Here is a 230,686-nt window from a genome sequence, read left to right on the forward strand (position 1 = left end):
CATATAACTCGTACAATTTGTATTGTGAGTTTCTATCGCCAAGCTTGCTTTTTTCAACAAGCTCTTTGTGTGTATTTTGGACTATAGTTTCCAATTAAGTAATTACGCTTCTTTGGTGGTTGTTTTCTTAAATTTTAGTTACGTTCTTATTACAAAGACAATTGTAAAAGTAAAAGGTTGCATCAAATTAAAATTAATTTTTATTATTTATATTTTTTTTTAAAATAGTTGCGAAACAAATAGTTAAGTTTTCTTAAAAGCTATTTTATAATTTGTTTATGTGTTATTTTTATAGGATGAGATTACAAACAAGAAAAGGATTTCGTTTTTCAAACTATGAAGCTCCAAATCAAACCCCTTTTGAAAAGTTGTTTGATATTTTTCAGGAACTTATAACGCATACCTCTGGTGATTTTGATGAGGCTATAGATTGGTTGCGAGAATTAGATAAAGAATACCAACTTACAGATGAAGACTATACCATTGATGATTTTATTGAAGACTTAAAACAAAAAGGGTACATACGCGAGGAATTTGAAGATGGAGGAGGAAAACCAAATGATGATGGGGAAGGTACAGAAGATCCTAAAGGAACAGTTTCTATTACTGCTAAAATGGAACGTATTATTAGAAAACGTGCGTTAGACCAAATTTTTGGTAAATTAAAACGTAGTGGTTCTGGGAATCATAAAACTGGAAAGTCCGGAAGTGGAGATGAGCATACTGGAAATTTAAGAGCATATAAATATGGAGATGGTTTAGATAATATCTCTATGACCGAGAGTATTAAAAATGCGCAAGTAAATAATGGCATTGGAAACTTTACTTTAAATGAAGAAGATTTAGTTGTAGAGGATACAGAGCATAAAGCGCAAATGAGTACAGTGCTTATGATAGATATAAGCCATAGTATGATTTTGTATGGAGAAGATAGAATAACACCTGCTAAAAAAGTAGCCATGGCACTTGCAGAACTTATTACGACAAGATATCCAAAAGACACTTTAGATATTCTTGTATTTGGTAATGATGCTTGGCCAATTCCTATTAAAGATTTACCTTATTTAAAAGTTGGGCCTTACCATACCAATACAGTAGCTGGTTTAAAATTAGCCATGGATATGCTTCGAAGAAAGCGGAATACCAATAAGCAAATTTTTATGATTACAGATGGTAAACCAAGTTGTTTACGTATGCCAGACGGCACGTATTATAAAAATAGTGTTGGTCTTGATGAGTATATTGTAGAGAAATGTTATAATATGGCTAGCCAAGCTAGAAAATTGCATATTCCAATTACCACTTTTATGATAGCCCAAGACCCTTATTTAATGAAGTTTATTAGACTGTTTACAGCAGCTAATAAAGGGAAAGCATTTTTTACGGGTTTAAAAGGTTTGGGGGAAATGATTTTTGAAGATTATGAAACTAATAGAAGAAAGAGGTTAAAATAGATTACTTCGGCTGCGCTTATTCCTCATAAATTTTGAGATTTAGTAAAGTAGAAATCGGTTTAAAATAATAAAAAAAAGATAGAAATAAGTAAGTTGAGGCTTGTTGTTTGCTAGTGAATAAATACATATTCTAGAAAATGAGTCATAAACAAGCATCAACCAAGAACAAAAAAATATATGAAATTGAATTATAAAGAAATATCCACATTAGCAGAATTAAAAAAAGCAGGATATAAAAGTAAAAGTATAAAGGACGAGCTTAGAGATAATCTAAGAAATAAAATAAAAAATGGAGAGACTACTTTTGAAGGAGTTTGGGGGTATGAGAATACGGTTATTCCAGAATTAGAGAGAGCTATTTTATCTAGACACAATATAAATTTACTAGGACTTCGTGGACAAGCAAAAACCCGTTTAGCAAGGTTAATGATAACTTTGTTAGATGAATGGATTCCTGTTGTAGAAGGTTCCGAAATAAATGATGATCCTTTGCAACCAATGTCTCGTTATGCTATAGAATTATTAAAAGAAAAAGGAGATAAAACGCCAATTTCATGGATGCATAGAGACGACCGTTTTTATGAAAAATTAGCAACGCCAGATGTTACTGTTGCAGATTTAATAGGAGATGTAGATCCAATAAAAGCTGCAAATCTTAAATTGTCTTATGCAGATGAGCGTGTTTTACATTTTGGAATGATTCCACGCGCTAATCGATGTATTTTTGTTATTAATGAATTGCCAGATTTACAAGCAAGAATACAGGTGTCTTTATTTAATATTTTACAAGAAGGGGATATTCAAATAAGAGGTTTTAAACTTCGTTTACCTTTGGATCTTCAGTTTATATTTACTGCAAATCCAGAAGATTATACCAATAGGGGTAGTATTGTAACTCCTTTAAAAGATAGAATTGGCTCACAAATACTGACACACTATCCTGAAAATATAGAAACAGCACGTAAGATTACGGAACAAGAATCTAACTTAGATTCTAGACAAGAAGATGTTGTTTACGTTCCTAGTATAGCTAAAGATATTCTAGAACAAATTAGTTTTGAAGCTCGCAAGAGTGAGTATGTAGATGTTAAAAGTGGCGTAAGTGCACGTACTAGTATTACTGCTTTTGAAAATTTATTAAGTACAGCCGAAAGAAGAACATTATTAAGTGGGGCAGAAGCAACAACTATAAGGTTAAGTGATTTTGTTGGTGTTATTCCTGCAATTACAGGAAAAATAGAATTAGTTTATGAGGGAGAACAAGAAGGTGCAGATGGTGTTGCTAGTTTGTTGTTAGACGAAGCTGTTAAAACTATTTTTACGACCTATTTCCCTGTAATAAATAAATTAGAACGCAAAGGAGAAGAAACCCCTTACGATGAATTAATACAATGGTTTTATGACGGAGAAGGAGTTGATTTGGATGATGATTTTACAGAGGAAGAATACGTAAGAGCATTAAATAATATACCTCCATTAACTCAATTAATTAAGGAGTACCAACCAGATTTTGAAGAGAAAGACAAAAACTTTTTAAAAGAAGTACTTCTTTGGGGGTTAGTAGCTCATAAAAAATTAAGTAAGCATCGTTTTTCTGAAGGCTACCAGTTTAATGATTTGTATGGAAACTATATAAGTGGTTTATAACTATTAAAAAGCTCCTTAACGTAAGTATTAAGGAGCTTTTCTTTTACATAGCAATTTTTATTGTATTTGATAGGCTGGTAAGTTAAATACAAAAGAACTTCCTTCTTTAGGTTTGCTTAAAACAGTAATGGTAGTATCATGTAAGTCCATAATCTTTTTTACAATTGCAAGCCCTAAACCATAGCCTTGTTTTTTAGCACTTTCATTTACTTGCTTGTATCTATCAAAAATAAAAGGCTGTTCATTTAATGGTATCCCAGCACCATTATCTGTAAGGATAATTTCAATATTATTTCCTATTTTGTTTAAGGATAACGTTACCAAACCGTGAGGGTTTGTGTATTTTATAGCATTTTCTATTAGGTTTTGCAAAGCCCTTTCTACAAGGCTAACATCTGCAAATACCATACAATTTTCCTTAGGATTTTCTAATTGTAATTTTATTTCTTTTTTCTGAGCCAGTACATTAAATTTCGCTATTAAATCATGCGATAATTCAGTTATGGAAAAAGGTTCTTTAATAGGAGTAACTTGTTCTGCTTCTAGTTTAGAATATTCAAATAATTGGTTAATTAAATTAGATAATTTATCTACATTATCATGTGTAATTTGTAAATATTCATCTGTTTCAACCTTAGAAAGAGTATCTTTTTTAATTTGTAGTGTTTCTATATACCCTTTTAATATGGCTAAAGGTGTTCTTAAATCATGAGAAACGTTGGCTATAAGCTCTCTACGCAATAAATCTACAGATTTCATTTTCTCCATATTATCTACAATAGTATCTGCCATTTCATTAAAAGAATGTGCAAAAACTTCTATATCAGAATCTTCAGGGTTTTCTATTCTAGCTTCTAAATCTCCTTCTTGAAACCTTCTGACTGTGCCAGTTATTAGACGTAAATTTTTAGTTAAAAACCAAATACTTAAAAGGCCAATAATTACTGTAAAAAGCATCGTTAATAATGTAGCGCCAACTCCTAATTGTCTAAAATAAGAACCTAGTAGACTATTACTTATATGCTGAAATTCTGCGCCAGCCAGTATTACATAGACATATCCTTTTCTTGAGTCTACTTCATAAGGAGCTGCAGAAAATATTTTTTGTTCTCCAGGGTTTCTTGGGTCATCTCCTTCAATATAAGAACTTCCTTTATTTTCTATGAATTTTTTTATGGGTTCTAAAGTAACAGACTTTGCAGGTGCATTATCACTATGGTCTAAAACTACTGAATATAAAATTTTGCCAACATCATTTAATAAGTACACTTCTATACTTCGATTTACAGCCATCATATCGTGCATTAAATCGCCAAATAATGGTTTGTTCACAGTGCCGTCTTCTAGAAAAGGGGATGCATTTGCAAATTTCTCTTGTATTACATGATTTGCAACATTTGCATTTACTTGTTGTATGGTTGCTTGGTTATATTTATTGGCGTAGTAGCCAGTTATAAAAATATATGAGGTACCCATTAATAAAATTAATAGTATAAATGCAAGCCATAATTTTTTGACTAATTTGGGAGTAAGTGCTTTATCTTTTTGATCCATTATAGTATTTCTTCATTAAACTTATAACCAACACCCCAAGTAGTTAATATATAAGTAGGGTTAGTCATATCCGATTCAATTTTAGCTCTTAATCTATTTATATGAGAATTTACAGTATGCTCATAACCTTCAAAATTGTATCCCCAAATTAAATTTAGCAATTCGGTTCTAGAATAATTTCTACCAGGATTAGAGGCCATTAAAACCAATAATTCAAACTCTTTAGGAGATAATTCAATTTTTTTATCTTCAATTAACACTTTTCTTTTATCAATATCAATTTGCATTGTATTTGCTGCAATTATTGAAGAATCTTCTTTTAAGTTTTCTGTAGTAGAAATAACGGTTCTTCTCATTACAGCTTTAACTCTTGCAAGGAGTTCTCTAATACTAAAAGGTTTTGTTATATAATCATCTGCACCAATTTCTAAACCAAGTACTCTATCTATTTCTTCAGATTTTGCGGTTAGCATAATTACTGGAGTATTTTTAACTGCTCTAAGTTTTTTACAAATTTCTATGCCATCCATACTAGGTAGTGTAAGGTCTAGTAGAATTAAATCATAATCGTTCTCCAACGCCATTTGTAAACCTATTGAGCCATCTGTAGCTTTAGAGGTTTCATAAATTAAATCTGTAAGATGAATTTCTAGTAACTTTACTATTTCTAAATCATCTTCTATAAGTAATATTTTCTTCATAATTGGTTGTTACGAAATAAACAAAAAAGTATCACATGAGTATCACAGTGTCTAAAAACTCCTATTATACACTCTATTTCTACTGTAACACTGCTTTATAAGGCTATTAACACAGTTTTAAGCCGAAAGATATTTGTAAAACTTACAAAATATCACCAAAAGTTTATACTTCTGTGATATCTCTGTTATGTTGTCTCAGTTAATTTGTCCTGTAATCATAAAACAATTAAAAAAATGAAAAATTTTAAATTAACTAATGTAATACTACTTGCTTTAGTAGTATTTGTATCCTCATGTAGTAGTGATGATTTAGATGATAGTCCTAAATCTACTGCTTTAACTTTAGATATTAATGGTTTAGATAACCTAGGTTCAGATTATTTGTATGAAGGGTGGATTATTGTAAATGGTGCTCCTGTATCTACAGGTACTTTTTCTGTGGATGATAATCATAATTTATCACAGTCTAGCTTTACTTTAGATGCTGAAGTACTCGCCAGTGCAACAAAATTTGTATTATCTGTTGAGCCAAATCCAGACCCATCTCCTGCACCTGCAGACACAAAGATATTTGTTGGAGATTTTAGTGGTAATTCTGCTAGCTTAACTACAGGTACTGTTGCACCTTCTTTTGATGCTATTGACGGAAAATTTATTATTGCTGCTCCTACAGGTACTGGTGCAGAGGAAGAAAAATATAGTGGTGTTTGGTTTTTAGATAATAGTTCTGGAAGCGCTGTAGCAGGATTAGAATTACCAACATTAGAAGCTGGATGGAAATATGAAGGATGGGTAGTTATAGATGGTGTGCCATTATCTACAGGTACTTTTACTTCTGTAATCGGTGCAGACGAAGGTAGTCCGTTTAGTGGAGCAAATCCAGGCCCTCCATTTCCAGGAGAAGATTTTTTAGTAAATGCTCCTGATGGCCTAACTTTCCCTACGGATGTTAGAGGCAAAGTAGCTGTAATAAGTATAGAACCTTATCCAGATAATAGTCCTGCTCCATTTACTCTTAAACCATTATTTGGTATGATCCCTTCTGATGCTATGGGAGTACAACAAATTGGAGATTATGTTACAGAAAGTTTCCCTACTGGTACGGTTACTAGGTAAGTAATATTTTAGAAAAAAAGAGAGCCCTTAAGATAAAACTATCTCAAGGGCTTTTTGCCATAACGTAGAATATTTTAATTTATTCCCAAGAATCTATTTGTTCATTTAGTATATCCACATTATATGGGCCAACATGTTTCTTACGATACAAAAAGCTTAAAAAAGTTAGTCCAACTAAAACTACATATAGTAAAATAATTAGTATTCCCATTGGGAAAAAGGTACTTGGTATTTGATGATTATCAAACTCAGTGTAGGTGGATAAAGTGTATATAGTGTCAAATAATTTAAAAATATAAACAACTAATACAATGTAGAGTGCATATTCTACATTCCGCATTGGGGAATCACTTATTTCCCCTTCTTTTATTTTAAACCACAATACATAAAGGAAAATAAAGTGGATAATAGAAAAAATTGGTAGTATATAATTATCATATTTAAAAAAGTAAAACTTATTTGTATATAAGCCATAAAAACTTAAGATAATTAATATGGAAAGTATAATCGTAGTAATAATAACACTTCTCTTCCAAGGAAGAAACTTAGATAGTAATTGCATATTGGAAAATAATTTTGAGTCTTTGGGGAACTCGTATTAAAATTTTAAAACGGAACTCATTTTTGTTTATTTTAAAAAATCGATGAACAACATCTAATGTTGAGAAACACTAAAAAATTGTTGTGAAAATTTAGTTAATAATCCTGTTTTTATAATTTAGACGCTTTCTTTGAGGTTATTATGCAATCCATTTTCTGTCTAAAGATTTTCTGGCAAAGAAAACCAAAGCTATGGCTATTATAATCACCATAATTGGCATTATCATGGCACCAGGTCCATATACTTCAAAAGAATTTGTCATAAAAAAAGAATGTCCCATTTGTGCAAGTACACCAATTAAAGAAATTAATAAAATTGGTTTTGCCCATTTTTTTCTCAATAAAAGTGCAATACAGCCTAATGTTCCTCCCCAAACTGCAATTGCAAATGCTGCTGTAACCCATGATGGTTGTGATTCATACAATAACCTTTCTGCCTGAGATAATTTTTCTAAATCTTCTATACTCATATACGCGTGTTGCAAATATGCCCCAACACCTGCAAGATTCCATAATAATGCAAGCCCACTAACCATCCAGAACCATACTGGTGCTTTTTCTTTAATTGTTGTCATAATATTATTTTAGTTGGTTAAAGTTCTTCTTAAATTACAAAAAAATTATAAGTTTAAATTTTATGATTTTAAATTAATGCAAAAAAAGAAATATTATTATTTGGTAAGATTGCAATATTTGGGCTTTAGATTTAGTGGTTGGCAAAAACAACCTGGCCAAAAAACTATTGAAGGAATGCTCACTAAAACTTTAAAATATATTTTACCAGAAACCACTTTTAAGATACTAGGAGCCGGGAGGACAGATGCAAAAGTATCAGCTCTTGATGCTGCTTTTGAATTGTTTTTAACAGATAAATCAATAGAAGATTTAAATATTTTTATTACACTTTTTAATAAAAACTTGCCATCTGATATTCGAGTACTAGATATAGAAGAAACTACCAAAGAGTTTAATATAATACAGCATAGTAAATTAAAAGAATATGTTTATTTATTTTCTTTTGGAGAAAAAAACCATCCTTTTTGTGCTCCTTATTTAACAAACATACAAGAAAAATTAGATTTAGATGTAATGAAAGAAGCTGCATCCTGCTTTGTAGGAGAGCATGATTTTTCAAGTTTTACTGCTAGATTACAAGAGAATACAAAAGTCAAAAGAGAAGTTGTCTCTTCTTATATTACAGAAAACACCTTATTATCAGCAAATTTTTTTCCTAAAAAATCTTATGCCTTTCATGTTAAAGGAAAGGGGTTTATTAGATATCAAATTAGAATGATGATGGGAGCATTACTACAAGTAGGAAAAAGGGAGTTTTCTATAGAACAACTTAAGGCTAGTTTAACTTCTGAAGATACCACACTATTAAAACATGTTGCTCCTGGTTCTGGTTTATTATTAAATAATTTGACATTCAATTAAAATATATATGAAAAGATTAAAAAAAATACTACTTATTATTGGTGTATTATACATTGCAATTACTGCCTTAGCTTATTATAACCAGGATAAACTTGTTTTTATGCCTTCTAAAATGCCAATGAATCATGTTTATGATTTTTGCCAACCTTTTCAAGAGTTTTGGTTAAATGCGGATGATGGAGGGAAAATAAACGGTATACATATAAAAAATAATTCTACTAAAGGGGTTGTTCTTTATTTTCATGGGAATTCTGGAAATTTATCTCATTTATCCCATGTTGCAAATATGATTTCTAAAAAGGAGTATGATATTATTATGATAGATTACAGAACTTTTGGAAAAAGTAGTGGTGCTTTAACAGAAAAAGCAATTTACACAGACTCTGATATGGTTTATAAGTATGCATTAGAAAGGTATTCTGAAGATAAAATTATTCTATATGGTAGGTCTTTTGGTACTGGAGTAGCTTCTGCATTAGCATCCAAAAATAAACCTTGTAAACTAATCTTAGAATCTCCTTTTTACAGTGCTGTTAGTTTAGGGCAACATAGATTTCCTTTTTTACCAATAAATTGGTTATCTAATTTTAGATTTCCATCTAATGAATATATTAAAGAGAGTTCTTGCCCTATTTTTATTTTCCATGGAAAAGATGATCGTGTTATTCCTTTTTCTTCCAGTAAAAAATTATTTGATGAAATTAAAGGGAATAACAAAAAGTTTTATGCCATAGAAAATGCAGGTCATAATTATTTGCAAGATTATGAAACCTTTAAAATGGGATTAGCAGAAGCTTTACCATAAAATTATCCAAATATATCTGAAGATAAATACCTGTCTCCACGATCACAAACAATAGATACAATTACACCTTTTTCTAAAGTAGTTGCTAATTGTATTGCCGCATATGCAGCACCGCCACTACTAACACCAGAAAAAATACCTTCTTCTTTTGCTAGCTTAATTGTGGTTTGTGTAGCTTGTTCTTGATTAACTTCCATAACCTTATCTACTTTGGAAGCATCAAATATTTTTGGTAAATATTCTTTTGGCCATTTACGTATTCCAGGAATTTTGGCTCCGTCCATAGGTTGCACTCCTACTATTTGTACGTTTGGATTTTGTTCTTTTAAATAAGTAGAAGTTCCCATAATGGTTCCTGTTGTACCCATAGCAGAAACAAAATGTGTTATTTCTCCCTTAGTATCTCGCCAAATTTCTGGGCCTGTAGTTTTATAGTGTGCTTTCCAGTTATCATTATTTGCAAATTGGTTTAGCATTACATACCCATCATTTGCAACTTTGGCATCTGCATAATCTCTTGCTCCTTCAATACCAACATCTGCACTAGTTAGTGTAACCTTTGCTCCATATGCACGCATGGTTTGTACTCTTTCTTTAGTAGAGTTTTCTGGCATTACTAATTCCATATCTAAACCATAAATACCAGCGATCATAGCTAACGCTATTCCGGTATTTCCGCTTGTAGCTTCAATTAATTTATCTTCCTTTTTTATAGCACCAGTATCTAACCCATTTTTTATCATATTATAAGCAGCACGGTCTTTTACACTACCTCCAGGGTTATGGCCTTCTAGCTTAAAAAATAATTTAACATTAGGATTTTGATTAAGAACTCTAGCTTCTACTAATGGTGTATTACCAATTAAATCAAGTATCGTTTTAGACATTTGGAAGTGTTTTAATTTTAATTTCTGGGGTATGATAAACGGTTGAATTTTCTGGGACAGTTTCGGTTATCCATGCGTTACCACCAATTATACTATTCTTTCCAATAGTAGTATTACCACCTAAAATAGTTGCATTGGCATAAATAGTCACATTATCTTCAATAGTAGGGTGTCTTTTTGTTTTTTGTAAATTCTTTGCTACATACAACCCACCCAAAGTTACCCCTTGGTAAATTTTAACATGATTCTTAATTATCGCGGTTTCTCCAATAACAATTCCTGTTCCATGATCTATATGAAAAGCGTCTCCAATAATTGCACCTGGGTTTATATCTACGCCAGTTTGTCTATGCGCATACTCTGTCATTAACCTTGGTACTAAAGGAAAGCCATCATTATATAATTCATGTGCTAATCTGTAAATAGCTATGGCATAAAATCCTGGATATGCCATATACACCTCTTCTATAGAAAGAGATGCGGGATCGCATTCTACTGTAGCTTCGGCATCAATATTTAATTTTTCTAAAATTTTGGGTAATTTTTCTACATAATTTTCCCATACTTTTTTACATGGTTTTTTTACTTCCCAACAAGCAAGATTTACTAAAACATCAAAATCTTCTTCTAGCTTTTTCAAATTTTCTTCTACCGGAGTATCAATATCAAAAAGAGTATAAAAAAGTCTATTTGTGAATTCTTCTACTTTTTCTTTTAATTGATATCTTAAGTTAGGTTGTTTCTTATGTTGAATTATTTTATTAATTACGGACTCTAGTTTCATAAACATAGGATTAATACATCAAAATTAACCAAATATTAAAAAGTATAATATTCTAAATGGTTAACTTTAGCATAAAATAACAACACATAAGTCGAATGTTAGATTCTAGGATTATAAAACCGGTTTTTAATTTTTTAAAAGAGTTAGAAGAAAACAATAATAGAGAGTGGTTTACAGAAAATAAAGAGGTTTTTAAAAAGCACCAAACAACTATAAAGAATTTGGCTGCTGTAGTTATGGAAAACCTAAATAAACATGACGAAATTGAAAAATTAAAAGTTTTTAGAATCTATAGAGATGTACGGTTTTCTAAAGACAAAACACCTTATAAATCTCATTTTTCTATTTCTTTTGCTAGGTCTGGTGCCAAATTAAGAGGTGGTTACTATTTGCAAATAAAACCTGGAGATTCATTTGTTGCTACTGGTTTTTGGGACCCTAATCCAGCAGATTTACTACGTATAAGAAAAGAGTTTGCGTTAGATGCCACAGAAGTTAGAGAAATTATTGAAGCGCCTTCTTTTAAAGAAGTATGGGGAGATATTGTAGGTGATCAAGTGAAAACATCTCCAAAGGGTTTTGATAAAACACACCCAAACATTGATTTAATTAAAAGAAAGCAATACATTTTTATCAAGAAATTTTCTGATAAAGAAGTTCTATCAAAAGATTTTAGTATCATTATAGACAATTCTTTTAAATCTATAAGACCCTTTTTTAATTTAATGAGTAGCATATTAACTACAAACTTAAATGGCGAATCTTTAGTGGATTAACACCTTTTCCTCAAATACTTGTATTTGATCTTGTAGTCTTTTAATAACCAAATTCATCATGCGTTTATTTAATGCAGAAGAATCTTGTATATAAATAGTATATTCTTCTTCTGTAAAAGCACCTATAATTATCCCCTTAAGAGAGTTTCTAAATTTTATGTCTTTTTGTATTGCATTTTCTATATATAGCAATCTTTTTTCTATAGAAAGTTCATGAAATTTATTTTTATGTTTAGTTATGTAGTTTTTAAATACAGCTATAAGTAAACCATTCTGAAACTTTAACACAGGCCGTAATGTTTCATTTTGGAATCTTTCATTAAGACCCATGGTTTCATTTATTGCTGTTGTTGGTATATCTGGACGAATCTTTAAAAGGTATTGGGACCTATCTAACATAATAATCTTATGGTTTTTATAAAGGTAAAAGAAACCTTATCTTAAAAATCTTAAAATAAAATTAGTTTTTAACGTGGTTATGAACAAAACCACTATTTTTTTATTTTTATTATTTTAAAATATATTTTTAACATTATACTTTGTTATTCTTATGAAATTTGGAAAAGTAGAACAACCCGAACTTATAGATTTTACATTACCAAAAGACCATTCTGGCACTAATCTTGTACTTTCAAAATCCGAAAAAAAAGTGCCAACTTCTATTTATGTAGGTTGTGCTAAATGGAATAAACAAGACTTAAAAAACTTTTACCCAAGAGGAACAAAAGAGGAGTTGGCCTATTATGCGTCTCAATTTAATAGTATAGAATTAAATGCTACATTTTACAGGATATTCCCTGCAGAACAGTATAAAAAATGGTATGATAAGACCCCAGAAAATTTTAAGTTTTTTCCTAAAATAGTTCAAAATGTAAGTCATTTAAGAAGGCTTAATGATCAGGCTTATCCAATATTAGAAGAATATCTTAATGTAACTTCAAATTTAAAAGATAAGTTAGGAACTATGTTTTTACAATTGCATACTAACTTTGGGCCTAAAAATTGGGATAGAGTAGTGCGTTTTATAGAATACTGGCCAAAAGAATTTCCTTTATCTATAGAATTTAGACACACAGATTGGTTTAATGATGCAGCAGTAGCTAATGAATTATATTCTTTATTAGAAGAGAATAACATAAGTAATACACTAGTAGATACTGCAGGAAGAAGAGATTTAATGCACATGAGACTTACAAAAGATGAGGCTTTTATAAGATATGTTGGTGCTAATCATAAAAGTGATTATACCAGATTAGATGAATGGATAACAAGATTAATAAAGTGGAAAGAGCAAGGATTAAATAACATTCATTTTTTTATTCATCAAAATTTAGAATTAGAGTCTCCGTTATTATCAGCCTATTTTATTACAGAATTAAATAAAAGAATGGGAAGTAATTTAATTATTCCAAAAACTATGAATATTTCTATTCCAAAGTTATTTTAGCATTTTATTCTTTTTTAATTTTATATAAAAAACATCTTTTAACTATGAGGTTTCATACTAGAAAATGGGTAAAACCCGGAGATTTAAATGCTAATTCTACTTTATTTGGGGGTACAGTTTTAGCTTGGATAGATGAAGAATGTGCTTTATATGCAATTATTCAATTAGAAAATAAAAGAGTAGTAACAAAATATATGTCCGAAATTAATTTTATGAGTACTGCTGTTAAAGGTGATGTCATAGAAATTGGTATTGAAGTGGTAAAATTTGGAAAATCTTCACTTACTTTAAATTGTGAGGTTCGTAATAAAATGACCCATGAAACTATTGTTACCGTAGATAATATTATAATGGTAAATCTTGGTGAAAATGGAAAACCAAAACCACACGGAAAAACAAAAATAGAATATGTGAAAGATAGGTTAGCAGTAGAATAATTATAGCTAAAATATTCTTTTAAAAATTTAATTCTTCACTTTATAAAGGCATATCTAATTATGCCTTTATTTTTTTAAATAAGTACCTTTTTTATATTTTTTGAGAAACTAGAAATATCTATGAAATACCAAAAACATAGACAAAATACACAGTTTCAAAGGTTTTTTGACCAACAAATACTGCATTTTTACAACACTTTTTGGGTAGTAGGGAACATTTTATTGCGAACTAAGCATTATTAGTAGAGTTTTAAGGATGTTAAGTTCTTTAAATATGTCTTTTAAAAAAATGGCATTGTGCAAATTAGAGAATGTTTATTTAAATATTAAACCCATTTTATTGAAAACACAAGACCTACTTAATCAAATGTTACGTTTAGAAACTACTTTAAACGAATTTTCATTTGAAGAATTAAATACGAAAGAGGCTACAAAGCTTAAAAAATCTTTTTTATCCTTTAAAAATAGCTTAGAATCTAAAATTTTTGGACCACTTGTTTCAACGCATATAGAGGATCAATTTTTTGAAGAATTAGAGGAAACTCCAAAAGGTTCTAATACTACGAATACAGATGCTAATAAATTAATAGCAAATGTTAGTCATGAAATTAGAACTCCCTTAAATGGCATTATTGGTTTTGCAGATTTATTAAAAGAAAGCAAATTAAAAGGAGAACAGTTAGAGCAAGTAAACGCAATACAATCTGCCTCTTATTCTTTAATGGAAATAATTAATGAACTTTTAGAATATTCTAAACTGTCTGCAGGTCTCGAAGAATTTGAAAGTGTAGATTTTGATTTTCATGATTTAGTAAAAGATGTAGTTTATTTATGCCAAACACTAAGTGCTAGTAAAAATATAACTATACATACTAAAATTGATGAAGCAATACCTGAAACATTAATAGGAGACCCTTCTAAATTATCTCAAATTTTATTAAACCTCGTAGGAAATGCGATAAAGTTTGTAGAAAATGGAGAAATAAATGTTACCATAAATCTAAAAGAGTTAAAAGACAAGAAAAGTTTTATATTAGAATTTAATGTTCAAGATACTGGTATTGGTATGACTAAAGAGCAACTAAATCATATTTTTGATTCTTTTAAACAAGCAGAATATGATACGTTTACTAAGTATGGAGGTACTGGACTTGGATTAAGTATTGTAAAGCAAATTATAGAGAAACTTGGCGGAACCATCCATGTTACCAGTAAAGTAAATGTGGGTACCACTTTTAGTTTTATACTCCCATATAAAGAAGGAAATGATTCTAAAGTTCCAAAGAAAAATAAAAACACCATAAACTTACAAAAAGGAAGACAGCTAGTAAATGGTACTCGCGTTTTAGTTTTTGAAGACAACCTGTTAAACCAACGTTTAATTGAGCAACGTTTAACAACTTGGGGCTGTAAAGTGTATATAACAGATAGTGCTACTTATGGTATAAATATTCTGAAAAATAAAAAAATTGATATTGTTCTTATGGATTTAAGAATGCCAAATATGAATGGCTTTCAAATTACAGAGCTCATAAGAAGTAATAAAAAGAAATATATAAAAGAGGTTCCAATTATTGCTTTATCGGCAGATTTTAGTATTCGGGACCAAGAACAATGTTCGGAATATGGAATTAATGATTTTATCTTAAAACCATATGCCCCAGATGATTTATTAATAAAACTTGTAAAAAACAAAACCAAAATGATTACTGTAGCAAAAGAGCCAAAAGAATTTATAGAAGTTAAAAAAGAGCTAGTTTCTAAAAAAGAAATAGATCTAACTCCTATTTGGCAAGAGTGTATGGGACAAACAGAGTTGTTAGAAGAACTTTTATCCTTATATAAAAAAAATGCACAAGAATTTATTACTGTTGTAAAAACACAATTAAAAAATAATGCTTTTGAAGAAGTTGGCTTAGCAGCTCATAAAATTAAAGCTGGTTTAGCAATGTTACAAACAGAAGGTTTGTTAGAAATTATTGTGCAAATACAAAACGGTTGTAAAGACAATGTAGACAAAAAACACCTAGAATTTTTATACGGTAGATTTTTAATAGAATACCCAATAGTAGAAAAAGAATTAGATGTTGCTTTTAATAAAATTAAAAGCAATCAAGAATAAGGTATGAAAAAAAAAATATTACTTGCAGATGATGATGAACTTTTAATTTCTTTACTACAATTTAGACTTAAAAAAGAAGGGCATGAGGTAACTTTTGTGTCTAACGGTAAAGAGGTAAAAGAATATCTTAATAACACCATTCCAGATGTTATTGTTAGTGATATTATGATGCCTTATTTCTCTGGAATTGAGCTGGTTGATTTTGTAAGAAATGAACTAAGATTAACTATACCAATAATAATAATTTCTTCTGCCGGAAATGAAGAAAATGTATTAAGCGCTTTTGAGTTAGGAGCAAACGATTTTTTATCAAAACCATTTAGTCCAACAGAATTATTATTAAGAATAACCAAAGAATTAAATAAGTAAAACAACCCCCAATTGTTAAGTATTAATACGCATAACCCCCGAGCGTTAATTACTGCGCCTAAAATTCACACAGATTTACTCTGGGATTTATCCCTTTTGTTTGTGGGGTTAGCTTTGCTGTATTTTCTATTTATCTTTTACTTTAGAAATAAACTATCTGCAAAAACTAAAAAAGTTGCACAAAAAAAGAAAGACCTTTCTCCAATTATTAGTGAATTTCTTTTTTTTGAAGAGGAGAGTTCTAAAGATGAAAAAACAAATTACATTCAATTAAAAATTGAAATAAGACAATTCTTAAAAGATGTTTTTAATAGAAGAATATTATCAGAAGTACTATTAGATTTAAGTATTGATGTTTCTGGTAGCACACAAAAATCTCTTTTTAAATTATATAAAGAATTAGACTTACATAAAGATGCGTACGCAAAATTAGAAAGTTGGCGGTGGGAAATTGTCTCTAAAGGAATTTTAGAGTTAACACAAATGCAGGTTTCAGAATCTTATGGTTTTATTATAAAACGTATAAATGATAAAAGAGGAACCATACGTAAACAGGCAGAAATTGCAACAGTAACTTTAAAACATGAAGGTATTTCTTATTTTTTAGATACTACCAGATATAAAATATCAGAATGGCAGCAATTAAAAATTTTAGAAGTATTACGTAATAAAAAAGATTTTAACCCGCCTAAATTTAAGCAGTGGTTAACTTCTAATAATAAATATGTTGTTCTTTTTTCATTACGATTAATTAAGCATTATAACCAGAATGACGCAGAACTTTCTATCATAGAATTAGTAAAGCATAAGAATACACAAATAAAGCAAGAAGCTATTCTTTGTATTAAAGAATTTGGCTTTATGAGCGCTACAGATACTTTAAAATTAATATTCTGGAACTCCTCTACCGATATTAAAATTACAATACTAAGCGCCTTATCAGAAATTGGAACAGAAGATGATTTACCTTTTTTACATCAAATAGAAAATAAGGAACGTAATTTTTATGTAAAAAGTAAAGCACTGAGTACTATAAACAGTATTGCTCCAGAGACTATTATGCCAACTAAAGAAATTGAAAAAAATATAGTACATAATACTCCAAAAGATATTGTAATTCCAGAGGAAGAAAAATTAATAATTGTAGAAAAACCTGAAGAAAATACTATTGAAAATACAGAAGACTCTCAGGAGAGTATAGAAAAAGTTGAAGATTTAAAAATAAACGACTCTATTCATGAATTAAGACAAGAAGAATTAGCTATAGCAATAAATGCAACGGATAAAGAATTTTTAGAAACCGATATTTCAGATAGTCTAGGATTTCTTCCTATTGTAACAAGCAAGGAAAAAGAGAATACGATTACTAAAGACAGTAAACCAGAAATAAAACCAGAAGATATTATTGTTAATTTCCAGAAAGTTGTTCCTACTAATAGCGCAAATATACAAGTAGAGTATACAATTGTAGAGCTAAACAATAAAAATGAAATTTTGGCTTTAAATTTAGATTTCCTTCCCATTGTTACTACTAATGTTATACCGGAAAAACCTGAAGAAATTAACCCTTTAGATTTACAAGTAATAGGAGAAGAAATAAGTGTTGAAAAGAAAGAAACTTTAAATATAGATTTCTTACCTGTTATTTATGACATAATTAATGCTACAGAAGAGCCAGAATCTACTGTAGATGTTCCTAATTCAAAAATTGAAAACATTACTACAATATTTGAAGAGATTAGTGTTAATAATGAAGCAATTACGGAAGAAGAAAATACAATACTAAACATTGATAAATTACTAAGTAATGAAAATGAGACGACTACAAATATTAATGTGGAGGAAGAGTTTTATATTCCTAAAGCCGTATTCTGTGATAAAAGAGAATTAGAAATGTTATCTCTTTTAGAAGATTTAAATGAGTTAGGTGATGTTAGAGAAATTCCACTTTTAGAAGAGTATTTATTAAAAGAAAAAGATGGAATTATAAAAGATCGTATTATAGAGCTTTTAGAAAAATTTTATAAAGAATTACCAACTACTAAAAAAGAAATAAATATGGATGATGTTACAACAGAAACTTCTATACTAGAAGAACTTTTTACAAATGCTGATACAGAATCTAAACTTATTTTGTTAAATGAAATAGTTGCTGTTAGCGATAAAAAAGAATTAAAATTATTAATGAACTTAGTAGAAGATGAAGATGAAAGAGTTAGAGAAAAAGCAAAAAAATGCTTGGAACAATTAAAAGCTCAAATAGAATCTAAAAATACTAAACCTGATGATTCTTTTGAACCAATTCCGTTAGAGTATGCTTTTCTTGAAGATTATAAAGCAGAGTTACAAAAAAATAATATCAATCCTTCAAAAATAAATAATTTAGATATAGAAGAAGTTTCTACTATTAATAAAGAACCTTCTTTCTTAGAACAGTTTTATTCTTTCTCCAGTAAACTCTTTGACAAATTTTAATGGATAGCGGTTTCTTCAATATCATTTTAGAATATATAAACATTGTTTTTTTCTTGTTTACAGTTATTCTATTTTCTTTTTTTACCGCAATGGGGTATTTATCCACCCGAAATACAATACACTACAAGAACAAAAATAGTTTTGGAGACATGTCTAAATTAATGGCTTCTCCTTTAGCGCCAAGTATAACTATAATTGCTCCTGCCTATAATGAGGGGATGACAATTGTTGAAAATATTAGGTCTTTAATGTCTTTAAAATATGTTAACTACGAAGTTATGGTGGTTAATGATGGAAGTAAAGATGATACGCTTCAAAAAATGATTGAGGCCTATGACTTGGTAAAAATAGACCAAGAAATAGACCCAAATTGGAAATCTAAACCCATTAGAGGTATTTATAAATCGCCTCAAAGAGCATTTTCTAAACTTACAGTAATAGATAAAGAAAATGGTGGTAAGTCTGATGCTTTAAATACAGGCATGGCATTATCTAAAAACAAATATGTTGGTTGTATAGATGTTGATTGTCTTTTATTACCAGATGCATTATTACATGTTGTAAAATCTTTTTACCAACGCTCCGAAAAACGTGTTATTGCAGTTGGTGGGGTAATACGTGTAGCTAATTCTTGTGTTATACAGGGCGGACAATTAGAAGAAATTAAATTACCAACAAATTGGTTGGCAAGGTTTCAATTACTAGAATATACGCGTTCTTTTATTTTAGGAAGAATGGCGTGGGGAAGAATAGATAGTTTATTAATTATTTCAGGAGCATTTGGTTTCTTTGATAGAGAAATAGCATTAGCGGTAGATGGTTATGATACCAATACCGTAGGAGAAGACATGGAAATTGTTTTTAAGATGCGTAAGTATATGCACGAACGTAAAATACCATATACTGTAGAATATATACCAGACCCTTTGTGCTGGACTGAAGTTCCTGAAGATTTAAAAATACTTGTAAACCAAAGAGATAGATGGGCTAGAGGTAATTTAGAAACACTTTTTAAGCATAAAGAAATGTTTTTTAACCCCAAATATGGAAAACTTGGTATGCTTAGTTATCCGTATTGGTTTTTTTACGAATGGTTAGCTCCAATGCTAGAGTTTTTTGGAATGTTTACCATTATCCTTTTTTACTATTTAGGAATACTAAACTGGGATTTCTTTATCGCAATCACAACAACTGTGTATGTTTTTTCTATCATGTTTTCTTTTTATGCTATTCTTTGGGATGTATATGCATATAATGAGTATAAGAAAACAAAGGACATATTAATTCTAATGTTTTGTGCAATTATAGAACCTATTACTTTTCATCCAATAGTAGTATGGGCAGCAATACGTGGAAATTATAAAAAATTATTTAAAATTAAATCTGGCTGGGGATCTCAAGTTCGTAAAGGATTTGCAAAAGCTTCGTAATAATGCAAGTAGAAAATAACATACCAAAAAATGGTACACCAAAAAAGTTAAAGGATTTTATTCCTTTGCTATTAACTTTTTTTGTGGCTCTTTTTATACTTTCTATGTATCAAAATCTTAGTTTGTATTTAAGTGGTGTTATCGATAGCATTTTTAATAAAAGTTTTTTTCATTTGCTTCTTAACCATACTGGTTATGTAGCAATTACAGCGCTAATCTTATCTTTCTTATTTAATTACTTAGAAAATAAAAAAGCAGGTTTAGGGTATAAAACAACTAGAATAATACTAATACTTCTTATTTGTATAGAAGCATTATTAATACAATACTATATTCAAAATTATGAAATATTAGGAACAGGTATTCTTGGCATTTATAAATCGGATACTGTAATTTTTTCTTTACTACCAGTTATTGGTCTTTTACTTATTTGTTTTGCTCTATGTTATTATATACAAAAATTTACAGCAAAAACATATACAGTTATTAGTAGAATGTATCCCGTAACTTTAATTCTATTTAGCTTGTTTTTAGCTACTTTATATGCGGATAAAAAACCAATTAATGAAAATAAAACACATCATTTAATTTCTAGTTTAAAGGATTATGCTCTTGAAAATGACACCTATGAAGGCACAGCGGAGTATCCACTTTTAAAAGACTATACAAAGGAAGATGTTTTATCTACTTATTTTAATATAAAAGAAGAAAAACCAAATATTATATTTTTAGTTGTAGAAGGTTTAGGATTCGACTTTATTGGTGATAAACCAGACTACAAAGGCTTTACACCATATTTGCAAGAGTTAACTACAAAGAGTCTTTTTTGGGAAAACCATTTAAGTAATAGTGGAGAAAGTTTTGCTGCTATACCAAATATACTTGGGTCTTTGCCTTTTGGAGAAGAAGGGTTTACCAATTTAAATAATTATACTAATAGAAATACTTTATATAGTATTCTTAAGAAAAATGGCTATGCAACTTCTTTTAATTATGGTGGTAATAGTGCTCTTAATTATATTGATAAATTTTTAGATGAAGAGCGTGTAGACCGTATTATAGACAAAAAAGTATTTAATCAAAATTATAGTTTACAAGAAGAAGATGCTGCCGGAATTTCTTTAGGATACCCAGATGCAGAATTATTTAAAAAATTTAATGCATCATTTTTTAGTACTAAAAAGCCTAGGTTAGATTTTTTTGTAACACTTAGTACTAAAAATCCGTATGCTATTCCCAATGCAGAGAAGTATTTGCAATTAGTAGAAAAACAATTAACGAATAAAAAAAAATATACAAAAAGAGCTAGAAAAATAATTTCTAACAATAAAGAACTTTTTGCAAGCCTGTTGTATACAGATAGTGCTGTAAAATCGTTTATAGAAAATTATAAAACAAAACCAGAATATAAGAATACAATATTCATTATTACGGGCACACACAATAGTACTGATTTACCACAAGCCACTAATTTACAGAAGTATAAAGTACCGTTGCTATTGTTTAGCCCGCTTTTAAAAACACCTAAAAAATTAAAATCGCTTACTTCACATGCAGATATTACCCCTTCTTTAATTTCTTTTTTAGATGCTAATTACACTATAAAAGTACCTACTAAAAATGCTTGGTTAGGGAGTAGTTTAATACATGAAAATACATTTAAAATGGATAAAGAAATTCCTTTATTTAAACGGAGAAAAGCCATAGTAGATTACATAAGTGGTTCTAATTTTATTAGTAAGGGTAACGTATATAAGTTATATAAAGATTTAGACCTTTTAGAAGAAGAAGAATCTAGTAATAAAGATGCTATAAAAGAGAGGTTTCGTTATTTTAAATCGGTAAATAAATATGTTACTGCTACCAATAAAATAATCCCAGAAGATTTATCTATCTATGTCACTAAAACAAAAGAGTTTTCTAAACAAGACCAAATTTGGGTAGAAAGTGTTTTTAATGATAAAGACTTTGATAATGCTTATGAAACTGCTCGTGATCTAGCTTTTAATAAAGAATGGGACAGGTCTTTACTACTTTGCAACTACATATTATCTAAAATACCAAGGCATGCAGATACTGAAATTCTTGTTGGTAGAGTATATGCTTGGAAAAAAGAATACATCAATTCTATACAAGTGTTAGAAGAAGTTATTCGTAAATATCCAACCTATGAAGATGGTTATGCTGCTTTGTTAGACGTGTATTATTGGTCTAATAATAATGATAGAGTACCAGAGATTCAAGAAATAATTCAAGAAAACAATATTAGCTCTAAAGAAATAGCAGTTAAACTTTTAAGAGCAAATACCATACTATCTAAAAATAAAGAAATAGCAGAAATCAATTTTTAATGCAAGTACTAAAAACATACATTCTTATTCTTTTATGCTTTTGCAGTTTGCTTATATCTGCGCAAGAGAAGGTTACATATTCTGGAGACCCAGACTCGTCTTTCTTTACGGCTAGGGAATTAGCTTTTGCAGGGAATAGAGTAGCTGCTAGAGATACGCTTACTACAATATTAAGTGTATACCCAGAATATACAGATGTTCGCGTTCTATTAGCTAAAACACATACCTGGGATAAAGAATATGATAGTGCAAGAAAACATTTTAATATTATAATCTCTAAAGAAAAGGAAATTAAAGAAGTTTGGGTTGCAGCTATTAATAATGAACTGTATTCCGAAAATTATGCCACAGCTTTAGGCTTAGCAAATAAGGCCTTAAAATATATTCCAAATGATGAAGATGTAGCGAAACAAAAACAATACGCTATAAATGGTATAACTGGCGTTACTGAAGAAGGGCAGGAGTCTAAAATAGATACAACCACAACAACGCTTAAAAACCAATTTGGATTAACCAATAGCTTTGAGATTTTTGATGTTGTCTATGACCCTATGTTTTATTCTAGCATAGAGTATAAAAGAGAAACTCTTTCTGGTCCCATTATTCCAAGAATAAATTATAGTAATAGGTTTGGTACACACGGTTTACAATATGAACTAGATTTTTACCCAAAACTTTCTAAAAAAATTTATGGGTATTTAAATTATGGTTTTTCTAACGCTCCTACTTTTCCTAAACATAGAGCAGGAGTAGAGGTATATGCCAATTATCCAAAAAACATGGAGCTTTCCTTAGGAGTTCGTTATTTAGATTTTAAATCTATTAAAGCAACTATTGCCACTGCAAGCGTTGGTTTATACTCTGGAAACTATTTCTTTTCTGCTAGACCCTATGTAACTGCTATAAGTAACAATAACAATCTAGGATTCTCCGGAACTGTATTGGCCAGAAAATATTTAAGAGATAAGGATAACTATTTAGGAATTATAGCAGGGGTTGGGTATGCATCAGAATTAAAACAATTACGAAATGCGCAAGATGCTTTATTGGCAGAAACCGTATTGTATGTAGAATCGCAACAAGTGCTTTTTGAATATCAATTTACAGGAAAAAAGAATCCTAATATTTATAAAACCAATTTAGGAGTAACAAGGCAAGAGCTTATTTTTGAGCCAGGAAAATTCTTTTGGTCTGTATCTGCAGGGATAACCTACCAGGTGAAATTCTAACAAATGCCAAAATATTCGATGAACTGCATAGTGCTATAACGACCATATACAAAGGGATTACGGCCATTTTTTACTTTTACAACAAGAGAAGTGTAGTTATACAACAAAAATTGGATAGTACACCACAATTAATTGTTCTTATTTCTCGTTATATATATGTTTACAATGAAATTATAACCAAGTCCTAGTATTAATTAAACCTACATTAATATGCTTTATGATACCTACGGAGAAGAGTATTTAGCTTTCCTTCAAGATTTAAATGAAATATTAAGTATTAACGAATTGGTAGAATTAGACTTTATGTAGTCTTTATAAAACCAAAATGTATCACTAAAACCCCAACAAGTTATGGCAAACAAGAATCAAGACAACACATCTTATTTAAATTTTATTCAGAATTTAAATGAAATTCTAGTAGATTATAATATTAATAAACTTACCTACTCTTAATAAAGGGTTTAAAAAAATATACAAAAAGACCGCTATTCTTAGCGGTCTTTTTTGTTTTGTAAATATTAACCTAAATAGGTTTTTAATAGCTTGCTTCTAGAGTTATGGCGTAGTTTACGAATTGCTTTTTCTCGTATTTGGCGAACACGCTCTCTAGTTAAATCAAAAGTTTGTCCTATCTCTGCGAGTGTCATAGAGTGTTGGTCTCCTATACCATAGTATAATTTAACAACATCTGCTTCTCTTGGAGAAAGCGTATCTAAAGCTCTATTAATTTCGGTATTTAAAGATTGTTGTAATAATATTGTATCGGGTCTTGGAGACTCTCCAGCACGTAAAACATCATACAAATTAGAATCTTCTCCTTCACGTAATGGAGCATCCATAGAAACATGTCTGCCAGAATTTTTCATAGATTGTTTAACTTCAGAAACCGTCATTTCTAACTCGTTCGCAATTTCTTCAGGAGAAGGAGGGCGTTCATGCGATTGTTCTAAATAAGAAAAGGCCTTTTTAATTTTATTAATAGACCCAATTTTATTTAAAGGTAAACGTACTACTCTGGATTGTTCTGCTAATGCTTGTAAAATAGACTGCCTAATCCACCATACGGCATAGGAAATAAATTTAAAACCTCTAGTTTCATCAAAACGTTTTGCAGCTTTTACAAGTCCTACATTTCCTTCGTTTATTAAATCGGGCAACTTTAATCCTTGGTTTTGGTACTGTTTTGCTACAGAAACAACAAACCTTAAGTTAGCATTGGTTAATTTTTCTAATGCTGCTTGATCTCCTGTACGTATTAATTGGGCTAATTCTACTTCTTCACTTGCACTTATTAAATCAATCTTACTAATATCTTGCAAGTATTTATCTAATGATTTGGATTCACGATTGGTTACCTGCTTGATAATTTTTAGTTGCCTCATATATTCGTGTGTTTTTAGTTCTTGTACAAGAACTCATAATACATTTTTATTATCTCTTTTCCAAACAGATAGATACATAGTTATACAGATTTTATTACAAATCTTGTAAATCTATGTAAGAATTCTAATAAATTAACAGAGTTGTTCTATTTTTGAAATTATTATAGAAAAATGAGTAAAAGAGCCTTAACAGCCTATTTAAAGGATTTAAAAAAGAAAGAATTAGAAGAACAACTCGTAGACTTATACCAGCGGTTTCCTTTAGTGAAAGAATATTATGATTTTGTATTTAATCCTAAAGAAGACAAACTAGTACAAGAAGCAAAAACTAAAATTGCAAATGAGTATTTTCCTGTAAAAAGAAAAAGACCCAAAGCACGTAGGTCTGTAGCTCAAAAATATATTAAGCATTTTATAAAATTAGGTGTAGCTCCTTCTTTAATTGTAGATGTAATGCTTTTTAATTTAGAAATAGCGCAATCTTTTTCCATAGAAAAAAATGTGCCCGATTCTTTTTATAAAAGTATGCTAAACTCTTTTAAAGAAGCATTGCAGTATGCCGCTTTACATGGTTTTGTTACCGAAAATAAAGACCGTATTGTAAAAATTTATACCCTTACGCAAGAAAATAATTGGACATTTGCTGAGGATTTTTCTAAAGCTTTAGACCTTGTAGACTAGTATTTCTTTTTTATCAATTTATAACACAAATAAAAAAAATCTTCATTTTACGGCTATTATTTCTTTTACCTACAAAAAACTTATAGTTTTGTAAGATTGGCATTTTACATTAGCAAACAAAACTACTAGCATACCTTTGGAGTATAAAAAGCATACAAAAGAGAAAAATCTCTACGATTATCAAATTGAAGATTTAAATACCATATTTGAGCATTTAAAGAATTCTAAGGATAACGAAAACTTGCTTTACCAATTACCTACGGGAGGCGGTAAAACCGTCGTGTTTTCAGAAATTACCAAAAGGTACATTAATGAGATTAAGAAGAAAGTTGTGGTGCTTACCCATAGGATAGAACTTAGTGTACAAACTTCTTCTATGTTAGATGGTTTTGGGGTTAAGAACAAAATTATTAATAGCGAGGTTAAAGAGGTCATAGACCAGGACAATATAAATTGTTATGTTGCCATGGTAGAAACCTTAAATAATCGCTTACAAGAAGAAAAGGTAAAAATTAGTAATATTGGCTTGGTTATTATAGATGAGGCCCACTACAATTCTTTCCGTAAATTATTTAAGTATTTTGATGATGCTATAATATTAGGAGTTACTGCTACGCCTTTAAGTTCTAATATAAAGTTACCAATGAAAGATAACTACAGTAAACTTATTGTAGGTGAATCTATATCTTCTTTAATTTCTAAAAACTTTTTAGCAAAGGCTAATGTTTATAATTATGATGTAAGTCTACAAAACTTAAAACTTGGTATTAATGGCGATTATACTGTAAAATCTTCGGATGAGTTATATGGGAATCAAAGCATGCTTACCAAGCTTTTAAATGGCTATACAGAAGTTGCTAAAGGCACTAAAACGCTTATTTTTAATAATGGTATAAATACCTCTATATATGTATATGAAACCTTTAAAAAGGCAGGATACAATATTAGGCACTTAGATAATAAGAATAATGCTACGGAACGTAAAGAAATATTAGAATGGTTTTCTAAAACGCCAGACGCCATTTTAACATCAGTAAGTATATTAACCACTGGTTTTGATGAACCTACGGTAGAAACTATTATGCTAAATAGAGCAACTAGATCGCTAACCTTATATTTTCAGATGATAGGGCGTGGTTCTCGTGTATTGCCAAATAAAAAGGAATTTACAGTCATAGATTTTGGAAATAACGTTGCCCGTTTTGGTATGTGGAGTGCTCCCATAGATTGGCAAGAAATTTTTCACTTCCCAGATTTTTTCCTAGAAAATATTAAGAATGATGAGGATATAGAAAGAGAGTTTGTCTACGAAATGCCAAAATCTTTAAGAGCAATGTTCTCTAAATCTAAAAATATAGAGTTTGATATTAAAGAAGAATACAAAAAAGTATTTGCACAAGGCCTTAAATCTAAGTTAGTATTAGAAAAAAGTATAGAACAACACGCTACCATTTGTGTAGAAAATTCCGAAGATGTTTTTGACGCTAGAATACTAGCAAAACAACTGAAAGAAGAAATTAGTTTTAGAGTAAAACAATATTCTTATTGTATTATGAACAATACAAAAAACTACAAAGAATGGCTAGAAGAAGATTATGAACGCAAACTACGTTCTAATATCTCTAAGAAGTTTGCCGCAAAAATGTAAGCCATTATGAGGGCATTAAAAGTTCTAATTATTGGGTTTGTATGGCCAGAGCCTACGACTACTGCAGCGGGCCAAAGAATGTTAGAGTTAATACACTTTTTTTTACAACAAGATTGTAGCATTACTTTTGCTAGTACTGCAAAAAAAAATAGATTTTCTTATCCATTAGAATCTTTAGGGGTTACTCAAAAAGAGATTTCACTTAACGATTCAAGTTTTGACACTTATTTATTTGATAATAAAAAAGATATAGTAATTTTTGACCGTTTTTTAACCGAAGAACAATTTGGTTGGCGTGTGGCAGAAAACAACCCCAAAGCACTTCGCATTTTAGATACCGAAGATGTGCATTCTTTACGAAATACAAGAGAAAATGCCTTTAAAAAAGGAATCCCTTTTACGTTAGAAGATTGGAAAAAAAATCCCATTACAAAAAGAGAAATTGCAAGCATATATAGGTCCGATGTTTCTTTAATTATTTCTTCCTTTGAAATGCAATTACTAACAAAGGAGCTATATATAAATCATAGTTTACTGCATCATTTGCCTTTTTTAATTGACACTAAACATATCTTGGAAATTCCTTTTGAGAAACGAGAAGGATTTATTTGCATAGGTAATGGCAATCATGCGCCAAATAAAGACGCGATTATTTGGTTAAAAAAAGAAATTTGGCCACTTATTCGTAAGCAGTTACCAAAAGCCACACTTTCTATCTATGGCGGACATTTACCAGAACAAATTCTGCAAATGCACAATCCAAAACAAGGTTTTTTAGTAAAAGGTTGGGCAACCAATGCTATAGAAGTTATGGGTAAAGCAAAAGTGAATCTAGCACCATTACGTTTTGGTGCAGGTTTAAAAGGCAAACTTATAACTGCATTACAAGCAAATACACCAAGTGTAACCACTGCAATAGGAGCAGAGGGTATTAATACATACTATTTAGACTTAAACGATACAATTGCAGAAACTGCGCAAACCATTGCCACAGTTGCAGTAAAATTATATTCCTCTAAAGAAGCATGGAATAATGCACAAGAAAAGGGAGAAAAGCTCTTAAAACAGGTATCTAACAAAGAAAAGAATGAAAAAGTATTTGTCCAAAAAATAGAAGATACTATACAGCACTTACAAGAACACAGAAGCTCTAATTTTATAGGAGCAATGCTGCAACAGCACACTATGGCAAGTACTAAATATATGTCTAAGTGGATAGAAGCTAAAAATAATAAAATAGAGTAGTATCTTTAGTTCTTAATTTGTTACTCTAAAAACTAAAGAATATGAATAATCCTGTACAATGGTTAGAAATTGCCGCAACTGATTTAGAAAGAGCAAAAGATTTTTACGCTAGTGTTTTTAAGTTAGAATTTCAATTTATAGATATGCCAGATAGCAAAATGTATATGTTTGGTGACCCAACTAAAGTAGGTTCTTCTGGTTGTTTGGTACAATCTAAAGAGAATACGCCAAGTGTAAATGGTACTATTATTTATTTTTCTTGCAATGACGTTGCTACAGAGGCTGCTCTAGTAGAAAAAGCTGGAGGCAAACTAATTGTTCCTAAAACCGATATTGGAGAATTTGGTTTTTTTGCACAGTGTATAGACACTGAGGGTAATAGAATAGGATTACACTCTAATAATTAAGAAAATAAGCATATAATTTAAGATATAAAATTACCCATGAATACACCAGATTGGAAAGTTGCCAAAGAATTTGAAGACATTACCTATAAAAAAAGTAATGGCGTAGCACGTATAGCCTTTAACAGGCCAAATGTTCGTAATGCTTTTAGACCCAAAACAACCAGTGAACTTTTAGAAGCATTTCATGATGCACAGGAAGATACTTCAATAGGAGCAGTACTATTATCTGCTGAAGGACCTTCTACAAAAGACGGCGTGTATTCATTTTGTAGCGGAGGTGATCAAAAGGCTAGGGGACACCAAGGCTATGTTGGGCAAGACGGATATCATAGATTAAACATCTTAGATGTACAACGTTTAATACGTTTTATGCCAAAAGTAGTTATAGCAGTAGTACCTGGCTGGGCTGTTGGCGGTGGTCATAGTTTGCATGTGGTTTGCGATATGACGTTGGCAAGTAAAGAACATGCTATTTTTAAACAGACCGATGCCGATGTTACTAGTTTTGATGGTGGTTATGGTTCTGCATACCTAGCAAAAATGGTAGGACAAAAAAGAGCAAGAGAAATTTTCTTTTTAGGAAGAAACTATTCTGCACAAGAAGCCTACGAAATGGGCATGGTAAATGCCGTTGTACCTCATGAAGAACTAGAAGCTACAGCATACCAATGGGCGCAAGAAGTATTAGAAAAATCTCCTACCTCAATTAAAATGCTAAAGTTTGCTATGAATTTAACAGATGATGGTATGGTTGGGCAACAAGTATTTGCAGGAGAAGCAACCCGTTTAGCTTATATGACCGAGGAAGCCAAAGAAGGCCGTAATGCATTTTTAGAAAAGCGAAAGCCTAATTTTGAAAAAAAATGGTTGCCATAAACCATTAATAATAGAATTTTATAGGTTGTAAAAACATATTAAGTTATCAAACAAACTACATTAATGAGCAAAACTTTTGATATTATTGGAGCGGGAATAGGTGGATTAACTACTGCAATTGCATTAGAAAGAAAAGGAATTAAGACAAGAATATTTGAACAAGCAGGAGAAATAAAACAGGTAGGAGCAGGTATTATTTTAGCTAATAATGCGATGCAGGTTTATGATAAATTGGGTTTACGAAATATAATTGAAAAAAATGGAAACCCTATTTCTTCTATGAGCATAACAAAGAAAAATTTAAAACCTCTTTCTAGAATTGATTTGTCCGACTTTGAGCAAAAATACAACACCAAAAATATTGCAATACATAGAGGAACTTTACAACAAATATTGATTAAGGAATTAAAAACCACCAAAATATATTTAAATCATAAACTAACTAAAATAGAAAAAAACGAAAATGATTATGATTTAAAGTTTTCAAATGGAGGAAAAATAAAATCTGTCTACGTTATAGGAGCAGACGGATTAAATTCCATGGTACGGGAAACTATATTCCCTACTACTAGTATAAGAAAAGCAAATCAAATATGCTGGAGGGGAATTACAGATTATAAATTGCCAAAAAAATATGGCAATGAATTAAATGAGGCTTGGGGAAAAACAGAACGTTTTGGCTTTGTACAAATAGCAGAAAATAAAGTGTATTGGTATGCTTTAAAAGCTTTTAAAGAAGATAATAATGAATTTTCTGTAAAAGATTTAAACGCTTATTTTAAGGACTATAATACTATTATTAAGGATTTAGTAAAAGCAACGAATAAAGAAAAGATACATACTGCAGAGATTTCAGATTTAAAACCAACCAACATTTGGTATAAAGAAAATGTATGTTTAATAGGAGACTCTGCACATGCTACAACTCCAAATATGGGACAGGGAGCTTGCCAAGCTATCGAAGATGCTTATGTACTTACGGAATGTTTAGAAAAATATGATGTAGATAAAGCATTCTTAGAATATCAAAAAATAAGGTTACCCAAAGCACACCAAATAGTTAAATCCAGTTGGATGGTTGGAAAAATGGCTCATTTTTCAAATCCAATATTGATTGGTTTACGTAATTTAATGTTACAAGTAACCCCTGCATCTGTAAATAAAAGACAAAATGAACAAATTTTTCAATTGGCTGTAATATAAGTACAAACAAAACCCTCTAAGATTAATCTTAGAGGATTTTGTTTTATATATAAGTTTTGTAATTAATTATTTACCCCCATCTAAAATCTCCTGTAATTGCTTTAATTCCTCCCATTTGCCATCTTTAGCTAGTTTAGCTTGTTGTGGCCAAGTTCCAGGTTTGTGCATTCTAAATCTAGGGCCTGCTTCTTTTATAATTCCCTCAAGAACAGAAATAGATGTGTTACTTAATTTTTCAAAAGTATCTATACCGTTTTCTATTAAAATTGAAGATAGTTTAGGACCTACACCTTCAATCTTTTTTAAATCGTCCTTTTGAACTTCTTTTGCAACCTTCTTTTTAGTAGGTATAGCACTTAAATCTACCACACCATTTTCTATTCCTTCAAACGGAGAAGCGGTGTATGCATCTGCTTCACTATCATTAAACCAGCCATTATCTTCACTTAAATAACGAAATTCATAACGTTTCCCATTTTCAAGTTTTATATTTTTTACAAAGGTATTCCCTTCTTTTTTCATTTGGCTAGCACTGCTATTCGTTTGCCAATTATTAAAATCTCCTAATAGTAAAATAGAAGAAGTACTTGGTGCTTCTTGTTCCTCAATTGTAAATTTTACTGTAGTATGTGAACTGTTTTTTTTAATTTCTTTAACTAATGCCATTTTTTGTACTATTTATTTTTATTATAAAAGTAGTATAGAAATTATTGGTTTTTAAAAGTTTATGTTATTAAATTGTTGTCTTTACTTAAATTATTTTAAGTATTGCATTATAAAGTTGCTATATATTATTGAAAGTAATTTAAGGAGACTTGCTAAATACATGTACAAAAAAAGAAACTATAAAAAGCTAAATCATGACAACAACACCAGAACATGATGCTCGCATTGCTACAATGACTTTTTCTTCGGTTTATCCTCACTATATTACAAAAGTGGAGAAGAAAGGAAGAACAAAAGAAGAATTACATCAAGTAATTAGATGGTTAACAGGTTTTAATGAAAGTAAACTTCAAGATCTAATTACTAAAAAAGCAACATTTAAAGTATTTTTTGAAGAAGCTAAACTTAATGCTAATGTAGAAAAGATTAAAGGTGTAATTTGTGGTTATAGAATAGAAAATATTGAAACTCCTTTAACAAAACAAGTAAGGTATTTAGATAAATTAGTAGATGAATTAGCGAAAGGACGAAAGATGGAAAAAATCTTGAGAACATAAGTACAACTTGGTGATTGAGAGTACTTATTTATTATAGTAGAATTTATTAGGCAGTATAATTATTTATTTTCTAAGTATCTAAAATGAAAAATGAAATTCCAAAAGTATCTTTTGATGAAGAACATAAACTTCGTATTGAGGTTATGGATTTTAAACAGCTTTTGGTAAAATTAAAAAATAGCCAAATTAACCATAACCCATTTGAGCCTCATAAAATCGAATTCTATATAATATTAATAGTAACCAAAAATACATACACCCACTTTGTAGATTTCACCTCCTATACTTTAAAAGAAGGTAGTGCATTATTTATAACTAAAAGTCAAGTACAATACTTTACAAATAATTTAAAAAATGCAGAAGGTATTTGTATCATTTTTGATAGTTTTTTTGAAGACAAATCATACTATCTTTCTAAAAACTTAAAATTAAACAGGTTATTTAATTACCATATTGAAACCCCTGTATTGCACCAAAAAGAAATGGGAAAGGATAGTCTTGTAAATATTGCCCAGCAAATGTACGTAGAGTACCATTTTTTTAATACGTTCGCAAAGTCAGAAATGTTAAATGCAATGCTACAAGTACTACTACTAAAAGCAGAAAGGGCTAAAGAATATCGTTCTATAAGTGGTATTAAAAATCAGTGGTTAGAGACCTTTAGCTCCTTTAAAAATTTATTAGAAAAAAATTATGTAAATACAAGAAATTCAAAAGAATACGCTTCTAGTTTATTTATTTCTTATAAATTTCTAAATGATATTGTAAAACGTCTTACTGGAAAAACCGCTAAAACTTTTATAGATGATTTTGTAACTATGGAAATTAAGCGCTATTTAATATCTACCTCATTATCAGTAAAAGAAATTAGCTATAAAACTGGTTTTGAAGAACCAGCCAATATGGTTAAGTTTTTCAAGAAAAACACCAATTCCACACCTCTTAAATTTAGACAAGCAGAATAACGTTTAGTTACACTTTTACCATTTTTGCTATCATTTTGATAATGTATTTACTTAAGAATTGCGAGAACTTTGCAGTGTTAAACAACTAAATACTTTATAAAATGGAATATGTAAAACCTAAATTTTTAATTCTAGCAATAGCTACATTAATTTTAACTAGCTGTACTAGCGAAGCAAAGAATAATGAAAGAGTATTAGAAGTAACTACTTTTAATTTAAAAACTACTGCCATCGCATTAGAGTTTAATGCACTTGATGCCGAAATTGAAAACACTTTTACAAGCAAACAACCTGGTTATATAAGACGCCAAAGTGGTGTAGATGCGCAGGGAAAATATGTAGTTCTTGTGTATTGGAAAACGATAGCAGATGCTAAAGCTTCTATGGATAAGTTTATGAAAGATGCATCAGTTACAAACTATGTTTCTATGATTGAAAGTGAGAGTATGAAAATGTCACGTTATACTATTAAGGATACATTTACAGCACCTACCAGTAACTTTACAGAGTTAATGACTTTTAAGACTAAAGAAGGTATTAATCTTGCAGATTTTAATAAAACAAATAAAAAAGTAGAGACCAATTTTACGGTAAAACAAAAAGGATTTCTACAAAGAATTATTGGCTCTAATGAAAAAGGAGAACAAGTTGTTTTAGTGTATTGGGATACAAAAGAAAACTCAAATGCTGTAATTAATGATTTTATGAGTGCACCAATAGCTAAAGAATTTATGGGAATGATGGATCAACCAACAATAAACATGGTGCGTTATGAATCTATTACATCATTAAAAAATGTTACGCTTTCCAATAAAGATAAAGTAGTTGCTTTATTAAACAGTTTTAATACAGGAGATTATACCCCAGTAAGTTACATTAATCCAAAGAAATATATACAGCATAATTTAGGAGTTGCAGATGGTCTAGAAGGATTTGGAGCGTTAATGCAACATGCACCATAAGGAGGTTTTAAAGCAGAGGTTATTAGAGCTTTTCAAGATGGAGATTATGTATTTACACATACAAAGTATGATTTCTTTGGCCCAAAAGCTGGTTTTGATATTTTCCGTTTTCAAGATGGTTTAATAGTAGAACACTGGGATAATTTGTTAGAGGTTCAAAAGCCAAATCCAAGTGGAAGAACCCAATTTGATGGTACAACTGCAATTTCTAATTTAGACAAAACAGAGGCAAATAAAGCTATAGCCAAAGGTTTTATAGAAAAAGTACTTTTACATGGTGAAATGGGCAAGGTTACTTCATTTATAAACGCAGAAAAATATATACAACACAATCCGGCTGTAGCAGATGGCTTAAAAGGTTTTGGAGAAGCAATGAAATATTTTGCAGAAAATGGTTTAGTTATGAAATATGATAAACTTCATATGGTATTAGGACAAGGTAATTTTGTATTAACTGTGAGTGAAGGGAAGTTTGGCAAAGGAGAACACACCGCTTATTATGATTTGTTTAGAATAGAAGATGGTTTAATTGTAGAACATTGGGATATTATAGCTCCTATACCACCAAAATCTGAATGGAAAAATACTAATGGTAAGTTTTAATTTAAGTGTAAGATAAAACAAAGGAGGTAAAGGAAAACTCTTTTACCTCTTTGTTTTTAAGATTAAGAAGTATAAAATCATATTTTTTAGTATTACACAAAATATAAATATTGATGCATATTATACAAGAAAAAAATATAAATCAGGTTTTAATTGAATTGTTCAAGGATGCAAAAAATGATCGTATAAGAATGATGAAAAGTTTTGCTAAAAATCCTTTTAGAACTATGCAACCTATAGATTTTAAAGAGGTATACCTTTCTATATCTAAAAACCAAGGTGAAGAATTAGTTTCTTTAATAAAGAAAAATAATTTAAAAAATATTGTGGAATTTGGTACTTCTTTTGGTATTTCTACACTCTTTTTAGCAGAAGGAGCTATACAAACTCAAGGAAATATTATTACCACAGAATTAATAGAATCTAAAGCTGAAAAAGCGAAAGAAAACTTTAAAAAGGCTGGGGTAGATAATTTAATTGAAGTTAGACAAGGTAATGCTTTAGAAACATTAAAAAACCACAACAAACCCATAGATTTATTATTGTTAGATGGGTGGAAAGATTTGTATTTACCTTTATTTCAAATGTTAGAAACCAATTTTCATGAAAATACAATAATCTATGTGGATAATGCAGATATGCCAGATTCACAAGATTTTTTAAAAGCAATACGCAAAAAAAACAACTTCCAATTACAATCCAAATTTGATGGAAAAGTGGTATTTATTTACACAAAAAAAGAAAAAATATGAGTCAAATAGAATCATGCCCAACTTGCGGAGGTAAATCTAAAATAAAAGAAAATGAAGGAGTAACTACCTATGAAGCACTCCAAGACAAAGAAGTTATAAAAAAGGTAGGGCAACTTAAAAAAGCAATGCAAAAATTTAAAGAAAAAGCAGAAGCTCTAGAAAAAGAGCTACAAGAATTAAAAGGAACAAAATAGAATGGCATTTATTAAAAGAAATTATGGGTGGATTTTAGTAACTATTTTAGCTAGCTTTCCTGTATTCATTTTATTAAATATGGTTAATATTAGCATTTCTAACGGTTTAACTATCCTTTTAGTAGAAAGCACAACTGGAGAGGGAAGAACCACTCTAGAAATGTTATATCATGTATCTGGAGAATTTGCTATTAGATGGATGACAGCAGTACTAACCTGTACACCTTTTTTTATTCTTTTTGGAGTAACTAATTTATTTGTTAGACAAGCAATGGGTATTGCAACAGCAGTATGGAGTTTACTTCATTTTATAATTTTTATTTGGGCAGAAGGTTTTTTAGAAACATTTACCCAAGTAAACTATGTTGCAGGTTTTATAGCTGTATTAATTTTAATTCCATTATTGCTCACTTCAAATAGAAAATCAATGAAATGGCTAAAAGTTACATGGAAAAAATTGCAAAGTTTGGCCTATGTTGCTATTTTCTTGAGTCTATTACATGTGGCTATTTTAGAAAAAACATGGATTATATACACCATAATTGTAGGTGTTGGTTTTATAATAAGAATCCCTATAGTGAAAGAAAAAATAATAACATTTCGTAAAAAAAGAAATGTAGAAAAATAATAATACAAAGAACATGAAAATAGCAGTTACATCGGCAAGCGGAAAATTAGGAGCATCTGTAGTAAAACATTTAATTACAGAAATTGGTAAAGAAAATGTTATTGGTATTGCAAGAAACGTAGAAAAAGCAAAGCATTTAGGTGTTGAAATTAGAAAAGGAGATTATAATCGTAGAGAAGATTTTAATATTGCTTTAAAAGGTGTTGATACCGTTTTACTTGTTTCTGGAATGGATGAACCCCAAAAAAGAATTGAACAACATAGAAATGTTATTGAAGCTGCAAAAAGCAATGGTGTAAAAAAAATAGTATACACTAGTATCGTTGGTGATGAAAATGAAAATGCTTTTAGTCCCGTTGTGCAAAGCAACAGACAAACAGAAAAAGATGTGCAAAACTCTGGACTAAACTGGATTATTGGCAGAAACGGAATTTATATTGAGCCAGACATTGAGTACCTTGAATCTTATATAAAAGAAGAAGAAATTAGAAACTGTGCGGCAGATGGTAAATGTACATACACTAGCAGAGCAGAACTAGGATTTGCCTATAGCAAAATGCTACTAAATAAAAATTTAAATGGACAAGTGTATAATCTTGTTGGGGAACCAATTACGCAAAGCCAACTAGCGGAATACATAAACAAAGTTTTTGATACAGACCTTGTTTTTAATTCTATTTCTGTAGAAGCATATGCTAAAGAAAGGAAAGAAGCATTAGGAGAATTTATAGGATCTGTTATTGCAGGTATTTATGAAGGAATAAAGAATGGCGCAAATAACCTTCCGTCCGATTTTGAGAAAGTTACAGGACGAAAACATAAAAAGCCATTAGAAATGATAAAAGAGATAAAAAAAGCTTACTAAATATTAGTAGAATTTAAAGAAAACAATAGAGAAAGTATATATCAATAAGAATATATATAAACTAAAAAGAGCCTTGTCTTATTTGACAAGGCTCTTTTACGAGAACACTATATGAAAATGAAAAAATTTACTCTTTGTTTTTAATAACACTGTAAATATATTTCCCTTTTAGATGTTCTAAAAAGTTATGTTGCCACACAAGAGAAACTTGTGGTTATCTTCTTAAAAATTGTTGTTTGCAACTTACGAATTAGGTAAGATTTTATTGTAGGAATCTTAATCTATACTTTTTGTTATTCCACTTAAAAAAGTATTAAGGTCAAAAATAGGCTCTTGAACTAATCCCGTACGTACTACAACCAAATCTTTAGAAGGTATTATAAAAACGTATTGTCCTTGAAAACCATTTGCAGAGTACATGTCTTTTGGAACATCAGGGAATTTACCACCAGCATTTAGCCAAAAATGTGCGCCATATACTCCGTCAGAATTTTTTGTTGGTTTTGTTATATAACTAACCCAATCTTTAGAGAATACTTGTTCCCCATTCCAGTTTCCATTATTTAAATATAGCGTTCCAAACTTACCCCAATCTCTGGTTGTAGCCCAACCATAGGAAGAGCCTACATAATTACCTTCCATATCTGCTTCTAAAAGCATCGAATTCATTCCAATTTTATCTATTAAAGCTTTATAGGGATAGTCTAAATATTCTTGCCTTGTAGAAAATTGGTCTCTAAGAATACCAGAAAGTAGGTTGCTAGTTCCTGAAGAGTAATTCCATATTTCTGAAGGTTTTGCTATTGCTTTTTTATCTCTTTGGGGTTTTGTCATATCTGCATCTAGGTACAGCATTTTAGTAACATCAGATATTTTAGTATAATCTTCTTCCCATTCTAAACCACTTTGCATACGTAGTAAATGGTTAATAGTAATGTCTTTACGTTCATCATTTTGCCATTCAGGAATAGAAGTAATAGAGTTTATATTAATCTTACCTTCATGTTCTAAGATACCGTATAATGTAGAAATAATACTTTTAGTCATAGACCAACCTAATATAGGTGTTTCTTTAGAAAAACCATCTGCATATTTTTCTGCAATAATTCTGTTTTTATGAATAACAAGAACGGTTCTTGTTTTATTTATCTCGGGTGCACTAAAAGCAAAATCTACAGCTTTAAGTAACTGTTTATAATCTACAGAGGAAAAAATGGTGTCTAAAGCTTTGTTATTCCCAAAAGGATAGGGTAGCGTGTCTATCACTTTATTTCTTCTAGGTTTTAATGTCATTTTAGAAGCATCAAAACTATCATTTACTAAAACACAACCTAAGCCTTCTCTATATACGGTTTTACGCTCCATTAGTCCAAAAACAGTAGCAGAGCCAATTTTCTCTTTTTCATTAAAAGCAACATCTGCCAATTTTATTAAAGGCATATTGTTATCATTGGCAGTTATAGAAGCTACAGAGCGTTTTGAAATAAGAGCATTAGATGTTAAATTTTTAGAAGCATACCCAGAAATTATATTCAGTTTTGGGTAATTTAAGTATATAGCTATTCCAAGGATGATAATTAAGGCGAGGAAAATTCTCTTTATTATTTTCAAAAGTGTAGTTTTAGTTATTATCGTAAATTTAAAAAAAGAAATGATACTAATACACCTCTTGTAATATGTCTTTTTATACTAAAATAGCAGGTTTAAGTATTTTCATCTTCCTTATTTTTGGATGTAAAAAAGAACCTAAAGAAGAAGATTATATTTGGAAACCAATTATGGTTACTGCAACCGCATATAATTCTTTAGCATCGCAAACCTCTAGCACGCCTAATATTACTGCATGGGGAGATACTTTAGTACCAGGTATGAAATGTGTTGCGGTTTCTAGAAACTTAATTTCACTAGGCATTACGCATAACACACAAATTAAAATAGAAGGTTTAGAAGGCATTTATACTGTAAATGACAAAATGAATAAAAAATGGCGTAATAGAATTGATATTTATATGGGAATAGATGTTGCAAAAGCTAAAGAGTGGGGGAGAAAGAAAAAGAAAATATACTATCGTGTTAAAAAGGACTCATTAAATACTAATTTAAAATAGTAATGAGCAGAATTCTTTTTATTTATTGTTTTTTATTTTTTTCTTGTACATCTAATATTAAAATAATAGACAAACCAATAGTTTTTGATGTAGAAAGAAAACAACTGACTTTAGAGTATTTGGAAAATAGATATGGGCTACGACAAAAAGAACCTACAATTATTCCCAAAATTATAGTTTTGCATTGGACGGTGTTTTCTACTTTAGAAGCATCTTTTAATGCCTTTAATTCTTCTAAACTACCAAATTGGAGACCAGATATTAAAAATGTAAGTGGTCTTAATGTTTCTTCACAGTTTATGGTAGATCGCAACGGAACTATTTATAGACTTATGCCGGAAACAACCATGGCAAGGCATGTAATAGGATTAAACCATTGTGCAATTGGTATTGAAAATGTTGGTGGCGGTAAGGAACTTCCATTAACTAAGGAGCAGTTACAAGCAAATATAGATTTGATTTATTATTTAAAAGAAAAGTACTCAGACATAGATTTTCTTATAGGTCATTATGAATATACTAGATTTGAAGGAACTCCGCTATGGTTAGAAAAAGATGTTAAATACCGAACTATAAAAACAGATCCAGATACACTTTTTATGAAAAAAATACATGAGGCTACCCAAAATCTAGAGTTTAAAGAAATCCCTAATTTTTAATTTATATGAAAAAACACGTATTACTACTGCTTTTAAGCTTGCTATCTTCTATAGCTTTTAGCCAAGAAAATGATATAACAACAGCATTATATACCACTTATGAAACCTATAAAGAAACAGCAATAGCAAAGCGAAGAATAAAACATGAAGATTTACAACCATTACTAACACATTATAAAAGCGTTTCTGGTTTTACTGTAGCCAAAGTAGGTACATCTATAGCAGGTAGAGATTTATCTTTAGTAAGTATTGGTACAGGAAAAACACAAGTATTTTTATGGTCCCAAATGCATGGCGATGAGCCAACAGCAACACAAGCAATTTTTGATATTTTAAAATTTTTGGAAAGCCCTGATTTTAAAAAGGAAAAAGATGCTATCCTAACTAATTTAACACTACATTTTCTTCCCATGTTAAATCCAGACGGAGCGGCATTATACCAACGTAGAAATTTATTGGGCATAGATATTAATAGAGATGCTTTACGATTACAATCTCCAGAAGGAAAAACTTTAAAACGTGTTAGAGATAGCCTTACTGCTAATTTTGGATTTAATTTACATGACCAAAGTATTTATTACAATGCAGAAAGAACCAGTAAGCCAGCAACAATTTCATATTTAGCACCAGCATATAACTATGAAAAAGATGTAAATGAAGTCCGTGCAAATGCTATGAAGGTTATTGTATTTATGAATAACATAATTCAAAAATATGCTTCAGGACAAGTAGCCAAATATAAGGACGATTTTGAACCTAGAGCTTTTGGCGATAATATGCAGAAGTGGGGAACCAGTACTATTTTAATAGAATCTGGCGGTTATAAGAATGACATAGAAAAGCAAGAAATAAGAAAACTTAATTATGTATCCATCCTTGCTGCTATATACAGTATAGCAACTCAGAATTTTAAAGATATAGACATTGCAGAATATGAAAAAATACCAGAAAACGATAAAAAATTATTCGATTTAAAAATTGAAGGAGCAAAGTACCTTTTAAATAACAAAGCTTATAAAATAGATGTTGGTATAAATCGCTTAGAAGTTAATAAAGAGAACTACTCCAATTTTTGGTATAGCAGCAGAATATTAGACCAGGGAGATTTATCTACCTATTTTGGGTATGAAACTTTTAATGCATCAGGGTATACTATAAAACAAGGAAAAGTGTATCCAAAACAAATAGCTACAATTAATGAGGCATCTAGCCTAGATTTTATTTCTCTTTTAAAAGAAGGATATACCCATCTTAGAATTTCTAAAATACCATACAAACAACTTTCTTCTCCATTCCCTTTACATATTATAGGGGCTAAATTTATAATTCCAGAAAAGTTACTATTACAACCAGGTATAAATCCTACGTTTCTCTTAGAGAAAAATGGTGTCAATAAATATGCTGTAATTAATGGTTTTTTAATTAATCTAGAAAATGGGGAAGGAACTTTTAAAAATGCAATGATTTATAGGTAATAAATAGTTAGTAACTAAATCGTATTGGACTATCAATTCCGTAAATTAAAAGCGCTGTATACATACCAAAAATAAGTAGCAATACTACTGTAAATAATAATAGTATAATACTTCGCACTACATTAGGGAAAAGACTTAATGCTGTTTTTTCAAAAATATCGTTTAGTACATCCATAATCTTTCTTTTTAGTATTTTTCATTTCGTTTTTAGGATGTAGGTAGTTGTTCTTTGGGTTCTCTATACTATAACAATTTATAAGATAAAAACCCTACCAGAATTTATAAAAAAATAAAGGGAAAGCATTTGCTTCCCCTTTAAAATAAAGTATGTGATACTTTTTATAGATTATTCTCCGCATCTAATAAAGCAAAGAATTTGTCTAAATTAGGAAGAATAACAATTTTTGTTCTTCTGTTTTTAGCTCTATTATCTCTAGTATCATTTTCTACTAAAGGTAAATAAGAACTTCTACCAGATGCAATTAATTTTGCAGGATCTACATTATATTTGTTTTGAAGTATACGAACAACAGAAGTTGCTCTTTTTACACTTAAATCCCAGTTATCTTTAAACATAGCTGTATTAATGCTTCTAGAATCTGTATGGCCTTCTACCATAACTTCCATGCTAGATTCCGAATTAATCACTTCTGCTAATTTAGCTAAAACTGTATTTGCTTTACTACTTACTCTGTAACTACCACTGTTAAAAAGTAATTTATCAGAAATATTAATCATAACTACTGTTTTATCAATATTTACATCAACATCCCCATCTTCATCAGAAATAGATTTTTTTAAATTGTAAGAAATTGCAAGGTTCATAGAATCTTGTAAAGTCTTAGCACCTGCCAATTTAGCTGGGTCTACATTTTTTAATGTAGCTCTCATTTTCTTTTTAGTGTTGTTGCTCATAACTGCAATACCATCAACACTTGTCATTTGGCTATCGTTTATTTCTTTTAAAGAGCTAATTTTATTGTTATACTCTGTAACTCTAGCTTCAATTTTAGCCATTTTAGACTCTAATTCTTCTTTTTCCACTTGTGTTTTAGATAAAACACTTTTAGTGCTAGATAAATCGTTCTCTAAAGCAACATATTTCTTTTTAGAAACACATGAAGCTAATAATGCAACAGATAACGTACTTGTAATTAATAATTTTTTCATCTTCTTTTAAAAAATAGGTTTCAATATCTACGGTAAATTTTATAATAAAGATGTTTTTAATCGATATTTATATCTAACTTCTACCATAAACAACTGTTAAACAGTATTTTATTTTTAATTTTTTTGAGATATTTTTCAATAAAAAAAATGAAAAAAGGCTCTAAAAAGAGCCTTTAGTATATAAAATAAATGGTATTTTCTTAATTACAACCTCCTTTAAAGCCAGATGCATTAAATTTAGTTTGCACAGCTCCTTGCTTACTACCGTTCCTTACTTGTATGGCTAAATTGTTTTCTCCACTACCATCTCTCTTAGGACTACAATATTCAAATAGATAAAAACTATTTGCATGTTCCGAAACTTTAAAAGAAATATCATTAAAAGTATTTTCTAACTCTTCTTTATTACTAGCAAAAACACTAGAAGTTTTTCCTATTTCTGTTAATACATCCGTATCAATCTCAGCACCTAAACCTATAGAGAAAAAAGAAATATTTGCATTAGCTTCGGTTACCTTTTTAAGAGCAGCATCTTTTGTATATCTAGATGCTTGGTCTGTACCATCGGTAAATAAGACAACAGATGAGGCTCCTATAGTTTCATTCTTTGTACTTTGCTTTAGTACTTCTTCTGCTATGTTTGTTGCTTTTATTACTGCTCCATATAAATCTGTAGAAGGGTCATTACTTATATCCTCTGTAATTTCATCTACCGAAGACATTAATTCTTGTCTGTCTGATGTAAGTTCATTAAGTAAATGCAATGTATCTTCCCCATCAAACCAATAAATTGCCATTTTAAAAGATTCTTGCGTAGTTGCTGGCATTACATTGTCTATAAAACTAGTAGTTGCAGATTTTAATTCTTCTAAACTGCTACTTAATACGCTATTACTTAAATCTAACACTAAAATAGTATTGTTATTAAATATTTGTGAGTTAGGTGAAATTCTTGCAAAAGACTCTGATGTAGATATGGTATTAAAACACGCATCGTTTCTACCTTGTTCGTAAATCGTAAATTGGTCTGCAGTTAAACCTGGTACTGGTTTACCTTCGGTATCGGATACTTTAAAGAATATAGAAACTTTACCTGGTAGGGTCGTAAATTCATCCTGTATAGATAATACCAAATCGCTCTCATCTAAACCTAAACAATCATCTACAGGTTTTCCTTTTCCTAAACCATCTCCAAGGTTCAAGTTTAAATTTACATCATCATCTGCATTTCCACATGAAATAGCTATAAATATTAGAAATAATACGCTTACAGCTTTAACAATATTTTTCATTTTCAATAATTTTGAGTTCAACTAGCAGAACGATGGTTTTAAACATTAAGTATAGTTGTACTTAAATTATATGTTAAAGATTGTTAAAGAAACTCCAATTAGTTTATTTTACTTTTATAAAGGTTTATTTTGTTTGCTAGTATGATACATGAGTTTAAGAAAATAGTAGAGAGTAGTAACCAAGCCAAGAAAAAAGGATACAAAACGGTATTAGCTACTGTGGTTGCATTAGACGGTTCCTCGTATAGAAGACCTGGAGTACGTATGCTTATATGGGAAAACGGGAAATTCACAGGCGCTGTAAGTGGTGGTTGTGTAGAAAAAGAAATTGAAAGGCAAGCTACAACCGTTTTTGCAACTGGAATACCAAAAATTATGACCTATGATGGTAGGTTTAGACTTGGCTGTGAAGGTATTCTTTATATTTTAATTGAGTTGTTTAACCCCAACAAAGAGTTCTTGGATTTATTTGCAGAAACATTAAAAAAAAGAAAAGGGTTTTCGCTTAGTTCTTATTACCTCAAAGAGGATTCTAAAAACCAGGATTATGGTACTTTGTGTTTTTTAGAGGATAAAACTTTTTCTATACAAGGGAAAGAAATTAATACCAGTTCATTTTTGAAGTTTACTCAAGATATGGCTCCTAATAATAAGTTGTTACTAATAGGAGCAGAGCATGATGCGGTACAATTATGTTCTTTTGCTACTGCTCTAGGTTGGGATGTAACTGTTATTACTACCCCTTTAGAAGAAAAGGATATTTTTGACTTTCCTGGTGCAAAGGAGCTAATTCCTGTAGAACCAGAATTACTTAGTACGGAAAATATTGATGCCCACACTGCTGTAGTACTAATGACACATAGTTATGCAAAAGATTTAAAGTACTTACTGGCTATAAGTAATACCTCTCCTATGTATTTAGGGACTTTGGGACCTGCAAAAAGAAGAGAAAAATTGTTACATGAATTTATGGAACATAAACCAGATATAGATCTAGAATTCATAGAAAATATTCATGGGCCTGCTGGTTTGGATATAGGAGCAGAAACTCCGCAAGAAATTGCCATTTCTATTATGGCTGAAGTTTTGGCTGTAGTTAGGAATAAAAAACCAATAATGCTTAAAGATAAAGTAAACGGAATTCACCAATGAGTTTAGAACCTTCTACTGCTATTATTATTCTTGCTGCAGGTGCATCTACCAGAATGAAAAATAAAATAAAGCAGCTACTGCCATGGAAAGAGAGTACCTTTCTAGGAAATACTATAAAAGTTTCTAAAGAATCTTTAGGGAAAGAAATTCTAGTAGTTTTAGGAGCTTATGCAGATAAAGTACGTCTAGAATGTATAAAACAAGACGTAAATTATATTATAAACCCTAATTGGAAAAATGGTTTAGGCTCTAGTATTGCGTCTGGTGTAAAACAAATACAAACATTAGAAAACAAATTCCAAAACATTTTAATTTTATTAGCAGACCAACCTTATATTACTACAGAATATATAAATGCTATGATAAAAGATGCTACAAATTCTAAGATTGTGGCTACTACGTATGCGCATGGTTTTGGTGTTCCTGCTTTATTTAATGCCAAATACTATGCTACTTTAGAAAATTTGAATAAAGATTTTGGAGCAAAAAAGCTTTTAGAACAGGAGAAGCAAGAAATTAAAAAATGTGGGTGTACTTTAAATATTTTAGATATTGATACTTTTGAAAGCTATTTGCAATTAGTTGCACAAAAAACACCAAAATAATTCTCCTACTTGCATTTTATTACCATCTGTATATCAATCAATTACATGTTAAAAAACGGAAACCTCTATTTTTGTGAGGTTATAAGTTTGCACAATTATCTTAATACGCATACCTTTAGTAAGAATTATAATACGTTGTAGTTCGTCGAAAGCTGATGCTTTGGTACAATTTTTTTAGTACTGCTATTGTTATTTAAGGGTTACAAACCCCTAAAAACAATATTATGATTACTAAAAAGCTTTATTTTTTGGCAGCATGTTTTTGTCTTGTTGCATTAAATTATTCTTGTACAGAAGAATCAACAGCGGAGACTGATGATACTTACAGCGTGTATAAAGATGAAATAAGTGACGAAAGAGATACTTAAAGAACTTTTAAAAGCGGTGGCAATCATTGTATTGTCATCGCTACCTTATATTCATGATGTTATTACTATCCGTGGAGGTACTTTCCCTACTTGGGTTCCAGATTTAGGCATTCAAGAATTTTTAACCAATTCTGAAGGTTATGTTGTAGGTTTTTCTAGTTACCGCGTATTTATTTATACTTTATTAATTCATGTATTTGCTCATTTAGGTTATTTAGGATGGTTTTTTGAAGCCAGGGATAAACTTTATAGACCATTTTTATTAGTTCCTGTTGCTTTAAGTTTATATCAGATATTTGTAATTATGTTTGATATAAGAGGAACGGAATTAAATACGCCGAATACAAAAATTATATTAACTATAGTTATTAGTTCCCTATTGGCGATAAATTTCTTTTTTAATAATAAAAAAATACTATCAGACCATTTTCTAAAGCATAAAGGTTCCCTCGAAACTAAAAAACCATTACAAACCGCAGAAGAAGAACACATATAGTACCCACAAACCATGTATAACAACGGAACACAATTTAATTTTGTAAAAGGCGCAGTAGGCGTTATAAACACAAAGCTAGGAGAAACTTTAAAAAGACTTAATCAAATATTATACGGCGTTGTAGAAGCAAAGCCATATACGTTTGATTGGGATTATATAATAAAAGAATATGAAGCTACCTGTGCAGGTGGCGATATAGACGAATTTTGCTCTAGTTTTGTTCACGGCTACGCCATGATGAATAACTTTTTAAGCGATCACGCTATAAAAGAGGCTATGTATGTAGAACTGAGAGCAAATTTAATTGCTAAAAGAGTAAGTGGAGAAATAGCATAAATATATTTATGCTTTTTAAACACCATGCAATTAAAACATAATACAGAACTGTTATTAGCTAACTAGTTCTTCATTTGTATTATCTTCTGTAATTTCATAGTCTTGAAAAATTCCACAAGAAATGTTTTTCTTAACTAAAGATTTTTCAGATTTTTTCTTGCTATTTAAAATAGCTTCTATTTCAGGAGAAAGATATTTCATAATGCTTCCAATTTAAATTTCTATAAAAACGTAGTAATAGTTACTTTGTTGTGTAATTCTTACATTTTTTTACTTACAAAGTATTAATTACAGTACAATAGTACTTTCTTTTGTTGTTTTTATCTAACAATTTACAAATACTTTGTGATTAATTAACGGAAATTTATAATAAAGACATTAAAACACACATTTTTTTAGTTGAAAGTAACTAGTTCGTTGGTAAGCTGCTTTTATTCTACACCCAGCTGTTTTAATATATAATTTAATATCAACATCCAATTCATCTTCAATAACAAAGATGCTGTTGGTATATTGTCATCTTCAATTGCTGCTATAATAGCCTCATGCTGATTGTCTGTTCTATTATAAAAAAAATCGTTTTTCATGAAGGCATTTTCATAAAAAAAAATTCTTGTTTTTAAATCCGATAAAACTTGTAGTGCTGTATCGTTGGTATAATATTTAGTCAGTAAGTTATGAAACTCAAAATCGGCATTAATCCTAGAAATAGCATCTGGTGCATTTTCAAAAACTATTTGTTGTTCTTTTAATTTTTCTATAGCTGTAGCTGAGAAATCACTATTCTCTATTGCTAAAACTTCTAAATTGGCCACTAATTCATACAAATCACTCGCTTCTTTAGCATTTAATGCAGCTATAACAAAGCCTCTATTAGGCACCGCCTTAATAATATTTGCTTGTTGTAATTGTGTTAGTGCTTCTCTAATAGGAGTAACACTAACGTTTAATTTCCTTGCTAATGCAGCTAAATTAATTGTATTTCCTATTTGTAAATTACCAAGCACCATTTGTTGAAGCAAATGTTCCCTGACCTGGTCTCTTAATACTAGTTTTTTTGCCATTATATCAAAGATAACGTATCGTATACGATTTTATGATAGTAAAGTCGTCGAAAGTGAATACTTTAAAATACTATGAACCACAAAAATACGTTTGTCTCTCGTAACCTAAATATATTTTAAAATGAAAAAAATATTAAGAAATATAAAAATTATAACTGCTCTTACTCTAATAGTTTCTATGTTTAATAGCTGTAGTGATGATTCAGATAATGGTAATGACAATTCTATTAACAAAGAAGAGATTACTTCTGTATTAGCTGCTGAAGGGGTTTCTAATGTAGTGGACACTATTATCACCGATTTATTTGCCGAAAATGGTACTTCTGGAAAACAGGGTGCTACAAACAAGACATCAGAATGTCATTCTATTGTTTTTAATGAAAATGGCTATACTGCAACTTTTAATAACTGTGTATTAAACGGAACAGATAATGTAAACGGTAGTGTAGATATTACTTTTAGTATTGAAAATGAAATAATTACGTATACGGCAACTTACGACGCTTTTTATGTTGGAGAGATTAAAATAGATGGAACTAAAAGCTTTACTGTAACTACTGCAACTATGCAGTCCGAGGTTTCTTTCACAGTACTAAATGCTATTACAATAAGTATGGCAGATGGTTCGGTTGTTTCTGAAAAAGGAACAAAAACAATACGTTTAACTACTGGAGCAACAGATGCAACAAGTACTTTTACCGTAGAAGGAGATTGGACACTAAAAGTAGATGAAACTACTTATGTTATAGCAGTACAAAATATTCTAGAAGGAAACTTGGCTTGCGAACACTTTACTGCAGGAGTAATGAGTTTAAGTAAAAATGGATTACTTGTAAAAGTTAATTTTGGAGATGGCACATGTGATGCTAATGCTACAGTTATATATCCAAACGGTATTACGGAAGCTATTTTACTAGAGGAATAAAAAAGAAATATCACTAAAAAAGGCTTCGTAGTTACGAAGCCTTTTTTGCTTCTACAAAGTTTTTAAATACTCTAGTACAGCTTTACGCTCTTCTTCGGTGAATTTATCTCCAAATCGGTGTCCGCCATTACCATACCCTTTTAAAGTGGTATCATAGGTGTTTTTATCTGTTTGACTACTCTCTACAGTATAATTCCACCCTAATTTTATATAGTTATAATCGTTAGTATTAAAAGTCCTTTTCCAAAACTTAGGTCTTTCTTTACTATTTAGCATATCTTCTAAAGTTGGGACAGATGCATTATGTAAATACGGTGCTGTAGCCCAAATACCATCTAACGGCGGAGCTATGTAACCACCTTCAGGAGTTAATATTAAAGGGTCTGTAGCACTACCAAACCAACCGGTATTAAACCAATTAAAGAAATAAGTACTTTCATCTGTTATAGTAGTGTAGTGGTTAGATAATTCTGGGTCTGTCTCTACGCTCTCTAAAGCTACTAATAGGTTTGGATAAGAACTATTTTCTCCATATGTTCCATGACAAGTAGCGCAAGTACCATTGAATAATTCTTTTCCGGTTGCAGCTAATGCTTCGTTAATATTCTCTGGATATTTTGGTGCTTCTAAAGTTTCTATATACGCTAAAACATCTACCATATTTTCGTCTAGTTCCTGTGCTTTTGTAACATCTGTAAGCGTTAACATACTAGCCCCAATCATAGACTTACAAAAATCTAATCTTCCCATGGCATTATAAAAAATTGCATTTTTCTTTTTTAGTAACCACCAAGCAGGAACATCGGTTGGTATAACTTCATCTGGCAATTCTATATAAGGTTCGTTAGACCATGCAAGCGTATTTTTATCTCTATGAGAAACCAAAACTTCTGCAATTTTATTTGCAGTATTTACACCTCTACTTTTAGTAATTGTTTTAGGAGCTATGGCTTCAATACTTTTTCTAAATTGGTCATATGCTTCCCATTCGTCGCTATCCGCTCCATAAACAAAAGGAATAGCTACATTTAAAGTTTGTGTTTGAATTGCTCGGTTAACTGTAAAATCAGAATCATGGCTACCTAAACCAATAATATATTCATTATTTATCCTAGAAGAATGACAATTTAAACAATTAGGTGCTACAACACGGACTCCATTACTTGCTGTTACTGCAGTATAATCATAAGGAATTACAGCATTATCACCAGTTCTATTAAGAACATTACTTGTATTTTCTCCATTCCCTTGTACAAAAGCATTAAAAGGAACTCCAGAACTCATATAATTACCATATAACAAATACTCCTTACCAGCTTCTGCATTGCCATCTCGTTGCGCAAAAAACGGTATTGGACGTGTTTTTATAACCACCGTTTCTTCTTCTGGTTCTTTATCTATTATTTCTTCGGAAACACTATCACTAGAACAAGACAATAAACATAGTTTTACAGAAAAAATAATTGCTAGTAAAAATAAATTGTTTCTACATTTAAAAAAATCTAAAATCTTCATTGAATAATTTTAAAACTAATCCTTAAAAATACGCCATAATTAAAGGAGTCTATTTTTCAATAGACGTTATGTTACTATTTATCGATTAAAAACATTTTAAAGTTCATTTAGGTTAAGTTTTTAGTATATAAAAATAACATTTCGCATCCTTCTTAACGAGTTAAATAGTTGCTAATGTAAAAACCCCAATGATATATTGTAAAATTATGTTTTTCAATCACTTACAACAAATAAGAAAGCGCATTTTATTTTCATATACTAAATTAAAAATTTGATTTACGTATTTAAAATTTAATATTTGTATGTTGCATTACTATTTTTTTACACGCAATTCTTTTAAAAATTTATTAGAAATACTATCTTTACAGCAGGTTTAATGCAATATACACACCAGTAGATTACATTTATTAGGGTTAATTTTTTTCAAATTAAATTTTTTAGCACTCTTCAAGTAATTATTTTATTTCACATTAAGCCATAAAACTAATTCCCTAACTTAATAAGTAATAATGGCAAAGTCGCAACAAACGTTTAATAAAAGTGAAAAAGAAAAAAAGCGTTTAAAAAAACGTGAAGAGAAACGTAAAAAAATGCTTGCTCGTAAAGAAGAAGCAAAAGAAAATGGAAAAACAGGTATTCCAATGGCCTATGTAGATTTTAATGGAAATCTTGTAGATACTCCGCCTGACCCATCAATGAAAGTAGAAATCGAAGCAGAAGATATTGTTTTAGGTATTCCTAAAAAAGTAGAAGGAGAAGAAGAGGAGTTTGATCCAGTACGTAATGGTAAAGTATCTTTCTTTGATACCTCTAAAGGATTTGGTTTTATCATAGATTCTGATAATCAAGAAAAATATTTTTGTCATGTTAGCGGCTTAATAGATGAAATTGCCGAAAATGATAAAGTTTCCTATGAATTAGAAAAGGGAATGAAAGGGATGAATGCTGTGCGAGTAAAGAAAATTTAATTACATATAAGTAACAAACTTAACATTGTTACATAAATAATAAACTAAAGGTGGTAATATTATATTACTACCTTTTTTGTTTTATAATATAACTGAATTGTAAATTCACGTTTTTAAAAATTATACTATTCATGAAAAAATTAGTTCCAATTGTTGTAACCTTATTAATTGCGATATCTTCTTATGCTCAAAAAGAAGTAACAACTAACCTCCAGCGAGAAATAGATTTTAATTTTGATTGGAAATTTAAATTACAAAAAGATACCACCAAACTTAAGAAAACTCCTTTAAATGATGAAGATTGGCGAGACATTAGATTACCACATGATTGGAGTGTAGAAATGTCTTTTAGTGAATCTCTAGAAGGAGCAACAGGATATTTACCTGGAGGAGTAGGTGTGTACCAAAAACATTTTAAAACCTCTGCTAAGAAATCAGAAAAGAATACCTATATCCTTTTTGATGGAGTGTATAATAATGCTACATTTTGGTTAAACGGTATATTACTTGGTGAAAACCCTTATGGATATTCTCCTGTATATTTTGATATAACAGATGCTTTAAATGAGGAAGAACAAGAAAATGTTCTAACAGTTCATGTAGACCATTCTCGTTATGTAGATAGCCGTTGGTATACTGGTAGTGGTATTTATAGGAACGTAAAATTAGTAACTCTTAATAAATTGCATATTCCTATTTGGGGAACCTATCTTACTACACCAGAAATCAGTAAAGAAGAAGCTAAAGTTTCTATTGCTGTTACCGTTGAAAATAAGGAAAAAAACAATCATAAATTTACACTATCTACTAAAATTTTTGATAAAAAAGGAAATCAAGTAGCCATACAAAGTGATAGTAAATTAAAACTTAAAACAGGTTCTAAAAGCACTTTTAATCAAGAAATAATAGTTTCAAATCCAGAATTATGGGATACTAAAAGCCCTAATATGTATAAGGCTGTTACTTCTATTATTAAAAATGGAGAAATAGTAGATGAGTATACTACTCCCTTTGGTATAAGAAGTTTACACTTTGATGTAAAATCTGGTTTTTATTTAAATGGAGTAAATACAGATGTAAAAGGAATTTGCATACATCATGATGGCGGTTTGGTTGGTGCGGCTGTTCCTGAAGGGGTTTGGAGACGTAGATTTGAAATTTTAAAAGCTGCTGGAGTAAATGCAATAAGAACATCTCACAACCCATTTTCTGAAGAATTTTTGAATTTATGTGATGAAATGGGGATATTAATTCAGAATGAAGTTTTTGATGAATTAGATTACCCAAAAGATAAGAGACAAAACTATCATGACAGACATGATGATTATATTTCTCGTGGCTATACAGAACATTTTCAAAAATGGGGTAAAAGCGATTTAACTCGTACGCTTTTAAGAGACAGAAACCACCCAAGTGTTTTTCAATGGAGTGTAGGTAATGAAATTGAGTGGACCTATTTACATTATAGATATGTTACTGGATTTTGGAAAGACCCTAACGACCCTCAAAAATCTGGTAAATACTGGGGAAGTGCCCCTATGTTTAGTCCTGAAGAAATGAAAAAAAGATATGATGCTTCTGAAAAGGGAGAGTATATTTTAGCAGAAACAGCAAAAAAAGTAAATGGTTGGATTAAAGAATTAGACCCTAGTAGAGTAACTACGGCAAATTTAGTTGTGCCACAAACAAGTCTTGTTAGTGGTTATGCCGATGCTGTAGATATAGCTGGATTTAGTTACCGAAATAAAGATATTCCTTGGGCACTAGAACATTTTCCTAATAAACAAATTACAATAAATGAAAACCCAGGTACATGGGATGATTGGAAACAAGTAATTGAAAACCCAGGAATATATAGCATTTTTATGTGGACTGGTATAGATTATATGGGAGAACGTGATGGAGATTGGCCTGCCAAAAGTGGATGGGGAGATATGTTAGATTTAGCTGGATTTAAACTCCAAGGATGGAATTACTTTAAAAGTATTTGGGTAAACAAACCACACATATCTATTGGAACTTTGCCTTTAGCAAAATCTGGTTTTAAAGAAAATGGCTTCTCTGCACAGCAATTACCAGAAAATGCTGCAGCATATAAATGGAGAGATACCAATATGCACTGGAATTATGAAGAAGGAGAAACTGTAGTGGTAGAAGTATGTTCTAACTATTCAATTGTAGAATTATTTATTAACGGTCGTTCTCTTGGAAGACGCAGCATGTCTGAAAGCCCAGACCGTTTATTTAGATGGACTATGCCTTATGAAGCTGGTACTCTAACCGCAAAAGCAGGTTTTGATGGAAGCGAAATTACGGCAGAAATACAAACAACCACTAAACCAGTTGCCATTACTTTAACCGCAGATAAAACTACCCTTAAATCTGATGCCTATGATGTTTCTCATTTAATTGTTGCATTGGTTGATGAAAAAGGTAGAGAAGTAAAGACTGAAAATACAAAAATTGAATTTGAAATTCAAGGGCCTGCTACATTACTAGGTGTAGATAATGGTGCAAGAGAAAATATTCAAGATTTTCAATCTAATACAATAGTTACAGCAAAAGGACATGGTCTTGCAATTATACAGTCTACAAAAGAATCTGGTAAAATTAAAGTCATTGCCAAATCTGAACTTTATGGAAATCAAGAAATTATCATTAATTCAAACTAATTATACCACTTAATACAAAAAAAGGTTTTCAGATATAGTTACCTAAAAATTACAGAGAAGGAAACTACCAATAGTCTTAATTTTTAGACATTTAAACAAAAAGGTAGAGACTTTTTAACGAAAAATTGCGCAAAACCCTATAAAAGGCCGTAGTTTTGCAGTCCCGAGAAATGAAAGGTATGGCAAACTTATCACACGAAGTACAAGAAAAAAAGACAGATAAAGAACTTTATAGCTATCAGAAAGGAGCAATTGAACAAGTTTTTGAAAAATTTGATAGTGCTCCCGATGATTATCATCTTCTTTACCAACTACCAACAGGTGGAGGGAAAACAGTAATATTTTCAGAACTGGTTAGGCAATACTTAAAAAACCACAATAAGAAGGTTTTAGTAATGACACACCGTGTAGAACTTTGTAACCAAACTTCTAAAATGCTTACAAGCTTTGGGGTAGTAAACAAAGTGGTTAATAGTACTGCAAACCTTGATGATCAAGATGAATACGTTTGTTTTGTGGCAATGGTAGAAACTTTAAACAACAGATTAAATGATGATATGTTAGACATATCGGACGTTGGATTAGTTATTATTGATGAAGCACACTACAACTCTTTTAATAAATTATTTAAGTTCTTTAATAATTCTTTTATACTTGGTGTAACAGCAACACCGCTAAGTTCTAACAAGAACTTACCAATGAAAGATAATTATGATGAACTAATTGCAGGAGAGAGTATTGGTTCACTTATAGAAAATGAGTTTTTAGCGAAAGCAGAGGTTTTTCAGTATGATATGGGACTTACTTCTTTGGAAGTTGGTTCTAATGGAGATTACACCGTTAAATCTTCCGAAGATTTATATTCTAGCCCAGCTATGTTAGAAAAGCTTTTAGATGCATATAAGAAGCACTCTAAAGGTAAAAAAACACTTATTTTTAATAATGGTATTAATACCTCTATACATGTATATCACACTTTTGATGCTGCAGGTATAGCGGTAAGACATTTAGATAATACTGCTACAAAAAAACAACGAAAAGAAATTCTTAATTGGTTTAAAGAAACACCAGATGCCGTATTAACATCGGTTAGTATTTTAACTACTGGTTTTGATGAGCCTACAATAGATACTATTATATTAAATAGAGCAACAAAATCTCTTACCCTATATTACCAAATGATTGGGCGTGGTTCTCGTATCTTAAATAACAAATCTTCTTTTAAGGTTATTGATTTAGGAAACAATTATTACAGATTTGGGCCATGGGGAGCAGATTTAGATTGGCAAACTATATTTAACAATCCTAATTTCTACATGGATAGATTGCAGGATGATGAGGATATAGAAGCCAACTTTAGGCATGAAATGTCTGAAGAGGTTAGAGCAGAATTCTCTAAGTCTGAAGAGGTTTATTTTGATGTAAAAGCAACTTATATTAGTGCAACTTCTAATGGAGAGTCCTCTAAAGTTGTTTTAGAGCGGTCTATTGCCCAACACGCATATATTTGTATAGAAAACAGTGAAGATGTTTATGATGCCTTAGGTTTAGCTAAATTACTTACGGAAGATATAAACAATAGAATACAAACCTATGCTAAATGCATAAGTAGAAGTACTTTTAATTTTTTACATTGGTTAAAAGACGATTACAAAAAGAAATTAAATGCTTATTTAAGAGCAAACTTTGATACTGTCTTTGAAGAGATTCATGGCTATCCACCAGAAGATTAATTTTTCTGTAGAAAACATAAAAGCTCCTTTAAATCTTTTTAAAGGAGCTTTTATATTTTTAGTCACTTTTCTAACATCTTTTTTAAATAAATGACATTTTAGGATATTTTTTACGTAATTTTCATGTTTTCAGTTAAAAAATAACCAATAACTACCATATGCATGCATTCAGTATTCAAGAGATAAATACTATTTTATCTGGTGAATTAATAGGAGATACTTTAAAAAAAATTACAGGTCTAAATCAATTAAAAAACGCTACTCCAAATCAAATAACTTTTATTGGGAGTAAAAAACACACAGCACTTTGGAAAGACTCTAAAGCTTGTGCTGCCATAGTTAGTGAAAACATCCATGTAGCTCCTAAAGATAATCAAGCGGTTATTAAAGTAAAGTGTGCAGATTTAGCAATGGCTAAACTATTAGGTGTTTTTAGCCCAGAGCCACCTGTTTTTGAAAGTGAAATACACCCTACAGCTGTTATTCATAAAACAGCTACTATTAGTAAAGGCGCACAAATTGGAGCAAATAGTTATATTGGAAAAAATGTTACAATTGCAGAAGGCGTAATAGTATATCCTAATGTTAGTATTTTTGACGATTCTGAAATTGGTGCAAATACTACAATTTGGTCTGGAACCGTAATTAGAGAACGTTCTATAATTGGTGCGCATTGTATTTTTCATAACAATGTAAGTATTGGAGCAGATGGTTTTGGTTACAGACCAAGTGAAGACGGCAAAGGCTTAGTGAAGATTCCACATATTGGTAATGTTGTAATTGGTAATTATGTAGAAGTTGGTGCTAATTCTTGTATAGACAGAGGCAAATTTAGCTCTACTATTCTTGGAGATGGTTGTAAAATAGATAATCTAGTACAAATAGGCCATAATTGTGTTTTAGGACGTTGTTGCATCATGGCCGGAAGTAGCGGACTTGCGGGTTCTGTAACTTTAGGAGATGGTGTAATTATAGGAGGTAGTGCCTCTATAAATGACCATACCACCATACACGCTGGCGCAAAAGTAGGTGCTGGTTCTGGTGTCGTTAGCGATGTTCCTGCTGGGAAAACCGTTTTAGGGTATCCCGCTTGTGATTCTAGAGATATGCTTAAACAATGGGTAGCGCTTAGAAGATTAGTAAATAAGTAAACTTAAAGGGTTTAAAATCAGGTACTATTATATCTTTTTATTTATGTAAACTTGCACTATAATGTAGCTATCTTTGCAAAAATTTAGTGTATGCAATCTTTTAACGATTTTAAAATAGGAACACCATTACGCAATGCTATTGCAGACATGGGGTTTACCCAACCAACACCAATACAATCTAAAGCTTTTCCAGTAATTATGTCTGGTAAAGATATGATTGGTATTGCGCAAACTGGAACAGGAAAAACCTTTGCATATATGCTTCCTGTGCTAAATACATTGCCGTATTCAGAAGATATTCATCCTAAAGTTTTAGTCATAGTTCCTACTAGAGAACTTGTCTTGCAAGTAGTAGAAGAGATTGAAAAATTTACCAAATATAAGAATGTAAGAATCCTTGCTATGTATGGTGGCACAAATATAAATACCCAAAAAATGGCAGTAATGCAGGGAACAGATATTATTGTAGCTACACCTGGCCGTTTATATGATTTGGTTCTAAGTAGAGCTTTACAGCTTAAAATGATTAAAAAATTGGTGATAGATGAAGTAGATGTAATGCTAGATTTAGGTTTCCGTTTTCAGCTAACAAATATTATGGATTTGCTTCCTAAGAAAAGGCAAAACATTATGTTCTCGGCAACAATGACCGATGAAATTGAAAACCTAATAACCAATTTTTTTAAAGATACTCAGAAAGTGTCTGTTGCATTAAGCGGAACGCCATTAGAAAACATTTCACAAAATTGTTATGAAGTTCCTAACTTTTATACCAAAGCCAATCTTTTAGTAGATCTTCTTCAAGATGCTAAAGTTTTTCATAAAGTGTTAGTATTTGTTTCTAATAAGAAAAGTGCAGACCGTTTGTTTGCTGTTTTAGAAGATATATATAGTGAAGAAATATGTTTAATTCACTCTAACAAAACACAAAATTATAGAATACGTTCTATTCGCCAGTTTGATGAGGGTAAAAACCGAATATTGGTAACTACAGATGTTATGGCTCGTGGTTTAGATTTAGATGAAATATCTCATGTCATAAATTTTGACACCCCATCTTTTCCTGAAAATTATATTCATAGAATTGGTAGAACAGGTAGGGCAGAGAAAAAAGGAAATGCTTTATTGTTTTACACTCCAAAAGAAGCAGAAGATAAAGAGGCAATAGAGAGTCTTATGGATTTTTCTATTCCAAACATTCCCTTTCCAGAACATATAGAAATTTCTGAAAAGAAAATTCCAGAGGAAAAGCCTAAAGTAATGGAGCCTAACAATCCTATTAAAATAAGGGATGAAGATGCTCCAGGTCCAAGTTTTCATGAGAAATCAGAAAAAAACAAGAAAACTAACCAAGGAGGGTCTTACAAAAGAATCATAGAAAATAAGTACAAAAAGAGAAAAACAAAAGGAGATAAAAACTATAACAAAAGAAACAAACGTAAATAAGTTTCTAATTTTAAATAGTTTTATTGGATATATTTTATGAGTGATAAAAAAGATATAGAAAACCCTAATAGTATTAGTGAGTCCGAAATAGATAAATGCATTTCTGTCCTAGAACATTTAATTAATAATACCAATGAGATTTTCGAAATTTCTAAGGAAAAAAGAACTGCTTTATTAAAAGCCTCGGGTAAATTATCTAGGCCTAATAGAGAAGAGTTTTCTAGAAGAAAAAAAGATGCCAAAAAAGCACAAAAAAGGAAACAGGCTGCAAGAGATAAAAATGCTCGTAAAGTAACCGGAATCCGTAGTGCTAGAGAATCCGTAGTTTTTGTAGCTCCTAAGCTATTACCAGAAGCAGAACTCAAAGAAAAAGACTTGCAGGAATTAGAGTCACCTAGAAACTGCTATGTATGCAAAACACTTTTTACACAATTACATCATTTTTATGATACTATGTGTACCGAATGTGGCGATTTTAATTATGCAAAACGTTTTCAAACCACAGATTTAGCAGGGCAAGTAGCTGTTATTACCGGTTCTAGACTAAAAATTGGCTATCATATTACCCTAATGCTTTTACGTGCGGGAGCAACCGTTGTAGCAACCACACGTTTCCCTGTAGATTCTGCCTTACGTTTTTCTAAAGAAGAAGACTTTACGCAATGGGGACATCGATTAAAAATACATGGATTAGATTTAAGGCATATTCCAAGTGTAGAAATCTTCTGTAATTTTATAGAACAAAAATATGAACGTTTAGATATTTTAATAAATAATGCTGCACAAACTGTTCGTAGACCCGCAGGTTTTTATAAACACCTAATGCCTAATGAAGAGTTAGCTATAGAGGAATTACCAAAGTATGCTGCAGATTTATTACAAGATCACACCAATTGTTTAGCAGAATTAAAGCAGTTAAGAACTACCGCTTCTCCTAATCAAAATATGCCCGTAACGTGGCATGGCCCGGAACCAGGTATTGGTATTCGTGCTTCTGCAAAATTATCGCAAATACCCTATAGTTTTGACAATTCTTTGCAGGCACAAGAAGTTTTCCCTGAAGGAGAATTAGATGCCGATTTACAACAGGTAGATTTACGAAAAACAAACAGCTGGAGGCTTAAACTAGGGGAAATAGAAACTACCGAAATGATAGAAGTGCAATTAGTAAATTCCGTAGCTCCTTTTGTACTTTGTAATCGTTTATCTGAAGTAATGAAGAAAGACAATACTGGTAAAAAACATATTATTAATGTTTCTGCTATGGAAGGTAAATTCCATCGTTTTTTTAAGGAAGATAGGCATCCACATACCAATATGGCAAAAGCCGCTTTAAATATGCTTACGCATACTGCTGCTGGTAGTCTTGCTAAAGATGGTATTTATATTAATGCTGTAGATACTGGTTGGGTTACCGATGAAGACCCGGTAGAATTAGCAAAGAAAAAAGAAGAATTACACGATTTTCAGCCTCCTTTAGATATTGTAGATGGGGCAGCTAGAGTAATGGATCCATTAATTGATGGAATAAATACTGGCAAACACTGGTCCGGTAAGTTTTTAAAAGATTACCATCCAATAGATTGGTAAATGAAAAAAATAGTATCTAAATTTTTAAAACGTATGCTTACAGTTATAGGAATAATACTAGTGGTTATATGTATTGGCGTGGCTTTATTTGTGAATTTAAGCCCAGAATTTGGAGGTACTCCTTCCAAAGCTCAAAAAGAAAAATTTACAGCCTCTAGTAATTATAAAAAAGGGACTTTTATAAATTTAGGGGATGTAAAAATGAATATGAGTTTTAGCAATTTTACCAAAATGTTAAAGCTATATTTTAGCCCGCAACCCAACACAATTCCTAAAAAAGATATAACTGTTCAAAAGATAGATTCTGTTGCTATTGCAGAATATAAGGAGCAAACTAGACTAGTTTGGTTTGGGCATTCTACTTTTTTATTGCAAATGAATACTAAAAATATCCTAATAGATCCAATGTTTGGAAAGGTGCCTGCACCACACCCAATGTTAGGAAATAATAGGTTTAGTAAAGAGTTGCCTATAGAAATAGAAAAATTACCAAAGATTGATGCTGTTATTCTTTCTCATGACCATTATGATCATTTAGATTATGGCTCTATTCAAAAACTAAAAGGAAAAGTTGCTCACTTTTATACACCTTTAGGTGTTGGTGCACATTTACAAGCCTGGGGCGTGTCTAAAGAAAATATTACAGAACTAGATTGGTGGCAAGAAAATACTTTAGACGATTTAAAATTAGTTTGTACCCCTGCACAGCATTTTTCTGGTAGAGGTATTAATGACCGTGGAGCTACCTTATGGAGTTCTTGGATAATACAATCTGCAACAGAAAACATATTCTTTAGTGGCGATAGTGGTTATGGCCCTCATTTTAAAGATATTGGAAATAAATATGGTCCTTTTGATATAGGTTTACTTGAATGCGGACAGTATAATGAATTATGGAGTGAAATTCATATGATGCCAGAAGAAACTGCACAAGCTGGTATAGATATTAAAGCAAAAAGCATAATGCCAATACATTGGGGAGCTTTTAAACTTGCTATGCATTCATGGACAGATCCTGTAGAGCGAATTTTAAACAAAGCCAATGAACTAAAAATAAATACGATAGTTCCTAAAATTGGAGAACCTATTTTTTTAGACAAAAATCCTAAGAATTCTCTTTGGTGGAAGAATGAATAGTAAGCAAAGTAGAATTTTTTACTAGAGTAACTTCGCCAGGTTTCATTTGTTCTAAATGCACATCTCCAATTCTAACACGTATTAATCTAAGGGTAGGAAAACCAACAGCTGCTGTCATTTTACGTACTTGTCTAAATTTTCCTTCTGTTATGATGATACGTATCCACGAATTTGGACGGTGCCTCCCTAATCGTATGGCAGAATTTGGTAATGGTAATTCTGGGTTTTCTATTTGTTTTTGAACACTACATGGCTTTGTTGTATATTTTTTGCCAGAAAAACCTATCTCTACACCTTTTGCAAGTTTGGTAATAGCCTCGCCTGTTATTTCGCCATCTAATTGTGCTAAATATTCTTTTTCAATTCCTGATTGGTTAATAGTATCGCTCCATTTACCATTTGTAGTTAACAATAATAAACCTTCCGATTTTTCATCTAACCTTCCTACAGGCATAATTCCATCAGGAAAATCATAAAGCGCTCCTAAAAATTGTTTTTTTCTGCTTTGCTTTTCGTTATTAGACATAAACTGACTAAGAACACCATAAGGCTTGTATAGTTTTAAAATAAAATCTTCTTTATGTACCATAAATTAAAGCAGCAAATTTCAACAATTAAAATAATATAACACGCTTTTAAAAATCTACATTTATATTTTGTGAAGCAATTTTGCCTTACAATTATTAAAATAAATTGGATAAGCAAATACTACTATTTCCTAAAATTACCCTAGTTACTCTCTATAATACCGTAGGAGCACTTATCTCTTTTTCTAATTTTGCAGTATAAAAATAAAACAAAATAGTATGAAAAAAAGTGCATTAATTATAGGAGGAAGTAGTGGAATAGGAAAAGCTACAGCTAAAATATTACTATCACAAGGGGTTCACGTACACGTTGTAGGTACTAATGAAGAAAAACTTAAAAATTTTGCCAATGAAGAAGATGGTTCACTAGAAACGCATAAAGTTGATATTACAAATTCTAACGATGTTAAAGAACTTATTAGTACCATTGACAAACTAGATAATTTAGATTATTTAGTAAATGCATCTGGAGTGTTTGGTCCTAAAGCTTTTTTAGACCATACCGAGGAGGATTACAATCGTTATTTAGACTTAAATCGTGGCTTCTTTTTTATTACACAAGCTGCAGCAAAAAAGATGACAGCAACCAAAGGAGGAGCAATTGTAAACGTTGGCTCTATGTGGGCTAAACAGGCAGTAAAAGCAACTCCTTCTAGCGCATACTCTATGCAAAAAGCTGGTTTACATAGCTTTACCCAACATTTAGCAATGGAACTTGCTGATAGTAATATTAGAGTAAATGCAGTATCTCCTGCAGTGGTGCAAACTCCTGTTTATGAAAGTGTGTTTGGAGGAAAAGAAGAAGCTCATGAAGCTTTACAAGGATTTCATGCTTTTCATCCAATTGGTAGAATAGGAACTTCTGAAGATGTTGCCAATACTATAAATTATTTATTGTCGGACCAAGCTGCTTGGGTAACTGGTGCCATTTGGGATACCGATGGCGGAGTAATGGCTGGTAGAAATTAACATCTTATAAAACTATAAAATACAGGACTATGTACAGCATGAATCATTTAAGTAAACTACCTCGGGGTAATCCCACGAGGTAGTAGATGAAGAATTAGCATTTATTACGACGCAAGCGTCGGAGCATTTAAATCTCGATTATCGAGTAAATTGGGCGATTTAGGAAAAAATGCAGAAATTGCAATGAAAGCTTTTCAGGAGTTTGATAAAGTAGCATTAGAAGATGGTGCTATTCCTAAAAAATTTAAAGAATTAATTGCTATAGCAGTAGCGCTAACTACACAGTGTCCTTATTGTTTAGAAATACACAAAAAGAAGGCTGTAGATACTGGAGCCTCAAAAGAAGAACTTGCTGAAGTCACCTTTATAGCAGAAGCTTTACGGGCAGGTGCAGCAGTAGTTCATGGTACACATATTATGTAAGACTTGCATGAAAAGAGTAAAATTTGTTATTATAGGAAGCGGAGTCTCTGGTTTACTAACAGCTAATAAACTGTTACAAGCTGGAGAGTCTGACTTTCTTATTTTAGAAGGTAGAGATAGAATAGGAGGTAGGGTGTTTACCAATAATGGTATAGACATAGGTGCTACTTGGTTTCAAGGGCATCATGTATATTTATCACAATTGCTTAAAGAACTTAATATTGCTAGTTTTAATCAATACAGTGCTGGTAAAAGTGTGCTAGTATATAATTCCATGGCTCCTGCACATTATTTTAAAACAGATAGTTCTGCTCCGTCTGCACAAAGAATTGTTGGTGGTTCTACCTCTTTAATAAATGTACTAGCGGAAAAAGTAAAAGATAAAATAAATTATAACTGCAAAGTAAAACAGCTAACAGAAAAAGAGGATACTATTGTAGTTAAAACAAATACAAACCATTTTATAGCATCTAAAGTAATTAGTACTATTCCTCCAAAATTGGCCACAGCATTACTTTACGAACCAGAATTGCCAGAGAAGCTTAAAAAAGTAATGGATAGAACACATACATGGATGAGTAATGCTATAAAAGTAGGTATTTCCTTTAAAACTCCTTTTTGGAGAGAGAAAGACTTATCTGGTACTGTTATTGGGCAAATTGGTCCTGTTATAGAATTATATGACCATTCTAATGCAAATAATACGGAATTTAGTTTAATGGGTTTTGTTAATGAAGGTTTAAGAGGTACATCTTCAGAAAAAAGAAAATCGCGTATTCTTTCCTACTTAGAAACCTATTTAGGAGAAGAAATAAGAGAGTATACAAACTATATAGAAAAAGATTGGTCTAAAGATAGATGCACCTCATGCCAACACCTAAACTCTGTATACATGAGCCCTGAATATGGTAATAAAGTGTTTAATACCACCTATTTTAATAACAAATTACTATTTTCGGGTACAGAAACTTCTGCTCATTATGGGGGGTATTTAGAAGGTGCTGTGTATAGCGGTTTACAAGCAGCTAAAATAATAATGAAAGAAACACTCTAATGAAGAATGAGCAAAATAAAGCAATACCACTTACATAAAGAAAATCCTGAAAAATTACAATTTGGGGTATATGATTTAGAAACCTATTTAGAAAATAGTGGTACACATGCTTTAAAGGCTCATTCACATAGTTATTATCAAATTATATGGATACAAAATACAGGAGGCACCCATTATATAGATTTTAATGGCTACCCTGTAAAAGAAAATTCATTGTTTTTTATCAATAAAAATCAAATTCATTATTTTGATGCTGAAGCAAGACATAAAGGTGTTTTAATACATTTTAATGACAGTCTTTTTAGGCCTACCGATTTAGATATTTTTTTAAAATACCAAGTGTTTAATAATTATGAAAGACCATCATATTGTTTAAAAGAAGCCTCTCTTACTTTAATTAATTCCTATATAGATTTAATTAATCTGGAGCTAAATAATGAAAATGCTTTTGGATATCAAGAAGTTATAAGGTCTTTAGTGAAGTCTTTACTAGTTATTTTAGAGCGTGTTCATAATAAAGAAAACACATCAGATGTTGGTTTAAACCATCCATATACAAATCAATACATTCAATTTAAAGAACTTATTGAAGAGTACTATAATCAAAATTATAAGCTTGCAGAATATGCTTCTATTTTAAATATATCTACAAAAACGTTAACTACTATTACCAAAACTATGGCAAATACATCGCCCGCTGCTTTAATAGCCGAGCGAATTATTTTAGAGACAAAACGTTTACTTGCGTTCACATCCTTAAAAGTAAATGAAGTTGGTTATAAACTTGGTTTTGACGATGTGTCGTACTTTGTAAAATATTTTAAAAGACACATGAATCAATCTCCAACAGAATATCGAAATCTTTTAGAAAAAACAACAAATAAATAACCTCGTGAGCTTTTACACGAGGTTATTTATCCTAAAATTCTAGAGGTAATATTTAAGTAATTACGCCTTAATTACCGAATAAAGGTTAATTCTTAAAAAGAATAACTTAATTGTACCATGCTAGCTCTTGGCAATACAGGAACTACAACAAAACTTGCATCTGGATTATCTTGAATAAATTCTTTTGTAACACCATTAGCACTAGCTCCAAAACTATTTGCTCCAAAGAAATTAGCCAAACCTTCAGAATTAAACAAATTAGTAATTAAAAGGTTAGCTGTTAAATTCTTTGTAATAGAATATCCTGCTCCAAAATTAAAAATACTATAAGAATCTAATTGAAAAGCATTGGCTACATTACCTTCTCTTTTACCCATAAATTGCCATTTTAGAAAGGTGTTAAATTTATTAGTAGTATACGCTGTACCTAGGTTAAACATACTTGTTGGGTTAAATGGTAAATCATTACCAGAATAGTCTAGGATTATATCATCATCTGTAGTAACAGAACCTGCTGCATCATAAATTTTCCAATCGGTTGCTTCTGCTTTTTGTATAGTTCCACCAAAAGAGAAATTTAAATGAGTAATAGGAGAATATAAAGCTTCCCATTCTAGACCAATAGTAGTAGAGGTATTAAATTGAACAGGGGTATAGAAAACAGTATTTGTATCTTCATCAAACTCAAAATTAGAAGTGCCTATATCACTTAACTCACTCCAAAAGGTGGTAGTTTGTAATGAAAAATCTTTAGTATTCCATTTAAAACCCAACTCTGCTTGTTTAATTCTTTGTATTTCTCCTTTATTAGGAATTTCTATATTAGAAAAGTTATTAAAGTAATAGTTTAACTCTGGTGCCTTGTTCCCTTTAGAAAACCTAGTAAATAGAGCCATATTATTTGATAAAGAATAATTAACACCTAAAGAATAAGAAAGGTATTCATAATTAAAATCAAAAGTATCTTGTTCCCCTGTTGGAGCATTTACACTATTGTCATAACTAGTTGTAGCATCCCCATCTATTCCACCTGGACTTGTAAAAGGAGCATATCTATCTTTACTACCGTCATGATTTATAGTTTCCCATCGTAAACCTAAATCAAACTCCAATTTATCACTTAAAATAAAACGGTCACTTGCAAAAGCTGCAAACTGACTTACATCTGCTCTGGCATTTACAAAAAACAACCCTCCATAATTACTTAATCCATTAGCATCTGATAAAGCCTCTACAGGAGTATTAGGGTTTTCTAATGTTACTCGTAACATTTTTGGATTAGGTTCATAGGTTACAAAGCCAAATGTTCCTTGTGTAAAGGTTTTTGTTTCTGCCAATCCTAAAGCAACACCAAAGTTAATATCATGTTTGTCAAGTTTTTTTCTAATAGTAAGTTGGTCTATAAACTCTTTAGAAGTATTGTCTTTATACCAGGCAGAAGTACCCATAATAGCATCGTTTGGCAAAGTACCTTCGCCTATATATTGAAAAGGTTCCCCTGCTAAAATACCGCTATTATCTATACGAGCTAGTTCTTGACCAGAGGCTGCTTCTTTAAAAACAACCTGCCCAATAGGGAAAGGAGATCCAGTAATAAAATAAGCTAAAGGATTACTTAAAGAAACAAAAGCATTACTTATACTTGTTTGCCAATTTGCAATTTTATTAGAAAATTTGCCATTATTACGAATAGACCAATTGTTTCCTAATTCATAATTTATATCTACCCCAAAAGAAATATCTTGCACTTTTACACCTTGCGAAGGGTCAAAGCTATTGGTTTTGTTGTCTGAAATAAACCTTCCATCTGGTATACTGCCAGTATAAGCTGGCATTAATAATGCTGTGGAATTAAAGTCTTGCCCAAAGGCTGCTTGTGGGTTTTCCCAATTGGTAGCAGCAACACCAGTATACCTATTAGTCTGATCACTAAGGACTTTTCCATAGAACTTAAAAGAACCATTTTTAGTCTTTTTAATAAGGTTGTATTTTATTTGCCCCCCTTTTCCAAAAGTAAAATCAGTATCTCTAATTCCTTCGTCTCTTCTATAATGTCCGCCAAAATTAAAATACCAATCATTACCAAGTGCTCCGCCAATAGTACCCTCCACTTTATATAAATTATTGTCGCTATCTTGTAAATTACTACCCAATCTAAACTTTCCAGTTATTTTTTCGTGAATCCCTTGGGATATAAAATTATAAATACCTCCAGGTGCATTTAAAGCAGTAATAGCGCTACTACCACCAGTAATGGCTTCTACTCTTTCTGTTGTTATATCTACTCTATGAAATAGGTCTGGACCATAATACGAGTGTTGTACTAAACTAACTGGCAAACCATCTTCTTGTAAAGATGCATAATACCAACCCATATCATCTTCCGCAGAAGCAGAAATTCCTCTAGAATATACTCTTGTAAATACTTCTCCTGCAGAAGCATCTACAAAAGTACCAGGAACTTCACTTAAAAGGTCTGCAGTACCTCTAGGAATACGATTATTAATAGTTTTAGAGGAAACTACAGAAACTGTAGCAGCACTAGACAATAAGGTTTTAGGAGCAAAATTCCCCGTAACAATTACATTATTTAAATACAATAAATCTTCTTCTAGAATAAAATTAAACGTATTATCCCCATCAGTAACTTTAATAGATTGTGATATTGTTTTATACCCTAAATGAGTAACTGTAAGGTTGTAATCTCCCGTTTTTACGTCTGATAAAAGAAACGCACCTTTAGCATCCGAAATTATAGAACTATTCGTTGCTGTTATGCGTATTGTAGCTCCTACTAATGCATTTCCTTTGGTGTCAGAAATAGTACCGGAAATACTTTGCGCAAATGAAAATTGAACAAATAAAAAACTACATAAAATAAGCACTTTTGAAAAATTCATAAAAATAAATATCTATTTGGTTAAAACTAAGAATATAAAATTAATGCTACTCCTAACATAATACCTATTAGGGGAATAAGCTTTTTTCGTTTATTTTTTTCTTTAAAAACAATACCGCCAATTAAAACAGCTATAAGTATTTGACTTCTTTTTATGGCAGACAATAGCATTATTAAAGCTTCTGGGTCTTGCAAGGCTTTAAAATAAAAATAATCTGCTGTTTGTAATAAAACACCAACAACGGGAATAGTCCAACGCCATTTAAATGCTTTTCTTTTTTCTTTATTAGGAAACCACGTAATGGTTAGTATTATTAAAAGAATTAAAACGGTATACCAACAAAACCAAAATTGTAAAGTTTGCGGAGCTAAATCTTGGTATTGAATTAAAAATTTATCGTATAAACCACTAGAAGCACCTAAGAAAGTAGCTCCTATAATTGCAAAAATCCATTTATTATTTTTAAAATTTATACCTTCTTTTTTACCTACTCTAGAATATAGAAGTACAGAAAATATAATTAGAAAAAAACCAATCCATTGTAAAAAATTAGGACTTTCTTGGTATAAGAATATGGCACCTATAAAAGTAAAAAATGGCCCTGCAGAACGTATTGGCGTAACAATGGTTATGGGTAAATGTTTTAGTGCTTGATAAGCCAAAAGCCAAGAAGAAGCCATAATCATAGATTTTATTACTATAAAACCATGTACTTTCCAAGAAATATTGGCAACATAAAAACCTATTTTTTGCATAAATTCTGGAGATGTTACAGAACCAATGTAAAATGGTAACAACAATAAAAAGCCAGCAGTTGTAGTGCCTAAAAGTACTGGAAATACTTCATTCCCTTGTACTGCATGCTTTTTACATAAATTATGTAATCCTAAAAATAAAGCCGATAAAAGGCCTAAATACATCCACATTCGCGCGAAGATACTTTTTTGAAACGTATTTTTTTGTGTATTTAAACCTAAAAAAGCAACTATTCACGAAAACTTTTCATACCATTTAATTACTAATAAAATACAGTTATTCAAAGGGTTTTATAAGATTAAAAATCTATTTTTTTTATAAGAACATCTAACTTGCGTTTTTTTACGTATAAATGTATAATTAAAACCATTATATGAACCATAAAAGGCTTACCAACCCCTTTTTATTTGGCTTAGTAGTAATTTTATTTTTTTCTAGTGCTTTGTCTGGGCAAACGCAACAGTATTCTGGCCCTTTTACTATTGAAAAATACGCTGGTATTGCTGAATATAATTATTATTTAGTTTCTAAGGATACTGTTTTAGAAGGCAATTTTAAAATGTACCGCTCTAATCTAGATTTATTAATAAATAAAGAAGATTCTTCCTTTTTATTTGAAGGTGCTTTTAAAGAAAATTACCCTACTGGAGATTGGATTTTTCAATTTGGCGATTTTAAAACAGATAAAAGTTCGCAACTAGTAAATTACCAATACCGAGTAAATATTAATGGTATTCAAGAAGAAGCAAAAGGTAAAATTAAAGAGGGTAAACCAGACGGTTTATGGGTATACGCAGTAAATCATATCAAGGACTCTGAAATAGAAAAAACTACTTTTAAAAGCTCTATTGCATTTGATAAAGGAATTCCACAAAAAGATTTTAGTATAGAGAATGAGCAAAATACTCTGGTAGGAAGGTTTTTAAGAAATGGATTAGCTCATGACCAATGGTCTTTATTTTCTAGTAATGCCATGGGTACTAATGAAGATTGGAATTTTTCTGATGGTATTCTAAAAACCATTCAAATAAACGATTCTAGAAATAAAAGTATTCCAATTTATACACTTAAAAATAGTAATACAAAAACTATACATTTAGATAAACGCTATTTAAACGCTATTCAATTACAAATAGCATTAAATGGTGAAGATTCTATTTATCATGGAAATATAGAACAGTTATTAAAACAAAATAATGACTACTATAAAAAGATAGATGGGATACTTTCGCGCCTAGGAAAATCTACTTTTTCACCAGAGCTAAAAGTAAAAGTACCTTATTACCCATTAGATTCTGTAGAAGTTGGTTTAGTAAAAACTATTGTAGAAAAGAATAACGCTTCAAAAAAAATAAGTGAATCTTTATTACGTAATACACAATTAAACATTTTAAAGCTCTCAGATTCTGAGTCTTTTTATTATTATAATGTTATAAATGAAATCACTAATACGTTTGTAAATCCTATAACCAATTTTGTTTCTTACAACGAGCAACAAATAGTAGAATTTGTTCCAAGAGAAGCTGTTTTACAGAGTTTATGGAAAGGTAAAATTCCTTTTCCCAAAACAATAACTGTAGCAAATGATGTAAACAAAGAAGAAAGCAAAAAAACATATGAACTTCTTACCGAAAAAGAATATTCTTTTGCTACATCTAGCAGTTTAGAAAAAATTGCTCTAATAGCTTCTAATGTAGAAAAAAGCTTAGTAGATATTCAAGAAATAGTAGTAAATAAGCTAACTAAAGAACAAAGGCAACAAGAACTTATAAGTTTAGAGGAAACATTAATATTGGATAATAACCTATTAGCTAATTACATAGATTCTACAGCTAATACAATCCAAAAAAAATATGTTCCAGCTTTACAAAGTATTAAAGCTAAATCTAAAGAACAACTTAGTATTTATGCTACTGTAAAAGATAACGGACTTAAATTAGAAAAAGCAAAATCTATTCTCGCCTGTAATAAAATCTATTTAGAACTAGCTAAAACTACAGCTAGTATTCCAGTAAAAGTAGACAGTCTTCAAAAAATATATATAGATAAAATTTGGAATCCTTTTACGGCTACTTTAATGGATGAAGTAATAAAAAAGCAAATAACTAATGCTTATGAAAAAGTAGTAATTCCTCATTTTTTAGAGCAAGTAGAAAGTAACTTAGATTGTATACAAGCAAAGGAATTAAATACACAAATTATTGCAACGCACAAAGACGTATTTGCCTTACGTAATAAAGATAGTCATAAACTAGAGCGCAAATTAAAGAAAGAACAAAACCCAAAAACTATAATGGAGTTGTTTCATAATTACGCAAATACCAAAGATCACTAAGTATGAAACAGTTTATGAAAATTTTTACAAGTGTTTTGGTTGTTTTAATTTTAGGCATTACCAATACTACACTAGCACAAGAAACAGAAAAAGTATTACCAAAAGAATCTAAATATAAAGAACCCTCCACAAAGACATGGATAAATACATACGGTAATATTCGTATTTCTAAACGTCTTTTTTGGGTAGCGCAAACGCATTTTAGATTTGCAGAAACAGAAGATACTCCTTTTGTTGGCCAGGTAGCACAAATATATAACCGTCATGCCATTGGGTATTTACACTCTAAAAAGTTTAATGCAAGTTTAGGTGGGGTATTACGCCTTAATTTTAATACAGATGAAAGTTCTACGGATCGTAATTTAGTTCCAGAATGGCGTATATGGCACCAATACCAATTTGCGGTACCATTATCTAGTATGATGATTTACCATAGATTGCGTATAGAACACCGATGGACACAAGGTTTTGAAGAAAATAGTAACTATACATTTAGAAATAGATGGCGTTATATGTTTCGTTTAAAAATTCCGCTAAATAATCATAAACTAAAACCTAAAACTTTTTACGTAGCTCCTGAAACCGAACTAATTATGCAGAGTGGAAAATCTGTTGTAGCTAGCCCCATGGAAGATTTAAGGATTACAACAACCCTAGGTTATATTTTAACTCCAAGATTAACTGTAGCAGCAGGTGCCATGTATTCTCAAGGGCAAAGTTTAAGTAACGGAGGAGAGTATAAACAAAGTTGGGCAATTCGTTGTCACCTTTATTTTTCTCCTGATTTTAGAAAAGTACGTAACAAACTACCAGAAATACATTTGGACGATTAAATCCTATGAAAATGAAAAGCAAACAAACTATTTTATATATACTACTGGCAGCTAGCGTAATAACTTCAATCATTTTTATTACAAAAACAGTAAGCACTCAAAAAAAACTAGAAGAGAGTATTGCAGCACAAAAAGATTTACAAAATAGGGTAGAGGTACAGAATAATATTCTAGAGGCCGATTCGCTACTAGTAAAAGGACAATATAGCCAGGCTTTAAAAGTGTATGATGCACAATTATCTAATAAAGAACAATTTAATAAAGAACTAAAACTTAAAATTGCTTTAACCAATAAACTTCAGGCTTTAGGAGATAATTTACCTGCTAAAACAAAAGAGTTTATTCCTGAAAATATAGATTCTTTACAAAACGCAAATAATGCTAAAACAAAACTATTTACTAGAGAAGTAGATTCTTTAAATTTTGCATTAAAAAAAGCCAAAGTACAAGTAAACCGCATGCGATCGCAACTGCAAGATAATTCTTTAGGAGCATATTTAACTTTTAAGAGTAAAAAAGGAAACTACATTCACTACGTTGGTAAAGTAACTAACCAAAAAGCAAATGGTTATGGAATAGCAATTTTAGATTCTGGTAGCCGCTATGAAGGCCAATGGCAAAATAACCAACGTCATGGCGAAGGTGTTTTTTATTGGAAAGATGGGGAGCACTATAAAGGGTCTTATGAAAATGATGAAAGAAATGGAGAGGGTACTTATTATTGGACAAATGGCGAAAAATATGTGGGCCATTGGAAAGGAGACAAGCGCAATGGACAAGGTGTTTTTTATAACAAGAAAGGAGATATAATTACACAAGGAATTTGGGAAAATGATAAGTTAATAGAACAAAAAAAATAAAAAATATATTCTAGAGACTCCAATAAATACTTTCGTAGTATCTTCTTAATTATTAATTTTTACCTAAATTATGAGACAAACTCAAAATTTAAACTACTTAAAAATTAATATCAATGAGAAAAATAGACCAGCTATTAGAAGAATATGGAGAAAGTCATCAAACAAAATTTAATAGAATAGTACATTATTTTTGCGTTCCTGCTATCTTTTTTAGCCTCATTGGTTTATTAGCATCTATCCCAACAGGAAATTTACTAACCGAAATTATCCCTAGCTCATTATTACCGTATGCGCATATAGGAAGCATTGTAATTATATTTGGATTGCTATACTATTTAAGACTGTCTATTCCTTTATTTATAGGTATGTTACTTTTTTCTGCTTTAGTATTATTTGGTATAAATCAAATACAAATTTTAAATATAGCACCGTTTTGGGTTATAATGCTTGGTATATTTATAATCGCCTGGATTGTACAATTTGTAGGGCATAACCATGAAGGAAAAAAACCATCTTTCTTAAAAGATATTCAGTTTTTAATGATTGGTCCTGCTTGGACAATGAGTCATTTGTTTGAGGCTGTTGGAATAAAATTTTAAATTACTTTATTTTAATCCTCGTTTCATCTTTAAGTTGCCTAATAACAAAAGAACTTTGCAAATTAGATACTATTTTTAGTTGTGATATTTTATCTAGAATAAACTCTTGGTATTCTTTCATATCTCGAAGAACTATTTTTAGTAAATAATCATAAGCACCTGCTATATAGCATACTTCTTGTACTTCTTCTAAAGTGTTAATGTACGTCTCAAATTCTTTAAAATAATCTTCTTGATGTTTTGCTAAGGTAACTTGGCAATACACTACTAAGTTTATATTAATACTTTCTGGATCTATAAGTGCTACATATTTTTTAATAATACCACTAGCTTCAATTCTTTTTATTCTTTCGTGCGTTGGTGTAATAGATAAATTTACTTTTTGCGCAAGTTGTTTTATAGACTGTTTACCATCTTCCTGAAGTTCATTAAGTAGCTTTTTATCAATAGCATCTAAAGTTTGCATAGTAGTTTTTTCTGTTTTACTTTAAAATTCAAATTACAAATAGAATATTTTTTTATTATGAGTTATAAAATTAGAATAATATTTCAATATATAGCATATTACTAATTTTATAATTCTAAAAAGTACCTTTGTATAAGAAAATAATAGTATTATGAATGATAGAATAAAAGGTATCTATGAGAGAATAAGCGCTAATTCCGAAAGCTTCTTGGGATACCCATTAGCCAAAGATTTTTCATACCAAGAATTTGCTCCTTTCTTAGATGTTTGTCTTAATAATATTGGAGATCCAGAATCTCCATCAACACTTGCTATTGACACAAAAGATATAGAAAAAGAATGTGTTGCTTTTTTTGCTGATATATTATCTACAAACGTAAAAGATGCATGGGGTTACATAACTAATGGCGGTACAGAAGGGAACTTATACGGACTCTATTTGGCAAGAGAAACCTTACCAGATGCTGTTGTGTATTATAGTGAAGCTACGCACTATAGCGTAAAAAAGAACCTGCATTTACTCAACATAAAAAATATAGTTGTTAGAAGCCAGCCAAATGGCGAAATGGATTATGATGATTTAGACCAAATTCTAATGCTAAGAAGAGATAAACCAGCAATTTTCTTCTTAAATATTGGAACAACAATGACTGAGGCTATAGATAAATTAGACGAAATAAAACGCATTATTAGAAAATATGCCATAAAAAACTACTACATACATTGTGATGCTGCTTTTTTAGGTTTAATAGCCCCATTTATAGAACCAAAACCTAAATTTGACTTTGCAGAAGGTGTAGATAGTATTTCTATTTCTGGGCATAAATTCATTGGTGGCCCAATACCTTCTGGGGTAGTACTTGTAAAGAGAAACCATAGAAATAGAATAGCAAACTCTATCTCTTACATTGGTGCTATGGATACTACTATTACGGGTTCTAGAAATGCTCTTACCCCATTATTTATATGGTCTTTTATACAAAAGTATGGTAAACAAGGTTTAATAGAAAGAGCAAGAAACTCTCAAAAAGTAGCTGCATATACCGAGAAAAAATTAAAAGAAATAGGAATAAATGCTTGGCGTAATAATGATGCTCTTACAGTGGTATTAGATAAACCATCTGATACTCTATGCCATAAGTACCAACTTGCTAGTGAAGATGGTATTGCACACATTATTTGTGTTCCTGGTATAGAAAAAGTACAAATAGATTTATTTGTGGAAGACTTAAAAAGAGAAAAACAACAGTTAGTAGCGCAAGAGTTGGTATAACACCTGTTCTATATTTTTTTTTGAATTAGCATTAAAAGGAGTGTAATACCCTCATTGTAAATTTTTATAATGAATAATCGTATTGCATTCCTTTTTTTATCTAAACAAACGAAATAATCTATATGTTACAATAACTATTTCTACTTTAGTATTTTAATTAGTCTATTTTAAAAATTGTAATGAAAAAAAAATCTAAGATATTTTTAGTTTTAACCGTACTATTTTTGGGGCTACTTATCTATTTTAATTATTTTGCTGCTGCAGGTGCAGATGGTTTAAGTACTTTTTTTCCTATTATTGGGGCACTAGTTCTTTTTGTTTGCTCCCTAGTCGCTTTTCTATTTAGCTTTTTTACAAATTCTATTAAACTACCAATTTCAATTATTATTCTTGGTGCTTTTGGGTGTCTAGCAACAGTAGTATATTTTAGTTTTGACTATACCTCACAACATAAAGAACAGGTAGAAAATAATAAGAAGTGGTTAAAAACAAAAAACTTTAAAAATTTAGAAAACGGCATTAGTTTTCAATTTGTTTCTGGGAGTATTAATGAATATGTGGGAAATACTCCTATTGTAAATGATATAAATATATCTATAGAAAAGGAGACAATAACTGTTCCTTCGGAATTCTCCTATTCGCCTTCAGATATTATACATAAAGAGGTGAAAAATAGCACCATAACCTTAAAAGAACATTTAAAAAACATATTTAGCTCTAATAACGTTCTTTTAGAATGTGATTTAAAAAATGTAAGCAACTCCTATTTTAAAAATCTTCCTAAAGAAAGTGAAATTTATAAGGTAGAATTTTCTGGAAAAAATGAGCGCTGTAGAAAAGCAATTGTAAATAATTGGCTTCCTACATATGAAAATATTCCACAAGAAATTTTCTTTATATCTAAAAGTAAAAAAGCAAATTCGTATCTTATTATTTTTATAAATGCTCCTATAGCTAGTATATCTGCCAAGGTAGATAAAATGGGGACTTCAGATGTTGAAACTAAAAACAAATGGTATAACACAATTTCTTTCTTATAGATAAAAATTACATAGTTTTATAAAGCATGAACTTTATTACAAAAAGAAAATTAAAAATTGTTAGGGACTATATTATTGGGTGGACACTAGCATTCATTTTCTTATCTATTGTTCGTGGTGTGGGTACTATAGAGGTTAGTTCTGTACAGTTTGAGTTTTGGCACTCTATAACCATATCTATAGTATTTGGTCTTACAATTGGGAGTCTCTCCGGAGTTGCACAATTAATTATTGAAGAAAAATTATATCGAAGAATTTCAATTTTAAAATTAACGCTTCTTCGTTTAATTTCAATTATAATATTGTTGGCATTAATAATTGTTTTTGCTCATTTTATTGTTACTACTTTTTTAGGAGAAACTAAAGGACTAGTAGCATTTGCAGGGGAATCTGGCAGTTTTGCAATCTATTTTTATATTATAGTGGTAGATTTATTTTTGGGCTTTCTAAGGCAAATAAATCTTATGCTTGGAGAACAAAATTTAAAAAAATACTTTCTTGGAAAATTTTATACGCCAAGAGAAGAAGAACGTATTTTTATGTTTTTAGATTTACAATCTTCTACAACTCATGCCGAAAATTTGGGGCATATTAAGTATAGTAAAATGCTGCAAGACTGTTTTATAGATTTAGGAGTAGTAGTAGAAAATGAAGCAGAAATATACCAGTATGTAGGAGACGAAGTAATATTAACTTGGAAATTAAAAGACGGTATTAGAGCTAATAATTGTATAAACGCATTTTATAATTTTAAGCACCAACTATATAAAAAAGAAGCATACTATTTAAAAAACTATGGTGTACTTCCTTTTTTTAAAGCAGGGTTAAACTCTGGTATTGTTACAGTTACCGAGGTTGGAAAGCATAAAAAAGAAATTGCTTATCACGGAGATACTATAAACACTGCAGCACGAATACAAGAAAAATGTAATACCTACAAACAAGAGATGCTTATATCTCAAAGCTTAAAAAATACTTTAAATACCAATTTATATACTTTTAATAAACTTGGAAGTGTTCTTTTAAAAGGAAAAGATAAGGAAGTTCTTATATATTCTATTGCAGAAAACAAATAGGGTAGTAGTGCTCTATATTCTTCATTATAATATCTTTGCTAGATTAAATTATTTGGAAGATGGATTTAAGGAGGGCTATTTATTTTATGATGCTAAGTACCATAGCTTTTGCTTGTATGAATGTGCTAATTAAGTATTTAACAGCCTATGATACTTTTGAGCTTGTTTTCTTTAGATCTTTAGGTACCTTATTTTTCACTTTTGGTATTTTAATTCATAAAAAAATTCCCATTTTAGGGACCCATAAAAAATTACTAGTTCTAAGAGGCGTAGTGGGGGTAACTTCTATGTCTCTCTTCTTTTTAGCAATACATTATATGCCAGTAGGGTCGGCAGTTGGGCTACGGTATATTTCTCCTATTTTTGCGGCCATATTTGCTATTTTTATGCTAAAAGAAAAAATAAAACCTGTACAATGGCTGTTTTTTCTAATGTCTTTTGTTGGCGTTATTGCTTTAAAAGGGTTCGACAAAAATGTTTCTATTCTTGGTTTTGTTTTTGCTATTGCAGCTGCTGCTACAAGCGGATTAGTATATACTATTATAAGAAAAATAGGGGATAGGGAACACCCCGTTGTAATTGTAAATTACTTTATGTGCATTGCTACCGTAGTAGGTGGTGTATTAGCCATTTTTAATTGGAAAACTCCACATGGTATAGATATATTACTGTTATCTAGTCTTGGTATTTTAGGGTATGTAGGACAATTATTTATGACCAAAGCTTTTCAGATTGGAGAAACCAATATTATTGCTCCAATTAAATATATAGAAGTAGTATTTTCTATAGTTGCAGGAATTGGCTTTTTAAATGAAGAATACACTATTTTAAGTATTGTAGGTATGCTACTAATTATAACTGGAGTGTTATTAAATATCTGGTATAAGAGAAAATATAGTACTATACGTACTTAACAATAAAAAGCTACCATATATAAAATATTTTATACCAGTTATACAAAAATTAATGCGCCACTAGTAAATGCGTTCTATATTTAAATACTTAAAATAAAGAATGGTATGGAAACTAATTTTACACTCATTAATCTTTTTTTAATACTTAGCCATACCATAGCATTTTTTAGTATTCTTATCATTAGTTTTTCTATGTACACACAAAGGAAGAAGAACAACATAAAAAAGTAATACTTATATTTTCTATTTTACATAATATAAATTATAGTACATTAATAGTGAATTTGCGGATAGACCTTTTTCGGTCTATTTTACATAGTTGCAGATATCGGCCTTTAGGACTATATCGATAGCAATTATGTAAAAGCCAATTTACGGGTAGATTGTAACAAATTTGAAACCAACTAGCTATATTATATAAAATAGCCCTCAAGCCCTGAGAATCGATTAAAACTTACAACAGGGTCATCAAACTTTTTTAAGCGGTGTCTGCGACGCAAATTTTCATATGTACTGTAATTAGGCGTTATGTACGGAATAATTAAAAAGATTGAGAATCTTTTTAATTATTAGCGAGTTGATGCGGCTGGGCTGCCAATACCGCTTACACGAATATTTATCCAACGCTTAGCCAGCGCCAAAAAAAGCAAAACTTTTAGATTATTTTGAAATACACGATTTATAAGAAACCATTCATCAATAAATTTTTCAGAAACATTTAGTCAGCTTGCCGCAAGAGCTAAAAATTACTCTGCGAGATAATTTCTTAGCCCTTGCTAACCTCTCGTCCTGTTTGAAGTTTTTTTGAATGTGTTTCTAACATTATGTCAAATAGGATTTCAACATCGTAACCATTAAGGATAATGTTTATCTTTTTTTCTTAATACGGCAAAGTATACTTTGAGCGAGATGACGCGGCTGCGAAACAAAAAAATCAAGGCTTACAGATAATTTTAGAAACAATGTACGGCTCAGTCCCTATATTCTAGAAAACATTCTGACTTTTAAGACCGCTTTGAAATACTTGAAACTTTGAACTACTCAATTAACCGTATAGCGAGCCCTCTAGAATATGGCCGCTCCCCTCGCCTATTGTTTAGCTAAAATTCTCTTAGGCCAAAACCTAGCAGTTAATATTATTCTTCATTTTACTTTACAGTTAATGTAGTATTTTACATATATTGTATTTGAATTATAATTTAGAATTTTAATGCTTGACCAATCATTTTCACAAGATACATTCCAAGAAATTTTTGATAGAGAAAATAGAAAAGGCAAAAACATAGAAAGTAAGTTCAAAACTGAATTTCAACCTAGCCTAGACCAACTAAATATAATTCAAACTAAAACTGCTGAAATTATAGCAGAAACAGATGTCGATAGAAAAAAAGTTCTTTTCGAAGAAAGGAAAAGGCTAAAACAAGAAAGGGAAGTCTTAATTAAAAATATACTTAATGAAGCGAGTACCAATTTACCTTCTAAAATTCAAAATCTGAAGGTTGATTTAGGACCTATGATTGGCAAACAGACTTATGTTTTAGAAGAAAAGCTCGAAAATTTTTTCATTTCAAAAAAAACTCAATGGAATATCGCGAGAACTTATAAAGTCAAACAGGCTAATAGATATGCTATTTTAAGTCAGCTTACAAAGCTACTTGAAGACCAATTTCCTAAATATATTATTCGTACTGATATTCAATCATTTTATGAATCTATACCACAAAAGCATTTGCTGTTAAAAATCAATAACGACCATCTATTAAGTGTTCTATCCAAAAGATTTATTAACAAGGTTATCGAAGAATTTAATGTTTTAACAAGCCAAACAGGAGCCTCAAATCCCATAGGTGTACCAAGAGGAATTGGGATTAGCCCCTATTTATCCGAACTATACATGAGAATAGTCGATAATGAAATTAAAGACATGCCTAACCTCATTTATTACTCGAGATATGTAGATGATATTTTGGCAATATTTGTTCCTGAAACTAAAAAAGTTACATCTACTGAATTAGCTAGATATAAAACTAAGTTAATCCAAATTATCAAAAATAAAGGGTTGAATATTAATAGTTCCAAAACTGAAAGTTATAATTTAATTAATGGAATTGATTCGATAAATACAAGAAATATAGAGCTCTTAGATAATATTATCATGTCGAAAAGAAAGAAAACTAACGCTACCACTATTAATTATTTAGGTTATACAATTGGTTCTCTAAAAACCGTTAATAAGTTTTCAGAAAGCTCCAGAAAAGATAAAACAACTAGGACTCTTACTATTGATATTTCTGACAAGAAGATTAGCAAATACAAAGCTAAGATAAAAAGTGCTTTTGATGATTTTCAGAAAAAAAGAACTAATAATGAAAAAAATGCTTTTAAACTACTAAAAGCCAGAATAGAATTTTTGGCATCAAATACCAGGCTACGTAACAATAAAGCAAATGTCTTAATTGGTATTTATTATTCTAATCCATTTATCAATAATAGTTACTCTTTAGAAATTTTAGATAATTATTTTAAATGGCACAGAAATCATGGAAAATTGTCTGCAAAGCAAAAGAGTCAACTGGAAAAACTAAATTTTAAAAATGGATATAAGACAAAAAAATTCGTTCTTTTTCCTTTAAAAAAAGAGCTTTATAGAAATCATAATTCAAAAAAGAATGATGTTGTAAACATTAATAATAAAGGGGTCTTACGATATGGTCTTAGGGAGATAAACTCGATTTGGAAAAAGTTTTAGTATGAGAAAAATAAGACAGAGCATAGGATATAAAAAGGAAAGAGTCGTATTGTCAGATATTTTGCCCTATGAAGTTCCACCATTCTTTTCCAATAGGCATTTTTATGATTTTCTTACGACGCATAATATTGAATTAATAAATAAGTCCAATGGAGCAGAAATAAGATTTAAAAAAAACACATCCAAAACACTAGAAAAAATTATTAAGATTGTTTTCGGAATTAGTTTTGCAAAACAAGTTCAATATGATGATGTTGACAACTATAGATACTTTGCTTTAAAACCTGAAGACTTACAAAAAGTCCCGTATAAGTTTAGAATTTCTCATAAAAATAAGGACTATCGTGAACTAACCGTCATTCATCCGATTAATCAATTATTACTAGTATCCTTTTACGATAGCTATAAAAATACTATGCTTTATTATTGTGATAAAAGCAAGTACTCGTTAAGAAAACCGAGTAAAATTGCCTCACTTAAATATTATAAGGATTCAACATTTAAAAAACATCGGGTAAAAAATCCAGAAATCGAAATTATCGAAACGAGCGATAAGGAATACAAGGGTTTAAAAACATTTTTTTCATATCAAAAGTATAGTAATATTTATAAATTTTATGAATCAAATCAATTTCATAAGGCGGAAAAAGGGTTTAATAAGTTAATAAAATTCGATATCTCCAGATGCTTTGACAGCATCTATACTCATTCTCTTTCTTGGGCTTTAGCGAATAAAAGCATTGTAAAAGACAATTTAGGAACTGACAAGAATACTTTCGGAGGGATATTTGATAAGTTAATGCAGATAATGAATTATAACGAAACCAATGGTATAGTTATTGGCCCCGAATTCTCTAGAATTTTTGCAGAGCTAATTTTACAGGAAGTTGATGAATCTGTTGAAAAAGAGTTGAAATATAAGTATAAAGTTGACTACGATATTTATAGATACGTCGATGATTATTTTGTGTTTTTTAGTGAAGACAAAGTGAAAGATGAAATACTAACATTGTATAAGTTAAAGCTTAAGGAGTATAATTTATTTTTCAATGACTCCAAAACTGAAGAATATGGTAAACCTATAATAACTAAGATAACAATAGCTAAGGAAAACATCAGAGAGCTAATAGACAATACAATAATTTTCAAATTCTTAGAAAATGAAGATTTATCAACCACAGGAATAAAGTACTATGAATCTCGTGATGTAATAACCAATTATAAAAAAATCCTTGCCTCCACTAAGACTTCCTATAAAGATTTACAGAACTATTTCCTTGCGACAATTTTTAATAAGACAAAGCAGCTTATTAAAAAATTTCAATCTGAAGAAAGAACTTTAATAAATCATTTGTTAAAAGAGTCTGAGTTAAATGAAGAACTAGTTATACCTGAGCTTTCAGATGATAAGAGAAATAAAATTTCAGAAGACTTGCTTGCTTTAAATGAAAAGATTGACATAGAGAAAAAACAAATAGGAAAGTATCAAAAACTATTATTTAAAAAGTTCATTGAAATTATAAACCTGACGTTTTTTGTTTATTCCGTTCTTCCAAGAGTTAGCTACTCAATAAAAGTTTGCCACATACTTTTCAGAATAATCGACTTTATTAAGAATCAAGAAAAAATTAGAACATCATTACTACAAAAACCTCAATATGAATTTATACTTGCAAATATAAATATAGGTTTCAGTTTTGATGAAAAACACACAATCTATAAGTCTATTTATGATGGAATAAATATCGTTTTAAATAAGAATAGAATAACAGTACATTCAGAAATTGAAACTCTTTATTTACTTCCAATTTTAAACGAATTAGGTAAGAACTACGAATTGTCTGAGAATACAATAAAAATGCATTTTAAGGAAGAAATTGAGCAGAATATGTCATACTTCTTAATTATTTCGCTACTGCATCATATTCAAAGAAAAAATAAATATGATGGTCTAAGGAATATTTTAAAAGATAAAATAAAAAAGAAATTCACTAAATTTGAAAGTAGAAAAACAGAAGATACTTTACTTCTGATAGACATTCTTACTTGCCCATATGTAGGTAGTAATGACCAAGAAGTTATAGAATTCAGAAAAGAAGTATTGGAATCAATTAAGTTTTTCGAACCATCTTTATCTGACACAGAAAAAGAATCGATTATAGATGATATTTCCTTATTTCAGAATAATTGGTTTGCAAAATGGGAAGGTGCTGATTTAGGAAGGGAATTGAATACAAAACGAGGACATAATGTCTATTAAAATACATGGTGCAATGTTGAACTTGACTGTTTAGCCACTCAAAAACCGTTATTTACTAGTTGAGGAATTAGTACACACAAGCACCCTAAACTTTTTTATAAGGTTTTGAAGGCGGAGGTTGAGTCTCTGCCTTTTTTATTTTCAACACATTAACATCCTATTAATAAAAGTCCAATTGAAGGTTTTTGTAGATTATTTATTCTGGCGGTAATAATGAATCTTGAATGATGTGGTCTACATTCTCTTTTCTTGGCTTATGCGAATTTGGAAACTTGAATGTGCTTAAATAGTCCGAAAAGGAAACCATAGAATCAAAGGACTTATGACTCTTTAGAAATCTATGGTAACTTAAAATGAGTTTGGGTAACTTTCTTAGTCTCGTTTGATGAATAAAAAAATCATCGATATGCATTATTGTTAAAGGTTTCACTTTATACTTTTTTTCAATCGACGATTCTTCAAGCTCTTTCTGAAAATAATAGTTCAATAATTGATTAAAACCTAAAGATGTCAATGTGGAATCCATAACCAATAAAATTGGATAGTAATTCAAGTTTTCTGGCCTTTTAGTTTTATCAAAAAACTGATACTTACCGTTAATTGAACTAATAGTAAAATCAAGTAACTGAAGTATTCCTTTGCTTTTTCTCTTTTGAGTTTTAGTATCGGATGTATAATAAAACTTATCCTGCAATTCTCGCAATAATTTTTCTGTGTTTAGTGCTATTTTATTAGCATTTGATATAAATGAGTTTTTACACTCAAATAGCAATACAGAGTTTCCATTTCTGAAATAATAATCGGGAAGCCCAATATTCTCAATATTCTTACTTCCCTTACTTTTCATTTCATTCTCACTTAATTGGATGTATGAGTTTCCGAACGATGTTTTAAAAGCGTTTTTCAATAATGTACCTTCAACAAATTCCTTAACATAATCTTGCGCAAACTTATTTAACCCTTTCTCTTTACTATAAAACAATAAGTCATGATAAAGGCTACTAAAAAACTTGTTTAATAAAAATTCAAAATCCAATACTGCATAACGTTCCTCATCTAACTTTACTAAAGGACTCTTTCTAAGATATACGAACTCAGTCCACTTAGGATTATTTGAAGTATCAATGATTAGATGTTCCACTAAAGTTTTAAGAACCGGATAGTTTTTGAAGGAAATGATATTGGATTCTATAGCAACGTTACATAACTGAAAAACATCGTTGAAATACTGATACCAATTATCAAGTCCTATACTCTTTACGTAGTCGCTCAATAATTCCGAATACAGAGAATTATTTCTAAACCATTTTTCAAAAAGTAAAAATTTATATACTTCTGGCTGAATAGACCTAACTGAATAGTAATGTTGAAATGGCTGTGTAATGCCTAAGAATAGATGTAGGTATATCTCGTCTAAATTTTCAGGTTGCTTTTTAAAATATTTCTGAAAGACTTTATCCTGCCGATTAGTTATCTCATCACTTACTAAAAGATACAATCTCAATAAATTCTCTCTGCTTTTAGATATGCCAATTTCTCCTTGTTTCTTTTTATCAATATTAGAGGCACATAAGACTTCCATAACACGAAGTGTTGAAAGTCTATTTACTATTACAACAGTCTTCAAATTAGGTTTTAACTGTTTTCCGTCAATATCCTTATCAGAATGTTTTGCATAAGCAGCAACAATTCTATTTCTTATATCTTGGTTTTCTTCTATTAACCATTCCTTAAGTATAAATTGTAATTCCGTATTATCCTTTTCACGTAGCTTGTATTCGTATTTATTAAGTGTTGATAGTACAAATAAAGAATCATTTGTATCAACTTTTTTTTGAAGAGATTCAATTGTACACTTTTGTTTGAATATGTTACTATAAGATAAACGAACTAAAATATCTGTTTTCAAATTTCAAATTATTATTAAACAAAGATAATGTAATACCATTCCACACACATTACACTCCTCTCCTAACGTCGTTGCGTATAATAAGTGTTCCATTACCTTTTAAGAAGAAAGTTTTTAGAAGAAAAATTTATTAGGAAATGAGTAGAAACAACTTTGCTTTCCCCAAGCAAAGTTACATAACGCAGAACATTATAATTCAAAAAAAAGAATTATAATCCGACGTTATATAAAATGCCTTTGTAACATAGAATGCTTTGGTTTTATTGTATTGTGGAGAAAAAAATATAACTATAGATTTTTTTCATAATCCATACTTTGATTTAGAACACGAACAATCAAAATATTAATATCTGTAGCCAAATAAAAAATAGTATGAGATTTATAAGAGAATCGTTTTAATGATAAAATAAATTCGGATGCATCGCGCCCGAGAGTTGTATTATCGGCTATAATTTGAAACAGTGTATGCATTCCTAATAAATATGTCTGTGCTTCTTTTAACCCAAATCTTTCAATGCCATATTCATACATTTTTGCAAGGTCAATTTCAGCTTTTCCAGATACTTTATAAACGCCCATCAGCTCGCATACGGTCTTCAACTTCCTTCATGATATCTGGAACAGATTTATCACTAACACCACTTTCCATTCCCTCCGTTATTGCTGCTTTGAGTGCAGAAAATTTGGCGTTTTTTGCTTGATCACGCCTTACTAAATCTCGAAGATATTCACTATCATTGGTAAATTCTCCAATTGTAATTCGTGATTTTATCCACTTATCTTGTTGTTCTGTAAATGTTATTGTTTTTCTAATTGTAGACATATTTTTATTGTTTAAATAATCATACTATTGATGCAATTTAATATATTTAGTGAGTATTACAAAACTTTAGAGTCTTAATTTTATGTCATTAATAATTATTGCCATTCCACACACATTACACTCCCCTCCTATCGTCGGTCAGTTAATAAGTGTTCCATTACCCTAGTGGAAGAAACTTTTTAGAAGAAAAATTTATAGAAAAGTGAAGTACAAAATACTTTGCTTTTGCTAAGCAAAGTTACATAACACAGAACATTATAGTACATTTAACACATTCCATTAAATTTGACGCTATGTAAAATTGCTTTGGAAGTCGCTATTGGCTTATTATTCCTTACACTAAAACTTGGGTTTGTAATTTACCAATCTATTACTTCAACAAAAAGGTCATTTTTGGTATCACCACGCCTAAACGAAGATCTTTTGAAATAACTTGATATGACCACTAGTTTGCCCTCTGAGTTTTCATAAACATACTGTGGGTAACCGACTGTAGCTATGCGTATGTTTTGGCCATTGCTCCACTTTAAAATATTCAATTCTCTATCAAAAACATCAAAAAAGTCTAATGAGTCATCTCCATTATAATCAGTTCCCAATATATGTTCTCCATCAATACTAATTGAACTGGTATGAACAGGGCTGCTATAGGAACTAATGAAATCGTAGTCATTCGCAGAATAAATTCTTAAGTTACGTTTGTCCAGTAAAATATTGCTCACGCCACTATGTAGAATGGATCTAGAACGATCGGTGAAAGAATAGCCTACCTCGTTAGAACCTACTATGGTACCATCATCATTTATTTCGAACAAAAAGCTCTTATCGTCATATATCATCCCTCCTAGTATTTGATTTTCTCCCAATCTGATTAAATCATACATTCTTTTAAATATTGTGGTTGGCTTAGGGTCCAATACATCAATTGTTTGTAAGTCTCTTCCAAACCTGCGTACGGTGCGTAATTCATCACCGCCATCAGCAATAACCCAAATATCGTCTTTAAAGTGCAGTAAGTCTTCGAAGCCGATATATTCATCATTTAAATCCCGGAATCTGTACTTATAGTCTAGTGATAGAGCATCAAAAACGTGATACTCACTTCCCTTTTGAATAAAGACTTCCTTCCCTTCTGGACTTTCAAAGACTTTAAGTCGAACTTCTGAACTGGTATTAAGATCAAATGAAGATGTTGCCACAACTTCTTTAGTGGTGATATCAACTTTTTTAATTTTCTTATAAGGGTCGGATACATTTTCTCCCCACAGGTAGAGGTACCTGCTATCTGTAGGGTCACTACCTATTAAATGAACCGACATCATATCAACCATTTCTTGCGGGGTATAGATAACTTCTACACTGGGGTCTGTAAAATCCTGTCCAATATTTAAAGAACTTCTTTCACCAAATATGTTGTAGACATGTATATTGAAAAAAGGGTCTTCTATAGATGGTGGTATTTCAAGGGTCAAGGTATTTGATTCCTGATTTTCCACTGTGGCCACAAGAATCTCTTCTGGAGAATTGTCATAATAGGCCTTTTTGGATACCGTAATTTCATACCTTGAGAAATACGGATTGGTAAAGGGCAGCCAATTCAGTTTAATCGTTCCATTTAGGACTTCAGGAGCGAGCATTTCAGTTTTAAAAACATCAATATCCCTTGTATTTATTGAAATCATATCACTTTCAGCCAATTGGCCTTTATTGGTCTGTAAACGGAAAAAGTAACAAAGTTCTTCAACTGGATCTGGATCAAGGTCAATAAATTCATTCTGTGAGAGATCGGTAATTGTAGCTATTTGGATTGCATCCGTCTTGTTGCAACTACCTGAAGACCTGTATATTTCGTATTGCTTAAAGTCATCACCGACATATTCGGACCAGGTAAAGGCAATTAAATTATCATCTTGAAACTTAAAAAAATCTTTTTCGAAAGTTTCTGAGTAGAAGTCCCTGTCTTCAGGTGAATAGATTCGACAGTATAATTTGACTTTATCATTATTTCCGTCACCATCAACATCAAGATGTGTTTCAAAATTGAACTCGGTTTCATCCAATTTTTGAATACGAATTTCAGCCTCTCCTTCTATTTCGTCAAAAAGGGTGATGGTACTGCCGTCCAGTGTGAAGTTCAATCGATTAATTTCTGGAAAGCATGAACTACTTTGATGCAGATACTCAATATATTTACCGCTTTCAAAATACCTAAAGTAGTCTCTGCCGCATTCCCCTTCTTCAGGAACAGCAACCCGGTTACCGTTAACTTCTATTTCATGAATAGCCCACGTTTTGCCATAAAACACCGCTTCTAGATCTACGGTATTTTCTGCATCAACAAATGGTGTATCATCTTTTGAACAACCAAGTATAAAAGTCAAAATAAAAAGAAAAGAAAAGGCGAATTTTTTTGATACTTGATGGGGTGTAATTTTTTGCATAAAAAGTTCTTCTAATACAAATGAACATAATTTCCTGCAAAAAATTGTAATAGACGGCTGATAGTGATAAAATTTTCGTTGAAACCTCATTACACACACATTACACTCCTCTCCTAACGTTCATGTATATAATAAGACACCCTATTTGTGCTATAAAAGAAAACTTTTAAAAAATAGTTTTAAGAAAAAAAATGCAATATAGTTTCCTACAAAGTCGTTTTAGATCTTTAAAAAACCACTAAAACACAACCATAATGCTAACCAAGATTAACTACAAGTTTCTTATTTCTAATTTTTTAATTGCAATTTTTCTTATTGGGTGTACTCCAGAAGCAGTAGTTAATAGGCTTTTAGAGGAAGAGGAAACAGATATTGCTTTATATAAAACTCCAAGTGCAAAGGCGTATGTAACTTACATTTCTCAGAACGCTGTAACGCTTAATGGTTTTATAGATTTAGACAACATAGCTTTTATAGATGGACCAGATAATTATGAAGTTGGGTTTATTTTTAGAAAAGGAAATGAAACTGATTCTAGTAACGACCAAGAGATAATCGTAAAAAATGATGTTCCATATTTTTCTGGTACCTACAATTTTGATTATGAAATAAAAGATTTGGAACCTAATACTACCTATTACTATGCGGCAACCACTAAAAATGGCAATGATGCAATTGAAAATTGGGAATCTTTTACCACATCTGAAACACCTTGTTCTTATGAAAGAGATAATTATTATAGTATTTCTGGTACATGGAAAGAGGCATATGTTGAAATAACAGACCCTAGTTGTTGTGATAAAGGCTCTGTTGGTTTTAGATTTGGTACGTGGCCAAATACTTTTCAAATTAATTTTAATGAGCAAGAGGGCGGCTTTCCTAAAACTGGACAGTATTTTGGTGTTAACCAAAATGGTTTTGACCTTACACATAATAACAGTGAGTTAGTAAAGTCTACCAACCAAGTATTTTTAGAGTATGACTCTACAACAGAAACACAGTTATTTGTAGAAAATGATGGGGAAAGAGTTACTATTATTTTTTGCAATATGTTACTTATGAATGGCGATATTATTAATGGAAAAGTATCTATTAAAATTCCATAAAAAAACATACCGTCTTAAAGCATAAGGCGTTTAAATTTATGAATTAGGAGGCTATACGCTTCCTTTTTTGTATTTGAATAGGGGATTTATTTAAAGCTTAAATTTATAATTATTGGAAGGTGTTTTAACACTTCAAAACACATTGGCCTCCCCTCCTAACGTAAATGCGTATAATAAAGGCTTTATTAAAATTGTAGAAGCTACTTTTAAAAAAATAACGCTCCCCTCTTTTACACTAATGTTACAGCAAAACATTTACTATAAAAATCTCTGCATTTTAAAAACACAGAGATTAAAGAAAGAAGTTTATGTATAGTTTTAGTACGCAAAATAGTAGTAGTCTAGTGTACGACTCCAATAATCTACACTATGTTCTTCATTTATTTACGCATTAAATACATTTTGAAACATAAAAAAATGGTCGGAATTTCTTCCGACCATGACTGGATAATTATCCGCTTTGAATTTTTTGTGTAGAATTTGCCTTTTTATTCAACAGGCATTTTGCCTACTTTTTCAATTTCTTCACGTTGTTTTTTTACCTTATCTTTTCCTTGTTTAATCACAGCTTCTAATTCATTCAATTTCTCTTCCGCTTTTGATATTTTCTCTTCCTTTTGCTTAATAACTTCTTCATCGACATCTTTGTCTTTGCGCTCTTTCGCTACTTTCTCTTTTGCTTCTTTTACCTTTTCACGCCCACGTTTTAGTGTTTCTTCCTTTTCATTTAGTACGGTTTCAGATGCTTCAATTTTTTCTTTTGCCATTGCAGCTCTATGTTTTCCGAATTCTGTACCACTCATATCACCTTTATCGCGACCATATGCATTGCCCTTATTTGATTTTTCCTTTTTTGCCTTTTCAGGTTTTTCTGCACGCTCTTCTTTTGAGTCATTATGAGAATCCTCAGTATCTTCGATACCATCATCATCATTTTTTATCTTATCCTTTTTATCTTTTGCCTTCCCCTTCATTTTGCCTTTGCCTTTCTCCTTCATTGCATCGGCCTTCCCTTTTTGTTCTTCCACAGCATCTTCAACTTCTTCTACCTCTTCGGCTACATCTTCTTTAAACTTCTTAACTTTTTCTTTTTTCGCTTTTCCTTTTCCTTTGTCTTGCGACTTTCCTTGGGCATGCCCAGATGTTGTTGTGACAACAAATGCAAAAAGCATTAAACTTATTATTCTTGCTATATTTTTCATAATTTATTGACTCGATAATCGAGATTTAATATGCTCCGACACTTGTGTCGAAATCAATGTTAATTTTCCTTTTAATCCCTCAAAGGCTTTGCCCGAGGTTATTTACTTTAGCTTTACAAACTATCTAATTCACTAAGAGCAGATGCTACTTCTTCAGCTTTTTGATTTAACTCCTCTGTGGTTTGGTCAATTTCTTGCTCAACCGCCTCTATTTTGTCAAGTTTTACTTCTAATTCTTTCTCTTCTTTCTTTGTATCACCACATGATATTATTGCCATACAAAACATAGGAAGTAGAAACATACTTAATTTTTTCATTACTTTTTTTTTAAATGATTAGTATTTCTTTTAACGTAAAAATGAAGTATAAATTGTATGATTACTATTCTTTAATAAGTGTTTCAGCTCCTTTTTAGAAACAACTTTTTAAGTATAATCCTACTTTTTTACACGAATTTTAGAGCATTTTTACAGCAATATATTTACTATAAAAATCTCTGCATTTTAAAAACACAGAGATTAAAGAACTAAATTTATTTAAGTTTTAGGAAGACTCAAACTAAACCACTACCCCAACAATTCAAAGAAGGCTATTCAACAATAAAATGATCCATTATTTCATATCAATACCAGTGCAATCTGTAAGAATATAGTTAAAGTGTTCTATATCGTCTTTATTAAGTTTTAATATTCCAGTGATTACCACTACATCATCGGTTTTAAAATCTGGTTTAGATTTAAATTGTATTTCTACTGCAGTTTCTGGCCCACCTTTTCCACAAAAAAAGCATGAGGCTAAAGGATTTTTAGACAAAACAAGTAATTCTCCATCTGGAGAAACATCCAAAAAATAACCGGATAATGTAACTTCTTTACCTGCTAGGCTAGCCATTTTTTTACTAAACTCAGGATACAGAAAATTAGAATCATAAGCAATAAAATATTTTTCTGTGTATTCTATATCCGCCAAATCATCCCAAGTTAGGTTTACCTGCCCTAAAGCACTCATAGAAACAAACATTAATAACAGGTAAAAGAATTTACTTTTCATCACTTAAAATTTTAGAGATATTCATTTTTAATATAGGAAAGATGGCTAATAAAATGGATACCATTGATATTATTACTACTATTAAAATGTTATTTAACATGTTTACAGTAGAAAAAGTTAGTATAACCTCTTGTTGAAACTGCGATTTAAACAGGCTTATTATAAAGTACAACCCTATCTGAGAGAACAAAAAACCAAAAATTAAAGCAATAAAGACTATTACAATTCCTTCAAAAGCTACAATTCGGAATAATTGAAAATTACTTGCTCCATAGGTTCGCATGAGGGCTAGATCAAAAGCTCTTTCTCTTACCATTTTATATAGACTAATAAAAATAGTAATACATGAAATTAGGAGAATAATATATGCAATCCATGAAATTGCTTTAACACCAACACCTGTAAAACGGAATAGCCTTTCTAATTCATACTTAGGTAAGGCTGCTTGCATATTAGAATTTGTATTAATATTTCTTGGCATGGTCATTAACCCCATGGGATTTCTAAAAGAGACCAGAATAGAAGTTACTTCTTTATCTTCATTTTTATGGGTGTCATGTAAATGTTCATCATGACTTTCTTCTTCATGCGCTTCATGTACTGCCTCTTCTTCATGTTCTTCATGATGGTGTACATCCCAAATACTACTTAGGTTGGTTACAATAAGTTTATCAATAACGTTATACGTTGGTTTATAAATACCTACAACAGTAAAAGATTGTTCATGTTCTTCTATTGCATTTTTGGTTAAACCGTGCGAACTTAAAAATGTATCTCCTATTTGTAAATTTAATTTTTGTGCTACAGTATTCCCTAAAACTACTTCCATAGAATGTTCTATTTCTTTTCCTTTTAAGAGTTGTGCTTCATAAATTTTTGGGAAACCTGCAGTGGTACCAACAATACGATATCCTTTATAATTATCGCCATAGGATAGCGGAACAGCTGTTCTTACTAACGGATTTTTAACTAATTTTTCTACTTCAGAATACTTAATATTTCCTGTTGGGTTATCCATATGTAAAACAGAAGAAAGCACTAATTGCAATGGGCTTCCTTTTGCTCCTACAACCATTTGTATATTCCCTAAAGTATTGGTAAACTGGTTTTGTATAGAAGAATCTAACTGTTGAATTCCTAATAATAAACCAACACTAATAGATAAAGAAAATATACTAAGAAAGGCATAGAGTGGCTTATGAAGAAGATTTTTTAAACTTATAGTCCAGTTGTTCATAGCGTAATTACATTTTTAAAGGATGATGTAATACGTGCATCATGAGTAATGACTACTAAATTTGCATTGTTTTTTTGCGCCTGTTGCTGCAACAAACGCATTACAATGTTGCAATTTTCATCATCTAGACTAGATGTAGGTTCATCTGCTAGAATAATTTTTGGTTCATGAACTACTGCCATTGCAATACCAAGGCGCTGCAGTTGCCCTTCGCTAAGCTCATTTACCTTACTATTTTTAGTTTCCATTAAATCCAATTGCTCTAATAAAAAATCAATTTCTGAAGGTTTTATGGTCTTGCGACTAAAAAAAAGACGGGCCTTTAAATTATCAACAACACTTAAAGATGTAATGGCATGATTTTTTTGAAATACAAGACCTATATTTTTCCCTCTGAATTTATCTAATTGTGCATGCGATAAGGTATTTAAATCTACTTCATCAATTACTACAGAACCACTTACAGGTTGTAATATGCCTGCTAAAAGATGTAAAAATGTGGTTTTACCTATTCCAGATTTTCCAAGAATAAGTAAATTTTCTTGTTCTTGTATATTTATACTTGGGAAACTAAAAACAGCTTCCTCTTTTTTATATTTAAATGTAAGATTATTGGTTTTTACCATCTTAAATTTTGTAGACTGCAATATACTAATACTCTATGTGCCATTAATCCTGTTTCAGAAATATTTATTTTTCCTATTCTTGAATTTCAGGCGCTTTAGGAACACTTTTTTTATAACAAGTAGACTTTAATAAGATGAACATAATTTTGATAAATTGTGTCCAAAATATCTGGTAAATATAATACCTTTTTTTACATAAACGCAACTAAGTTGCATTAATTAACATTCATTAGAAGCTACGTTTTATAGCTTTTTCTAATACATTTGGTGCACTTCCAGGTCCAATAGTTAAAAGTTTAGTCCCTGTTATAGGAATACCATTGAATGGTCTTACAAAAACTTCACCATCTGGCTTTCTTTCAAAATAAGTATAATTAGACTCCCCTACTATTTTTGCACACCCTTTTATTCTTACTATGCTACTTGGCAATTGGGCACATATTTTATGAATACAATTTACATTCCATAAAACTGGTAAATCTATAGAACTAGAAGACCAATGTGCTTTTTGATGGTCTAACTTTTGTACCAAATTAGTTGATGGCAGTAGCTCTGGTAGTAATGTTACATCTAAAGTTGCCATAGTCAATATTTTGGCCATTGGGTTTAAAGCTTTTATTTCTTTAACAACGGCAGCTTGCCTATCTTCTGTAACTTCATCAAGATGCGTTAGTACTAAAAGTGAAGAAACCTGAATTTGATTAGATTCCAACGCATTATATTCTCCTCTTTTTTGCCAATTTTTAACGTCTACCACAGAAATTTGAATAGGTGGTAAAAATCTATCTTGTAAGCCAACACCCAAGAACTCCATTAAAGAACAAGCGTCCGAAGTTCCGTTTGCTTCAATTAAAGTTATACCATTTTTCCGTGCTGCTATTCTATTTACTGTATTTCTAAGTTCTACAATACCACTACAACAAATACAACTACCGGTAAGGGGTTTAATAGATTTTAAGCTTAATTTTTGAGTTAACTGTTGCGCATCAATACTAGCATTTTCATAATCATTAAGAATTACGAATGGATCCCAACCTTTAGCAATAAAACTATTTATTAAGAATTTTAATAAGGTAGTTTTTCCTGCTCCCAAAAAGCCTACTACGGTTATTATAGCTTCCATTTTGTTATAAAAATACAAACACTATCCTCTATTAGTTTATATTTTTTCTTGTGCTATTATTTTTAAAAATTCATTTCTATTTGCTTCGTTTTCAAAGCTACCGCCATATTCTAAAGTGGTAGTAAAACTACTTTGGTCTTTTATTCCTCTAGAAGAAACACAAAGATGCTTTGCCGTTACAGAAATAATAACATCTTTTGTTCCTAAAACCTCTTGCAAGTCATTAAGAATTTGAAGTACCAACCTTTCTTGGACCTGCGGACGGCGTGCATAATAATCTACTAACCTGTTAATTTTAGATAAGCCTATTACCTTATCCTTTGGGATATAAGCAACATGTGCATGCCCCACTATTGGCAAAAAATGATGTTCACATGCAGAATCAATATTTATATACTGCTCTACCAACATTTTTTTATAACCGTACTTATTATCAAAAACGGATAGCTTTGGTTTATTTGCTGGATTTAAGCCATAAAAAAGCTCTTTTACATACATTTTTGCAACACGGTATGGAGTGCCAGATAAACTATCATCCTTTAAATCTAAACCCAACTCTTCCATTATTTTGGAAAAATGATGTTGAATATTAGCAATCTTTTCATCATCCGTTTTGTCAAAAGCATCTGCACGTAGGGGTGTTTTTATACTTTTTGAAAAATGATTGTCCCCAGTTATTTCTATCTGTTCTTTATTCTTCATTTGCACAACATGTATCAGTACTACATTTACAGTGTTTTCTATTATATAAATGCAGTATTACCAACGCAATAGAAGGAATATATATAATAGCTTCTGGCAAAGAAAATAATTCTAACTTTTCGTTTAAAATTAATGCTAATAATACCCCCCAACTTAACCAAAGCATTGGTTTAATCCACTTAATAGTTGTTGTTTTTGTTGTCCAATAAATAGCAAAAAACGAAATAGCAAGAAAAATGTAATCCATGAACTTCCACCATGTTGGCGGACCACTGGAAAATGTTACCGAACTGGCATGCGCCATAAATAAAAATGGAGTGGCAACACAATGCATAAGACATAAAGAACTTGCAAAAGTTCCTAGAATATCTGACCTCTGTTTTATTAATATCATTTATTTAATTTGTTATTACAACTGAGTTGCAAATGTAAAGATATTATTTGTTAATGCAACACTGTTGCGTTATATTTGTTTTATGGGAGTAATTAGAAAAACAAAAGCTGTTGAAGTTTTACTTAATGAGTTTCACAATAGTTCTGCAGCTATTTCTGCTAAAAAACTTATTGCAAAATTAGACTCTACATTTAACAAAACAACCATTTATCGTGTATTGGATAAGTTAGAAGATGATGGAATTTTACATTCTTTTTTAGGCAAAGAAGGGCTTAAATGGTATGCAAAGTGTAATGGTTGTACCGCGTCTAAACATGAAGATTTGCATCCTCATTTTCAATGCTTAAGTTGTGGAAAAGTAGAATGTTTAACCGTGAGTGTTACGCTTCCCAAAATACCTAATAAAAAAATAGAAACTTCTCAATTATTATTGCAGGGAAAATGTGAAGCATGTTTTGTTTAGATAATTTATAATATCTTATTTTTTAATTTTTTCCACTCTTTTTCAATTTTTTCTTCGGATAGGTTATGTTTTTCAAAGCTAATGCCTTTTTGTATATTTTTAATATCTATATACTCCATATTTTCTATACCTAGTGCCGTTTTAACTACTTTATCAACATGAATATTACCTGTGTCAAAACACGGGATAGATACGTCTTTTTTTCTAATAAGCATTGGTAATTCTGTACATGCCAGTACAACTCCTTCTACTAGTTCATTTTTATGAATGATTTTTAAAATTTGTTGTTTTGATTTATTACTAAACACTCCTTTAAGTAATTCTTCATAGATAATATTGTGTATAGTATTCCTATCCTCCTTATTTGGAATAACTACTTCTAATCCTTTTTCTTTAAAAGTATTTATATAAAAATCTTTTTCCATGATGTATTTTGTTCCTAAAAAAAGAATTCTTTTAAGCCTTTTTTTATGAACAGCATCTGCACTAGCACTAGCAATATGTATAAAAGGTATATTAATAGCTCTAATAATCTCATCACTCACAATATGTATAAGGTTAGTACATAATACTACCATATCTGCCCCTGCTTTCTCTAATTGTTTTGCATTTTTAACAACAATTACGCTAATTGCCTCCCAATCATTTGCAAAAGTTAACTTTTTAATTTCTTCAAAATCTACAGAAATCATTATAATTTTTGCTGAATGAGAACCTCCTAAAATTTTATTTACCTTCTTATTAATACGTTCATAATATAACTTAGAAGACTCCCATCCCATACCTCCTATTAAACCTATTGTTTTCATATTTATTAACCATTTTAGAAAACTAGCTATAAATAATATGCTAGTAATTTTCTTAAAATTATTATATCTATTAATTTAATAATTGAAAGTTGATTGAATAGTTTAACTCTTATCGTTGAAAATATATCAACTACCACAATTATTTATATATACTATCTTTGATTGATGGAATTAAAATACTTTAGGCTAATTAAAACTATTGTTGAAGAAGGTAGTATTGCTAATTCTTCAGAACGTTTATTTTTAACACAATCTGCTTTAAGTCATCAATTGCGAGATTTAGAAGAGCGTCTAGGTTTTAAAGTTTTTTATAGAAGTAGAAATAAATGGAATCTTACCGATGAAGGAAACGAACTCTATAAATTAGCAAACAAATTGTTCTCTTCTATTGATGAGAGTTTTAACTCGATAAGACATATTAAAGAAGGCTCTAAAGGCTCCATAAAATTAAGTGCAGAATGCCAATCTTTTGTCCATTCTATTCCTCAGTTTGTACAACAAATGGGAATTCTTTACCCAGAGATTGATATTGAATTAAACCTATATGCTAGACAACTTACTATTTCAAAATTATTAGCTAATGAAATTGATATAGCAATTGTTACTTTTAAACCTGTTTCTGACGAATTAGAAAATATTAAGGTTTACGAAGACGAAATTTTTGCCATTATGCATAAAGAAAATAAACTAAATGACTTAGATTTTTTAGATTCTAATCATTTTTCTGATATGCATATGCTTATACACTCTTATCCTTTAGATAGTGTCTCTATATATGAACATTATTTAAAATCAAATAATGTAACCCCTAATAAAATATCTGCTATTCCCTACACTGAAGCTTCTTTGTCTATGATTGAATCTAATATGGGAGTTTTATGCGCACCCAAATGGCAATTAAAACCTTTTAAAATGTCAGAAGATATAGTTTTTAAAAGTATTAGTAAAAATGGAATAAAAAGAAATCACTATTTAGTTGTTAAAAAAGTTAATCTAAATAAAAAACACATTCACAATTTCATATCTAATTTTATAGAGTATTTTTTAGAATAATTCTAATATTACTCCTACTTATTTTCCCTAATAAATGTAATTACTTCTTCTGCAAATAAATCTGGTTCTGTTGCCATAGGAGAATGGCCAGATTTTTCAAAAATTACTAATTTCTTATTACTAGCTCCCAAGTTATTATAAGAATCTTGAGCATACCTTATTGGTACAACCATATCATATTTTCCCCATAAAACTAAAGAAGGTACCGTAATTTCTTGAAGTCTGTCTTTAAATGTTATGTTTTGAAATAAATCTTCATCTAAGATGGATTGGGTATTAGCCATGTTCCAGAACAAAGTTAAAATGTTGTATTTTAGTATTGTATTTTCATCACTTTCTACATTTTTATTAATAACATTTGTGTCTGCCAACTTTTCTTCTGCTTTAAAAGCTTCAGAATTGAGTTTACGCATATCCTTCATATTATATTCTGGAGCAACATTATTAGTTAATTCTATAAGACTTTCCCAATATTGAGTTGCATTACCAGCATTAATTTGTTCTGCCGCTACCCTTTTAAAATTAGCAATATATTCCAAATACATGGATTTAGGGTTGTGCGAGCCATCAACATCTATCCACCCTAAAAAATCGGTTTGATCTTTCAATAAAGTTGCAGGTCCTAAAGCACCTCCCCAACTATGCCCCATTAAAAAAAACCTAGAATCATTACCATATTTATGTTTAATAACTTTTACTAACGCTAAAACATCTTCGGCCATAATATCTATGTTTATCCCGTTTTCGGAATAACTACCTTGTGCCATTCCTGAACCTCGTTGGTCAAAATAAACTACAGCACATTCTTTTTCAATAGCATCTTTAATAGAATTAGAACGATAACTTAATCCTATACCACCAGGCCCACCATGTAAAATAATAAGAAATAGTTTTTCGGATCCATCACCATGGATATAAGCTGGCATATCTGCCTTTTTATGCCGTACAAATATAGTATCACTTAACTGAGAAATATCCTCGTCATTAGAACAAGAAAAAACGGTACATAGAACAATTAGTGCCCCTATTTTATTAGCGTATTCTTTTATAAATTTCTGCATTATTTTTTATTTTTAAATTTAAATCGGTATCCGTATTGAAGATTAATAGATGGTACGGTGCCTGCATTAAAAGGGGTTCTTAATAATAAATTTACTTTGAAATACCTACCTGTTAATTTTTTACCTAATCTTTGTTTTCCAATTCCTAAGGATATAGATGGTGCATAATAACTTCTGCCTGGCAAGAAAACCTTAGAAACATCATCGCCTTTTACTTCATAGGTTTCTGGTAATATAGAACGGTAGTAGCCCAAAGGGTTAAAATCTACACTAAACTGTTTTCCTTTTTTATTTGTTCTGCGCCATGTTATACCATAATTGGTATAGAAACCGGTATCTGTCTTAGAGGAGAAATTTGTAGTGAATCCTAAATTACCATTAAATAGAAACTGATGGGTATTTGTTTTTTGTCCTCTTCGCTTATTTTTAACTTTCTTTTTTTCTTCTAAAAGATATTCGGCTCCTAAATTTATTCCATTATTCCAGAATATATTTCCAGAATAACCTGCCGTAAATTCTGTCCGATCAAAAAAAGTGTTGCTAGATAAGTCCGAAACGCTACGTACAACTTTTGGTTCTTGGGAAAAACCTACAGTAATACACAGTAATACTAATAAAGGTAACAGAGATAGTTTTAATGTCATATGCCATTGTTTTTTGATGGATGGCACGAAAATATCTTTATAAACGATGCAGCCATGTTAAAGGTTTAATAATTAATACCTAAAAGATTGATAAAAGCACAGCACTTATGTTAAATAATAAATTGTTCTATTGCATAAATGACAAAATAGAAAAACAAAAACTAAAAAATAGTAAATACTAAATTCTCTTAACTTTAATTTAACAACATTTATTGCTAAATTAATAGTATTACTATTAATTTAGCAATTTTAAATTCAGTTATGGAAAAATTACTATTAAATATTAAAATAGAAATACCTAAAGAAATATATTTAAAAGACCCAGAATCGTCCTCATTAGGTAAAAAAATACTAGAACACAGTATTATACTAATTGAAGAAGGTGGTTTTGAAAATTTTAATTTTAAAAAACTTGGAAAACATATAGGATCCAACGAAAGTTCTATTTATAGGTATTTTGATAGTAAACATAAACTTTTGGTGTACCTTACTTCTTGGTATTGGGGATGGATAGAATACCAGTTAGTATTAGAAACCTATAGTATAACAAATACAAAGGATAAGTTAATGAAGGCTATTAGCATACTTACTAGGACTACAAAGCAGGATAATAAATTTAATCATATAAATGAGGTGTTATTAAACCAGATTATAATTAATGAAAACTCAAAATCTTATTTAACTAAAGATGTAGATACTGAAAATAAAGAAGGTTATTTTATGTCTTATAAACGAGTTACACAACGCTTTTCTGATATAATTACTGCATATAATGGGAAATATAAGTATAGTTTAAGTTTATCAAATACAGTCATTGAAGGAGCCTTACATCAACATTATAACAGAATGCATTTTAAATCTATCACCAATTGCAATTCTAAAATAACACCTTCTGAATTTTTCACCGATTTAGTACTAAAAACAATTTCCGTAAATGAATAATACTATTTTATCTCCTTGGCAACGCTTTTTAGGACTATTAAAATTAGAACGAAAAGATATTTTTCAGGTATTTTACTATGCAATATTTGAGGGTATTGTAGCATTATCTTTACCACTAGGAATACAGGCAATTATAAACTTAATTCAAGGTGCACAAATATCTACTTCTTGGATAGTTTTAGTTGTCTTAGTAACTGCTGGTGTTGCATTTTCTGGGATTCTAAAGTTAATGCAAATGCGTATTATAGAAACAATACAACAACGCATTTTTACAAGAGCTTCTTTAGAATTAAGCTACAGGTTCCCAAAAATTAAAATGAGCGAGTTGCGTAATTATTATTTGCCAGAATTAGCAAATCGTTTTTTTGATACACTAACCATACAAAAAGGATTATCTAAAATTTTAATTGATGTTCCATCGGCCTTTTTACAAATTATATTTGCCTTAATTCTGCTTTCATTTTATCATCCCTTTTTTATCGTTTTTGGGTTACTACTTTTACTTTTAATTTATATGGTATTTAAATATACCGTTAAAAAAGGACTAGATACTAGCTTAAAAGAGTCTAAAATAAAATACCAAGTTGCGTATTGGCTACAAGAAATATCTAGAGTAGTAATTAGTTTTAAATTATCTGGTAAAACAAATTTAGCAATGTCTAAAAATGACAATTTGGTTTCACATTACTTAAAATCCAGAGAAAGTCACTTTAAAATACTAATACTACAGTTTATACAAATGATTGGATTTAAAGTATTAGTTACTGCTGGACTTTTATTAATTGGTGGTTTTTTAGTTCTTGATCAACGTATGAATATAGGGCAATTTGTAGCGGCAGAGATAATTATACTTCTGGTTATTAATTCTGTTGAAAAATTAATATTAGGGTTAGAATCTTTTTATGATGTGCTAACTTCTATAGAAAAACTAGGACAAGTTGTAGACAAACCCATAGAATCTCAAAAAGGAGAAATAATTAATACAAACAAAGACTTAACTATAGAGTTTCAAAATGTTAGCTATGCCGTTAAAGAAAGAAACCAACCCATTTTAGAAAACATTTCTTTTACTATAAACCAAGAGGATAGAATATTAATAGAAGGGGAAAGTGGTTCTGGAAAATCTAGCTTATTTCAACTAATTGCAGGAGTGATACTTCCTACTTCAGGATATATTTATATCAACAATTTATCTATAGAAAGCCTATTTATTAGTAAATATAGAGCCATACTAGGTTTGTCTCTTTCTTCTGAAACCCCTTTTGAAGGAACCATAAGAGAAAATATAACTTTTGGAGACACTACAATTACCGATGAAGAAATTTATGAAGCTTTTGATAATTTAGATTTAACCGTCTTTTTAAAACAACAGCCAATGGGGCTTAACACCATCTTAAAACCAGAAGGAAAACAAATAGCATATACTACCGCAAAAAAAATAGTTTTAGCAAGAGCTATTGTTAAAAAACCAAAATTATTAATTCTAGAAGATCCACTGGATCAATTTCATAAAACAGAGGCAGAAAAAATAATTAATTTTATTACTAAAGATTCACATGCTTGGAGTTTAATTGTGGTTAGTAACAATGAAACTTGGAAAGGTAAATGTAATAAGCACATTACGCTCAAAGAAGGTAATATTATAAAAAATAATAGGTAATGTTAAATATATCTAATAACAAAGTTTCTGAATATATAGATTTAAAGAAATTTGAATCTGGCAAAGAAATATTCACAAAGGAATATCATAAAAGATTTAAAATATTTTTACTAGTATTTTCTATTGCTTTAATAATTGTTTTATTCTTACCATGGACACAAAATATAAGTAGTAACGGTTATGTTACTACTATAAAACCTAACCAACGCCCGCAAACTATACAGTCACAAATACCTGGCCGTATTGAAGAATGGTTTGTTCAGGAAGGGAACATTGTTAAAAAAGGAGATACTATTCTTAGGATTTCTGAGGTAAAAAGCGACTATTTTGATGAAAAATTAGCAGAAAGGACGGATAACCAAATTACAGCAAAAAGTTCTTCTGTTGCGGCATATAAAAGTAAAGTTGGAGCATTAAAAAATCAAATTTCTGCTTTAAAACAAGAGAGAGTACTAAAACTTAAACAAGCAAAAAATAAAATAATACAATCAAGATTAAAAGTAAAAACAGACAGCATAGATTTAGTTGCTGCAAGAATAAAAGCAGATATAGCAAAAACACAATTTAACAGAGCTGTTTTACTACAACAAGAAGGATTAAAAGCTGTTAAAGACGTAGAGGAAAAAAGAGCAAAATTACAAGAAGCAGATGCAAAATTAATTTCACAAGAAAATAAATTTTTAAGTGCAAATAATGATGTAATTATCTCAGAACTTTCCATTTCTACTTTAAATGCAATGTATGCAGACAAACTTGCAAAAGCGCAAAGCAATTTATATACAGCACAATCTAGCGGGTATGATACGCAAGTAGAAGTATCTAAACTAGAAACTAACCTTGCTAACTACCAAAAACGTAGTAGTTTACTATTTATAACCGCACCGCAAGACGGTTTAATAAATAAAACTATAAAATCTGGTGTTGGAGAAACGTTTAAAGAAGGAGAGCATTTAGTAAATATTATGCCAACAAACTATGAGTTAGCTGTAGAAATGTATGTTCGTCCAATAGATTTGCCTTTATTGCATTTAGATGAAAAGGTACGCGTGCAGTTTGATGGTTGGCCTGCAATAGTGTTTAGTGGGTGGCCAAATTTATCTTATGGAACCTATGGGGCAAAAGTAATTGCAATTGAAAACAATAGTAGGAACAATGGTATGTACAGAGTATTATTAGCTCCAGATGAGAACGAGGTAATGTGGCCCGAAGACATACGAGTAGGCTCTGGAGCAAAAACAATTGCCCTTTTAGATGATGTACCTATTTGGTTTGAACTTTGGAGGCAGTTAAACAGCTTCCCTCCCAATTTTTATCAGCCTAACCAGGATAACACTAAAAATATTCAAAATAAGGAATAATGCGAAACATATTTACTTTACTAATATTTCTCAATATATCTTTTGTTTTTTCACAAGAGATAAGCTCAATTTTATCTTTAGAAGAATATTTAGGCTATGTAAAAAAATACCATCCAATTGTGAAGCAATCGCAACTTATTACTACGGATAGTGAAGCAAAATTATTAAAAGCTAGAGGTGCTTTTGACCCAAAAATAGAAGTAGATTATAATAGGAAAAAATTTAAAGAAACAGAATATTATGATAAGCTAAATACAACTTTTAAAATACCAACATGGTATGGCATTGAACTAAAAGCAAATTATGAAAATAATGATGGGGTATTTTTAAACCCAGAATTAAATGTCCCAGAAAATGGTCTATATAGTGCTGGATTTTCTATACCATTAGCCAAAAATTTGCTTACTAATAAGCGAATGGCAACATTAAAACAAGCAAAATTCTACAAAAAGCTGGCGCAAGCAAAACAACAATTGGTTGTTAATGATATTTTATATGAAGCTATTACTGTCTACTTTAATTGGCTAAAAAATTATAATGCAAAATTAATCTATGAAGATTACTTGGCGAATGCCAAAATAAGATTTGAAAATGTAAAAAGTAGCTTTATAGCTGGAGACAAGCCAGCAATAGATACTTTGGAAGCAAATATTAATTACAAAAATAGAATTCTAGATCTTGAGAAATCTAAAATTGGATATATTAAATCTAAGCTAGAACTTTCTAATTACTTATGGCTAGAAAATAATTTACCTGTAGAGTTAGAAACTTCTATAAAGCCAGATATAAATACACTCACTACTATTGATGTTGTACTAAGTAGTTCTGTTTTAAACACACAAAGTGATTTTATAAAAAATCACCCAAAAATACAAGAGCTTAACGCAAAAAGAGATATTTTAATTACAGATAAACGACTAAAAAAGAACAACTTATTACCCACAATTAATTTAGAGTATAATTTCTTAACTACAGAATATAATACAACTAACTCATTAAACACCGCAAACTATAAAAGCGGATTACATATAAATTTTCCGCTTTTTTTAAGAAAAGAACGTGCAGATTTAAAATTAGCAAAATTAAAATTAAAAGATACTGAGTATACTATTACTGCTACAGAAGTTACCCTAAAAAATAAAATTGAAAGTTTAAAAAATGAAATTGAATCCTATAATACACAACATACTATTTTGCAGGAACTTGTAGTGAATAATAAAAAATTAGTTACAAGCGAAGAACGAAAGTTTATATTAGGAGAAGGCTCGCTTTTTCTTGTAAATTATAGAGAGGTAAAATTTATTGAAAGTCAACTAAAAAATATAGATACAGAATACCTTTTACTTAAAACAAAATCAAATCTTTTACGAACACTAGGTAACTTATAAATAATCATAAGGTACTGTATATCTAATGTTTATTTAGCCCGAAAATTCTATTCATTGGAAAAATTATGATGCTAAATTTTACACGATAAAACGTGATTTTAATTCATTTCAATTATTTATGCCAAGCTTTATTATTACATTAATTATTGCTGGCTTTGGAGCAATTAACCTTAGAAAATTATAAACGAATAAACTTTACACCCTAACTTACTCAGACTAAAAGCTATATAAAAGCATCATAAAGATTGTGAATATCTTTCTTATTTTGCTTTTATACGCCTACAACGAAACACTATATTTGGCTGCTTTAAAACAAAAATATATGAGTGCAACTTGGTATGAATGTAAGGTAAAATATAGAAAAATTGATGAGGCATCTGGTGTACAAAAGGTTAAAACAGAACCTTTTTTAGTAGATGCTATTTCTTATACTGAAGCGGAAAGTAGAATAACCGAAGAAATGTCCGTTTACTTAATGGACAATGAAGAAATTAAAATTACGAATATTAAGGTGGCAAATTATGCCGAAATACACCCTTTTGAAAATTCCGATAGATGGTTTAAGTCACGTATATCTCTAATAGCATTTGATGAGGAAAGTGGCAAAGAACGCAAAACAAATTTGTACATGTTAATACAAGGAAATGATGTAAAGGAAGCTTACGAAAACACCTTTAGTGTAATGAAAGATTCTATGGGGGAATTTACAATTCCTGCCGTTTCAGAATCTCCTATTATAGATGTTTTCCCTTATTTTTCTGGGGAAGAAAATGAAGCGGAACGTTTAGAAAAATTTACTGCCCTTAAAAACTCTGTCCCTGTTAATTTAAGTATAAATGAGGATTTAGAAATGGCTGATGTTCTTGCCAGTGAGGAAGAATAATTAGTATTGTATTAAGTATTGGCTTAACTAACCACTAAGCCAATACTTAATTCTTATTTCCACTGTAAAAGAGATACTCCTATACCAAAAGTAGTTTGCTTATGATTATAATCTATAACGCTTTCTCCATAGCCATAAAATAATTGTGCATGCATTTCTAAAAAATCAAAAACCCGAACTGCATAATCTACTTTTGCACTACCCTTATTATTATTTCCGCCGCGTAAAGAATGTCTTAATAATAAACTTACATTATGTCTTCCTTTAGCGTAGGCAGATAAAAGCTCTGCGCGTCCTACATAATCTTCTATATTAGGATTATTATCTTCAGTACTTTTCTCTTGAATACGCCACCAGGGACTAAGAACAAAACTCCAAGAGGGGCTCTCCCACCCTATTTGCAAAACAACTCTATTCCAACTTCTAGATAAAGGATTGGACTTACCGTTACTTTGGTGGTTTATACCAATACCTGTATAAACACTTTTAAATCCAAGAAAAGAATACTTTACAGGTACAACAAAAATTACTTCTGGTTCATAGTTAGTTTCTCTAAAGGGCCTGGAAATATCATTGCTATATAGTTGCCATCTAGAAGATTGCGTGTAACCTGCCCATAAGTCTCCGCCTAATTTATTACCCAATAAATTTTTAGCTACTCTTGCTTTAAAACTCAATTGAAATTTAAATTCTGTATTCAAGTAATCATAAGACTGTGTTGCAGAATTTGTTGGGTTTCCGCTAATAGGCTGGTTATTTATGTTTGATGTATAGTTTGCTGCTAAAAAATAAACAGGTTTGTATGGTACTATCTTAAAAAGTTTAGTGGTATCATCTTGTATTTGCCAACGCTGAGAAAGCTTACCACCAGGATCTTGGATTAAGCCTTGCCCAAATGAACAAACAATACCAAAAAATAATAAGAATAGGGAGCAAAATACTTTCATAAAGTCGTTAACCAGATTTGGAAAAACGCAAAAATAATTAAAGTTTTTTTCAAAATCTGGTTAAAGCCACATTATATAGCTTTCTCTGGATATGTATTCCTTTTATCCTATTCGGGTATGTTTATGTTCCAAGAGTATTCTTCTTTAAGATTTTGCAATTCAACAATTTGCCTATCTAAAATATCAGCAAATTCGTTGAATTTTATTTCTCCGTTTTGTTTAGAATTATTTTCTTGGCCTTTAAAAACGGCATCTAATAATTCTTCCTCATCTGAATATATCGCTTTGTCTAAATGTATTTCTTCTACATAATCTAAACTTAATGGTGTTGTAAGTTTTCATAGAAAAGTAGAGGAAATACCTAAATATTTTAATATTTCTTATTTTGTAATTTCTAAAACTTAAGAAAACATATATATTATTAACCAAACAGTCTACTGCTATTGCTTTCTTTTTCTATGCTGTTATTTTTTAAAGTAAAGCACTTGGTTTTAAAAATTATTTATTGACTGTTCTCTTTTAATAAAAGATTCTAGCACATTATAGTTTTATTAAAACTATTTTTTGAGGCTAACTTTTTCCATTGTAAATGATACTTACAATACCTATTTTTGGACTTCATTATGATATGATTATGGTTCTAGACAGAATAAACAATTGGTTTAACTTATCTAAACAATACTTCTTTACATATAGTAACGGTTTTTTTAATCTATCATACTTATCTAACTCTCCTTCTTTAATAGTAGAGAGTTGCTCTAAAATGCCGTTCATGAAACGAGATAGAGAAAAACAAATGCTTCATGCCGATACCCCATTTGTAAAAGGAGAATTTTATTATGTGGAGTTGGAAGAAGGTTTGTGGATTTTTTTGTCTGATATGTATTATAAAAATAATGTATCCTATAAACCTGTTTACGATTCATTTTTACCTGCAGATTATTATTTTATTTCCATAAATAATATAGAAAACAAGCTTAATGATAACACTTATGAAATTAATAATTTTAAAATTGAAAATAACTCAATTTCTTTTTCTAAACCCGCATCGGATTTTATAAACTGCCATTTTAAAAATTCCACTGAAAATATGTATATACTATATTTTAGCGAGGATTGGGCTAATAAAAATATATTAAAATCGTCTACAACATCTACAGCCTTTAAAAATTTATTAAAAGACAATAAAAAGCAATTTTTGAATTATAGTTATAACAATACTGATTTCAAAACATTAATCAATAGGTTAATTTCTAGCTTTAAAGACGCAGGAAGGCCCGATATTTTTGAACTTAAAAAACTGTCTTACGAATATTTTAGTTTGTTTTTTGATTCTTTAGAGAAAGAGGAGAATTACAATTCAAATGAAATAACTCATAAAAACAGAATAATTATTCAAAAGATTGAACATTATCTAATGAATAATTTATATGCAAAATTCCCTGGTATAGATTTTCTTTCTAAGAAATATAAAATTTCTCCTACTAGATTAAAACAGAACTTTAAACTATTATTCGGAACTCCAATTTTTAAATATTTTCAAAAGCATAAAATGGAATTAGCTCTATTATATGTTAAAAAAGAAGATTTAAAAATTAAAGATATTTCTGCCAAGCTTGGTTATGAAAACGTTAGTAAGTTTTCTAAGGCCTTTGAAAGCTGCCATAATAAGCTTCCTTCAGAATTCCGTAAATAACAAATGTCTTATTGGGCTATTTGTGTCCTATCGGGTTATTTTTTTATTTTTTATCCCCATAATTTTGATTCTATAATGGAATTTCTTCTCTCTATTATAGAATCAAAACTATGAAGGATATTAACCAAAACCAAAAGGTATTATTGACTGGTGCTGAGTGCTTTCTCGGGGGAGCTATTGTTAGGAAACTAGCCGCACAAAATGTACCAGTCAAAGTTTTAACAAGAAATTTAGTTGGAAATCATAAGATTCCTAAGAGCAATGGAATTGTCGTTGAAAAAATGTCGGACCAATCTAATCTTTTAGTGAAACATCTAGAAGGTATTAACACAGTTATTTCTACATTAAGTTTAGTGAGAGAAAAAAGAAGGGTTTTTGATATTTGTTCAGACTATCAAGCAAATATTCAGTTACTCCAAGAAATGAAAAAAGCGGGGATAAGAAAGTTTATTTATGTGGAAGCCCCGTATTCCTATCTACATAAGAACCAAAGAATTATAGAAGAAAAAAACTATTTCCTATTAAAATTAAAAGAATCAAAAATTGACTACACCATTATAAGTACCAACGGTACTTTCTGTAACTTTAATAGTTTCTTAATTATGGCTAATAAAGGTAGAATATATCTTTTTGGAAAAGGAAATGAAAAGTTTAATCCGATTGATATAAAAGATTTAGCAGGAGCTTGTATAGATGCTATTACAATTAAACATAACCATTTATGTATAGGCGGACCCGAGATTTTAACAATAAAAGAAATAGCCAATATTGCTTTTGATGCCTATGGTAAACACCCCAAAATAATACATATTCCTTTTTGTTTAAAAAAAATAATTCTTTGGGTTGTACATAAATTCAATACAAAAAACAATTTGCCTTGTTTAAACTATATGGAAAATCAAGTTTTAGGAATAAAATATGGGAATTTGCGTTTATCCTCATTTTTTAAAGAACAAGCTAAGGTCGTATCACCGTTTTCTACTTGAGATATTACTGCTAATTTAAAGCCTAAATTGTAATCGCGTTGACTGCGCTTCTTCTTTGGGTTCTGTGAATACTTCATAAATAAGTTGAATTTGTGCTAACTTATTTTAGGACAAGACAGGTATAAAATCAAAAAAAAAACCCATCATTGTTGATGGGCTTTTTAAAACTTGGAGTTTATATATCTTAGATAACTTTTACGTTTACTGCATTTAAACCTTTGTTTCCTTCTTTCAATTCAAACTCAACTTGATCGCCTTCACGAATTTCGTCAACTAATCCAGAAATGTGTACAAAGTGGTCTTTTTCAACTCCTTCTTCAGTGATAAATCCAAATCCTTTTGCGTCATTGAAAAATTTTACTGTTCCTTTACTCATTGTAATGTAATTAAATTTATAATACTTATTAATTTGCAAAGATGGTGCCATTTTTTTAACACACCATATTAATTAACTTATTTTCAGCATAATATATACTATTTTCGAAAATAAATAGCCTAAACAGCTTATAATAATACAGTTATGCGAACTTTTTTCTTTTTTAAACGACTATTATTTAATTTTTCTACTAAAGCATCTGCTATAGTATCTGGTACGGCAACAAAAGCACAGTCTTGTTTTAACTCTATTACTCCTAATTGTTCTTTAGTAATATTACCTTGCTTAAAAAATAACCCAGCTATATCTCCTTTAGATATTTTATCTTTTCGTCCTCCAGAAATAAATAAAGTTTGCCAAAAAGGAGCTTCTCTTTTTTCTTGAAAAACAATGTTAGCTTCATCTACATTGCTAATAAAACCAGGCAAACTCTGTTTTTTCCATTGTAAAATATATGCTGTACCTTTCTCATTTACTCTGGCTGTTCTTCCATTTCTATGAGTAAATTCTTCTAAATGTAGAGGAAGTTCATAATGAATAATAAACTTTAGTTCTGGTATATCTATTCCCCTCGCCGCTAAATCTGTAGCAAGTAATATTTGACTTGTACCATTTCTAAATTTTATTAACGCTCTTTCTCTTTCTTTTTGTTCTATTCCACCATAAAAACATGTGTGAGAAATATTATTTTTTTCTAGAAAAGAACTAACACCGGCAATACTATCTTTTAAATTACAAAAAATAATTCCTGGCTTATTCCCTACATGTAGAAGTATGTTTAATAATGCATCTAATTTATCTTTAATTGGTGAAAGAACCTTTTTAATCTGCAACTGCGAATTCTTCTTCTTATCTAAGTAGTTTATAATTTTAGGCTGCTCTAATTTTACAAAATTTGGAATTTTAACTCCCTGTGTAGCAGATGTTAGTATACGTCTATCTAAACTTGGAAGTTTTTCTAAAATAGAGCTCATTTCATCTTCAAATCCTATTTCCAAAGACTTATCAAATTCATCTAAAATTAAAGTTTTTATACTTTCTGTAGAAAAGCGTTCACTATCTATATGATCTAATATTCTGCCCGGTGTTCCTATTAAAATAGCTGGTTTATGCTTTATTTCTAATTTATCTTTAGACATGGGTCTACCACCATACACAGCATTTACTTTAAAACCAGTTCCCATGTTACGAGTTACCTGCTCTATTTGTATTGCTAATTCTCTAGTAGGCACAATAATTAAAGCTTGTATTTCTGTAGTATCTGGATCTAAAACATTAATTAATGGTAATAAAAAAGCTAAAGTTTTCCCTGTTCCTGTAGGAGAAAGTAGTATTGTATTCTTAGTAGATGTTATAGTAATAATAGCGTCTTCTTGCATTGGGTACAACGCCTTAATCTGCAATTTATTAAGAATATCTTGTTGCGCTTTTATTGGGTTTGCCATTAAACTATTATTTTTTATTCTTTATAGGAGTATCTAACTTTGTAACTATACTATTTGTTTGCTCTAAATGATTGGCTAATATTTTTTCTACTAGTTCTTCTTTTGTTAAGTGATGAAAAATAGTTTTAATTTTCTCTTTAAAATCTTCTGAAATCTCTCTATTAGGTTTTGTTTTGAATATTTTCTTTGCCCATAATAAACTATTATTTTCTTCTATACTTTGGGAGTTCGCCTTTTTAGATTTATGAAAACTAATTCCTAATTCTTTTTCAAAATCTGCAATTTCTATTTCCTCTTCTTGTTGTAAAATAGTAAGAGAAAGTCCTTTTGCTCCTGCCCTAGCTGTACGTCCGCTTCTATGCACATAAGCGTCATATGTATCTGGTAAATGATAATTTATAACATAAGCTATTTCTTTAACATCTAATCCACGAGCAGCTAAGTCTGTAGCAACCAAAATATTAATATGTCCTTCTCTAAATTGCCCCATAACACGGTCTCTTATCCCCTGGGTTAAGCTACCATGAAGCGATCCCGAAGAAAATTTGTTAATGGCTAGCTTTTTTGCAAGTTTATTAACCGCAGCTTTAGTTTTGCAAAAAATAATCCCCCTTTGTCCTTCTCTAGAACTTAAAAAATGAAGAAGTACCTCTAATTTTTCTATTGGCTCTACAACTATATATTGGTGGTCTATACCTTGGTGACCAACAGTGTCCATATCTACCTCTACTTGTGTTACGTGTTTAGATAAATAATTCTGTATTAATTGCTTAATAGTACCTGGCATAGTTGCTGTAAACAAAAGTGTTCTTTTTGTTTCAGGAATTTCATGTACAATTGGATCTAGGTCGGTTTTTAAATTACGTACCATTTCATCGGCTTCATCTAAAACTAAATAGTTTACATCTTTTAGATGTATAGATTTTCTATTTATTAAATCTACCAAACGCCCTGGAGTAGCCACTACAATATGTGTAGCGCTTTCTAATCTCTCTATTTGGGGTTTTATTGGTATTCCTCCACAGATAGACGCTATAGAGATAGAAGAATTATTAGATGCATATGAAATAAGGTTAGTATAAATTTGATGTCCCAATTCTCTTGTAGGTGCTAAGATTACCACTTGTATTTGTGGATTTGCAACCTCTACTAATTGTAATAAAGGAACCCCAAATGCTACAGTTTTTCCAGTTCCAGTTTTTGCCAAAGCAACAATATCTTTCTTGGCATTTAATATTAGTGGAATTATCTTTTTCTGTATTTCTGTAGGTTTAGAAATGTTTAATTCTTCTAAACGCTGTTGAAATTCTTCTTTAATTCCTAAATCTGAAAATTGTTTTACCATAACCTTTACTTTTTACAACTACCCTACTAAAGCTCCTTTAGATTTTCTATATGTATATTTTGGATAAATACTACGTCTTGCAAAACGATTAAGATTAGATGCATTCATCATTTTAATGTAAACAGCTTTTGTTACTCCAAAATACTCATAGGTTGTATCATCTGTAAAAGTAATTTCTAACAATAACCCTTTATGCTGATAATCTGCTATTGCTCCTTTTGTAATAGTTTCGGTATATGCTTCTAGATTTTTCTCTTTAGTTTCAGGAGCCATACTAACTAAAAAATGATACCCATCAATAATTCTACGGCTTTGTACTTCAGCTTCTTGTTGCTTAATATCTCCGTCTTGAAATTTATCAGGATGCCACTCTTTTACTAAATTCCGGTAACTTTTTTTTAGTAGTTTAAGATCTATCTCTTTTTCTACACCAAATAATTTTTTATACTCATTTATGCGTTTCATAATAACAGGCTAAATTAAGCCGCGAAACTACCTCTTTTTAATTGATTTACATTTAAAAATTCTAAACTAAAAAAGTAATTAGTTTTTATACGTTATTCTTCCACTTCTTAGAAAATAAACTAATTTAATTGAGGGTCAAAAGCACTAAAATATGTTCCTTAACTAGTACTAAAGAATAATTTTCATATTCTAAATTTGAAAAAATTGTAAGTCCTTTTAAATTATTTAAGACACCCTCGTAAGTATACTTATAAGCGTCGTATCCATTTTTTTAAGCATAATTAACTCTATAGATTTTTTAAACTTAGGAAGAGAAAATAAAAACTAATATTATTTTCATTCTACAAATTTAAATGAATTGATATTAATAGTATAAATCCTCTTATTCATTAGATAACATTACACTTGTAATTTTAATCAATTCTTCAATCTTTGTAATATTGTAAGCATCTTGTTGTGCATTGGCATATCCTCCTTTATCATTATCAAAATAGGAGGCTGTTTTTGCCTTATCTGTCATACTTAACTCATATAATATATCTACACCTTTTTCTGCAGGTGACCAATGCTGCCCATATGCTTCTTTTGCCATTTTAGTATTTAATAAAGAACCTGGATTTACTGCTACAACTAAAATGCTTGGTTCTTCTTCTGCTAAGAAAAAGCTCCACATAGTTAGCGCTAATTTACTTTGCGCATAAGCTTCATTAGCTCCCAAACTATCATTTCCTTGCAAAGCTGTAAGGGATACTGGTGCTTGCGCAGCAGAACTAAGATTTACTATACGTGGAGAATCCGATTTTTTTAATAAGGATAATATAGCATTTGTAAATTGATAGGGGGCTAAATAATTTACTACTAAACGAATATCTACGCCAGAAGTTGTTGTCGTAACTTTGCTATTAAAAATACCTGCGTTATTCACTAAGACATCGATCTTTGGCATTTTACTAATAACTTCTTGAGCCATTAGTGTAACCTCATTTAAATTTGAAAAATCTCCAAGAAAGCCAATAATATTCTCGTTTTTAGATGCTGCCTTTATTTCCTCTAAGGTAGAAGCTAATTTAGTTTCACTTCTACCATGAATTGCTACGGAATGACCTTCTTTTGCCAAACGCAACGCTAATAGCTTTCCAATTCCGTCTGTACTACCTGTAATTAATATGTGTTTCATTTTTTTTAATTTATATATCTTAATTGAAATAATTTTGATTTTTTTCTAATCATTATTAAATATGTAAAATAATGGTTATTAATACGATACTTACATTTGTGTATTTTCGTATTCTGGTAACGGGCCAGGGATTTCGTTAATATCTTCCCCAATCATTTCTCTAATATCTATTTCTATTCCTCTTGAAATTGTTGTAATAGGAACATCATTACCCATACCTTCAAAAGGATTTTCAGAGGTGTCTCCTACCCGCTCCATGGCAAAAAATATCCACATTATAATTATGCAAAAAGGTATAGAAAGCCAAACAAAATTGTCTCCTACAACTTCATACATGAAATTATGATTTCCAGAAGCCAGCAAGGATGCTCCAGTCAAATCGAACTCACGAATGAGTCCAAAAGGTAATATAATAATGAATATCCAAACAAAAAACGAGTTCAAGGTCGCAAACTGCCTTGGATAAGGAAAATTTTTAATACGCTCTGCTTTTCCTTGAAGCGTAAACAATTCGCCAATCACTTTCTGAAACTCCATATGACGGAAATTATCAACCAGCCATTCCGCATTTAATTGCCGAATATGTTTTGATTGTAAATTAAGTACTGCCGTTTGTCTATTTGTTTTTCCTAAAACATAATCTTTTTCATCCTCAGATAAATATCCTACTAGTTCTTCCGTTAAGGAATGTTCAAACTCCATAACCTTAATAGATTTCATATGTTCACGGTCAGAGGAGTTACTTGCTGCTGTTTCCCAGGATTTTTTTTGTCTAAGTGCATGTCTTAAAGATGTCATCCAAGCCACATGTCTTAAAACAATTGCTTTTCTAACTTTAAATAGCTCTTCATCTGGTTTTTCATTAATTGCAAATTCATTGGTGATAAAATCATTTACCATTGTCGCAAAAAGTCTGGATGCATTTACAATACCACCATATATTTTTCTTGCTTCCCACTGTCTGTCGTAAGAAGCATTATTTTTAAAACCAGTAATAAAAGCAAGTGCTGTACCAATAAGACCAATAGGCTGCCAAGGTAACGTTAACCAAGTAAAACCAAGTACTTCGTACAAAACTACTGGAATCAAAGAGATAAAAAAGAACATATAAATATACCTTCTTGTCCATCTAAAAACTATTATAATAGGATATTTTGGTTTCGTATACATAAAGTGATGATTTGTTAACTTCTTAATAAAATATTTAATTATGTCACAAAGTTAAACCTAAAGAGTAGTAATCTTTTGGTAGTAAAAATGGCTTTTTAGGTAATTTTAAAGGTTTAGCAGATTTAAAAAAAATGCCCCAAAAATGGGGCATTTTATAAAACAAAATATATCAATCAACATCTATGAATTAGCCTTCCATATACTTGTATTGTTCTAATTTAGTTCTCAACTACAACTTTTCCAATTGCTGTACCACTTGCTAAGTGGGCATAAGCATCTTCTACTTGTTCTAATGAAAATTGATTTTCATCTACAATTGGAGTTAAATATCCCTTATTAGAAATCTCAGCTAAACGTTTTAAAATTTCTCCATGTTGTTCTCTTTTGTAGTTATGCAACATTGGAATTAACATAAATACCACATGTAAGGATGCGCCTTTAAAATGTAAGGGTGTTAAATCAATTTCTAATAAGGAAACTGTGGTAGAGATGTGTCCATTTAAGGCTACTGCTTCCATAGAATTGGTTAGGTTTGCCCCTCCAACAGTATCAAAAACCACATCAAAACCACCATCAGTGTATTTTGCCGTATAATCTGCTACAGATTCTGTAGTATAATCAATAAAGGTAGCTCCAAACTTTTCTACAATTGCTTTTTGCTTGTCTCCAGTACCCGTAGCAAAAACTTCTGCTCCAAAATATTTTGCCAATTGTACTGCTAAATGACCCACACCACCAGAACCACCATGGATTAATACTTTTTGCCCTGTTTTTACGCCTGCTCTTGTTAATCCTTCATACGCTGTAATACCTACTAATGGTAATGCAGCTGTTTCGCGCATAGTCAACTCTTTTGGTTTGTGACCAATTAAATTACTATCTGCAAGAATAAAATCTGTTAAGGTACCTGGTAATTCCCCAAGTCCGCCTGCACAACCATAAACTTCATCTCCTACTGCAAACCCTACTACGCCTTCTCCCGCAGCTTCCACTGTTCCAGAAAAATCCATACCTAATAAGGCAGGAGCAGCTGGTGATAATGGTAAATCTGCCCCCATGTTTTTAATCATCATGTCAATCGTATTGACGCTAGATGCCGCTATTTTTACTAATACATGATTTGCTTTCACTTCTGGATTAGCTATTTCTGTTACTTCAAAATTTGCATTTTCTCCATACGCTTTAATTATCATTGCTTTCATAAACTTTCTTCGTTTTAACTTTTAAAATTCTTATTTTATATTAATTTACTTCTTGAATGTCCATTACCATTTGCTCCCAATTCTTTTGGTTATTATGATCAAACTGAGCACCATTATCATCTGCAAATTGAAAACGCTTTACTGCAGGAGTTTTACTTGTTGCCTGGAATAGGTGATATGCTTCTTCTTTTAAAGCTTCTTTAATTGGTAAATCTATAGATGCGTACACTGCACGTTTACATGCTGCAATAGAATCTGCTGGGAACTTTGCAATACGTTCTGCCAAGGCATCTACATAAGCACCAATTTTATCTGCATCTAAAGCTTTATTTATAGTCCCAAATTTTTCAGCTTCATCAGCATCCCAATCTCTAGCACCTAAAATAATTTCCAATGCTTTACCTAAACCTGCTTGTCTAGCCATACGTGAAGCTCCTCCGCCGCATGGTAAAATGCCCATACCTACTTCCATCTGCATAAATTTGGCTTTTCCTCTAGCTGCAAAACGCATATCTAATGCCAATGCCATTTCATGGCCGCCACCTCTTGCAAATCCTTCAATTTTTGCAATTGTTGCTTGTGGCACATTGCTTAATCTCTCCAAGACAGACTGCAAGTCTAATAATTGAATTTCGTTTCTTGGAACTGCTTCTGTAGATAAATCTTTTAATAAATCCGTATCGTAATGACACACCCAATATCCAGGATTTGAAGATTCAAAGACAACTACCTTTACACTTCTGTCACGTTCTAATCGCAAGCAAAGACTACTTAAATCTGCTAGCATTTCTTGTCCCTGTACATTTACAGGACCAAAATTGATATCTACTGTTAAAATTGCTCCTTTTTGTTCTGCCGTAAATGTTTGAAAGTTCTTGTAATTCATAATGTATGTTTTAATTGTTTAATTGTTCTGTATTAAATACAATACAAAGGTATTGGGGACATACACTTTGAAATGGGTAAAAAACAAAGGGCTTTTAGTAAAAAAAGAGGTAAATGGTATTTTTTTAGTAGAGATGAAATAAAAAAGTCAGTAAAAACATTGTTGTTTAGTTACCAACGTTAGTACTGACTATAAGTGTTTGTTATTAATTAGTTATACCGATATACTAGCTTTATAAGCCCCAATTGTCATTCCTTTATAACTTTGGAAGGTCTTGTTCAAATGACTAGAATCTGTAAAACCAAGTTCTATTGCAATTTCTGAGAATTGCAAATCGGTATATTTTAATCGGGTTTCTACAAGCTTTAACTTGTAGTTGATAATGTATTTCTTTAACGAAACATCGGTATGTTTTTTAAAATACTCACTAATATAGTTATCCGCCATGTGAAATTCTTTCGCCAAATTCTTAGTATGTAGTAAGTCTGAATTATAAATATTACTATGAATGTAATTTATGATTTGCTGAATTTTAGAAGATTTTATTTCTTTTACTTCAGAAGTGTTTAAGTATTGAATATTACGAGCAATTAAATGCAGTATTACAGATAATGAATTCTGAATGATGAAAATATCATGAGATTGTTTATTTAAATACTCTGTAGCAACCATATTTACTAAAGAAACCAAATGCGACCTGTCTGAAGTGGTTTCAAACTGCATTTCTCGTAACTCGTGACTTTCGCTATTTAAAATTTCTTCAATTTTACGAAACCAATCATTTACCGGTAATTCTTGGTTTTGTGAACTGGTATTTCTAAAAAAACTCTTTAAGAATTTTATGGCAATGGTACTTGTGGCAGTTTCTGCTTCAACAATATAAATATCATCTGGAATAAAGACAAACACACTATTTGGTGTGTAATTAACCGTTTTACCGTTTATTTTAATGCTACCACTACCCGTTTCAAAATATAAAATCTCGAAAAAACGAATGCTTGTGTATTCACAAAACGAAAAAAACGTTTGGTCTTTATACTGCTGAATTACAATATTTTCAAGTATTGTTCTTGCCATAATTCTACTGTTATTTTACGGATTTTGATTGACTTTTAAGAGCTAAAAATTTGTAAATATCACTTACTACAATGGTTCCCTCTCCTACTGCTGATACAATACATTTAACAGAACCAGAATGTACATAACCAACAGTAAAAATGGATACAAACGAATTACATACCATTACTTCACTTTAAATTCTCCGTTACTTCTAATATAAAGAACCGTTTCTTTTTCTGCTGAAATGATTGAAATCGTATTCTCTTCTGCTCCAAAATATGAAGGCGCATCTAATTGATTTTTAGTTCCCTTTTTAGAAAACTGATGTGATATTCCTCCAGAAATAACTACCGCTCTAAAATTAGGACTCAAATTTTTAATTTTTCCTTTAAATCCAGCTGGTAATTTTAAAAGAGTAGCACGCAGTTGATTCCTTTCATGACTTCCCCATAAAAAAGCAGTTTCTACGTTACTTTTTTCTGAAACCCATTCAATGTCATTAGCGTTTAACCACACCAAATTGGTTTTGTCTACATTTACAGGTCGTTCACCATTATCAAACGCTTCCGATGTTGGTTGTACTAAATATGGTCCTTCTTGTATATCTAAAAATGCCATATTATCTTCAGAATCCGCAGCCGTAATATGTGCTTCTCCTGCAGGTTGTTGCCAGTAAGATCCAGCTGGTAACCATTGTCTTTCTGCATTTTTATCGTCATTATGTAACAAACCTTTAATAACAACACCACGATACGTTATGTTATGAATATGTTCTGGCGAAGCAAAACCTTTTTTAAATTTCACTAAAAAACCAGCTGGTTCATTTTTAGTACGATCACCCCATAATTTTCCTGCTGCTGGACTTTTATCGCCGCGCAATGGATTAAGCCAACCCCATTCCACGTTGTCTTGAGTTACTACTTCGTTTACAGATTTTGTAGAATCTGTTGTTGGTGTTTGCGCACTTATAAATGGCGTTATTGCCATTGCTAATGCAATTAATAGTCGTTTTTTCATTTTAATATTTTTTTTGCCAGTCTTTCTGCCGCTAATTTTATATTTGTTATACTTTAAATTTTATGGCACATAAAACCTAGAAACCTTCTAAAACAATTTTTCCTTTTGCTTTACCTGTTTCTAAGAAAGCATGTGCTTTTCTTAGGTTTTCGGCATTAATAATCCCAAAATTTTCTCCTAACGTAGTTCTAATAGTGCCGTTATCAATTAATTCTGAAGCATTATTCAAAATATTGTGTTGTTCAATCATATCTTCGGTCTGAAACATAGAGCGTGTAAACATTAACTCGATATGCGTAGAAACCGCTTTACCTTTAAACGGCATCACATTTAATGATTTTGGGTCATCTATAAATCCAAATTTACCTTGTGGTTTAATCAATTTTGCAATTTCATCTACGTGATGTTCCGTAGCATTTAAACTCACTACATATTCTGGTGCTGCCAAGTCGTATTTTTTAAACTCTTCACTTAATTTATTTCTATGATTAATAACTGTATCTACTCCTAACTCCTTTAACCAAGAAGTAGTTTCTTCTCGAGAAGCAGTGCCTATAATATTTAGTTTTGTTAACTTTTTAGCCAATTGTACTAGTATAGAACCTACTCCGCCAGCTGCACCAATTACTAAAATAGATTTATTGGCATCCTCTTTAGAAACCTCTAATCTATCAAACAACATTTCGTATGCTGTAAGTGTAGTTAAAGGTAATGCAGCAGCCTCAGCAAATGACAAGCTTGAAGGTTTTTTACCAACAATTCGCTCATCTACAATTTGATACTCTGCATAACTGCCCGGTCGTGTAAAATCTCCAGCATACCAAACTTCATCACCAACATTAAAAAGTGAAACATCTTCGCCAACTTCTTTTACAATACCAGTAGCATCCCAACCAATTACTTTCCAATCATCCCCTTCTACCGGCATATTGGCGCGTACTTTATAATCTGCTGGATTTACAGAAATCGCTTTAATTTCAACAAGAATATCTCTTCCCGTTGCTTTTGGCATTTCTAATTCTATGTCTTGTAAAGAATTTACATTATCTATTGGTAAATTCTCTTTGTATCCTATTGCTTTCATCTAATTTAAATGTTTTTGAAATTATATTGCTGTGAAAGTTTCACTTTCTGGTAATCTAGATTTAGGTGTTTTTTCTGTTGAATTGAAATCAGATTCGGCATGATATCCTAAAGAAACAGCAACCAAAGTTGTAAATCCTTTTTCTCTTAATCCGAATTCTTTATCTAAAGCTTTTACATCAATTCCCTCCATTGGTGTAGCATCCAAACCTAAACTAGCAACTCCTAATAAAAAGCTTCCTATGTTAAGATAAACTTGCTTTTCCATCCAGTGTTGTAAGTCTTTTAAATCGTATTTATGAATGTCTGTAAATGTCTTTACAGCACCTAAGAATCCGTTTTTAACATCTTTATTTGGGAATCTTCCATCTTTATCTTCCGTATCTGCAATGTGTTGGTAATATGCATCATCTGCATCTGTTTTTACACAAAATAAAACAACTGCTGAAGCATTGGTTACTTTAGGTGCGTTAAAACTAAAAAAACCTTGTGCTCCTTTAGCAATGCGTGCTTTACCTTCTGTAGTTTCTGCTACTATAAAATGCCATGGTTGTAGGTTTACACTTGAAGGACTCATTCGCAACAAGTTTTTTATTTCAGTCATATCTGCATCAGATATTTTCTTGCTTGTGTCATATTCCTTAGTTGTATATCTCCTGTTTAAAATTTCTTTTAAATTCATCTTTATCTTTTTAATTTGTTGATTGTATTTTGTAACGACAAAGGTAAATGGAGAACAAGGTAAATATAGTGTACAATAAAAGGTGATATTGGTATAAATAAAGGTTTTTAAGAGTTGAAATCTTAAAATAATGCCAAAAAAAGAGATGCAATCAATAAAATTGCTGATTTTTAATGTCTTAATTAAATGCTAAACCTTTAATACTACAAGTTTAATTAGTGAGTTCTGTCATCTTATATGCAGTAACATTTTCTAATTTATCTTTGGAAATAATTCTGTACGCCGCAATGTGAGCACTATGAGAGTGTTTGGTTAAATATTCTTGATCTACCCATTTTTCATGAAATAAGAACAAATTAGGATTTTCATTGTCTTGGTGTAAATCATAAGCAATATTCCCTTCTTCTCCTCTCGTGGGGCCAACAAGCTTTAATAACGCATCTTTTATTTCTTCTCTAAATTCTTCTTTCACTAATATATGAACCACTAAGGTTAAATAAGATTTTTTCATAAGATGTATTAAATTGGTTCTCAAATGTAAATATTGATATGCAATAAATTAGCCAATATACCTAAAAGTTAAGTTAATTCTTGGTGGTATTTTTTGGGATGTCTTTGCTAATATCTCCATACCAAGCATATGCTTTACGTCAAAATTATTGGTGGTAAAATTGGTGAATATTGTATAAATAAAGGTTAAAATTTAATACACATATCATGTAACACACATATTAATCTATTTTTACTATATAATCATTTAAAAATAATTAAAATGCAAGTATTGGAAGCATACAAACCTTTTGAAGTACAAGAAATAGAATTAACAGATTGGAAACAACGACCTGTTAAGAACAATTTTTTTGAGTTAGTTTTAATTAAAAACGGAAAAGGAACGCAGTGTATAAACTATAATGATTATGAATACGAAAGAGGAAGTATATTTTTATTACCTCCTTTAAAATGTCATTCTTTTACTATTGAAAAATCAACCCACTTTGTTTTCTTAAAGTTTACCGATTCTTTCTTTAAAAATGTAAATAAAATAAACATTGACAGAAATGAATGGTTTAAAGAAGCATCCTACATACTATCTAACTACAACCAATTGCCTGGAGATATTATTAAAAATGAGGTGGACCGTAATTATCTTGAAAATCTTGTAGGTATGATATTGCAAGAATCTAGAAGTTATGGAGAGGAATCTGTTAGTTTAGTCACTAGCCTAATGACAAGTATACTAGAGATATTAATTCGTAATATTAAAAAGAGTAGTTATTTTGAAGCCACAAAAAAAAATTCTGATGATAGAATTACTAAAATGCTTACCTATATTAATGAAAACATTGATAAAACTGAATTATTAAAGGTTGAAAATTTAGCCAATGTTTTTATGATGTCACCAACCTATGTAAGCGAATACTTTAAAAAACAAGTAAGCATGTCGTTACGAGAATATATCATAAAAGCAAAGTTAAAATTAGTAGAAATTCGTCTTTTAAACTCTGATTTCACATTAACCCAAATAGCTGATGATTTAGGATTTACAGATGTGAGTCACTTATCTAAAACATTTAAACGTTATGCAGGCACATCTATTCGTGAGTTTAAAAATAATGGTGAATATATGTTATTAAAAAGAGGAGCTTGTGTAGTTTAATTATAAATTTAAAAGTAAATTTTTTTATTAATTTTCCGCATCTACTTTCAATTGTTCTTTTATATTTCATGTACTTTTGCAATCAAAATTCATAAATACTAATGAAGCACTTTATTTGTTCCCTACTTATAGTTTTCTTTTTTTCTTGTAATAACGATGAAAAGAATGAAACAAAAGATTATAGAGTCGAAAATGACCAAGAAATCTTAGATTATTTGAAAGCTAATAGTCTAGAAGCTCAGAAAAGCGATTCTGGTTTATATTATATAATTGACACAGCAGGATCTGGTGAAAAACCTACCTCTTCTTCTAGTGTTACGGTTGCTTATAAAGGATATTTTACTAATGGAAGTGTTTTTGACCAAAGTGACGCTAATGGAGTAACATTTGGTTTAAACCAAGTAATAAAAGGGTGGACAGAAGGGATTCAATATTTTAATGAAGGTGGAGAAGGCGTCCTTTTAGTGCCGTCACATTTAGGATACGGAAGTAGTAATTATAGATCTATTCCAGGAGGTTCTGTATTAATTTTTGATATAAAACTACTTGAAATTAATTAAGAAATTTTCTTTGAAGAATTTATGTAAGCTTCTACATAACTATCTAAGAGTCTAGACTCTTCTAATTGTTTATTTATTTTCTGTTCATAAACCTCAATAAAATTAATTGGTTGCTTTAATGTCTTCATTAATTTTAAATGAGAAATTTGGAGTAACTCTAGTCGTAATTTTATTTTATCTAATTCTTGATGCAAAGCATATGTTCTAGGTTCAAATGCATAATTATTAAGTCTTTTATTTAGTTCTAAATTTTTCTTATAACTACGTTCTATTTTCAACAAATAACTTTCTACACTTAATGTGTTTTTCTCCTCCCTAAAAACCTTTCCTAATAACATTAAATAAAATTAAAAAATTACAAATACCTTTATTCTTAGTAACAAATACAAAATTAAACACTAATTTATTTTTTAAACTATACATAACTAACAGGTAATAAGTAAATAACATCTATTTAACAAAAAAGTTAAAGAAATCAAAATAAATAAAGCTTGAAAAAACATTTAAAATTCGTACCTTAATAAAAAAGAAATTATATGAACATTAACTTTGAGTATGATGACGTAAAAGCTAGCAATCGTCTTGAAATAATGGCTGCAGAAAAATTACAAAAACTTATTTCTAAATTTGATTTTATAGTAAATGCAGATGTGTATTTTAAAACAGAAAATACATCGGATCCCAATACTGGTTTTATATGTAATATTCGTTTAAATACCCCTGGAAATACTTTATTTTCGGTTTCAAGTAATGCCAATTTTGAAACCTCAATTGCTAACTCTATAAGTGATTTAGATAGGCAATTACAAAAAAGAAAAGCTAAAATGAAAATGCGCTAGTTATAGCGCATTTTTTTCATATAATAAAAGCGATAGAATTTATTCTTCGTCTTCAAATTCTGTTTCAACAATTAAAGCTTTAGAAAGGCGTTCTGAAAAAGGAGAATCACTTAAGTCTCTAATTAATTTTTTTCTCTTTCGGTCAGAAATAGATAAAGTATCTAGAATACTTTTTTGACGATATGCTTCCACAATTCGTTGTTTCTTTTGATTTACGCGTTCATCTGCCGGAGCAACATAATCTGGCTCAAACTTAGACATCACAGTATATTTTGTAATTTTTATTTTACTAATACTTTCGTCTTGGTATTCTTTATTTTTTTCTAGTAAAGCCTCTTTTTTTAATTTTTCTTCATCCATAGTTTCTTGCGCAGATAAAGTTCCTGCAAAAACAAGACATAGGCATATTGCCATTTTTTTCATTGTTCTCATGTGTAATCTAGTATAGTGTCTACGTTAAAATTAATAAATTAAAACGTAATAGTACTAAATTTGGCAGACAATAAACCATTTATCGATTTAGACTCTTATTTTATCGACATTACAGAATATATAAAGCCTAACACAAGCGTATACTTAATCTTCAAACTTAGTATCTACTACTCTAGATAAATCTTCAGAAAAGTTCTTTTTAAATATCTTTTTTAATAATCGTTTTTTTCTTCTTTCAGAAATAGATAATGTATCTACTATTGCTCTATTCTTAGCTTGGTTAGTTTTTTCGTCTTCTATTGCTGCTAAATAATCTGGTTCAAATTTAAAAATGGAAGATTCTTCTGTTTCTTCCTTATCTTCTTTTACATTTTCAGCTGTTTCCATAGTAGGTACAACCCAAGCATCATTACTTTCTTGACTATAAGTAAATAAAGAGAAAAACAGTAATACAGTAGTAAAATTAAACGATAGGCACTTAGTCATTATGTTATTTTTTTGGAAATATACTACATTTTATAAAACCAAAAGAATACAGATAATAACTTTTAATATCTTAACAATTCTCGTAACGCAGTTGCAAATCTATTCTTACCAAGATAGTTATCTTCTAAATGTTTTGCAAAAGGTATAGGTGTTTCTATACTTGCCACTCTTTTAATTGGAGCATCTAAATATGCAAAACAATTTTCTGTCACTAGTGCAGATATATCACTAGAAACACTACCAAATAAGCTATCTTCCTGAAGTATGATTAATTTTCCTGTTTTCTTAACAGATGTATAAACAGTTTGCATATCTAATGGCTTTAAAGTTCTTAAATCAATTAAATCTGCATTAATATCGGGGTTGTTTTTTAAAGTTTCTATAGCCCAATGCACTCCTAAGCCATAAGAAACTATGGTTACATCTTCCCCATTTGTTATAATACTTGCTTTACCAAAAGGTGTAGTATAATAATCTGCGGGTACGTTCTCATTTATAGTTCTATAAAGAGCTTTATGTTCAAAGAACAAAACAGGATTAGGATCATTAATAGCTGTTGCTAGCAATCCTTTTGCATCTGTAGGAAAAGTAGGGTATACAACTTTTAAACCTGGAGTTTTTGTAAACCAAGCTTCATTAGTTTGAGAATGAAAAGGCCCTGCAGATATGCCACCTCCACAAGGCATGCGTATTACAACATCAGCATTTTGCCCCCATCTATAATGAGATTTGGCTAAATAATTTACAATAGAATTAAACCCACTACTAACAAAATCTGCAAATTGCATTTCTACCATTGCTTTCATTCCTGTTATAGATAAGCCCATAGCCGTAGAAATTATAGCCGATTCACAAATAGGAGTATTGCGTATTCTATTTTTTCCAAATTTTTCTACAAAACCATCTGTTATCTTAAAAACACCTCCATATTCTGCAATATCTTGCCCCATCATAATTAAATTATCATGAATCTCCATAGACTGTTTTAAACCTTCAGAAATAGCATCCACAAAACGAATATTTTTAACAATTGCGCCTTGAGGAATATCTTGATAATAATGTTCCTTAAAAACATCTGCTAGCTCTTTCTTTAAAGAATATCCAGAATCTTCTACTGCATTAAAACTACTGGTATTTAGTCTTATTTCGTTTTCTATTTTATTCTTAATTAGCCTTTTATTCTCTTTTGTAAGTAGGTTGTTTTTAATTAAATATTTTTCATAGTTTTCTATTGGGTCTTTAGCTTTCCACTTTTTCAGTATTTTTTTAGACACGTATTTAGTACCGCTTGCTTCTTCATGGCCTCGAACTCTAAAAGTCTTAAATTCTATTAATATAGGCCTAGGGTTCTTACGGATACTTTTAGCAAGTTTTTTTACTTTTTTGTAAACCTTTAAGATATTATTTCCATTTATAGAATATGATTCTATACCATAACCAATACCCTTATTAGCAATAGATTTACATTTAAATTGTTCATGTGTAGGTGTAGAAATAGCATAACCATTATTCTCTATACAGAATAACACTGGTAAATCCCATACTGCTGCAATATTTAATGCTTCATGAAAATCTCCTTCACTTGTACCACCTTCACCAGAAAAAACAGCGGTAACAAGCTTTTTGTTCTTTAATTTATGCGCTAAGGCTATTCCGTCTGCAACTCCTAATTGTGGTCCCAAATGAGAAATCATTCCTATAATTTTATGCGCTTGACTCCCAAAGTGAAAACTACGATCGCGTCCTTTTGTATAACCATATGTTTTTCCTTGCCATTGTGCAAACAATTTATCTAAAGGAACATTCCTTGTTGTAAAGACACCTAAATTACGATGCATAGGAAGTATATATTCATTATCCATGAGTGCAGAAGTTACTCCTACAGAGATTGCCTCTTGCCCAATACCACTAAACCATTTAGAAATTTTTCCTTGACGAAGTAACACCAACATTTTCTCCTCAATCATTCTAGGCTTAAGCATTGCAGTATACAATTGCAAGTGCTTTTCTTTGGATATCTGGTATTTAGAATAATTCATGTATATAAAACTAAATAAAATGATTATTAGTATAGTTAAATGTAACCAAAAGTACAGGAGCAACAATTATATATTACTACTTTATATAAGTTATAATTTGTAATTTGTAATTTTGAGAGAATGATTAATAAAATAAATATGAGTACCATACCAAGTGTTAATTTAAAAGAGTTTGTATCTGGAAACCAAGAACAAAAACAAAAATTTATAAATGAAATAGGCCAAGCTTTTGAGAACATTGGTTTTGTAGCTTTAAGTGGACATTTTTTATCGGATAGTTTAGTTGAAAATTTATATTCAGAAATAAAAAAGTTTTTCTCTCTAAATCAAAAAATTAAAGACCATTATGAAATTGAAGGTATTGGAGGCCAAAGAGGATACACGTCTTTTGGTAAAGAGCATGCAAAAGGAAAAAAAGAAGGAGATTTAAAGGAGTTTTGGCATTTTGGACAATATGTAGAAAACAATCCTAAATTAGAAGCAGAATACCCTGAAAATGTAATTGTTAAGGAGTTAAATGACTTTAATACTATTGGAGAAGAAACCTATAAGATGCTTGAAAAAACAGCAAAATATGTACTTAGAGCTTTAGCATTACATCTAAATTTAGAAGAAACTTATTTTGACGAATACATTAAAAACGGTAATTCTATTTTAAGACCAATACACTACCCTCCTATTACATCGGAACCTAAAAATGCAGTAAGAGCTGCAGCGCATGGAGATATAAACTTAATAACTTTGCTTATGGGTGCTCATGGTAAAGGGTTGCAAGTACAAAATCATGAAGGAGAATGGGTAGATGCTATTGCAAAACCAGACCAATTAATGATTAATGTTGGTGATATGCTCTCTAGACTTACCAACAACAAATTAAAATCTACAATACACCAGGTAGTAAACCCTCCAAAAGAATTATGGGACACTTCTAGATACTCTATACCGTTTTTTATGCACCCAATAAGTGAAATGTCATTAAATTGTCTTCCTAATTGTATAGATAAAGACCACCCAAAACAATTTGAAGATATTACTGCTGGAGCATTTTTACAGGAAAGGTTAATTGAACTAGGTTTAATAAAAGAATAAGTATATGGATTTACAGGACCAATTAAAAAATCTTTTCCCAGATCACAAACCATCAGAAGAACCAAAAAAAGAAAAAAGTACTATTTGGATGCAAGATGCTCCTATAATTTGTAAGTATGAAAAAAGAAAAGGAAAACCCATTACAATATTAGAAGGTTATACAGGTGCCGATACCGATTTTAAAAAATTAGCTAAAGAGCTAAAAACCAAACTAAGTGTAGGCGGAAGTTTTAAGGATGATAAAATTATAATCCAAGGAGATTATAGGGATAAAATAATGGCTCTCTTACAAGAAAAAGGATTTAAAGTAAAACGCGTTGGAGGGTAACCTACAATAGTATATGATGCTATAATTCTAAATTGGTTGCGTATTTTTCTGTTAAAAACTTTTTAATACTTTATTTTAAACATTACATTTATAGACTACAACCAAAATTACACTAAAAAAATGGGTTCCCTTTTACACATTACAAACGGTGATAGTTTCACTGACCGATTAAAAAAATTAAATTTAGACGGAGACATAATTACTTGGAGAGAAATGTTATGCGAAGGCAAAACCTTAAACCAAGTTGGCACTGAATCTTTTTGGAAAACTAGATATGAATTTCTTCATAAAAATTACAAAGTATCTAAATCATGGTTTGTAGAAAAAACATTAAAAGAATATCGCTCTTTATGTAATCATAAAAAAGAAGACCAAATTGTTTTGTGGTTTGAGTATGATCTATTTTGTCAGGTAAACATGCTTGCTGTAATTAGTTGGCTAAAAACACATAGAAAATATGCTCAAATATCTTTAGTGTGTTCAGGGAAAGAGGGTAAAACAGATAAATTGTACGCATTAAATGAGTTAACAGACGCAAAACTTCTTAAACTTTATAAAAATAAAACTATACTTTCTCTAGATGATATAGAATATGCAGATTATGTATGGCAACTATATTGTAGTGATAACCCAATGCGATTAGAGAATTTAACCGATTTTAAAAATTATAAATTCCACTATTTAGAAGACGCATTAAAAACGCACCTTAAAAGATTTCCGAGTATTTCTAACGGTTTAAACCTGATGGAAAATAACATTTTACAAGTAGCAAACGCTAAACAACCCTCAAGCAAAAAAGTATTTCTAAACTCTCTATTAACAAATCAAGGTAATTTTGGTTTTGCAGACACACAGTATGAAAGAGCTATAAATCGTTTAAAACCGTTATTTAGCAGCTTTAATCCTACAAAACTCACCAAAAAGGGAAAAGATATTTTAGATCAGAAAACCAGCTATTACTCTTGTATTAAAAATAATGAGGTTTATTTAGGTGGCTCTTTAAAATATAACTTTTTATACAATACCGCTACAGACAAAATTCTAAAGTTATAACATGAGTTTAGCACCTTCTGAACTTATCATAAATAAGGATGGCAGTATATACCATTTAAACATCTTACCAGAAGATATTGCTACTACTATACTATTTGTAGGTGACCAAGATAGGGTTCCTAAAGTTTCTAAATATTTTGATACCATAGAAGTAAAAAAGGAAAAAAGAGAATTTGTTACACATACAGGACATTTAAACGGAAAACGTTTAACTGTAATTTCTACAGGTATAGGTACGGATAATATTGATATTGTACTTAATGAACTAGATGCTTTAGTTAATATAGATTTTAATACTCGAAAAATTAAAGAAATACATACCCCATTAAATATTATTAGAATTGGCACCTCTGGATCCATACAACCTGATATTCCTGTAGATTCTTTTTTAATGAGTGAATACGCAATTGGTTTTGACGGGCTTTTACATTTTTACAACTCTAAAAAATCTGCCTTTACGAACCTTGTTGATGCCTTTATGAAACATACAAATTGGTCTCCAAAAAAAGCAGAGCCATACATCATAAAATACAATGAAGAATTAGGAAAAAAACTAAAATCAAATCATATACGATTAGGCTTTACTGGAACAAATACTGGGTTTTACGCTCCTCAAGGGCGAAGTCTAAGACTTGGAGTACAAGACCCTGATTTAAATAAAAAGCTTTCTAGTTTTGAATATGAAAAACTTAAAATAACAAACCTAGAAATGGAAACTTCTGGTATTTACGCTTTATCTAGCCTACTTAACCATAAAGCAGTTTCTTTAAATTGTATTCTTGCCAACAGAAGCACAGGTGAATTTTCTAAAAAACCTGCCGAAGCAATGAATGACTTAATAAAATACACTCTTAAAAAACTTACAGAGGATTGAAAACAATAAAGATTATTGGAGTACCTGAACATTTTAATTTACCATGGCATTTAGCTATTGAAGAAGGAGCCTTTCTTGAAAGAGGCATTAATTTAGAATGGACGGACATACCAGAAGGCACAGGAAAAATGTGTAAAATGCTAGAGAATGGGGAAACAGATTTAGCTATAATTTTAACCGAAGGTATTATAAAAAGTATTCATGAAGGTAATCCTACAAAGATACTTCAAAAGTATATAGGCACTCCATTACAATGGGGAATTCATGTAAGTGTAAATAGCAAGTATAATAAAATTTCAGAATTACAGAATACTAAAGCTGCTATTAGTAGATATGGTAGCGGAAGCCATCTTATGGCATATATTCATGCGCAACAACAAGGCTGGAATACTAATGAGTTAAACTTTGAAGTAATTAACAACCTTAATGGAGCAATAGATGGGTTAACAAATGGTATAGCTGATTACTTTATGTGGGAGCATTTTACCACTAAACCATTAGTAGATAGTAATATCTTTAAAAGATTAGGTGATTTTCCTACACCATGGCCATGTTTTGTAATTGCAGGAAACATACAATTCTTGGATACTCATAAAAGTTTAGTCACACACATTTTAGAAGTAATAAATACATATACTTCAGAATTTAAATCTATTCCAAGTATAGACCGTACCTTATCTAATAAATACGAGCAAAAATTAGAAGATATTCAGGAATGGTTACGTATTACATCTTGGAGCCAAGAACAGTTAGAAAATGCTACCGTAATTAAAGTTCAAGAAAGCTTAAAAACCTTAAACTTAATTCAAAATAAATTAAATCCAGAGGAAATTCTATACTAAGCTACTACTTCTTTAAAATGCTTATTTATTAACTTTTTAAATTTAATATCTGAAAGTGGCTTTTGAATATACTCATTAATATAAGGGTTTTCTTTAGCTTTACGCTTATCCTCTGCGCTATCACTAATTGTCACTAAAACAATAAAAATATCCTTCTTTATCTCTTTAGGAACAAGTTCATCATATTTTTCCAAAAATTGCCACCCATTCATTAATGGCATATTTATATCTAACATAATCATACAAGGGGTTGCTAATTTATCATCCCCTTCAAAATCTCCTTTATTCATTATAAAGTCAAGGCCTTCTTGTCCGTTTAAAGTAGAGTGTACATCAATATCAACATTAAGTTTGTTAATGAATATTGTGTTTAAAAAGTTGCTAGATTCGTCATCATCTATCAACAAAATTGAGTTCAAGTGAGAAAAGTTGCTCATTTTTTATAATTTTAAGTGTAAATAAGTAAGGTTATTTTCGAAAAATTTATTATTGTAAGAATTTACACTACTAAATTTAAGTAAAATTACCCGTAAAAACAACTACCAATCTATTTTTTTTAACATTTTTTTGTTTAGCAAAAAATTACATAGACTAAAATGTGAATTTCCAAACCAATAACCACGGTTTGCACTTAAAGGAGAAGGATGTCCAGAAACTAAAACATAATGTTTGTTCCCATCTATTAGTTTTACTTTTTTCTTTGCATAACCACCCCATAACATAAACACTACTCCTTCTTTTTGTTTAGAGAGCTCTGTAATTACTGCATCTGTAAATATTTCCCAACCTTTTTTTTGATGACTTCCTGGACCCCCCTCTCTTACAGTAAGTGTTGCATTTAATAACAAAACACCTTGTTTTGCCCAATGCTCTAAGTTACCACTTACTGGATAAGGCATTTTTAGATCCGTTTCTAATTCTTTAAAAATATTAACTAATGAAGGTGGATGTTTTATCCCTTCCTGAACAGAAAAACAAAGTCCGTTTGCCTGCCCTTTTCCATGATATGGGTCCTGTCCTATTATAACAACTTTTACATCCTGTATAGTGCAATAATTAAAAGCTGCCCAAATATTCTCTTTTTCAGGGTAACATGTATGTTCTTTGTATTCTAGAGAAACAAAAGATTCTAATTTTTTAAAATAATCCTTACTCAATTCTTCCTTTAGAATATCTCTCCAAGAGATGTCTAGATTTTCTATCATTTTAAAAAGCATATTAGTATACTTTTTAAAAATATGGAATAGCTATGAATTAATTACTAATATACTTAGCAAAATAACTATGTAATATTTTACTAAAAATACTTTTTAAAATTTAAGGTAAGCCTAAGTGTATTTATATTCAGGTTATTGCGTAAATAAATATACTATTAATTAGTCCTTTGCTGATTTAAGATATTATTTTGCTTAACACGGTATCTCAATATTTTCACATAATCAATAGCCATATTATTTTCATAATCTGTATAAGATTTTGATGCATATTCTATAGCTTTATCTAAATCTCCATTAATTTCACTACTAATGGCCATATTATAATTTGCACGACCAGCTATTTTAATATCTGGGTTACTAAGTTCTTTTTCCCATAATTCTGCGGCACCATCCCAATCACCAGCTACTGCTCTTCTATGAGATATTTTAAAATTATCAGTTCCACTCATGAAATACTCTCTAGAAACTCTAACATTTCTAGGTATTAATCTTTTAGCATATGCAATACCCACATTTCTACTATATTCTTGTACTGTTTCATTTCTATCTGCTACTGCTTCTATAGCCTTCATTGGGTTTATCCCTTTACCTCTAAAAACCATGTTTTTGGTAAATTTTCGAGTATCAACAACCTCTTTGGTATGTGGGTCGTATAGTCGCCAACCACAATTTACTTGCGTATTTAGGGTTACCTCTTGTGCAGGTACATCTACATCAACCCCTAAATTATTTGGCAATTTCATGGTAATAACCTTATAATCTGTTTTAGTATCTGTATCATAATATGCCAAAGAAAAAATAACATCTACATTATTTTCTTTGCAAAGTTTTTCTACTATATCCCAAGAAAGTGTTGCTGGAAAAACGTTTAACCCTTTTTTTATCTCTTCTACACCTTCAATAATTTTTATCTCTTCAAAACTTTTAATTACCGATAGTTCAGAAGATAAAGATGAAATTGCAGCTTCAGAGCCTTTTTTATCTAGGTTCATTCCTTCTGCAGATAAAATTTTATCAATTTTATCAAGTGTGGCATTACCTTCAGAAGGTAAACTCCTATTTATAATTCCTACCCTTTTAACATCGGATGAAAGATGAACAATAGCTGGCTCAGTTACTCCCATTGTCATTCTATTTGTAGAACCACATGCAGAAATTAAAACAAGAAAAACTAAATATGCAAGTATTTTAACGGGCTTTTTCATTAGTAAAAGTTATATAATTTTAATTTGGTTTTAGCCTAAATAGAACTTCAAAAACTCTTTTTTATTGTTTTTAGACATAGGTTATTATCCTTTCAACCCTATAAAAACACAGTATTTAGCAATTATTTTATGTCCAAATACATTTAATTTATCTAATACCTATACATTTTTAATATCAGCTTCAATGCCTACCTTTGTATTCTACCAAAATTTAAATGGAAAATATACATAGTAAAACATTACAGGATTTAGAGTTCCCCACAGTTCTTAAGCAAATTGCCGCAAGGAGTATTACAGAACTTGGCAAAGAACAAGCATTACTCATTACTCCTATTAAAGAGGAAGAAGAATTAATGAAAGTACTAGGGCAAACCTCAGAATACTTATCTTCTCTAATAAGCGAAAATAAAATACCTAACCACAGTTTTGATAGTATAAACAAAGAGCTTAAACTCTTAAAAATAGAAAATACTACCCTAGAACTTCTTGGTTTTAGAAGAATTAGTAGTATTTGCACAACAGTTAGTACACACAAAAAATTTCTTAAAAAATTTAGAGAATACTATCCTTTATTATTTAATTATAGCGAGGAGTTTGATGAAAACAAAGAAATTCCTACCTTAATAAACGGAGTAATAGATAAGTTCGGAGAGATAAAAGATAATGCATCAAACACATTATTAAATCTTCGCAGACAAATGAGCCAAGTTAAAGGCAAGATTAATCAAAGTTTTTTGTCTGCCTTAAATACCTACCAAAGTTCTGATTATTTAGATGATATTAGAGAATCTGTTGTAGAAAATCGTAGAGTATTAGCGGTTAAGGCTATGTATCGCAAAAAAATTAAAGGCTCTGTAATGGGCACCTCTAAAACAGGTAGTATTGTTTATATAGAACCCGAAGCTACATTGCGTTACAGTAGAGAGCTTAATAATTTAGAATTCGAAGAAAAAGAAGAAATTCAACGTATTCTTAATGAGCTAACAAGTGTAATAAAGCCTTATGATTATTTGCTTGCAGAGTACCAACGTTTTTTATGTCACATAGACATTACTTCTGCCAAAGCAAAGTATGCAACAGAAATGAATGCTCTTTTGCCAGAAATAAGCGATGAAAAAGAAATGTATCTAAGAGATGCTTACCATCCTTTACTTTTTTTAAGCAATAAGCTAAAAAACGAAAAAACCTTTCCGCAAACTATAAAACTACACCCAGAAAACAGAATCATTGTAATTTCTGGCCCTAATGCTGGAGGAAAAAGTATTACCCTAAAAACTATAGGATTACTACAAGTAATGCTGCAAAGTGGTTTATTAGTTCCTGTGCATGAACGTAGTAAAATGTGTTTGTTTGATAAAGTTTTAACAGACATTGGAGATAATCAATCCATAGAAAACCAATTAAGTACCTATAGTTATAGGTTAAAAAACATGAATCAGTTTTTGCGTAAATGCAACTCTAATACTTTGTTTTTAATTGATGAATTTGGAACTGGTAGTGACCCTGAATTGGGAGGTGCACTTGCAGAAACATTTTTGGAGGTGTTTTATGAAAGAGAAGCTTACGGCGTAATAACCACTCACTATGCTAATTTAAAATTGTTAGCGAATGAATTGCCTCATATTTCTAATGCAAACATGCTTTTTAATGGAAAAACCTTAGAACCCACCTTTCAACTAGTTTTAGGAGAGGCTGGTAGTTCTTTTACTTTTGAAGTAGCTCAGAAAAATGGCATTCCATATAGTTTAATAAATAAAGCCAAAAAGAAGATAGAACGCGGTAAAGTTCGTTTTGATGCCACCATATCTAAAATGCAAAAAGAACGAAGCAAAATGGTTAAAACTGGTTCTAGGCTACAAGAAGAAGAGAATAAAGCCAGAGAAGAAAATCAACGTTTAGAAGAATTAAACGCTAAAATAAAATCTAAACTAGAAAATTACCAAGAATTATACGACCACAACCAACGTATGATTTATTTAGGAAACAAAGTAAACACCCTTGCAGAGCGTTATTTTAGAGATAAGAAAAAAAGAATCTTAGTTTCAGAAATGTTACGTGTTGTAGAAACTGAAAATAGCAAACGTAAAAAGAAAACGGCAAAACAAGCAAAGGCCGAAAAAGCCAAAAAAGCAGTAACCGAAAAAGAGGTTATTGAAAAAGTAAAAGTAATTCGAGAAGAAAAAAAGGTAGAAAAGAAAAGAGCAATAATTAGAGAAAAAAACAAGCCAAAAGTTACTTTTAAAATTGGAGACCGAGTTAGATTAATTGAAAGCAAATCTGTTGGTAGTATTGATAAAATTGAAAAGAAAAAAGCTTTTATAAATTATGGTATTTTTACCACTAATGTAGATTTAGATAAGCTAGAACTTGTAGAAAGAAAAAAATAAAGATGTCTAGTCCTGCTAAAAAAATTATTTTGTTTGATGGTGTTTGTAACCTTTGCAATGGTGCTATTCAATTTATAATTAAAAGAGACACTCACAATCTTTTTCTTTTTACCCCTTTACAAAGCGAAACAGGAAAGAAACTTTTAGAAGAACGGAGAATAGACCCAAAAAATATGGATTCTATAATACTAATAGAACCCAATGTAGCATACTACATAAAATCTGATGCTGCATTAGAAATAGTAAAATATTTAAAAACTCCTTGGCGGCTTATATCAATATTTAAAGTACTCCCCATAGGTTTTAGGAATTTCGTATACGATTTTATAGCAAAAAATAGATATCGTTGGTTTGGTAAAGAAGACCATTGCATGATACCAACACCAGAATTAAAAACTAAGTTTTTAGATTAAAAGATTTAAACCCGAAATTAATACTTAAAACACTAATTTTGCACTAGTTTTTATTTTTAATTTATGGAAAAATTATCCCATTGGCTATATAATGAACTACAGAATATAGGGGTTTCTGAAGTTTGGGCAAAATACTTAAACATGTTAATTTTAGTAGTTGCCTTAACTCTAATTTTACTTCTTGTAGATTTTATTACAAAGAAAATAATAATTAATGCTTTTGGAAAACTCATTAGCAAATCCAAAACACAATTCGATGATTTTTTAGTTCGCAATAAAACCCCAAGAAATATTGCTCATATTGCTCCTATTCTTATAGCTTATGAAACTATACCACATATATTTAGAGATTTCCCAAAGTTAGAAAACATCTTATTTAAAGTAATTGAAGTCTTTGGCATTGTACTTTTCCTTTGGATTGTTCGTAGCTTATTAAATACACTAAAAGATTTTTTTAAAACGCTCCCTAACCTAAAAGATAAACCTATAGATAGTTACATACAGGTGTTTATGATATTTTCATGGGGCATTGGTATTTTATTTGCTTTTTCTATTATCACAGGGATGGAATTATGGAAGTTTCTTACCGCTTTAGGTACTGCTTCTGCTATTATTATTTTAGTTTTCAGAGACACTATTCTAGGTTTTGTTGCAAGTATACAGGTTTCTATTAATGACATGGTACGTATTGGAGATTGGATAACCTTTGAAAAATATGGCGCAGATGGCGATGTTATAGAAATTAATTTATCTACCGTAAAAGTTCAAAATTTTGACAAAACAATTACCACAATCCCAACTTACGCCTTAATATCGGATTCTTTTAGGAACTGGCGCGGGATGACTAACGCACAAGGAAGGCGAATTAAACGCTCTTTAATCCTAAAACAGGAAAGTATACACTTTTTAAACGAAAATGAATTAGAAGCGCTGAAAAGCATTAGTTTATTAACCCCTTACCTGTCTTCTAAAGATGAGGATATAAAAAACTATAATCAACAAAATAAGATTGATAAATCGGTCTTAATAAATGGTAGAAACCTTACTAATATTGGTGTTTTTAGAAAATATGTGGATTTATACTTAAATAACCACTCTGGCATAAATAAAGAAATGATGATTATGGCTAGACAACTTGCCCCTACCAGCCAAGGTTTACCTATAGAGATATATGCGTTTAGCTCGGACAAACGCTGGGAGAATTATGAATATATAATGGCTGATATTTTTGACCATTTACTAGCTGCAATACCCTACTTTAACTTAGAAGGATTTGAACTACCTAGCAGTTCTAATTTTAAAAAATAGAAAAAGGGTCTAAATATTTAGACCCTTTTTTAAATACTATTTTTAATTAGCTTTTAACGAACTTCCTCTAAATTATCATCCCAATTTTTAACATTAGGTTTTCCTAACTTTCCAACAGATTTAGCTACAACCATAGATACTGTTGCATCTCCTGTAACATTTATAACAGTTCTACACATGTCTAACGGCCTATCTACAGCAAATATTAAAGCCAAACCTACAGCAAATTTATCTGGCGGAAAACCAACCGATTCTAATACAATTACCAACATTACCATACCTGCACCAGGCACTGCAGCTGAGCCAATAGAAGCTAAAAGAGCGGTTAATACAATAGTTAATTGATCCGCAAGTGTTAAATCAAAACTTAAAGCTTGTGCAATAAAAACAGCAGCTACGCCTTGATACAAACTTGTACCATCCATATTTATAGTTGCCCCTACAGGCAAAACAAAACTAGAAACTTCTTTATCTACCCCTATATGTTCTTCTACCCTTTCCATTGTAACCGGTAGCGTTGCTGCACTAGACGATGTAGAAAATGCTAATAATTGCGCCGGACTCATTTGTTTTAAAAACCAAAATGGACTTTTCTTAGTATAAACAGCTACAACAATAGAATAAAAAACTATCATTAATAACAATCCACCAACCACAACAAGTGCATATTTTAAAAGTGCCAACAATAAATCTGGATCACTCGAAGAAACAACTACACTTGCTAAAAGAGCAAAAACTGCATAAGGAGCCGTAAGCATTATTAAATCTACCATTTTTAAAACCACATCATTCAAAGAATCAAAAAAGTCTTTTAAAGGCTGTGCTTTCTTCTCCCCAATTAACAACATACTTATTCCTAAGAAAATAGCAAAAAAGATAACTTGCAGCATTAAACTATTACTCCCCATTGCCTTTATAGCATTATCTGGAATCATATCTACTAAAAACTGTAAAGGACCTGCCCCTTTTTGGTTTGTAGCTTCATTAATTTTAGCTAATACACCACTATCCTGAGCGTAAGTATTCGTTAATTTTGTAATAGTTTCTTCAGATATGCCATCTCCTGGCTTAGTAAGGTTTACTAATACCAATCCAATAGTAATAGCAACAATAGTTGTAAAAACATAGATTACAATAGTACGTATACCTATATTTTTAAACTTAGAAATGTCTTTTAAATCGGAAATTCCTTTAATTAAAGAAGCAATTATTAGTGGAATAGCAATAAGCTTTAAAAGCTTAATAAAAATAGTTCCTAAAGGCTTAATCCAATTGGTTACAAAGCTTACACCCCAGTCCAATTGTGTCATTACAAAGCCAAAGGCAATTCCAAATAGCATACCTATTAGAATTTGCCAGTGCAATTCTAGTTTTTTCATTTAGTCAATTTTAGTCGTTTGTAAGATACCTAATTTAGACTAAAATATCCTTAAAAAATTAGACTTTAATAGTTCTATTAAGAAGCATGTAGTCTGCAATAACTAAAGCAGCCATTGCCTCTACAATTGGAACAGCTCTTGGAACAACACATGGATCATGACGGCCTTTACCTTGCGTTTTAACCATATTACCTTCTTTATCTATAGTTTCATAAGGCTGTATAACGGTAGCAACTGGCTTAAATGCAACCTTAAAGTATATATCCATACCATTGCTTATACCACCCTGTATACCACCACTATAATTAGTTTGCGTAGTACCGTCTGAATTAAATTTATCATTATGCTTACTCCCCTTCATTTTAACACCTTCAAAACCACTACCATACTCAAAACCCTTTACAGCATTTATAGACAACATGGCCTTTCCTAGCTCTGCATGTAACTTATCAAAAGCAGGTTCTCCTAAACCAATAGGTACATTTTTTATGACACATGAAATTACGCCACCAATAGTATCTCCTTCTTTACGAACCTCCTTAATATAATTCTCCATCTTTTCTGCCATAGCAGGGTCCGGACAACGAACAGGGTTAGACTCAGTCAAAGAAAAATCTAATTCTTTATAATTTTTATTTAATTGTAATTCTCCAACCTGAGAAACATAGGCATCAAAAGTAATCCCTTTTACAAATTGTTTTGCAATTGCCCCTGCAACTACTCTACTTGCGGTTTCTCTTGCAGAACTTCTTCCTCCTCCTCTATAATCCCGAAATCCATACTTTTTATCGTACACATAATCTGCATGAGAAGGCCTATAAGAATCTTTTATATGTCCATAATCATGAGATTTTTGATTGGTATTAAAAATTGCAAAACCAATAGGTGTGCCGGTTGTTTTTCCTTCAAAAATTCCAGAATGAAAATCTACAGCATCTGGCTCTTTACGTTGTGTTACAATTGCAGACTGTCCAGGTTTACGCCTATTTAGCTCTTCTTGTATTTTATCAAAATCTAAATCTATTCCAGAAGGGCAACCATCAATCACACCTCCAATAGCAACGCCATGAGATTCACCAAAAGTGGTTAATTTAAATAGGTTTCCAAAGGTATTCCCAGCCATAGTTTTTTAATTTATGCCAAAGGTAATTGTTAATAAAGAAAAACAAAAATTATAAGCCCTCTTAATAATTACCTAACCTTAGGTTTATATAACAGTATATTTATTAACCATTGCATACTGTTTATTTGATTTTAAATTCACTTTTACATTTTCCTAATTCGCTTATTTTGTAGGAAAGCACTTTACAATTGAAAAAAAGAAAAATTGAAATAGCTGTTGTTTCTGATGTACATTTAGGCACCCCCAAATGCCACGCAGAAGAACTTGTCAATTACCTTAACAGTATACAACCTAAAATACTCGTACTTAACGGGGACATTTTAGATACCTGGCATGAAGACAACAATTTCTTCCCTTCTTCTCATGTAAAAGTTATTAAGAAAATACTAAAAATGTCCTCAAAAGGAACCGAAGTAATTTATCTAATTGGAAATCATGATAAGAGCCTAAGAAAATTTAACACCAGCCTTAGTCAAAGTTTAAAAATAAAAAACAAATTAGTATTACACCTAGATGGGAAAAAAGCATGGTTTTTCCATGGTGATGTTTTTGACATTGACACCAAAAACAGCAAATGGATAGCAAAATTAGGAAGTGCAGGCTACAACTTACTACTACATTTAAATAGATTCACACATTGGTTCTGTAAAAAAATTGGAAGAAAAAGATTCTCATTATCTAGTAAGTTTAAAAAAGGTCTAAAAAAATATGTAACAGCAATAGACAATTTTGAAAAAACAGTTTCTGAGCTTGCCATAGACAATGGATACTCTTATGTAATTTGCGGTCATACCCATATTCCAAAAAAAGAAGTAATTGTTACAGAAAAAGGAAAATGTACTTACTTAAATTCAGGAGATTGGGTAGAAAATCTTACTGCACTGGAGTACTCCTTTAAACGCTGGAAAGTATACAAATACAATCATGATAAATTAATACCATTTTTTGCTGATGAAGAACTAAAGAACATGAATATTCATGAACTAATAAACTCGCTCACTTCTAAAAAAGATTCCGAAAACAAATTCACCACTAAAGACACTATTAAAGCATAGCCTCTTTAAAAATAGTTATTGGATGTTTTGCTTGCCTTTTAGTTCCATCATAAATTTGATGCCTACAACTAGTTCCATTTGCTGCAATAATGGTCTCTTTTGAAGCTCCTCTTACTGCTGGAAACAACTTTAATTCCCCTACTTGCATACTTACTTCATAATGTTCTTCTTCATAACCAAAAGAACCTGCCATACCACAACAACCAGAACTTATAATAGAAACCTTGTAGTTTTCTGGTAAATTTAACATATCAAAAGTTACTTTCTGATTAGATAATGATTTTTGATGACAATGGTTATGAATTTTAACCTCCTTAGCTTCTGTAGTAAATAATTGTTTTGTTATTATTCCTTTTGCTATTTGGTCTGCTAAAAACTCTTCCACTAAAAAAGAATTATTTGCAATAGCTTTTACCGTTTCTTTATCATCAGATAATCTATTATATTCATCTCTAAAAGTTAATATTGCAGAGGGCTCTAAACCAACAATAGGAATATTTTTAACCACAATAGGTTTTAGGTTTTCTATATTTTTAAATGCAAGTTCTTTTGCTTGTTTTAAAAACCCTTTAGATAAATAGGTTCTTCCACTTTCTCCATAGAAAAGAGAAACATCATACCCTAATTTTGTAAAAACATCAATAGCATCTTTTCCAAGTTCTACATCAAGATAATTTGTAAATTCATCTATATAAATAACAAGTTTACCTTTAGTCGCAGTTAATTTACTACTAGATACTTGTAATTGTTTATCAAAATTAAAACTTGAAACTTTTGGCAATGCCCTTAGTTTTGCTACTCCTGAACTTTTTTTAATTAATCCGCTAATAAATTCCGAAGTAAACATAGCATTTGTAATTCCAGAAAACTTACTTCCTAGTCGGTTCATTTTAGTACTATGCGCAAACATTTTTGCTCTTCTAGAATACCCATTTGCTTCTTGGTATTGATACAAGAATTCTGCTTTTAAAGTTGCTATATCTACATTACTTGGGCATTCACTAGAACAAGCTTTACAACTTAAACACAAATCAAAGACTTCTTTTAACTCTTTACTATCAAACTTATTTACCTTATCTGAAGTTGTTAAAAACTCTCTTAAGGCATTTGCTCTACCCCTAGTTGTATCCTTTTCATTTTTAGTTGCTTGGTAACTTGGGCACATAGCACCTGCCATGTGATGCGTTTTTCTGCAATCGCCACTACCGTTGCATTTTTCTGCAGCCTTTAAAATTCCTTCATCGGTAGAAAAATCTAAAAGTGTTGGTATCTCTGGCTCTTCCCTATCTATCTCGTAACGTAAAGATGCATCCATAGGATAAGCATCTACTATTTTACCAGGATTAAATATGTTATTAGGATCAAAATAAGATTTCACTCTACGAAGCAGTTCATAATTAGCATCCCCTATCATTAAAGGAATAAATTCTGCTCTTACAATACCATCGCCATGTTCACCACTAAAAGAGCCTTTGTATTTCTTGGTTAACAAAGCAACATCTGTAGTTATATCTCTAAACAAACCTACATCTTTACTTTTCTTTAAATTTAAAATAGGCCTTAAATGTAATTCTCCTGCTCCAGCATGTGCGTAGTAAACAGCTTTCTGGCCATACTTTTGCATAATTAAAGTAAATTCTCCAATAAAATCTTTTAAATCTTCTACAGCAACTGCCGTATCTTCTATACAAGCAACTGCTTTTTTATCGCCTACAAGGTTTGCTAATAAACCTAACCCAGCTTTTCTTAAGGTTATAGCCTTTGCAATATCTCCACCTTTTAAAATAGCCTCTGCATAACTAAGGTTCGATTTTTTAACCGTTTTTAAAACCCCATGTATTTGCTGCTCTAAATCTTCCTCTGTATTACTACTTACTTGCAACATTAAAAGCGCCTCTGGATCTCCATCTACAAAGAAACGGTTTGCTAATTGCTCTCGATTATTTTTAGTACAATCCAAAATAACCTTATCCATCATCTCACATAAGTGCAAATTATTTTCCATTAAAGGAGCAACATCTGTAAGACAATCCTCCAGAGAATGATAATGCGTAATTACCATGGCAGATAATGCTGGCGGCAAATCATCTAACTTAACAGTAATTTCTGTCGTAAAAGCTAAAGTTCCTTCACTTCCACTTAATAAATTACACATATTAAATGGCTTATCAGAGTCTCCAAACACTACATTATCCAACAACTCATCTACTGCATAGCCAGTGTTTCTTCTATGTATAGATGGTTTAGGAAACTCTTTAATTATTTCTTCCTTTATCAAATTATCATTCAGCTCCTTATATATATTCTTATAAAGTGATGCTTCAAGTGTATCTAATTCCATCTTTTCATGGAAATCTTCTTTAGAAATATCCTTAAATTCTACTTCTGAGCCATCAGACAATACTGTTTTTAAAGAAACAATCTTGTCTCTTGTAACGCCATATTGAATAGAAGTTGTACCAGAAGAATTATTACCAACCATACCCCCTATCATACATCTATTAGAGGTAGATGTATTAGGTCCAAAAAACAATCCGTAAGGTTTTAAATGCAGGTTTAATTCATCTCTAATTACTCCAGGTTGTAAAGTAACCTGTTTCTTTTCTTTATCTACATGAAGTATTTTAGTAAAATTCTTAGAAACATCTACCACAATACCTTCTCCAACACATTGGCCTGCTAAAGAAGTTCCTGCTGTTCTTGGTATTAGCCCTATCTTGTTTTCCGTTGCAAAAGAAATTAATTTTTTAATATCAGAAACAGACTCTGGAAAAGCCACTGCCATAGGTATTTTTCTATATACAGATGCATCTGTAGCATATAGTGTTTTAGTTAAATCATCAATTTGTAATTTTCCTTCTAAGGCGTTCCCTAATTCTTGTAAGACTATTTTTTCCAAAGCGGCACAATTTTGAATGCAAATTTAAGTTTTTATTGTGTGAGCTCTATTGAACAGGAGCTCCTTTTTTTAAACATAAAAAGAAACACTATGAAAATTATAAAGTTACTTACACTAATATTCTGTATTACAGCTTTTAATACTAGCGCACAAGAAATATCGGATCATACAGCAGGGCTACGCTTAGGAGATAGCGATGGGTTTGGTGCAGAAATTTCTTACCAACACCTACTATCAAGAACAAATAGATTAGAATTAGATTTAGGTTTTAGAGATAGTAGAGGTTATGACGCTGTTAAATTAGCTGGTTTATACCAATGGGTATTAACTATAGATCAGGGTTTTAATTGGTATTATGGTTTTGGAGGCGGACTAGGAAGTGTAGACTTTACACCTATTCCGGGTGGCGAAGATAATGATGGGCTTTTTGTATTTGCCGCTGGGGATATTGGTATAGAATATAATTTTGATTTCCCTTTATTACTATCCTTGGATTGCAGACCTGAATTTGGTGTAATTGGCTACAAAGGTTTTTCTGACAATTTTGATTTTGATGTAGCTCTTGGTATTCGATACCAATTCTAGGATATATTCCTATAATATAAGCCCATAACTCTATAATGTTAAGGGCTTTTTTTATATCCTAATATATAAGTACATTTGCATCAGAAAAAAATGGATATGAAAAAAATTATAATGCCCCTTATTTTAATTGCTACACTAATAGCATGTAATAGTAAACCAGAAGGTTATACAATTAATGGTACACTTAGAGGAGATGTTGCAGACAGTACTCAAGTAATTTTAAAAAAAATAGGAGAAAATAACCAACCTATTTCCGTAGACACAGCATACACTAATAAAGGTCTTTATTCATTTTCCGGAAAACCGATTGCTCCAGAGTTGCATTATATTTTTGTTGATAAATTACCAGGGTACTCTGTACTTATACTAGAAACTGGCGAAATTGAAGTCTCTGCTCAGAAGGATAGTTTAAATTTAGCTAAAGCAGAAGGTACATTACAAAATGATATTTTCTCTGATTACATGAAAAAATCACAAACAATGTCGCAAAGAGCTATGTCTATTCAAAAAGATTTACAAAAAGCAACGATGTCTCAAGACGAGGCAACTATTTCTGCTTTAAGTGATGAGATGAAGGAACTACAGGAAGAATATAAAAATTTTGAGATAGAATACATAAAAGCTAACCCTAATGGATTAATTTCTGCTTTATTAATAGATCGTGCCATTGCATCTAAATCTACATCTATAGAAGAATTAAAAAGTTTATATGAAGGACTTGCTCCTGAAATAAAAGAAAACAAAGTTGGGAAAAACGTTTTAAAAAGAATTGGCGATTTAGAAGCTAAAGAAGTTGCTAATAAAAATACTTCCATCGGAAACAAAGCTCCTGAATTTTCTGCAAAAAACCCTGAAGGAAAAGAAATTGCTTTAAATAGTGTATTAGGAAAAGTTACTTTAATTGATTTTTGGGCAGCCTGGTGTAAACCTTGTAGAGCAGAAAACCCTAATGTTTTAGCTGTTTATAAAAAATACCATGATAAAGGTTTAAACATTATTGGAGTTTCTTTAGATAAAAACGAAAAAGATTGGAAAAAAGCTATCGCAGATGATAAATTAGAATGGAATCAAGTTTCTAATCTTGCATATTTTAATGATGAAATTGCAAAACTATATAACGTAGATGCAATTCCTGCTGCCTTTTTACTAGATGAAAACGGTATAATTGTAGCAAAAAACTTAAGAGGTAACGCCTTAGAAGAAAAAGTAGCGGAGCTACTTAATTAATTTATCATTTTATTAAATAAAAAAGCAGGTAACCCAAATACAAGGATTACCTGCCAAACTAACTATACTCAATATTAATAACCTGGATTCTGGGCTATTTTTGGGTTCTGGTCTATTACATTTTGAGGAATTGGACTCATATACTGTCTTAAATTAAATTCCGCAGTATCAAACTCCTCTTCTTCCACACTATATACCCATACCCCTGAATTATCAGATGGAACGGAATTACGAATTACCATATTATGTGTTGGAACTGCCATAACTACTTCTGCTGTTTTTAATCTCTTATTATCATAAAAGCGCTTGTTTTCAAAACATAATTCTACTCTCCTTTCTGAATGTATAGCATCTCGCATAGCTTCTTTACTTAATCCCGTTTCTAAATTTGGTAAATCTGAGCGATTTCTTACTTGGTTAATTGCATCATATACAGACGCATCTGGACCAACAGCTTCATTTTGAGCTTCTGCATAGTTTAGTAATACTTCAGAGTACCTATAAAACACATCATTCTGTCCACTAGCACTTCCCGGCGCTGCATCTGGATTTAATCTTTTCTTTTGATAATAACCAGAATCACCAACATCTGTAGCTCCTGCTAAATCTATTTGATTAGTTTTACTGGGATCAGCATAAGTTTCATCTATACGCGTATAAATAATATCTTCTTCTGGCATCCAATCTAATTTATAAGTGGCTCCATCAAATACTATAAAATCATAAAAACGCTTTTCTCTATCTACATATGGCGCTTGAGGGTTATACCCAGAAGTAGGATCTGTAATTGCTTTACCATTTGCCATTTTAAAATTATCTACTAACTCTTGCGTTGGGTTATAATTACCCCATGTTCTATATTGCCCAAGAACATATGTAACACCTCCTCTTCTTTCATAATTACTAGAAAGACCTCCTACATCTTCAATAGCTTGCCTATCCCATATAACTTCAGAATTATATTCATTAGAAGCTCTCCATAAATTAGGCAAATCGTCTATTAATGCATAAACACCTCCATAATCATCTATAAACTTTTTGTTTGTAGCTGCTGCTTTTGCCCATCTTGATGGGTCTGCATTTGCAAAATGCACATAATTACCTGGGTCAGAAATATAGGCACTTCCACTATTAAATAAAGGGCTTGCTGCAAAAAGTTCAATCCAACCCTTAACTACTAATGCTGCACCTAATGTTGCTCTTCCTGCATCACCTTCTCCACTATTATATTTAATACTTAAGTTTTCATTAGAAACAATAGATTCTAATTCACTTGTTATGAAGTTAAATGTTTCCTCAAAAGTAGCTCTTGGAGCTAATAATTCATCTTCAGTAGCAGTGTTTCTATCCAAAGGTTCTAATAAAATAGGAAGTCCACCAACATGCATAAAGTACTCGCTATAAAAATATGCCCTTAAAAAACGTACTTCATCATATCTTTTATTATAAAAGTCTTCTGATAAATTTTCCTTATTTTCATCTAACTTTAAAAGCGCTGTATTACACTTTCTAAGCTTAGTAAAAAAAGCCTCCCAAGAATATCCATTCGTAGGACCATGACTACCAAACCATGGGTTTGTAGTACTTCCTCCAGGTACTTGACAAATACCTTTACGCCATTGATATGCAGTATAATAATGACTAATATTATAATCGTCTGTATAATAATCTAATTGTTCTGCAATCCTATTAAACTGAGGAATTTCACTATACAAATCATTAATAAAAATATCTGCATTAGAATCAGACGCCCATTGTGTAGCATCTGTAAGCTTAGATTTATTTGTATTTTCTAAAAAATCTTCACTATTACATGATGTTACTAGTACCATCAAGAATAAATAAAGAATAGAATTCCATTTTCCTTTATATATTATTTTTTTCATTTATAATTATTTTTGTAATTATCTATATTAATTATAAGCCAATATTTACCCCAAAAGCAAATGATTTACCAACCGGATATGCTCTTTCTAAATCTCTATACCCTAATTCAGGATCAATAAAATCTAAACCACTAAAAGTTAATAGGTTTTGCCCTATCACGTACAGCCTTATAGAGTCTATACCTATTTTTGAAGTTAAAGAAGAAGGTAATGAATAGCCTAGTGTTAAAGTTTTTAAACGTAAATAGCTAGTATCTTCCATCCAGAAATCTGAATTTTGGCCATTATTAGGCGTTGGAGCTGTAGTGGCTCTAGGGTATCTTGCATTTTGATTATCTGGAGTCCATCTATTATCAAAATATTCATAAGCAAAATTACTTCCATTATTACTAAAAGGTACCGTTAAAAAGGTACGCATACTAACGCTTGATTTTGCTGCTCCTTGGAAAAACAAGGATAAATCAAAGCCTTTGTAGTTAAAAGAAGAATTAAAACCAAATGTCATTCCTGGATATTGAGAAGGATCCCCAATAACAGTTTGATCATTAACATCTATAATCCCATCTGGCACACCATCTGGTCCACTTAAATCTGCATAACGTATATCTCCAGGGCGCAAGTCTCCAAATTGCACTACATTATAACCATCATCCGCATTAATAAAACCATCTCCATTAACATCATCTGACGTTGAGAAAAGTCCTAACGATTTATACCCAAAAGGAGTTCTATAAGGGCGTCCTGTTAATGTTCTATTTGGGTTGTCTCTTTGAGCATCTGATTGAAATGTCTCCACCACTTCATTTTTAGAATAACTAAAATTGGCTCCTAAATCCATGATTAAACCATTCTTAAATTCCTTATGTGTACTAACCGCTATTTCAAACCCACGGTTATTCATTTCTCCTTTATTTTCTTGTGCTATTGCCAGTCCATATTCTACTGGTAAAGTAACCTGAGGACGCAAAAGCATATCTGTCCTATCTTCTCTAAAATAATCGAATTCTACATTTAGCAATCCGTCCCACATAGATAAATCAAAACCAACATCTAACTTGGTTGCTATTTCCCAGGTAATATTGGGGTTAGACTCATTAGGGATTCTTGAACCTTGAACAACAGCCCCTGTTCCAAAAGCATACGCATTTCCACGCAAATCATAACCATCTAAGTACTGGTAATCTGCAATAGTAAAAGTTCCGTTATTATTTTCAAAATAAGGTAAGTTTCCAGATTTACCCCAAGAACCTCTTATTTTTAAATTATCTATACTAGATACATTACTCATAAATTTTTCTTCAGATACTCTCCAAGCAGCGGAATACGCTGGAAAAAAGCCCCACCTAGAACCTGGTGCGAAAGAATAATGCCCATCATAACGACCAGAAGCCTCAACTATATATTTATTTTTATAACTGTAGCCTAACCTATACACATACCCAATTTCACTTTGGGTCCATGAAGATCCGCCATTACTAGAATCTAACAAATCTGAACTCCCCAAATTTAACTCGTCTATATCCAATCCAAATCGTTCTCTTCTAGCACTAAACCAGTCTCCTTCTTTTTCAGTTGCTTCTGCTACAAACAAACCTGTTATATTATGATCCCCAAAAGTTCTTTTGTAATTAATATAACCTTGGTAAGTATACCCTTTAAACCTATCATTTCTAGTTCGGAGCCATGTAAAAGGAGCTCCATTACCTTCTTGATTAGACACAGCATCTGTAAAAGTGTAAGGTGTAGAACTTAAATCTATATTTTGGTAAACAAATGGCACATGAAAACCTTTATTATGTTTTGTATTAGTATCAAAACTAAACACCCCTTTTAAACTTAATCCTTTAACAAATGGAATATTTTGTTCAATAGCAATGCTACTTAATAATGTATTTTTTTCTGTTTTATCATACCCGTTAGAATTTAATACCCCTACAGGTGTGCTTGCAGAAGATTCTCCCCACTTATCTCCACCTGGATACACTAAAGATTGTGTTGGCACAAATTTGTAAAAACTTCTAAACAAATGTGGCAAATTTTCATTTGCATCAATACCATCTGTATCTTCTATAGAACCAATAAGAGACATACTAATCTTAGTAGTTCCAGATACTTTTGCCTCTAAGGCCAGGTCATAATTATATCTTTGATACCCTACTGGTTCAAAAATTCCTTCTTGTTTAAAACGATTTAAAGCCCCTCTATAAGTAACAAATTCTGTTCCTCCCCCTATTTCTATACCATTTGTTGTAACTGGTGTAGTTTTTCTATAAACGTCTGTGAAATTTGAATCTGGATATAAAAAAGGATCGTCTTGATGTAAACTTGGATAATTTGCAATTAAATTTGGATCATTAGGTGGCGTTGCTCCATTAGGATTATCATTAAAATACCCTTCATTTTGTATAGCCATATAATCTCTTGCAGATACCATCTCCGGAAGGTAAGTTGGCTTTTGAAAACCAACAGATGTATTAATTGAAACCTTAGGCTTACCAAGTTTTCCTTTTTTAGTTGTAATAAGAATTACCCCATTTGCTCCACCAATTCCAAAAGGAGCAACAGCTGCTGCATCCTTTAAAACTGTTATAGTCTCTATAGAACTTGGGTTTATTTGTTGTAAATTATTTCTTCTTATACCATCTACTACAATTAATGGAGTTGTGCTTCCTGTTGTAACTATACCTCTAATATTAATATTTGGACTATCATCTCCAGGTGCCCCTCCATTAGGTCGCATATTTAAACCTGTTACTCTACCAGCTAAAGAACTAGATACGTTAGAAACTGGAATTTCTGATACTTCTTTAGCTTTTAACGTGCTTATAGAACCTGTTACTGTTGCCTTTTTTTGGCTAGCATAACCAACAATAACAACTTCATCTAAACCAGCCGCATCTTCTTCTAGGACGATATTTATAGAAGTTTTTTTGTTAATAGAAACTTCTTTTGTTTTAAAACCTATATAACTAAATACTAAAACACCATCACTACTAGCTTCAATTTCATATTTACCGTCAAAGTCTGTTTGGGTACCAGTTGTTGTGCCTTTTACTATAACATTTGCTCCTGGTAATGGAGCACCGTCATCATCAGTAACAATACCTGATACCGTAAAATTTTGTTGCTCTAGCTTATTTTTAATTAATTTTTGAGACTGTTGTTTTAGCTTATCATTTTTCTTTAATACAATTTGCTTTTTAACCAAAGTATACGAAATATTACTATTCTTGAAAAGAATATCTAATATTTCTTTTATTGGAGTTTTCTGGACTGCTATGGATACTTCTTTTGAAACATCAATTTCTCCAGTGATATAAAAAAATTTAAATTGACTTTGCTTTTCTATTTTATTTAAAACACTTTCAATAGATTCTTTTTCTATGTTTAGTGATATTTTTTTATTCTGTGAATAAGTATTGGCATTAACATTAAATAACACCAGAACAAATAACATTAATGAGAGTTTCATTTCTCTGTTCTTTTTTAAAAAGTTTCCTAGAAACACAGAAAACCTGTCTGTTTTTTTCATATTTTAGTATGATTTTGATTAGTTATTTTACAATTCGGTTAAAGTCATTTTTAATCGAGAAACGTTCCCGCGTTTCTCGGTTTTTTTAATTTTTAAGTCAAGTCATATCTATATTGGTTTTTTGATTATTATTTTGTTATCTATTATTTCATAATTAAACCTTGCACTTTCTTTAAAGGTATCTAATAGATCAATTATAGATTCGTCCTCAAAATCTCCTTTAAATTTCAAGTTGTTTAATTTTGAATATTCATTTTCAATTTTTACATTATACTTTCTTTCAATTTTCCTGACCACATCTTTAAACTCTTCATTATCAAACAACAATCTTCCATTTCGCCACCCCAAATATTTATTAACATCAACATTTTTAATGGTTATATTCTCTTTAAATAAAGACGCTTTTTGACCAGGGACTATTTTTATATGAGTATCCAAATCATCCTTCATTATTTGATCATAAACAACCACACTTCCTTCTGCTAACACAGTATATGAATCCGTATTTTCATATGAATTTACATTAAAGTGAGTACCTAAAACCCTAACTCCTATATCATTGGTATTTACTATAAAAGGATGGTCTTCATCCTTTGCTACTTCAAAATAAGCCTCACCTTTTAAATAAATTTCTCTTTGATTTCCTTTTATAAAATTTATTGGGTACTTCATTGTAGAACCAGCATTTAAATGCACTGTTGTACCATCAGAAAGTGTTAACTTAAAAGTTCTTCCGTATGGAATACTAATTTCATTATAAACTAAATCTGCAACCGCATCATTGTTAACATAATTTATAGAGTTCCCATTTTGCTTTCCTATAACTTTCCCTTCTTTTATTAAATTTCGTTGCCCTTTAGAATCAATTATAATTTTCTCATTATTTGCAGTCTTAAGAATAATTGCATCTTCAGAAATAACTAATGGTTCACTTGAGTTTTTATCTTTATTTATATAAAAAACAGATATAGAAAATAGTACAACAATAATTGCTGCATATTTAAAATAATAATAAAAAGGTTTATTAACCTTTTTATTATTATTTCTTTCGAGTTCAATTTTTCTCCAAATTTTATTTTTTATATCGTCATCAAAATTTAATTCGTGAAGCGGTACTTCTTCATTCTGAAAAGATTCTAAATAATTATTTAGCATATTTTTTTCATGCTCGGTACATTGACCATCTACATATTTTTTAAATAGTAATTTTGCCTGTCTTTTGTTCATATAAAATAATGAATGAGTACTTATTATTAATTAAGTACCAAAAAAGGATAAATGGTACACGTTGAAAATGACTTTTATTGCTGTTTTAACAAAAAAAGCCTAAAAAAATTAAGGAAAAATCTTTTTGAAAGCGAAAAATTATTTATTTAGAAAAGTAAAATAGGTAAGAAAAAAATACAGTACTACTTCTTCTGAATTAAGACAAAGTCTAATTTTATGTATTCCTTTAGATATTTGATTTTTAACAGCTTGAATTGTGATTCCAAGCTCATTAGCTATTTCTTTATTAGATTTATGCTCAAATCTACTTAAAATAAAAATTTGCCTACACCTATTCGGGAGCTGTTGTTCTATAATATTTTTAATTAATTCTTCCAACTCTAAATATTCCATTTTTTGTGAAACATTCATTGAAACATCAATTAAATTAAGCCTACTTAAATCTTCATTTGATATTTTTTTATCCCTAATGTAATTGAATATTTGATATTTTACACTTTGAAAAAGATAAGGCTTTAATTTCTTAATATTAGACGTATTACGTTTTGACCAAAAATCTATAAAAATATTTTGGATTATATCTTCACAAACTTCTTTATCATTCAATATTTTAAAAGCATAATAAAACATACCTTTTGAATACCTATCATACACTTCCTTAAAAGCACTTGAATTTCCACTTATAGCTTGTTCTAGTATAATATTATCAGAAAGATTTTTTGTCATTTTATTAGATAAGAAAATATAAATTGTGAAATAAATATATATGAAATATAATAATATTTTAATATTTATATTAAAATATTACACTAAACACAAAAAATAAAAAACTTGATTAGAGTTAGTTTGTTTGTCTAAACAAAAAATAAAAAAATAGGAAAACATCAATATTCATTACTTTAACATTATATGAAAAACAGTATAGCTACAGAAAAAAGCACTTAAACTATAACGTTATAGAAGAAAAGTAACAGAGCTACTTAATTAACATAATATATTGATCAAAAAGATAACTAAAAAGATTTTCTTAAGACTACTTTAGAGTTGTTCATTTTATGTTCAAACTTAGCCTCTAATATCATGTTTGCTGCTTGTTCTCCCATTTTTTTATAATTAGAACTAATGGTTGTTATTCCTTCTTCTAATATTTCTTTTAAAGGAGTCTCGTTATAACTTATTACTCCTACGTGTTTACCTAATTCCCATTTTTTTTCACGAACAGATTTAATAATATTTACTAAACTATAATCATTAGAATCAGTAGTAATATAAAGGTTTCCCTCGGCAAAACTCAATGCAGAAAAACTACTATGCACCTCGCCTTTAAAATTATATTCTTTACAAAATCTAGCAAAGCCTTGTTCTGTAAAAACAACTTCAGAATCATTCTTTTGGAGTAATAATATTATTTTTTTATATTTTTTTACAGTGTTAATATTAATGGATAAGACATTGAAAATATCATTTTCAAAATCTTGATAAATCATGCCATACCCTTTTACTAAATTATCAACATATTTATCTATAATAATTAATCTTTCGGGCGGTATTTTATCCAATGCTTCATATAAAATTTCATTTGGACGTATAGATGTACTAATAACAAAATGGGTAAAGTTTTTAAAATTTTGTAAAATAAGAGATTCAAAAAGTTCTATATTTTGGTAGTGAAAATATAAACTAACCTTTGCTCTTTCTCCTAACTTATTCACAAAAGAATTATTGAATTCTTCTTTAAAACTAGTATACTTATCTAACATTAAAAAAACCCTAAAATCTGTTTCTGGAGATACATCACTTACAAAATAACCTATTTTATCAACTGCTTTAACTATACCTTTTTCGCTAAGATGCGCTAACGCTTTAAAAACAGTTTCTCTACTAAAATTAAATTCTTCAGAAAGTTTATTTACAGAAGGTAATTTTTGCCCAAGAACTAAACGTTTTTCGTTTATCTGTTTTGTTATTCCATCAGATAATAATAAATATTTAGGTTTTTCTGGGTTTTTCTCTAACTCAAATTCTTCCATAATTTAATGAATTTTATTGGCTAATTCATAATGTTCAAATATAGTAATATCTGTTGCTACACTACTAGTATAACCCAATTTCATGCAAACTACAATTCCTATTTAATTTTATAATTAAAATAAAAAAAACATAAAATTATTTGCTAAACATAAATATAAGTTATTATTTTGACACAGACCATACCAGACCAGACTAATTTTATTTGCAAATAATTTAATTTAAACTAACATAAAATAAACAATCATGTTAAAAGGAATACTTCCTGCTATACCAACCTGTTTTACAGATCGTGGTAACATTAATCTAGAAGCACAAAAAAAAGTAATACAATTTGTAATTTCTGCTGGAGCGCATGGTATTGTTTTTCCGGGTGTTGCAAGTGAATACAATTTTCTTACTTCTAAAGAACGAATAAAATTAATTAAACTTTTAGTGTCTGAAGTAAACGGAATAATACCAATTGTAGCTGGTATTAGTGCACCAAGTATAAAAGAAGTTACAATATTAGCAGAAGAAGCTAAGGAAAATGGAATTAAACATTTTATGTTAATGGCTCCAAAACGTTTTGAAAATAATTTAGATAAACATATTTCCTTTTTTAATGATGTAGCTACACAATTTCAAGATTGTGAAATAATACTACAAAATGCCCCAATGCCTATTGGAGCAGGATTAGATGCGCAGCAATTAATACAAATTATTGAAAACAACACAAATATAACGTACCTTAAAGAAGAGAAAATTCCTTCGGGCCCAACAATATCCGAGGTGTTAAATAAAAATATACCACATTTATTGGGTGTATTTGGTGGAGGCGGATCTAGGTATATAATAGACGAATTAAATCGCGGTTCTATTGGTGCTGTTCCTGCTGCCGAAATTACAGACTTACATGTAGCTATTTTTAATGCTTATAAAAATGGAGAATTTAGCCAAGCTAGAAATTTATATAGACTTACCCTACCCCTATTAACCTCACAGACCATATATAGAATGGAACTCACAAAATATATTCTAAAAAAACGTGGTGTGGTTGATGCTCTTTATGTTAGAGCTCCATTGCCTAAATTAGACAAATACGCGAAAGAAGATTTAGACCAAATATTGAAAGATTTACAAGAAGAAAATATACTTATATGAGTAAAGAAAATAATAGTGATAAAATAGCCAAAGTAGAAGTTTACTATGTTTCACTAGAACAAAACGAAACCTATCTAGGACCCGTTTCAGGGGAAGAAAATCTTAAAAGAGAGGAATACTTTATCCGAGAATCAAATAGAACTGTTTATCCAAAAAAAAATAAATCTATTGTAGTTAGAGTATTAACTGAAAATGGTATTGAAGGATGGGGAGAAACTTACGGATTGGTAGCAGGTGATGCAACAGTAGCAATTATTAAAAACTTATTTGCAGACTTTATTATTGGAAGAAATCCATTAGACGTAATCACTATATATGAAGATTTATACGATTTAATGCGTGTTAGAGCTTATCATGGAGGTTTTTATCATGATGCCTTAGCAGCTGTAGACATAGCAATTTGGGATATTTATGGAAAAACAGTAAAACAACCTTTAGCACGTTTATTGGGAGGGATTAGAAGAACTAAAATCCCAGCTTACGTTTCTGGTCTTCCAAAATCTACTATAGAAGAACGTTGTGAAATAGCTAGTAATTGGCAAAAAAAAGGCTTTAATGCTTTTAAATTTGCTTTACCAATGGCTGATCAAGGTGGTGCTGAAGAAATGAAACAATTACGAAAAACTTTAGGAGAAGAAGCTCTAATAGCTTGTGATATGCACTGGGCAAGGACACGAGGAGAGGCCGTTTCCCTTATCCAAGAAATGATGCCATACCGCCCTTGGTACATAGAAGCTCCAATCTATAATGAAGATTTTAATGGACTTAGTTGGATAGCAAAAAAAACAAATGCAACTATAGCTGTTGGAGAAGAATGGCGTACAGTATATGATGCAAAACTAAGAATAGATTTAGAAGCATGCCAAATAGTACAACCAGAAATGGGCCATACAGGTATTACTCAATTTATGCGAATAGCTAATTATGCGCATGCGCATAATCTTTTAGTAATGCCACACGCCACTATTGGTTCTGGAATTTTTTTAGCAGCTAGCCTTCAAGCTAGTGCTGCAGTTCAAAATATTGCTTTTCATGAATTTCAACATACTATATTTCCTGAATTTACATCTTACAATACAGGAAACATAACATGTGAATCTGGTTTTTTTAGTGTTCCTAGTGGAAATGGAATTGGCGTAGAACCAACAGAAGAAATGAAATCAAAAATGACTTTATTATGAGTTCTTTTGATTATGTTTTTTTATCCCTTTATGTCTTAGGTGTTTTTTTAATTGGCATTATATCTTCTCGTAGAATAAAAAGCCAGAGTGATATGTTTTCGGCAGGAGGAAATGCCCCTTGGTGGGCATCTGGCCTTAGTGGTTTTATGACCATGTTTTCTGCCAGTACTTTTGTTGTATGGGGAGGCATAGCATATAGGTATGGTTTAGTAGCTGTAGCCATTAATATATGTAATGGTATAGCTGCATTGCTAGTTGGGTATTATGTAGCAGGAAAGTGGAATAAATTAGGAATTTCTACCCCAGCAAGTTATGTTGAATTACGTTTTGGTAAAATTGGACTTAATTTTTACACATGGACAATGATGCTAAAAAAAGTATTAGGAACAGCAGTATCTGTATATTCATTAGCCATTGTTTTAGTTGCTTTAATTCCTTTAGATGAAGGGCATTTTCTAAGAGATGTTGCAACAGGAAATTTATCCCTTAATTGGGCTATTATTATTTTTGGTATTATCGTTGTTGCTTATACAATGATTGGTGGCTTATGGGCTGTTTTAATGACCGATGTTCTACAATTTATTGTTTTAACATTAGTAGTAATTATGGTTACCACTTTAATGATTAATGGAGTTGATAATTTTAAAGATACCCTACTTAGTTTACCAGAAGGGTTCTTCTCTCCCACTGCAGCAGAATACGGATGGATATTTTTAGCCGGATGGGTAATAATTAATTTTTTTGGAATAGGTGCCGAATGGGCTTTTGTACAACGCTATACAGCAGTAAAGTCACCTGTAGAAGCAAGAAAGTCGGCATATCTTTTTGGCAGTCTATACTTTATAGCTCCTCTAATTTGGTTATTCCCTACAATTATGTATAGAAATATTAATCCAAATGCAAATCCAGAACAAGCTTATATTTTAGCTTCCCAATCAGTTCTACCAGTAGGTGTATTAGGATTAATGTTTGCAGCCATGTTTTCTGCAACAGCAAGTATGGTAAGTTCACAATTAAATGTTTTTGCAGGTGTACTAACTAATGATTTTTATAAACCATTAATAAACCCTAACGCCTCTGAAAATATTTTAGTTAAAGTTGGACGTATCTTTACTGCAGCTTTAGGTATTATTTTAATTTTAACAGCTTTATTTGTTCCATTAATGGGAGGTGCTGAAAAGTTAATAATCTCAATAAACTCACTATTAGTAGTACCATTATTAGCGCCAGCATTATGGGGTCTATTTAGCAAACGAATTGGCGTTCTTGAAATGTGCCTTGTTGCTTTAGTAAGCTTTTCAGTAGGCTTGCTTTTACGCTTTGGATTTCAAATAATTGGAGGAAACATAAACGTATTAGTTGGCGTTATTCTTCCGGTTATAATGCTAGCCATAATGGATTTTTTAAAACGCAACAAAATAGATAAGGGCTGGGAGCTAATAGAAGCAAACAGAAATAAAGTTTCCAACCTTAATACAGCTAAAGAAAAAGAAAATAAAATAATTGACACTTTTCCTCAAAAAGTAGTAATGATAAGTTTAGCTGTTTGTGCTTTAAGCTTATTTGTTTTGATGTTTCTTACAGATAATGGTAAAATTATTATTGGTGTTTTTGGGACATGTCTTTTATTAATAGCTTTAGGCATACAATTTAAAATAAAGAGTTTAACCAAAAAAAATAGGTTACTTTAGTAAATAACCTATTTTTTTACATTTGTTTTTTATTTTAAAATTTATTCTTAACGTCTTTAAATTTTCCTTCTACAGTTACGTTTCCAGATTTTTTAACATCTCCAAATATATTTATTACAGAGTCTTCTCCAATAAATTCTATTGTAGCGCCATCATTAAGAACTAAATCTCCATAAATGGTTAAGTTACCCTCTACTCTTAACTTAGCACCAGAATTAACATTAATATTTCTCTTTCTATTGTTTCTACCAACAACGAATGTCCCATTCATCTCAAATAAAGCATTGGCATTAATATTTACGCCTTCTTTAACTGTCCAGGATCCACATAAAAGTAAATCTCCTCCAATATTTACACTATTAAATCTTTTAGAACCTCTATAAGATAATGTTTGATTAGCGTTTACATTAAGATTAGAACCACCACTATAAGAAGACAATTCCGAACAACGGGCAGCTAAGCTTTCATCGGGTTTATTTAATTTTATAATTTGCAAACCTTCTTTTCCAGAAGCCGCAAAAACATAGTCTCCTTTTGTTGTTACATAATTTACAGAACCTTCTAATTGAATAATACCAACCAAATCTGTATTATCATTTTGTTCTTCTGATAAACATAATCCTGCACCCCCATTTGCCATTAACAAAACACCCTCATTAGTTGCAACTGCATTTGTAACAACATCTCCAGAATCTACTCCATTAGGATTAATTAATATTGGAATGTATTCTTTTAAAGTTCCAGTTGCAATACTATATATTCCTGCTCCATTAACTCCTTCGGCAACTACAATATTATCTCCAGAAAAATCTAACGTTCTTTTAGTGTTTATACCAAAATCACTATCAATAGCAATCTCCTTAACTATATTTAAATTTAAGTCTAATACTGCTACACCTTTACTTGCATCTAAAACGGCAATATTATTATCTTGAACCACTACAGAACGTAAATCTAAAAATTCAGATTCATTAACAGCGTTTAATGTGTTCTTATTATAAATAGACAAAGTTCCTTCTTGCCCGCTAGTTACATATACATTATTACCATTTACTACAACATCTGTTGCGTTGTATCCTTCTTGAAAAGCATATTCAATATTTGTAGTTCCAGTAAACCTACCACTTGAAGCAGCAATTTTACCCAAAAAAGAATTGGAAGTTGCTCTTACCGATGTTTCTGCATCTACACCACCCGCAAAATATACATATCCATTATCATATTGGATAGAATTTATATCTGCATTAGAATAGTATAATCTTGAGGTAACTCTTGGGTTATTTGGATCACTTACATTAATAATATCCATTGCACCTGCATAACCATCTTCTACGGTATTATAAGATACATAAGCATAATCTCCATCTACATGCACATGAGATGCTGTAAGGTTCTCTCCTCCTGCAAAAGAAGGCGCATCTACCTGGGCTACAAGAGTTAAAGGATAATCTCCTGCTATTTCTTCATCTTTTGAAGTTAATCCAGATTTTCCTGATGTAGAAGATTCTTCAAAGATATCTAGTACACCTGCATTATCATAAACAATACTATTTTCTAGCGCTTGTTCACTTGCTTCAATTGTAATGTCGTCTTGGGTTTCGTTAAATACTGTAGTCTCATCTACACACGATGTCATTAAGCCTAAAAAGGCCAGTACATATAAGGGGATTCTTTTCATAAAAGTAGGTTGTTTAATTAGATTTGGGTTCTAACGTAACGTTAAAATTAAACTTTATGTATGTCTCCGCCTGTATTTTTCGATGAAATACACTTACACTTAGCTATTTAGCACTATACTATAGATGAGTTTTACAATATTTTTATAATAGCTTACAATTTCCCCATTCTTTCTAAAGCAATAAGTATAATAATAGGAACTGCTAATAACAAAACAATTAGTGTATCTGTAATTAATAAATTAGGCATAAAAAGCAATGTAACTACATAACCACCAATTGCCCCACCAAAATGAGCAGTATGTCCAATATTACCTAATCTACTTTTCATTCCATATATAGAGTATAACAAATAACCTATACCTATAATATATGCCGGTAAAGGAATAGGAATAAACATAATACCTAAACGCATATTTGGCTCTAATAATATTGCTGCGTATAATATACCTGTTACCGCACCACTAGCTCCAACCGCAGAATAATAAGGCTCATCTTTATGAAAAAACAAAGCAAGTAGACTACCCGCGACGAGACTAACTACATATACTAAAAGAAATTTAGCAGGTCCAAAATAATCTATAACTACATCTGCAAAAAAATACAGCGTAAACATATTCATAAATAAATGGGAAATATCTACATGTAAAAAACCAGAAGTAAACATACGCTCCTTCTGCCCCGCTTTAATTGGACCAATACCAAATTTATAACGCTCAAAAAAAGAAGAGTCATTAAAACCTTTAAAAGAAACTATAATATTGGCAGCCATTACAGCTATTGTAGCCACATGAAGATTGTTCATTATGTAAAAATTTATATACCTTCCAAATATAACTATATTTGCCAATTATAATATAGAATATGCAGTTGCTTGTTTATGTTTTAATCTATCCATTGTTATGGATAATATCTAGACTACCCTATAAGTTATTTTACTTTTTTTCTGATGTAGTGTATATCATTGTATATCGGATTTTTGGTTATCGCAAAAAAGTGGTTCGGGACAACCTTACTTTAGTTTTTCCGAAAAAATGTGATATTGAACTTAGAAGAATAGAAAAAGATTTTTACAAGCATATGTGCGATATGTTTTTAGAAATGGTAAAAACGATGCATTTATCTAGAGAAGAAGTTAAAAAAAGATATAACGTAACAAATATTAATGTACTTCAGAACATACTAGAAGACAAAAGCATATTGGTAGTTTGCTCCCATTATGCAAATTGGGAATGGAATGTTAGTATTAATAATTATATAGATGGTAAAGGCTATGCAGTTTACCAAAAAGTTAGTAATGCTTATTTTGATTCTTGGATAAAAAAAACTAGAGCTCGTTGGAATACTACATTAATCACTCAAAAAGAAACTGTAAAAACTGTGATGTCTAACGTTAAAAACAACGTAAAATCTATCTACGGTATGGTAAGTGACCAATCTCCTATGGTACATAAAGGGCAATACTGGACAGAGTTTATGGATATTAAAGTTCCTATTTTTAATGGTGCCGAAACAATGGCAAGAAAATTAGACCTTGCTGTAGTTTTCTTAAAAGTTAGTAAAGTTAAAAGAGGTTATTATACCGCTGAGTTTATTCCAATTACTACCAATGCAATGAATACGGAAAAGAATGAAATAACGGATGAATTTTTACGGCTTACAGAACAACAAATAAAAGAAAAACCTGAACACTATTTATGGACACATAGAAGATGGAAACATAGAAATAGAGTTCCTAAAGAATTTTTATAAAAAAGCCCAATACTATTAGTATCAGGCTTTTTCTTTTACAATTTTAAAAGTAATTATATACCAGCAACTTCTTTAATTTCTCCAATAATCTTATCTGCCAAATTATCCGCTTCTGCCTGACTTTTAGCTTCCGTGTAAATTCTAATAATTGGCTCTGTATTAGATTTACGTAAGTGCACCCAATTTTCAGCAAAATCAATTTTTACACCATCTATCGTAGAAATTTCTTCACCATCATATTTTTTTGCCATAGCTACCAAAATACCATCTACATCTAAACCTGGTGTTAATTGTATTTTCTTTTTACTCATAAAATACGATGGATAACTAGCTCTTAGTTCTGCTACCGTACCTCCTTTTTCTGCCATATGCATTAAAAATAAAGCAGTACCAACTAAAGAATCACGTCCATAATGGCTTTCTGGATAAATAATTCCTCCATTACCTTCGCCACCAATAATTGCATTATTTGCTTTCATTTTGGTTACTACATTCACTTCTCCTACTGCAGCTGCTTCATAGGTACCACCATGTTTTTGCGTAATATCTCTTAAAGCTCTTGAAGAGGATAAGTTAGAAACTGTATTTCCTTTTGTTTTACCCAATACATAGTCTGCACAAGCAACTAAAGTATATTCTTCCCCAAACATTTCGCCATCATTACTAATAAAAGCTAAACGATCTACATCTGGATCTACTACAATACCAAAATCTGCTTTTTCTTTTACCACTAAATCACAAATATCTCCTAAATGCTCTTTTAACGGTTCTGGATTATGTGGAAAATGACCTGTTGGGTCACAATACAACTTTACCACTTCTACACCTAAAGCATCTAGTAATTTTGGAATTGCTATTCCTCCTGTAGAATTTACACCATCTACAACAACTTTAAACTTAGCTTTTTTAATTGTCTCTGCATCTACCAATGGCAAATCTAAAACTTCGTCAATGTGTATGTCTATATATGCATTGTTTTCAACAACAGTACCTAAATTGTCTACTTCTGAAAAAGTAAACTCTTCTTTTTCTGCCAATTCTAAAATAACAGCACCTTGCGCTGCATCTAAAAACTCTCCTTTTTCATTTAAAAGCTTTAAAGCATTCCACTGTTTAGGATTATGGCTTGCTGTTAGTATAATTCCACCATCAGCTTTTTCAATAGGAACCGCAATTTCTACAGTAGGCGTGGTAGATAAATCTAAATCTATCACATCTATTCCCAAACCAGTAAGTGTAGATACTACAAGATTCTGAATCATTTGCCCAGAAAGTCTAGCATCTCTACCAATTACTACTTTTAATTTTTCTTTTTTAGAATACCCTTTTAACCATGTTCCATATGCTGCTGCGAACTTCACAGCATCAATTGGTGTTAAATTATCTCCTGGTTGCCCTCCAATGGTTCCACGTATTCCTGATATTGATTTGATTAGTGTCATATAATAAATAAAAAAGTTTTTGCAAATATACAGGACTATTTCTTATCCTAAGTTTAGCATTTCGTAAATTCGACCTTAAGAAAACTTCTATCGTTATATGAACTTTTTAGCGCACATATATTTATCGTTTGGTGATAATGAAATTACCATAGGAAATTTCATTGCAGATAGTATTAGAGGAAATAAGTTTAAACACTTACCAGAACGTGTGCAACAAGGAATACAGTTACATAGGTTTATTGATACTTTTACAGATACACATGCTATTCCAAAAATTAGTAGTAAACGGCTTCATAAAAACTATAGTCATTATAGTAGAGTTATAGTAGATATTTTTTATGATCACTTTCTTGCTAAAAATTGGAAAAATTATTCAGACATACCTTTAGCTATTTTTGTTGATGATTTTTATGACTTACTAGAAGAAAATTACACCATTTTGCCCGACGGAGTTAAACGTATGATGCCATATATGATAAGTGAGAATTGGATATACAATTATTCTAATATGGAAGGAATAACCAGAGTTCTAAACGGGATGAATAGACGTACCAAAAATAAGTCTAAAATGAACTTTGCAATTTTAGACCTTGAAGAACACTATGCAGCTTTTGAAGAGGAGTTTAACGCCTTTTTTGAAGAATTAATTACCTTTTCTAGACAAAAATATATTTCACTGTAAACCAAAAGAGCTTTAAATTTTACTTACTATGAAAACTATAAAGATTCTATTACTCTGCTTTCTTGCCTTAATTTACAGTTGTAAAAAGCAAAATAATTCTCCAACTGGTTTAATTACAACTAAAGCCATGGTAGTTTCTGCCAGAGAAGAAGCTTCCAAAATTGGTTCCGATATTTTAAAACAAGGTGGTAATGCTTTTGATGCTATGGTAGCTACTCAATTTGCTTTGGCTGTTGCACACCCATCTGCAGGAAATATTTCTGGCGGAGGCTTTATGGTATACAGAAAAGGAAATGGAGATATTGGCTCTATAGATTTTAGAGAAAAAGCACCTTTAAGTGCTCATAAAGACATGTATTTAGACACTACAGGAAATGTAATTCCAGGAATGAGTACTCTTGGAGCAACTGCCGTAGGTGTTCCAGGCTCTGTTGCCGGAGCTATTGAGGTTCATAAAAAGTTTGGCACTCTTCCTCTTTCTAAAATTTTAGAACCAGTAATAGCTTTGGCTGAAAAGGGAGTAGTTGTTACAGAAAAACAAGAGAAAAAAATTGCTCCTTATTTAGAAGACTTTATAAAAGTAAATGGGGAACATAGTAAATTTTCTATTTCTTATAAAGCAGGAGACACTATAAAATACCAAGCTTTAGCAAATACTTTAAAAAGTATTTCTAAACATGGTAGAGATGGGTTTTACAAGGGTGATGTAGCAAAAAAACTATCTTCCTTTATTCAACAAAATGGTGGTTTTGTTACCGAGGAAGATTTAGAAAAATATAATGTAAAATGGAGGCAGCCTGTTATTTTTAAATATAAAGATTTAAAAATAATTTCAATGGGACCTCCAAGTAGTGGAGGAATTACGATGCAACAAATTTTTAAGATGATAGAAACTCATAAAATAAAAGAATTTGGACATAACGCTACCAAAACTATTCAGCTATTTACAGAGGCTTCTAGAAGAGCTTATGCAGATCGTAATTATTTTTTAGGAGATCCTGATTTTGTAACTATACCCCTGGATATAATTTTAAGTGATGACTACTTAAAAAATCGCATGAAGGACTTTTCTTTTGAAAAAGCAACAAAGTCTTCTGCTGTATCTCATGGAGAAATAAATATTATATCAGAAAGTAACGAAACCACCCACTACTCTATTATTGACCAAGATGGTAATGCAGTTTCTGTTACCACTACATTAAATGGTAATTATGGCTCCAAATTATATTGTGATGAACTTGGTTTTTTTCTTAATAATGAAATGGATGATTTTAGTGCAAAACCAGGAGTTCCTAATATGTTTGGTTTAATTGGCGCAGATGCTAATAGTATTGCACCAGAAAAAAGAATGCTAAGTAGCATGACACCTACTATTGTAGAAAAAGACAACAAACTTTGGATGGTTGTTGGCACTCCCGGCGGATCAACTATAATTACAGCAGTAGCGCAAACTATTCTTAACACTTATGAATTTAATTTAAGTATGCAAGAGGGTGTAAACGCCCCTCGTTTTCACCACCAATGGTTGCCAGATGCTGTCATATTTGAACCTAATGGGTTTTCTAAATCTTTAAAAGAGGAATTAAAATCCAAAGAATACATAATAAATGAAGAACGTACTCCTATTATTGGTAAGGTAGATGCTATTCTTGTGTTACCTGATGGAAGACTAGAAGCTGGCGCAGATAAAAGAGGAGATGATACTGCTGTAGGATATTAGATATGAAATACGTAAAGAAAATTGGAAAATTACTCAGTTACAGCTTAATTGTTATTCTTTTAGGGGTAGGCATTTTATATATAATTTGCAATGAATCTCTTCCTAATGGGCAGAAAGGAAATAAAGCCGATGCTCTTGCCAAAAAAATGATGCAAGCCATTGGCGGAGAGAAATATGCTAACACAAACTTTTTAGAATGGTCATTCGCAAATGGTTCTCATAGGTATAAATGGAATAAATCTTTAGGACTTGTTACTGTAAAATGGGACAATTACACTGCCAAACTTAATCTAAACAATAAATCCCTAAGCTCTATAACCAAAAAAAATACCATACTTACTACTAAAGAGGAAAAAGAATTACTACAAACTGCTTTAGACTATTTTAACAACGATTCTTTCTGGCTTGTAGCTCCATTTAAAGTGTTTGATGAAGGAACCAAAAGAGAAATAGTAACCCTAGAAAATGGTGAAGAAGCACTACTAGTATCGTATACGATTGGAGGTTCTACTCCAGGAGATTCTTATTTATGGGAACTACAACCAAATGGAACACCAAAGAGTTATAAAATGTGGGTCAGCATTATTCCTATAGGCGGTATTAAAGCAACTTGGGAAAATTGGAAGATTATGAAAAGTGGTATTCTTCTTCCTTCTAAGCATAAACTAGGACCTATAACGTTAGACATGGGAACTATAAAAGCGTATTAAAACACAAAATAAGACTCCTTTGTTAAGCTTATATTCCTCTTATAAATTCTATTTATTTTTGTATTTCACAATAAAAGAAAAACATGTTTAAGACCAATTCTTATTTTGATAAAAAAGTATTTTCTGTAGCCTTTGATTCTAATGAAGGAAAAGCAACCGTTGGCGTTATGGCTCCAGGTGAATACACTTTTGGAACTACATCTAAGGAATACATGACTGTAGTATCTGGTGAAATGGAAGTGCAACTACCAGGAGAGTCTACTTGGAAAACCTATAAGCCTTATGAAATGTTTGAGGTAGAAGCTAACCAATCTTTTAATGTAAAAGTTAGTGTAGATAGTGCATACAAATGCATTTATAAGTAAGCACTACCCGTTCGTTTTATTTATTTGGCTTTTTAATTCCTCCATAGATTCTTGGAGTTGTTTTAATAAGCCTTTTTCTGTTGTAGCATCTATACCAAAAGTAATTTTACTGTTTACTTCCCATATTTCTTGTATCTGATGAGGCTCAATATCATAGGGAGGATATGACTCATTCAAAGAAACCAAAGTAACGTTAGGAGAATTTGGCTTACTAATAACTTTTTTTACTAAAACAGCATCTTGTAATACAACTACATAAATTTTATTAGCACTAACTTCTTTTAAATCTTCTGTGGCTTTTGCTAAAACCCATTCTCCAGGCTTTAAATTAGGAAGCATACTATCTCCTTCTACCTGGAATCCTCTATAGGTTGCATTTCTAAACTCTGGTAAAGGCAAATCAAAAGCTGGTAGCTCTTTATACCAACTAGTATCTTCTATATTTTGAGGATATCCGGCGGCAGCTTTTGCATTAACCAAAACCATATTATCATTTTCTGCAGAATCTACGGTAACTACTTTTGGAATAACGCTTGTAGACGAAGTTTCTATATATTGTTGGGTACTTTCTCCAAATAACCAAAGAGGATTAATCTTATATTTTTTTAAAAGCTCTACAACTACTTTTCCAGATAATTTAGTTCTACCTCTTTCAATATCTGCTGTAGTACTAGAAATACCAATTTGTTTAGCAAACTCAGATTGTGTAAATCCTAATTCCCTTCTTAGATCTGTAAACCTTTTTAAAATAGCTTCATTTTCCATATATCAAATATACACAATTAGGAGTATTTCCAAAAAATATATTGGAATATTTCCATAATTAGGAAATATTCCATATTTTTGGATTGATAATAAATATTAGATACTATGGTTTTTAAAGAAATACACTCCAAACTACAAGCTATTGCTACAATAAGCGAGGAAGATTCATTCATTAGTGTAATTCCAAGAAAAAAAAGAAAACCTATATTTTTTGGAAATATTCCAAAAAACAACACTTCAATTACAAATAGTAAAGTAATTAAGAATACAAATGCAATACAACTTTCTTTATTTAACTAATTATGGAAGAAACTAAGACTTTAATTTATGACGGTAGCTTTAATGGTTTTTTAACTGCTGTATTTGTAGGTTTTGAAGAAAAAAGAAAAACTTTAAATATCAACAAAAAAACATCTTATAATAACAACTTATTTACAAAAACTAAAATAATATTTACAGACATGAATAAAGCTGAACGTGTTTGGAAAACAATTCAAAATAAAAATAGCACTGCTCTAAAAAATATTTATTTTTCTTTTTTAAGCGAAAAGAAAAACATAGAAAATGTATTGTATCTATATATCAAAAGTTTATTTACCCCTTACCAAGCAGCACAAATAGGTTTTTCAATTACAGAACAAATTAACATAGAGGATGTTTCTTTAACTGTTGCAAAAGAAAAAAGATATTTAGAAAAAACTATAAAATTTAAAGAATCTAATGATGGTGTTTTTTACACAAATATTGCTCCTAACTTTGATGTTATACCTTTATTATCAAAACATTTTAGGATTAGAGTTAATAAAAAACCATGGTTAATTTATGATGTAAATAGAAATTACGGTATTTATTATGACACTCGCAGTATTGAAATGATTGTGCTTGATACAAATCAAATATTTAAAACCTCACAAAGTAAACTGAGGAACAATAGTGCGAAAATTAAAATATTAAACAAACACTTTAATAAAAATAATATAATAACACTGGTAATTAATAAACTACAACAAAATAGTTTTCCATTTAATAACAGTAAATTAAATTTAAATAGGATTGCAAATTAATTACTTTTTCACCCCAACAAAATGGTCACTCTTATTATTAAACAAAACATTAAAAGTCGTAAGACTACCATAAATTCTAGTGATATATTGTTGTAAATCTACCTTCTCCTGGTCTTCTAAATTTTTACTAGAATTAATTTTTTGCTCCATAACTCTAACTCTATCGCGTACCATTACAATTTTATGAAAAAAAGTATCTATTGGTATTTCTTTATTTGCTAAGTTAGAATCTAATGGCTGTAAAATTAAAGTTCCTTTTTTCCATTTATCTGCTATAGGAGTTATAGAAGAAGCATCACTCCATTTACGTAAAATAGAAATTAAAGATTGTTCTACTTCAGAAAAACTTATGGTATCCACATCATCTGTAACAGCTTCAATAATTTCAAAATCAGAATCCAAAGAAATAGTTTCTATTCCACTATCCATGAAAGTTACCCAATACATAGTAGAAGTAACATTTGTAATTACTCCTTTACCAAACTCATTATGATTAATACGAGAACCTATTCCTAAAATTTTCATGCTTTAAATTATATCAAAAATTATAATTACGAATTTAAAACTATGTTAGGAATTAACAAAAACTAAATAAAGTCAGCATTAATATTAATTGCCAAAACAGTAACTTTGCAACTTTGCCATAAAAATGATAAACTACGAGGAAAATATTGAAGTTAAAGGAGCAAGAGCTCATAACCTTAAAAATATAGACGTTACCATACCTAGAGAAAAACTTGTGGTTATAACTGGTTTATCTGGTAGTGGTAAATCTTCCTTAGCTTTTGACACCATTTATGCAGAGGGACAAAGAAGATATATAGAAACTTTTTCGGCCTATGCGCGACAATTTCTTGGCGGATTAGAAAGACCCGATGTAGATAAAATAGACGGATTGTCGCCTGTTATTGCTATTGAACAAAAAACAACTTCTAAATCTCCAAGATCTACGGTTGGTACAATTACCGAAATCTATGATTTTTTAAGGTTACTCTTTGCTAGAGCTGGCGATGCTTACAGCTATGTTACCGGCGAAAAAATGGTGAGCTATAGCGACACTCAAATTAAAGAGCTAATAAAGACCGATTATCTTAATAAGAAAATATCCATTTTATCTCCCGTAATAAAATCTAGAAAAGGACATTATAGAGAACTTTTTGAACAAATTGCAAAACAAGGTTTTGTAAAAGTACGTGTAGACGGCGAAGTAAAGGATATTGTAAAGGGCATGAAAGTAGACCGTTACAAGACACACGATATAGAAATTGTAGTAGATCGCTTAAAAGTTAATGAAACTGCAGATTTAGATAAAAGACTCACAGAAACTATTAACACCGCAATGTATAGTGGCGAAAATGTTTTAATGGTATTAGAAGAAGGTGTACCCGAACCTCGTTATTTTAGTAGAGACTTAATGTGTCCTACTTCTGGTATATCGTACCCTTCTCCAGAGCCAAATACGTTTTCTTTTAATTCCCCAAAAGGAATGTGTAAAAACTGTAGTGGTCTAGGTCATGTTTTTGAGGTAAATGAAACTAAAATATTTCCCGATAAAAAGCTTTCTATAAAAGCAGGAGGCATTGCGCCTCTAGGCCCCTATAAAAATTCCTGGGCTTTTAAACAAATAGATATTATTGCACAACGCTATAATTTTAAAATAACGGACCCTATAGCTAGTATTCCGCAAGAGGCTTTAGATATTCTTTTACATGGCGGAAAAGAAAGTTTTGATATAGAGTCTAAAACTCTAGGAGTTAAAAGAAACTATAAAATAGACTATGAAGGCATTGCTAATTTTATAAAAAACCAATTTAATAACGCAGAATCTACCTCTATAAAAAGATGGGCAAAAGAATATATGGACAAAATTATTTGTCCTAGTTGTGAAGGTTCTCGATTAAGAAAAGAGTCTTTAAATTTTAAAATTAATGAAAAAAATATTTCTGAATTATCTAATTTAGATATATCAGATTTAGCTAATTTTTTTAATGGTTTAGAAAAAAAATTAGATGCCAATCAATTAATTATTGCAGAAGAAATTATAAAAGAAATTAAAACCAGAGTTCAATTTCTTTTAGATGTTGGCTTAGATTATTTGTCCTTAAACCGTAGTTCCAAAACACTTTCTGGCGGAGAAGCACAACGTATAAGACTTGCAACACAAATTGGCTCTCAGTTAGTTGGTGTATTATATATTTTAGACGAACCTAGTATTGGATTACACCAAAGAGACAATGTACGTTTAATAAAATCTTTAGAAGCGTTAAGGGATATAGGAAACTCGGTTATTGTTGTAGAACATGATCGCGACATGATAGAACGCGCAGACCATGTTATAGACATTGGACCAAAAGCAGGAAAACACGGCGGAGAAATAATTTCTGAAGGGAACCCTGAAGATTTAAAAAATCATAAAACACTTACCGCAGATTATATTACTGGTAAAAGAGAAATAGCGATTCCAAAAAAACGAAGAAAAGGAAATGGCAAAAAAATTAAACTAACTGGTTGTACAGGAAATAATCTTAAAAATGTAGATATTGAAATTCCCTTAGGAAAAATGATAGGCATAACAGGGGTGTCTGGTAGTGGTAAATCTACCCTTATTAACGAGACCCTATACCCTATTATGAACGCTCATTATTTTAATGGCGTTAAAATTCCTATGCCGTATAAAAAAATTACTGGTTTAGAACATATAGATAAGGTTATAGATATAAACCAATCACCAATAGGAAGAACACCACGTTCTAATCCTGCAACATATACTGGCGTTTTTAGCGAAATTCGCTCATTATTCACAAAAACTCCTGAAGCTGCAATACGCGGCTATAAACCTGGTCGTTTTAGTTTTAATGTAAAAGGAGGTCGTTGCGAAACTTGCCAAGGTGGCGGTCTAAAAGTTATAGAAATGAACTTTTTGCCAGATATTTATGTAGAGTGCGAAACCTGTAATGGTAAACGTTTTAATAGAGAAACTTTAGAAGTACGCTACAAAGGCAAATCTATTGCAGATGTATTAGAAATGACTATTAATGAAGCAGTATCTTTTTTTGAAGCAATACCAAAAATATACAGAAAGTTAAAAACGATAAAAGATGTTGGTTTAGGGTATATATCCTTAGGACAACAATCTACTACACTTTCTGGAGGAGAAGCACAACGAATAAAACTAGCAACAGAACTCTCTAAAAGAGATACAGGAAATACATTTTATATTTTAGATGAACCTACTACGGGGCTTCATTTTGAAGATATTCGTGTTTTAATGGAAGTTTTAAACAAATTAGCAGACAAAGGTAATACCGTTTTAGTTATTGAACATAATTTAGATGTAATTAAAATGGTAGATTATATTATAGATATTGGATACGAAGGAGGCCGAAATGGAGGAATGGTTGTTGCCAAAGGTACACCTGAGCAAGTAAGTAAAGACAAAAAAAGTTACACTGCTAAGTTCTTAATAAAAGAATTAGGGGTATAAAACGTTATATAAAAAAACACTATTAAATAGTAAAAAATAATATGAGAAAAGAATTACACCATAAAGGTTGGAACGAAATTAAAACTAATGACTCTTGGGCCCTTTTTAAAATAATGGGAGAGTTTGTTAATGGTTTTGAAAAAATGAGTAAAATAGGGCCTTGTGTATCTATTTTTGGTTCTGCAAGAACAAAAGAAGACAATGAATATTATCAATTAGCAGTAAAAATTGCACAAAGTATTGCAGACGCTGGGTATGGTGTTATAACTGGCGGTGGACCAGGAATAATGGAAGCCGGTAACAAAGGAGCAAATTTGGCAGGAGGAACATCTGTAGGTTTAAATATTGACTTACCTTTTGAACAGCATGATAATCCTTATATAGATGGAGATAAAAGCTTAGATTTTGATTATTTCTTTGTTCGCAAAGTAATGTTTGTAAAATACTCGCAAGGCTTTGTTGTTATGCCTGGTGGTTTTGGAACTTTAGACGAACTTTTTGAGGCAATTACGCTAATACAAACGAATAAAATAGAAAAATTTCCAATTATTTTAGTAGGAACTAAATTCTGGACAGGTTTAATGGATTGGATTAAAAACACCATGCTTTCCGAAGGTAATATTAGTCCTAAAGACCTTGATTTAATAAAAATTGTAGATACCGAAGAAGAAGTTGTAGCAATCATAGATTCTTTCTACAAAGGACGTGCACTTAGCCCTAATTTTTAATAGCTAGTGCATAAGTTCCCAAACATAATAATTCTAGTAAGTATACTATATAGTTTCCTTAGCTCTTTCCAGGCTTTTGGACAACATATTAACACACTTACCGTACATCTAAATGAAGAAACTAAAGAATTAAATATACAACAAGAATTTGTTTTTAAAAACACTTCTAACTATTCTTTAGGGTACTTATATTTTAATGATTGGGCTAATGCATATTCTAATAAAAATACTGGCTTAGCTAAACGTTTTGCAGAAGAATTTAAAAAAAGCCTGCATTTAGCAAGAGATAATGAAAGAGGATACACTAAAATTATAAGCGCTGTAGATAACGAATATAGAGGACTACACTGGGAAAGAGAAAAAAGTAGGGATATTTTAAAAATTAGATTAAATGACCCTTTACCTCCAAACAAAACCGTTAAACTATTTATTAGTTACACCGTTAAACTACCAATGAGTAAATTCACCCCTTATGGATACAACAATAAAGGGGAATACTACTTAAAAGACTGGTATTTAACACCTGCAGTTTATAATGGAAAATGGAAATTATATTCCAATAAAAATTTAGAAGATTTATATACTGATGTAACGGAAACAACCGTAAATTTTAATTATCCAGACAGTTTATCTTTAACTACTAATTACAGAAATTTAGGGAACTCAGAATACCCAATAAGGCAACTAGCACAACTAAAAGGAATAAAACAAAAAAGTTGTGAGATAATTTTAAATACCACCAAAAAATTTACAACACACGTAACTCCATACATGACCGTAGTAACAGATATAGAAGCTCCTAAATATAATAGCATAGCGCAAGGCATCTCTATAAATAATGTAACTAAATTTATACATGAAAACTTAGGAGAATATCCACACCCACAATTACTTGTTAGTCAAATAGATTATAACAAAAGCCCTTTATACGGTATAAACCAATTACCTTCATTTATTAGGCCTTACGAACAGCAATTTCAATTTGAAATGAAATTTCTTAAAACTGCGTTGAATAGCATTTTAAGAGAAACTATTTTTTTAGATCCTAGAAAAGACCAATGGGTAAACCAAGCTATTGCCAACTATTTATTAATTTCTTACGTTGAACAACATTATCCAAATCAAAAACTTCTAGGTAAATTATCTAAAATTTGGGGGATTCGTAGTTTTAATTTAGCCAAAATGGATTTTAACGACCAATATCCATTTTTATATAATGTTACTGCTCGCAAAAACTTAGACCAGTCTTTAACGACACCAAATGATTCTCTAATAAAATTTAACCAAAAAATTGCAAATAAATATAAGGCAGGACAAGGGCTAACCTATTTAGGTGTTTATATTGGGAAAGAAAAAATAGACGAAAGCATAAAAACCTTTTATAAATATTACCAAAGCAATACGGTTAAAGTATTAGATTTTGAGTCTATTCTAAAGCGATCTACCACTACAGATATAAATTGGTTTTTTAATGAATATGTTTCTACAGATCGTAAAATTGATTTCAAAATTAAAAATGTTGAAAAAAATAAAGACTCTCTAACTATAACTCTAAAAAATAAAGAAGGAACCAATGTCCCAATTTCTGTCTTCGGATTACAAAAAGATTCTGTCGTTTCTAAATATTGGTTTACAGACATAAAAGAAGAAAAAACATTTACTATTCCAAAAAATGGAGAAGATAAATTAGTTTTAAATTACGATAAAAAAATACCAGAGTTTAATCAAAGAGATAACTGGAAATCTTTAAAGGGTTTTTTATCTAGCAACAGAAAACTTAAACTGCAATTCTTTAAAGATGCCGAAAATCCTGATTATAATCAAATTTTTTATGTCCCTACTATAAGTTTTAATATATATGATGGCTGGGCGCCTGGGATGCGATTACACAACAAAACACTCTTAAGAAAACCATTTATTTATGATTTTTCTCCCTCCTATTCTTTCAGAGAAAAAGCATTTGTTGGCTACGGTAGATTATCCTATCAAAAATTATTAAGTAAAACTGGTCTATATCTTGCTAACTACTCTATTAGTGGATCTACATTCCACTTTCAAGAAAATTCTAGATACTCCACCATAACTCCCTCTATAAGCTTTGGTTGGAAACCAGATAATTTACGTTCTAATAAAAGAGAAATTTTAAACTTTAGATATGTTAATGTATTTAGAAATAGAGATGAGAATTTGGGAGACTTTGAAACCCCTCCAGATTATAGCGTTTTAAATGCTCGTTACAGAAACTCAAATAACGGAATAATAGATTATTCTTCCTGGTTTTTAGATGCGCAACATGCTAGTGATTTTTCTAAACTAGTATTTGAATGGGAATTTCGAAAACTTTTTCAAAATAACAGACAGTTAAATCTTCGTTTTTTTGCTGGTAAATTTTTAAGAAATAAAACAACAGAATATAGTGACCCAAACTTTTATAGCTTTGCCCTAGATCGTCCTACAGATTATTTATTTGATTATAGCTATTTAGGCCGGTCTGAAGATTCTGGTCTCTATAGCCAACAAATTATTATATCAGAAGGTGGTTTTAAATCTATGTTAGAAAATCCTTATGCAAATGATTGGATGGCGACAACAAATGCTAGCATTAACCTTTGGAAGTGGATTGAAGTATATGGTGATGCTGGCTTTATGAAAAATAAAGGCGTAAAGGAACGTTTTGTTTATGATGCCGGAGTAAGATTAAATTTAGTAACAGATTACTTTGAATTATACCTCCCTTTCTACTCTAACAATGGGTGGGAAATTGCACAACCTAATTATGAAGAAAGAATTCGTTTTATAATTACCGTTAGCCCTAAAACCTTAATTGGGTTATTTACTAGGAAATGGTTTTAATTTTTTTCATATTCATAAAATACACCTCTTTAAACACCTTAATTTTACAATAACTATACATTTACACATGATATTGTAAAAATAATGCAATAAAATTGTTTTTATTTTCATTGTTTTAATCTAAATGTTTAGGTATTTTTGTAAAAATCATAGTTTCTATATGGATATATCTGAAAAAACAAGTAATGACATTTCTTTTGAAGATTTTAGAGTTCAAATACTACAGGACTATAAAACTGCTTTTTTAAGCAGAACCTGCAGTCTACTTGGCAGAAAAGAAGTCTTAACTGGAAAAGCAAAATTTGGGATTTTTGGAGATGGCAAAGAACTTCCACAATTAGCTATGGCTAGATCTTTTAAAAACGGTGATTTTAGAAGTGGCTATTATAGAGACCAAACTTTTATGATGGCTATTGGAGTTTTAAAACCTAAAGATTTTTTCCATGCCCTTTATGCTACCACAGATATAGAAAAAGAACCAATGAGTGCTGGAAGGCAAATGATTGGACATTACCTTACCCCTAGCCTTAATGAAGATGGCTCCTGGAAGAATTTAGTACAACAAAAAAATACAAGTAGTGATGTTTCTTGCACAGCAGGACAAATGCCTAGGTTATTAGGCCTGGCTCAAGCATCAAAAATATATAGAAACTTAAAAGATATTGATGCCACTAATTTCTCTGAAAATGGCAATGAAATAGCATGGGGAACCATTGGGAATGCCAGTACTAGTGAAGGTATGTTTTTTGAAACTATTAATGCTGCTGGAGTACTACAAGTACCAATGGTAATAAGTATATGGGATGATGAGTATGGAATATCTGTTCCTGCAAAACATCATACTACAAAAGAAGATATTTCAAAAATTTTAAGCGGCTACCAGAGAACTAATGAGGAAAAAGGTCTAGAACTTTTAAAAGTAAAAGGTTGGGACTATACCGCGTTAATGCACGCTTATGAAAATGCTTCAGATATTGCAAGAACAGAACATGTTCCTGTTGTAATTCATGTAACAGAATTAACACAACCGCAAGGGCATTCATCCTCTGGATCACATGAGCGTTATAAAAGTGATGATCGTTTAGAATGGGAAAGAGAAAATGATTGTAACAAACGATTTAAAGAATGGATTTTGGAATCCAGAATAGCTTCTGAAGAAGAGCTAGAGGGTATAGAAAAAGAAATTAAAAAAGAGGTAAGGCTTGCAAAAAGAGAAGCTTGGTCAGAGCATCTTACGACGCAATTAAATGCCAAAAGAGAACTTGTAGGCTTACTAGAAAAAGCTGCAATTAAAAGTCCTAATAAGGTATTTATTTCTAAAATAAAGAATGACCTTATTGCTATAGATGAACCAATAAAAAAAGATATAGCAACTAGTGCTAGAAAAGCAATGCGATATCTTATTGGTGAAAACACTTTTGAAAAGCAAAATTTAATTTCTTGGACTAAAAACTATTTAGAGAGTGCACAAACAAAATTTAGCTCTAATTTATACAGCGAAAAAGAATCTAAAGCAACCAATGTTGCTATAACTAAACCTGCTTATGATGAAAATGCTGAGCAAGTGGATGGAAGAATAATTCTAAGGGAGAATTTTGACAAGCTTTTTAAAAATTACCCTGAGGCTTTAATTTTTGGAGAAGACACAGGTAATATTGGAGACGTAAACCAAGGATTAGAAGGTTTACAAGCCAAATATGGAGAATTGCGTATTGCAGACACTGGCATTAGAGAAACAACAATAATAGGACAAGGATTAGGAATGGCGCTTAGAGGATTAAGACCCATTGCCGAAATACAATATTTAGATTATATATTTTACGCATTGCCTACCTTAACAGATGATTTAGCAACAACATTATATAGAACAAAAGGTTTACAAAAGGCGCCACTAATAGTTCGTACTAGAGGGCACCGTTTAGAAGGTATCTGGCATTCTGGCTCACAAATGGGAGGGCTAATTCACCTTTTAAGAGGAATGTATATTCTAGCTCCTAGAAATATGACACAAGCAGCTGGTTTTTATAATACACTTATGAAGAGTGATGAACCAGCTCTTGTAATTGAAAGCTTAAACGGGTATAGATTAAAAGAACCTAAGCCAAATAATTTAGGGGAATTTACTGTTCCTATTGGCGTGGTAGAAACTGTAAAAGAAGGAACAGACATTACATTTGTATCCTATGGTTCTACACTAAGAATAGCAGAACAAGCTGCAAAAGAACTTATTGAAGTTGGTATTGATGCCGAAGTAATAGATGCACAGACTTTATTACCTTTTGATATTAACCATGACGTTTTAAAAAGTTTAGAAAAAACCAATAGATTACTAATAATTGATGAAGACGTTCCTGGTGGATGTTCTGCCTATTTATTAGACGAAATTGTAAACAAACAAGGAGGTTACAAATATTTAGATAGCCAACCAATAACACTTTCTGGAAAAGCGCATAGACCCGCTTATGGGTCTGATGGAGATTATTTCTCTAAACCAAATGCAGAAGATATTTTTGAAAAAGCATATGAGATTATGAACGAGGCTAACCCATCTGATTACCCTAAACTAATGTAATACAACCTCTTTTAATTTAAAGAGGTTAAATAATCTTAACCAATAGTTCTTTTAGTAAATCTGATGAAGTAGATGCGCTTGCTCCTACTCCTTTTCCTTTTAAATCCATTTCTCTTAAATGAGAAATTATTTGACTTACCTTACGCATTGGGTAGTTTTTGGCAGCGATCTGAAATTCACTAACAAAATATGGATTTATACGTAATTTACTAGCTACATTTTTAGGAGAATGATCCTTTAACCCATGATATTGCAAAAGTTGCGTAAAAAATGAATTCAATAAGGTTATTGTTAATATAAATGGGTTGTCTTTGGGATTTTGGGCAAAATAATTAATTATTCGCGTTGCCTTAACAACATTACGCTCTCCAATAGCTTTTTTTAATTCAAAATTGTTATAATCTTTACTAATGCCAATATGCTCTTCAATATGTGCCGGAGTAATTTCTGTATTTTTAGGTAATGCTAATTTTAATTTCTCCAGCTCATTACTAATCTTACTTAAATCAGTACCCAAATAGTCCACAAGTAAAATTGCAGCCTTGTGCGATATAGTGAATCCACTTGAACGAAGAACTTTCCTTAACCAATCAGAAACTTGATTTTCATAAAGTTTTTTACTTTCAAAAATTACGCCTTGCTTTTTAACCTCTTTGTATAGATTTTTTCTTTTATCAAGCTTTTTATATTTATAACAAACAACTAAAACAGTTGTCATCTGAGGGTTTTTAACATATCCTAAGAGATTCTCAATAGTTCTAGACAAATGTTGCGCTTCTTTAATTATAACAACTTGGTAAGGAGCCATCATAGGATATCGCTTTGCATTGCTAACAATATCATCTATAGAAACTTCTTTTCCATACAAAACCATTTGATTAAACCCTCTTTCTTCTTCAGAAAGAACATTTTTTTCAATGTACTCCGATATTTTATCAATATAATAAGGTTCTTCACCAAACAAAAAGTAAATAGGCTTTACATTACCTGCCTTAATATCCGATACAATTTGTTTTACTTCCTCCATTAAAAAAAAATCATCAAATTTGTGAAATGTTACCTTTAAACTTTAAGAAATATAACTTTCGATTCAAAAATAGCGAAAATAAGGTGCAAATTTTTGATGTTGTTCGTAAAAAATTTGTGCAATTACAACCAGAAGAATGGGTAAGACAAAATGTTATTCATTTTTTGGTAGAAGAAAAAAAGTATCCATTAAGCCTTATTAACGTAGAAAAACAACTCACAATCAACAAATTAAAAAAAAGATATGATATTGTCATTTTCAATCCAGACGGTAGTATAGAGCTTTTGGTAGAATGTAAAGCTCCAAAAATAAAAATTACCCAAAATACTTTTGATCAAATAGCAACATACAATATGCAATTAAATGCAAACTTTTTAATGGTTACTAACGGATTGCAACATTTATACTGTAAAATGAATTTTATAGAAGAAAAGTACTCCTTTTTAAGGCAAATTCCTGATTTTAGCCGTTAATTTGCACCGTTTTGAATATAGCAGTTGTAATACTTAATTGGAATGGAGAGGTACTTTTAGAAAGATACCTACCTTCTGTAATGCAGCATTCTGAAGGAGCAGATATTTATGTAGCAGATAACGCCTCTACAGATGACTCTATTTCTTTTTTAAAAAATAACTACCCAACTATAAAAATTATACAAAATTCTAGCAATGGTGGTTTTGCTAAAGGGTATAATGATGCTTTACAACATGTTAAAGCAGATATATATTGCTTATTAAACTCCGATGTAAAAGTTACTAAAAACTGGTTACCTCCAATTATAAAAGCTTTTAAAGATATTCCTGACGCATCTATTATTCAACCAAAAATACTAGACCATATGCGTAAAGACTATTTTGAATACGCTGGAGCTGCAGGTGGTTATATAGACCAATTAGGCTACCCATTTTGTAGAGGAAGAATTTTTCAGGCCTTAGAAAAAGACTCTGGGCAGTATAATGATATTCAAGAAATTTTTTGGGCAACGGGCGCATGTATGTTTATTAAAAGTGAAGTTTTTCATAGCTTAAACGGTTTTGACGAAGATTATTTTGCACATCAAGAAGAGGTAGACTTATGTTGGAGAGCAAAAAATGTTGGACATAAAGTTTTTTATGTTGGCACATCTAGTATTTATCATCTTGGCGGTTCTACACTAAGTAACATGAACCCAAAAAAAACATACTTAAATTTTAGAAACTCTCTTTTTTCTATTACAAAGAATTTACCCTTAAGAAAAGCTTTTATTATTATTTTTCTAAGACTTTTATTAGATGGTATTGCTGGCATTCGCTTTGTTTTTCAATTAAAACCCAAACATTGTTTAGCTATTATAAAAGCACATTTAAGCTTTTATAAAAACTTTAGAAGAATGTATAAAAAAAGAGAAAAGAAAAATTTTATAAATAAATACTATGCTACAAAGTCCATAGTGTGGTCTCATTTCGTACATCAAGTAGCAAGGTTTAGTAATTTAGTAAAAGATTAACTAAATTACAGTATATATAATTTTGCAATTGTATAATTTTGGTGTTTATTTAATTAGATAACCATTAATAAAATATAAATTATTTAAATATTAAGTTTTAGAACTATGAAAAAAGTTATTTTAGGATGTTTAGGAGTAACCCTTTTGTTATCTTCATGTGTATCTCAGAAAAAGTATGCTGAGTTAGAGGCCAAAGCAAAAGAAACTCAAGATTTGTTAAATTCTGCTACAGTTAAATTAAATGACTGTTTAGAAGATAATGCAAAAATTAAAACTTTAGAAGATCAAAATGCTTTTCTTAAAGCAAACAATCAAGAGTTAATTAACAACATGGGGAACTTAACTACCCTAACTACTAAAGGTGCCGAAAACTTAGAAAAATCTTTAGAAAGCTTACAAGAAAAAGATTTAACTATTAGAAAGTTAAACAATGCAATTACACGTAGAGATTCTGTTAACCTATCTTTAGTACAAAGTCTTAAAGGTGTTCTTGGTAACTTAGATGATGAAGATATTGAAATTAGTGTAGAAAAAGGTGTTGTTTTTGTTTCTATCTCTGATAAATTATTGTTTAGCAGCGGAAGCTATAACATTACCAGCAAAGCAAAGAAAGTACTTGGAAAAGTTGCGCAAGTTGTAAACAACAAACCAGATTTTGAATTCATGGTAGAAGGACATACAGATGATGTACCTTATAGAAGCGGTGTTTTACAAGATAACTGGGATTTAAGTGTTAAGCGTGCTACTGCAGTTGTTCGTATACTTCAGAATGATTATAATGTAGATCCTAAGAGAATGACTGCTGCTGGTAGAGCAGAATTTGTTCCTTTATCTACAACAGAAAAATCTAGAAACAGAAGAACAAGAATTGTAGTACTTCCAAAAATTGACCAATTTTATAGTATGATTGAAGAAGGAATGAAAGATCCTGCAATTGGAGGAAAGTAATTTCTAAAAATATATAAATAGAAAAGCAGCCAAATGGCTGCTTTTTTTATTTACAAAATAGTATTATAATATATCTAAACTTCCTTTCCCTTCTCTTATAACTTCTTGCTTGCCTTCAGACAAGTCTATAACAGTAGAGGCAACATTATCTCCATAACCACCATCAATAACAATATCCACTAGATTATTCCACTTTTCATAAATAAGTTCTGGATCTGTTGTATACTCTAACACTTCATCTGCATCTCTAATAGACGTAGATACAATAGGGTTTCCTAACTCTTCTACCAAAGTCCTAGCTATAGCATTATCAGGCACTCTAATACCTACTGTTTTCTTTTTCTTAAAATCTTTTGGTAAATTATTATTTCCAGGCAAAATAAAAGTATAAGGTCCCGGCAAAGCTCTTTTAAGTATTTTAAAAGTTGCTGTATCTATTTGCCTAACATAGTCGGACATATTACTTAAATCTGCACATATAAAAGACCAATTTGCTTTTGCTAATTTTATTCCTTTAATCCTAGCAATTTTCTCTAATGCCCTTGTGTTTGTAATATCACAACCTAAACCATAAACAGTATCTGTAGGGTATATTACCAAACCTCCTTTACGCAAAACATCAACAACACGTTGCACCTGTTTTGGATTTGGGTTTTCTTCATATATTTTTATTAGTTCTGCCATAATACACCCTAAAGGACCTCTAATTTAGCAAAACGAAGTAACAATTTTTTTATATCTCCTTTATCAAATTGTATTTCGGCTTTACGATCGCTACCAATACCTTCTAAATTTAATACCTTTCCCCTACCAAACCTTGTATGGTTTACTAAAGAACCAACCGAAAGCCCAGGGTCTATAGTATTTGTATTCCCTACAGGCTTAGACAATTCTGGTTTAATTTTTCTAAGTTTTCGCAATTGATTTTCAGTAGGTTTACCAACTAAAGGTGGGGTTCCTCTTTTAGGTTTTGTTTGCCTAAGTTTACTTTTATCTACTTCTCCAAAAATATCTGTATCTACAAAAGATTTATAACGATAACCACCATCTACAGGTGTTAAGTTTTCTATGTACTTTTCATCAATCTCCTCAATAAACCTACTAGGTTCAGCATCTATTAATTTACCCCAGCGATATCTATTTTGTGTATACGTTAAATATGCTTGTTTTTCTGCTCTTGTTAATGCCACATAAAACAGCCTTCGCTCCTCCTCTAACTCACTACGAGTATTCATACTCATCCCAGAAGGAAATAAATCCTCTTCCATACCAACAATATAAACATATGGAAATTCCAAACCTTTAGACATGTGTATGGTCATTAACGCTACTCTATCATCATCTCCAGGATCATTATCAAGATCCGTAGCAAGAGCTACATCTTCTAAAAACTCACTTATATTTCCTGTAGCACCATCTAATTCTTTCTGTCCTTCAACAAAATCTTTAATACCGTTTAAAAGCTCCTCAATATTTTCCATACGAGCTATACCTTCTGGAGTACCATCTTTTTTAAACTCTAATAGTACACCGGCTTTTTTAGCAACATGCTCAGAAAGTGTAAAAGCATCGGTAGTTTCGTTCATTATCTGAAAACTCTGTATCATGGTAATAAAGTCTACCAATTTCCTTTTAGTTCCTGCATTAATTTTTAAATTAATACGGTCTAAATTCTGTATAACTTCAAAGATAGAACGTCCGTAATGATTAGCTGCAACCACTAATTTATCTATTGTAGTTTGCCCTATACCTCTCGCTGGAAAGTTTATTACTCGCTTTAAGGCCTCTTCATCTTTTGGATTTACTACCAATCTTAAATATCCTAAAACATCTTTTATTTCTTTACGTTGGTAAAAAGAAAGTCCGCCATAAATTCTATACGGAATATCTCTTTTTCTTAAAGCATCTTCAATTGCTCTGGATTGCGAATTGGTTCTATAAAGTACCACAAACTCACCATTATTAAGCTGGTGTTGCATTTTATTTTCAAAAATAGAACCTGCAACAAACCTACCTTCTTCTGCATCGGTAATACTTCTATGTACTTTAATAGCCGGCCCTTCATCATTATCGGTCCAAACTACTTTATCTAATTGTGTTTTATTGTTTGATATTACAGAGTTAGCAGCATTTACAATATTTTTAGTTGATCTATAATTTTGCTCTAATCGATACATTATTACATTATCGTAATCTTTCTGGAAATTTAAAATATTACTAATGTTAGCTCCCCTAAAAGAATAAATACTTTGCGCATCATCCCCAACCACACAAATATTTTGAAATCTATCTGAAAGTGCTTTAATAATTAAGTATTGTGAATGATTCGTATCCTGGTACTCATCTACCAATATATATTTAAACCTTTCTTGGTATTTCATTAAAACTTCTGGAAACCTATTTAAGAGCTCATTTGTTCTAAGTAAAAGGTCATCAAAATCCATAGCCCCAGCCTTAAAACAACGATCCACATATTGTTGGTAAATTTCCCCCATTCTTGGCTTTTTAGCCATAGCATCAGCCTCTACTAATTCTGGGTTATTCAAGTAAGCTTTTACCGTAATTAAACTATTTTTATAGGATGATATTCTACTTTGCACTTGCTTGTACTTGTAAATATCTTTGTCTAAACCTAATTCCTTTATTATAGAAGAAATTAAACGCTGGGAATCTTGCGTATCATAAATTGTAAAGTTTGGTGGGTACCCCAATTTATTACCGTCTACACGTAAAAGTTTTGCAAAAACAGAATGAAAAGTTCCCATCCATAAATTTTTAGCATCAGAATTACCAACAATACTGGCAATCCTTGCTTTCATTTCACGGGCTGCTTTATTTGTAAAAGTAAGTGCCAAAATATTAAAAGAATCTACTCCTTGCGCCATTAAATGGGCTATTCTAAAAGTAAGCACTCTTGTTTTTCCAGAACCTGCTCCTGCAATTACAATCATTGGCCCATCTTTATGCAAAACAGGGGCTTTTTGCGCATCATTTAAACCATCAATAAAACTACTCAAATCCTAATAATTTTTAGAACTGTGAATTTAGCCATAATAACTGTTATCCAAAAGCTAGTAAGAAGAGATTTATGAACAATAAAGGTAGATTCCTTATAATTTGAATATATTTAGTAATTCAATTAAATACCATGAAAAACATACTACTCTTTTCACTTATACTTTGTTGCTCTTGTGCAATTGCTCAACAAACAATTTCAGAATCGGAATATAACAATATAGAAGAAAAAGTAATTTCTTGGCGAAGGGATATTCATGAAAACCCAGAACTATCTAATAGGGAATTTAAAACTGCAGAAAAAATAGCAAAACATCTTAAATCTTTAGGAATAGAAGTAGAAACTAAAGTTGCCCACACAGGAGTAGTCGGAATTATAAGAGGAAAAAAAGACGGAAAAGTTGTAGCACTAAGAGCAGACATAGATGCGCTACCAGTTACTGAACGTAATAATCTACCTTTTAAATCTAATGTTACTTCTACATTTCTTGGAGAAAAGGTTGGCGTTATGCATGCTTGCGGACATGATACGCATACTGCTATATTAATGGGAGTTGCAGAAATTTTAGCAAAAAATAAAGAAAAAATAAACGGAACTATAAAATTCATTTTTCAGCCTGCTGAGGAAGGCCCACCTCCAGGAGAAGAAGGTGGAGCTAAACTTATGATAAAGGAAGGAGTTTTAAAAAATCCGGATGTAAATGCCATTTTTGGGCTACATATAAATTCTGAAACTCCAGTAGGAACAATAAAATACAAGTCTGGAGGTACAATGGCTGCGGTACAGCGCTTTGTAATTAACGTAAAAGGCAAACAAACACATGGTTCGCAACCATGGAAAGGAATAGACCCAATTTTAATCAGTGCCAAAATAATTGATGGTTTACAAACAATAATTAGTAGAGAAGTTAACCTTACTAAGGAAGCTGCTGTAATTAGTGTAGGCAAAATTACAAGTGGTGTACGTTTTAATATAATTCCAGAAAGCGCAGAACTTATTGGAACCATTAGAACACTAGATTATGATATGCAGAAACTAATTACAAAAAGAATGCAAGAAATGGTACCATCTATAGCTAAAACATATGGCGGAGAAGCCACAATTATATTAGAAAATTTTACAGATATAACCTATAATGAACCTTCTCTTGTTGCTACAATGCTACCTACATTACAAAAAGTAGCTGGTATAGATAAAGTACAGCAACAAAAGGCAGTCACTGGTGGCGAAGACTTTTCATACTTCCAAAATGAAGTTCCTGGATTTTATTTTTTCTTAGGAGGAATGAGTCCTGGTTGTACAGAATCTTTTCCTCACCATACTCCAGATTTTAAAATTGACGATAGTGGTTTATTATTGGGTGTAAAAGCACTTACAGAAATGAGTATTGACTATTTAAACAATTAATTTTTCTTTAAAACTTAAAAGTAACTTTGTTTATATTTTGTATTATTTTTGATGCAATTTTTTAGTAAAATATAAATATATTTATGGATACTATTCTTGAATTTCTTTCAAACATTTCATGGTGGATGTGGGTTATAATTGCTCTTGTCTTAGTTGCAATTAGAGATATATTTATACAACGAGCACATACCATAAGTCACAATTTTCCTATAGTTGGTCATCTTAGGTATTGGCTAGAAAGTATTGGTCCAGAAATGCGTCAATATTTTGTAGCAAATAATAGAGAAGAATTACCTTTTAATAGAATTGAACGTGGTTGGATTTATGCTTCTGCAAAAAAAGAAAACAATTATGAAGGTTTTGGGTCTGATAGAGATTTATATGCGCACCAACATGTTTTTATAAAGAACCAAATGATGGCATATAACCTGCCTGAAAATCATCCAAACAAAAAAGACACTTCCTTTTTACCCTGTGCAAAAGTAATAGGAGAATACAATAAAAGAAAAAAACCTTTTAGACCAGCCTCAGTAATAAACGTATCTGCAATGAGTTTTGGTTCATTATCTGCAGCTGCAATAGAAGCCTTAAATAAAGGAGTGCATAAAGCAGGAGCTTATCATAACACCGGAGAAGGTGGTCTTTCTCCTTACCACAAAAAAGGCGGTGATGTAGTTTTTCATTTTGGAACAGGTTATTTTGGTGTTCGTAGTAAAGAGGGAAGTTTATCTATAGAAAAACTTAAAAAACTAACACAAGAAAACCCTTGCATAAAGGCAATTGAAATTAAACTATCTCAAGGAGCCAAACCTGGAAAAGGAGGAGTTTTACCGGGAGCAAAAATTACACCTGAAATTGCAGAAATAAGAGGCGTAGAAGTTGGTAAAGATGTACTTTCTCCTGCAACCCATAAAGCTTTTAGCAACGTAAAAGAATTAATGGAACTTATAGAAGTTATTGCTAATGAAACTGGGCTTCCTGTTGGTATAAAAGGGGCTATAGGAAAATTAAAACAATGGGAAGAACTTGCAGATATTATGCTAAAAACTGGTAAAGGACCAGATTTTATTACTGTAGATGGTGGCGAAGGTGGTACTGGTGCTGCTCCCCCAAGTTTTGCAGACCACGTTTCTTTACCATGGGTTTATGGTTTTTCTAGCTTATATAGAATGTTTTCCGAAAAAGGACTTACAGAGAGGATTGTATTTATTGGAAGCGGAAAGTTAGGTTTCCCAGCTAAAGCAGCTATGGCATTTGCCATGGGAGTAGATTGTATAAATGTTGCAAGAGAAGCAATGATGAGTATTGGTTGCATACAAGCGCAAGTATGCCATACCAATAGATGCCCTGCTGGTATTGCAACGCAAAGTAAATGGTTACAAAACGGTATAAATGTTCCTTTAAAGTCTGATAGATTAGCACAATATTTTAAAACATTTAGGAAAGAATTTTTAGAAATTACCCATGCTGCAGGCTACGAGCACCCGTGCCAATTTAACATGGATGACGTTCAAGTAAATGTTGATGATACCGATTTAAATAGAACTTTAAGAAGTACTTATAAATATCAAAAAACTGAAGTTCCATTTAATGGTGTTCAAGAACTAAATAATTGCCCACATTTAGGCAATATTAAATAACCTTAATGTGTTATTTTTGTAAAAAAAATAATATGAATATCAAATTATCAATTTTTACACTTTTATTCATTTCTTGTCTTTCACTACATGCACAGAGAAAAAGTGATTTAATAAATGAAATAAACTTATTAAAAGCTAAATTAGACTCTACTAACATAGAACTTGCTTCTTCTAAAAAAAATGGTAGCGTAAATGAAGAAAAAGCTGCATCTTTTGAAAAACAAGTAGTTGATTTACAAAATGCAAATAGCACTTTACTAAAAAACTTAAATAGTTTTGCTCAAATTTCAAGTAAAAATTCTGAAAGTGTAAATAAAGCACTTGCTAGTTTAGAAGAAAAAGAAAAGCAATTAAGTGTTTTTACAGATGCCATTAGTAGTCATGATTCTACAGCTGTTGTAGTACTTACAAATACAAAACAAACTTTAGGAGAAAATGCTAAAATTGGAGTAGCAAATGGGACTGTTATAATTTCTAAAGATTTAACTTCATTATATGGCTCCGATACCAATACTAACATAACCGAAGAAGCAAAAGCTTGGTTAAATAAAATTGCAACGGTACTAAGTGCTAATCCTAAAACAACGATTACCATTGAAGGACTAAGTATAACAGGAGATTTAAATACTCCTATACTACAAGCAACTTCTATTGCTAATATTCTAACAAAAGATATGGCTATTGCTAAAGATAGAGTTAACGTCAATGCTAAAGATGGTGGCTTTAAAGAAGGCGTTAATTTTAAAATACACCCTAATTACGAAGCCTTTTACCTTATGGCTCGGGAAGGAATTAAGAACGGAAATAAGTAATTTAAAAAATCCCGTAATACTAATTACGGGATTTTTTTGCACTCTAGTTTTCTTCAACTGGTTTAAAAATTCTAATCCAGTCTACTTTTAAGGTATGGTCTTCAGGGGAATTTGCTATTTCTTCATCTGTAGGCATTCTACCTGCTTCGGCATTCCAGTTTTGTACTTCGGTATTTATTATTATATCCATTTCTTTGCTTAAACCTGTTCTGTCTGAAGTATTAGGAGGTGCAGAAGCCGACGTATATCCTAATGGATCTATACCATCTTTACTCCCTACAGTATCTAAATTATCCATTACTTTTATTAACTCTCCATTTAAATAGTACTCAAGATCCGTAGGAGATTTCCAATAAACACCTATACGAACCCAGTCACTAGAAGTATATGGGTACCCATCAATTTTTTGCCATGTACTCTCATCTTTAGGTTGATAATCCAAAAAAGGATCTCTTATAAAAACATGGTGACTTATATGAAACCTTTCACTAAACCATTGTTGTTCATTTCTAGGGTTTTGTGCACCGTATGTTTCTAGTATATCTATTTCTTGGGTATCATCAGGACTTAGCATCCATATATCAGAAGCAAAAAACGCATTAGCAACTTTTACTCTGGCCTCTACAAAAACAGGATATATAACTCTCTTAGTTGATGTAACACACCCCAATCTAGTGGCTTTATCTGTAAGTGTGCCATTTGACCCACCATACGACTTCGTTTCGCCATCTTCTCTGGTTGTTAGTACTCTTAAATTACCATCCGAAACCGTAACATTTTCATGTCTCCAAATAGTTGGCCCAGGGCCTTTCCAAGTATTATGATAAAAATTTGTCCATTTACCACTACCAAATTCAGATAAACTATTTTCTCCAGTAAATTCATACTCAAAATCGTCCGAAATATCCTCTTGAAATTCCCATTTTTTTCCATCTCCAGCATTCGCTGGCACTGGTATTGTTTTCCATGATAAAGGTTCTGGCTCAGGTTCAGGCTCTGGGTCTTTTGGAGTTTCTTTATTCTCTTTTTCTTCTGGCTCTTCAACTACACTATCTTGCGAACAAGAATACAAACTAATAGTTAAAGCGAGGAACATTGCAATTTTTTTCATAAAATATTTTTTCATCATTTTTATAAAGTGATATTAATAAGCACATCTCTTTATAATATTCATATTTTTTACCCTGCTAAATTATTACATCCATAGCTTTTAGCTGAAAAATATACCTTTACAAAAACTAAACAATGCATTATTTTATAGACTTAATTGTCTAGAATACAGCATAAATATTCAAATTATAGAAAGGAAATAGAAAAAGAAGTATTCCTAAATAAAATACAGATACAACTAACGATTACATAATTTTTAGATAAATACATCGTTCTTACATGCAGAAACCAAAACCAAAATCATGTCTGAACAAGGAATTTTACAAATGTTTGCATACCTATTACCAGCTGTTGTAACTGGAGCCGTTGCTTTTTATTTTTTTAGATTACATACAAAAAATGAAGAAGGAAGAAGACGTTTTTTATTACATAAAGACAGCCAAAAAAATACATTACCTATACGTTTACAAGCATACGAAAGAATGGCTCTTTTCTTAGAAAGAATTGCTATCCCAAGCTTAGTGGTTCGTATAGCCCCTAAAACTTCAGACAAAAATGAGTATGAAAATTTACTTATAAAAAGTATTGAAAACGAATTTGAGCACAATCTATCCCAACAAATATATATGACCGACGAATGTTGGAATATTATAAAAGCTGCTAAAAGCGCTACTATACAAATGATTCGTAAAGCTGGCTTAAGCGAAACAGACTCTGCTGATAAGCTAAGGGAAGATGTTTTAACCGAAACTATGGATAAAGCTTCTCCTTCTGGAACAGCATTAGCTTATGTTAAAAAAGAAATTGGAGAATTGTGGTAACTAATTATTTAGGTACATTAAATTTTGCCTCTGCATAATTAAAACCTTGTTCCCACCACTGTGTCATTAGTTTTTTGTTAAATACTAAGGAGTTTTCGGTTAGTTTCGTTGGTGTATAATACAAGTTTAGCTTTACACCTCTATGCTTTGCCGCTAAAATTCCTTCAGAAATATCATGGTGTTCTATTTGGTCTAATACAAAACCATAGATACTAAGCATTAATGAAAAAGGGTTTTTACCTAAAACCTTATTATGTTCCATTTTCTCTGATTCTAAAATAATAGCATCTATTTCTGTTGCGCCACGCCTAATAGCTTCTCGTATTGGCAAAACACAGCCTAGACCGCCATCTCCATATTCAAATCCATCTTTTTTAACTAAAGACATAAAAGGAATATAGTTACAAGAAATCCACATCCAATCACAAAATTCATCATAAGTAAATTCTTTAATTGACTTATACTCTACCCTATTTTTAGATAAATTAGAAACGGTTACCACTACATCTTTATGCGTATTTCTAATTTCATTAAATTCTTCTTCTGTAAAATTCTTCTTAATAGTTCTTCGCAAAGATTTACTCTCTCCAAAAGTTCTTTTCTTTTTAACAAACTGCAGAAAGGTGGTCATGAAATTTATAGAAACAAACTCTCTATCCCCTTTTTTACGAACAACAAAAGGGTTTAAACTAAAAATTTTACGTTGGTTTACATTGGTATATAAATCATACAACTTACCAACTTTATTTAAAGCTAGTTGCGGTATTAAAAGACTTCCTGTTGAGGTTCCTACAAGTAAGTCATAATCTCTCTTTTCTATTTCCATTAAATATTGGGCTACGCCACCCGCAAAGGCTCCCTTACTACCTCCTCCACTAATTACTAAGGCTCTCATTCTATTTTTATCTGACTAGTTTCTGTATTTTTAAATTTGGCAAAATTATAACCACTTTCCCACCATTTACTCATTTTTTCTTTATTAAAAATTAAAGAATTAGTAGTTAAAACGGTTGGAGTGTAATATAAATTAATTATTGCGTTATTATGGTTTGCAACATATTTACCAATACGTATATTTTGATTTTCAATACGATCTAGCATAAACTCGAACATATTAGTAAGCAAAGAAAAGGCATTTTTAGATGGCATTCTATTTAAATGGCTTACTTCAGTTTGCAAAACAATAACATCTATCTCTGTTGCTCCTCTTTTTATAGCTTCTTCAATAGGCACCATATTACCCAAACCACCATCTGCGTATTCACATCCATTTTTACGAACTAAACTCATGAAAGGGGTATAATTACAAGAAATCCAAACCCATTCACAAAATTCTTCATAAGAATAGTCATTTACACTTTTATATTCTACCGTATTTAAAGATAAATTAGAAACGGTTACTACAACTTCTTTAAGCCCATTTTTTAACTCTAAAAATTCTTCTTTTGTTATTGTTTGTTTAATAAGTTTTAACAAATTATAACTTTCTCCAAAAGTTTTACTTCCTCTGTAAAAATTTTTAAAAACATTCCAATGATCTATACCTATAGAATTTACACCGTGTTTGTTTTGAATAACAAAAGGACAATTACTAAATATACTATGCTGATTTACAGAAGTATATACTTCCTTTATTTTGTCAATTTTATTTAGTGCTAAATGAGAAATTAATAAACTTCCAGTAGAGGTCCCTAAAAAAAGGTCGTACTTATAGTGAAGTTCTTGCATTAAATATTGGGAAACCCCACCTGCAAAAGCCCCTTTACTACCTCCTCCAGAAATTACTAAAGCCCTCATTATTTATAAACTAATTCTTTTATATAACGATATTTATTTTCTTTTAATTCTTTTAACTCTAATTTAATTCTTTCCTTATAATCATTATCCTCCACTAATTTAATTAATAAATTTCTTGCAAACTTTTTAAATTGCCAACTATGATGCTCACTAGCTTGTATTAGGTTTTTTAAACTTACATTGTCTAAACCAATGGTTTCCTTTAAAAATTGAAATGCACTTATACGGGTTTCTATGCTATAATTTGGGTTTGTATAATTTACTAATTCTTTATAATAAATTCCAGTATTTAAGCTGTTATATTCTGGTGTTACCATTGCTAAGGTTAACCATAAAAGTCGTACGTTTTTATTTGGCAAACCTATTACGTCTTTAGTAGCGTTTAAGTATTCGTTTCTTTTTTCTGGAAAGCTACTCCATAAGGCAAACAAAGCATTTTCTTGTGTTACATAACTTTTATCTTGCAAAAGAAGTTTAAAGGAAGGCTCTAAATCTTTTGAAACTTTAATGGTAGATTTAGCTATTGCTCTACGAAGTTTTAAATTTTGAGTTCTTAATGCTTCCTTAATAAAACTAGACGATAAATATTTATGAAAATCTTTAATTATCCTAGCCTTTAACTCGTAAAATTCTATTGTATCCCAATACCCTTTAATTATTTTTTCTTTGTGTATGTAACTAGAACTAGCAATTACCACTTCTTCATTTATAAAATTCAGTATCTTAATATCTTCAGATTTTGCTGCTAAATGATTTTTAACATCTTCATAAGGAAAAGCTTTTTCTACAAGCCATTTTTCTTTAAATTCTGATAGATTTTCTGCTCCAGCATTCTCCATTTCTTTTAAAAAATGAGTTACTTCTACATTCTTAAATTGGTATTTATTTAAGTACGATACTATTCCTTTTTTAAAGACCGTATCCCCAATTTTTTCTCGTAGCATATGTAATGCCCAAGCACCTTTTTCATAGAATGTAAGACTACTTGCTTTTGGGTTTAGTAAAGATTGCCCTTTTTCATTGTTTTGGTTTTCATTTATAGCTTTTGCACTATCAAACAATTTCCAATAATAATAGTCTTCACCAAATAATTCTTTTTCAGCCAAATAAGAATAGTAGGTTGCAAACCCCTCATGTAACCAATGGCTATTACCATTTTTTTCGGTAACCAAATTCCCAAACCACTGATGCGCTAATTCATGCGCATTAACTGTAACATAATTTTTATCAAAAAAAGACAAAGAATCAATTACGTATCCATCAGAAAATATGGTGGTTCCTGTATTTTCCATTCCTGCATATAAAAAATCGTGCACAGGAATTTGTTTATAATTTTCCCAAGGATACGAAACTCCAATTTCCGTTTCTAAAAAATTAAAAATCTCTTTAGAATATCTATACGTTGGTTCTAGAAACAAACTATCTTTTGGGTAATAATATAATTCTAAAGGAATACCACTTTTAGATTTCTCTTCTACATATTTATAATTTCCTATAGCAAAAGCTACTAAATAACTACTCATAGGTTTATCCATAGAGTATGCCCATAGATTCGTATTTTCTTTTTCTTGTTTTTCTATAAGTTTTCCGTTAGAAATTACGGTGTAGCCTTTATCAAATTCTATAGCAATATCAAATTCTACCTTTTCTGTCATATCATCAAAACTAGGCAACCAATGACTGGTGTATTTTCCTTGGCCTTGTGTCCAGATTTGCCCACTTGTATTTGAACTCTCAGAAGTAGTATCCCAACCAACAAAATAGACTGTTTGTTTGGGAACTGCTTTATATCTAAGAGTTACATAATATGTTTTTCCTTTCTTAAAGGAGTGTTTTATTGATATTTTAGAGTTTGTATTTAAAAAATCAACCTTTTTATTATTTAATAAAACCGAAGTAAACTCTATATCATGAGCATCTAAGAAAATATAACTTACATTTTCCAAGGCCTTGAATTCATAAGTAACAACACCAGCTATAGATTTTTCTTTTACAATTGGAGAAATTAAAGCTTCTGCTCTAATAAAGTCTACTTTTTCTTGTGTTTGCGCAAATAAATATAGAGGGGTTACAAATAATAGTAGCTTAAAAAATAATTTCATGTTTTGGGGATTATATGTAATGCTTTCCAAATTTAGCATTTTACTTTGTTGCATTGTTATTAGCTATGCCCTAATTTAGACGAATGAACGCAAATTTTTTACAAACTCCCATTGCTTATTTAAAAGGAGTTGGTCCTAACAGGGCTAATTCTTTGCAGTCAGAGCTTGGCATTTCTTGCTTTCAAGACCTTCTTAATCTTTTCCCTAATAGGTATATTGATAAAACAAAATACTATAAAATAAAGGAATTGCAGCGCAGTAGTGCAGATGTACAGGTTGTTGGTAAAATAATTCATCTAAAAACAGTAGAACAAAAAAGAGGAAAACGTTTAGTTGCCAAATTTATAGATGATACCGGGGAAATAGATTTAGTTTGGTTTCGTGGTCAAAAATGGATTAAAGAAAATATAAAAATTAATAAACCCTATGTAATTTTTGGCAAATGCAATTGGTATAATGGTAAATTTTCTATGCCTCATCCAGAAATGGAATTGTTAGAAGAGCATGAAAAGGGAGTTAAAATTGCCATGCAACCCATTTATCCTTCTACAGAAAAACTTAGCAATACTGGGGTTACCAATAAGGTTATAAATAAGATGATGCAGCAGTTATTTTTAGGCTGTAAAGGGCAATTTTCAGAATCATTATCTCCAAAAATTATTCATGAATTGCGCTTAATCTCTAAGAGCGAAGCCTTATTTAATATTCATTTTCCTAAAAATCAAGAATTATTAGCCAAAGCTCAATTTAGGTTAAAGTTTGAAGAACTTTTTTACATTCAACTACAGTTATTAGGGAAAAACAAAGCTAGAAAACAACGCATTAAAGGCTTTGTTTTTGACCAAGTTGGCACACATTTTAATAACTTTTATAAAAACCACTTGCCTTTTGAGCTAACCAATGCACAAAAAAGAGTGGTAAAAGAAATTAGAGCAGATTTAGGCACTAGCGCGCAAATGAATAGATTACTACAGGGCGATGTTGGCTCAGGAAAAACTATTGTAGCATTAATGGCTATGTTGCTAGCCATAGATAATGACTACCAAGCATGCTTAATGGCACCTACCGAAATTTTGGCAAATCAGCATTTTAATGGCATACAAGAACTTTTAGGAGATTTGGGTATTAAAATTGCCATTTTAACAGGCTCTGTAAAAAAAGCGCAAAGAACTATAATTCATGAACAATTAGAAAATGGCGAATTAGATATTCTAATTGGCACACATGCTTTACTTGAAGACAAAGTAAAATATAAAAATTTAGGATTGGCTATTATAGATGAGCAACATAGGTTTGGCGTTGCTCAACGCTCTAAATTATGGCATAAAAATAATTTGCCTCCTCATATTTTGGTAATGACCGCTACTCCTATTCCAAGAACTTTGGCTATGAGTTTATATGGCGATTTAGATATTTCTGTTATAGATGAATTACCGCCTGGAAGAAAACCCATAAAAACAGTTCATAGGTATGACTCTAATAGATTAAAAGTTTTTGGTTTTATAAAGGAAGAAATAAAAAAGGGACGCCAAATTTATGTGGTTTACCCCTTAATACAAGAGTCTGAAGTATTAGATTATAAAGATTTAATGGATGGCTATGAGAGCATTGTACGAGATTTTCCACAGCCAGAATACCAAATATCTATTGTACATGGACAAATGAAACCTGCCGATAAAGATTATGAAATGGAACGCTTTGTAAAAGGGGAAACACAAATAATGGTTGCCACTACAGTTATTGAAGTTGGGGTTAATGTTCCTAATGCATCGGTAATGATTATAGAAAGTGCAGAACGGTTTGGTTTATCACAACTACACCAATTAAGAGGGCGTGTAGGGCGTGGTGCCGATCAAAGCTTTTGTATTTTAATGACTAGCCATAAACTCTCTAACGATTCTAAAACAAGACTAGAAACCATGGTACGTACAAACGATGGTTTTGAAATTGCTGAAGTAGATTTAAAACTACGAGGTCCTGGCGATATTATGGGTACACAACAAAGTGGTATGCTACATCTTAAAATAGCAGACATTGTAAAAGATAATGACATCTTAAAAACAGCAAGGTACCATGCATTACAATTACTAAAAGAAGACCCTTCTTTGGAAAGCCCCAATAATTTGGTAATAAGGCACATGTACGCGCAAATTATAAAACACAAAAATATTTGGAATTATATAAGTTAACCCCTTAAATAGTTAGAAAATATCACAAAAAAAGGTCTTGAACATCGTAATTTACACCCACAATAATTTCTAAAAAGAACTAGTTTTCCTAGTTTTGTTAGCTTAGAATACAAATAAATTATGAGTACAAAAAAGACGTTATTTGATAAAGTGTGGGATTCCCACGTAGTGAAGCATGTAGAAGATGGTCCAGATGTATTATTTATAGATCGCCACTTAGTACATGAGGTTACTAGCCCTGTTGCCTTTTTAGGTATAAAAAACAGAAAATCTGGAGTTTTATTTCCAAATAAAACTTTTGCTACGGCAGACCATAACACACCAACCATAAACCAGCATTTACCAGTTGCAGATCCTCTTTCTGCAAACCAACTTAAGGCATTAGAAGAAAATGCAAAAGAACATGGTATTTCGCACTGGGGGCTTGGTCATGAAAAAAACGGAATTGTACACGTCGTAGGGCCTGAATACGGAATTACGCAACCTGGAGCAACAATTGTATGTGGTGACTCTCACACATCTACGCACGGTGCTTTTGGTGCAATTGCTTTTGGTATTGGTACTTCTGAGGTAGAAATGGTATTATCTACACAGTGTATTATGCAGCCTAAGCCAAAGAAAATGCGTATTAACGTAGAAGGAGAATTAAATTTTGGAGTTACACCTAAAGATGTTGCTTTATATATCATATCTCAATTAACTACTTCTGGTGCTACAGGATATTTTGTAGAATATGCTGGTGATGTTTTTGAAAACATGACTATGGAAGGTCGTATGACGGTTTGTAACCTAAGTATAGAAATGGGTGCTCGTGGTGGTATGATTGCTCCAGATGAAAAAACTTTTGAGTACGTTAAAGGACGAGAGTTTACTCCAACTGGTGCTGCATGGGATAAAGCCATGGCATACTGGAAAACTTTGAAAACAGACGAAGGCGCTGAGTTTGATAAAGAACTTACTTTTAGTGCTTCTGATATAGAACCAATGATTACGTATGGAACCAATCCAGGAATGGGTATGGGAATTTCTAAGAGTATTCCAAATGCTGAAGATTTAGAAGGTGGTGTTGCTACGTATAAAAAATCTTTAGGTTATATGGCTTTTAATGAAGGGGAAGATATGATTGGTAAGCCTATCGATTTTGTTTTTATAGGTAGTTGTACTAATGGTCGTATTGAAGATTTTAGAGCCTTTACTTCTATTGTAAAAGGACGTAAAAAAGCGGATAATGTAACCGCATGGTTAGTACCAGGTTCGCATAAAGTAGAATCTGCTATAAAAGAAGAAGGTCTTTTAGATATTTTAACAGAAGCTGGTTTTGAATTAAGAGAACCCGGATGTTCTGCTTGTTTAGCAATGAATGATGATAAAGTACCTGCTGGAAAATTAGCAGTTAGTACATCAAACAGAAACTTTGAAGGGCGTCAAGGTCCAGGATCAAGAACCTTATTAGCTTCTCCACTAGTTGCCGCCGCTGCTGCTGTTACAGGAAAAGTTACAGACCCAAGAGAATTAATGAAAGAATTGGCATAGCCAATTTGCTTTTAGCTATTGACTGTTGGTCATTAGCAAAATCAATGTTAAATTAAAGCTAGAGGCTAACAGCCAATAGCAAAAAGCTATAAAAAATGGCATACGATAAATTTGAAATATTAAATAGTACGGCTGTTCCACTTCCAATAGAGAATGTAGATACAGACCAAATAATACCAGCTCGTTTCTTAAAAGCTACAGAACGTAAAGGTTTTGGAGATAATCTTTTTAGAGATTGGCGTTACAATGGAGACAATACTCCAAAATCTGATTTTGTTCTTAACAACCCAACATATTCTGGTAAGATATTAGTTGGTGGTAAGAACTTTGGTTCTGGTTCTTCTAGAGAACATGCTGCTTGGGCAGTTTATGACTATGGATTTAGATGTGTAATCTCAAGTTTCTTTGCAGATATCTTTAAAGGAAACTGTTTAAATATTGGTGTTTTACCAGTACAAGTTAGTCCAGAATTTGCTGCAAAAGTTTTTGCTGCAATAGAGGCCGACCCAAATACAGAAATCTCTGTTAATTTACCAGAACAAACTGTTACTATTGTAAAAACAGGAGAAAAAGAGTCTTTTGATATTAATGGATACAAAAAACAAAATATGCTTAATGGTTTTGATGATATTGATTACTTAAACAATATTAAATCGGAGATAAGCGAATTTGCAAAAGAATTACCATTATAAAACATAAGATTTAAGCAGGTATTGCTGTACATACCATGGAAAAAAGAAAACTTGAAATAATGGATACCACCCTGAGAGATGGTGAACAAACCTCAGGAGTATCCTTTTCATCTTCCGAAAAACTTACACTAGCACAATTATTATTAGACGAACTTAAAGTAGATCGTATAGAAGTTGCATCTGCAAGAGTTTCTGATGGTGAATTATTGGCGGTACAAAAAATTACGGAATGGGCTGCAGAAACAAACAACTTAGACCGTGTTGAAGTTTTAACCTTTACAGATGGAGGCATTTCTTTAGATTGGATGGAAAAAGCAGGTGCAAAAGTGCAAAACCTTTTAACTAAGGGCTCTCTTAACCACCTAAAATACCAACTTAAAAAAACTCCTGAAGAACATTTTTCAGACATTGCTTCTATTTTTAGTAAGGCTAAAGAAAAAGGATATACCAATAATATATATTTAGAAGATTGGAGTAACGGAATGCGTAATTCTAAAGAATATGTATTTCAATTTCTAGATTTTTTAGCAACACAACCTGTAAAGAGAATATTGTTGCCAGATACCTTAGGCATACTAACACATACCGAAACATTTTCTTTTATATCTGAAATAGTAAAACGTTACCCTAATTTACATTTTGATTTTCATGGTCACAATGATTATGATTTAGGTGTTGCAAATGTTATGGAAGCGGTAAAAGCGGGTTGCCATGGTCTACATCTTACCGTAAATGGTATGGGAGAAAGGGCAGGAAACGCTCCTATGGCAAGTGCAATTGCTGTAATAAATGATTTTTTACCAGAAGTAACAATTAACGCTAATGAAACCGCTTTACACAAAGTTAGTAAATTAGTTTCTGCTTTTACTGGTTTTAGAATACCTGCAAACAAGCCAATTGTAGGAGACAATGTTTTTACACAAACCGCTGGTATTCATGCAGATGGAGATAATAAAAACAATCTTTATTTTAACGATTTACTTCCGGAACGTTTTGGACAAAAACGTAAATATGCACTCGGAAAAACTTCAGGAAAAGCCAATATTCAAAAAAATCTTCAAGATTTAGGTTTAACTCTAAATGATGAGGATTTAAAGAAAGTTACCCAAAAAGTAATTGCTTTAGGAGATAAAAAAGAAAGAGTAACTAAAGAGGATTTACCTTATATAATTTCTGATGTTTTGGATAGTCAGGAATATTTAAACAAAATAGTAATAAAGTCTTATGTGCTTACGCACTCTAAGGGGTTAAAACCATCCACAACCATTGCCATAGAAATTGAAGGAGAAATTCATGAGGCAAATGCTCAAGGAGATGGGCAATATGATGCATTTATAAACGCATTAAAAAAAGTTTATGAGACCAAAAAAATGGATTTTCCTAAACTAACAGATTATACAGTACGTATACCTCCAGGAAGTAATTCGGATGCACTTTGCGAAACTAGTATTACTTGGGAGAAAAATGGAAAAGAGTTTACCACACGTGGATTAGATTCTGACCAAACCGTATCGGCAATTAAAGCTACAGAGAAGATGTTAAACATCATCTAAATAGCTACTTAAATAAATTAAATAGTAAACCGCAATATATATGTATTGCAAAATAAAATAGAATGAAATTAAATATAGCATTATTAGCTGGGGACGGAATTGGCCCTGAAGTAATAGACCAAGCAGTTAAAGTATCTGATAAAATAGCAGAAAAATTTGGACATGAAATCTCATGGACCCCAGCTTTAACAGGTGCTGCAGCGATTGATGCTGTAGGAGAACCTTATCCAGATAGCACGCATGCTGTTTGTGAAGCTGCAGATGCTGTTCTTTTTGGAGCTATAGGACACCCTCGTTTTGATAATGACCCTTCTGCCAAAGTAAGACCAGAACAAGGATTACTTAAAATGCGTCAGAAATTAGGATTATTTGCTAACGTAAGACCAACATTTACTTTCCCTTCTTTAATTGATAAGTCTCCTTTAAAAAGAGAACGTATAGAAGGTACCGATTTAGTTTTCTTAAGAGAACTTACTAGTGGCGTTTATTTTGGAGAAAGAGGAAGAAAAGACGATGGTAATACTGCTTATGATACCATGTTATATACTCGTGAAGAAATTCAAAGACTAGCAAAAAAGGGTTTTGAATTAGCAATGACACGTTCTAAAAGATTATGCTGTGTAGATAAAGCCAATGTATTAGAATCTTCTAGACTATGGAGAGAAACCGTACAGGCAATGGAAAAAGAGTATCCAGAAGTAACGGTTTCTTATGAGTTTGTAGATGCTGTAGCTATGCGTTTAGTACAATGGCCAAGCGATTATGATGTTTTAATCACTGAAAACTTATTTGGTGATATTTTAACGGATGAAGCCTCTGTAATTTCTGGTTCTATGGGATTAATGCCATCTGCATCTGTAGGAACGGATAATAAATTATATGAACCAATACACGGTTCTTACCCACAGGCAGCAGGAAAAGATATTGCTAACCCATTAGCAACAGTCTTATCTGCAGCAATGATGTTTGAAGATTTTGGTTTAACAGCAGAAGCTAAAGCTATAAGAGATGTAGTAAACAAATCTTTAGCGGAAGGTGTTGTCACTGAAGATTTAGCAGATGGAGCTAAAGCTTATAAAACTAGTGAAGTTGGCGATTGGTTAGCTACTAATATTTAAGTTAAAAAATTCTAAATCTAAAAGCCTCACATATTTAATATGTGAGGCTTTTTTTATTGCTTAAATATATAAGATTCTAATGGCGCAATAGAAATTGGTCTTTCTAATTCTACTTTACCTTCTTTGACTGTAAATGTAATTTTTTCTTTACCATACAACTGGTCCGTCATAGTATAAACACCATCTTTTAACTTCCAGTACTTTATTAAGTTAGAAGGTATTTTTAATGGCAAATGATAATTATTTTTTGATGAAAAATTTGATATTATTATGAGTTTTTCTTCTTCATTCCATCTAGAAAAACAGTACAACTCATCCGTATAACTTTTTGCTGACATCCTATTATAGGCATGTAAATCCATATAATCTCCCATTAAAGCAGTACTACTAATAGTAAAGTTTAATAGTCTTTTATAAAAATCTCTTAATTTCTTTTCTTTTAAGGTAGATTGCCCTCCATCAAACTTTTTATTATTCACCCATCTTTGAAAATGAGGTACTCCTACATAATCAAATATAGAAGTTCTTGAAGGTTGACCAAAACCTGCATTTTCGGCTCCTGGCTCTCCTACTTCTTGACCAAAATATATTAAAGTTGGTGCTGTAGTTATTGTTGCTGATACAACCATTGCTGGTTTTCCTTTTTCTGCTGATCCTGCAAATTCTGGGCTTGCAATACGCTGCTCATCATGATTCTCAAGAAAATGTATCATATTATGTTCTATTGCTGATAAATCTTCTAAAATTGGATTTATATTATCTGTAGACCCCTTTCCTTGCATAATATTTTTAAGAGTATCGTACATTTGAACTTTGTCGTATAAGTAATCCATTTTTCCTTTATGAATATAATCTTTATACAAACTAGGATTATACACTTCTGCTAAAAGAAATGCATTTTCATTTTTTGATTTAACAAAAGAATTTAAATAACTCCAAAATTCCACAGGAACCATTTCTGCCATATCATAACGAAAACCGTCTACGCCCATTGTTAACCAGAAGTCTGTAATATTCTTGAATTTTTCCCAAGAATTTGGTACTGTCTTATTTTTCCAAAATTCAAAGTGTTTTTTATAATTTTCATTTTCATAATTAGCAGGTAAAGAATCAAAATCTCTAGTACCATCAGGACGAATACCATAGTTAATTTTTATAGTTTCATACCAATCATTGAAATCAGGTTGAGCTAATCTAGAACCATTACCTGTCCATTTAGAAGGTTTCTCTATAAAAACCCCATCTGCTAAAGGATGGCTCTCTCCTCCCAATACTTTATAATTATTTTCATTTTGTGGTACTTTAAATGGTTTACCTGGATTGTAATAAAAATTATTATTTACGTGATATACTTTGGTTGTATCATCTTCAGCACCAAAATCTACAATACCATTAGGGTTATTAGCTCCCTTATAGTGTCTTGCAACATGATTAGGTATTATATCTATCACAACTTTTAAACCTACTTTATGAGACCTATCTATTAATGCTTTAAACTCTTGTAATCTCTTATCAGGATGAATAGCTAAATCAGGATCCACGTTATAATAGTCTTTTACAGCATAAGGAGAACCCGCTCTTCCTTTTATCACATCTGGGTCATCATTACTTATCCCAAATTCTGTATAATCTACAGCCATAGCATGATGCAGTACTCCCGTATACCAAATATGCGTTACTCCTAATTCCTTTATTTCTGAAAGAGCCTTCTCTGTAAAATCATTAAACTTACCTACACCATTATCTTCTTTAGTTCCCCATGGTTTATTGGTTGTATTAGTATTCCCAAATAAACGTGTAAAAACTTGATATACGACCTTTTTGCCTTTCTCATTTACAACATTTTTCTCTTCTCTGTTTTTTTTTGATGAACAACTTATTAGAAAAAAACTAAAAACTATACTGAATATTAAAACGCTCTTTTTCATTATTTACAACTATTATTTTTTCTCTAATAACACAATATCAAAATTGGAATTAATTTTGATTTTTCCTTCTTTAACTTCTACCACTTGATTAGAATATGCCTCTCTTAAAATATCTCCGTTTTTGAAAACAGAACTAACGATTAGCTCTTTTTCTCCTTTTTCTAAATCTAACCCTATTACTACTTGATCTTGATAAGATTCTTTAGAGAAAGTTCTTTTAAACACGTATGGTTTATCACTTATCATTTGATGCTTTCCTGCTCCTACTGATGGATGATTATTTCTAAATTTTCCTAATTTTTGCCAGTGTAATAATATACGCTGTGTTTCTTTATTATTCTGAACATCTTCCCAGTTCATAAATGAACGTAAAGTTGCGTCTCCTTTTGCTCCTTCAATAACTAAAGGTCTTGCTGTTTCATCGCCATAATATATTTGAGCAGCACCTGGAGATAATAATAATTTTGTTGCAGTCTCATTTGGTTTCGATCTATCCGCATCAAATGGTCTTCCATCATCATGAGATGTCATATAGTTTAAAGTTCCATACCCTTTTAAATCTGTATTTAAAAGATTGGAATATTTTTTAAACATCTCTTCTTTGGATTGTTGTTGTGCATTCCATTTTAATTCAAAATTAATTAACTGTGAAAAGGCATTATCAAAATAATCTACCTTTTTATCTCCGTAATCGTAAATCTTACCTGTACTAATTCCGTAATTATATACTTCTCCTACCAAATAAAAACTCGTGTTATCTAAGACTTCGTTGGCATTGTTCTTTTTCCATTCTGCAAAAGTATAATCGCACTCCTTCTTAAATTCTTGCCATACATATTCTTCTGTATGCTTTACGGTATCTACTCTATAACCATCTACACCATATTCTGCGATATAATCTGTTAGCCACTTTATAATATAAAAACGTGGAGCTCTTGGATATCCCGTTCTTTTAAAAAACGCATTTAATTCGGCCATTTCTTCTTCATAACGGCCTTCCTCTTTCCATTTTTTAACTAATTGTTCTGGTACATCTACAGGTGCATTACTTTCTGTTTTTATATCTGGTAAGTTTTCTACTAAAGTACAAGTTATAGTATTTTCATAATTATCATGAGTGCACTCTGGCTCAGTTCTAACCCATTCGTTAGGCCAAACTGAATCTTCTGCAGTTACTGGCCCTGTATGATTTATTATAGCATCTAACACAATTCTTATTCCATTATCGTGAGCAACTTTAATTAATTTTCTTAAATCTTCTTTAGTCCCAAAATTAGCATCCAAACTAGTCCAATCTTTAGTCCAATACCCATGAAAAGCATAACTTATTCCTGTACCTTCATCTGTACTTCCGTGTATTTGCTCAAAAATAGGAGACATCCAAATTGCATTAACTCCTAAATCTGTAAAATAACCCTCTTCAATTTTTTGAGTAATTCCTTTTAAATCACCTCCTTCAAAACCTCTTAATACGCCTGTTTTATCGGTTCTATTATAATTTATATCATTGGATGTATCTCCGTTGTTAAAACGATCTGTTAATAAAAAATAGAGATTTGCTCCTTCCCAATAAAATGGTTTTGAAATTTTATTTATTTCAATATCATTCGTGGTATTATCTTCTATTATAGAGTGACTGTTTTTACAACACACAAAGGTACTTAGTACTAATATTGCAATAATTCTCTTCATTTATTTATAATTTTATGTTCATTTTTAATTCACTCATCACTTCCCATGTAACAAAAAACGAAAGTGTTTTGTTTTTTTCTTCGTAACTATATTTTACTTTCTTTCCTTTTACACGAACTCTTTTGGGATCATTTTTAATATTATGAATTATGATTTCTATTTTCTTTATGCTTGAAATATAATTTTCTCCTATTTCCGCTTTAAAATTTATTTTTAAATTCTTCTTTTCATAAAAACTTTTTAATAGTAACAACTCATACTCGCCTTTTTCAAAAGCTTGTGAAGTTTCTCCATTATCATTATAAATTTCTCTTGAACTCGTATTTATTGTATCATCATGGTAATAATGTACTTTAAATTTTTTCAATGAATACTCCTTTGTAGATTGTATTACTGGAATCATTGGAATAAAAGCTCCTGCTCTAATATAAGTTGGAATATTTTCCTCTCTTAGTTTTACTGTTTTTGTGTCTCCCCCTTTTATTTTCTCTCCAGTATATAAATCATACCAGTTGTCAGTCACTGGGAAATAAACTTCTTTACTTTTTATTTTTGGCTCTATTATAGGACTAACCAAAATATCTTTTCCCCATAAATAAGTGTCTGCATTATCATACAAATCAATATTACTAGGTTCTTCAAAAAATAAAGGTGTCATTAAAGGTGTACCATATTGGTTGTTTTTATACACCAAAGTATAATTATATGGCAATAATTGATATCTTAACTCAATAGCCTGTTTGGCTAATCTTTTGGTCTTTTCATTTTTATATATAGGTTCCGGTGCTACAGATTCTTGACCATGAGGTCTATATATAGGCTGAAAAACTCCGTATTGTAACCAACGCACATATAACTCTTCATCATCTAAATCTCCTGCAAAACCACCTAAATCGGAATGCATATAGCCTATACCTTGCATACCCATTTGCAGTGCAATTTCTGGTTGCGATTGTAACCCTCCCCATGTTCTATTAACATCTCCAGACCAAGGAATCATTCCAAATCTTTGCGACCCTGAATGACCTGCTCGCATAAGAATAAAAGGACGCTCCTCTGGAAAATTTTTCTTATATCCTTCTGCTATTAATTGTGCCCAATGATGACCGTAAACATTGTGTAACTCATCTGCTGTTCCAATGGCATGTAAAAGACCTTTAGGATGTACTTCTGGTTCTCCTAAATCTCCCCAAATACCTTTTACCCCAAGGCTATGCAAATTTTTATAGACATTCCAAAACCATTCTTTTCCTTTAGGATTATAGATATCTATTAATCCTGTATTTCCAAAATAAAAATCATAAACAAAGGGTTTTCCTATAGAGTCTTTAGCTAGAATATCCTTTTCAATTGCATCTTCCCAGCGTTTAGAAGTACTTAAAACAAAAGGCTCTGTAATAAGAACTGTTTTAACTCCTTCTTTGGAAAAATCTTGAATCATTTTTTTTGGCGTTGGGAAAGAATCTTTATGAAATTCTAAATTCCCCATGGTTCCTTGAATTTCCTTTCCAAACCAGTACAAATCCAATATAACGGCATCTAAAGGAATACTATCTCTTCTAAATTGTTCTACTGTTTTTCTTGTCTCCTCTTCTGAATGATATCCAAACCTACTAGCAAAATTCCCTAAAGCCCAGCGTGGAGGCATGGGTTGTTTCCCTGTTAAACTCGTATAACTATCTATTAAATCTAACCAGGAATCTCCTACAATAACTTGGTACGTTTTACGTCCAGAAATTGTCTCATATGTTAAGGTATTATCTTTTTTACTATCTAAATCTAACCAACCGATAGGTGCATTATCAAAATGAATAGCATACATTTTTGAGGATAATACTAATGGCATGGTATAATTCATGAGCTTAGAATGCGTTTCATACCCATAATGTGCTTTATTATATAATTGCAAACGATTTCCGCGACGATTCATTCCTAATGCTCTTGCTCCTCCTCCATAAAGTACTTCCTTTTCTTCAATATTAAATTGAATTGACTCGCCACTATCTATCTTAGAATACCCTTCTTTTTCTGAAATAATTGGCTTCCCTTTATACGAATAGGAAATTTGAAAAGGTGTTTTATTAATAGAAACTGTAATCTTGTCTGAAGAAAACAAAACATTAGAAGGGTTATTTTCTATTAACGTTTCTATAGTTTTTGGTTTACTAATTACAGCATACGAATTATTATTAAATTCTTCTCCTTTTGGAATAAAAGATGTTTCAACTATTTCCGATGAATAAAACTGAATTCGATATTCTCCATCACTCACCTTAACAGTTACATAATCTTTACTCTCGATTATTTTTTTAAATAATCTGTTTTCACTTTGTGCCAATATTATTTGGACAACAAAAAGGAACATTGAAAAAAATACTTTTTTCTTCATATATATAAATTAAATTCTAAAAAATAATAGTTTCGTAAAATCATGAAATACAATTACTTCTTTAATAAAAAAGTTAAAGGAATGTCTAATCTTTGATTCCAAGCATTTTCACTATGATTTTTACCTTTAAACATTAAATTTCTAGAGTTAGTAGCATTATAACCTTTAGACTTTAATATTTGGTCTACTCTAGGCGCATATTGAGGATAATGTTTGTCAAGACTTTGGTCTCCATAATCAAAATAAATATAATGGTTGTTTGCTTTTGGTAAATGCGCATCTAAGTATTGAAAAATAGCATTGGGAATCGGGTTATTTTCTATTGGTGCTGCTCCAACCCAATGTGTTGATAAACATGCTGCTCTACTAAAAATATCAGGGTATTCACAAATTGCATACATACTCATTAAACCACCCATGCTAGAACCAGCAATATAAGTATTTTCTTTTCCGGTATAAACAGAATAATTAGAGTCTATTAATGGTTTTAGCTCGTTAACTATAAATTTTAAATAATTATCTCCATTTAATTCTTCTTCTTTAAAATCATCATATCCCGCATGAAGCATTGTAATTTTTTCATCTTCTTTTAAATTCTTAATGGCTTTTTGAGGAAACAAATCATACCATCGTTTTTCTGCAATATTATGAATTGCAACAACAATAAAATTTTTAGTTTTTCTTTCTTTCATAAGCTTTGATGACCATTCATCTACTTTCCATTCTTGTTTATTCCAAGTTGTAGTACTATCGAATAACATTTGCCCATCATGCATATATAATACCGCATATTTATTGTTTTTTGAATAATCTTCTGGCAACCAAACATCTACAGGACGTGATTTCACATAATTTGAAGGAAAATTATCTAACCTATATAGATTACCATTAGATAATCCATTTCTATTAAGCTTTTTAAAATTAATGGAAGATTTTTTAATGCCTACAGTTTCTTTTTGGTCTCTTTTACAAGAAAAAAAAAGTAAACAAAAAAACAATAACATTTTTATTTTCATAGCTTTGTGGTTAAAATTATACTACCCGGTTTCTCCATTTCTATGGTGTCACCCCAAACCATTTTTTCCCCAGTAACAATATTCTTTAAAGTTTTTCCTTTTAACCCAATTTCTTCAAAACGCGATAAATCTAAACTATGCTTCTCTGAAAGCTTATTTATGATTGTGACTACTGTTTCATCTGTACCAATTCTAAACATTAAATACTTTCCGTCTTGAGGTGCAAAATGAAGCGTTTTTCCTTCATGTATAGCTTTACTATCTTTTCTGTAATTAAGAATAGTTTTTAAGAAAGATTGCATATCCTTTTGTTCATCGTTTAAGCCTTCTCCAGTGAATGCGTTTACAGAATCTCCGTTCCAACCTCCTGGAAAATCTGTTCTTATTAGGCCATGATCTCCTGGTTTTGCAAAATCATCCATGAAAATTTCAGTCCCATAATATATCTGAGGAATCCTTGGAAGTGTTAGAATAAAGCTTAAAGCCATTTTAGTATTAATCTTATTACCTTTAAGCTGCGTATAAATGCGACTCATATCATGATTATCAGGAAAAATCATAATATTATTTGGCTTAGCATAATGAAAATCATTCGCCAGTGCTTCATAAACTTTTACCAAACCAGTATTCCAAGCTTCTTCCTCATTAAACGCTTCGACAATTTTAGCTTGCATAGGGAAATCCATAGTAGATTTAACATTAGATTCATACCCATCCTTATTATTTGCTCCTGTCTGCCAATAAGACACTAATAATGGATTCGTGCTCCATTCTTCACATACGATACTAAAATTTGGATATTCGTTCATAATTGATCCAGCCCAAGAAGCCATAAAATGTTTATCTGGATAAGGGTGCGTGTCGTGACGAATACCTCCAAGATCTAATGTTTCTATCCACCAAATACTATTCTGAATTATATACTTGGCCATAAAAGGATTTTTTTGGTTTAAATCTGGCATAGTAGAAACAAACCAACCATCGGTCATTAATTTTGTATCATAATCTGATGCATAACTATCTTGATTTACTGTACGCCTATGATTTGAAGTGATTAAAGGTTCTTTATTTTCAAATTCCTTCTGATAATTTAACCAATCTTTAAATGGTAAATCCTTTACCCACCAATGCTCACTACCACAATGGTTAGCTACCTGATCCATTATTAGTTTTATTCCTTTTTCTTTTGCTTTTGAAGAAAGTTCTATATATTCTTCTAAAGTGCCAAAACGAGGGTCTATATTATAAAGATCTGTCATAGCATACCCATGGTAGGAGTTATCATGCATGTCATTGGTTAAAACAGGAGTTGGCCAAATTGCAGTAAAGCCCATTTCTTTAATATAATCTAAATGTTTGGTAATACCTTTAACATCTCCACCATGCCTGGCATAGTCGTTTTTCCTATCTATTGTTTTTTCTTTTAATCTAGAAACAATATCATTTGTAGTGTCACCATTGGAAAAACGATCTGGTGTAATTAAATATATAGCATCAGAACTTTGAAAACCTTCATATTCTTTGCCCGATTTTTTACGGGATTTTACTTCGTATGTATGTTGTTTTTTATCTCCATTTTTAAAGGTGAAAACAAGATTAAAAGACCCAGGCTTAGTAGATTCATTTATGACTAAATCGATAAATAAATAATTAGGACTTTTTGCTTTATGCACTTTAGAGATTGTAATTCCTGGATAATTAATGGTTGGTATCGCCTGCCCTATATTTTCTTTTTTAACTAATAATTGTAGTTTATTTTCTTTAAAACCCACCCACCAATTAGGAGGTTCTATTCTATCTAAATAACTCTTTGAAACTGAAATAGTATTTGTAGTGGGTTTCTCTTGTTTCTTTACTTTTTCCTGATTAAAGGAAGACATTATTAAAAGAACACTTAAAATAAGTAAATGGTATAATGCTTTCATTTTTTGATTTTTTTAAATAGAATTCTATTACATTTTATAAATTAACTGTGACAAGTATTACTTTTCCTCCAAATAAAAATACTTTCTTCATTAAAAAAGAAAAATATTTATTAGCTTGATTGTAATTAGTTTTTTTTGAAAATTAGTCAAATTTTCAACTTTACATTTGGCAAAATCTTTTATTTTAATCCAGAGCAAATATTTCAAAGATTTTGCTCTATTAATAAAAAAAAAGAAAAAACACCTTAACATAAGCTCTGAAAATTTTTATAAATTACAGGCTTTTCATATATTTTATTTAATCAGCACCTCTTCCCAAATATGCCCTTATTGATTTGATTTTACAATCAGAGTTAATTGTAATTAAATCAACAACATATAGTATTTCTGTAGAATCAACCGTGATTTTTAGCTCTGCAGCTAAAGTATCTACATTATCAAAAGTAGAAATTACTTCTATTTCTATCGAACTAGCAGATTCAAAATTTTTTCGTGTTTCTATCAGTGCATTTTTCTTACCAATAACATGTATTTTCCAATCCCGTAATACAATATTTTCCGAAAACATTTCTTGAATACCACATATATCCTTGTTAGCATATTTACGTAGGTAAGAAAGACATATCTCTCTATTTTTATCTTCCATAAATGAGGAAAAATTACTTTAAACAACCATATAAGTATTGTCTTCTTCTGTGATTCTTATATAAATAAAAATACTTTATGATAATCATTTTAGAAATAGTTTAAATTATTATTGACATTCTTTCAAAATTAATCCCCATTTTTTTGGTACAATAATATCGTTAGCTTCTTTTATTGTTTCTAAATTTAAAATATCTCTAAAACATTTTCCTTTTAATATAGGAATACTAATAGTTTGCTCTTTATCACTATTATTAATAACTACAATTACTTTCTCATTTTTATAGGCTCTTTCAAATATAAAAAACTCATTTTCGTCATTGATATGTAATGTTTTATAAGTTCCTAACTGAAGTGCTGGATTATCATTTCGTATGTGTATTAATTTTTTATAATGATTTAATAAATCCTTATTAACTTCTACTTTATCTGGAACATGCGTAGATCCATCAGCATTAAAAACTTCATTTTCATAGCTGATATCTTCCCAAAGCATAGGTTTTCTACAATCTGGATCATTACCGCCCCACATACCTACTTCATCACCATAATAAATCATAGGCGCACCAACATATGTCATTTGCATAATTACAAATAACTTCTGTAATATTATATCCTCATATTTTGGCTTTCGGGTGGAATACTCAGGATTATTAAGAGCGTTGGAAATATTAAAATACTCCTCCCAATCTCTAAAGTTTCCAATACCACGATTTACTATATGAGATCCAATTCTATTGGCGTCATGGCTTCCGAAAAGATTTTGAGAAACATAAGCTACTTCTTTAGGATATAATTCTCTAAGATTTTCAAGATTCTTATTATATTGTGTTGCTGATTTACTGTTTGAATCTGGATTAAAAAAGAATTCTGCTGATGCAAAAGCGAAATTATAATTCATTTCTCCATCAAATTCATCTCCCTGCATATATGGTTTTACTTTATCTGGAACATCTATAATTTCTGCTGTCATATATGCTTCAGAATTAATTGATCTAACATGCTTTCTCCATTTTTTCCAAAAAGGATGTCCTATACAGAAAGCTACATCTAACCTCCAACCATCAATACCGTATTCGATTCCTTTATTTTTAGGATTCATCCACCTTTTAGTAGCATTAAATATATATTGCTTTGGACCTTTAACTATTCCAGTACTATCTTCTTTTAACTCTGGAAGCGATTTTACACCAAACCAACCTTCATAATCGAATTTTGTGCCTGCTTTTGGATCATCCCAAGATTTAATAATAAACCAATCTTTATAAGAAGACTTTTGTTGATTTTTTAATACATCTTGAAAAGCAAAACTATTATATCCTAAATGATTAAAAACACCATCAAAAATAATTTTCATGCCTTTATTATGTGCTTCTTCTATAAGTTTTAAACCTAGTTCATCTGCACTTGTCCAAACCCATGTAGAGGGATCAAGTGGATTTTCAGTTGCTATTAACTTTCTATCTCCTTCAGGGTCTGGTCCAAAATTAGGATCTATATGATGATAACTTTCGCCATCATATTTATGCAACGATGGTGATTGAAAAACAGGATTTAAATAAATAGCTGTAATACCTAAGTCTTTTAGATAATCTAATTTATTAATAACTCCTTGAAGGTCCCCCCCATAACGTCTTCTTAAAATATGTTTCCACATTTCTGGTTCTCCATTTGCTTTTTCATAGTCTTGAAGTTTATACCAATCGCTTCCCCAAGGATGAATTTCCCATGATTTAGGCAGTTCTTGCGGATCAGCTCCTGCAATATCTTTTATAGCTGGATTATTACTTAAATCTCCATCTTTAAAACGCTCAGGGAATATTTGATACCAAACTACGGTTTTTGCCCATTGAGGAACAAATTCCTTATCATCTGAAAAATTCACTTTGCTTTTTTCTAATTGATTACAGCTAACTATAAAAAAAAGAAAGAGCCCTCCTAGTATAGTATATCTTATTTTGTTCAAGAATTTACTCTTCATAAATATCATTAAATTACTAAGCTTCAACTAATTGACTTGGCGGTAAAGAAATTTCTGTATTGTTTACATATAATTTAATTTCCTTTTCAGATTCATTATAAAACTTACACTCCTTTTGGTTCTTGTAAACCTTAATAATTGTTCCTCTAAAATTAATTTTAAAAGAATAACCTTTCCATTCTTTAGGTATTTTAGGTGTAAAAGAAAGTGTATCATCTTTTACACGCATACCACCAAAACCTTCTACAATGCTCATCCATGTACCCGCCATAGAGGTAATATGTAGACCTTCTTCTACTTCATAATTATAATCATCTAGGTCTAACCTGGAAGTACGTAAATAAAAAGTATATGCTTGCTCCATTCTATCTAACTTAGCTGCCTGGATACTATGTACACATGGTGAAAGTGAACTTTCATGAACAGTAAAAGGTTCATAAAAATCAAAATGACGTTCTAATGCTTCTATAGAAAAATCATCCTCAAAAAAGTAGAGCCCTTGCAATACATCTGCTTGTTTTATATACGGAGAACGTAATATCCTGTCCCAAGACCATTTTTGGTTAATAGGCCTTTGTGACTTGTCTAAATCTGCTACAGTAATTAGTTCTTTATCTAAGAAACCATCTTGTTGTAAATAAACATTTTCCTCTTTAGAATATGGAAAGTAAATATTATCTGACACTTGTTTCCATTTTAAAACTTCTTCTTCAGATAAATTTGTTTTTGCCATGATTCTTTCAAAATCTGAAGCGTATTCGTCTTTTAATTTACTAATATTTTTTGCAGCATAATCAATACACCATTTAGCTAAATAATTAGTGTAAAAATTATTATTTACATTATTTTCATATTCGTTAGGACCTGTAACTCCTAGTATAACATACTTGTTATGGTTTTTAGAGAAATTGGCTCTTTGGTGCCAAAAACGTGCAATACCAATTAAGACTTCTAACCCCTTCTCAGGAATATAACTATAATCCCCTGTGTAACGATAGTAGTTATAAATAGCAAAAGCAATGGCTCCATTTCTGTGAATTTCTTCAAAAGTAATTTCCCATTCGTTGTGGCATTCTTCTCCATTCATAGTTACCATTGGGTATAGTGCAGCTCCATTGGTAAACCCTAATTTTTCTGCATTTTCAATGGCTCTATCTAGATGATTGTAACGGTACTCTAAAAGTGTTCTAGCTACATTCTGATCTTTTGTTGCCATGTAAAATGGAATACAATACGCTTCTGTATCCCAATAGGTACTCCCTCCATATTTTTCTCCTGTAAATCCTTTGGGACCAATATTTAGAGTAGCATCTTTACCTAAGTAAGTTTGGTTTAATTGAAATATATTAAAACGTATTCCTTGTTGTGCATATACATCACCTTCTATTGTGATATCTGCCATTTCCCAAATTTTACTCCAAGCTTGTTTTTGCTGATTTAGAAGTCCCTCATATCCTAATTCCGTGGCTTTATGTAAAACTTGTTTTGCAGCATTGATAAGTTCTTTTTTATGATGATTTCTATCTACTGCATAACCACCAATTTTATGAATTGTAAAGGTTTCTCCTTTGTTGATAGACTCTGCATATGTAAAACTGATTTCTTTCTCTGTTTTGTTAACTTCGGCTTGTAATGTAATACTATTATTGTTTATAAAACATTCAGACTGCATAAAAGTACAGGTATGAAAATCAGTTTTCATCGTTTGCGCTTCTATAAATGCCTGATTATCTTTTACTACTAAATTAGAAATATTCCAAAACGCATCATCCCAATTAGAATCTTCATTAGTAATACCTGCATCAATAAAAGGAGATAAAGAAATTTCTACATTAGAATTAATAGGCGTTATGGAATATTGAATTGCCCCTACTTCGTCTAATTCTAAACTCAAAAAACGTTTTGAATCTACTTTTATAACAGTATTATTCTGAAGCGTAGCAATAAAACTTCTAGAAAGCCAACCTTCTTGCATATTAAGCTCACGTCTAAAATTTTCTACTTTTTTACACGCAAATAAATCAAGCTGTTCATTATTAATAACAACATTAATACCTATCCAACTTGGAGCATTAAGCACTTTTGCAAAATACTCTGGATAACCATTTTTCCACCATCCTACTCTAGTTTTATCAGGATAATAAACTCCTGCAATATAACTCCCTTGGAAGGTAGGCCCCGAGTATTTTTCTTCAAAATTTGCGCGTTGCCCCATGGCTCCATTACCAATACTAAATAAACTCTCTGAAGACTTTACTTTTTCTGGGTTAAAACCCTCTTCTATGATTGACCAATTATCTGGTTGTATGTAATCCTGATTCATTTTTTCACTTACTTTTTTAAAGTTTCTTCAACTAATTTCTCCATAAAACTTTCGGATATTTCCGACAAGCTCCCAAAAACATAATCTGCTTTATTTAAAGTTGCTTTATCTCCAACACCAATAGATATCATTTTTGCTGCATTAGCAGCATCTATACCAGCTATAGCATCTTCAAATACTACACATTTCTCTGGCTTTACATTTATTTTTTTTGCTCCTATAAAAAAAACTTCTGGATCTGGTTTAGCCTTAGAAACATCATTACCATCTACTATAGCACTAAACCTTTCATACAATCCTACCTTTTTTAGAATAAACGGTGCATTTTTACTTGCAGAACCTAAAGCATATTTAATATTATTTTTTTCTAAAAAATCTAAAATCATAATAACTCCTGGCAATATTTCTTTGGCTGTCATTTTACCTATATACTCTAGGTAATCTTCATTTTTATCTACTAAAATTTGCTGTTTTTCTTCTTCAGATATTTTAACATTATCTATTCCTAATAAGATTTCTAAAGAAGCTACTCTACTTACTCCTTTTAGCAACTCATTGTGCTCTTGAGTAAAGTTTATATTTAATTTATTAGCTGTTTTTTTCCATGCTAAAAAATGGTATTTAGCCGTGTCTACTATTACACCGTCTAAATCAAATAAAAATCCAATATTTTTCATTTTTAATTTTCTTCTGTTTGATATGAAATTGCTTTTTTATTTGTAATCAGCAAATTACTTAAACCGGCAATTATAAGACTACTACCTGCTACTATCATAGCATTAATGGTTTGTTCTCCAAAAAGATTAGATACATAGTTTATTCCTCCTAATGCTGCTATAATCTGAGGAATGACAATAAACATGTTAAAAATTCCCATAATAACTCCCATTTTATTAGGATCAACAGAACTAGAAAGCATTGCGTACGGCATTGATAAAATACTTCCCCAAGCAAAACCAATTAAAGTAAATGACAGATATAAGTATTCTGGCGATGGTATAAAATACATAGATATAAATCCTATGCCACCCAATATGAGCGATATCATATGTACGTATTTTCTATTTATTCTTCTTTTTGAGGTATATACCACTAAAAACAAAGCAAAAATCATAGAAGATAAACCATGTGTGCCCATATATTTCCCTACCTCGTTAGATGATTCTTGAAATGCTGTGTTCACCGTATTAAAAGCTGCTACATCTGCAGCAACGGTCATATCATAAGCACTCTCTATAGGTGCAGGCGTGTTAAATATATGTTCTGTTATTGCAGGATTAGCTAAACTCCACATGGTAAAAAAAGCAAACCAACTGAAAAACTGAACTATCCCTAGTTTTTTCATAGTTAACGGCATAGAGCCAATGCTCTTTAAAATATTTGGAATAAATTGATTCTTCTTCTCCTTTTCTTTTTTAAAGGCTTCCATATTTTCTGGCGGGTACTCTGTAGTTGTAAAAACGGTATACAATATACTGACTAAAAAAACTACAGCTCCTATTGCAAAAGCAACTTTAACAGACATTGGAATTACACCAAGATCCGCAGAATCAGTAACTCCTAATTTTGAAACCATCCATGGTAAACTACTAGCTACCCACGTTCCGATACCAATAATTAGGGTTTGAACAACAAAGCCAAAAGAACGTTGTGAATTTGGAAGTTTATCGGCAACGAGTGCACGAAAAGGCTCCATAGAAATATTTATGGATGCATCTAGCACCCATAAAAAACCAGCAGCAATCCAAAGCGTTGGAGAATAAGGAACAAAAAATAAAGCTATAGAACTTAATATAGCACCAATTAAGAAATAAGGACGACGACGGCCTAACTTTGAGTGCCAAGTGCGATCACTCATATATCCAATGATTGGTTGCACTAGTAAACCTGTTAAAGGTGCTGCAATCCATAGAATTGGAATATCATCTATATCAGCACCAAGAGTTTGGAAAATTCTTGACATGAAACCGGCCGTTAAGGCCATTCCAAATTGAATTCCAAGTAATCCGAAGCTCATGTTCCAGATATCCCAAAATTTAAGTAATGGTTTTTTATCTACCATAAAAGTATTCTTTTTTAATACAATTATGATAAGTGAAAAGACTTATCAAAACTGATGTTATTTAATTATGAGAAGTAAAATAACAAGTTTTGATGGGGCTAATATACTATTTTCTTTTAAAGACTAAAAAATTAAATTGATTTTGTAGACTCTCTTTCTCTTAATGAGGTCTTAATTACTTCTTTTATAAATGGTTTTTCTTCCTCTTCTTCATCCTCTAACCTTTCTATAAGTATTTTAGCAGCTTTTTCTCCCATTTTATATCCATGCTGTACTATTGTTGTAAGTCTTGGGTAAAAATACTTTGAAAGTAATCCATTTGTAAAACCAATAAAAGATACATCTTCTGGAATTTTCAACCCTCTATTTAAGGCTTGCCTCATTGCAGTAACTGCAAAAACTTCATTTACAGATAAAACTGCATCAAACTTCTGATCTTCAAAAAGGGAAGAAATTTGATTTTCACAATGTTCTATATTTTCTATTCTAACTATAATGTTTTCATCTACTTGTATTCCAGCGTCATTTAATGCATTTAAGTACCCCATTGTTCTTTGTTTACCCACGCTTACATAATCCATAGTAGTAAGCAATGCTATTCTTTTACATCCAGAAAGTATTAAATGGTTAGTAGCATTATAAACTGCATAAGCATCATCTACAACAATTTTATCACAATTTATTTCCTCTGTAACTCTATCAAACATTACAACTGGCATGCCTTGGTCTATTACCTCTAAGAGATGATGGAAATCTTTTTTCTTTTGTGTTTCTTTTGTTAAGGATAATATAAAACCATCTATACTACTGCCTGCTAAAGTCTCCATATTAATGACTTCTTTATCAAAAGACTCATTGGATAAACATACTATTACATTATACCCTAAATTATTTGCTGCAGTTTCTATACCTGAAATCACAGTAGTAAAAAAATGATGCACTATTTCTGGAATAATTACACCAATATTCCTAGAACGCTTATTCTTTAAACTTATAGCTATACTATTAGGTTTATAATTTAATAATTTTGCAAAAGCTTGTATTCTTTGTGTTGTTTCTGCACCTATTTCTTTTCTATTTCTTAAAGCCTTGGATACCGTAGAAACAGAGACATCTAATTCCCTTGCTATTTCTTTTATGGTTACTTTTTTCTTCACTAAAATTCTTATTTATTATTAAGTAAACTCATTTTGCTCTTAAAAATTATCTAGTAAGAACAAAATTACAATTATTAATTATTCAATTTTATGCGAAAAAATAACATATTTTTCAATATTTTGCTTGAATATTCACAAATTCACAAAAAACTTATTAACACGAAAACGTTTTTCTTAGTATACGAAAACGGTTTTCTTAGGTTTTTAAGGATTTATCATGTTTTTTAAATGATTTCTTTACATAATTTTAACACCGAGAAGTAAACTAACAAGTTTAAAAAACCAATACTTAAAATTAACTGTATGAAATCAAAAAAAAAATTTTTACTATTAATTATATTCCTAATTACTTTAGGAATTAAAGCACAAGACTCTGTGAGTGGTTTAATTACCGACTCCGAGACTAATGATCCAATTCCTGGCGTAAATGTTGTAATTAAAGGTACAACAACTGGTACAGTATCAGATTTTGATGGTAAGTATCAAATAAATGCTAAAGAAGGAGATGTTTTAGTATTCTCTTATATTAGTTTTAAAACTTTAGAGATTGCAGTATCTTCTAAAACTGTTAATGCTAGCTTAACAACAGATACATCCCAATTAGAGGAGGTAGTTGTTATAGGCTACGGAACTACAACTGTAAAAGACGCTACAGGGGCAATTGAAAAGGTAAGTACTAAAGAATTTAATGCTGGTGCTATTACCTCTCCTGAACAATTAATTACAGGAAAAACTGCTGGTGTTAGCGTAATTCCTCCTGGTGGACAACCTGGACAAGCAGGTACTATCACAATTAGAGGTAATTCTTCTCTATCTGCAAACAACAGTCCTTTAATTGTTATTGATGGAGTTCCTATAGATCAAGGAACAACAGGTGGAACTACGGTATCTGCTTTAAATTCTGTAAACCCAAACGATATAGAAAGTTTTGTTGTTTTAAAGGATGCATCTTCCACTGCTATTTATGGATCTAGAGCATCAGCTGGGGTTATCCTAATTACCACGAAAAGTGGTAAATTAAATTCCCCTTTAAAATTTGAGCTAAGTACTAATGGTTCTGTAGGTACTGTTAATAGAAGAACAAATGTATTGAATGCAAGTCAATATAAACAAACTTTAATAGGGTCTCAAAATGAAGCATTAGCACTATCATTAGTAGGAAATAATGATACTGACTGGCAAGATTTAATTTTTCAAGATGCTATAGGTACAGATACAAACTTTACGTTATCCAAAGGTTTTAATAGTTCTTCTATTCGAGCTTCTGTTGGATACACCACACAACAAGGGGTTATAAAAACATCTAAATTTGAACGTACTTCTGCTTCTGTAAACTTTAGACAAAATTTACTAAACAATACACTTAAAATCAATGTAAATTTACGAGGCGCGCATACCAATGATGATTTTATAAACGGTGGAGTAATTGCTGCTGCAGCTACTTTTGACCCAACACAAACCGTACTAAGTGGTAACAATAACTATGGAGGTTATTGGGAATGGCTTAATTCAGATGGTACTGTAAATAATTTAGCACCAAGAAATCCTGTAGGTTTGCTAAACCAACTAACAAACCAAGCGGAAACAGAAAGAGCTCTAGGTAATATAAAACTGGATTACAAATTTCCTTTCTTAGAAGGCTTAAGTGCAAATGCAACCTTTGGATTTGATTACAATGAAAGGTATGGTGAAACTAATACAGATCCTAATTCTGCAACTGCAGAAAATGCGCAAAGTATTACTGGTGACTATGGTAGTCTACGTAGAAGTACAATGGCTGATGTGTTCCTTAATTATAAGAAAGAATTAGAATCTATTAAAAGTTCCATTGAATTAACCGCTGGACACACTTACCAAAAGTTTTATAGAGAAAATTTTTCAAATAACCCTTTAGTAACTGGAGAGGCTAATTCAATATTTTTTGCAACACAAAATGCATTAGAATCTTACGTAACCCGTTTACGTTATTCCTACGATAGTAAATATTTATTATCTTTAAGTTATAGAACAGATGGATCTTCTAGATTTAGTGAAGATAACAGATGGGGTGATTTTTATTCTGCTGCTTTTGCTTGGAATATTTCAGAAGAAAATTTTCTAAAAGATTCTGAAACTATTTCTAATTTAAAACTACGTTTAGGATACGGAGAAACTGGTCAACAAGAAGTAAATGTTGATTTTGGTTATTTACCTGTTTACCAAGAAAGTACAGATAACCAACAATACCAGTTAGGAAATACTTTTTATAACACTTTGAAACCATTAGGATACGATCAAAATCTTAAATGGGAAGAGTCTAGTACATACAATATAGGATTAGATTATGGTCTTTTTAATAATAGAATAACAGGTAGTATTGAATATTACACAAGAGAAAGTAAAGATATTTTAAATCAAATACCTGTTCCTGCTGGGACCAATTTAACAAACCAAATAGTTACTAATATTGGGACTTTAGAAAATAGTGGTTTTGAATTTTCTATTGGTTCAGACATTATTCAAAAAGAAGATTTTAATTGGAACATAGGCTTTAATATGTCATACTTAACCGATAAAATTACAAAATTAAATACGGTTGATGATCCTAATTTTATTGGCGTACCTGTTGGAGGAATTAATGGTGGTGTTGGCAACACAGTACAAATACACCAGGTTGGAGCTCCACAACGATCTTTTTTAGTATATGAACAAGTCTATGACGATAACGGTAAACCGGTAGAGGGTGATTATGTAGATAGAGATGGTGATGGTATTTCTGGAGGAACATCCGATACTGGAGATTTGTATATAAAAGAAAAGCCAACAGCGGATTATTTATTAGGTCTATCATCTTACACTACGTATAAAAACTGGGATTTAAATTTCACAATGAGAGCTAGTATTGGCAACTACGCTTATAATAACGTAGCTTCCTCTACGGGTAATGGTTTTGGATTAAATTCTTTAAATTCTAATAGAAATGTTCATGCATCTATTTTAGATACAAACTTTGCAAATAACCAATTATTATCAGATTATTATATACAAGATGCTTCATTCTTAAAAATGGATAATATTACTTTAGGATATAATTTTAATGACCTTATTAAAAATGACAAAATAGGATTTAGAGCGCAAGTTACTGTACAAAACGTATTTACAATTACAAATTATGATGGTATTGATCCAGAAGTAAATAATAATACTGCAACAGGTGTGCTTAATCCTGGAATTGACAACAATTTCTTTCCAAGGCCTCGTACTATATTATTAGGATTAAATCTAAACTTTTAAAAAAAATAAAAATGAATAATTACAAACATAAATTTAATATAGGCATTATCCTTTTGGTTTTTGCCACATTTTTCTCATCATGTGAGAAAGAATTAGATCTACAACCTATTACTGAGAAAACATCAGAAAATGTTTTTAGTGACACGGATGCTTATAAACAATCCTTAGCTAAAATATATGGAGGATTCTCTCTAAGAGGTCAAGATACTAGTGGGAACAATGATGATATTTTTGGAATTGATGGTAATTTCTCTAATTACTTAAGAATGTTATTTACTATTCAACAATTATCAACAGAAGAAGCTATTATTGCATGGAATGATCAAACCATACATAATTTTAATAACCATTTATGGGATTCTTCAGATATTTTTGTTACGGCAATGTATTCCAGAATATATTTCCAAATTGCTTTGTCTAATCAATTTTTAAGGGAAACAGAAGAAAGTGTATTAGATTCTAGAGGAAATGTAGACGCAACATTAAAAAATGAAATTGCAGGTTTTAAAGATGAAGCTCGTTTTTTACGCGCATTTAGTTACTGGCATGGTTTAGATATGTATGGTAGTATTCCTATAGTAGATGAAAATGATCCAATAGGAGTATTTTTCCCAAAACAAGCAACTAGCCAGGAAGTTTTTGATTTTATTGAGGCTGAATTGTTAGATATTGAAACAAGGTTACCTGCTCCTAGACAGAACGAATATGGTAGAGCAGACAAAGCTTATGCATGGATGTTACTTGCTAAGCTGTACCAAAATGCAGAGATATACACTGGAACTGCAAAAAATACAGAAGCATTGGATTTTACAAATAGAATAATCAATAGTAATGCCTATTCTTTAGTTCCTAATTATAACTATTTATATTTAGCAGATAATGATAGAAACGGTGCTGAAAATGAAATCATTTATCCTTTCCTATTTGATGGTATTACAAATGCTGCTTTTGGTGGAACTACTTATTTAGTTCATGCTGCAATAGGTGGCTCAATGGATGCTTCTATTTTTGGAGTAAACGGTGGCTGGGGAGGCCTTAGAACAACAGAAAAATTTGTTGAAAAATTTAGTGATATTTCTGGAAATACAGACTCAAGAGCTATGTTCCATACAGACGGACAATCCTTAGAAATAACTAATCCTTTTGACTTTTCCAATGGTTATGCTGTTACAAAATACAGAAATGTAGATATAAATGGTGTTGCTGGTTCTGATGCATCTGGAAATAATGTAGATGTAAATTTTCCTGTATTTCGTTTAGCAGATGCATACTTAATGTATGCCGAATTGTTTCTTAGAGGAGCTGGCGGAGATGCTGCGACAGCAGTTGGTTATATAAATCTATTAAGAGAAAGAGCATATGGAGATGCAAGCGGTAATATTTCTGCTGGGGATTTAACATTAGACTTTATTTTAGATGAAAGATCTAGAGAGTTGTACTGGGAAAACCACAGAAGAACTGATTTAATACGTTTTAACCAATTTTCTGAAAATAGTGTATGGCCATTTAAAGGTGGTACAGAAGCAGGTGCTCCATCTGAAAGTTTTAGAAACTTATACCCTATGCCTAGTGCAGAATTAAACGCAAACCCTGAATTGGTTCCTACTCCTGGATACTAATTATAAAGTTTTAAAATATAAAAAATTAATTTATAGTATTGAACATTAAAATGTTTGAGAGTTAGTTAGTTAGTATGGCCGATTGCACTGTTGCAATCGGTCATTTTTTTTAGATACAGGAAAGGATAGCTGACAATAAAATTAATAAAGTGAAAATTTATGATTTCAGTATGACAAATAGTGGGTACCCAACTGTAGGTAGGGACTTTTTTTCTTTGATTTGATTGTAAGTATTTATGTAAAGTAATAATCCAGGGTTATTTCCATTACCATTTTTTCTCATTATATATTCATCTTGATTAATTACAAAAATATCTTCAGAACCATTAGCAATGCTATCTTGAATTAAAATAAGATTTTTATTCATCTTTAAAAGAACTTTCATAATCCTATAAAAAATTGGAAATCTAAAACAATATTTGATTACAGCACACATATAACGCAAATATTAACTACAGATGCTACCGGAGAAGTAAGTATAAAAGCCCCTGCTAATAATTATTCAATATGGTCTATTAATTAAAAAACAGAAAGCTTAAGAGCCAAAACGCCTATTATATTTTCATAGGCGTTTTAACATTACTTTTTTGTCTTTTTAAATAATAAAATATTTTATTATTCTATTGTATGAAGCGTTGCATAACTAGCTATTTCTTCTGTAGCAATATTTAATGATTCTCCATAAATCTCTTTTACAATCGCATGTAAATCTGGTATAACATTTCTTGCGAGTTTGGAATTGCCATTTAATAAAACACAAATACCCAAATCTGATTCAGGGTAGACTGCAATTTCATTTCTATAATTATTGACACTCCCTCCATGATGCCACATAGTAGTAGTTTCATTAGTTTCTACGTCCTTAAATTCGTGTATACGCCAACCAAAACCATAAGCAGATTTAATATGACCTGGCCAACGTTGGTAATATTTACTATGCCCTTTTAGAGCCACAAATGGCTTAAAAACTTCACTTAATGTATTTTTTTTCATTATTTCAGGGTTATGACCTAGTAAAAATCGCATCCATTTGGCCATATCTAAAGAACTAGCGTTAATGCCCCCTGCAGCTACTGCGTTATAATATTTATTGGTTAATGGTAAGCTCCTCCAACCATTTTTTATTTTTGTATGTGGTAAAGCTACATTCGTATTTCTTATAATATCTTTATGATTCATAGAAACCGTTGTCATACCCAAAGGTTTAAAAAAACGTTTCTTCAAAGCTGTAGTAATTTCGTTTCCCGTAGTCTTTTTAATTACTTCTTGGCTCAAAGAAAACATAGCATTTTGATAACTATAAACCTCTCCTGGCGCACTAATAGGTTTTATAGCGTTAAAGCGCTTTGCTATAGTTGTTATGGGTAAACCTGCTTCTATTAAATTGGTAAAGCTATGATACGCTGTACCAGAAGTATGGGACAAAATATGTGCTAATTTTATATGAGACGTATTCTCTTCATCTCCAAAATGAAAGTCTGGAATATAATCCGTGATTTTATCATCCCAATTAAGTTTTCCTTCCTCTTTTAAATCGGCCGTTAAAACACTAGCAAAACCTTTAGAAAGTGAACCTAATCTAAAAACTGTTTCCCCATTAACCTTTTCTTTTTTATGTATATTTCTTTTACCAAAACCATCAGAAATAACAATAGAATCTCCATGTACAATACTAACTCCTGCTCCAACAATAGCACCTGATTTAATTTCCTTTTCAAAATATAGGCGTATTCTCTTATACAACTCGTCCTTATTCTGTAGATACCTAAGTTCCTTTTCTTTATTAATTTTTATTTTTTCTGAAGAAAGTATTAACGCAGATTGTTCAATATCTATTAAATCTTCTCTTTGCTTATTAATATAAGTAAATGCAGCAATATATAGCAGGATTAAAAGCGTGGTGCCTGCCAAAATTTTATAACGTTTCACAGTTTTTTTTGATTTGGTTAATGATCTGTGGTTAGTAAATCAAACTCTAAAACGTAATTATTATTAAAATGTTTTATTTACGGCATTACTAATTATAGTCCCTTCTACTCTATTAAAAAATAGTTTTACTCGATAATCGAGATTTAAATGCTCCGACGCTTGCGTCGAAATCAATGCTAATTTTCCTTCTAATGCCTCGTGGGATTACCCCAAGGCAGTTTACTTAAAAAGCCCTATTTGGTTATAACAAATAGGGCTTTTTTATCAAAAAAAAATGATTTTTTTTATAAAATATAATCTGTACTGACAAAATTAGAAACTTTAGCATCTAATAACTGTTCTATAACTTCTGTATTTAAATCGTTGTCTTTAAAAGCTACAAATGTTCTAATAGAAAAAGAACGTAAAGCATCATGCACACTTAAAGTTGCTTGGGCAGAATCTTTTCTACCTGTAAAAGGATATACATCTGGACCTCTTTGACATGAACTATTTAAATTAACTCTACAAACTAAATTCACCAAAGAATCTATTAACGGAGCAAGCGCATAAATATCTTTCCCAAATAAACTTACTTGCTGTCCGTAATTACTTTCTGCCATATCATCTAAAGGCTCCTCTATATCCTTAAAAGGAACTATAGGAATTATTGGGCCAAATTGTTCTTCTTGGTATACACGCATATCTTTACTAACAGGATAAACTACGGCAGGCCAAATATAATTTTCTGTTGTTTTTCCTCCTTTTTTGTTTAATACTTTACCACCTTTTCCTTTAGCATCATCAATAAGTTCCTGAATATATTGTGGTTTTCCTGGTTCTGGTAACGGTGTTAATTTTACTCCTTTTTCCCAAGGGTTTCCAAATTTTAAAGCATCTACCTTTTCTGAAAAACGTTTATTAAACTCTTCTACAATATCTTCATGAACATATAATACTTTTAATGCAGTACATCTTTGTCCGTTAAAAGACAAGGTACCTGCTAAACACTCATCTATAGTTAAATCTAAATCTGCATCTGGTAATACAATTGCTGGATTTTTAGCCTCTAAACCTAATACTAAACGTAAACGGTTACTTTTTGGGTGTTGCTCTTGTAAAGCATTTGCAGATTTACTATTACCAATAAGTGCAAGAACATCTACTTTTCCGGTTTGCATAATTGGTGCTGCTACTGCTCTACCTCTACCAAAAACAATATTAACCACCCCTTTTGGAAAACTACTTTGAAAAGCTTCTAAAAGTGGTGTTATTAAAAGAACACCATGTTTAGCTGGCTTAAATATGGTAGTATTACCCATTATAATAGCTGGGATCAATAAGGCAAAAGTTTCATTTAAAGGATAATTATATGGTCCTAAACATAAAACAACACCCAATGGTCCTCTTTTAATATGAGCATAAACCCCAGCGTTTTTTTGAAATTTAGCAGCATTACGATCTAACTGTTTATAATCTTCAATAGTATCATTAATATACTCTACCGTTCTATCAAATTCTTTTTCGGAATCTGGTAAAGATTTTCCAATTTCCCACATTAAAAGTTTTACAATCTCCTCTCTTTTAGCACTCATTTTTTGCACAAAAGTTTCCATACACTCAATACGGTCCTTTACATGCATAGTTGGCCATACACCTTGTCCTTTGTTATAAGCACCTAAAGCAGCATTTAAGGCGTCTAAAGCCTCTGTTTCTCCCATGTCTGGAATTGTTCCTAAAAGTGTAGGTTTATAATCACTTGTTGAGGATATAGTAGAGAAAACTTCTGTAGAATTACCACTCCAATCTTTTAATTCTCCATCTATCAAATACTTTTTTTGATTGATAACTTCGGTAATTTGATATTGCTCTGGAATAATTGCTTCTTTACTCATATGTGTTACTTTTTTATGAATTTGTCGTGTTAAAACTTAATTCTATACAACGAAGTTAATAAAAACAAGAAGTAAAGAACCTTCTAAAACACCTTATTTTTAAGGAGTTAAAGACGAAAACGTTTTCGATATTTATAATATCATGAAAGAAATAATATATGTTATTATACTAAATATTGAAAAAGGTCTGGCTTGTCATTTAAATATTCTCCAAAGAAATTATTCTCCTTCATTCTTTTAATTAAAGGAGCTAAATCGGATGGAGTTTTTAACTCTATCCCAACTACTGCAGGAGCATTTTCTTTATTAGATTTTTTGGAATATTCAAAATGAGTAATATCATCTGTTGACCCTAAAATTTCAGCCACAAATTCTTTTAGCGCACCTGGACGTTGCGGAAAACGAACAATAAAATAATGTTTTAATTTTCCATATAACAAAGCTCTTTCTTTAATTTCAGCAGTTCTAGAAATATCGTTATTACTACCACTAATTACACAAACTACATTTTTTCCTTTTATTTCTTCTCTAAAAATATCTAAGCATGCAATGGTTAAAGCTCCTGCTGGTTCTACAACAATAGCATCTCTATTGTACAAATCTAATATGGTTTGGCAAACTTTACCTTCTGCTACCGTTACCATCTTATGCAAACCCTCTTTACAAATAGCAAAAGTGCGGTCTCCTACTCTTTTTACAGCTGCACCATCTACAAACTTATCTATTTTTTTGAGCTCTGTATTTATATTTTTATCTATTGATGTTTTCATAGAAGGAGCTCCTTGCGGCTCTACTCCTATGATTTTAGTATTGGGAGATACTGCTTTTACAACACCAATTAAACCCGAAGCTAATCCGCCACCGCCAACTGGCACAAAAATATAATCTATAGGTTTTTGGGTTTGATTTAAAATTTCTAAACCAACTGTCCCTTGCCCTTCAATAATTTTAGGGTCATCAAAAGGATGTATAAACGTTTTATTCTGTGTCTTGCAATATTGTTTTGCTGCTAGGAAAGAATCATCAAAAGTATCGCCTTCTAAAACAACGTTTATCCAACTTTCTCCAAACAGTTTTGTTTGCTCTACTTTTTGCTTTGGGGTAACTGCAGGCATATATATTGTGCCCTTAATACCTAAGTAATTACATGCATAAGCAACTCCTTGTGCATGATTACCGGCACTTGCACAAACTATTCCGTTGTCTCTTTCTATTTTAGAAAGGGAACTTATTTTATTATATGCTCCTCTAATTTTATAAGAGCGTACCCTTTGCAGATCTTCTCTTTTTAGAGAAATATTTGCATCATACTCTTTAGAAAGTCGTAAATTAAAAGAAAGCGGCGTAACATCCGCTACTTGCTGAATGTTTATCGCCGCTTTCTTAATATTCTCAATTGTTGGGAAGTACGTCATAGGTTTTGTACTCCCTCAAGTTCTCCCAAGGGAGGGAAATTTATTTATACAATTGGTTTCATAGCTGTCATAGAAGCTCTTAATCTTGCTCCTACAATTTCTACTGGGTGCTCTCTAAGTGCTTTATTTACTTCAATTAATTTAGCATTATCTACACCTGAACCATTACCTTCTCCATAGTTTTTACCAATAACATCAGTATCTATATTCTTCATAAAGTCTACTAATAAAGGCTTACAAGCATGGTCAAATAAATAACAACCATATTCTGCAGTATCTGAAATTACTCTGTTCATTTCAAATAATTTTTTTCTTGCAATTGTATTTGCAATTAATGGCGTTTCATGTAACGACTCGTAATAAGCAGACTCTCCAATAATTCCAGAATCGGTCATTGCTTCAAAAGCTAACTCTACACCTGCTCTTACCATAGCAACCATAAGCACCCCATTATCATAAAATTCTTGCTCAGAAATCTCTACAGAACCAGCTGGAGTTTTTTCAAAAGAAGTTTCTCCCGTAGCAGCTCTCCATCCTAATAAATTTTTATCATCATTAGCCCAATCTTCCATCATAGTTTTAGAAAAATGACCTGTCATAATATCGTCCATATGTTTTTGGAATAACGGACGCATAATATCTTTAAGCTCCTCAGATAATTCAAAAGCTTTAATTTTTGCTGGGTTAGATAAACGATCCATCATATTGGTTATTCCACCATACTTCATTCCTTCTGTAATAGTTTCCCAACCATATTGAATAAGTTTTGAAGCATAACCAGCGTCAATTCCTTTTTCAATCATCTTATCAAAACAAAGAATAGAACCTGTTTGTAGTAAACCACAAAGAATGGTTTGTTCTCCCATTAAATCAGACTTTACTTCTGCAACAAAAGAAGAGTCTAAAACTCCTGCTCTATCTCCACCAGTAGCAACAGCATACGCTTTTGCTTCTGCTTTTCCTTTTCCTTGAGGGTCATTTTCTGGGTGCACAGCAATTAACGTTGGCACACCAAATCCTCTTTTATACTCTTCTCTTACTTCGGAACCAGGGCTCTTAGGAGCAACCATAATTACGGTAAGATCTTTTCTTATTTGCGTACCTTCTTCTACAATATTAAAACCATGAGAATAAGAAAGCGTAGCTCCTTTTTTCATTAATGGCATAACTGCTTCTACTACTGCAGTATGTTGCTTATCT

At 30.9% G+C, this 230,686-nt stretch carries 204 protein-coding genes (2 of these 204 running past the window's edge); 111 read left to right on the plus strand and 93 right to left on the minus strand.

Translation table 11 applies throughout. From position 1 onward, the window contains the following. Positions 1-94 carry the start of an RNA polymerase sigma factor gene (locus Q0820_RS05170; RefSeq protein WP_298485759.1) on the minus strand. Its footprint begins 446 nt before the window's first position, so only the first 94 of its 540 coding nucleotides appear in the window; the start codon lies at positions 92-94; its stop codon lies off the left edge, out of view. A 202-nt stretch (positions 95-296) separates the two neighbouring features. Here Q0820_RS05170 and Q0820_RS05175 point away from each other — a divergent pair, with 202 nt between their 5' ends. Then, a complete protein-coding gene (locus Q0820_RS05175; protein WP_298485761.1) occupies positions 297-1,454 on the plus strand; it encodes a VWA domain-containing protein in 1,158 nt (385 codons plus the stop codon). Between the two features lie 177 nt (positions 1,455-1,631). Beyond that, the gene (locus tag Q0820_RS05180) at positions 1,632-3,101 is read left to right on the plus strand and encodes a magnesium chelatase (protein ID WP_298485763.1); all 1,470 of its coding nucleotides are present in this window, start codon (positions 1,632-1,634) and stop codon (positions 3,099-3,101) included. 57 nt (positions 3,102-3,158) lie between these two features. Here the strand turns inward: Q0820_RS05180 and Q0820_RS05185 are convergent, their stop codons facing one another. Next, positions 3,159-4,655, minus strand: coding sequence for a HAMP domain-containing sensor histidine kinase (locus tag Q0820_RS05185; RefSeq protein ID WP_298485765.1), 1,497 nt, complete (start codon positions 4,653-4,655; stop codon positions 3,159-3,161). Further along, positions 4,655-5,356 (minus strand): response regulator transcription factor, encoded by a 702-nt coding sequence (locus Q0820_RS05190; RefSeq protein ID WP_298485766.1) that lies wholly within the window; start codon positions 5,354-5,356, stop codon positions 4,655-4,657. The genes Q0820_RS05185 and Q0820_RS05190 overlap by 1 nt, the downstream gene beginning before the upstream one ends. Positions 5,357-5,590: 234 nt before the next feature. Here Q0820_RS05190 and Q0820_RS05195 point away from each other — a divergent pair, with 234 nt between their 5' ends. Next, positions 5,591-6,472 (plus strand): anti-sigma factor, encoded by an 882-nt coding sequence (locus tag Q0820_RS05195; RefSeq protein WP_298485768.1) that lies wholly within the window; start codon positions 5,591-5,593, stop codon positions 6,470-6,472. 79 nt (positions 6,473-6,551) lie between these two features. On the opposite strand, the gene Q0820_RS05200 is transcribed toward Q0820_RS05195, so the two are convergent. Next, positions 6,552-7,034: a hypothetical protein gene (locus Q0820_RS05200; protein ID WP_298485770.1), complete on the minus strand. Its 483-nt coding sequence runs from the start codon at positions 7,032-7,034 to the stop codon at positions 6,552-6,554. A gap of 178 nt (positions 7,035-7,212) precedes the next feature. Then, positions 7,213-7,647 (minus strand): hypothetical protein, encoded by a 435-nt coding sequence (locus tag Q0820_RS05205; protein ID WP_298485772.1) that lies wholly within the window; start codon positions 7,645-7,647, stop codon positions 7,213-7,215. Between the two features lie 76 nt (positions 7,648-7,723). Between Q0820_RS05205 and truA the strand changes: the two genes are divergently transcribed. Together truA and Q0820_RS05215 are read left to right on the plus strand one after the other, a co-directional pair. Continuing rightward, positions 7,724-8,509, plus strand: coding sequence for a tRNA pseudouridine(38-40) synthase TruA (truA, locus tag Q0820_RS05210; RefSeq protein WP_298485774.1), 786 nt, complete (start codon positions 7,724-7,726; stop codon positions 8,507-8,509). Between the two features lie 7 nt (positions 8,510-8,516). Beyond that, entirely contained in the window at positions 8,517-9,314 is a 798-nt protein-coding gene (locus Q0820_RS05215; protein WP_298485776.1) for an alpha/beta hydrolase, read from the plus strand. A 2-nt stretch (positions 9,315-9,316) separates the two neighbouring features. Here Q0820_RS05215 and cysM read toward each other — a convergent pair whose 3' ends face one another. Continuing rightward, the gene (gene cysM / locus Q0820_RS05220; protein WP_298485778.1) at positions 9,317-10,201 is read right to left on the minus strand and encodes a cysteine synthase CysM; all 885 of its coding nucleotides are present in this window, start codon (positions 10,199-10,201) and stop codon (positions 9,317-9,319) included. Beyond that, complete coding sequence (epsC, locus tag Q0820_RS05225; RefSeq protein WP_298485780.1) at positions 10,194-10,985, minus strand: serine O-acetyltransferase EpsC; 792 nt, start codon at positions 10,983-10,985, stop codon at positions 10,194-10,196. The genes cysM and epsC overlap by 8 nt, the downstream gene beginning before the upstream one ends. Before the next feature lie 95 nt (positions 10,986-11,080). On the opposite strand from epsC, the gene Q0820_RS05230 reads away from it, so the two are divergent. Continuing rightward, on the plus strand, positions 11,081-11,761 hold the full coding sequence (locus Q0820_RS05230; protein WP_298485782.1) for a DUF2461 domain-containing protein: 681 nt from the start codon (positions 11,081-11,083) through the stop codon (positions 11,759-11,761). Here Q0820_RS05230 and Q0820_RS05235 read toward each other — a convergent pair. After that, positions 11,750-12,160 (minus strand): glyoxalase, encoded by a 411-nt coding sequence (locus Q0820_RS05235; protein ID WP_298485783.1) that lies wholly within the window; start codon positions 12,158-12,160, stop codon positions 11,750-11,752. The genes Q0820_RS05230 and Q0820_RS05235 overlap by 12 nt on opposite strands. A gap of 151 nt (positions 12,161-12,311) precedes the next feature. Here Q0820_RS05235 and Q0820_RS05240 point away from each other — a divergent pair, with 151 nt between their 5' ends. The 8 genes from Q0820_RS05240 to Q0820_RS05275 all read left to right on the plus strand — a co-directional run bounded on the left by Q0820_RS05240 (position 12,312) and on the right by Q0820_RS05275 (position 23,621). Next, the gene (locus tag Q0820_RS05240) at positions 12,312-13,208 is read left to right on the plus strand and encodes a DUF72 domain-containing protein (protein ID WP_298485785.1); all 897 of its coding nucleotides are present in this window, start codon (positions 12,312-12,314) and stop codon (positions 13,206-13,208) included. Positions 13,209-13,252: 44 nt separating this feature from the next. After that, positions 13,253-13,645, plus strand: coding sequence for a hotdog domain-containing protein (locus tag Q0820_RS05245; protein WP_298485787.1), 393 nt, complete (start codon positions 13,253-13,255; stop codon positions 13,643-13,645). Between the two features lie 340 nt (positions 13,646-13,985). Next, a complete protein-coding gene (locus tag Q0820_RS05250) occupies positions 13,986-15,767 on the plus strand; it encodes an ATP-binding protein (RefSeq protein WP_298485788.1) in 1,782 nt (593 codons plus the stop codon). A gap of 3 nt (positions 15,768-15,770) precedes the next feature. Further along, the gene (locus Q0820_RS05255) at positions 15,771-16,136 is read left to right on the plus strand and encodes a response regulator transcription factor (protein ID WP_298485790.1); all 366 of its coding nucleotides are present in this window, start codon (positions 15,771-15,773) and stop codon (positions 16,134-16,136) included. Positions 16,137-16,148: 12 nt separating this feature from the next. Next, positions 16,149-18,611, plus strand: a complete 2,463-nt coding sequence (locus Q0820_RS05260; protein WP_298485791.1) for a HEAT repeat domain-containing protein — start codon at positions 16,149-16,151, stop codon at positions 18,609-18,611. After that, positions 18,611-20,041 carry a glycosyltransferase family 2 protein gene (locus Q0820_RS05265; RefSeq protein WP_298485792.1) on the plus strand — a complete coding sequence of 477 codons (1,431 nt, stop codon included), beginning with the start codon at positions 18,611-18,613 and terminating at the stop codon, positions 20,039-20,041. The genes Q0820_RS05260 and Q0820_RS05265 overlap by 1 nt, the downstream gene beginning before the upstream one ends. A gap of 2 nt (positions 20,042-20,043) precedes the next feature. Next, positions 20,044-22,392 (plus strand): LTA synthase family protein, encoded by a 2,349-nt coding sequence (locus Q0820_RS05270; protein ID WP_298485794.1) that lies wholly within the window; start codon positions 20,044-20,046, stop codon positions 22,390-22,392. Continuing rightward, entirely contained in the window at positions 22,392-23,621 is a 1,230-nt protein-coding gene (locus Q0820_RS05275; RefSeq protein ID WP_298485796.1) for a YaiO family outer membrane beta-barrel protein, read from the plus strand. The genes Q0820_RS05270 and Q0820_RS05275 overlap by 1 nt, the downstream gene beginning before the upstream one ends. 518 nt (positions 23,622-24,139) lie before the next feature. Here Q0820_RS05275 and Q0820_RS05280 read toward each other — a convergent pair. Next, positions 24,140-25,003, minus strand: a complete 864-nt coding sequence (locus Q0820_RS05280) for an RNA polymerase sigma factor RpoD/SigA (protein ID WP_298485798.1) — start codon at positions 25,001-25,003, stop codon at positions 24,140-24,142. A gap of 171 nt (positions 25,004-25,174) precedes the next feature. Between Q0820_RS05280 and Q0820_RS05285 the strand changes: the two genes are divergently transcribed. From Q0820_RS05285 to Q0820_RS05310, 6 genes are all read left to right on the plus strand, one after another. Continuing rightward, a complete protein-coding gene (locus tag Q0820_RS05285) occupies positions 25,175-25,684 on the plus strand; it encodes a DUF6155 family protein (RefSeq protein WP_298485800.1) in 510 nt (169 codons plus the stop codon). A 136-nt stretch (positions 25,685-25,820) separates the two neighbouring features. Beyond that, positions 25,821-27,332 carry a DEAD/DEAH box helicase family protein gene (locus Q0820_RS05290; RefSeq protein WP_298485802.1) on the plus strand — a complete coding sequence of 504 codons (1,512 nt, stop codon included), beginning with the start codon at positions 25,821-25,823 and terminating at the stop codon, positions 27,330-27,332. A gap of 6 nt (positions 27,333-27,338) precedes the next feature. Continuing rightward, positions 27,339-28,577 carry a glycosyltransferase family 4 protein gene (locus Q0820_RS05295; protein WP_298485803.1) on the plus strand — a complete coding sequence of 413 codons (1,239 nt, stop codon included), beginning with the start codon at positions 27,339-27,341 and terminating at the stop codon, positions 28,575-28,577. A 41-nt stretch (positions 28,578-28,618) separates the two neighbouring features. Further along, on the plus strand, positions 28,619-28,984 hold the full coding sequence (locus Q0820_RS05300) for a VOC family protein (RefSeq protein WP_298485805.1): 366 nt from the start codon (positions 28,619-28,621) through the stop codon (positions 28,982-28,984). 36 nt (positions 28,985-29,020) lie between these two features. Beyond that, positions 29,021-29,860 carry a 1,4-dihydroxy-2-naphthoyl-CoA synthase gene (locus Q0820_RS05305; protein ID WP_298485807.1) on the plus strand — a complete coding sequence of 280 codons (840 nt, stop codon included), beginning with the start codon at positions 29,021-29,023 and terminating at the stop codon, positions 29,858-29,860. Between the two features lie 63 nt (positions 29,861-29,923). Further along, positions 29,924-31,063, plus strand: coding sequence for an FAD-dependent monooxygenase (locus tag Q0820_RS05310; RefSeq protein ID WP_298485809.1), 1,140 nt, complete (start codon positions 29,924-29,926; stop codon positions 31,061-31,063). A gap of 66 nt (positions 31,064-31,129) precedes the next feature. Here the strand turns inward: Q0820_RS05310 and Q0820_RS05315 are convergent, their stop codons facing one another. Then, on the minus strand, positions 31,130-31,729 hold the full coding sequence (locus tag Q0820_RS05315; protein ID WP_298485810.1) for a hypothetical protein: 600 nt from the start codon (positions 31,727-31,729) through the stop codon (positions 31,130-31,132). Positions 31,730-31,923: 194 nt separating this feature from the next. Between Q0820_RS05315 and Q0820_RS05320 the strand changes: the two genes are divergently transcribed. The 8 genes from Q0820_RS05320 to Q0820_RS05355 all read left to right on the plus strand — a co-directional run bounded on the left by Q0820_RS05320 (position 31,924) and on the right by Q0820_RS05355 (position 37,255). Next, the gene (locus Q0820_RS05320) at positions 31,924-32,286 is read left to right on the plus strand and encodes a DUF2200 domain-containing protein (RefSeq protein WP_298485812.1); all 363 of its coding nucleotides are present in this window, start codon (positions 31,924-31,926) and stop codon (positions 32,284-32,286) included. Between the two features lie 83 nt (positions 32,287-32,369). Next, on the plus strand, positions 32,370-33,251 hold the full coding sequence (locus Q0820_RS05325; RefSeq protein ID WP_298485814.1) for a helix-turn-helix domain-containing protein: 882 nt from the start codon (positions 32,370-32,372) through the stop codon (positions 33,249-33,251). A 101-nt stretch (positions 33,252-33,352) separates the two neighbouring features. After that, positions 33,353-34,213 (plus strand): hypothetical protein, encoded by an 861-nt coding sequence (locus tag Q0820_RS05330; RefSeq protein ID WP_298485816.1) that lies wholly within the window; start codon positions 33,353-33,355, stop codon positions 34,211-34,213. A 144-nt stretch (positions 34,214-34,357) separates the two neighbouring features. Then, positions 34,358-34,816: a nuclear transport factor 2 family protein gene (locus Q0820_RS05335; RefSeq protein WP_298485818.1), complete on the plus strand. Its 459-nt coding sequence runs from the start codon at positions 34,358-34,360 to the stop codon at positions 34,814-34,816. Between the two features lie 113 nt (positions 34,817-34,929). Beyond that, entirely contained in the window at positions 34,930-35,568 is a 639-nt protein-coding gene (locus Q0820_RS05340) for a class I SAM-dependent methyltransferase (protein WP_298486698.1), read from the plus strand. Next, positions 35,565-35,762 carry a hypothetical protein gene (locus tag Q0820_RS05345; protein ID WP_298485819.1) on the plus strand — a complete coding sequence of 66 codons (198 nt, stop codon included), beginning with the start codon at positions 35,565-35,567 and terminating at the stop codon, positions 35,760-35,762. Before Q0820_RS05340 ends, Q0820_RS05345 begins: the two co-directional genes overlap by 4 nt. A 1-nt stretch (position 35,763) precedes the next feature. Then, on the plus strand, positions 35,764-36,390 hold the full coding sequence (locus tag Q0820_RS05350) for a ferric reductase (RefSeq protein WP_298485821.1): 627 nt from the start codon (positions 35,764-35,766) through the stop codon (positions 36,388-36,390). 13 nt (positions 36,391-36,403) lie between these two features. Further along, positions 36,404-37,255, plus strand: coding sequence for an SDR family oxidoreductase (locus tag Q0820_RS05355; RefSeq protein ID WP_298485823.1), 852 nt, complete (start codon positions 36,404-36,406; stop codon positions 37,253-37,255). Positions 37,256-37,531: 276 nt separating this feature from the next. Here Q0820_RS05355 and Q0820_RS05360 read toward each other — a convergent pair whose 3' ends face one another. Continuing rightward, positions 37,532-38,866 (minus strand): serine hydrolase, encoded by a 1,335-nt coding sequence (locus Q0820_RS05360; RefSeq protein WP_298485826.1) that lies wholly within the window; start codon positions 38,864-38,866, stop codon positions 37,532-37,534. A 65-nt stretch (positions 38,867-38,931) separates the two neighbouring features. Between Q0820_RS05360 and Q0820_RS05365 the strand changes: the two genes are divergently transcribed. Genes Q0820_RS05365 through Q0820_RS05375 form a run of 3 tightly spaced genes read left to right on the plus strand, consistent with a single transcriptional unit; the run spans position 38,932 to position 41,497 of the window. After that, positions 38,932-39,363 (plus strand): hypothetical protein, encoded by a 432-nt coding sequence (locus tag Q0820_RS05365; protein WP_298485828.1) that lies wholly within the window; start codon positions 38,932-38,934, stop codon positions 39,361-39,363. Between the two features lie 2 nt (positions 39,364-39,365). Continuing rightward, entirely contained in the window at positions 39,366-40,022 is a 657-nt protein-coding gene (locus tag Q0820_RS05370) for a peptidoglycan recognition family protein (protein ID WP_298485830.1), read from the plus strand. Between the two features lie 5 nt (positions 40,023-40,027). Beyond that, positions 40,028-41,497, plus strand: coding sequence for a M14 family zinc carboxypeptidase (locus Q0820_RS05375; protein WP_298485833.1), 1,470 nt, complete (start codon positions 40,028-40,030; stop codon positions 41,495-41,497). A gap of 7 nt (positions 41,498-41,504) precedes the next feature. On the opposite strand, the gene Q0820_RS05380 is transcribed toward Q0820_RS05375, so the two are convergent. From Q0820_RS05380 to Q0820_RS05390, 3 genes are all read right to left on the minus strand, one after another. Beyond that, complete coding sequence (locus tag Q0820_RS05380) at positions 41,505-41,672, minus strand: hypothetical protein (RefSeq protein ID WP_298485835.1); 168 nt, start codon at positions 41,670-41,672, stop codon at positions 41,505-41,507. 164 nt (positions 41,673-41,836) lie between these two features. Beyond that, positions 41,837-42,667, minus strand: coding sequence for a flagellar motor protein MotB (locus Q0820_RS05385; protein ID WP_298485837.1), 831 nt, complete (start codon positions 42,665-42,667; stop codon positions 41,837-41,839). Positions 42,668-42,867: 200 nt separating this feature from the next. Continuing rightward, positions 42,868-43,959 carry a VWA domain-containing protein gene (locus tag Q0820_RS05390; protein ID WP_298485839.1) on the minus strand — a complete coding sequence of 364 codons (1,092 nt, stop codon included), beginning with the start codon at positions 43,957-43,959 and terminating at the stop codon, positions 42,868-42,870. A gap of 141 nt (positions 43,960-44,100) precedes the next feature. On the opposite strand from Q0820_RS05390, the gene Q0820_RS05395 reads away from it, so the two are divergent. The 5 genes from Q0820_RS05395 (at position 44,101) to Q0820_RS05415 (ending at position 46,916) form a co-directional block, all read left to right on the plus strand. Then, complete coding sequence (locus Q0820_RS05395; RefSeq protein ID WP_298485841.1) at positions 44,101-45,111, plus strand: XdhC family protein; 1,011 nt, start codon at positions 44,101-44,103, stop codon at positions 45,109-45,111. Continuing rightward, positions 45,108-45,716: a nucleotidyltransferase family protein gene (locus Q0820_RS05400; protein WP_298485842.1), complete on the plus strand. Its 609-nt coding sequence runs from the start codon at positions 45,108-45,110 to the stop codon at positions 45,714-45,716. Before Q0820_RS05395 ends, Q0820_RS05400 begins: the two co-directional genes overlap by 4 nt. Before the next feature lie 224 nt (positions 45,717-45,940). Further along, complete coding sequence (locus tag Q0820_RS05405; protein ID WP_298485844.1) at positions 45,941-46,084, plus strand: hypothetical protein; 144 nt, start codon at positions 45,941-45,943, stop codon at positions 46,082-46,084. Next, on the plus strand, positions 46,065-46,580 hold the full coding sequence (locus Q0820_RS05410) for a hypothetical protein (RefSeq protein ID WP_298485846.1): 516 nt from the start codon (positions 46,065-46,067) through the stop codon (positions 46,578-46,580). Before Q0820_RS05405 ends, Q0820_RS05410 begins: the two co-directional genes overlap by 20 nt. A gap of 12 nt (positions 46,581-46,592) precedes the next feature. After that, positions 46,593-46,916, plus strand: coding sequence for a hypothetical protein (locus Q0820_RS05415; RefSeq protein ID WP_298485848.1), 324 nt, complete (start codon positions 46,593-46,595; stop codon positions 46,914-46,916). Positions 46,917-46,970: 54 nt separating this feature from the next. Here the strand turns inward: Q0820_RS05415 and Q0820_RS05420 are convergent, their stop codons facing one another. Together Q0820_RS05420 and Q0820_RS05425 are read right to left on the minus strand one after the other, a co-directional pair. Further along, on the minus strand, positions 46,971-47,117 hold the full coding sequence (locus Q0820_RS05420; protein ID WP_298485850.1) for a hypothetical protein: 147 nt from the start codon (positions 47,115-47,117) through the stop codon (positions 46,971-46,973). 230 nt (positions 47,118-47,347) lie between these two features. Beyond that, positions 47,348-47,980: a GntR family transcriptional regulator gene (locus tag Q0820_RS05425; protein ID WP_298485852.1), complete on the minus strand. Its 633-nt coding sequence runs from the start codon at positions 47,978-47,980 to the stop codon at positions 47,348-47,350. A 121-nt stretch (positions 47,981-48,101) separates the two neighbouring features. On the opposite strand from Q0820_RS05425, the gene Q0820_RS05430 reads away from it, so the two are divergent. Next, the gene (locus tag Q0820_RS05430; RefSeq protein ID WP_298485854.1) at positions 48,102-48,905 is read left to right on the plus strand and encodes a hypothetical protein; all 804 of its coding nucleotides are present in this window, start codon (positions 48,102-48,104) and stop codon (positions 48,903-48,905) included. Positions 48,906-48,956: 51 nt separating this feature from the next. On the opposite strand, the gene Q0820_RS05435 is transcribed toward Q0820_RS05430, so the two are convergent. After that, entirely contained in the window at positions 48,957-50,420 is a 1,464-nt protein-coding gene (locus Q0820_RS05435; RefSeq protein ID WP_298485856.1) for a c-type cytochrome, read from the minus strand. 509 nt (positions 50,421-50,929) lie between these two features. Here Q0820_RS05435 and Q0820_RS05440 point away from each other — a divergent pair. The 7 genes from Q0820_RS05440 (at position 50,930) to Q0820_RS05470 (ending at position 61,117) form a co-directional block, all read left to right on the plus strand. Then, positions 50,930-51,388, plus strand: coding sequence for a cold-shock protein (locus Q0820_RS05440; protein ID WP_298485858.1), 459 nt, complete (start codon positions 50,930-50,932; stop codon positions 51,386-51,388). Between the two features lie 131 nt (positions 51,389-51,519). Next, positions 51,520-54,060, plus strand: coding sequence for a sugar-binding domain-containing protein (locus tag Q0820_RS05445; RefSeq protein ID WP_298485860.1), 2,541 nt, complete (start codon positions 51,520-51,522; stop codon positions 54,058-54,060). A 179-nt stretch (positions 54,061-54,239) separates the two neighbouring features. Then, positions 54,240-55,793, plus strand: a complete 1,554-nt coding sequence (locus Q0820_RS05450) for a DEAD/DEAH box helicase (protein WP_298485862.1) — start codon at positions 54,240-54,242, stop codon at positions 55,791-55,793. A gap of 158 nt (positions 55,794-55,951) precedes the next feature. Further along, a complete protein-coding gene (gene lpxD, locus Q0820_RS05455; RefSeq protein ID WP_298485864.1) occupies positions 55,952-56,944 on the plus strand; it encodes a UDP-3-O-(3-hydroxymyristoyl)glucosamine N-acyltransferase in 993 nt (330 codons plus the stop codon). Between the two features lie 90 nt (positions 56,945-57,034). Further along, complete coding sequence (locus Q0820_RS05460; protein ID WP_298485866.1) at positions 57,035-58,390, plus strand: DEAD/DEAH box helicase; 1,356 nt, start codon at positions 57,035-57,037, stop codon at positions 58,388-58,390. Positions 58,391-58,426: 36 nt separating this feature from the next. Beyond that, positions 58,427-59,980, plus strand: coding sequence for an SDR family oxidoreductase (locus Q0820_RS05465; RefSeq protein ID WP_298485868.1), 1,554 nt, complete (start codon positions 58,427-58,429; stop codon positions 59,978-59,980). Then, entirely contained in the window at positions 59,981-61,117 is a 1,137-nt protein-coding gene (locus tag Q0820_RS05470) for an MBL fold metallo-hydrolase (protein WP_298485870.1), read from the plus strand. On the opposite strand, the gene Q0820_RS05475 is transcribed toward Q0820_RS05470, so the two are convergent. Further along, on the minus strand, positions 61,086-61,706 hold the full coding sequence (locus Q0820_RS05475; RefSeq protein WP_298485871.1) for a pseudouridine synthase: 621 nt from the start codon (positions 61,704-61,706) through the stop codon (positions 61,086-61,088). The genes Q0820_RS05470 and Q0820_RS05475 overlap by 32 nt on opposite strands. A gap of 217 nt (positions 61,707-61,923) precedes the next feature. Here Q0820_RS05475 and Q0820_RS05480 point away from each other — a divergent pair, with 217 nt between their 5' ends. The 4 genes from Q0820_RS05480 (at position 61,924) to Q0820_RS05495 (ending at position 65,038) form a co-directional block, all read left to right on the plus strand. Next, complete coding sequence (locus Q0820_RS05480; RefSeq protein WP_298485873.1) at positions 61,924-62,673, plus strand: SDR family oxidoreductase; 750 nt, start codon at positions 61,924-61,926, stop codon at positions 62,671-62,673. Between the two features lie 150 nt (positions 62,674-62,823). Continuing rightward, positions 62,824-63,096: a carboxymuconolactone decarboxylase family protein gene (locus tag Q0820_RS05485; protein WP_298485874.1), complete on the plus strand. Its 273-nt coding sequence runs from the start codon at positions 62,824-62,826 to the stop codon at positions 63,094-63,096. Between the two features lie 7 nt (positions 63,097-63,103). After that, positions 63,104-64,150 (plus strand): FAD-dependent oxidoreductase, encoded by a 1,047-nt coding sequence (locus Q0820_RS05490; protein ID WP_298485876.1) that lies wholly within the window; start codon positions 63,104-63,106, stop codon positions 64,148-64,150. Positions 64,151-64,156: 6 nt separating this feature from the next. Beyond that, positions 64,157-65,038, plus strand: a complete 882-nt coding sequence (locus Q0820_RS05495) for an AraC family transcriptional regulator (RefSeq protein WP_298485877.1) — start codon at positions 64,157-64,159, stop codon at positions 65,036-65,038. A gap of 92 nt (positions 65,039-65,130) precedes the next feature. Here Q0820_RS05495 and Q0820_RS05500 read toward each other — a convergent pair whose 3' ends face one another. Then, a complete protein-coding gene (locus Q0820_RS05500; RefSeq protein ID WP_298485879.1) occupies positions 65,131-67,938 on the minus strand; it encodes a TonB-dependent receptor in 2,808 nt (935 codons plus the stop codon). Positions 67,939-67,964: 26 nt separating this feature from the next. Continuing rightward, on the minus strand, positions 67,965-68,864 hold the full coding sequence (locus Q0820_RS05505) for an EamA family transporter (protein WP_298485881.1): 900 nt from the start codon (positions 68,862-68,864) through the stop codon (positions 67,965-67,967). A gap of 203 nt (positions 68,865-69,067) precedes the next feature. Here Q0820_RS05505 and Q0820_RS05510 point away from each other — a divergent pair, with 203 nt between their 5' ends. The 4 genes from Q0820_RS05510 to Q0820_RS05525 all read left to right on the plus strand — a co-directional run bounded on the left by Q0820_RS05510 (position 69,068) and on the right by Q0820_RS05525 (position 73,321). Further along, complete coding sequence (locus Q0820_RS05510; RefSeq protein ID WP_298485882.1) at positions 69,068-71,029, plus strand: hypothetical protein; 1,962 nt, start codon at positions 69,068-69,070, stop codon at positions 71,027-71,029. A 2-nt stretch (positions 71,030-71,031) separates the two neighbouring features. Continuing rightward, positions 71,032-71,862, plus strand: a complete 831-nt coding sequence (locus Q0820_RS05515; RefSeq protein WP_298485884.1) for a DUF2490 domain-containing protein — start codon at positions 71,032-71,034, stop codon at positions 71,860-71,862. Positions 71,863-71,873: 11 nt separating this feature from the next. Next, positions 71,874-72,722, plus strand: coding sequence for a hypothetical protein (locus tag Q0820_RS05520; protein ID WP_298485886.1), 849 nt, complete (start codon positions 71,874-71,876; stop codon positions 72,720-72,722). A gap of 113 nt (positions 72,723-72,835) precedes the next feature. Then, complete coding sequence (locus tag Q0820_RS05525) at positions 72,836-73,321, plus strand: Mpo1-like protein (protein WP_298485887.1); 486 nt, start codon at positions 72,836-72,838, stop codon at positions 73,319-73,321. A 1-nt stretch (position 73,322) separates the two neighbouring features. Here Q0820_RS05525 and Q0820_RS05530 read toward each other — a convergent pair whose 3' ends face one another. Continuing rightward, the gene (locus Q0820_RS05530) at positions 73,323-73,787 is read right to left on the minus strand and encodes an Lrp/AsnC family transcriptional regulator (protein WP_298485889.1); all 465 of its coding nucleotides are present in this window, start codon (positions 73,785-73,787) and stop codon (positions 73,323-73,325) included. A gap of 151 nt (positions 73,788-73,938) precedes the next feature. On the opposite strand from Q0820_RS05530, the gene Q0820_RS05535 reads away from it, so the two are divergent. The 6 genes from Q0820_RS05535 (at position 73,939) to drt3b (ending at position 83,099) form a co-directional block, all read left to right on the plus strand. After that, positions 73,939-75,060, plus strand: a complete 1,122-nt coding sequence (locus Q0820_RS05535) for a histidine decarboxylase (protein WP_298485891.1) — start codon at positions 73,939-73,941, stop codon at positions 75,058-75,060. A 179-nt stretch (positions 75,061-75,239) separates the two neighbouring features. Then, a complete protein-coding gene (locus tag Q0820_RS05540; protein ID WP_298485893.1) occupies positions 75,240-76,100 on the plus strand; it encodes a hypothetical protein in 861 nt (286 codons plus the stop codon). A gap of 26 nt (positions 76,101-76,126) precedes the next feature. Further along, positions 76,127-77,176 (plus strand): adenylate/guanylate cyclase domain-containing protein, encoded by a 1,050-nt coding sequence (locus Q0820_RS05545; protein ID WP_298485895.1) that lies wholly within the window; start codon positions 76,127-76,129, stop codon positions 77,174-77,176. Positions 77,177-77,235: 59 nt separating this feature from the next. Next, on the plus strand, positions 77,236-78,090 hold the full coding sequence (locus tag Q0820_RS05550) for a DMT family transporter (protein ID WP_298485897.1): 855 nt from the start codon (positions 77,236-77,238) through the stop codon (positions 78,088-78,090). Positions 78,091-79,300: 1,210 nt separating this feature from the next. Further along, complete coding sequence (drt3a, locus tag Q0820_RS05555; RefSeq protein WP_298485899.1) at positions 79,301-80,839, plus strand: antiviral reverse transcriptase Drt3a; 1,539 nt, start codon at positions 79,301-79,303, stop codon at positions 80,837-80,839. A 1-nt stretch (position 80,840) separates the two neighbouring features. Continuing rightward, entirely contained in the window at positions 80,841-83,099 is a 2,259-nt protein-coding gene (gene drt3b / locus Q0820_RS05560) for an antiviral reverse transcriptase Drt3b (RefSeq protein ID WP_298485901.1), read from the plus strand. Positions 83,100-83,295: 196 nt separating this feature from the next. On the opposite strand, the gene Q0820_RS05565 is transcribed toward drt3b, so the two are convergent. From Q0820_RS05565 to Q0820_RS05580, 4 genes are all read right to left on the minus strand, one after another. Continuing rightward, the gene (locus Q0820_RS05565; RefSeq protein ID WP_298485903.1) at positions 83,296-85,008 is read right to left on the minus strand and encodes a hypothetical protein; all 1,713 of its coding nucleotides are present in this window, start codon (positions 85,006-85,008) and stop codon (positions 83,296-83,298) included. A gap of 288 nt (positions 85,009-85,296) precedes the next feature. Next, positions 85,297-85,608, minus strand: a complete 312-nt coding sequence (locus Q0820_RS05570; RefSeq protein WP_298485905.1) for a type II toxin-antitoxin system RelE/ParE family toxin — start codon at positions 85,606-85,608, stop codon at positions 85,297-85,299. Then, on the minus strand, positions 85,574-85,831 hold the full coding sequence (locus tag Q0820_RS05575; protein WP_298485907.1) for a type II toxin-antitoxin system ParD family antitoxin: 258 nt from the start codon (positions 85,829-85,831) through the stop codon (positions 85,574-85,576). The genes Q0820_RS05570 and Q0820_RS05575 overlap by 35 nt, the downstream gene beginning before the upstream one ends. Positions 85,832-86,190: 359 nt before the next feature. Further along, positions 86,191-88,272: a hypothetical protein gene (locus Q0820_RS05580; RefSeq protein ID WP_298485909.1), complete on the minus strand. Its 2,082-nt coding sequence runs from the start codon at positions 88,270-88,272 to the stop codon at positions 86,191-86,193. A 254-nt stretch (positions 88,273-88,526) separates the two neighbouring features. Between Q0820_RS05580 and Q0820_RS05585 the strand changes: the two genes are divergently transcribed. Beyond that, positions 88,527-89,378: a fibronectin type III domain-containing protein gene (locus Q0820_RS05585; protein ID WP_298485910.1), complete on the plus strand. Its 852-nt coding sequence runs from the start codon at positions 88,527-88,529 to the stop codon at positions 89,376-89,378. Positions 89,379-89,866: 488 nt separating this feature from the next. Here Q0820_RS05585 and Q0820_RS05590 read toward each other — a convergent pair whose 3' ends face one another. The 8 genes from Q0820_RS05590 to Q0820_RS05625 form a co-directional block, all read right to left on the minus strand. Beyond that, the gene (locus tag Q0820_RS05590) at positions 89,867-90,580 is read right to left on the minus strand and encodes a hypothetical protein (RefSeq protein ID WP_298485912.1); all 714 of its coding nucleotides are present in this window, start codon (positions 90,578-90,580) and stop codon (positions 89,867-89,869) included. Between the two features lie 113 nt (positions 90,581-90,693). Next, the gene (locus tag Q0820_RS05595; RefSeq protein ID WP_298485914.1) at positions 90,694-90,858 is read right to left on the minus strand and encodes a hypothetical protein; all 165 of its coding nucleotides are present in this window, start codon (positions 90,856-90,858) and stop codon (positions 90,694-90,696) included. Positions 90,859-91,192: 334 nt separating this feature from the next. Next, positions 91,193-91,630: a hypothetical protein gene (locus Q0820_RS05600; RefSeq protein WP_298485916.1), complete on the minus strand. Its 438-nt coding sequence runs from the start codon at positions 91,628-91,630 to the stop codon at positions 91,193-91,195. Next, a complete protein-coding gene (locus tag Q0820_RS05605; protein ID WP_298485918.1) occupies positions 91,620-92,867 on the minus strand; it encodes an ABC transporter permease in 1,248 nt (415 codons plus the stop codon). The genes Q0820_RS05600 and Q0820_RS05605 overlap by 11 nt, the downstream gene beginning before the upstream one ends. After that, positions 92,864-93,493: an ATP-binding cassette domain-containing protein gene (locus Q0820_RS05610; protein ID WP_298485921.1), complete on the minus strand. Its 630-nt coding sequence runs from the start codon at positions 93,491-93,493 to the stop codon at positions 92,864-92,866. The genes Q0820_RS05605 and Q0820_RS05610 overlap by 4 nt, the downstream gene beginning before the upstream one ends. Positions 93,494-93,722: 229 nt before the next feature. After that, a complete protein-coding gene (locus Q0820_RS05615) occupies positions 93,723-94,616 on the minus strand; it encodes a GTP-binding protein (protein WP_298485922.1) in 894 nt (297 codons plus the stop codon). Between the two features lie 36 nt (positions 94,617-94,652). Further along, positions 94,653-95,318 carry a GTP cyclohydrolase I FolE gene (gene folE / locus Q0820_RS05620; RefSeq protein ID WP_298485924.1) on the minus strand — a complete coding sequence of 222 codons (666 nt, stop codon included), beginning with the start codon at positions 95,316-95,318 and terminating at the stop codon, positions 94,653-94,655. Next, on the minus strand, positions 95,308-95,712 hold the full coding sequence (locus Q0820_RS05625; RefSeq protein WP_298485926.1) for a MerC domain-containing protein: 405 nt from the start codon (positions 95,710-95,712) through the stop codon (positions 95,308-95,310). Before Q0820_RS05625 ends, folE begins: the two co-directional genes overlap by 11 nt. A gap of 82 nt (positions 95,713-95,794) precedes the next feature. On the opposite strand from Q0820_RS05625, the gene Q0820_RS05630 reads away from it, so the two are divergent. Next, on the plus strand, positions 95,795-96,175 hold the full coding sequence (locus Q0820_RS05630; RefSeq protein ID WP_298485928.1) for a transcriptional repressor: 381 nt from the start codon (positions 95,795-95,797) through the stop codon (positions 96,173-96,175). Between the two features lie 5 nt (positions 96,176-96,180). Here the strand turns inward: Q0820_RS05630 and Q0820_RS05635 are convergent, their stop codons facing one another. Next, positions 96,181-96,984 carry an amino acid racemase gene (locus tag Q0820_RS05635; protein WP_298485930.1) on the minus strand — a complete coding sequence of 268 codons (804 nt, stop codon included), beginning with the start codon at positions 96,982-96,984 and terminating at the stop codon, positions 96,181-96,183. Between the two features lie 165 nt (positions 96,985-97,149). On the opposite strand from Q0820_RS05635, the gene Q0820_RS05640 reads away from it, so the two are divergent. Next, on the plus strand, positions 97,150-98,037 hold the full coding sequence (locus Q0820_RS05640; RefSeq protein ID WP_298485932.1) for a LysR family transcriptional regulator: 888 nt from the start codon (positions 97,150-97,152) through the stop codon (positions 98,035-98,037). Positions 98,038-98,051: 14 nt separating this feature from the next. On the opposite strand, the gene Q0820_RS05645 is transcribed toward Q0820_RS05640, so the two are convergent. Beyond that, on the minus strand, positions 98,052-99,098 hold the full coding sequence (locus tag Q0820_RS05645; RefSeq protein WP_298485934.1) for an alpha/beta hydrolase: 1,047 nt from the start codon (positions 99,096-99,098) through the stop codon (positions 98,052-98,054). Further along, on the minus strand, positions 99,098-99,742 hold the full coding sequence (locus Q0820_RS05650) for a hypothetical protein (protein WP_298485936.1): 645 nt from the start codon (positions 99,740-99,742) through the stop codon (positions 99,098-99,100). Before Q0820_RS05650 ends, Q0820_RS05645 begins: the two co-directional genes overlap by 1 nt. Positions 99,743-100,003: 261 nt before the next feature. Here Q0820_RS05650 and Q0820_RS05655 point away from each other — a divergent pair, with 261 nt between their 5' ends. From Q0820_RS05655 to Q0820_RS05675, 5 genes are all read left to right on the plus strand, one after another. Continuing rightward, positions 100,004-100,684 (plus strand): helix-turn-helix domain-containing protein, encoded by a 681-nt coding sequence (locus tag Q0820_RS05655; protein WP_298485938.1) that lies wholly within the window; start codon positions 100,004-100,006, stop codon positions 100,682-100,684. Then, a complete protein-coding gene (locus Q0820_RS05660) occupies positions 100,677-102,344 on the plus strand; it encodes an ATP-binding cassette domain-containing protein (RefSeq protein ID WP_298485940.1) in 1,668 nt (555 codons plus the stop codon). Before Q0820_RS05655 ends, Q0820_RS05660 begins: the two co-directional genes overlap by 8 nt. Then, the gene (locus Q0820_RS05665; RefSeq protein WP_298485942.1) at positions 102,344-103,702 is read left to right on the plus strand and encodes a biotin/lipoyl-binding protein; all 1,359 of its coding nucleotides are present in this window, start codon (positions 102,344-102,346) and stop codon (positions 103,700-103,702) included. Before Q0820_RS05660 ends, Q0820_RS05665 begins: the two co-directional genes overlap by 1 nt. Then, positions 103,702-105,090, plus strand: a complete 1,389-nt coding sequence (locus tag Q0820_RS05670) for a TolC family protein (RefSeq protein WP_298485944.1) — start codon at positions 103,702-103,704, stop codon at positions 105,088-105,090. Before Q0820_RS05665 ends, Q0820_RS05670 begins: the two co-directional genes overlap by 1 nt. A gap of 322 nt (positions 105,091-105,412) precedes the next feature. Beyond that, on the plus strand, positions 105,413-105,973 hold the full coding sequence (locus Q0820_RS05675; RefSeq protein ID WP_298485946.1) for a DUF4494 domain-containing protein: 561 nt from the start codon (positions 105,413-105,415) through the stop codon (positions 105,971-105,973). Between the two features lie 53 nt (positions 105,974-106,026). On the opposite strand, the gene Q0820_RS05680 is transcribed toward Q0820_RS05675, so the two are convergent. Continuing rightward, positions 106,027-106,920: a phospholipase A gene (locus Q0820_RS05680; RefSeq protein WP_298485947.1), complete on the minus strand. Its 894-nt coding sequence runs from the start codon at positions 106,918-106,920 to the stop codon at positions 106,027-106,029. A 589-nt stretch (positions 106,921-107,509) separates the two neighbouring features. On the opposite strand from Q0820_RS05680, the gene Q0820_RS05685 reads away from it, so the two are divergent. Next, positions 107,510-108,616 carry an AraC family transcriptional regulator gene (locus Q0820_RS05685; RefSeq protein ID WP_298485948.1) on the plus strand — a complete coding sequence of 369 codons (1,107 nt, stop codon included), beginning with the start codon at positions 107,510-107,512 and terminating at the stop codon, positions 108,614-108,616. Between the two features lie 110 nt (positions 108,617-108,726). Next, positions 108,727-109,602, plus strand: coding sequence for an NAD(P)H-binding protein (locus tag Q0820_RS05690; RefSeq protein ID WP_298485949.1), 876 nt, complete (start codon positions 108,727-108,729; stop codon positions 109,600-109,602). A 184-nt stretch (positions 109,603-109,786) separates the two neighbouring features. Here Q0820_RS05690 and Q0820_RS05695 read toward each other — a convergent pair whose 3' ends face one another. The 13 genes from Q0820_RS05695 to Q0820_RS05755 all read right to left on the minus strand — a co-directional run bounded on the left by Q0820_RS05695 (position 109,787) and on the right by Q0820_RS05755 (position 122,020). Further along, a complete protein-coding gene (locus Q0820_RS05695; protein WP_298486700.1) occupies positions 109,787-109,978 on the minus strand; it encodes a cold-shock protein in 192 nt (63 codons plus the stop codon). 128 nt (positions 109,979-110,106) lie between these two features. Then, positions 110,107-111,423, minus strand: coding sequence for a DEAD/DEAH box helicase (locus tag Q0820_RS05700; protein WP_298485951.1), 1,317 nt, complete (start codon positions 111,421-111,423; stop codon positions 110,107-110,109). Between the two features lie 7 nt (positions 111,424-111,430). After that, a complete protein-coding gene (locus tag Q0820_RS05705; protein WP_298485953.1) occupies positions 111,431-112,768 on the minus strand; it encodes a DEAD/DEAH box helicase in 1,338 nt (445 codons plus the stop codon). Positions 112,769-112,786: 18 nt separating this feature from the next. Continuing rightward, a complete protein-coding gene (locus Q0820_RS05710) occupies positions 112,787-113,233 on the minus strand; it encodes a KTSC domain-containing protein (protein ID WP_298485956.1) in 447 nt (148 codons plus the stop codon). A gap of 382 nt (positions 113,234-113,615) precedes the next feature. Further along, positions 113,616-114,410 (minus strand): SDR family NAD(P)-dependent oxidoreductase, encoded by a 795-nt coding sequence (locus tag Q0820_RS05715; RefSeq protein ID WP_298485958.1) that lies wholly within the window; start codon positions 114,408-114,410, stop codon positions 113,616-113,618. Between the two features lie 90 nt (positions 114,411-114,500). Then, the gene (locus tag Q0820_RS05720; protein WP_298485960.1) at positions 114,501-115,580 is read right to left on the minus strand and encodes a bestrophin family protein; all 1,080 of its coding nucleotides are present in this window, start codon (positions 115,578-115,580) and stop codon (positions 114,501-114,503) included. A gap of 218 nt (positions 115,581-115,798) precedes the next feature. Next, complete coding sequence (locus Q0820_RS05725; protein WP_298485963.1) at positions 115,799-116,782, minus strand: zinc-dependent alcohol dehydrogenase family protein; 984 nt, start codon at positions 116,780-116,782, stop codon at positions 115,799-115,801. Between the two features lie 40 nt (positions 116,783-116,822). Next, on the minus strand, positions 116,823-117,668 hold the full coding sequence (locus Q0820_RS05730; protein ID WP_298485965.1) for an enoyl-CoA hydratase/isomerase family protein: 846 nt from the start codon (positions 117,666-117,668) through the stop codon (positions 116,823-116,825). Positions 117,669-117,881: 213 nt separating this feature from the next. Further along, positions 117,882-118,745, minus strand: a complete 864-nt coding sequence (locus tag Q0820_RS05735) for an AraC family transcriptional regulator (protein WP_298485966.1) — start codon at positions 118,743-118,745, stop codon at positions 117,882-117,884. A 165-nt stretch (positions 118,746-118,910) separates the two neighbouring features. After that, the gene (locus Q0820_RS05740) at positions 118,911-119,744 is read right to left on the minus strand and encodes a DUF4437 domain-containing protein (protein ID WP_298485967.1); all 834 of its coding nucleotides are present in this window, start codon (positions 119,742-119,744) and stop codon (positions 118,911-118,913) included. A 76-nt stretch (positions 119,745-119,820) separates the two neighbouring features. After that, positions 119,821-120,828 (minus strand): zinc-binding alcohol dehydrogenase family protein, encoded by a 1,008-nt coding sequence (locus tag Q0820_RS05745; protein ID WP_298485969.1) that lies wholly within the window; start codon positions 120,826-120,828, stop codon positions 119,821-119,823. Between the two features lie 21 nt (positions 120,829-120,849). Beyond that, positions 120,850-121,509: an oxygen-insensitive NAD(P)H nitroreductase gene (gene nfsB, locus Q0820_RS05750; RefSeq protein ID WP_298485971.1), complete on the minus strand. Its 660-nt coding sequence runs from the start codon at positions 121,507-121,509 to the stop codon at positions 120,850-120,852. Positions 121,510-121,720: 211 nt separating this feature from the next. Next, positions 121,721-122,020 (minus strand): putative quinol monooxygenase, encoded by a 300-nt coding sequence (locus Q0820_RS05755; protein ID WP_298485973.1) that lies wholly within the window; start codon positions 122,018-122,020, stop codon positions 121,721-121,723. 261 nt (positions 122,021-122,281) lie between these two features. Between Q0820_RS05755 and Q0820_RS05760 the strand changes: the two genes are divergently transcribed. Both Q0820_RS05760 and Q0820_RS05765 read left to right on the plus strand, forming a co-directional pair. Continuing rightward, on the plus strand, positions 122,282-123,166 hold the full coding sequence (locus Q0820_RS05760; protein ID WP_298485974.1) for an AraC family transcriptional regulator: 885 nt from the start codon (positions 122,282-122,284) through the stop codon (positions 123,164-123,166). A gap of 101 nt (positions 123,167-123,267) precedes the next feature. Next, positions 123,268-123,726: an FKBP-type peptidyl-prolyl cis-trans isomerase gene (locus Q0820_RS05765; protein ID WP_298485975.1), complete on the plus strand. Its 459-nt coding sequence runs from the start codon at positions 123,268-123,270 to the stop codon at positions 123,724-123,726. On the opposite strand, the gene Q0820_RS05770 is transcribed toward Q0820_RS05765, so the two are convergent. Then, positions 123,723-124,064, minus strand: a complete 342-nt coding sequence (locus tag Q0820_RS05770; RefSeq protein WP_298485976.1) for a hypothetical protein — start codon at positions 124,062-124,064, stop codon at positions 123,723-123,725. The two genes, Q0820_RS05765 and Q0820_RS05770, sit on opposite strands and share 4 nt — an antisense overlap. A gap of 198 nt (positions 124,065-124,262) precedes the next feature. On the opposite strand from Q0820_RS05770, the gene raiA reads away from it, so the two are divergent. Further along, positions 124,263-124,565: a ribosome-associated translation inhibitor RaiA gene (gene raiA / locus Q0820_RS05775; protein ID WP_298485978.1), complete on the plus strand. Its 303-nt coding sequence runs from the start codon at positions 124,263-124,265 to the stop codon at positions 124,563-124,565. Between the two features lie 39 nt (positions 124,566-124,604). On the opposite strand, the gene Q0820_RS05780 is transcribed toward raiA, so the two are convergent. The 3 genes from Q0820_RS05780 to Q0820_RS05790 all read right to left on the minus strand — a co-directional run bounded on the left by Q0820_RS05780 (position 124,605) and on the right by Q0820_RS05790 (position 127,522). Then, the gene (locus tag Q0820_RS05780) at positions 124,605-124,997 is read right to left on the minus strand and encodes a hypothetical protein (protein ID WP_298485980.1); all 393 of its coding nucleotides are present in this window, start codon (positions 124,995-124,997) and stop codon (positions 124,605-124,607) included. Positions 124,998-125,141: 144 nt separating this feature from the next. Further along, positions 125,142-125,483: a hypothetical protein gene (locus tag Q0820_RS05785; RefSeq protein WP_298485982.1), complete on the minus strand. Its 342-nt coding sequence runs from the start codon at positions 125,481-125,483 to the stop codon at positions 125,142-125,144. A 62-nt stretch (positions 125,484-125,545) separates the two neighbouring features. Next, complete coding sequence (locus Q0820_RS05790; RefSeq protein WP_298485984.1) at positions 125,546-127,522, minus strand: dehydrogenase E1 component subunit alpha/beta; 1,977 nt, start codon at positions 127,520-127,522, stop codon at positions 125,546-125,548. Positions 127,523-127,660: 138 nt separating this feature from the next. On the opposite strand from Q0820_RS05790, the gene Q0820_RS05795 reads away from it, so the two are divergent. The 5 genes from Q0820_RS05795 to Q0820_RS05815 all read left to right on the plus strand — a co-directional run bounded on the left by Q0820_RS05795 (position 127,661) and on the right by Q0820_RS05815 (position 131,708). Then, the gene (locus Q0820_RS05795) at positions 127,661-128,611 is read left to right on the plus strand and encodes a 2-oxoglutarate and iron-dependent oxygenase domain-containing protein (protein WP_298485986.1); all 951 of its coding nucleotides are present in this window, start codon (positions 127,661-127,663) and stop codon (positions 128,609-128,611) included. 4 nt (positions 128,612-128,615) lie between these two features. Then, positions 128,616-128,939 (plus strand): translation initiation factor, encoded by a 324-nt coding sequence (locus tag Q0820_RS05800; protein ID WP_298485988.1) that lies wholly within the window; start codon positions 128,616-128,618, stop codon positions 128,937-128,939. A gap of 120 nt (positions 128,940-129,059) precedes the next feature. Further along, positions 129,060-129,992 carry a DUF1835 domain-containing protein gene (locus Q0820_RS05805; protein WP_298485990.1) on the plus strand — a complete coding sequence of 311 codons (933 nt, stop codon included), beginning with the start codon at positions 129,060-129,062 and terminating at the stop codon, positions 129,990-129,992. 1 nt (position 129,993) lies between these two features. Next, positions 129,994-130,866 (plus strand): nucleoside phosphorylase, encoded by an 873-nt coding sequence (locus Q0820_RS05810; RefSeq protein WP_298485992.1) that lies wholly within the window; start codon positions 129,994-129,996, stop codon positions 130,864-130,866. Next, positions 130,863-131,708: a substrate-binding domain-containing protein gene (locus tag Q0820_RS05815; RefSeq protein WP_298485993.1), complete on the plus strand. Its 846-nt coding sequence runs from the start codon at positions 130,863-130,865 to the stop codon at positions 131,706-131,708. Before Q0820_RS05810 ends, Q0820_RS05815 begins: the two co-directional genes overlap by 4 nt. Here the strand turns inward: Q0820_RS05815 and Q0820_RS05820 are convergent. The 3 genes from Q0820_RS05820 to Q0820_RS05830 form a co-directional block, all read right to left on the minus strand. Next, complete coding sequence (locus Q0820_RS05820; protein ID WP_298485994.1) at positions 131,705-132,145, minus strand: response regulator; 441 nt, start codon at positions 132,143-132,145, stop codon at positions 131,705-131,707. The genes Q0820_RS05815 and Q0820_RS05820 overlap by 4 nt on opposite strands. Before the next feature lie 102 nt (positions 132,146-132,247). Next, on the minus strand, positions 132,248-132,913 hold the full coding sequence (gene ung, locus Q0820_RS05825) for a uracil-DNA glycosylase (protein WP_298485995.1): 666 nt from the start codon (positions 132,911-132,913) through the stop codon (positions 132,248-132,250). Positions 132,914-133,080: 167 nt separating this feature from the next. Continuing rightward, positions 133,081-134,130, minus strand: a complete 1,050-nt coding sequence (locus Q0820_RS05830; protein WP_298485996.1) for a DUF6340 family protein — start codon at positions 134,128-134,130, stop codon at positions 133,081-133,083. A 215-nt stretch (positions 134,131-134,345) separates the two neighbouring features. Between Q0820_RS05830 and Q0820_RS05835 the strand changes: the two genes are divergently transcribed. The 3 genes from Q0820_RS05835 (at position 134,346) to Q0820_RS05845 (ending at position 138,238) form a co-directional block, all read left to right on the plus strand. Then, positions 134,346-136,517, plus strand: coding sequence for a DNA mismatch repair protein MutS (locus tag Q0820_RS05835; protein ID WP_298485997.1), 2,172 nt, complete (start codon positions 134,346-134,348; stop codon positions 136,515-136,517). Positions 136,518-136,519: 2 nt separating this feature from the next. Next, positions 136,520-136,930, plus strand: coding sequence for a thiol-disulfide oxidoreductase DCC family protein (locus Q0820_RS05840; RefSeq protein WP_298485998.1), 411 nt, complete (start codon positions 136,520-136,522; stop codon positions 136,928-136,930). 63 nt (positions 136,931-136,993) lie between these two features. Continuing rightward, positions 136,994-138,238 (plus strand): mechanosensitive ion channel domain-containing protein, encoded by a 1,245-nt coding sequence (locus Q0820_RS05845; protein WP_298485999.1) that lies wholly within the window; start codon positions 136,994-136,996, stop codon positions 138,236-138,238. Positions 138,239-138,291: 53 nt separating this feature from the next. Here the strand turns inward: Q0820_RS05845 and Q0820_RS05850 are convergent, their stop codons facing one another. Next, a complete protein-coding gene (locus Q0820_RS05850) occupies positions 138,292-139,617 on the minus strand; it encodes a dicarboxylate/amino acid:cation symporter (RefSeq protein WP_298486001.1) in 1,326 nt (441 codons plus the stop codon). Positions 139,618-139,675: 58 nt separating this feature from the next. Further along, positions 139,676-140,740, minus strand: a complete 1,065-nt coding sequence (aroC, locus tag Q0820_RS05855) for a chorismate synthase (RefSeq protein ID WP_298486004.1) — start codon at positions 140,738-140,740, stop codon at positions 139,676-139,678. A 188-nt stretch (positions 140,741-140,928) separates the two neighbouring features. Between aroC and Q0820_RS05860 the strand changes: the two genes are divergently transcribed. Next, positions 140,929-141,795, plus strand: a complete 867-nt coding sequence (locus Q0820_RS05860) for a UDP-2,3-diacylglucosamine diphosphatase (protein ID WP_298486006.1) — start codon at positions 140,929-140,931, stop codon at positions 141,793-141,795. On the opposite strand, the gene Q0820_RS05865 is transcribed toward Q0820_RS05860, so the two are convergent. Next, positions 141,785-144,694 (minus strand): FAD-binding and (Fe-S)-binding domain-containing protein, encoded by a 2,910-nt coding sequence (locus tag Q0820_RS05865; RefSeq protein WP_298486008.1) that lies wholly within the window; start codon positions 144,692-144,694, stop codon positions 141,785-141,787. The two genes, Q0820_RS05860 and Q0820_RS05865, sit on opposite strands and share 11 nt — an antisense overlap. A gap of 90 nt (positions 144,695-144,784) precedes the next feature. Between Q0820_RS05865 and Q0820_RS05870 the strand changes: the two genes are divergently transcribed. Together Q0820_RS05870 and Q0820_RS05875 are read left to right on the plus strand one after the other, a co-directional pair. Next, positions 144,785-145,279, plus strand: coding sequence for a hypothetical protein (locus tag Q0820_RS05870; RefSeq protein WP_298486010.1), 495 nt, complete (start codon positions 144,785-144,787; stop codon positions 145,277-145,279). 96 nt (positions 145,280-145,375) lie between these two features. Further along, the gene (locus tag Q0820_RS05875) at positions 145,376-146,506 is read left to right on the plus strand and encodes a TlpA disulfide reductase family protein (protein ID WP_298486012.1); all 1,131 of its coding nucleotides are present in this window, start codon (positions 145,376-145,378) and stop codon (positions 146,504-146,506) included. A 74-nt stretch (positions 146,507-146,580) separates the two neighbouring features. Here Q0820_RS05875 and Q0820_RS05880 read toward each other — a convergent pair whose 3' ends face one another. The 5 genes from Q0820_RS05880 to Q0820_RS05900 form a co-directional block, all read right to left on the minus strand. Next, positions 146,581-148,392 (minus strand): RagB/SusD family nutrient uptake outer membrane protein, encoded by a 1,812-nt coding sequence (locus tag Q0820_RS05880; RefSeq protein WP_298486013.1) that lies wholly within the window; start codon positions 148,390-148,392, stop codon positions 146,581-146,583. A 31-nt stretch (positions 148,393-148,423) separates the two neighbouring features. Then, positions 148,424-151,924, minus strand: a complete 3,501-nt coding sequence (locus tag Q0820_RS05885) for a TonB-dependent receptor (protein ID WP_298486015.1) — start codon at positions 151,922-151,924, stop codon at positions 148,424-148,426. A gap of 108 nt (positions 151,925-152,032) precedes the next feature. Beyond that, entirely contained in the window at positions 152,033-153,151 is a 1,119-nt protein-coding gene (locus Q0820_RS05890) for a FecR family protein (RefSeq protein WP_298486017.1), read from the minus strand. 138 nt (positions 153,152-153,289) lie between these two features. After that, positions 153,290-153,877 carry an RNA polymerase sigma factor gene (locus Q0820_RS05895; protein ID WP_298486018.1) on the minus strand — a complete coding sequence of 196 codons (588 nt, stop codon included), beginning with the start codon at positions 153,875-153,877 and terminating at the stop codon, positions 153,290-153,292. Positions 153,878-154,164: 287 nt separating this feature from the next. Further along, on the minus strand, positions 154,165-155,181 hold the full coding sequence (locus tag Q0820_RS05900) for a GntR family transcriptional regulator (RefSeq protein ID WP_298486019.1): 1,017 nt from the start codon (positions 155,179-155,181) through the stop codon (positions 154,165-154,167). Between the two features lie 244 nt (positions 155,182-155,425). On the opposite strand from Q0820_RS05900, the gene Q0820_RS05905 reads away from it, so the two are divergent. Genes Q0820_RS05905 through Q0820_RS05915 form a run of 3 tightly spaced genes read left to right on the plus strand, consistent with a single transcriptional unit; the run spans position 155,426 to position 159,194 of the window. Beyond that, complete coding sequence (locus tag Q0820_RS05905; RefSeq protein WP_298486020.1) at positions 155,426-156,322, plus strand: dihydrodipicolinate synthase family protein; 897 nt, start codon at positions 155,426-155,428, stop codon at positions 156,320-156,322. Next, positions 156,319-157,503 carry a mandelate racemase/muconate lactonizing enzyme family protein gene (locus Q0820_RS05910; protein ID WP_298486021.1) on the plus strand — a complete coding sequence of 395 codons (1,185 nt, stop codon included), beginning with the start codon at positions 156,319-156,321 and terminating at the stop codon, positions 157,501-157,503. The genes Q0820_RS05905 and Q0820_RS05910 overlap by 4 nt, the downstream gene beginning before the upstream one ends. Further along, positions 157,500-159,194 carry a sodium:solute symporter family protein gene (locus Q0820_RS05915; protein WP_298486023.1) on the plus strand — a complete coding sequence of 565 codons (1,695 nt, stop codon included), beginning with the start codon at positions 157,500-157,502 and terminating at the stop codon, positions 159,192-159,194. The genes Q0820_RS05910 and Q0820_RS05915 overlap by 4 nt, the downstream gene beginning before the upstream one ends. A 34-nt stretch (positions 159,195-159,228) precedes the next feature. Here Q0820_RS05915 and Q0820_RS05920 read toward each other — a convergent pair whose 3' ends face one another. Together Q0820_RS05920 and Q0820_RS05925 are read right to left on the minus strand one after the other, a co-directional pair. After that, positions 159,229-160,872 (minus strand): hypothetical protein, encoded by a 1,644-nt coding sequence (locus Q0820_RS05920; protein ID WP_298486025.1) that lies wholly within the window; start codon positions 160,870-160,872, stop codon positions 159,229-159,231. A 152-nt stretch (positions 160,873-161,024) separates the two neighbouring features. Next, positions 161,025-161,675 (minus strand): rhomboid family intramembrane serine protease, encoded by a 651-nt coding sequence (locus Q0820_RS05925; RefSeq protein WP_298486027.1) that lies wholly within the window; start codon positions 161,673-161,675, stop codon positions 161,025-161,027. A gap of 59 nt (positions 161,676-161,734) precedes the next feature. On the opposite strand from Q0820_RS05925, the gene Q0820_RS05930 reads away from it, so the two are divergent. Then, complete coding sequence (locus Q0820_RS05930) at positions 161,735-162,622, plus strand: lysophospholipid acyltransferase family protein (protein ID WP_298486028.1); 888 nt, start codon at positions 161,735-161,737, stop codon at positions 162,620-162,622. 53 nt (positions 162,623-162,675) lie between these two features. On the opposite strand, the gene glmM is transcribed toward Q0820_RS05930, so the two are convergent. After that, positions 162,676-164,064: a phosphoglucosamine mutase gene (glmM, locus tag Q0820_RS05935; protein ID WP_298486030.1), complete on the minus strand. Its 1,389-nt coding sequence runs from the start codon at positions 164,062-164,064 to the stop codon at positions 162,676-162,678. Positions 164,065-164,161: 97 nt separating this feature from the next. On the opposite strand from glmM, the gene Q0820_RS05940 reads away from it, so the two are divergent. The 4 genes from Q0820_RS05940 (at position 164,162) to Q0820_RS05955 (ending at position 167,541) form a co-directional block, all read left to right on the plus strand. After that, on the plus strand, positions 164,162-164,746 hold the full coding sequence (locus Q0820_RS05940; RefSeq protein WP_298486032.1) for an acyl carrier protein phosphodiesterase: 585 nt from the start codon (positions 164,162-164,164) through the stop codon (positions 164,744-164,746). Positions 164,747-164,774: 28 nt separating this feature from the next. Next, a complete protein-coding gene (ggt, locus tag Q0820_RS05945) occupies positions 164,775-166,466 on the plus strand; it encodes a gamma-glutamyltransferase (protein ID WP_298486034.1) in 1,692 nt (563 codons plus the stop codon). Between the two features lie 2 nt (positions 166,467-166,468). Beyond that, complete coding sequence (locus Q0820_RS05950; protein ID WP_298486036.1) at positions 166,469-167,176, plus strand: hypothetical protein; 708 nt, start codon at positions 166,469-166,471, stop codon at positions 167,174-167,176. 83 nt (positions 167,177-167,259) lie between these two features. After that, the gene (locus Q0820_RS05955) at positions 167,260-167,541 is read left to right on the plus strand and encodes a pyrimidine/purine nucleoside phosphorylase (RefSeq protein ID WP_298486038.1); all 282 of its coding nucleotides are present in this window, start codon (positions 167,260-167,262) and stop codon (positions 167,539-167,541) included. Positions 167,542-167,544: 3 nt separating this feature from the next. Here Q0820_RS05955 and Q0820_RS05960 read toward each other — a convergent pair whose 3' ends face one another. Beyond that, positions 167,545-168,306: a LexA family transcriptional regulator gene (locus Q0820_RS05960; RefSeq protein WP_298486040.1), complete on the minus strand. Its 762-nt coding sequence runs from the start codon at positions 168,304-168,306 to the stop codon at positions 167,545-167,547. 105 nt (positions 168,307-168,411) lie between these two features. Here Q0820_RS05960 and Q0820_RS05965 point away from each other — a divergent pair, with 105 nt between their 5' ends. Then, the gene (locus Q0820_RS05965) at positions 168,412-168,606 is read left to right on the plus strand and encodes a hypothetical protein (RefSeq protein WP_298486042.1); all 195 of its coding nucleotides are present in this window, start codon (positions 168,412-168,414) and stop codon (positions 168,604-168,606) included. 2 nt (positions 168,607-168,608) lie between these two features. Continuing rightward, on the plus strand, positions 168,609-169,370 hold the full coding sequence (locus tag Q0820_RS05970; protein WP_298486044.1) for a TIGR03915 family putative DNA repair protein: 762 nt from the start codon (positions 168,609-168,611) through the stop codon (positions 169,368-169,370). Here Q0820_RS05970 and Q0820_RS05975 read toward each other — a convergent pair whose 3' ends face one another. Beyond that, positions 169,371-169,895 carry a hypothetical protein gene (locus Q0820_RS05975; RefSeq protein WP_298486046.1) on the minus strand — a complete coding sequence of 175 codons (525 nt, stop codon included), beginning with the start codon at positions 169,893-169,895 and terminating at the stop codon, positions 169,371-169,373. Between the two features lie 124 nt (positions 169,896-170,019). Here Q0820_RS05975 and uvrA point away from each other — a divergent pair, with 124 nt between their 5' ends. The 4 genes from uvrA to Q0820_RS05995 all read left to right on the plus strand — a co-directional run bounded on the left by uvrA (position 170,020) and on the right by Q0820_RS05995 (position 179,007). Further along, on the plus strand, positions 170,020-172,854 hold the full coding sequence (gene uvrA / locus Q0820_RS05980) for an excinuclease ABC subunit UvrA (protein ID WP_298486048.1): 2,835 nt from the start codon (positions 170,020-170,022) through the stop codon (positions 172,852-172,854). 41 nt (positions 172,855-172,895) lie between these two features. Beyond that, positions 172,896-173,582, plus strand: coding sequence for a TIGR00730 family Rossman fold protein (locus Q0820_RS05985; protein ID WP_298486050.1), 687 nt, complete (start codon positions 172,896-172,898; stop codon positions 173,580-173,582). Between the two features lie 6 nt (positions 173,583-173,588). Continuing rightward, positions 173,589-176,435: a metalloprotease gene (locus Q0820_RS05990; protein WP_298486051.1), complete on the plus strand. Its 2,847-nt coding sequence runs from the start codon at positions 173,589-173,591 to the stop codon at positions 176,433-176,435. A 160-nt stretch (positions 176,436-176,595) separates the two neighbouring features. Beyond that, a complete protein-coding gene (locus tag Q0820_RS05995) occupies positions 176,596-179,007 on the plus strand; it encodes a thiamine pyrophosphate-dependent enzyme (RefSeq protein ID WP_298486053.1) in 2,412 nt (803 codons plus the stop codon). Between the two features lie 25 nt (positions 179,008-179,032). Here Q0820_RS05995 and holA read toward each other — a convergent pair whose 3' ends face one another. Next, positions 179,033-180,034 carry a DNA polymerase III subunit delta gene (gene holA, locus Q0820_RS06000; RefSeq protein ID WP_298486055.1) on the minus strand — a complete coding sequence of 334 codons (1,002 nt, stop codon included), beginning with the start codon at positions 180,032-180,034 and terminating at the stop codon, positions 179,033-179,035. Positions 180,035-180,060: 26 nt separating this feature from the next. Between holA and Q0820_RS06005 the strand changes: the two genes are divergently transcribed. The 3 genes from Q0820_RS06005 (at position 180,061) to Q0820_RS06015 (ending at position 182,468) form a co-directional block, all read left to right on the plus strand. Beyond that, positions 180,061-180,507: a type I restriction enzyme HsdR N-terminal domain-containing protein gene (locus Q0820_RS06005; protein WP_298486057.1), complete on the plus strand. Its 447-nt coding sequence runs from the start codon at positions 180,061-180,063 to the stop codon at positions 180,505-180,507. An 11-nt stretch (positions 180,508-180,518) separates the two neighbouring features. Next, entirely contained in the window at positions 180,519-181,520 is a 1,002-nt protein-coding gene (locus tag Q0820_RS06010) for a glycosyltransferase family 2 protein (protein ID WP_298486059.1), read from the plus strand. Between the two features lie 105 nt (positions 181,521-181,625). Beyond that, complete coding sequence (locus Q0820_RS06015) at positions 181,626-182,468, plus strand: OmpA family protein (protein ID WP_298486061.1); 843 nt, start codon at positions 181,626-181,628, stop codon at positions 182,466-182,468. Between the two features lie 63 nt (positions 182,469-182,531). Here the strand turns inward: Q0820_RS06015 and Q0820_RS06020 are convergent, their stop codons facing one another. Both Q0820_RS06020 and Q0820_RS06025 read right to left on the minus strand, forming a co-directional pair. Further along, positions 182,532-183,152: an L-threonylcarbamoyladenylate synthase gene (locus tag Q0820_RS06020; RefSeq protein ID WP_298486062.1), complete on the minus strand. Its 621-nt coding sequence runs from the start codon at positions 183,150-183,152 to the stop codon at positions 182,532-182,534. Positions 183,153-183,160: 8 nt separating this feature from the next. Next, on the minus strand, positions 183,161-185,419 hold the full coding sequence (locus Q0820_RS06025) for an ATP-dependent helicase (protein WP_298486702.1): 2,259 nt from the start codon (positions 185,417-185,419) through the stop codon (positions 183,161-183,163). A 197-nt stretch (positions 185,420-185,616) separates the two neighbouring features. Between Q0820_RS06025 and Q0820_RS06030 the strand changes: the two genes are divergently transcribed. The 3 genes from Q0820_RS06030 to Q0820_RS06040 all read left to right on the plus strand — a co-directional run bounded on the left by Q0820_RS06030 (position 185,617) and on the right by Q0820_RS06040 (position 189,343). Continuing rightward, positions 185,617-186,891, plus strand: a complete 1,275-nt coding sequence (locus tag Q0820_RS06030) for an amidohydrolase (RefSeq protein ID WP_298486063.1) — start codon at positions 185,617-185,619, stop codon at positions 186,889-186,891. An 83-nt stretch (positions 186,892-186,974) separates the two neighbouring features. Then, on the plus strand, positions 186,975-188,531 hold the full coding sequence (locus tag Q0820_RS06035) for an FMN-binding glutamate synthase family protein (RefSeq protein WP_298486064.1): 1,557 nt from the start codon (positions 186,975-186,977) through the stop codon (positions 188,529-188,531). A 32-nt stretch (positions 188,532-188,563) separates the two neighbouring features. Then, positions 188,564-189,343, plus strand: coding sequence for a hypothetical protein (locus Q0820_RS06040; RefSeq protein ID WP_298486065.1), 780 nt, complete (start codon positions 188,564-188,566; stop codon positions 189,341-189,343). Positions 189,344-189,386: 43 nt separating this feature from the next. On the opposite strand, the gene Q0820_RS06045 is transcribed toward Q0820_RS06040, so the two are convergent. Then, positions 189,387-190,454, minus strand: a complete 1,068-nt coding sequence (locus Q0820_RS06045; RefSeq protein WP_298486067.1) for a beta-agarase — start codon at positions 190,452-190,454, stop codon at positions 189,387-189,389. Positions 190,455-190,755: 301 nt separating this feature from the next. Here Q0820_RS06045 and Q0820_RS06050 point away from each other — a divergent pair, with 301 nt between their 5' ends. After that, positions 190,756-191,274 carry a hypothetical protein gene (locus Q0820_RS06050; RefSeq protein WP_298486068.1) on the plus strand — a complete coding sequence of 173 codons (519 nt, stop codon included), beginning with the start codon at positions 190,756-190,758 and terminating at the stop codon, positions 191,272-191,274. Between the two features lie 4 nt (positions 191,275-191,278). On the opposite strand, the gene Q0820_RS06055 is transcribed toward Q0820_RS06050, so the two are convergent. From Q0820_RS06055 to Q0820_RS06065, 3 genes are read right to left on the minus strand one after another with little or no spacing between them, the layout of a single operon-like run. Further along, positions 191,279-192,169: a patatin-like phospholipase family protein gene (locus Q0820_RS06055; RefSeq protein WP_298486070.1), complete on the minus strand. Its 891-nt coding sequence runs from the start codon at positions 192,167-192,169 to the stop codon at positions 191,279-191,281. Continuing rightward, positions 192,166-193,071 carry a patatin-like phospholipase family protein gene (locus Q0820_RS06060; protein WP_298486072.1) on the minus strand — a complete coding sequence of 302 codons (906 nt, stop codon included), beginning with the start codon at positions 193,069-193,071 and terminating at the stop codon, positions 192,166-192,168. Before Q0820_RS06060 ends, Q0820_RS06055 begins: the two co-directional genes overlap by 4 nt. After that, a complete protein-coding gene (locus Q0820_RS06065; protein ID WP_298486074.1) occupies positions 193,071-195,173 on the minus strand; it encodes a M1 family metallopeptidase in 2,103 nt (700 codons plus the stop codon). Before Q0820_RS06065 ends, Q0820_RS06060 begins: the two co-directional genes overlap by 1 nt. Positions 195,174-195,256: 83 nt before the next feature. Here Q0820_RS06065 and recG point away from each other — a divergent pair, with 83 nt between their 5' ends. The 5 genes from recG (at position 195,257) to leuB (ending at position 202,258) form a co-directional block, all read left to right on the plus strand. Next, on the plus strand, positions 195,257-197,362 hold the full coding sequence (recG, locus tag Q0820_RS06070) for an ATP-dependent DNA helicase RecG (RefSeq protein ID WP_298486076.1): 2,106 nt from the start codon (positions 195,257-195,259) through the stop codon (positions 197,360-197,362). A 120-nt stretch (positions 197,363-197,482) separates the two neighbouring features. Then, positions 197,483-198,895, plus strand: a complete 1,413-nt coding sequence (gene leuC / locus Q0820_RS06075) for a 3-isopropylmalate dehydratase large subunit (protein WP_298486078.1) — start codon at positions 197,483-197,485, stop codon at positions 198,893-198,895. 95 nt (positions 198,896-198,990) lie between these two features. Continuing rightward, complete coding sequence (leuD, locus tag Q0820_RS06080) at positions 198,991-199,587, plus strand: 3-isopropylmalate dehydratase small subunit (protein ID WP_298475816.1); 597 nt, start codon at positions 198,991-198,993, stop codon at positions 199,585-199,587. 35 nt (positions 199,588-199,622) lie between these two features. Then, on the plus strand, positions 199,623-201,140 hold the full coding sequence (locus Q0820_RS06085; RefSeq protein WP_298486080.1) for an alpha-isopropylmalate synthase regulatory domain-containing protein: 1,518 nt from the start codon (positions 199,623-199,625) through the stop codon (positions 201,138-201,140). Between the two features lie 62 nt (positions 201,141-201,202). After that, the gene (gene leuB, locus Q0820_RS06090) at positions 201,203-202,258 is read left to right on the plus strand and encodes a 3-isopropylmalate dehydrogenase (RefSeq protein ID WP_298486082.1); all 1,056 of its coding nucleotides are present in this window, start codon (positions 201,203-201,205) and stop codon (positions 202,256-202,258) included. 53 nt (positions 202,259-202,311) lie between these two features. Here leuB and Q0820_RS06095 read toward each other — a convergent pair whose 3' ends face one another. The 11 genes from Q0820_RS06095 to Q0820_RS06145 all read right to left on the minus strand — a co-directional run bounded on the left by Q0820_RS06095 (position 202,312) and on the right by Q0820_RS06145 (position 219,376). After that, positions 202,312-204,186: an alpha-amylase family protein gene (locus tag Q0820_RS06095; protein WP_298486084.1), complete on the minus strand. Its 1,875-nt coding sequence runs from the start codon at positions 204,184-204,186 to the stop codon at positions 202,312-202,314. A 12-nt stretch (positions 204,187-204,198) separates the two neighbouring features. Beyond that, positions 204,199-205,878 (minus strand): alpha-amylase family glycosyl hydrolase, encoded by a 1,680-nt coding sequence (locus Q0820_RS06100; protein WP_298486086.1) that lies wholly within the window; start codon positions 205,876-205,878, stop codon positions 204,199-204,201. Between the two features lie 4 nt (positions 205,879-205,882). Next, positions 205,883-208,267 carry a TIM-barrel domain-containing protein gene (locus Q0820_RS06105; RefSeq protein ID WP_298486088.1) on the minus strand — a complete coding sequence of 795 codons (2,385 nt, stop codon included), beginning with the start codon at positions 208,265-208,267 and terminating at the stop codon, positions 205,883-205,885. A gap of 53 nt (positions 208,268-208,320) precedes the next feature. Further along, positions 208,321-209,283, minus strand: a complete 963-nt coding sequence (locus tag Q0820_RS06110) for an alpha/beta hydrolase-fold protein (protein WP_298486090.1) — start codon at positions 209,281-209,283, stop codon at positions 208,321-208,323. Then, on the minus strand, positions 209,280-211,208 hold the full coding sequence (locus tag Q0820_RS06115) for a glycoside hydrolase family 13 protein (RefSeq protein ID WP_298486092.1): 1,929 nt from the start codon (positions 211,206-211,208) through the stop codon (positions 209,280-209,282). Before Q0820_RS06115 ends, Q0820_RS06110 begins: the two co-directional genes overlap by 4 nt. Positions 211,209-211,506: 298 nt before the next feature. Further along, positions 211,507-211,854 carry a nuclear transport factor 2 family protein gene (locus Q0820_RS06120; protein ID WP_298486093.1) on the minus strand — a complete coding sequence of 116 codons (348 nt, stop codon included), beginning with the start codon at positions 211,852-211,854 and terminating at the stop codon, positions 211,507-211,509. 108 nt (positions 211,855-211,962) lie between these two features. Beyond that, positions 211,963-213,738 (minus strand): glycoside hydrolase family 13 protein, encoded by a 1,776-nt coding sequence (locus Q0820_RS06125; protein WP_298486095.1) that lies wholly within the window; start codon positions 213,736-213,738, stop codon positions 211,963-211,965. Positions 213,739-213,850: 112 nt separating this feature from the next. Continuing rightward, a complete protein-coding gene (locus Q0820_RS06130) occupies positions 213,851-216,157 on the minus strand; it encodes a glycoside hydrolase family 65 protein (protein ID WP_298486097.1) in 2,307 nt (768 codons plus the stop codon). A gap of 8 nt (positions 216,158-216,165) precedes the next feature. Next, entirely contained in the window at positions 216,166-216,834 is a 669-nt protein-coding gene (pgmB, locus tag Q0820_RS06135; protein ID WP_298486099.1) for a beta-phosphoglucomutase, read from the minus strand. A 2-nt stretch (positions 216,835-216,836) separates the two neighbouring features. Continuing rightward, positions 216,837-218,219, minus strand: coding sequence for an MFS transporter (locus Q0820_RS06140; protein ID WP_298486101.1), 1,383 nt, complete (start codon positions 218,217-218,219; stop codon positions 216,837-216,839). A 131-nt stretch (positions 218,220-218,350) separates the two neighbouring features. Continuing rightward, positions 218,351-219,376, minus strand: coding sequence for a LacI family DNA-binding transcriptional regulator (locus tag Q0820_RS06145; RefSeq protein ID WP_298486103.1), 1,026 nt, complete (start codon positions 219,374-219,376; stop codon positions 218,351-218,353). Between the two features lie 303 nt (positions 219,377-219,679). Here Q0820_RS06145 and Q0820_RS06150 point away from each other — a divergent pair, with 303 nt between their 5' ends. Continuing rightward, entirely contained in the window at positions 219,680-222,649 is a 2,970-nt protein-coding gene (locus Q0820_RS06150; RefSeq protein WP_298486105.1) for a SusC/RagA family TonB-linked outer membrane protein, read from the plus strand. An 11-nt stretch (positions 222,650-222,660) separates the two neighbouring features. Next, the gene (locus Q0820_RS06155) at positions 222,661-224,268 is read left to right on the plus strand and encodes a RagB/SusD family nutrient uptake outer membrane protein (protein WP_298486107.1); all 1,608 of its coding nucleotides are present in this window, start codon (positions 222,661-222,663) and stop codon (positions 224,266-224,268) included. A 157-nt stretch (positions 224,269-224,425) separates the two neighbouring features. Here the strand turns inward: Q0820_RS06155 and Q0820_RS06160 are convergent, their stop codons facing one another. Further along, positions 224,426-224,635: a hypothetical protein gene (locus Q0820_RS06160; RefSeq protein ID WP_298486109.1), complete on the minus strand. Its 210-nt coding sequence runs from the start codon at positions 224,633-224,635 to the stop codon at positions 224,426-224,428. A gap of 24 nt (positions 224,636-224,659) precedes the next feature. Here Q0820_RS06160 and Q0820_RS16965 point away from each other — a divergent pair, with 24 nt between their 5' ends. Beyond that, a complete protein-coding gene (locus Q0820_RS16965; protein WP_366941649.1) occupies positions 224,660-224,791 on the plus strand; it encodes an alpha-amylase domain-containing protein in 132 nt (43 codons plus the stop codon). Positions 224,792-224,883: 92 nt separating this feature from the next. Here Q0820_RS16965 and Q0820_RS06165 read toward each other — a convergent pair whose 3' ends face one another. From Q0820_RS06165 to ilvC, 4 genes are all read right to left on the minus strand, one after another. Further along, on the minus strand, positions 224,884-226,197 hold the full coding sequence (locus Q0820_RS06165) for a serine hydrolase (protein ID WP_298486111.1): 1,314 nt from the start codon (positions 226,195-226,197) through the stop codon (positions 224,884-224,886). 284 nt (positions 226,198-226,481) lie between these two features. Continuing rightward, on the minus strand, positions 226,482-228,071 hold the full coding sequence (locus Q0820_RS06170; RefSeq protein WP_298486113.1) for an NADP-dependent glyceraldehyde-3-phosphate dehydrogenase: 1,590 nt from the start codon (positions 228,069-228,071) through the stop codon (positions 226,482-226,484). 164 nt (positions 228,072-228,235) lie between these two features. Then, positions 228,236-229,486 (minus strand): threonine ammonia-lyase IlvA, encoded by a 1,251-nt coding sequence (gene ilvA / locus Q0820_RS06175; RefSeq protein WP_298486115.1) that lies wholly within the window; start codon positions 229,484-229,486, stop codon positions 228,236-228,238. Positions 229,487-229,530: 44 nt separating this feature from the next. Next, positions 229,531-230,686, minus strand: partial view of a ketol-acid reductoisomerase gene (ilvC, locus tag Q0820_RS06180; protein ID WP_298486117.1) — the 3' portion only. 320 nt of this gene lie beyond the right edge of the window; only the last 1,156 of its 1,476 coding nucleotides appear in the window; the start codon falls outside the window, past its right edge; the stop codon is at positions 229,531-229,533.

Source organism: uncultured Maribacter sp., assembly GCF_947495965.1.
In the GTDB taxonomy this organism is placed as follows: Bacteria; Bacteroidota; Bacteroidia; order Flavobacteriales; family Flavobacteriaceae; genus Maribacter_B.

Coding starts and splice junctions, on each gene's coding strand:
- Q0820_RS06105 (WP_298486088.1), bottom strand. CDS start 208,267: ATGAAGAAAAAAGTATTTTTTTCAATGTTCCTTTTTGTTGTCCAAATA.
- Q0820_RS05695 (WP_298486700.1), bottom strand. CDS start 109,978: ATGAGTAAAGGAACAGTAAAATTTTTCAATGACGCAAAAGGATTTGGA.
- Q0820_RS06130 (WP_298486097.1), bottom strand. CDS start 216,157: ATGAATCAGGATTACATACAACCAGATAATTGGTCAATCATAGAAGAG.
- Q0820_RS05850 (WP_298486001.1), bottom strand. CDS start 139,617: ATGAAAAAACTAGAATTGCACTGGCAAATTCTAATAGGTATGCTATTT.
- Q0820_RS05920 (WP_298486025.1), bottom strand. CDS start 160,872: ATGAAAAGAATCCCCTTATATGTACTGGCCTTTTTAGGCTTAATGACA.
- Q0820_RS05530 (WP_298485889.1), bottom strand. CDS start 73,787: ATGCAAACTTTAGATGCTATTGATAAAAAGCTACTTAATGAACTTCAG.
- uvrA (WP_298486048.1), top strand. CDS start 170,020: ATGATAAACTACGAGGAAAATATTGAAGTTAAAGGAGCAAGAGCTCAT.
- Q0820_RS05355 (WP_298485823.1), top strand. CDS start 36,404: ATGAAAATAGCAGTTACATCGGCAAGCGGAAAATTAGGAGCATCTGTA.
- Q0820_RS05395 (WP_298485841.1), top strand. CDS start 44,101: ATGATACATGAGTTTAAGAAAATAGTAGAGAGTAGTAACCAAGCCAAG.
- Q0820_RS05625 (WP_298485926.1), bottom strand. CDS start 95,712: ATGATATTAATAAAACAGAGGTCAGATATTCTAGGAACTTTTGCAAGT.
- Q0820_RS05525 (WP_298485887.1), top strand. CDS start 72,836: ATGAGAAAAATAGACCAGCTATTAGAAGAATATGGAGAAAGTCATCAA.
- Q0820_RS06100 (WP_298486086.1), bottom strand. CDS start 205,878: ATGAAGAGAATTATTGCAATATTAGTACTAAGTACCTTTGTGTGTTGT.
- Q0820_RS05895 (WP_298486018.1), bottom strand. CDS start 153,877: ATGACAAAAAATCTTTCTGATAATATTATACTAGAACAAGCTATAAGT.
- Q0820_RS05640 (WP_298485932.1), top strand. CDS start 97,150: ATGGAATTAAAATACTTTAGGCTAATTAAAACTATTGTTGAAGAAGGT.
- Q0820_RS05730 (WP_298485965.1), bottom strand. CDS start 117,668: ATGAATTACAAGAACTTTCAAACATTTACGGCAGAACAAAAAGGAGCA.
- Q0820_RS05465 (WP_298485868.1), top strand. CDS start 58,427: ATGAGTGATAAAAAAGATATAGAAAACCCTAATAGTATTAGTGAGTCC.
- Q0820_RS06110 (WP_298486090.1), bottom strand. CDS start 209,283: ATGAAAATAAAAATGTTATTGTTTTTTTGTTTACTTTTTTTTTCTTGT.
- Q0820_RS06020 (WP_298486062.1), bottom strand. CDS start 183,152: ATGGCAGAACTAATAAAAATATATGAAGAAAACCCAAATCCAAAACAG.
- Q0820_RS05965 (WP_298486042.1), top strand. CDS start 168,412: ATGGTTTTTAAAGAAATACACTCCAAACTACAAGCTATTGCTACAATA.
- Q0820_RS06025 (WP_298486702.1), bottom strand. CDS start 185,419: ATGATTGTAATTGCAGGAGCAGGTTCTGGAAAAACAAGAGTGCTTACT.
- Q0820_RS05785 (WP_298485982.1), bottom strand. CDS start 125,483: ATGACTAAGTGCCTATCGTTTAATTTTACTACTGTATTACTGTTTTTC.
- Q0820_RS05645 (WP_298485934.1), bottom strand. CDS start 99,098: ATGCAGAAATTTATAAAAGAATACGCTAATAAAATAGGGGCACTAATT.
- Q0820_RS06050 (WP_298486068.1), top strand. CDS start 190,756: ATGTCTGAACAAGGAATTTTACAAATGTTTGCATACCTATTACCAGCT.
- Q0820_RS05460 (WP_298485866.1), top strand. CDS start 57,035: ATGCAATCTTTTAACGATTTTAAAATAGGAACACCATTACGCAATGCT.
- Q0820_RS05795 (WP_298485986.1), top strand. CDS start 127,661: ATGAGTACCATACCAAGTGTTAATTTAAAAGAGTTTGTATCTGGAAAC.
- Q0820_RS05975 (WP_298486046.1), bottom strand. CDS start 169,895: ATGAAAATTTTAGGAATAGGTTCTCGTATTAATCATAATGAGTTTGGT.
- drt3a (WP_298485899.1), top strand. CDS start 79,301: ATGCTTGACCAATCATTTTCACAAGATACATTCCAAGAAATTTTTGAT.
- Q0820_RS05770 (WP_298485976.1), bottom strand. CDS start 124,064: ATGTTATTAGGAAAGGTTTTTAGGGAGGAGAAAAACACATTAAGTGTA.
- Q0820_RS05540 (WP_298485893.1), top strand. CDS start 75,240: ATGAAAAAAAAATCTAAGATATTTTTAGTTTTAACCGTACTATTTTTG.
- Q0820_RS05900 (WP_298486019.1), bottom strand. CDS start 155,181: ATGGAAGAATTTGAGTTAGAGAAAAACCCAGAAAAACCTAAATATTTA.
- Q0820_RS05925 (WP_298486027.1), bottom strand. CDS start 161,675: ATGAACAATCTTCATGTGGCTACAATAGCTGTAATGGCTGCCAATATT.
- Q0820_RS05830 (WP_298485996.1), bottom strand. CDS start 134,130: ATGAAAAAGCCCGTTAAAATACTTGCATATTTAGTTTTTCTTGTTTTA.
- Q0820_RS05375 (WP_298485833.1), top strand. CDS start 40,028: ATGAAAAAACACGTATTACTACTGCTTTTAAGCTTGCTATCTTCTATA.
- Q0820_RS05650 (WP_298485936.1), bottom strand. CDS start 99,742: ATGACATTAAAACTATCTCTGTTACCTTTATTAGTATTACTGTGTATT.
- Q0820_RS05370 (WP_298485830.1), top strand. CDS start 39,366: ATGAGCAGAATTCTTTTTATTTATTGTTTTTTATTTTTTTCTTGTACA.
- Q0820_RS05890 (WP_298486017.1), bottom strand. CDS start 153,151: ATGAACAAAAGACAGGCAAAATTACTATTTAAAAAATATGTAGATGGT.
- Q0820_RS05320 (WP_298485812.1), top strand. CDS start 31,924: ATGACAACAACACCAGAACATGATGCTCGCATTGCTACAATGACTTTT.
- Q0820_RS05185 (WP_298485765.1), bottom strand. CDS start 4,655: ATGGATCAAAAAGATAAAGCACTTACTCCCAAATTAGTCAAAAAATTA.
- Q0820_RS05910 (WP_298486021.1), top strand. CDS start 156,319: ATGAGTAAAGAAAATAATAGTGATAAAATAGCCAAAGTAGAAGTTTAC.
- Q0820_RS05835 (WP_298485997.1), top strand. CDS start 134,346: ATGGAAAATATACATAGTAAAACATTACAGGATTTAGAGTTCCCCACA.
- Q0820_RS06060 (WP_298486072.1), bottom strand. CDS start 193,071: ATGAGGGCTTTAGTAATTTCTGGAGGAGGTAGTAAAGGGGCTTTTGCA.
- Q0820_RS05870 (WP_298486010.1), top strand. CDS start 144,785: ATGAAAATTATAAAGTTACTTACACTAATATTCTGTATTACAGCTTTT.
- Q0820_RS05710 (WP_298485956.1), bottom strand. CDS start 113,233: ATGAAACGCATAAATGAGTATAAAAAATTATTTGGTGTAGAAAAAGAG.
- Q0820_RS06095 (WP_298486084.1), bottom strand. CDS start 204,186: ATGAAAAAGAGCGTTTTAATATTCAGTATAGTTTTTAGTTTTTTTCTA.
- Q0820_RS05580 (WP_298485909.1), bottom strand. CDS start 88,272: ATGCAAAAAATTACACCCCATCAAGTATCAAAAAAATTCGCCTTTTCT.
- folE (WP_298485924.1), bottom strand. CDS start 95,318: ATGAAGAATAAAGAACAGATAGAAATAACTGGGGACAATCATTTTTCA.
- Q0820_RS05655 (WP_298485938.1), top strand. CDS start 100,004: ATGGAAAAATTACTATTAAATATTAAAATAGAAATACCTAAAGAAATA.
- Q0820_RS05430 (WP_298485854.1), top strand. CDS start 48,102: ATGAAAAAAATATTAAGAAATATAAAAATTATAACTGCTCTTACTCTA.
- Q0820_RS05720 (WP_298485960.1), bottom strand. CDS start 115,580: ATGTATACGAAACCAAAATATCCTATTATAATAGTTTTTAGATGGACA.
- holA (WP_298486055.1), bottom strand. CDS start 180,034: ATGGAGGAAGTAAAACAAATTGTATCGGATATTAAGGCAGGTAATGTA.
- Q0820_RS05615 (WP_298485922.1), bottom strand. CDS start 94,616: ATGGAAGCTATAATAACCGTAGTAGGCTTTTTGGGAGCAGGAAAAACT.
- cysM (WP_298485778.1), bottom strand. CDS start 10,201: ATGTCTAAAACGATACTTGATTTAATTGGTAATACACCATTAGTAGAA.
- Q0820_RS05310 (WP_298485809.1), top strand. CDS start 29,924: ATGAGCAAAACTTTTGATATTATTGGAGCGGGAATAGGTGGATTAACT.
- Q0820_RS05740 (WP_298485967.1), bottom strand. CDS start 119,744: ATGAAAAAACGACTATTAATTGCATTAGCAATGGCAATAACGCCATTT.
- Q0820_RS05520 (WP_298485886.1), top strand. CDS start 71,874: ATGAAAAGCAAACAAACTATTTTATATATACTACTGGCAGCTAGCGTA.
- Q0820_RS05790 (WP_298485984.1), bottom strand. CDS start 127,522: ATGAATTATTCTAAATACCAGATATCCAAAGAAAAGCACTTGCAATTG.
- Q0820_RS05205 (WP_298485772.1), bottom strand. CDS start 7,647: ATGACAACAATTAAAGAAAAAGCACCAGTATGGTTCTGGATGGTTAGT.
- Q0820_RS05685 (WP_298485948.1), top strand. CDS start 107,510: ATGATACTTACAATACCTATTTTTGGACTTCATTATGATATGATTATG.
- nfsB (WP_298485971.1), bottom strand. CDS start 121,509: ATGAATTTAAAAGAAATTTTAAACAGGAGATATACAACTAAGGAATAT.
- Q0820_RS06030 (WP_298486063.1), top strand. CDS start 185,617: ATGAAAAACATACTACTCTTTTCACTTATACTTTGTTGCTCTTGTGCA.
- Q0820_RS05480 (WP_298485873.1), top strand. CDS start 61,924: ATGAAAAAAAGTGCATTAATTATAGGAGGAAGTAGTGGAATAGGAAAA.
- Q0820_RS05600 (WP_298485916.1), bottom strand. CDS start 91,630: ATGAAAAGTAAATTCTTTTACCTGTTATTAATGTTTGTTTCTATGAGT.
- drt3b (WP_298485901.1), top strand. CDS start 80,841: ATGAGAAAAATAAGACAGAGCATAGGATATAAAAAGGAAAGAGTCGTA.
- Q0820_RS05705 (WP_298485953.1), bottom strand. CDS start 112,768: ATGGTAAAACAATTTTCAGATTTAGGAATTAAAGAAGAATTTCAACAG.
- Q0820_RS05470 (WP_298485870.1), top strand. CDS start 59,981: ATGAAAAAAATAGTATCTAAATTTTTAAAACGTATGCTTACAGTTATA.
- Q0820_RS05595 (WP_298485914.1), bottom strand. CDS start 90,858: ATGGCAATAATATCATGTGGTGATACAAAGAAAGAAGAGAAAGAATTA.
- Q0820_RS05315 (WP_298485810.1), bottom strand. CDS start 31,729: ATGGCATTAGTTAAAGAAATTAAAAAAAACAGTTCACATACTACAGTA.
- truA (WP_298485774.1), top strand. CDS start 7,724: ATGCAAAAAAAGAAATATTATTATTTGGTAAGATTGCAATATTTGGGC.
- Q0820_RS05420 (WP_298485850.1), bottom strand. CDS start 47,117: ATGAAATATCTTTCTCCTGAAATAGAAGCTATTTTAAATAGCAAGAAA.
- Q0820_RS05505 (WP_298485881.1), bottom strand. CDS start 68,864: ATGTGGATGTATTTAGGCCTTTTATCGGCTTTATTTTTAGGATTACAT.
- Q0820_RS06015 (WP_298486061.1), top strand. CDS start 181,626: ATGAAAAAAGTTATTTTAGGATGTTTAGGAGTAACCCTTTTGTTATCT.
- Q0820_RS05475 (WP_298485871.1), bottom strand. CDS start 61,706: ATGGTACATAAAGAAGATTTTATTTTAAAACTATACAAGCCTTATGGT.
- Q0820_RS05405 (WP_298485844.1), top strand. CDS start 45,941: ATGATTACTAAAAAGCTTTATTTTTTGGCAGCATGTTTTTGTCTTGTT.
- Q0820_RS05635 (WP_298485930.1), bottom strand. CDS start 96,984: ATGAAAACAATAGGTTTAATAGGAGGTATGGGATGGGAGTCTTCTAAG.
- Q0820_RS05545 (WP_298485895.1), top strand. CDS start 76,127: ATGAACTTTATTACAAAAAGAAAATTAAAAATTGTTAGGGACTATATT.
- Q0820_RS05840 (WP_298485998.1), top strand. CDS start 136,520: ATGTCTAGTCCTGCTAAAAAAATTATTTTGTTTGATGGTGTTTGTAAC.
- Q0820_RS05385 (WP_298485837.1), bottom strand. CDS start 42,667: ATGAAAAAATTATTAATTACAAGTACGTTATCTGTTGCATTATTAGCT.
- Q0820_RS05760 (WP_298485974.1), top strand. CDS start 122,282: ATGCAAGTATTGGAAGCATACAAACCTTTTGAAGTACAAGAAATAGAA.
- Q0820_RS05800 (WP_298485988.1), top strand. CDS start 128,616: ATGGATTTACAGGACCAATTAAAAAATCTTTTCCCAGATCACAAACCA.
- Q0820_RS05680 (WP_298485947.1), bottom strand. CDS start 106,920: ATGAAAGTATTTTGCTCCCTATTCTTATTATTTTTTGGTATTGTTTGT.
- Q0820_RS05630 (WP_298485928.1), top strand. CDS start 95,795: ATGGGAGTAATTAGAAAAACAAAAGCTGTTGAAGTTTTACTTAATGAG.
- Q0820_RS05765 (WP_298485975.1), top strand. CDS start 123,268: ATGAAGCACTTTATTTGTTCCCTACTTATAGTTTTCTTTTTTTCTTGT.
- Q0820_RS05495 (WP_298485877.1), top strand. CDS start 64,157: ATGAGCAAAATAAAGCAATACCACTTACATAAAGAAAATCCTGAAAAA.
- Q0820_RS05230 (WP_298485782.1), top strand. CDS start 11,081: ATGTTAGATTCTAGGATTATAAAACCGGTTTTTAATTTTTTAAAAGAG.
- leuD (WP_298475816.1), top strand. CDS start 198,991: ATGGCATACGATAAATTTGAAATATTAAATAGTACGGCTGTTCCACTT.
- Q0820_RS05755 (WP_298485973.1), bottom strand. CDS start 122,020: ATGAAAAAATCTTATTTAACCTTAGTGGTTCATATATTAGTGAAAGAA.
- recG (WP_298486076.1), top strand. CDS start 195,257: ATGAACGCAAATTTTTTACAAACTCCCATTGCTTATTTAAAAGGAGTT.
- Q0820_RS05380 (WP_298485835.1), bottom strand. CDS start 41,672: ATGGATGTACTAAACGATATTTTTGAAAAAACAGCATTAAGTCTTTTC.
- Q0820_RS06055 (WP_298486070.1), bottom strand. CDS start 192,169: ATGAGAGCCTTAGTAATTAGTGGAGGAGGTAGTAAGGGAGCCTTTGCG.
- Q0820_RS05440 (WP_298485858.1), top strand. CDS start 50,930: ATGGCAAAGTCGCAACAAACGTTTAATAAAAGTGAAAAAGAAAAAAAG.
- ilvA (WP_298486115.1), bottom strand. CDS start 229,486: ATGACGTACTTCCCAACAATTGAGAATATTAAGAAAGCGGCGATAAAC.
- Q0820_RS05190 (WP_298485766.1), bottom strand. CDS start 5,356: ATGAAGAAAATATTACTTATAGAAGATGATTTAGAAATAGTAAAGTTA.
- Q0820_RS05585 (WP_298485910.1), top strand. CDS start 88,527: ATGCTAACCAAGATTAACTACAAGTTTCTTATTTCTAATTTTTTAATT.
- Q0820_RS05955 (WP_298486038.1), top strand. CDS start 167,260: ATGTTTAAGACCAATTCTTATTTTGATAAAAAAGTATTTTCTGTAGCC.
- Q0820_RS05350 (WP_298485821.1), top strand. CDS start 35,764: ATGGCATTTATTAAAAGAAATTATGGGTGGATTTTAGTAACTATTTTA.
- Q0820_RS06065 (WP_298486074.1), bottom strand. CDS start 195,173: ATGAAATTATTTTTTAAGCTACTATTATTTGTAACCCCTCTATATTTA.
- Q0820_RS05535 (WP_298485891.1), top strand. CDS start 73,939: ATGAATGATAGAATAAAAGGTATCTATGAGAGAATAAGCGCTAATTCC.
- Q0820_RS05180 (WP_298485763.1), top strand. CDS start 1,632: ATGAAATTGAATTATAAAGAAATATCCACATTAGCAGAATTAAAAAAA.
- Q0820_RS05390 (WP_298485839.1), bottom strand. CDS start 43,959: ATGAAAAATATTGTTAAAGCTGTAAGCGTATTATTTCTAATATTTATA.
- Q0820_RS05950 (WP_298486036.1), top strand. CDS start 166,469: ATGAAATACGTAAAGAAAATTGGAAAATTACTCAGTTACAGCTTAATT.
- Q0820_RS05550 (WP_298485897.1), top strand. CDS start 77,236: ATGGATTTAAGGAGGGCTATTTATTTTATGATGCTAAGTACCATAGCT.
- Q0820_RS05885 (WP_298486015.1), bottom strand. CDS start 151,924: ATGAAAAAAACAGACAGGTTTTCTGTGTTTCTAGGAAACTTTTTAAAA.
- Q0820_RS06155 (WP_298486107.1), top strand. CDS start 222,661: ATGAATAATTACAAACATAAATTTAATATAGGCATTATCCTTTTGGTT.
- Q0820_RS05275 (WP_298485796.1), top strand. CDS start 22,392: ATGCAAGTACTAAAAACATACATTCTTATTCTTTTATGCTTTTGCAGT.
- Q0820_RS05270 (WP_298485794.1), top strand. CDS start 20,044: ATGCAAGTAGAAAATAACATACCAAAAAATGGTACACCAAAAAAGTTA.
- Q0820_RS05670 (WP_298485944.1), top strand. CDS start 103,702: ATGCGAAACATATTTACTTTACTAATATTTCTCAATATATCTTTTGTT.
- Q0820_RS05305 (WP_298485807.1), top strand. CDS start 29,021: ATGAATACACCAGATTGGAAAGTTGCCAAAGAATTTGAAGACATTACC.
- leuC (WP_298486078.1), top strand. CDS start 197,483: ATGAGTACAAAAAAGACGTTATTTGATAAAGTGTGGGATTCCCACGTA.
- Q0820_RS05665 (WP_298485942.1), top strand. CDS start 102,344: ATGTTAAATATATCTAATAACAAAGTTTCTGAATATATAGATTTAAAG.
- Q0820_RS05175 (WP_298485761.1), top strand. CDS start 297: ATGAGATTACAAACAAGAAAAGGATTTCGTTTTTCAAACTATGAAGCT.
- Q0820_RS05425 (WP_298485852.1), bottom strand. CDS start 47,980: ATGGCAAAAAAACTAGTATTAAGAGACCAGGTCAGGGAACATTTGCTT.
- Q0820_RS05345 (WP_298485819.1), top strand. CDS start 35,565: ATGAGTCAAATAGAATCATGCCCAACTTGCGGAGGTAAATCTAAAATA.
- Q0820_RS05325 (WP_298485814.1), top strand. CDS start 32,370: ATGAAAAATGAAATTCCAAAAGTATCTTTTGATGAAGAACATAAACTT.
- ung (WP_298485995.1), bottom strand. CDS start 132,913: ATGATAGAAAATCTAGACATCTCTTGGAGAGATATTCTAAAGGAAGAA.
- Q0820_RS05675 (WP_298485946.1), top strand. CDS start 105,413: ATGAGTGCAACTTGGTATGAATGTAAGGTAAAATATAGAAAAATTGAT.
- Q0820_RS05240 (WP_298485785.1), top strand. CDS start 12,312: ATGAAATTTGGAAAAGTAGAACAACCCGAACTTATAGATTTTACATTA.
- Q0820_RS05365 (WP_298485828.1), top strand. CDS start 38,932: ATGTCTTTTTATACTAAAATAGCAGGTTTAAGTATTTTCATCTTCCTT.
- Q0820_RS05940 (WP_298486032.1), top strand. CDS start 164,162: ATGAACTTTTTAGCGCACATATATTTATCGTTTGGTGATAATGAAATT.
- ggt (WP_298486034.1), top strand. CDS start 164,775: ATGAAAACTATAAAGATTCTATTACTCTGCTTTCTTGCCTTAATTTAC.
- Q0820_RS05810 (WP_298485992.1), top strand. CDS start 129,994: ATGAGTTTAGCACCTTCTGAACTTATCATAAATAAGGATGGCAGTATA.
- Q0820_RS05845 (WP_298485999.1), top strand. CDS start 136,994: ATGGAAAAATTATCCCATTGGCTATATAATGAACTACAGAATATAGGG.
- Q0820_RS06045 (WP_298486067.1), bottom strand. CDS start 190,454: ATGAAAAAAATTGCAATGTTCCTCGCTTTAACTATTAGTTTGTATTCT.
- raiA (WP_298485978.1), top strand. CDS start 124,263: ATGAACATTAACTTTGAGTATGATGACGTAAAAGCTAGCAATCGTCTT.
- Q0820_RS05245 (WP_298485787.1), top strand. CDS start 13,253: ATGAGGTTTCATACTAGAAAATGGGTAAAACCCGGAGATTTAAATGCT.
- Q0820_RS05400 (WP_298485842.1), top strand. CDS start 45,108: ATGAGTTTAGAACCTTCTACTGCTATTATTATTCTTGCTGCAGGTGCA.
- Q0820_RS06035 (WP_298486064.1), top strand. CDS start 186,975: ATGGATACTATTCTTGAATTTCTTTCAAACATTTCATGGTGGATGTGG.
- Q0820_RS05415 (WP_298485848.1), top strand. CDS start 46,593: ATGTATAACAACGGAACACAATTTAATTTTGTAAAAGGCGCAGTAGGC.
- Q0820_RS05200 (WP_298485770.1), bottom strand. CDS start 7,034: ATGCAATTACTATCTAAGTTTCTTCCTTGGAAGAGAAGTGTTATTATT.
- Q0820_RS05510 (WP_298485882.1), top strand. CDS start 69,068: ATGAACCATAAAAGGCTTACCAACCCCTTTTTATTTGGCTTAGTAGTA.
- Q0820_RS05285 (WP_298485800.1), top strand. CDS start 25,175: ATGAGTAAAAGAGCCTTAACAGCCTATTTAAAGGATTTAAAAAAGAAA.
- Q0820_RS06120 (WP_298486093.1), bottom strand. CDS start 211,854: ATGGAAGATAAAAATAGAGAGATATGTCTTTCTTACCTACGTAAATAT.
- Q0820_RS05660 (WP_298485940.1), top strand. CDS start 100,677: ATGAATAATACTATTTTATCTCCTTGGCAACGCTTTTTAGGACTATTA.
- Q0820_RS05930 (WP_298486028.1), top strand. CDS start 161,735: ATGCAGTTGCTTGTTTATGTTTTAATCTATCCATTGTTATGGATAATA.
- Q0820_RS05700 (WP_298485951.1), bottom strand. CDS start 111,423: ATGGCAAACCCAATAAAAGCGCAACAAGATATTCTTAATAAATTGCAG.
- Q0820_RS05435 (WP_298485856.1), bottom strand. CDS start 50,420: ATGAAGATTTTAGATTTTTTTAAATGTAGAAACAATTTATTTTTACTA.
- Q0820_RS05500 (WP_298485879.1), bottom strand. CDS start 67,938: ATGAATTTTTCAAAAGTGCTTATTTTATGTAGTTTTTTATTTGTTCAA.
- Q0820_RS06140 (WP_298486101.1), bottom strand. CDS start 218,219: ATGGTAGATAAAAAACCATTACTTAAATTTTGGGATATCTGGAACATG.
- Q0820_RS05340 (WP_298486698.1), top strand. CDS start 34,930: ATGCATATTATACAAGAAAAAAATATAAATCAGGTTTTAATTGAATTG.
- Q0820_RS05780 (WP_298485980.1), bottom strand. CDS start 124,997: ATGAGAACAATGAAAAAAATGGCAATATGCCTATGTCTTGTTTTTGCA.
- Q0820_RS05590 (WP_298485912.1), bottom strand. CDS start 90,580: ATGAAAAATATAGCAAGAATAATAAGTTTAATGCTTTTTGCATTTGTT.
- Q0820_RS05880 (WP_298486013.1), bottom strand. CDS start 148,392: ATGAAAAAAATAATATATAAAGGAAAATGGAATTCTATTCTTTATTTA.
- Q0820_RS05915 (WP_298486023.1), top strand. CDS start 157,500: ATGAGTTCTTTTGATTATGTTTTTTTATCCCTTTATGTCTTAGGTGTT.
- Q0820_RS05735 (WP_298485966.1), bottom strand. CDS start 118,745: ATGGCAAGAACAATACTTGAAAATATTGTAATTCAGCAGTATAAAGAC.
- Q0820_RS05820 (WP_298485994.1), bottom strand. CDS start 132,145: ATGAGCAACTTTTCTCACTTGAACTCAATTTTGTTGATAGATGATGAC.
- pgmB (WP_298486099.1), bottom strand. CDS start 216,834: ATGAAAAATATTGGATTTTTATTTGATTTAGACGGTGTAATAGTAGAC.
- Q0820_RS05215 (WP_298485776.1), top strand. CDS start 8,517: ATGAAAAGATTAAAAAAAATACTACTTATTATTGGTGTATTATACATT.
- Q0820_RS05745 (WP_298485969.1), bottom strand. CDS start 120,828: ATGAAAGCAATAGGATACAAAGAGAATTTACCAATAGATAATGTAAAT.
- Q0820_RS05985 (WP_298486050.1), top strand. CDS start 172,896: ATGAGAAAAGAATTACACCATAAAGGTTGGAACGAAATTAAAACTAAT.
- Q0820_RS05255 (WP_298485790.1), top strand. CDS start 15,771: ATGAAAAAAAAAATATTACTTGCAGATGATGATGAACTTTTAATTTCT.
- Q0820_RS05330 (WP_298485816.1), top strand. CDS start 33,353: ATGGAATATGTAAAACCTAAATTTTTAATTCTAGCAATAGCTACATTA.
- Q0820_RS05515 (WP_298485884.1), top strand. CDS start 71,032: ATGAAACAGTTTATGAAAATTTTTACAAGTGTTTTGGTTGTTTTAATT.
- Q0820_RS06160 (WP_298486109.1), bottom strand. CDS start 224,635: ATGAATAAAAATCTTATTTTAATTCAAGATAGCATTGCTAATGGTTCT.
- Q0820_RS05970 (WP_298486044.1), top strand. CDS start 168,609: ATGGAAGAAACTAAGACTTTAATTTATGACGGTAGCTTTAATGGTTTT.
- lpxD (WP_298485864.1), top strand. CDS start 55,952: ATGCATGCATTCAGTATTCAAGAGATAAATACTATTTTATCTGGTGAA.
- leuB (WP_298486082.1), top strand. CDS start 201,203: ATGAAATTAAATATAGCATTATTAGCTGGGGACGGAATTGGCCCTGAA.
- Q0820_RS05575 (WP_298485907.1), bottom strand. CDS start 85,831: ATGTCTACAATTAGAAAAACAATAACATTTACAGAACAACAAGATAAG.
- Q0820_RS05995 (WP_298486053.1), top strand. CDS start 176,596: ATGGATATATCTGAAAAAACAAGTAATGACATTTCTTTTGAAGATTTT.
- Q0820_RS05805 (WP_298485990.1), top strand. CDS start 129,060: ATGGGTTCCCTTTTACACATTACAAACGGTGATAGTTTCACTGACCGA.
- Q0820_RS05295 (WP_298485803.1), top strand. CDS start 27,339: ATGAGGGCATTAAAAGTTCTAATTATTGGGTTTGTATGGCCAGAGCCT.
- Q0820_RS06170 (WP_298486113.1), bottom strand. CDS start 228,071: ATGAGTAAAGAAGCAATTATTCCAGAGCAATATCAAATTACCGAAGTT.
- Q0820_RS05300 (WP_298485805.1), top strand. CDS start 28,619: ATGAATAATCCTGTACAATGGTTAGAAATTGCCGCAACTGATTTAGAA.
- Q0820_RS06040 (WP_298486065.1), top strand. CDS start 188,564: ATGAATATCAAATTATCAATTTTTACACTTTTATTCATTTCTTGTCTT.
- Q0820_RS05195 (WP_298485768.1), top strand. CDS start 5,591: ATGAAAAATTTTAAATTAACTAATGTAATACTACTTGCTTTAGTAGTA.
- Q0820_RS05610 (WP_298485921.1), bottom strand. CDS start 93,493: ATGGTAAAAACCAATAATCTTACATTTAAATATAAAAAAGAGGAAGCT.
- aroC (WP_298486004.1), bottom strand. CDS start 140,740: ATGGCTGGGAATACCTTTGGAAACCTATTTAAATTAACCACTTTTGGT.
- Q0820_RS05960 (WP_298486040.1), bottom strand. CDS start 168,306: ATGGAAAATGAAGCTATTTTAAAAAGGTTTACAGATCTAAGAAGGGAA.
- Q0820_RS06115 (WP_298486092.1), bottom strand. CDS start 211,208: ATGAAAGCATTATACCATTTACTTATTTTAAGTGTTCTTTTAATAATG.
- Q0820_RS05450 (WP_298485862.1), top strand. CDS start 54,240: ATGGCAAACTTATCACACGAAGTACAAGAAAAAAAGACAGATAAAGAA.
- Q0820_RS05905 (WP_298486020.1), top strand. CDS start 155,426: ATGTTAAAAGGAATACTTCCTGCTATACCAACCTGTTTTACAGATCGT.
- Q0820_RS06150 (WP_298486105.1), top strand. CDS start 219,680: ATGAAATCAAAAAAAAAATTTTTACTATTAATTATATTCCTAATTACT.
- epsC (WP_298485780.1), bottom strand. CDS start 10,985: ATGAAACTAGAGTCCGTAATTAATAAAATAATTCAACATAAGAAACAA.
- Q0820_RS05875 (WP_298486012.1), top strand. CDS start 145,376: ATGAAAAAAATTATAATGCCCCTTATTTTAATTGCTACACTAATAGCA.
- Q0820_RS05445 (WP_298485860.1), top strand. CDS start 51,520: ATGAAAAAATTAGTTCCAATTGTTGTAACCTTATTAATTGCGATATCT.
- Q0820_RS05725 (WP_298485963.1), bottom strand. CDS start 116,782: ATGAAAGCAATGATAATTAAAGCGTATGGAGAAAATGCAAATTTTGAA.
- Q0820_RS05605 (WP_298485918.1), bottom strand. CDS start 92,867: ATGAACAACTGGACTATAAGTTTAAAAAATCTTCTTCATAAGCCACTC.
- Q0820_RS06005 (WP_298486057.1), top strand. CDS start 180,061: ATGTTACCTTTAAACTTTAAGAAATATAACTTTCGATTCAAAAATAGC.
- Q0820_RS05715 (WP_298485958.1), bottom strand. CDS start 114,410: ATGAAACACATATTAATTACAGGTAGTACAGACGGAATTGGAAAGCTA.
- Q0820_RS05235 (WP_298485783.1), bottom strand. CDS start 12,160: ATGTTAGATAGGTCCCAATACCTTTTAAAGATTCGTCCAGATATACCA.
- Q0820_RS06085 (WP_298486080.1), top strand. CDS start 199,623: ATGGAAAAAAGAAAACTTGAAATAATGGATACCACCCTGAGAGATGGT.
- Q0820_RS05490 (WP_298485876.1), top strand. CDS start 63,104: ATGAAAAGAGTAAAATTTGTTATTATAGGAAGCGGAGTCTCTGGTTTA.
- glmM (WP_298486030.1), bottom strand. CDS start 164,064: ATGACACTAATCAAATCAATATCAGGAATACGTGGAACCATTGGAGGG.
- Q0820_RS05280 (WP_298485798.1), bottom strand. CDS start 25,003: ATGAGGCAACTAAAAATTATCAAGCAGGTAACCAATCGTGAATCCAAA.
- Q0820_RS05690 (WP_298485949.1), top strand. CDS start 108,727: ATGAAGGATATTAACCAAAACCAAAAGGTATTATTGACTGGTGCTGAG.
- Q0820_RS05265 (WP_298485792.1), top strand. CDS start 18,611: ATGGATAGCGGTTTCTTCAATATCATTTTAGAATATATAAACATTGTT.